The 230,686-nt window shown below is 43.2% G+C and carries 172 protein-coding genes, 5 tRNA genes, 1 other RNA gene and 2 pseudogenes (1 of these 180 cut by a window edge); 64 read left to right on the top strand and 116 right to left on the bottom strand.

Annotated features, from left to right (window positions below; genetic code table 11):
* Positions 1-71, top strand: partial view of a bile acid:sodium symporter family protein gene (locus ACSUPM_RS02850; protein WP_436880163.1) — the 3' end only. 859 nt of this gene lie to the left of the window's left edge; only the last 71 of its 930 coding nucleotides appear in the window; the start codon falls outside the window, past its left edge; it ends in the stop codon at positions 69-71.
* A gap of 247 nt (positions 72-318) precedes the next feature.
* On the opposite strand, the gene ACSUPM_RS02845 is transcribed toward ACSUPM_RS02850, so the two are convergent.
* The 13 genes from ACSUPM_RS02845 to ACSUPM_RS02785 form a co-directional block, all read right to left on the bottom strand.
* Positions 319-510: a type II toxin-antitoxin system RnlB family antitoxin gene (locus ACSUPM_RS02845; RefSeq protein ID WP_436880309.1), complete on the bottom strand. Its 192-nt coding sequence runs from the start codon at positions 508-510 to the stop codon at positions 319-321.
* Positions 511-630: 120 nt separating this feature from the next.
* Entirely contained in the window at positions 631-1,692 is a 1,062-nt protein-coding gene (locus ACSUPM_RS02840) for a type II toxin-antitoxin system RnlA family toxin (protein ID WP_436880162.1), read from the bottom strand.
* Positions 1,693-2,126: 434 nt separating this feature from the next.
* A complete protein-coding gene (locus ACSUPM_RS02835) occupies positions 2,127-2,270 on the bottom strand; it encodes a DUF2256 domain-containing protein (protein WP_436880161.1) in 144 nt (47 codons plus the stop codon).
* Between the two features lie 44 nt (positions 2,271-2,314).
* Positions 2,315-2,485, bottom strand: a complete 171-nt coding sequence (locus ACSUPM_RS02830; protein WP_200663860.1) for a DUF2256 domain-containing protein — start codon at positions 2,483-2,485, stop codon at positions 2,315-2,317.
* A gap of 56 nt (positions 2,486-2,541) precedes the next feature.
* Positions 2,542-8,772: a DNA repair ATPase gene (locus ACSUPM_RS02825; protein ID WP_436880159.1), complete on the bottom strand. Its 6,231-nt coding sequence runs from the start codon at positions 8,770-8,772 to the stop codon at positions 2,542-2,544.
* A 171-nt stretch (positions 8,773-8,943) separates the two neighbouring features.
* Positions 8,944-10,566, bottom strand: coding sequence for an RNA-directed DNA polymerase (locus ACSUPM_RS02820; protein ID WP_201576486.1), 1,623 nt, complete (start codon positions 10,564-10,566; stop codon positions 8,944-8,946).
* A 184-nt stretch (positions 10,567-10,750) separates the two neighbouring features.
* Positions 10,751-12,772, bottom strand: coding sequence for a flotillin family protein (locus ACSUPM_RS02815; protein WP_265089658.1), 2,022 nt, complete (start codon positions 12,770-12,772; stop codon positions 10,751-10,753).
* A 289-nt stretch (positions 12,773-13,061) separates the two neighbouring features.
* On the bottom strand, positions 13,062-13,712 hold the full coding sequence (locus ACSUPM_RS02810) for an OB-fold-containig protein (protein WP_101210901.1): 651 nt from the start codon (positions 13,710-13,712) through the stop codon (positions 13,062-13,064).
* 313 nt (positions 13,713-14,025) lie between these two features.
* A complete protein-coding gene (locus tag ACSUPM_RS02805; RefSeq protein WP_201582335.1) occupies positions 14,026-15,036 on the bottom strand; it encodes a PD40 domain-containing protein in 1,011 nt (336 codons plus the stop codon).
* Positions 15,037-15,267: 231 nt separating this feature from the next.
* The gene (locus tag ACSUPM_RS02800; protein WP_101210903.1) at positions 15,268-15,756 is read right to left on the bottom strand and encodes an META domain-containing protein; all 489 of its coding nucleotides are present in this window, start codon (positions 15,754-15,756) and stop codon (positions 15,268-15,270) included.
* 557 nt (positions 15,757-16,313) lie between these two features.
* A complete protein-coding gene (locus ACSUPM_RS02795) occupies positions 16,314-17,423 on the bottom strand; it encodes a lipase secretion chaperone (RefSeq protein WP_173240176.1) in 1,110 nt (369 codons plus the stop codon).
* 205 nt (positions 17,424-17,628) lie between these two features.
* The gene (locus tag ACSUPM_RS02790; protein ID WP_101210905.1) at positions 17,629-18,717 is read right to left on the bottom strand and encodes an esterase/lipase family protein; all 1,089 of its coding nucleotides are present in this window, start codon (positions 18,715-18,717) and stop codon (positions 17,629-17,631) included.
* Between the two features lie 267 nt (positions 18,718-18,984).
* Entirely contained in the window at positions 18,985-19,689 is a 705-nt protein-coding gene (locus ACSUPM_RS02785; RefSeq protein WP_025652128.1) for an esterase/lipase family protein, read from the bottom strand.
* A gap of 224 nt (positions 19,690-19,913) precedes the next feature.
* On the opposite strand from ACSUPM_RS02785, the gene map reads away from it, so the two are divergent.
* Entirely contained in the window at positions 19,914-20,705 is a 792-nt protein-coding gene (map, locus tag ACSUPM_RS02780) for a type I methionyl aminopeptidase (RefSeq protein ID WP_392397124.1), read from the top strand.
* 174 nt (positions 20,706-20,879) lie between these two features.
* Entirely contained in the window at positions 20,880-23,606 is a 2,727-nt protein-coding gene (gene glnD, locus ACSUPM_RS02775) for a [protein-PII] uridylyltransferase (protein WP_436880158.1), read from the top strand.
* A gap of 430 nt (positions 23,607-24,036) precedes the next feature.
* On the opposite strand, the gene ACSUPM_RS02770 is transcribed toward glnD, so the two are convergent.
* Positions 24,037-24,708 (bottom strand): hypothetical protein, encoded by a 672-nt coding sequence (locus ACSUPM_RS02770; RefSeq protein ID WP_025652125.1) that lies wholly within the window; start codon positions 24,706-24,708, stop codon positions 24,037-24,039.
* Between the two features lie 397 nt (positions 24,709-25,105).
* Here ACSUPM_RS02770 and dapC point away from each other — a divergent pair, with 397 nt between their 5' ends.
* The 6 genes from dapC (at position 25,106) to ACSUPM_RS02740 (ending at position 32,652) form a co-directional block, all read left to right on the top strand.
* On the top strand, positions 25,106-26,353 hold the full coding sequence (gene dapC, locus ACSUPM_RS02765) for a succinyldiaminopimelate transaminase (protein ID WP_436880157.1): 1,248 nt from the start codon (positions 25,106-25,108) through the stop codon (positions 26,351-26,353).
* Positions 26,354-26,548: 195 nt separating this feature from the next.
* Positions 26,549-28,507, top strand: a complete 1,959-nt coding sequence (locus ACSUPM_RS02760; RefSeq protein WP_201566293.1) for a DUF294 nucleotidyltransferase-like domain-containing protein — start codon at positions 26,549-26,551, stop codon at positions 28,505-28,507.
* A 17-nt stretch (positions 28,508-28,524) separates the two neighbouring features.
* Positions 28,525-29,130 (top strand): 3'-5' exonuclease, encoded by a 606-nt coding sequence (locus ACSUPM_RS02755; protein WP_173240168.1) that lies wholly within the window; start codon positions 28,525-28,527, stop codon positions 29,128-29,130.
* Between the two features lie 94 nt (positions 29,131-29,224).
* A complete protein-coding gene (locus ACSUPM_RS02750; protein WP_436880156.1) occupies positions 29,225-31,297 on the top strand; it encodes a D-alanyl-D-alanine carboxypeptidase/D-alanyl-D-alanine-endopeptidase in 2,073 nt (690 codons plus the stop codon).
* Between the two features lie 139 nt (positions 31,298-31,436).
* Positions 31,437-31,952 carry an ABZJ_00895 family protein gene (locus ACSUPM_RS02745; protein WP_436880155.1) on the top strand — a complete coding sequence of 172 codons (516 nt, stop codon included), beginning with the start codon at positions 31,437-31,439 and terminating at the stop codon, positions 31,950-31,952.
* 160 nt (positions 31,953-32,112) lie between these two features.
* Positions 32,113-32,652, top strand: a complete 540-nt coding sequence (locus ACSUPM_RS02740) for a DUF421 domain-containing protein (RefSeq protein ID WP_025652120.1) — start codon at positions 32,113-32,115, stop codon at positions 32,650-32,652.
* A gap of 219 nt (positions 32,653-32,871) precedes the next feature.
* On the opposite strand, the gene ACSUPM_RS02735 is transcribed toward ACSUPM_RS02740, so the two are convergent.
* Complete coding sequence (locus ACSUPM_RS02735; RefSeq protein WP_025652119.1) at positions 32,872-33,318, bottom strand: DUF2147 domain-containing protein; 447 nt, start codon at positions 33,316-33,318, stop codon at positions 32,872-32,874.
* Positions 33,319-33,554: 236 nt separating this feature from the next.
* Here ACSUPM_RS02735 and rlmH point away from each other — a divergent pair, with 236 nt between their 5' ends.
* On the top strand, positions 33,555-34,043 hold the full coding sequence (rlmH, locus tag ACSUPM_RS02730) for a 23S rRNA (pseudouridine(1915)-N(3))-methyltransferase RlmH (protein WP_025652118.1): 489 nt from the start codon (positions 33,555-33,557) through the stop codon (positions 34,041-34,043).
* Positions 34,044-34,220: 177 nt separating this feature from the next.
* A complete protein-coding gene (locus ACSUPM_RS02725; RefSeq protein ID WP_227674858.1) occupies positions 34,221-35,123 on the top strand; it encodes a DODA-type extradiol aromatic ring-opening family dioxygenase in 903 nt (300 codons plus the stop codon).
* 35 nt (positions 35,124-35,158) lie between these two features.
* Here ACSUPM_RS02725 and ACSUPM_RS02720 read toward each other — a convergent pair whose 3' ends face one another.
* From ACSUPM_RS02720 to ACSUPM_RS02710, 3 genes are all read right to left on the bottom strand, one after another.
* The gene (locus tag ACSUPM_RS02720; RefSeq protein WP_436880154.1) at positions 35,159-36,652 is read right to left on the bottom strand and encodes an amidase; all 1,494 of its coding nucleotides are present in this window, start codon (positions 36,650-36,652) and stop codon (positions 35,159-35,161) included.
* 140 nt (positions 36,653-36,792) lie between these two features.
* Positions 36,793-37,302, bottom strand: a complete 510-nt coding sequence (locus ACSUPM_RS02715; protein ID WP_201566290.1) for a hypothetical protein — start codon at positions 37,300-37,302, stop codon at positions 36,793-36,795.
* A gap of 1,185 nt (positions 37,303-38,487) precedes the next feature.
* Complete coding sequence (locus tag ACSUPM_RS02710) at positions 38,488-41,850, bottom strand: DNA translocase FtsK (RefSeq protein ID WP_201565944.1); 3,363 nt, start codon at positions 41,848-41,850, stop codon at positions 38,488-38,490.
* A 669-nt stretch (positions 41,851-42,519) separates the two neighbouring features.
* Between ACSUPM_RS02710 and trxB the strand changes: the two genes are divergently transcribed.
* The 3 genes from trxB (at position 42,520) to ACSUPM_RS02695 (ending at position 44,867) form a co-directional block, all read left to right on the top strand.
* Positions 42,520-43,542 carry a thioredoxin-disulfide reductase gene (gene trxB, locus ACSUPM_RS02705; RefSeq protein WP_101210916.1) on the top strand — a complete coding sequence of 341 codons (1,023 nt, stop codon included), beginning with the start codon at positions 42,520-42,522 and terminating at the stop codon, positions 43,540-43,542.
* Positions 43,543-44,373: a leucyl/phenylalanyl-tRNA--protein transferase gene (aat, locus tag ACSUPM_RS02700; protein WP_025652109.1), complete on the top strand. Its 831-nt coding sequence runs from the start codon at positions 43,543-43,545 to the stop codon at positions 44,371-44,373.
* Positions 44,374-44,435: 62 nt separating this feature from the next.
* A complete protein-coding gene (locus tag ACSUPM_RS02695; RefSeq protein WP_025652108.1) occupies positions 44,436-44,867 on the top strand; it encodes a MerR family transcriptional regulator in 432 nt (143 codons plus the stop codon).
* A gap of 63 nt (positions 44,868-44,930) precedes the next feature.
* Here the strand turns inward: ACSUPM_RS02695 and rimI are convergent, their stop codons facing one another.
* From rimI to ACSUPM_RS02620, 15 genes and pseudogenes are all read right to left on the bottom strand, one after another.
* A complete protein-coding gene (rimI, locus tag ACSUPM_RS02690) occupies positions 44,931-45,401 on the bottom strand; it encodes a ribosomal protein S18-alanine N-acetyltransferase (RefSeq protein ID WP_436880153.1) in 471 nt (156 codons plus the stop codon).
* Positions 45,402-45,579: 178 nt separating this feature from the next.
* On the bottom strand, positions 45,580-45,942 hold the full coding sequence (locus ACSUPM_RS02685) for a hypothetical protein (RefSeq protein ID WP_025652106.1): 363 nt from the start codon (positions 45,940-45,942) through the stop codon (positions 45,580-45,582).
* Positions 45,943-46,217: 275 nt separating this feature from the next.
* Entirely contained in the window at positions 46,218-47,408 is a 1,191-nt protein-coding gene (tuf, locus tag ACSUPM_RS02680; RefSeq protein WP_025652105.1) for an elongation factor Tu, read from the bottom strand.
* A 444-nt stretch (positions 47,409-47,852) separates the two neighbouring features.
* Positions 47,853-47,927: transfer RNA gene (locus ACSUPM_RS02675), tRNA-Thr, on the bottom strand.
* Positions 47,928-48,046: 119 nt separating this feature from the next.
* Positions 48,047-48,120, bottom strand: a tRNA-Gly gene (locus ACSUPM_RS02670).
* A gap of 81 nt (positions 48,121-48,201) precedes the next feature.
* Positions 48,202-48,285 (bottom strand) — tRNA-Tyr (locus ACSUPM_RS02665).
* A gap of 66 nt (positions 48,286-48,351) precedes the next feature.
* Positions 48,352-48,427 (bottom strand) — tRNA-Thr (locus ACSUPM_RS02660).
* Between the two features lie 248 nt (positions 48,428-48,675).
* Positions 48,676-48,846 (bottom strand): annotated as a pseudogene (locus ACSUPM_RS02655) (chorismate-binding protein); the annotation flags it as partial.
* Between the two features lie 7 nt (positions 48,847-48,853).
* On the bottom strand, positions 48,854-49,378 hold the full coding sequence (locus ACSUPM_RS02650) for an IS630 family transposase (RefSeq protein WP_156915621.1): 525 nt from the start codon (positions 49,376-49,378) through the stop codon (positions 48,854-48,856).
* Positions 49,353-49,703, bottom strand: a complete 351-nt coding sequence (locus ACSUPM_RS02645) for an IS630 transposase-related protein (protein WP_025652499.1) — start codon at positions 49,701-49,703, stop codon at positions 49,353-49,355. The genes ACSUPM_RS02650 and ACSUPM_RS02645 overlap by 26 nt, the downstream gene beginning before the upstream one ends.
* Before the next feature lie 59 nt (positions 49,704-49,762).
* Positions 49,763-51,088, bottom strand: a pseudogene (locus ACSUPM_RS02640) (anthranilate synthase component I family protein); the annotation flags it as partial.
* Between the two features lie 193 nt (positions 51,089-51,281).
* Positions 51,282-52,445, bottom strand: a complete 1,164-nt coding sequence (locus tag ACSUPM_RS02635; protein ID WP_201565919.1) for an FHA domain-containing protein — start codon at positions 52,443-52,445, stop codon at positions 51,282-51,284.
* Positions 52,446-52,524: 79 nt separating this feature from the next.
* On the bottom strand, positions 52,525-53,370 hold the full coding sequence (locus tag ACSUPM_RS02630) for an RsiV family protein (RefSeq protein ID WP_227502356.1): 846 nt from the start codon (positions 53,368-53,370) through the stop codon (positions 52,525-52,527).
* A 275-nt stretch (positions 53,371-53,645) separates the two neighbouring features.
* A complete protein-coding gene (locus ACSUPM_RS02625; RefSeq protein WP_025650955.1) occupies positions 53,646-55,241 on the bottom strand; it encodes a peptide chain release factor 3 in 1,596 nt (531 codons plus the stop codon).
* 218 nt (positions 55,242-55,459) lie between these two features.
* Positions 55,460-56,365, bottom strand: a complete 906-nt coding sequence (locus ACSUPM_RS02620) for a hypothetical protein (protein WP_101210605.1) — start codon at positions 56,363-56,365, stop codon at positions 55,460-55,462.
* Between the two features lie 294 nt (positions 56,366-56,659).
* Here ACSUPM_RS02620 and ACSUPM_RS02615 point away from each other — a divergent pair, with 294 nt between their 5' ends.
* From ACSUPM_RS02615 to ACSUPM_RS02600, 4 genes are all read left to right on the top strand, one after another.
* Positions 56,660-57,073: an organic hydroperoxide resistance protein gene (locus ACSUPM_RS02615; protein WP_101210606.1), complete on the top strand. Its 414-nt coding sequence runs from the start codon at positions 56,660-56,662 to the stop codon at positions 57,071-57,073.
* A gap of 351 nt (positions 57,074-57,424) precedes the next feature.
* On the top strand, positions 57,425-60,379 hold the full coding sequence (polA, locus tag ACSUPM_RS02610; protein WP_350587804.1) for a DNA polymerase I: 2,955 nt from the start codon (positions 57,425-57,427) through the stop codon (positions 60,377-60,379).
* Positions 60,380-60,557: 178 nt separating this feature from the next.
* Entirely contained in the window at positions 60,558-61,094 is a 537-nt protein-coding gene (locus tag ACSUPM_RS02605; protein ID WP_025650950.1) for a hypothetical protein, read from the top strand.
* A gap of 253 nt (positions 61,095-61,347) precedes the next feature.
* Complete coding sequence (locus ACSUPM_RS02600) at positions 61,348-62,136, top strand: SDR family NAD(P)-dependent oxidoreductase (RefSeq protein ID WP_101210607.1); 789 nt, start codon at positions 61,348-61,350, stop codon at positions 62,134-62,136.
* A gap of 67 nt (positions 62,137-62,203) precedes the next feature.
* Here ACSUPM_RS02600 and ACSUPM_RS02595 read toward each other — a convergent pair whose 3' ends face one another.
* On the bottom strand, positions 62,204-63,508 hold the full coding sequence (locus ACSUPM_RS02595) for a right-handed parallel beta-helix repeat-containing protein (RefSeq protein WP_201616441.1): 1,305 nt from the start codon (positions 63,506-63,508) through the stop codon (positions 62,204-62,206).
* 163 nt (positions 63,509-63,671) lie between these two features.
* On the opposite strand from ACSUPM_RS02595, the gene ACSUPM_RS02590 reads away from it, so the two are divergent.
* Positions 63,672-64,004 (top strand): hypothetical protein, encoded by a 333-nt coding sequence (locus ACSUPM_RS02590; protein WP_173239191.1) that lies wholly within the window; start codon positions 63,672-63,674, stop codon positions 64,002-64,004.
* Between the two features lie 72 nt (positions 64,005-64,076).
* On the opposite strand, the gene hemH is transcribed toward ACSUPM_RS02590, so the two are convergent.
* Complete coding sequence (gene hemH, locus ACSUPM_RS02585) at positions 64,077-65,096, bottom strand: ferrochelatase (protein ID WP_025650945.1); 1,020 nt, start codon at positions 65,094-65,096, stop codon at positions 64,077-64,079.
* Positions 65,097-65,426: 330 nt separating this feature from the next.
* Between hemH and metX the strand changes: the two genes are divergently transcribed.
* The 3 genes from metX (at position 65,427) to ACSUPM_RS02570 (ending at position 68,509) form a co-directional block, all read left to right on the top strand.
* On the top strand, positions 65,427-66,899 hold the full coding sequence (metX, locus tag ACSUPM_RS02580; RefSeq protein ID WP_201565955.1) for a homoserine O-acetyltransferase MetX: 1,473 nt from the start codon (positions 65,427-65,429) through the stop codon (positions 66,897-66,899).
* Positions 66,896-67,516 carry a methionine biosynthesis protein MetW gene (gene metW / locus ACSUPM_RS02575; protein ID WP_025650943.1) on the top strand — a complete coding sequence of 207 codons (621 nt, stop codon included), beginning with the start codon at positions 66,896-66,898 and terminating at the stop codon, positions 67,514-67,516. Before metX ends, metW begins: the two co-directional genes overlap by 4 nt.
* Before the next feature lie 411 nt (positions 67,517-67,927).
* Positions 67,928-68,509: a tetratricopeptide repeat protein gene (locus ACSUPM_RS02570; protein ID WP_101210612.1), complete on the top strand. Its 582-nt coding sequence runs from the start codon at positions 67,928-67,930 to the stop codon at positions 68,507-68,509.
* 87 nt (positions 68,510-68,596) lie between these two features.
* Here ACSUPM_RS02570 and ACSUPM_RS02565 read toward each other — a convergent pair whose 3' ends face one another.
* Complete coding sequence (locus ACSUPM_RS02565; RefSeq protein ID WP_436880152.1) at positions 68,597-71,785, bottom strand: Eco57I restriction-modification methylase domain-containing protein; 3,189 nt, start codon at positions 71,783-71,785, stop codon at positions 68,597-68,599.
* Positions 71,786-72,184: 399 nt separating this feature from the next.
* Between ACSUPM_RS02565 and trhO the strand changes: the two genes are divergently transcribed.
* Positions 72,185-73,249 (top strand): oxygen-dependent tRNA uridine(34) hydroxylase TrhO, encoded by a 1,065-nt coding sequence (gene trhO, locus ACSUPM_RS02560; protein ID WP_436880151.1) that lies wholly within the window; start codon positions 72,185-72,187, stop codon positions 73,247-73,249.
* Positions 73,250-73,355: 106 nt separating this feature from the next.
* On the opposite strand, the gene ACSUPM_RS02555 is transcribed toward trhO, so the two are convergent.
* Both ACSUPM_RS02555 and serA read right to left on the bottom strand, forming a co-directional pair.
* The gene (locus tag ACSUPM_RS02555; RefSeq protein ID WP_101211827.1) at positions 73,356-73,889 is read right to left on the bottom strand and encodes a DUF488 domain-containing protein; all 534 of its coding nucleotides are present in this window, start codon (positions 73,887-73,889) and stop codon (positions 73,356-73,358) included.
* Positions 73,890-74,275: 386 nt separating this feature from the next.
* Positions 74,276-75,502, bottom strand: a complete 1,227-nt coding sequence (serA, locus tag ACSUPM_RS02550) for a phosphoglycerate dehydrogenase (RefSeq protein WP_025650938.1) — start codon at positions 75,500-75,502, stop codon at positions 74,276-74,278.
* 490 nt (positions 75,503-75,992) lie between these two features.
* On the opposite strand from serA, the gene ACSUPM_RS02545 reads away from it, so the two are divergent.
* Complete coding sequence (locus ACSUPM_RS02545; RefSeq protein WP_350587746.1) at positions 75,993-77,441, top strand: FAD-binding oxidoreductase; 1,449 nt, start codon at positions 75,993-75,995, stop codon at positions 77,439-77,441.
* A gap of 160 nt (positions 77,442-77,601) precedes the next feature.
* Here the strand turns inward: ACSUPM_RS02545 and ACSUPM_RS02540 are convergent, their stop codons facing one another.
* Entirely contained in the window at positions 77,602-78,231 is a 630-nt protein-coding gene (locus ACSUPM_RS02540) for a BLUF domain-containing protein (RefSeq protein ID WP_201565906.1), read from the bottom strand.
* 548 nt (positions 78,232-78,779) lie between these two features.
* Here ACSUPM_RS02540 and ACSUPM_RS02535 point away from each other — a divergent pair.
* The 4 genes from ACSUPM_RS02535 (at position 78,780) to lspA (ending at position 85,193) form a co-directional block, all read left to right on the top strand.
* The gene (locus ACSUPM_RS02535) at positions 78,780-80,417 is read left to right on the top strand and encodes a carbon-nitrogen hydrolase family protein (protein ID WP_025650935.1); all 1,638 of its coding nucleotides are present in this window, start codon (positions 78,780-78,782) and stop codon (positions 80,415-80,417) included.
* 310 nt (positions 80,418-80,727) lie between these two features.
* Positions 80,728-81,279, top strand: a complete 552-nt coding sequence (locus tag ACSUPM_RS02530; protein WP_025650934.1) for a protein disulfide oxidoreductase — start codon at positions 80,728-80,730, stop codon at positions 81,277-81,279.
* A 421-nt stretch (positions 81,280-81,700) separates the two neighbouring features.
* Positions 81,701-84,562, top strand: a complete 2,862-nt coding sequence (gene ileS, locus ACSUPM_RS02525; protein WP_436880150.1) for an isoleucine--tRNA ligase — start codon at positions 81,701-81,703, stop codon at positions 84,560-84,562.
* Positions 84,555-85,193 (top strand): signal peptidase II, encoded by a 639-nt coding sequence (lspA, locus tag ACSUPM_RS02520; RefSeq protein ID WP_201631546.1) that lies wholly within the window; start codon positions 84,555-84,557, stop codon positions 85,191-85,193. Before ileS ends, lspA begins: the two co-directional genes overlap by 8 nt.
* Positions 85,194-85,497: 304 nt before the next feature.
* Here the strand turns inward: lspA and ACSUPM_RS02515 are convergent, their stop codons facing one another.
* From ACSUPM_RS02515 to ACSUPM_RS02505, 3 genes are read right to left on the bottom strand one after another with little or no spacing between them, the layout of a single operon-like run.
* Entirely contained in the window at positions 85,498-86,295 is a 798-nt protein-coding gene (locus ACSUPM_RS02515) for a hypothetical protein (RefSeq protein WP_352286747.1), read from the bottom strand.
* Between the two features lie 12 nt (positions 86,296-86,307).
* Positions 86,308-87,102, bottom strand: coding sequence for a hypothetical protein (locus ACSUPM_RS02510; protein WP_352286750.1), 795 nt, complete (start codon positions 87,100-87,102; stop codon positions 86,308-86,310).
* A gap of 20 nt (positions 87,103-87,122) precedes the next feature.
* Complete coding sequence (locus ACSUPM_RS02505; RefSeq protein ID WP_201616452.1) at positions 87,123-87,794, bottom strand: DUF1294 domain-containing protein; 672 nt, start codon at positions 87,792-87,794, stop codon at positions 87,123-87,125.
* Between the two features lie 166 nt (positions 87,795-87,960).
* Here ACSUPM_RS02505 and ACSUPM_RS02500 point away from each other — a divergent pair, with 166 nt between their 5' ends.
* Complete coding sequence (locus tag ACSUPM_RS02500; RefSeq protein ID WP_201565886.1) at positions 87,961-88,458, top strand: FKBP-type peptidyl-prolyl cis-trans isomerase; 498 nt, start codon at positions 87,961-87,963, stop codon at positions 88,456-88,458.
* A gap of 56 nt (positions 88,459-88,514) precedes the next feature.
* Positions 88,515-89,555: an aldo/keto reductase gene (locus tag ACSUPM_RS02495; RefSeq protein ID WP_436880149.1), complete on the top strand. Its 1,041-nt coding sequence runs from the start codon at positions 88,515-88,517 to the stop codon at positions 89,553-89,555.
* A gap of 226 nt (positions 89,556-89,781) precedes the next feature.
* Here the strand turns inward: ACSUPM_RS02495 and ACSUPM_RS02490 are convergent, their stop codons facing one another.
* Positions 89,782-90,582: a lysophospholipid acyltransferase family protein gene (locus tag ACSUPM_RS02490; RefSeq protein ID WP_025650928.1), complete on the bottom strand. Its 801-nt coding sequence runs from the start codon at positions 90,580-90,582 to the stop codon at positions 89,782-89,784.
* A 317-nt stretch (positions 90,583-90,899) separates the two neighbouring features.
* On the opposite strand from ACSUPM_RS02490, the gene hflX reads away from it, so the two are divergent.
* From hflX to ACSUPM_RS02470, 4 genes are all read left to right on the top strand, one after another.
* Positions 90,900-92,366 (top strand): ribosome rescue GTPase HflX, encoded by a 1,467-nt coding sequence (gene hflX / locus ACSUPM_RS02485; protein WP_025650927.1) that lies wholly within the window; start codon positions 90,900-90,902, stop codon positions 92,364-92,366.
* Between the two features lie 469 nt (positions 92,367-92,835).
* Positions 92,836-93,228 (top strand): CidA/LrgA family protein, encoded by a 393-nt coding sequence (locus ACSUPM_RS02480; protein WP_436880148.1) that lies wholly within the window; start codon positions 92,836-92,838, stop codon positions 93,226-93,228.
* Between the two features lie 22 nt (positions 93,229-93,250).
* On the top strand, positions 93,251-93,940 hold the full coding sequence (locus ACSUPM_RS02475) for an LrgB family protein (protein WP_025650925.1): 690 nt from the start codon (positions 93,251-93,253) through the stop codon (positions 93,938-93,940).
* Between the two features lie 407 nt (positions 93,941-94,347).
* On the top strand, positions 94,348-95,169 hold the full coding sequence (locus tag ACSUPM_RS02470; protein WP_025650924.1) for a lytic transglycosylase domain-containing protein: 822 nt from the start codon (positions 94,348-94,350) through the stop codon (positions 95,167-95,169).
* Positions 95,170-95,461: 292 nt separating this feature from the next.
* Here the strand turns inward: ACSUPM_RS02470 and tsf are convergent, their stop codons facing one another.
* The 10 genes from tsf to ACSUPM_RS02420 all read right to left on the bottom strand — a co-directional run bounded on the left by tsf (position 95,462) and on the right by ACSUPM_RS02420 (position 108,913).
* A complete protein-coding gene (gene tsf / locus ACSUPM_RS02465; protein WP_025650923.1) occupies positions 95,462-96,346 on the bottom strand; it encodes a translation elongation factor Ts in 885 nt (294 codons plus the stop codon).
* Between the two features lie 392 nt (positions 96,347-96,738).
* Positions 96,739-97,548, bottom strand: coding sequence for a 30S ribosomal protein S2 (gene rpsB, locus ACSUPM_RS02460; RefSeq protein ID WP_025650922.1), 810 nt, complete (start codon positions 97,546-97,548; stop codon positions 96,739-96,741).
* A 447-nt stretch (positions 97,549-97,995) separates the two neighbouring features.
* Entirely contained in the window at positions 97,996-98,445 is a 450-nt protein-coding gene (locus ACSUPM_RS02455) for a chemotaxis protein CheX (RefSeq protein WP_101211815.1), read from the bottom strand.
* A gap of 48 nt (positions 98,446-98,493) precedes the next feature.
* Complete coding sequence (locus tag ACSUPM_RS02450) at positions 98,494-98,943, bottom strand: chemotaxis protein CheX (protein WP_101211814.1); 450 nt, start codon at positions 98,941-98,943, stop codon at positions 98,494-98,496.
* A gap of 30 nt (positions 98,944-98,973) precedes the next feature.
* A complete protein-coding gene (locus ACSUPM_RS02445; RefSeq protein WP_350587751.1) occupies positions 98,974-99,336 on the bottom strand; it encodes a response regulator in 363 nt (120 codons plus the stop codon).
* 20 nt (positions 99,337-99,356) lie between these two features.
* On the bottom strand, positions 99,357-101,576 hold the full coding sequence (locus tag ACSUPM_RS02440; RefSeq protein ID WP_201631559.1) for an ATP-binding protein: 2,220 nt from the start codon (positions 101,574-101,576) through the stop codon (positions 99,357-99,359).
* Between the two features lie 13 nt (positions 101,577-101,589).
* Positions 101,590-102,465, bottom strand: a complete 876-nt coding sequence (locus tag ACSUPM_RS02435; RefSeq protein WP_101211811.1) for a substrate-binding periplasmic protein — start codon at positions 102,463-102,465, stop codon at positions 101,590-101,592.
* Positions 102,466-102,888: 423 nt separating this feature from the next.
* The gene (locus ACSUPM_RS02430; protein WP_101211810.1) at positions 102,889-104,148 is read right to left on the bottom strand and encodes a multidrug effflux MFS transporter; all 1,260 of its coding nucleotides are present in this window, start codon (positions 104,146-104,148) and stop codon (positions 102,889-102,891) included.
* A 267-nt stretch (positions 104,149-104,415) separates the two neighbouring features.
* Positions 104,416-105,228, bottom strand: a complete 813-nt coding sequence (locus ACSUPM_RS02425; RefSeq protein ID WP_201631563.1) for a crotonase/enoyl-CoA hydratase family protein — start codon at positions 105,226-105,228, stop codon at positions 104,416-104,418.
* 205 nt (positions 105,229-105,433) lie between these two features.
* Positions 105,434-108,913: an ATP-binding protein gene (locus ACSUPM_RS02420; RefSeq protein ID WP_201616457.1), complete on the bottom strand. Its 3,480-nt coding sequence runs from the start codon at positions 108,911-108,913 to the stop codon at positions 105,434-105,436.
* A 501-nt stretch (positions 108,914-109,414) separates the two neighbouring features.
* On the opposite strand from ACSUPM_RS02420, the gene cysM reads away from it, so the two are divergent.
* From cysM to ACSUPM_RS02390, 6 genes are all read left to right on the top strand, one after another.
* On the top strand, positions 109,415-110,374 hold the full coding sequence (gene cysM, locus ACSUPM_RS02415) for a cysteine synthase CysM (protein WP_025650917.1): 960 nt from the start codon (positions 109,415-109,417) through the stop codon (positions 110,372-110,374).
* Between the two features lie 24 nt (positions 110,375-110,398).
* Positions 110,399-111,223: a 3'-5' exonuclease gene (locus ACSUPM_RS02410; protein ID WP_025650916.1), complete on the top strand. Its 825-nt coding sequence runs from the start codon at positions 110,399-110,401 to the stop codon at positions 111,221-111,223.
* 67 nt (positions 111,224-111,290) lie between these two features.
* Positions 111,291-112,832, top strand: a complete 1,542-nt coding sequence (rlmD, locus tag ACSUPM_RS02405) for a 23S rRNA (uracil(1939)-C(5))-methyltransferase RlmD (protein WP_201582374.1) — start codon at positions 111,291-111,293, stop codon at positions 112,830-112,832.
* A gap of 397 nt (positions 112,833-113,229) precedes the next feature.
* Positions 113,230-115,785: a RelA/SpoT family protein gene (locus ACSUPM_RS02400; protein WP_436880147.1), complete on the top strand. Its 2,556-nt coding sequence runs from the start codon at positions 113,230-113,232 to the stop codon at positions 115,783-115,785.
* A 67-nt stretch (positions 115,786-115,852) separates the two neighbouring features.
* Positions 115,853-116,794, top strand: coding sequence for a bifunctional DNA-formamidopyrimidine glycosylase/DNA-(apurinic or apyrimidinic site) lyase (gene mutM, locus ACSUPM_RS02395; RefSeq protein ID WP_201565860.1), 942 nt, complete (start codon positions 115,853-115,855; stop codon positions 116,792-116,794).
* 220 nt (positions 116,795-117,014) lie between these two features.
* Positions 117,015-117,455, top strand: coding sequence for a hypothetical protein (locus tag ACSUPM_RS02390; RefSeq protein WP_201565858.1), 441 nt, complete (start codon positions 117,015-117,017; stop codon positions 117,453-117,455).
* 134 nt (positions 117,456-117,589) lie between these two features.
* Here ACSUPM_RS02390 and mscL read toward each other — a convergent pair whose 3' ends face one another.
* The 3 genes from mscL to ACSUPM_RS02375 all read right to left on the bottom strand — a co-directional run bounded on the left by mscL (position 117,590) and on the right by ACSUPM_RS02375 (position 121,755).
* Positions 117,590-118,036: a large conductance mechanosensitive channel protein MscL gene (gene mscL / locus ACSUPM_RS02385; RefSeq protein WP_201565856.1), complete on the bottom strand. Its 447-nt coding sequence runs from the start codon at positions 118,034-118,036 to the stop codon at positions 117,590-117,592.
* A gap of 195 nt (positions 118,037-118,231) precedes the next feature.
* Positions 118,232-120,082, bottom strand: a complete 1,851-nt coding sequence (gene typA, locus ACSUPM_RS02380) for a translational GTPase TypA (protein ID WP_025650910.1) — start codon at positions 120,080-120,082, stop codon at positions 118,232-118,234.
* Positions 120,083-120,438: 356 nt separating this feature from the next.
* Positions 120,439-121,755, bottom strand: a complete 1,317-nt coding sequence (locus ACSUPM_RS02375; RefSeq protein WP_201565854.1) for an OmpA family protein — start codon at positions 121,753-121,755, stop codon at positions 120,439-120,441.
* A 582-nt stretch (positions 121,756-122,337) separates the two neighbouring features.
* Here ACSUPM_RS02375 and ACSUPM_RS02370 point away from each other — a divergent pair.
* Positions 122,338-123,063, top strand: a complete 726-nt coding sequence (locus ACSUPM_RS02370) for a GspH/FimT family pseudopilin (protein WP_227674977.1) — start codon at positions 122,338-122,340, stop codon at positions 123,061-123,063.
* Between the two features lie 42 nt (positions 123,064-123,105).
* Here the strand turns inward: ACSUPM_RS02370 and recO are convergent, their stop codons facing one another.
* The 20 genes from recO to ACSUPM_RS02270 all read right to left on the bottom strand — a co-directional run bounded on the left by recO (position 123,106) and on the right by ACSUPM_RS02270 (position 143,589).
* The gene (gene recO / locus ACSUPM_RS02365; protein ID WP_025650907.1) at positions 123,106-123,876 is read right to left on the bottom strand and encodes a DNA repair protein RecO; all 771 of its coding nucleotides are present in this window, start codon (positions 123,874-123,876) and stop codon (positions 123,106-123,108) included.
* A gap of 60 nt (positions 123,877-123,936) precedes the next feature.
* Positions 123,937-124,902 (bottom strand): GTPase Era, encoded by a 966-nt coding sequence (era, locus tag ACSUPM_RS02360; RefSeq protein ID WP_051395131.1) that lies wholly within the window; start codon positions 124,900-124,902, stop codon positions 123,937-123,939.
* A 362-nt stretch (positions 124,903-125,264) separates the two neighbouring features.
* Entirely contained in the window at positions 125,265-126,062 is a 798-nt protein-coding gene (gene rnc / locus ACSUPM_RS02355; protein ID WP_025651614.1) for a ribonuclease III, read from the bottom strand.
* A 154-nt stretch (positions 126,063-126,216) separates the two neighbouring features.
* Positions 126,217-126,612, bottom strand: a complete 396-nt coding sequence (locus ACSUPM_RS02350) for a DUF4845 domain-containing protein (protein WP_025651615.1) — start codon at positions 126,610-126,612, stop codon at positions 126,217-126,219.
* A gap of 202 nt (positions 126,613-126,814) precedes the next feature.
* Positions 126,815-127,717 carry a signal peptidase I gene (gene lepB, locus ACSUPM_RS02345; protein WP_025651616.1) on the bottom strand — a complete coding sequence of 301 codons (903 nt, stop codon included), beginning with the start codon at positions 127,715-127,717 and terminating at the stop codon, positions 126,815-126,817.
* 78 nt (positions 127,718-127,795) lie between these two features.
* The gene (gene lepA / locus ACSUPM_RS02340) at positions 127,796-129,592 is read right to left on the bottom strand and encodes a translation elongation factor 4 (RefSeq protein WP_025651617.1); all 1,797 of its coding nucleotides are present in this window, start codon (positions 129,590-129,592) and stop codon (positions 127,796-127,798) included.
* A 271-nt stretch (positions 129,593-129,863) separates the two neighbouring features.
* Positions 129,864-131,081: a capsule biosynthesis protein gene (locus ACSUPM_RS02335; RefSeq protein WP_227692896.1), complete on the bottom strand. Its 1,218-nt coding sequence runs from the start codon at positions 131,079-131,081 to the stop codon at positions 129,864-129,866.
* A gap of 153 nt (positions 131,082-131,234) precedes the next feature.
* Entirely contained in the window at positions 131,235-133,823 is a 2,589-nt protein-coding gene (locus tag ACSUPM_RS02330) for a capsular polysaccharide biosynthesis protein (protein WP_436880146.1), read from the bottom strand.
* A gap of 33 nt (positions 133,824-133,856) precedes the next feature.
* The gene (locus tag ACSUPM_RS02325) at positions 133,857-135,638 is read right to left on the bottom strand and encodes a polysaccharide biosynthesis/export family protein (protein WP_025651620.1); all 1,782 of its coding nucleotides are present in this window, start codon (positions 135,636-135,638) and stop codon (positions 133,857-133,859) included.
* A gap of 138 nt (positions 135,639-135,776) precedes the next feature.
* Positions 135,777-136,883 carry a capsule biosynthesis protein gene (locus ACSUPM_RS02320; protein ID WP_227502344.1) on the bottom strand — a complete coding sequence of 369 codons (1,107 nt, stop codon included), beginning with the start codon at positions 136,881-136,883 and terminating at the stop codon, positions 135,777-135,779.
* Positions 136,861-137,532 carry an ABC transporter ATP-binding protein gene (locus tag ACSUPM_RS02315; protein WP_101211795.1) on the bottom strand — a complete coding sequence of 224 codons (672 nt, stop codon included), beginning with the start codon at positions 137,530-137,532 and terminating at the stop codon, positions 136,861-136,863. Before ACSUPM_RS02315 ends, ACSUPM_RS02320 begins: the two co-directional genes overlap by 23 nt.
* Before the next feature lie 56 nt (positions 137,533-137,588).
* Positions 137,589-138,401: an ABC transporter permease gene (locus ACSUPM_RS02310; protein WP_101211794.1), complete on the bottom strand. Its 813-nt coding sequence runs from the start codon at positions 138,399-138,401 to the stop codon at positions 137,589-137,591.
* Positions 138,402-138,636: 235 nt separating this feature from the next.
* Positions 138,637-138,713 (bottom strand) — tRNA-Met (locus ACSUPM_RS02305).
* Between the two features lie 133 nt (positions 138,714-138,846).
* An RNA gene (gene rnpB / locus ACSUPM_RS02300) (RNase P RNA component class A) lies at positions 138,847-139,203 on the bottom strand.
* 87 nt (positions 139,204-139,290) lie between these two features.
* Positions 139,291-140,010, bottom strand: a complete 720-nt coding sequence (gene bioD / locus ACSUPM_RS02295; RefSeq protein ID WP_201582380.1) for a dethiobiotin synthase — start codon at positions 140,008-140,010, stop codon at positions 139,291-139,293.
* Positions 140,007-141,311 (bottom strand): adenosylmethionine--8-amino-7-oxononanoate transaminase, encoded by a 1,305-nt coding sequence (gene bioA / locus ACSUPM_RS02290; RefSeq protein ID WP_201582381.1) that lies wholly within the window; start codon positions 141,309-141,311, stop codon positions 140,007-140,009. The genes bioD and bioA overlap by 4 nt, the downstream gene beginning before the upstream one ends.
* A 277-nt stretch (positions 141,312-141,588) precedes the next feature.
* A complete protein-coding gene (locus tag ACSUPM_RS02285; protein WP_101211792.1) occupies positions 141,589-141,837 on the bottom strand; it encodes a YfhL family 4Fe-4S dicluster ferredoxin in 249 nt (82 codons plus the stop codon).
* An 84-nt stretch (positions 141,838-141,921) separates the two neighbouring features.
* On the bottom strand, positions 141,922-142,440 hold the full coding sequence (coaD, locus tag ACSUPM_RS02280) for a pantetheine-phosphate adenylyltransferase (RefSeq protein ID WP_101211791.1): 519 nt from the start codon (positions 142,438-142,440) through the stop codon (positions 141,922-141,924).
* Between the two features lie 112 nt (positions 142,441-142,552).
* On the bottom strand, positions 142,553-143,107 hold the full coding sequence (locus tag ACSUPM_RS02275; RefSeq protein ID WP_201577362.1) for an IS630 family transposase: 555 nt from the start codon (positions 143,105-143,107) through the stop codon (positions 142,553-142,555).
* Entirely contained in the window at positions 143,104-143,589 is a 486-nt protein-coding gene (locus ACSUPM_RS02270; protein WP_201577358.1) for a winged helix-turn-helix domain-containing protein, read from the bottom strand. Before ACSUPM_RS02270 ends, ACSUPM_RS02275 begins: the two co-directional genes overlap by 4 nt.
* Before the next feature lie 178 nt (positions 143,590-143,767).
* Here ACSUPM_RS02270 and smpB point away from each other — a divergent pair, with 178 nt between their 5' ends.
* Complete coding sequence (gene smpB / locus ACSUPM_RS02265; protein ID WP_025651629.1) at positions 143,768-144,244, top strand: SsrA-binding protein SmpB; 477 nt, start codon at positions 143,768-143,770, stop codon at positions 144,242-144,244.
* 118 nt (positions 144,245-144,362) lie between these two features.
* Here the strand turns inward: smpB and rarD are convergent, their stop codons facing one another.
* Positions 144,363-145,385 (bottom strand): EamA family transporter RarD, encoded by a 1,023-nt coding sequence (gene rarD / locus ACSUPM_RS02260; RefSeq protein ID WP_265088702.1) that lies wholly within the window; start codon positions 145,383-145,385, stop codon positions 144,363-144,365.
* Positions 145,386-145,659: 274 nt separating this feature from the next.
* Between rarD and ACSUPM_RS02255 the strand changes: the two genes are divergently transcribed.
* From ACSUPM_RS02255 to ACSUPM_RS02225, 7 genes are all read left to right on the top strand, one after another.
* The gene (locus tag ACSUPM_RS02255; protein WP_201565840.1) at positions 145,660-146,127 is read left to right on the top strand and encodes an Lrp/AsnC family transcriptional regulator; all 468 of its coding nucleotides are present in this window, start codon (positions 145,660-145,662) and stop codon (positions 146,125-146,127) included.
* Positions 146,128-146,270: 143 nt separating this feature from the next.
* A complete protein-coding gene (locus ACSUPM_RS02250; protein ID WP_227692021.1) occupies positions 146,271-147,026 on the top strand; it encodes a hypothetical protein in 756 nt (251 codons plus the stop codon).
* A gap of 233 nt (positions 147,027-147,259) precedes the next feature.
* The gene (locus ACSUPM_RS02245; RefSeq protein ID WP_201582383.1) at positions 147,260-149,683 is read left to right on the top strand and encodes a YgiQ family radical SAM protein; all 2,424 of its coding nucleotides are present in this window, start codon (positions 147,260-147,262) and stop codon (positions 149,681-149,683) included.
* 387 nt (positions 149,684-150,070) lie between these two features.
* The gene (locus ACSUPM_RS02240; protein ID WP_025651635.1) at positions 150,071-150,490 is read left to right on the top strand and encodes a hypothetical protein; all 420 of its coding nucleotides are present in this window, start codon (positions 150,071-150,073) and stop codon (positions 150,488-150,490) included.
* A gap of 250 nt (positions 150,491-150,740) precedes the next feature.
* Complete coding sequence (locus ACSUPM_RS02235) at positions 150,741-151,286, top strand: hypothetical protein (RefSeq protein WP_201565830.1); 546 nt, start codon at positions 150,741-150,743, stop codon at positions 151,284-151,286.
* A gap of 111 nt (positions 151,287-151,397) precedes the next feature.
* A complete protein-coding gene (locus ACSUPM_RS02230) occupies positions 151,398-151,622 on the top strand; it encodes a hypothetical protein (protein ID WP_201565828.1) in 225 nt (74 codons plus the stop codon).
* A complete protein-coding gene (locus tag ACSUPM_RS02225) occupies positions 151,597-154,347 on the top strand; it encodes an NACHT domain-containing protein (RefSeq protein WP_201565826.1) in 2,751 nt (916 codons plus the stop codon). Before ACSUPM_RS02230 ends, ACSUPM_RS02225 begins: the two co-directional genes overlap by 26 nt.
* Positions 154,348-154,429: 82 nt before the next feature.
* Here the strand turns inward: ACSUPM_RS02225 and ligA are convergent, their stop codons facing one another.
* The 3 genes from ligA to ACSUPM_RS02210 form a co-directional block, all read right to left on the bottom strand.
* Complete coding sequence (gene ligA / locus ACSUPM_RS02220; RefSeq protein WP_436880308.1) at positions 154,430-156,424, bottom strand: NAD-dependent DNA ligase LigA; 1,995 nt, start codon at positions 156,422-156,424, stop codon at positions 154,430-154,432.
* A 360-nt stretch (positions 156,425-156,784) separates the two neighbouring features.
* Positions 156,785-157,801 carry a cell division protein ZipA C-terminal FtsZ-binding domain-containing protein gene (locus ACSUPM_RS02215; RefSeq protein ID WP_025651641.1) on the bottom strand — a complete coding sequence of 339 codons (1,017 nt, stop codon included), beginning with the start codon at positions 157,799-157,801 and terminating at the stop codon, positions 156,785-156,787.
* A gap of 258 nt (positions 157,802-158,059) precedes the next feature.
* Positions 158,060-162,004, bottom strand: coding sequence for an AAA family ATPase (locus ACSUPM_RS02210; protein WP_436880145.1), 3,945 nt, complete (start codon positions 162,002-162,004; stop codon positions 158,060-158,062).
* A 139-nt stretch (positions 162,005-162,143) separates the two neighbouring features.
* Here ACSUPM_RS02210 and ACSUPM_RS02205 point away from each other — a divergent pair, with 139 nt between their 5' ends.
* Positions 162,144-162,443: a DUF4298 domain-containing protein gene (locus ACSUPM_RS02205; protein ID WP_025651643.1), complete on the top strand. Its 300-nt coding sequence runs from the start codon at positions 162,144-162,146 to the stop codon at positions 162,441-162,443.
* Position 162,444: 1 nt separating this feature from the next.
* Here the strand turns inward: ACSUPM_RS02205 and ACSUPM_RS02200 are convergent, their stop codons facing one another.
* Positions 162,445-163,248 (bottom strand): sulfite exporter TauE/SafE family protein, encoded by an 804-nt coding sequence (locus ACSUPM_RS02200; RefSeq protein ID WP_025651644.1) that lies wholly within the window; start codon positions 163,246-163,248, stop codon positions 162,445-162,447.
* Between the two features lie 179 nt (positions 163,249-163,427).
* Here ACSUPM_RS02200 and ACSUPM_RS02195 point away from each other — a divergent pair, with 179 nt between their 5' ends.
* Entirely contained in the window at positions 163,428-164,378 is a 951-nt protein-coding gene (locus tag ACSUPM_RS02195) for a biotin--[acetyl-CoA-carboxylase] ligase (protein ID WP_201577572.1), read from the top strand.
* 37 nt (positions 164,379-164,415) lie between these two features.
* Positions 164,416-165,144 (top strand): pantothenate kinase, encoded by a 729-nt coding sequence (locus ACSUPM_RS02190; RefSeq protein WP_201577575.1) that lies wholly within the window; start codon positions 164,416-164,418, stop codon positions 165,142-165,144.
* 91 nt (positions 165,145-165,235) lie between these two features.
* On the opposite strand, the gene ACSUPM_RS02185 is transcribed toward ACSUPM_RS02190, so the two are convergent.
* From ACSUPM_RS02185 to ACSUPM_RS02125, 13 genes are all read right to left on the bottom strand, one after another.
* A complete protein-coding gene (locus tag ACSUPM_RS02185) occupies positions 165,236-165,721 on the bottom strand; it encodes an energy transducer TonB (RefSeq protein ID WP_201565812.1) in 486 nt (161 codons plus the stop codon).
* Between the two features lie 123 nt (positions 165,722-165,844).
* Positions 165,845-167,032, bottom strand: a complete 1,188-nt coding sequence (locus ACSUPM_RS02180) for an isovaleryl-CoA dehydrogenase (protein ID WP_201577578.1) — start codon at positions 167,030-167,032, stop codon at positions 165,845-165,847.
* Between the two features lie 79 nt (positions 167,033-167,111).
* Positions 167,112-168,032 (bottom strand): hydroxymethylglutaryl-CoA lyase, encoded by a 921-nt coding sequence (locus ACSUPM_RS02175; protein ID WP_201577580.1) that lies wholly within the window; start codon positions 168,030-168,032, stop codon positions 167,112-167,114.
* Positions 168,033-168,068: 36 nt separating this feature from the next.
* Complete coding sequence (locus tag ACSUPM_RS02170) at positions 168,069-170,192, bottom strand: acetyl/propionyl/methylcrotonyl-CoA carboxylase subunit alpha (protein WP_350587766.1); 2,124 nt, start codon at positions 170,190-170,192, stop codon at positions 168,069-168,071.
* 166 nt (positions 170,193-170,358) lie between these two features.
* On the bottom strand, positions 170,359-171,153 hold the full coding sequence (locus tag ACSUPM_RS02165; protein WP_201577494.1) for an enoyl-CoA hydratase/isomerase family protein: 795 nt from the start codon (positions 171,151-171,153) through the stop codon (positions 170,359-170,361).
* 256 nt (positions 171,154-171,409) lie between these two features.
* Positions 171,410-173,020, bottom strand: a complete 1,611-nt coding sequence (locus ACSUPM_RS02160) for a carboxyl transferase domain-containing protein (protein WP_201577492.1) — start codon at positions 173,018-173,020, stop codon at positions 171,410-171,412.
* Between the two features lie 145 nt (positions 173,021-173,165).
* Positions 173,166-174,920 carry an AMP-binding protein gene (locus ACSUPM_RS02155; RefSeq protein ID WP_201565801.1) on the bottom strand — a complete coding sequence of 585 codons (1,755 nt, stop codon included), beginning with the start codon at positions 174,918-174,920 and terminating at the stop codon, positions 173,166-173,168.
* 282 nt (positions 174,921-175,202) lie between these two features.
* The gene (locus ACSUPM_RS02150; protein ID WP_201565799.1) at positions 175,203-176,990 is read right to left on the bottom strand and encodes an AMP-binding protein; all 1,788 of its coding nucleotides are present in this window, start codon (positions 176,988-176,990) and stop codon (positions 175,203-175,205) included.
* A 342-nt stretch (positions 176,991-177,332) separates the two neighbouring features.
* Positions 177,333-178,559 (bottom strand): FAD-dependent oxidoreductase, encoded by a 1,227-nt coding sequence (locus ACSUPM_RS02145; protein ID WP_025651656.1) that lies wholly within the window; start codon positions 178,557-178,559, stop codon positions 177,333-177,335.
* 212 nt (positions 178,560-178,771) lie between these two features.
* Positions 178,772-179,503 carry an amino acid ABC transporter ATP-binding protein gene (locus tag ACSUPM_RS02140; protein WP_173239201.1) on the bottom strand — a complete coding sequence of 244 codons (732 nt, stop codon included), beginning with the start codon at positions 179,501-179,503 and terminating at the stop codon, positions 178,772-178,774.
* A 193-nt stretch (positions 179,504-179,696) separates the two neighbouring features.
* Positions 179,697-180,368: an ABC transporter permease subunit gene (locus ACSUPM_RS02135; RefSeq protein ID WP_025651658.1), complete on the bottom strand. Its 672-nt coding sequence runs from the start codon at positions 180,366-180,368 to the stop codon at positions 179,697-179,699.
* Complete coding sequence (locus tag ACSUPM_RS02130) at positions 180,365-181,111, bottom strand: amino acid ABC transporter permease (RefSeq protein WP_201577258.1); 747 nt, start codon at positions 181,109-181,111, stop codon at positions 180,365-180,367. Before ACSUPM_RS02130 ends, ACSUPM_RS02135 begins: the two co-directional genes overlap by 4 nt.
* Before the next feature lie 99 nt (positions 181,112-181,210).
* On the bottom strand, positions 181,211-182,191 hold the full coding sequence (locus ACSUPM_RS02125; RefSeq protein WP_198015427.1) for a glutamate/aspartate ABC transporter substrate-binding protein: 981 nt from the start codon (positions 182,189-182,191) through the stop codon (positions 181,211-181,213).
* Positions 182,192-182,608: 417 nt separating this feature from the next.
* Here ACSUPM_RS02125 and ACSUPM_RS02120 point away from each other — a divergent pair, with 417 nt between their 5' ends.
* Positions 182,609-183,589, top strand: coding sequence for an Hsp33 family molecular chaperone HslO (locus tag ACSUPM_RS02120; protein WP_101211768.1), 981 nt, complete (start codon positions 182,609-182,611; stop codon positions 183,587-183,589).
* An 85-nt stretch (positions 183,590-183,674) separates the two neighbouring features.
* Here ACSUPM_RS02120 and ACSUPM_RS02115 read toward each other — a convergent pair whose 3' ends face one another.
* The 14 genes from ACSUPM_RS02115 to ACSUPM_RS02050 all read right to left on the bottom strand — a co-directional run bounded on the left by ACSUPM_RS02115 (position 183,675) and on the right by ACSUPM_RS02050 (position 200,865).
* Positions 183,675-184,613, bottom strand: coding sequence for a hypothetical protein (locus tag ACSUPM_RS02115; RefSeq protein WP_201565793.1), 939 nt, complete (start codon positions 184,611-184,613; stop codon positions 183,675-183,677).
* 1 nt (position 184,614) lies between these two features.
* Positions 184,615-186,651, bottom strand: a complete 2,037-nt coding sequence (locus ACSUPM_RS02110; RefSeq protein WP_201565791.1) for an ORC-CDC6 family AAA ATPase — start codon at positions 186,649-186,651, stop codon at positions 184,615-184,617.
* Positions 186,652-186,663: 12 nt separating this feature from the next.
* The gene (locus ACSUPM_RS02105; protein ID WP_201565789.1) at positions 186,664-187,632 is read right to left on the bottom strand and encodes a phosphoribosyltransferase-like protein; all 969 of its coding nucleotides are present in this window, start codon (positions 187,630-187,632) and stop codon (positions 186,664-186,666) included.
* Entirely contained in the window at positions 187,629-189,017 is a 1,389-nt protein-coding gene (locus tag ACSUPM_RS02100; RefSeq protein ID WP_201565787.1) for a DNA methyltransferase, read from the bottom strand. Before ACSUPM_RS02100 ends, ACSUPM_RS02105 begins: the two co-directional genes overlap by 4 nt.
* 221 nt (positions 189,018-189,238) lie before the next feature.
* Positions 189,239-190,720, bottom strand: a complete 1,482-nt coding sequence (locus ACSUPM_RS02095) for an alpha/beta fold hydrolase (protein ID WP_201565785.1) — start codon at positions 190,718-190,720, stop codon at positions 189,239-189,241.
* Between the two features lie 235 nt (positions 190,721-190,955).
* The gene (locus ACSUPM_RS02090) at positions 190,956-193,160 is read right to left on the bottom strand and encodes a PhoX family protein (RefSeq protein WP_352286815.1); all 2,205 of its coding nucleotides are present in this window, start codon (positions 193,158-193,160) and stop codon (positions 190,956-190,958) included.
* Between the two features lie 259 nt (positions 193,161-193,419).
* On the bottom strand, positions 193,420-194,136 hold the full coding sequence (locus tag ACSUPM_RS02085; RefSeq protein WP_352286818.1) for a fumarylacetoacetate hydrolase family protein: 717 nt from the start codon (positions 194,134-194,136) through the stop codon (positions 193,420-193,422).
* 95 nt (positions 194,137-194,231) lie between these two features.
* Entirely contained in the window at positions 194,232-194,957 is a 726-nt protein-coding gene (locus ACSUPM_RS02080; RefSeq protein WP_025651665.1) for an ABC transporter permease, read from the bottom strand.
* A 12-nt stretch (positions 194,958-194,969) separates the two neighbouring features.
* Complete coding sequence (locus ACSUPM_RS02075; RefSeq protein ID WP_025651666.1) at positions 194,970-195,704, bottom strand: ABC transporter permease; 735 nt, start codon at positions 195,702-195,704, stop codon at positions 194,970-194,972.
* A 470-nt stretch (positions 195,705-196,174) separates the two neighbouring features.
* The gene (locus tag ACSUPM_RS02070; protein WP_413772500.1) at positions 196,175-197,035 is read right to left on the bottom strand and encodes an ABC transporter substrate-binding protein; all 861 of its coding nucleotides are present in this window, start codon (positions 197,033-197,035) and stop codon (positions 196,175-196,177) included.
* Between the two features lie 197 nt (positions 197,036-197,232).
* The gene (locus ACSUPM_RS02065; protein ID WP_173239120.1) at positions 197,233-198,171 is read right to left on the bottom strand and encodes a transporter substrate-binding domain-containing protein; all 939 of its coding nucleotides are present in this window, start codon (positions 198,169-198,171) and stop codon (positions 197,233-197,235) included.
* Between the two features lie 89 nt (positions 198,172-198,260).
* Complete coding sequence (locus tag ACSUPM_RS02060; protein WP_201565781.1) at positions 198,261-199,061, bottom strand: transporter substrate-binding domain-containing protein; 801 nt, start codon at positions 199,059-199,061, stop codon at positions 198,261-198,263.
* Between the two features lie 344 nt (positions 199,062-199,405).
* Positions 199,406-200,206 carry an ABC transporter ATP-binding protein gene (locus ACSUPM_RS02055; protein ID WP_025651670.1) on the bottom strand — a complete coding sequence of 267 codons (801 nt, stop codon included), beginning with the start codon at positions 200,204-200,206 and terminating at the stop codon, positions 199,406-199,408.
* 335 nt (positions 200,207-200,541) lie between these two features.
* Positions 200,542-200,865 carry a hypothetical protein gene (locus ACSUPM_RS02050; protein ID WP_025651671.1) on the bottom strand — a complete coding sequence of 108 codons (324 nt, stop codon included), beginning with the start codon at positions 200,863-200,865 and terminating at the stop codon, positions 200,542-200,544.
* A gap of 543 nt (positions 200,866-201,408) precedes the next feature.
* On the opposite strand from ACSUPM_RS02050, the gene ACSUPM_RS02045 reads away from it, so the two are divergent.
* From ACSUPM_RS02045 to ACSUPM_RS02020, 6 genes are all read left to right on the top strand, one after another.
* Positions 201,409-202,710, top strand: a complete 1,302-nt coding sequence (locus ACSUPM_RS02045; protein ID WP_025651672.1) for a glutamate-5-semialdehyde dehydrogenase — start codon at positions 201,409-201,411, stop codon at positions 202,708-202,710.
* A gap of 123 nt (positions 202,711-202,833) precedes the next feature.
* Positions 202,834-203,598 carry a ribonuclease domain-containing protein gene (locus ACSUPM_RS02040; RefSeq protein ID WP_101211763.1) on the top strand — a complete coding sequence of 255 codons (765 nt, stop codon included), beginning with the start codon at positions 202,834-202,836 and terminating at the stop codon, positions 203,596-203,598.
* Between the two features lies 1 nt (position 203,599).
* Complete coding sequence (locus ACSUPM_RS02035; protein WP_025651674.1) at positions 203,600-203,947, top strand: barstar family protein; 348 nt, start codon at positions 203,600-203,602, stop codon at positions 203,945-203,947.
* Positions 203,948-204,064: 117 nt separating this feature from the next.
* Positions 204,065-205,339 carry a sodium/glutamate symporter gene (gene gltS, locus ACSUPM_RS02030; RefSeq protein ID WP_025651675.1) on the top strand — a complete coding sequence of 425 codons (1,275 nt, stop codon included), beginning with the start codon at positions 204,065-204,067 and terminating at the stop codon, positions 205,337-205,339.
* A 141-nt stretch (positions 205,340-205,480) separates the two neighbouring features.
* Positions 205,481-205,729, top strand: coding sequence for a DUF2164 domain-containing protein (locus tag ACSUPM_RS02025; RefSeq protein ID WP_201566144.1), 249 nt, complete (start codon positions 205,481-205,483; stop codon positions 205,727-205,729).
* Between the two features lie 38 nt (positions 205,730-205,767).
* Positions 205,768-207,585, top strand: a complete 1,818-nt coding sequence (locus ACSUPM_RS02020) for an NACHT domain-containing protein (protein ID WP_201566143.1) — start codon at positions 205,768-205,770, stop codon at positions 207,583-207,585.
* 162 nt (positions 207,586-207,747) lie between these two features.
* Here the strand turns inward: ACSUPM_RS02020 and glyA are convergent, their stop codons facing one another.
* From glyA to ACSUPM_RS02005, 3 genes are all read right to left on the bottom strand, one after another.
* Positions 207,748-209,004, bottom strand: a complete 1,257-nt coding sequence (gene glyA, locus ACSUPM_RS02015; protein ID WP_101211762.1) for a serine hydroxymethyltransferase — start codon at positions 209,002-209,004, stop codon at positions 207,748-207,750.
* A 345-nt stretch (positions 209,005-209,349) separates the two neighbouring features.
* Entirely contained in the window at positions 209,350-209,844 is a 495-nt protein-coding gene (locus ACSUPM_RS02010; RefSeq protein ID WP_201577073.1) for a chorismate--pyruvate lyase family protein, read from the bottom strand.
* A 112-nt stretch (positions 209,845-209,956) separates the two neighbouring features.
* A complete protein-coding gene (locus ACSUPM_RS02005; protein WP_201577072.1) occupies positions 209,957-211,345 on the bottom strand; it encodes a GNAT family N-acetyltransferase in 1,389 nt (462 codons plus the stop codon).
* A gap of 705 nt (positions 211,346-212,050) precedes the next feature.
* Between ACSUPM_RS02005 and ACSUPM_RS02000 the strand changes: the two genes are divergently transcribed.
* Entirely contained in the window at positions 212,051-214,270 is a 2,220-nt protein-coding gene (locus ACSUPM_RS02000) for an NADP-dependent isocitrate dehydrogenase (protein WP_201582403.1), read from the top strand.
* A 332-nt stretch (positions 214,271-214,602) separates the two neighbouring features.
* Here the strand turns inward: ACSUPM_RS02000 and icd are convergent, their stop codons facing one another.
* Complete coding sequence (gene icd, locus ACSUPM_RS01995) at positions 214,603-215,862, bottom strand: NADP-dependent isocitrate dehydrogenase (protein WP_025651682.1); 1,260 nt, start codon at positions 215,860-215,862, stop codon at positions 214,603-214,605.
* 692 nt (positions 215,863-216,554) lie between these two features.
* On the opposite strand from icd, the gene ACSUPM_RS01990 reads away from it, so the two are divergent.
* Positions 216,555-217,169 (top strand): pseudouridine synthase, encoded by a 615-nt coding sequence (locus tag ACSUPM_RS01990; protein WP_173239109.1) that lies wholly within the window; start codon positions 216,555-216,557, stop codon positions 217,167-217,169.
* 593 nt (positions 217,170-217,762) lie between these two features.
* Positions 217,763-218,623 (top strand): CopM family metallochaperone, encoded by an 861-nt coding sequence (copM, locus tag ACSUPM_RS01985; protein ID WP_025651684.1) that lies wholly within the window; start codon positions 217,763-217,765, stop codon positions 218,621-218,623.
* Between the two features lie 146 nt (positions 218,624-218,769).
* Here the strand turns inward: copM and ACSUPM_RS01980 are convergent, their stop codons facing one another.
* Positions 218,770-220,779: a M61 family metallopeptidase gene (locus ACSUPM_RS01980; RefSeq protein WP_436880144.1), complete on the bottom strand. Its 2,010-nt coding sequence runs from the start codon at positions 220,777-220,779 to the stop codon at positions 218,770-218,772.
* A 326-nt stretch (positions 220,780-221,105) separates the two neighbouring features.
* On the opposite strand from ACSUPM_RS01980, the gene ACSUPM_RS01975 reads away from it, so the two are divergent.
* Entirely contained in the window at positions 221,106-221,591 is a 486-nt protein-coding gene (locus ACSUPM_RS01975; RefSeq protein WP_025651686.1) for an FKBP-type peptidyl-prolyl cis-trans isomerase, read from the top strand.
* A 498-nt stretch (positions 221,592-222,089) separates the two neighbouring features.
* Here the strand turns inward: ACSUPM_RS01975 and ACSUPM_RS01970 are convergent, their stop codons facing one another.
* Positions 222,090-224,267 (bottom strand): carboxy terminal-processing peptidase, encoded by a 2,178-nt coding sequence (locus tag ACSUPM_RS01970; RefSeq protein ID WP_201566138.1) that lies wholly within the window; start codon positions 224,265-224,267, stop codon positions 222,090-222,092.
* Between the two features lie 717 nt (positions 224,268-224,984).
* On the opposite strand from ACSUPM_RS01970, the gene nagZ reads away from it, so the two are divergent.
* The gene (nagZ, locus tag ACSUPM_RS01965) at positions 224,985-226,067 is read left to right on the top strand and encodes a beta-N-acetylhexosaminidase (protein ID WP_436880143.1); all 1,083 of its coding nucleotides are present in this window, start codon (positions 224,985-224,987) and stop codon (positions 226,065-226,067) included.
* A gap of 281 nt (positions 226,068-226,348) precedes the next feature.
* Here nagZ and ACSUPM_RS01960 read toward each other — a convergent pair whose 3' ends face one another.
* On the bottom strand, positions 226,349-227,947 hold the full coding sequence (locus ACSUPM_RS01960) for an OmpA family protein (RefSeq protein ID WP_201577430.1): 1,599 nt from the start codon (positions 227,945-227,947) through the stop codon (positions 226,349-226,351).
* Between the two features lie 563 nt (positions 227,948-228,510).
* A complete protein-coding gene (locus ACSUPM_RS01955; protein ID WP_201566137.1) occupies positions 228,511-230,106 on the bottom strand; it encodes a hypothetical protein in 1,596 nt (531 codons plus the stop codon).
* Between the last annotated feature and the right edge of the window lie 580 nt (positions 230,107-230,686).

Raw genomic sequence — 230,686 nt, 5'->3', positions numbered from 1 at the left:
TATTTAGTGTGTGGCATAACTTTAGTGGTGCGCTCGTGGCGAATATTTTTGCTAAAAGAGATGTGAGGTAGGAGTTTCGTTATTTGGGGCTTGGTTATGATTGTTTTGGAGCTGGTAAAAATAGTTGATTTTAACTAGCGGATTGTATTGACTATAAAAATCGGAATAGAAAAATGCTTGAAAGATAGTTAGATCCAAAATTACAAAATAGCTTTAGTAGTTATTAATCTAGTTAATCCTAATAATCGATAGGATCTAGCCTATAGCTATTGAAAAAATAATATACAGTTAAAATAATCTTTCTATAGAATCTAAGTTTTAAGCATAATCAAAATATTTATTGTTCTGCATTTCTAATAATTCAGAATCTAAATCTTGGGGACTCACAACTCTGTAACTCTTATGCATGAATTTCTGGCCATCATAGTCCAAATATGCAAATCGATTTGAATTGTTACCATTAGTCAAAAATAAGTCGAAAAGAAATCTTTTGGGTGTTTCTTTAGACATAGAATCCCACTCTACTTTAATATCATTCAACAATGAAAAAAGATTAACATAGTCATCTCCTGAACAGATGACTATATCGTTGTTTTCTCTTGTTTTGTAAAAATCTAATTTAAACATTTTTTAACTATAAATATCTTCAATAAGCTCATAGACTTTATTGCAAATATTTATTGCTCCTTCAAGTGTAGATACAGTTGATGTTGAGTCTGCAAACTGCTCAACATGGAAAAGTGAGTGTCTTCTCTCGTAATAATATGAGTAAGCATTGAGAGCCTCATCCAACTTCTTACCTGAATGTAAGCTCTTGTAACCTTCACTTAGTCCAATTGCCTTTTTTCTCTTATTCAACACAAACATTTCACCTAAATGTCTAGGCTGTTGTACGATTCCATTTTCTGAAAAATATGTTTTAATCACACCTTCTAAAGACCTTAATTCAGAATACGTCAATAATGAATATTCAGTTAAATCTGGAGAAGCAGACTTGATACAATTGCTAGATACCAGTAAATTTTGAATAAATTTCGGTAATTGGTCATATGCATAAGGCAATTTAACTCTAACCAATTCTATAGCCATTTCAGGTCTAATAATACTATGATCATCTTCATCTTTCTTGTAAAGTATTTTACCTAGAGTTTCTGGGTCAAGCTGTGCAGTTAATGCGTAAGCAACTTCATTATAGCAAGATAGAGGTCTTCCCTGAATTTGTAGTCTCTTAGTGTTTTTGTAATAAGTAAGCGTCAGTTTATCTTTGTAAACTTGTGATTCTAGAGCTAGTTGTACACTTATATTGGTTTCAGCTTCTTTAATTACTATGTAATTTGACTCTTTAACTTCTTCTATTCGCTCTTTTATAAGTTCGATTAGGGTTTCATCGATTCCAGCTATACTCATATTTAAAGAGGATATTTCTATCTCACAAAGTTGACTACGTATGTATTTAGCAACTTGCAAACTAAGTTCAGTATTCCTACCCTGAGAATATTGAAGTGTAGTTGTACCTTTTTTTGTTAAGTAAACTATTAACTTAGCAGGATTTTGGCCCGGTCTAAGGATCTCGTAATCTTTTCTTAATTCGCTTTGATCTTTAAGTTTATAACTCAGATTTTGTCCTTCACAGTATTTTTTTATGCACCCATCTAAGTCAGATATTCTTAGATTGAGATCTTTAAAGCTCATATAGTTTTCCATCTAAATATAAGTTCTCTAGCTATATTGCTAGTAGAATGTAAGTTTGATATAGACCAAGATAATGTTACTCAAAAAACTTACGGTTCAGTGAATTTCTTCGCTTATAACTTAAGTGCCTTTACTATTCTATCAGAATTAAGTTGTATATATATAAGATTGATCTAAATAAACTTAAATCACTCCTGTACTTAACTAACTGAAAACCTTCAACTTACATCAATATTTTTACTCTAAACCACTACCTTTATTTCGAAAAATCTATACTAGAACTTTAACATTTGAGTGGCCTATTACCATTGTATCAAATAGGTGATTTAGCCAAAAATACAGCAGATACATGGCTTGGGCAAGTAGATTAAGAAGGCTGTTTTCTTTGGCTGAGTAAGTGAGTTTTTGTAGGCTACGATTAGCATTTCCTAAAGTCAATCATGCTTTTTATCCCGCCGACACCGCTCAGAACAGTAAACAACCTGCTCCCAGTCTTTTTCCCACTTCTTACGCCACGTAAACGGTCGCTGACAGACGAGGCAGGTTTTTTGCGGTAGGTTTACTTTTTTATGCGCCATCATCTGCTCCCTTTTCCCACATATCTTTATTTAACTATTAACGTCTACTTATCTTCTTTTTGATGATCCAATCCTTCATATTTTTTCACGCGGCGGCATTGGTCGGAGCAATAAACCATGCTCTCCCAGTTTTTATCCAGCTTTTTAGTCCAGCTAAATTCACGCTCGCAGACAGGACATTCCTTTTTGCGGACGTTTTTCTTTTTGTGCGCCATATTTTTCTCATTGGTTTGTTTGATGCATCAATAGTTTACCTCTATTATCAATACGACTATTCATAATCATCAAATATTTTGTTCAGTCGATTGAGGCTATTAACAATTAGCTTGCCAGATTGATCGGTGCTGCTATCAATTGCCAACTTCTCGTCCATCCGCATCGTCAGTGGCGTAAGCGCCTCTTTAAGTGCGTTTGCCATCAGTACAGTCTGTTGATGAATATCAGGAATATCGGTACCTGCTATTTGATTCTCATCACTCTTAGATAGGGTTTCAGATAGTCTATCAGCCATTTTTTGCGCCAGTTGTTCAACGGCATTAACCAGCTGTACCATCAGCTGTTTTTGCATCTCTTGGTTTTGCTTGAGATACTCGCTTTCCGCCTTTCCAATATTATGATCATGCTTATAGATTTGTATCAGCTGATTCATACTTTTTTCAAAGCCATTATCGATGCTGTCGCTGACGACTTTGGCATTGCTGATCACGCTATCGGCAAGGATTTTCTGTGCTTCCAACTGGTAATCAAGTTGGGCTTGCTGTCCTGCTTCCCGTAAGCGAGCGCTTTGCTCTGGATTATTTTGCGTGAGGTACGTTTCAAACTGGCTGCTAATAGCATTAAAACCACTCGCTAAGTCGACCAATTGAGCGACAATGCGCGCGCCAGTATCACCGTCTTCACCGCCCATGGCTTTATTGCGTAAGAAGTCAGCCTTGATTTGCGCCCAACGCGCAGCCTCTACCTCAGTCAATTCACCGCGTATCTCAGCGAGCTTCAGTAGATTGCTTTCTGCGCCTTGGGTCAATAGCTGCGACTCACCTAGATAATGATCATCGATTAGCTGATTAAGCTCGTTCTCATTCATGACCGCCGATAGCTTTTCGGTCATCTTATTCATATTGCGATAACTGCCTTGCAGCTTAAATATCGGCTCGACACGGTATTTATCATCTTGTGATGCTGAGGCAATATAGGCTTGATTAACGTCAAGAATGACTTCTTGCACCCTAAACATATGGCGCAAGATGGCGATAATCTCGTTAACCTCTGAAGTGCTATACGGATACGTCAGCTCGCTGCTCTGTGCTTGGGCGAGGTTGGCATTGTCCGTTTTTGCCATTTTAATCAAACGATGAACATCCGCTAAGTCACGGTTGGCCAGTGGTGCGAGAACGGTATTAGAGGTGAGTGAGTTTTCAATATAACTGAGCGCAAATACCTCTTCCATGCCGCTCATAATATCGCCCAAGTTATAGATATCGGCGCGGTTGGCAAGCATATCAGGGACTTTAAAGGCCTCACCGCTTTCGGTGTACGGGTTACCCGCCATGACCACACAGAACTTTTTGCCACGCATGTCATAGGTTTTGGTTTTGCCTTGCCAGACGCCATCGATACGGCGCGTGCCATCACCTAATGAGATAAACTTCTGCAAAAATTCCGCATGCGTATGCTGAATATCATCGAGATAGAGCATGACGTTATTGCCCATCTCAAAGGCTAAGTTGATTTTATTCAGCTCTTCTCGGGCGGTGGCATTAGGTGCTTTTTCGGGATCTAATGAGGTGACATCATGACCGAGTGATGGACAGTTAATCTTCATAAAGATAAGGCCGAGACGATTTGCCACATACTCCATCAAGGTGGTTTTACCGTAACCTGGTGGCGATATCATCATTAGGATACCCATCAGATCGGTACGCTTATCCTCGCCGATCGTGCCCATCTGTTTGGCGAGGTTGTCACCAATTAACGGCAAATAGCTCTCATTAATCAGACGGTTACGCACAAAGGAGGACAGTGGTCGCGGCATAAACTCGTCCAGTCGCAACGTCTCTTTTGAATCATGCAAAATCTCTGAGCGCATGGCTAGATAGCGTCTGTAAGCAGGGATGACTTGGGTATCATGGTGATGCAGACGATTTAAGAAGTCATCGACCGCAAAGGTCAAGGTCTGCTGATGAATACGTGTATGCTCACCTAGTAAGTTATTAATTTGAATCTCAAGCGATACTTTACCTGTGCTGCGCTCAAAGCTCTGCACTTGATTGAGCGGATTGTTGAGGCTGGTCAGCGAGGTTGTGGCTGAGAATGACAGTGTAGATGGCGTGCCAGTGGCGCTCTTATCGAAACTAATACCTGAATCAATGAGGCGCTGTACCAAGGCTTCACGCTGGGTATCATTTAACTGGGTAAGTAAGACCGCAATCGCTTCGGGCACATAATGACGGCCACTTTCTAGCTGTTGTTTGCGTAGTGCTTCTTTTTCTTGACTCTCAGCAAGCTGCTCTTCAGTGAGGGCCGCGCCTGCCTCATCCGTGCCATCAGCTGATACGTTAGCCGACTCAGTATCACCATAGGCCTTATCAAGTAACGCATGAAACCATGTGGCTAGTAGCTCATAGGCTGACTTGGGTTGAAAACCCAGCTTACTGATAGAAGACTGTAGCTGCTCAAAACTGGTCGTATTTTGCGTGCTGCCGGCAGCGCTATTCAACGTTTGGCTTAACTGCTCACACAACTGCTGCGCTTGTTGACTCGTTTGCCAGTCTATCTTGGCATCTACGCCACTATCAGAGATACTCGCCTGCCCTATGACGCTCACCAGATACTCACTGGCAAGCTGGACATAGCTTGGTTTAAAGATGTTAGCGTTATGAATATCGCTATTTTCAGAACCTAGCTTTGAATCTAAGCCTGATTTTGACTGCTTACTAGCGCCGTTATCAACGCTACTGCCTTTATTAACACCAATACTGTCATCATTATGAGCGGTGACAAACTGATGCATGATTTGACTCATGTCCTCAACGAGCAGAGATTTGGCTGTGTCGCTACCCAGTGCACGGCGCAGTTGCTCAGCGGTAGCGGCTCTATCTGTCCAGTTGCTTGCACGCGTCAGCACTGATTCATTCAGCCAATTATCATAACCAAACTGACGTAAGGCGTCTAAGCCAAGCGCTTGCACGAGGTTCAATTGCCAATAAAACAACTGTGCCAAGGCACGTACTTGCGGGGTATAAATCAGTAGCCCTGCTTCACGCAATGTCGGTAGTATTTGCATCAATAATAGCGTGGCATCATGGTCATGAATGCCCTTGTCATAACCGAGCTGATAGCGAGGGGTGGCGTAAGCTTTGACCAATTTAGACAATGGGCTGTCATTATCAATATCACCATTAATATCAAGGGTAATGATGGTCGCATCGTATGCTTGATATAGGCGCGTTTCAGTCAGGCCGTCTTGGCTATTTTTGGCACTTTCGATAATGCTATAAGCCAAGTACTCCGCGCGGTATACCTTGTCAGATTCGGATGCGATATTCATATCCCAGTACGGCCGCAAGGCGTTTAGCTCAGCATTATTAAGCACTTCATAATAATCTGTACCCGTTAGATGTAAGTTCAGCACACGCTTGCCATCTGACTGTTGACGACTCAATAAGGTCAAATCAAGCGGCTGAGTATTAACTGAAAAGCGGTGCTTGCCCAGTTTGATGATTTGACCACCATCTTCAAACAAGTCTGACTTATCTTTTAGACTCTTATAGCTTTCGATTTGAATGGCTTTTAAGCGGGCATCGATGTCATCAGCTTTGACACTAAAGCCCATCGCTTGCAGCTCTTTGGCGATATTACGTACTTTTTGTACCAGTCCGTCGGCAGCAAAATACGTATTGAGCGCTTCCTCTTCCTTAAAGCCGGTGACGCCTGTGCTTTGCGTGCGTTTTTTGATACTCTCAAGCATCCGCAGCGCGCCATCGCCTAAGTTCTGCGCTTTGCGGTTGCGGGCATCGAGCAATTGCTGCTTATGATTCTCAAAAGTCTCGTAAATCTCTTCGCGTTTGCTGATGATGTCGGCTAAAAATTGATCGCCACTACCGCTCTCTGGGTCCGCGAACTGGCTTTCTAACTCTTCCAACTGCACCAGCAATTTTGCCATTTGCTGGTCTGATTTCTCAGGCGTATTGGCAATGGATAAGGCATTAGCAATCGACTGACCAAATAGCTTGAACTGCGCGCCAAACTGCGCGACTGCTTCAGCCGATCCTAAATTTTTGCGCTTATGATTAAGCTTGGCTTTGCTCTGATTGAGACTCGCATAAATGGTCGATATATCATCGATAATTTGGGTACGTACCGTAGCATCAGCAACATCTAATGTGCCTAATAGCTCAGTCAACAAATCTAAGCCTTGCGCTGTCTCATCAATTTTTTCTAGTACAGGTTTTAATTCAGCATTGGTTTCTGCTGTGTTTAAACGCTCACTGACATCGATCAATATATCTTCGTAACTTGAGAGTGCCTCTTCCCCGCTTAAAAACAGCACGGTTTTTTCGGCAAGCTCGCTCTCTGCTGTTGCTAGCTGAGTCTGCAACGCTTCTAATTTATCACTATCTAAATAGCGTAAATCCTCTAGGCTAACCAAACGGCCCTTTTGCCGTCTTAATGCTGACAGCTGATCGACATAATCACTGGCAGACTCAAAGGTGGTGACGCGTATCTGCCGCAAAATCTCATTTTGCTGCATGTCGGCATCGGCCAATGCCGTTTGGGTTTGCTTCTGGATGCTTTGTACTTTGGCGAACTCATCAATGACCAATTCAGCCGTCGCCGTCACTTCCTTAATACTACTGGCGACTTCACTCAGCTCAGGCTCAGACAGCCAGTAATAGCTATCAAAGAGACGACTGGTATTATCCGCCAGCTCTTCATAGAGCTTTTGTGAGACGCTTTGGTTATCGATTAGGCGGGTAATGCTATAAAGGTCAGAGATACCGCGCACCAATTCTTTGTTGCCGATTTTGCCATAAAAGCTGGTGCTCTCAGGCAACTCACTGACATACTCAGGCGAGGCATAAGGCGTATGCCATATCTGCATCGGGTGAATGCGTGACGGCTCACTTTGGTCACTAAACAGCACCAAGCGCCCATTTTCTGCCAGCGCCATACCATTACAATAAATGGGGTTTGCCAATTGCTTTTTGATAAGGTTGTAGGGAAACAGACCTGTGACACCTAAAGCGACATCATAGAATAAAAACAACACATCTTCGCCATTGGGCGATACGATTTTACGTTTAAACTTTAAGTCTTTGGCACCGACATTATTGGCATCAAACAGCTTATACTCGCCCGTTTGTAAATAATAACCACCCGGAAATATAATGCCGTGATCCTCAGGCAGCTGCACACACGACTGCCCAATTGCATCTAAACGCAGTACCGTTTCGGTCAAGGTGTTATAAACAAAATAGCGATAGCTGTCTTCGCGATACGGCAGTATCTTGAGCAGTATTAAACTGCCAACTTTGGCATAAGCAATCTCGGCATCGGTCAGCGACTGGGTGCGATCATTTACAGGCTCACTATAGATACCCTGCCCTGACTGGGTATTGTCCTCAATTTTAATGGTCAAATCGCCGCCGACGGTTTCTACAAACACCGTATCTAAGATATTCATATGCGGATACTTGCCATTGATCATCTGCTCGCGAGTGGTCTCAATCCAATCAAAATCGTAAGCAGGCGGCAACTCGATATCACGCTCGCCTCGATTGTCTACGTAGGCAATTTGAGCCGATTCAGGTGTGCCTTGACTAAAATCTAACGCAAAACGAAAGACGCGAATATCAGTGATACGCTCGCCAATTTGAAACGCCAATAGCAGCTTGCTGTCTTTGACAGTCAGCTGAATCAGCCGTGTTTGCTTATAATATCGATACAGCTCATTAAAGTCTTGAACAAAGGCCTCTTGATCTAAGAAGGTGTTTTTTAGATCCACTTCTTCTAGCTGATACTCTTGCTCAGTGTGTTCGCGGCTCCCATTGTTATCTGTAGCGCTTTCAGTATTTGCCGTGCTTTCACCATTATCAATATCGGCAGCACTTTCACTATTATTATCACCAACATTCTTGTTAGGAGGATCTATCAATCGATATAGCGACAACACATCTTTGATATTGCTCGCGCGTTTGAGACCCATAAAGACGTTGTAGCCGAATAGCATATAATCACCGACTTGCACCATGTCTTGCGCCACACAGTTATATTCGGTGCGAATGCGGGTGCGAGCGATGACTTGCATTTGGGTACTGCCAAACTCTTGCAAGCGCGCATTGTTCAGCTTGGCCGTTTGCTGCTCTAGACGACTGCCCTGCTCAGTAAGACGCTTTTTAATAAGCTCATAAGCATTACCTGAAGCAACGGCTTGATCTGTTTGCTCAGCTTTATTATGTTGGTCTTTGCTACCTGAATCGGTTGAATTCTGCGTATCCACCATCGTTGCTCGTCCATTTCTGTTTTTATATAATAAGAGAGTTTTGGTCAATAAGAAAAGATGAAAAAGGTGTGGCTAGTCTAAAAAAACGTTTTATAAATTATAGTTAGGGTACACTGATTGACTATATCGATATTGCATAGATTCAAAATTACATCTTAAATCATTCAAAGACTAAACTACTTTAAAAGCATCTCTTAGAAAGCTAACATCTTGCTCCTTCATATTTTTCCAATCACCATTTTTAAACTTCCCTTTGGTAAATACCTCATAAATAAACAACCAGTATTCATCGAAACTATTCTGGTTTAAATCTTCAGCTAGTTTTTTATATTTTTTTATAATTGTTGAGTGACTATTAAATTTTTTATCGTGAATATAACCTAGTAAATACAAAATAGCATCTCTCGAATTTTCTATATCCTCAAAAACCTTATCGGAAACTTTAAAATCGTATTTTATGCTAAAAAGCAATGCATAACTTAATGCTTCATAGTAGTTCTTTCTTAGTCCAATTTCATAAATGTCACTTGAAAAAGACTCTATATATTTAAATTTCAATTTTTCATCAGTTATACTTAAGAATACGTTTTCGTCCATTAGACTAATCAAATATGGATAGAGCAAAGCTAAATGATGGACTGTGTCTAAAAAGTAATCTGTTGCGGATACTGATTTCTTTTTATCACTTAAAACCTGAATAGCATAGTTTAACACTGCGGAGTTACCATCGTTCTTTTTCATCAAAGCTATAGCAAAGTCTAGAAAATGAACAGTTTCTTTATAATCGAAGTAGTCACCTTCTTCGAAATATCTAAGTTCTCTTATCCAGTCAGCTTCATATGTTATGGGTAGTTCAGTAATTTCTGTTTTCTTATGATTAAGCGTCAATCCATAAACTCTTAACTCTGCTTCTAAATCAATCAGAAATTTTTCTGCAGTTTGATAATCTTCAACAAAACACTCATAATCATCAATATTTCTAATATACTTATATTTATCTTTAAGCTTTTCATCCACCGCTATCAAAATAATTTCTGAAATAATATTGAAAGCATGGCTACCAATTAAAATACCGTGAGTCTCACCTTTATTAACGTTCATAGTGTAGGTATCTATTTCATTGTGCCAGTAACCATTTCTCTGGGTTTTTCCTTGGTTTTTTCCCGCTAATGCCCAAGAAAGTGCGTGCGTATAAATACTACCAAAGCAATTTGAAACATCAGCATGCACTAAAAACCTACTTTTTATCCTAATCTTTGGGGTCGGATTATCATCTTCAGACCAGTCTTTGTAATTCATTGAGAAAACTTTTGAAACAGGTTGCCTAATAACTCTCTTGACCCAATTCCAAGTAATGCCTGATGAATCATAACTACTACCAAGCGAAAAAATCGTTTTTGATTCTTTAATTTTACGTATATGGATTCTACTAATCTTAAACTCATCATTTTTAGTTTTAGATTCGAAATAGTCTGTTAACTCTGTCCAATACTGTGACAAGCAGTGACATAAATTAAAATATGCTATTGGTTCTGGAACAGCTAATAGTCTAGGTACATTGATATTTCTCATGTTTGAATACTTAATATATTCCGAAACATGCTTAGCTTTAAATAGTCCAGAACTATTATTAGAGGACTTGGGATGGTTGTCTTCATTCATACAAAAATTATAAAAGTCTTCAGAAGTTAAGAATGGTGGGAGCTTCTCTGAGAAAAGTCCGTAGCCAACTAATCCTTCAAGCAGTTTTTCTTTAGTAATTCCTTTCATGTGTTCAGAATAAGAAATCGTCATTACATACCTATTAATTTAATTGACTAAGTACATCAACAGTATTATCTACTTCATTATAAATCTTAATTATCATTTAAAATTTAGTTTGAAAGCTGGGCTAAAAGCGCCAGCCTATAACGACAACTTGAAATTAAAGAAAAACCTGCCACCTAAGTAGCAGATTTTTTATTGATATTAAAACCGACTAATCGTTATGTTGAGTAGACTCATCGTTAGACTGATTGGTCTTGTTCGCTAGCTGGCTTGCCATCATGGTATTGATGATGCCGCTTAGCGTATCTGACTTGCCAGCGAGACCGTCAATGGCTTTACCGATAGACAATGACTTAGCAAAGTTGTCAAAGAAATGCGCTTCGCCGCCAACAATATCAATTTTGGCTTTCTGTAGCGCGACTGCCAAGACTTCAGCGTTTTCTTTGGCAATCTCTTTACCAGCTTCGATAGACGCCATGGCTTCTTGCAGCGCAGTCTCGAGACCCATACGGAACTCTTCGTGCTCGCGCGCTTCTTTGCTCATGCTGCCCATCGCATTGAATTTTTCGACCAGACCATCGGCTTCGGCTTGGAAATGCGCACGGGTGACTTCCGCTTTTGCCAGTCCCACTTCACGCTCCGCTTTGGCATTTGATTCGCCTTGAGCGGCGATAACTTGAGCATTTGCCAGCCCGATATCACGCTCAGCTTTGGCGTTGGATTCGCCGCGCGCCGCGATAACTTCAGCATCAGCCATGCCTTTTTCACGCTCTGATTGCGCTTCGGCTTGACCAGTTGCTCTGATAACGTTGGCTTTGGCAATGCCTTCTTTTTCAAGCGAGGACGCTTTGGCTTCTTGAATAGCCGCTTCGGCAAAGCCGTGTGCCGACTCTTCAGCCTTGATACCTTCCGCCATTTTAATTTTGGCTTCCGAGTCTTTGGCTGAGGCTTCAAGATTAGCGGCAGCCAGCGTGGTAATCTCGACGGCTTTGTGCTTGGCTGACAGCTCTTCGGCTTCGGCTTTTTTGACCTGACGTACTTTGATTTCTTCGGCGTCTGCTTCGGCTGCCAATACGCGCGTCTGTTTAGAACGCTCGGCTTCGCTCACTTCGCGGACTTCTTTGATACGCTCTTCTTCTTGCGCGACCGTTTTGTCTACCGCGATACGCTCACGAATGACATTGGCGATTTCTTTTTTCTCAAGCTCAATTGCGCGTTCAGCTTCGATACGTTGTAAGTCAACTTCACGCTCACGTGAGACGATTTCTAAATCACGAGCACGCGTGACTTTCTCTTCTTCAATCACAACCGCACGCAAGCGGTTCTGACCAGCCACTTCAATTTCACGTTGTTGGTTTTCGCGCTGAATCGCTAAGTCCTGCTCAACTGAAATAATCGCGGTTTCAGACTTTTTGCGCTCTTCTTCTTCAATTTTGCGCGTCTCAGCTGTCTCACGCGCAATGACAGAAGAGATTTCACGTTGCTGTTTGGCTTCGGCATCGGCTTGTTGACGCTCAAGCTCCAGCATTGCCTCTTTGGTCTCAACGTTTTTCTTTTTAACGGCCAACTCTTCGTCACGCTCAAGCTCGTTAGTGATGACGTTTTGGAAGGCTGTTAGCTGAGTAATCTTTTTGATACCTTCAGCATCCAAGATATTGCTTGAATCTAGTGAGGCTTTCGGCGTTTGCTCTAAATAATCAATCGCCACATCTTCTAAGACATAGCCATTCAGATCGTTACCGATTTCTTGGACGATACTGTCACGGAACTCGCTGCGATTTTCAAACAACTTAACGAAATCAATCTGCTTGCCCACAGTTTTTAGTGCTTCTGAGAACTTAGCGTTAAACAGCTCATTGACAGCGACTTTATCAGAGGCGCGCTCAACCCCAACCGATTTGGCAACCTTTAACACGTCTTCTTCGGTTTCATTGACTCGCAAATAAAATGCAACAGTAATGTCCGCACGCATATTATCCGCGCAAATCAGTCCTTCTTTACCTCGTCTATCAACCTCTAAGGTGATGAGTGAGATTCTCATCAATTCTTTTTTATTGATGATAGGCCAAACAAAGCCACCATCAAAACGTACGGCGATTTTACTCACACCATTGATAATCAGTGCTTTGCCTTGCTCAACCTTGAAGTAAAAGGCTTTGAGCATCAAAAGTGCTACCATCATAAAAACAAACGCCAGCACCACAACCACGCCGACGATAATGAGTATGTCCATATCCATTCCTTTAATTAAAACATTCTATAGTCAATCCTACATAAATCAGATACGGCATTAAACGCGCTCAGCCTACTATTCGTAGGACTTGCACTCACTTTTCTTGTATCTCAATTATATTGAATCAACCACAAGCGAATTTAAAACCGTTACGACCATTCTTAAAAATAGTTTATTTTTATCTTACTGAATCATTATTCATTAACCGTTGCCGTCTATTTACTCTGCACGTCTAATCTACGCTAACAGCGACTATTAATAGCCATCACGATTACATTATTGGTGACAGTTACTCATCTTTGACAGAAGCGACTCGATAGGTATTGGCTTCGTCTAAATACTCTATCAATACCACTCTATCGCCTTGTCTTAGCAAATCATCATTAGTGTCTGAGCGAATTTTAAGTATCAATCCTGCGCCGCCATCGTTTAATTCTGCTTCGCCATGTTTGTCGGTCACACTCAGGGTGCGCACAACGGCGATTTTGCCAATATTGCTAGACGCATTCCGTTTGGGAATTTTAGCGATATTTTTGCGAATGGGTGAAATGATAATGCCCGTCAACCACATGGAGACGACCAGTACAAAAATGAGCGCCCCTGTACCGAATAGGTAATACAAAAGACCAGAGTCAAAATATTGATGTAAAAAGCTGGTATATAGGTAGCTTAGCAGCCAACCGATTAAGCTAATCAAGCTTAGTATGATAATTAAAGGCACGCCATAAAGACCAAATTTGAGCATGAGACCGGTAAAAAAGCCAGGCGATGACAAGGGGGAGACATCACCATCTGCCTCACCAAAATCCACGCTATCCATATCCGCCATGCCAAGTAAAGACACCAGCCAATATAGAGTCACGAACATCACAAGCCCCGTAAAAACAATCGTGGGGTACAAACTGATTTTAGTGATAAAGACTAAAAAAGACTCTTGCATGAACCGCTCTCTCCTATTACTCGCTTAATCCAACATATTAATGGCTCGGTTATACAATTTGGCAGTATGTGGTTACAATTTACTCAACTTTGCTCCACTCAGATTCGTTCTGTCAGCTTGCTTATACCAGATTTTTTACCCATAGCTTGATTATTCTCTTTTGAATGGCAGGCGATATGGCTATAAGCGCATTGGCTTTAACGAATTTAAGCGATGGCTAAGCCACCTCTAAAATGCAGGCTATACAATCAACTTATGTTTCTTTGTCAGTGATTATATATACATTCCATTACATAATACATAGGTTTTACTCTTACCGTCCCCAAATGGGTGAGCGTACGACGCCTCCCGTCTTACTGCCAATGGCATAGCTTGTATTACCTGTTAATGAATGAATGACCAAGCTGCCGCCATTTTGACTGCCCACTTGTGCAAGCTTGGTGGGATAGACGGCATACTGCGCGGAAGGTGACAGACGAGCGGGTTCATCAAGACCCGTTTCGGCTAGATTGATAACTTGCCCAGTAGCCAGCGTCATCACCGCCGCCTTGCGACCATTAAGGTAGGCCAAACGTTGACCATCTAAGCTCAGTTGCGGACTGGCCGCATAGCCCGCTGTCGGTATCACGCTTGCATTGGCTGTGGCAAAACGATAGCGATAGATACTGGGGCGACCAGCGCGGACCTTATCACTGGTATAAACAAAGCTTTGCCCGTCGCTGGCGTAGCTTGGCTGCACTTCCGTACTCGGTAAGGTGGTTAGCTGTTTGGTACTACCGTCGCTTAGGCGCATCTCATAGATATCGGCATTGCCGCCGACGGTTGAGCTGTAGAGGAGTTTTTGACCATCAGGCGAAAATGATGCTGACAAATTACTGCCCTCAGCATTTACCACCAGATTTTGGGTATTGCTTTTGCGATCATAGATATAAATCTTTGGATGCTGACGCAGCGCTTGTTTACTATAGGCCAGCATTTGACCATCTGCTGACCACGCTGGCGCATAGATATAACCCTTGAGCTGATCAATCAATTGGCGGTCGCTACCATCAGGGCGAATACTATAGAGTGTCGATATCTTTGCAGCGCCAAAGCCTTGCTCCTCAACATAAGCAATATACCCTTGCCGATCTATTGCTGGCATGCGGGCTGTCAGCGGATTGTTCGTCATTATATTAACAGCAGCATTGGGTGCGGTCATGTTCGGCAATGTCTGACAACCTGTTAGGACCATCCCCGTTAAAAAAGTGATAGCCGTTATGACGATTATTTTATTTAGGTAATGTACATTACTATTCGGTTTCAAAACAATCGGTTTTAACATGAAATAAAGTCCAATAGGGTTTTAATGGTGCGGTAAATATGCTTGAGTAAAAGCTAAGGTTATATAACAGCAAAGAGGATTAATCGACCCCAACAATCCATCACTACAAAAGTTGATGACCTTAGTGTAGCGCAAACGGCAGCATATTTTGGATAAAAAAATGCCCCACTACATAGTGAGGCATATCAAAGACAGGAATTACTGATTAAATTGCGTCATTGAATTGGCAAATTATTTTGCGACAGCTTTAAAGTACGCCACTTGATTGGCATTACGGATAGTCAAGATAGGCACGTTATTCGCATTGTTATTGATGCTGTATTTGCCTTGTACCGTCGCCATAGTTGCTGTATCGAAGCTTGCTTGTGGCTCAGGGCATGCCATCATAGTCGACATTACATTACCTAACACCACATTGTCATTTACGACGCTATAACTAGCGCCCATGTTATTACAAGTATTAGCAAAGGTGACACGGTTGCTCGTACCGTCTTTGAAGAATTTTAGCGTTAATGGTTTGCTTGGGTCAAAAAACAATTGGCTGACTTTGTCACCATTGCTGCGTTTGGCATCGACAAGCTGCCAGTTATATGCTTGTAGTGCATCAACAGTAATTGGTTGAGTCACAGGCGCGGTCACACTAGGGGTAGTTTGGCAACCTGCAGCCAATGTACCTACCGCAAGTGTCGCAGCCATCATTATTTTAGTCATGTTTTTCATAGTATCTCCTAAAAGGTTTAAGCAAATTTTTATAGACATGTGCGGAGCTTTATAGCGCCTGTTTGATTATTTTATTCATTGACCAGCACTTTATTCATTGAGCAGCACATGGGCGCTATTATGCATGACTGCCATATGACTGTCATGATAGATTAGGTATAGATTGAGACGTGGTTTGTGCCAACTATACAGGTGATTTGCTAATAGGTCTTGTTAGCAGCGCCATAAGCTGCTAACACTTTTGTGTGATGGCGAGTCTGCTTGTTACTTTTGGCTTATCAACTTATCAACTTATCAACCGATGATCGATCAAGCTGTTATTTATCGAACATCTCACTGCCAAATAATCATTCGCCACGTATCTAATTATTTGGTCTTACTAGGGCGTGTCCTCAATTCAACCGATAGCAATCTAAATGGGCTAAAAATAGTTAAATCTTGCCAAACATCGTCAAATAGCTAGGTAATATATCGATATTATCTGCACTATTTTCCTTGTTTGACTGCAATTTACCTCATTTTTATCACTATTTTTAAAATGAGGACACGCCCTAGGACTATTGGGCAGCCGCAGCATTTTGTTGTTGCATCGCCGCATAACCCGCCAAGCGCTTGCGCTCGGTATCGTTAAATAGCTGCTGCTCGAGCTGATTGATTTGGGTTTGTGCCTGCGCTTTGTCCGCATTTTGGCTCAATAGGCGCTGCTTTTGTGTTTGGTATTGATCAAAACGCTGATCGAAATTGGCGTCTTCTTGATCTACTTGTGCCAGTCTCGCTGCTGCAGGCGCACCGACCAGCTCTCGACGCATATTGTATAGTGCTTCGGGGCTTGCGCCTTTGGCTTTCATCTGCTCAGTACGAGTCATTAGCTCATTTAGATTAGCTTGTTGTGCAATATTGGCCTTGGTAGTGTTGTCCGGCATGCGGCTAATATAGTCTTGTTTTGCCGCCTCTTTTTGCGCATCAGACAACTGGGTATTTTGGTTGATTCTGACCATCTCCATACTATAATCGTCATAGTCATCCTCTGTACCAAAGAAGGCGGTGATGGTTTCTTTGGAAAAATACTGCTGACGTAGCTTACTGACGTCTTGCTTTTGCTGTGTCACCGCATTCAAATCCAACTCGCCACTTTTGGTCGCCTGCAATTGCAGATTACCATAACGCTTTTCTATCTCAGGGATGGCTTTTAGATAGGCAATATATTGGTCAAATATGGCAACCGCTTGACTGGCGGCAGGCTCTGGCGTGTGATTACGGATATAGCTCTCAACGCGAGCATAGATGACAGCGTCATTTTCTTCGCCAAGCGCCGATAAGAAATAATCGAACAAGCGGCGTAAGCCTTCGGTAACGACTAATTGTTTATTTTCATCAATGATGATCTCACCGTCTACATCCGTGCCTTGTAAAGACCGCGGCAAGTTCTCAAGCCCTGTGATGAATTGAGTGTTATTTTGACCAGACAATGTCGCCACCCCACTATTAGCATCAGAACTATTGATCATTGTGCTATTGGCGTTATTCTCCACTGCTGTAGAGGTAGTCTCAGAAGATCCAGCAGTGCCTTGGTCAGGCTTAAACCACATGATAATCGCCACAGTGATAGCGATGATGACAGCGATAATAATGATAGGAAGATAAGGTAAACGGCGATTGTTTGGCATAACGAAAATATCTTATTTAATAAGTCAGTTGATATGTGTGTAGCATACTAATATATGAAAGAGGCACCAAGCGATAGCATGAATAAAAAATTTGTTTGTGTGAATATATAACCTCTGCTACCCATATAAGAAAAGGGTCAACTCAGTTGACCCTTTTCTTACACAACGCTTGCAGACTCAAGGCTATAGTCCACTCATTAACCAATTATAAATTGGCTTTTTTAAGACGATTCACTTGATCACGGTATACCGTTTTTGGATCAGGTTGACCCCACGCGACTAGACCTAATAATTGATTGGCAGAATCCAGATGATTCATTCGATAGTCATCACGAACCACATAGCCGAGTCGGCTTGAGCAGGCAGATACTAAGCCATCATTTGGCTCACCCTCGAATGTCGTTCCCGTTAAAGCCAGTAGATAATCACTAGGATCCAGTCCATTGGTTACCTGACCGATACCACTAAATGAGTAATATTTGATGCCGTTGACTTCGGTAGCTGTTGGCTGACCACAATAACTGGTTGGCATCGCTGCCGGAAATTTAGCATTAAACTTAGTAGCAGAATCAGTAGATAAGGCTTGAAGTGCCTCCCAACCGTCCTGCTCTTGTAACTCTTTAAAACTTATACCGGCGCTAATGTCCGTCAAGTTACCAACTAACTTAAAGACACCAAGGGTAATCTGTGAGGCGACATTAAACTCACCGTCAGCATAACCATCCTTAGCACTACCTTCAATAACTTGTTTCATAACCCAATCACCCATCTTTGAGCCTTGCTCTGGGCTTGAGATTGCCGTTACTGAAGCGACGTATTGTGGAGCAACACCAGCCACATAGCGGATATCAATACCACCCTGACTGTGTCCCAGCAAGTTAACTTTTGGACTGCCAGAAATAGCACTGATGGTTTTAATCTGTTGCAACAATTGCTCACCGCGGAGCTCACTGTTATGGACGGAAGACGTTTTGGTTGTATAAACCTGACTTCCGCCTTGCATTAATGTTTCAGGGATACCATAAAAATAGTCGACCAACCCAAACGCTTTAGTAAAGCCACCTAAACCATGTGCCATGACAACTGGATATTTGGTATCCGTATGATTGGACGTCCAGTATTTGTTACTAACCAGATTGCAACCTGTGGCATTGGCACAATTATAGTACTGACCAGCCGCTTGGGCTGATGTGGTTTGTAACGCCATTAGGAGCAAACCGGCACTGATAGCACCAAGTGAGGGTAAAAATGCGCTAGGCGTGAGAGCCGAGGCAAGAGAGGGTTTTTTAGTCATAACAACATCCTTGTTATCGTTAAAGTTTGGCAGTTCCTTTATATAAACTTATATTGCACTTACTGCAAAAGTTATAAAGAAACTATTGCTAAATCATTTAGCAACCAAAATTACTATACTGCTATCTTCTGTAACATTCAATCGTTTTTTAGAATATACGGGGCGATTTTTAGTGACTTTTCAGTCATTAATTAATAAATAATTGCTTTTATAGCTTTAATAGTCATTCATGTTAATGCTTTATATTCCAACAAGCTTTTGATAGTGTTACAGACTTTCATTTTTGAGACGATTAACCTGAGTAGTATAAAGAGACTTTGGATTAGGCTGCCCCCAAGCGGTCAATCCTACTACTTGATTGACAGAGTCCAAATGATTCATTTTATAATTGTCTCTGATGACATAGCCAAGACGACTTGAACAAGAAGACACTAAACCATCATTTGGCTCGCCAGCAAACGCAAGTCCTGTAGTAGCTAACAGATAATCACTTGGATCAAGACCATTGGTTATCTGGCCAACACCACTAAATGAGTAATACTTAATGCCATTAACCTCAGTATCAGCGGGTTGACCACAATAGCTGGTCGGCATTGCAGCAACGTAGCGAATGTCGATACCACCTTGGCTGTGACCAAGTAAATTGACTTTAGGGCTGCCTGAGATGGCACTGATAATTTTGACTTGTTGCAATAATTGTTCACCGCGAAACTCACTGTTGTGGATAGCAGAGGTTTTAGTTGCAAATACATTCGACCCACCATTTATCAAAGCTTGTGGAATACCATAGAAGTAGTCGAGTACCCCAAACAGCCTATTAAATCCATTAGCGCCATGCACCAATACAACGGGGTACTTGGTATCCGTGTGATTTGACGTCCAGTGTTTGCTACTGACTAGCTCACATCCAGTAGCATTGGCACAGTTATAATACTGTCCAGCCGCTTGCGCCGAAGTAGTTTGCATCGTCATTAACAGAAGACCTGTGCTCAGAGCACCTAGAGTCGGTTTTGCAATATTCAATGGAATTTTTATGCTAATAGTCCTATATTGATGACTATATAGTCATATATGTGCATATAAAGTCGTTTAATATCACTATGATTGAAATAGTCAATGACTTGCATTCAAACAGCATGTTGTCGATTTATGCTATAATTGACCACATAAAACCCATAACTATAAGTACCACAATGATGACTAAAAAATCCCTTATCCAGTCCCCAGAAGCCATAGAAAAAATGCGTGTGGCCGGCAAACTTGCCAGCGACGTCCTTGTCATGCTCGATGAGCATGTCAAAGTTGGCGTCAGTACCGAAGCCCTCAACCAAATCGCTCATGACTATATCGTTAATGTGCAAAAAGCCATCCCTGCTCCGCTGAATTACAACGGTTTTCCAAAATCGATTTGTACCTCAGTAAACCACGTGGTCTGTCACGGCATCCCAACCGAAAGCAAGCTACTCAAAGATGGTGATATCATCAATATTGATGTGACCGTGATCAAAGACGGCTACTACGGCGACACCTCAAAAATGTGGATCGTCGGTAACGGCTCTATCATGGCGCAGCGTATCTGCAAAGTCGCACAAGACGCGCTATATGCTGGCATGAGTGTGGTCAAAAACGGCGCGCGTCTCGGCGACGTTGGTGCAGCGATTCAAGCAGTGGTCGAGCCTGAGCGCTTTAGTATCGTCCGTGAGTTTTGCGGTCATGGCATCAGTGATGAATTCCACCATGAGCCACAAGTCATGCACTACGGCAAAAAAGGCACAGGTTTTGAGTTAAAAACGGGCATGACCTTTACCATTGAGCCGATGATTAACCAAGGTACGTGGCAGACCAAAATCTTGCCAGACGAATGGACAGCGATTACCAAAGATCGCAAGCTGTCGGCGCAATGGGAGCATACCATGGTCGTGACTGATAACGGCTGTGAGGTGTTTACAACGCGCCCCGAAGAAGACTTAAGCTTTTTAACTCAGTAGTACAAAAAAAGATCGCCTAGGCGGTCTTTTTTTTGCGCTATTATTAGAGCATGTTCTTAACTCAATCGACAACGATACCGTCGTATTGTGCTTATCGATTTTTCAGTTTTATAACTCCAAGAAGTTATTGGCTTCAATGATCCACCTTTTTAAATTGTTAACGGGATAACACTCATGTTTACTTGTGATGCCGCCTCGATCGATCTGACGCCGCTGCCTTCCTTTTCCTCACCTACGGCGTCACTGTTGCCGGCGGAAAAAAGCCTACTCGGCATTCCTGAATGGTTAACCCAAATAAATGAAGATATCAGCCGCGCGCTTGAGCGTGGTATCAATATTCGTCAACTGGTGGCGGCACGCGCCTGTGCTATAGACAGTCTACTTATCGCCCTGTTTAAATGGTTTGAGCTGGATAAGACCGATTTGGCGTTATTCGCCACTGGTGGTTATGGGCGCGGCGAGCTGTCCCTATATTCCGATATCGATATTCTATTATTGGCTCCCCATGAGATTGGTCCTGATGCCAGTAGCAGGATTGATAACTTGGTGGCGTTACTGTGGGATATCGGACTTGAGCCTGCCTTATCCGTGCGTAGTGTCAGTGATGGCGTGGAAGCAGCGCTTGACCATACCATTGCCAGTGCACTACTCGAAGCAAGGTTGCTCATTGGTAATGAGGCTTTGCAAGACGTGCCTATTCAGATCGTCAACAAACAGTGGTCGCCGCGTGCATTTTTTGAGGTAAAGATTGCAGAGGCCAAAGCGCGGTATTTGCAGCACAATGCCACAGAATATAACCTTGAGCCTAATATTAAAACGGCCCCCGGTGGTCTACGTGATATTCATATCATCGGCTGGGTGACCAAGCGCTACTTTCGAGTGAGCAAGCTCTATGACTTGGTGCAGCAGAACTTCTTGACCGAAAAAGAGTTTGACGAGCTGAGCTTTGCCGAAGGCTATCTATGGCAAATACGTCATCATTTGCATGAATTGACTGGGCGCAATGAAAACAAGCTGCTTTTTGATTATCAGCGTGATATCGCCCAACTGATGGGTTATGAAGCGCAGCCAGACGATCAGCCTAACGCCGCCGTTGAGCGTTTTATGCGCGATTACTATCGCTGTGCCATGCAGATATCGACGCTGTCTGAGATGCTGACCAATCACTATTATGAGACCATCATCGAGCCGCAACTGCCTGATGATGAGCGCCCAAAAAAGCAACCCATAAACGCGCGCTTTAACCAAGTCGGCGAACAAATTGCCATGGCGCATCATCGCGTTTTTGCCCAACATCCTGAGTCGATTTTAGAGATGTTTTTACTCATGGGTCAATATGGCATCAAAAACGTCCGTACCCATACCTTGCGAGCGCTAAAAATCGCCGCGCGTGGCATCGATCAGACTTACCGTGACAACCCTAACCACCAAGCGCTGTTTTTAGCCAATCTAAAAGAACAGAATTACTTGTTTCATCGCCTGCGCACCATGAATCGTTATGGGGTTTTGGGCAATTATATTCCTGCTTTTTCTCAAGTCACCGGCCTGATGCAATACGATTTATTTCATCGTTATACCGTTGATGCGCATACCTTATTTTTAATTCGTATCTTGCACCGCTTCACCGATTCACGTTTTTATGAAGACTTCCCGCTGGTCAGCGCTATCTTTCAGCGTATTGAGCGCAAAGAGATTTTGGTATTGGCAGCGATGTTCCATGACATTGCCAAAGGCCGCGGCGGCAATCATAGCTTGCTTGGTGAGACTGAATCGATTGAATTTTGCTTGGCACACGGCATGAGTGTCGCTGATGCCAATTTGGTTGGTTGGCTGACCCGCTATCACTTATTAATGTCGATGACTGCGCAGAAAAAAGACATCTCAGACCCAGAAGTCGTGACACTCTTTGCAGATTTAGTAGGCAACGTCACTCATCTCAATCATCTGTACGTGCTGACCGTCGCCGATATGAATGCCACCAATCCACAGTTATGGAACAGCTGGCGGGCGACCCTTATGAAACAGTTATACTCGCAAACGCGCCGTATTTTGCGTGCTGATATCGATGCACCGACCAATCGCCAAGACATGATTAGTGCCACGCGTAAGCAAGCATTGGTCATGTTAGACAATGTCGATAATCAACATATGAACCGCGATGAGGTACTTAGATTGTGGGATGATTTGGGCGATGAATACTTTTTGCGCGAGATTGCTGAAGATATTTTATGGCATACCGAAGCCATCTTGGACCATCCACCCATTGGTCGTGCCTCTGATGCCAATAGCCCGCCATTAGTCGTGTTACGTGAACATCGTGAGCTGGCGCTAGATGCAGTGCAAGTCTTCGTTTATACCCAAGATCAGGTCAACTTGTTTGCAGTTACCATGGCAGTCTTTGATCAGATGAATCTAGACGTATTGGATGCAAGAATCATTACTGCCACCCGTGACTTTGCCTTGGATTCCTATGTGCTGCTGGATCGTAGTGGCACGCTACTGGTTGATGAAGACAGCCAGCAAGAGCTTAAACAGCGACTGATCGATGCCTTCAAAAACCCGACAGTGCCAAAATTGACGCACAAACGTATCCCGCGCCAGCTCAAGCACTTTGAAGTGGCGACGACGATTAATTTTGAGTTTAATGAAGCTTCAGATCAGCACATTATGAGCTTAGAAACCCTCGATCAGCCAGGACTATTAGCACGAGTCGGTCAGATATTTTTGCAGCAACAAATTGAGGTGCATGCAGCCCGTATTACCACTTTGGGCGAACGTGCAGAGGATATGTTTTATATAAGTGACCGAAATGACGAACCCTTATCAGCCGATAAGCTCGAAACCTTAAAAACGGCACTGATAACGAGTCTTAGCTTACGTAGCGACAATGTTGAAAGTTAAACGGTACTGAAGATTAAGATGGTATAGAGAGTTAAAAATATGAACGATCCATGAATTGGACAAGTGTCGTTGATTGATTGGGATTGAAGTTCTGAGGTGAAAAATTTTTTAAGGTGAAAAGTGGATTGGTGCTGGATAAGTTTAGACTTTTTAGCACCAAGTCATTAATCCATTTTTGGTTTTGTATAATTGAATTCAAGTAACTTTGATACAAGGAAACCGAGTGCAAGCGATGCATTAGCATGCTTAGCGAGTATAACGATGTAGCGAATTTATATATAGTCAATTCGACATAAAATCGATATGCTAATGTTATCAGTGTTACTGGTGCAAATTTTACTTGCGTGCTGTGTCTACGCTGACAGAGGCTGCGCAAAATTTATCCCAGCAGTACGGTATTGGTTTGATAGTGATTCAACTATAGAATTGATTATATGATGCTTTTATATATCATTTCGCTAGCATGCTCGTTGAGCTCATCATCAGCCAAATCTGGTGGCAATATATTTGCCTCTAGCTGCTGCTCCCCCAAGAGTAATCGTCCCGCATCAACCTCCTTTTTGAGCAAGCATTGCAAGCTTGAGAGATGAAACTGGGCATCGTAATGCTCATAGAGTGCTTTTAAAGAGATAGGTGCTTTTGCATGCACATCGAGATACAGACTGTCAGCGGCTAAGATAGTCATCTCATTCAGCGCCTCTTCGCGCAGTAGCTCTTGTTTATTGATTCGGCGTTGTAGATTATTGGCCAATCGACCTTTAAAAGCCAACATAACGATAAAAATCAGCGTTTGTAGCACAAATAAAGCCACATACTGCCATAGCGGCAGCGAGATATTTAATAGCTTGCTGAGCGACATCAGTACCATCGCTACGACCACATAGCTGACCAGTTGCCATAGCAGCCACATCATAAAGCTGTTCTCACCGAACCAAAACATTTGGCGCTCTTTTAGGCGAATCAGATGCTGACGCGCCTGCCACCAATGATGCTCACGCTGCTTTAATTGCCTATACAACTCTGCGCGCGGCGTACTATTATCAAAGTTTTTGTTATTGATATCTTTGGCATTGAGATCATCAGTCTTTGAGACACTAGCCATATCAAATTATCCTCAGCATAATCTGTCGTTAACACTGACAGTTACTTTTATATTATTATCATGCCAATCCCAAAAATGTGATTAGCGGTATCAAGCTCACTTAGTGTACTAAATGTAGTACTGGCATTCGCCTTCCTTGCTAGTCAAGTTTTTACAGATGCTATCAGCTGTAAAGCACCAAGCAGCTATAAAGCACCAAACTTACGATAATGCCTGCAATCTTCTTAGGTTTGCCTGTCGCTTCAATCAATGAATAATTTCTAATTAGCATTTATTTAAGAGACGATAAATTAGCAGCGATAAGAAAAAGACAAAAAATAAGGGAAGTGCTACACTGCTCGAATGTAAATTTTCTTTATAACTTTATTATTAATTGTCTATTATAGTTACCCTACTTATGAATCACAACTTGAACGCTCTGCATCCTTATCCCTTCGCTAAGATGGCAACTTTACTTGCTAATAGTACGCCAGCCCATAACCACAGTGAAATCAAGCTCGGTATTGGTGAGCCGAAACATGAGCCACCTGAATTTGTGCTGGACGTCCTACGTGAAAACTTGGACAAAATAAGCCGTTATCCAAACACTAATGGCCTCTTTGAGCTACGCCAAACCATTGCTCACTGGCTTGAGAGGCGCTTTTTTTTAAATCACGTCGATGCCAAAACGCAAGTATTGCCCGTCATGGGCACGCGTGAGGCGATTTTTAGTTTTGTGCAAGCGGTTGTTGATCATAAGGCTAAGACAACAGATAATATAGAAAACCACCAGTTGCCTAGCTCATCGACTGGCTCATCGCCTACTGTGGTCATGCCCAATCCGTTTTATCAGATATACGAAGGTGCTGCGATACTGGCGCAAGCAACGCCTTACTTTGTGCCTTGCACGCTAGACAATGATTTTAAAGGCAATTATCGCGCTGTACCGAAAGAAGTATGGATGCAAACACAGCTGTTATTCGTGTGTAGTCCGAACAATCCAACAGGTTCGGTCATGACGATGGATGATTGGGAGTATCTCATTCGCCTGTCAGACCAATATGACTTTATCATTGCCAGTGACGAATGTTATAGCGAGCTATATTTTGATACCGCGCCGATTGGACTCCTGCAAGCTTGTGCAGCCTTGGGTCGTCATAACTTTAAAAACTGTGTGGTGTTTCATTCATTATCAAAACGCTCCAACTTACCCGGTCTGCGTTCGGGCTTCGTCGCTGGTGATGCAGAGATTTTGCATGCTTATTTGCAATATCGCACCTATCAGGGCTGCGCGATGCCCATCCCTCATCAGCTGGCGTCTATCGCAGCGTGGCAAGATGAGAAACATGTCGAGCACAATCGCGCGCTGTACCAAGAAAAATTCGCGCTGTGGATGGCTGAGCTTGGTGAACCGTTAGCACTGCGGATGCCAGAAGCGGGATTTTACTTTTGGGTCAAAGTCCCCGAGCAGTTCGCGGGCGATGACGAGGCATTTGTGAAAGCCTTGTACGAGCAGACCAATATCCACGCCTTAGCTGGGCGCTATTTGTCACGTGAGGTCAATGGCAACAACCCCGGTCAAGGTTATGTGCGTATTGCACTGGTTGCCAGTGTCGAAGAGAGCCGTGAGGCCATCAGTCGTATTCGTCAGTTGCTTGGCGCATAACAGTCGCTTTAACAGCATTCACCTTTAACGGCAGTAGTCCTTAAAGCAGTAAGTTCTAAAAAATATATCCACCTCTACATAACAACCTCCAATAACCACAATAATAATATGGTTATTGTGGTTATTGGAGGTTTTTTGCTTTAATAGTGCTATAGTAAAGCGTCTACTATTGAATATGCCATCAAGGATGATGCCATGCCCCATCTTGATTTTACCCAGCCACCGTTTGATGTTTTTCGTTTATCTGAACGGCAAAGTATCAGAAAGCACACCCAAATTCGCTATCTTGCCAAAAATGAAAGCTTGGCTACTGAAGACATGCAGTATCTTTATGTGGTCATCAAAGGGCAAATTGAGCAACTGCTTGATGGTGAATTTGTCGCTTCCTACTTGGGTAGCAATCACTCTGACCACTTGAATAGCAACGACTGGTTCGATAGTCGGCGTCTGCCCAAATCGCTAACAGAGAAAACATCGGTAGCAGACTCAGACATAAATACTACCAACCCCTCACCCTACCAGTTCCGTGCGGCTGAAGACACTCTACTGCTACAAGTTGATGGTACGGCCGTGGACAAAATCAGTGCGCAAAACCATTTGGTACGCCAGTTATTGTCAGACAAATTGCCTGAACGGTTAAAAGCCTTACAACAGCGTCGTAGTAGTCAAGGCTTAGATATTGATGGCTATAATGATCAGCAAGAAGTACAGCAAATCATGCTGCAGCCAGTGATTGATGTCAATCTATTGCCGGTACACATTGTCGATGCCAATAATAGCTTATACGAAGCCGCTCATACTATGACCAAAGCGGGGCTAAAACATGTACTGATAAGACCCTTAAATCATTTAGAAAATATAAAAGAAACATCACATGGCACCGGTCATCTGCTCGGCATCTTGACCGATAGCGATATTTGCCGTGCCGTGAGCGAACAGCAAGACCCTGCCACTACCCTTTGCCAGCGTTATGCCAACTTCAATCTGCGTACCATCAAGGCTGATGACGAGATTGGTGATGCGCTATTGACCATGACCCGCTACCGCATTCATAGGCTTCCGGTGATTGACAGCAATGGAGACGTCGCAGGCGTACTGGGACAAAGCGATATGCTCGCCCATATCGGGCATCATTCGCAGCTCATTAGTATTCAAATCGGGCAAGCAAAAGACTTGCCGAGCCTAGATACGGCAGTCGAGCTCATCGGTCGCTATATCCGTGCGCAACATCAAAACGGTGTCAAAATTGGCAATATTAGCCGCATGGTACAGACGCTCAATGCCCAAGTTTTCACCAAACTCTGGCGACTTATCGTTCCTGAAGACATTGTGGAAAATACTTGCCTAATCGTCATGGGGTCAGAGGGTCGCGGCGAGCAAATCATGCGTACTGACCAAGATAATGCCTTAATTATCCGTGATGGCTTTACCCATCCTGACTTGGCGCAGTTCGCTGATACCTTTAACAACCACTTGGCAAACCTTGGTTATCCGTTATGTGATGGCAATATCATGATGACCAATCCGATGTGGCGCCAGCCGTTAAAACAGTTCAAAGCAAACCTCAGTTTGTGGTTTAAAAACAGCGATCCGATGCACAGTATTTATTTGTCCGCCATACTGGACGGCGAATATGTCTGCGGCGATGAGTCGCTACTCACTGAAGTGCGCGACCATCTAAAAACAGCGCATAGGCAATCTGATCCAATGTTCGTCCGTCAGTTCGCCCGTGCCGCCTTACAGTTTGGTGATGTCAATCAGTGGTGGCAAAAGTTCGTGCCCCTGCTAGGCGGTAAGCCCAGCGCACAAGATATTGACTTAAAAAAAGCCGGTATCTTTCCGCTGGTTCATGGTATTCGCACTTTGGCATTAGAGAATGATGTCTTACACGTGCCTAGCACCAAAGGTCGTCTAAAGGCATTGGTAAGCAGTCATGCCTTAACCCAAGAACGTGCCGACACTTTATTAGAGGCGTTAGAGTTTTTTATGGCGCAGCGTTTATCCGTGGCGCTCTCTACCGATGACAAGCATGCGCGGCAGGTCAATCCGACGACGTTATCAGCGCTCGAGCGCGACCTATTAAAAGAGTGTCTGGCGGTGGTCAAAAGCTTTAAGGCGCAGCTCAGACAGCACTATCAACTAGAAATTTCTTGAATGGACGATCGACGAATATGGGTTGGTTTCGACAGTTATCATGCGCGTGGCAAAAGAAGCATCTACAGCGTCCAGAGCTAGCAACGATGTTTGCTCCATCAGCACCTGAGCAGTGGGTAGCGATTGATTGTGAGATGACTGGACTCAATCCAAAAAAGCACCACTTACTGTCTATAGCTGCGATTCATATCAATGGCAATACTATCGATACTGGTAATGGCATGCATCTGGTTTGCAGACCGCCAGTGATGCCTGACCGCGATACTATCGTGATTCATGGTCTGCGTACCGCTGATGTCGAGCATGGCATGAGCTATGATGAGATGTTGGCATTACTGCTACCCTTTATTAATAATCGACCGATAGTGGGGTTCTGCCCACAAATAGATACGGGGTTTTTGAATCCCTTGGTGAAACGCTATATGGGCACGACATTACCGAACGAAGTCATTGATGTGCGGCATTTATACAGTCGGCGTATGGGCGATCGCACGCAGGGTATCCCCACTCAGTCACAACAGCTGGGCAATATCTTAGCGCATTATCAGATTCCCAAATTGGGAAGCCACGATGCGTATAACGATGCTATCATGACAGCAATGGCATTTTTACATGTACGTTAGAGCGTGTTGATGTTGAGAGGGGCTCGCTACAGCTACGCGAAAACAGCAACTCATGTTACCATAGTCTGATTTTTTACCTGATGACAGACTGCTCATGCTACTCACTTCTAAACCCTCTAATGACCCTGCTATTACCACCAAACATCAATCGCTTGCGAAATATCTGAGACTGTTTATGCCGTCTGGCAAAAGCTTCTCCACGCTGGCCTTGTTGGCAGCTATTATGGCATCGCCGCTCTATGCACAAGCGGCTCTACCAGCAGCCATTCAAGCCGCGCTAGGGCGAGCCGATTTAACCGCAGCAGATATCAGTATGGTCATCACCCCAGTGGGTGATAAAAATGCCAGTCGCTTACCCGTGCCCATTCAGGTTATTAATAGCAGCAAAATCACTAATAGTGACAAGCATAGTGATGATCATATTAACAAGCAAAACACAACCGTCTATCAGAGTCCATTGCTAACGATCGAGAAGCAGACGATCCAAAAGCATGAGCAACAGCTACACGCTTATACCGATGATCCTTATACTTATCAAAGTTTAAAGAATACGCCATCGATACTGCCAGATGATACTTCAACATCTGCCAATAATGGCAGTAGCAATGAAGGTAGCGACGTTGCGACAAACTCTGCGCCTACAAATGCTACGCCTACAAAAAATACCTCTATCAAGATTTCATTTTCACCGTTGATCAATCATCAAGCCGACATCCCTCGCACACCTGCCAGTACGATGAAGCTCGTTCCCAGTTTTATTGCCTTGGACACACTTGGTGCTGACTTTGTCTGGCATACACGCGTGTATCATAGCGGCATTATCATCGGCGACCGTTTGCATGGGGACTTAATCATTCAAGGAAGTGGCGACCCAAAGATGACCCATGAGCGCTTACAGCAGCTACTCTATCGCGTACAAGCAGCGGGTATTCGCCATATCGACGGTGATATTATTATTGATAGTGCGGTCTTTAGTCATGTGAGTAAAGATCCGGCAGCCTTTGATAACGCGCCCCTACGGCCTTATAACGCTAGCCCTGATGGTTTTTTGGTGAATTTTAGTACAATAGGTATCAAGAGCTACCCGTTAGATAATGGGCAAGCAAGCCTAAACTACACACCAAAATTGGCCGATTATCAGCTGCCGACTACGATCAACATGCGCAAGGCTTCCTGTGGTCAAGCCCGTTATAGCCTAGCACCGCAGTGGCAATCGACGCAGCTAACGTTAAATAACAACCTACCAGACAGCTGCGGCGAGCATGTTTTTTATGTCGCCTATCCTGACCCCAAAGACTTTGCGGCGCGCGTCATCGCGGCCAAATGGCAAGCACTGGGCAACACCCTAAGTGGCAAGATCATCTCACAAGAAACGCCTTATCAGACCGCAAAAAATAGCAAATCGACGCAGGGTTTGGCAGCGTTATCGATGGCACCCTTGCCGCTGGTCAGTTACCCCTCTTTAACCTTAACCCAGCAGATTTATGATATTAATCATTTTTCTAACAATGTTATGACCGAGCAAGTTGCACTATCTATTGGTGCTTATAGCCAATCTGCAATGGTTAACAGTACAACCAAAGCAAGTAGCGTTGAAGCCGTAGATAATAAAAGTAATATAGAATCCAATATAACTAGCGGAAATAATAATACATCGAGCAATGCTAACGCCGTAGATAATAAAACCATGAGCAAGCAGACAAGCAGCTTATATCAGTTTGGCAAACCTGCTGCTACAGACTATCCTGCGGCATTACAAACGATAAATCAGTGGTGGGAGAGTCATCTGAACACCCCGCCACCCTATCTGACCAATGGCTCAGGACTCTGCCGCGACTGTGCCATCACGGCCGCTAATTTAAGCGAGTTGTTAACCTATGCTTATAGCCATCCTAGTTTCGATGCTTATGTCAATTCGTTAGGCGTCGCTGGGGTCAGTGGCACCATTGCCGCTCATGGCGAGCGCTTGCCTGAGTCGGACGCTATCGGTCGCGCGTGGATAAAAACGGGCACTTTAAATAACGTCACATCGATGGCAGGATATGTCAAAGGCTTGTCTGGGCAGGATTATGTCGTCGTTGGCCTTATCAATACCGAACAGGCGTTAAATGCTACTACCGCCAGACCGGTATTGGATGCAATGCTCGACTGGACCGCTCAGCAATGATTGGTCTTTATCAAGTAATATAAATAAATAGCTCTAACAAATAGCGCTCAACCTTCTCTATTGATTTATCGCACATTTTTATTGCCTTATTTTGCACTGTTATCGATAGTCAGTGTTTTACCTTTATAAAGGTCAGCTTATGTCACGTAAGACCACGGCACTCAGCAAGTCTACTACTCAATCTGCACACACTGGGTCGCCACAAAGCAGCAAATTAACGTCGCCTAAACTGACACAATATGTTGGTTTTTTTACGGTAGGTTATATTCTTGCCAGCGCGATATTTATGATGATTCAGACCAAACTTGCCCTAAACTCGCAATTGGTCACCGTACTTTCTATCATTATTGGCGCTTATATTGCGGTCAGTAAATTTATTAAGCATCAACAGCGCGCCCTGAATAAAAGTGAAATCAATCGCTTGACGTTAAGCGGGGTTGCGGTGGTCTGGTTATTGACTGCTATTTATTTCTTAGGCATCTGGTTCTTTTTATTCGACGCGGTGAACCGTGAAGTCTTGGTCGAGATGGCTATGCAGCAACCTCTACCGCTAGTTTCTGCTTTAGTCATGATACTGGTACTGACTTTTATCAGTGCGCGTATCAGTATTTGGGCGCTGAATCGTCTGCTTGATCCCAAACGCAAAACCCTTTGAATTTGAACACGCCTGACTCTCTACAACGTACTACAAAGTTTTTTCACTATTAGGGTGTGAATTCCGTTACGCTAGTTTTAGCTAGCGTAACCTTCAGATTGAAGACACGCCCTAGCCTTTAACATTGAACTACTTTGTATTATTGATAGGAGTTGACACTATGGACATGCTATTTTTTGACAACATAGACAAGCTTGGACGCATCGTTTTGACCACTGTGATGGTGTACATCCTAATCGTGCTGACCACCAAAATCTCTGGTAAGCGCTCCACTTCTCAGCTCAATAACTTTGATTGGGTCGTCACCGTGATGATTGGCTCATTGGGTGCCAGTACCATATTGCTCAAAGAAATCCCCCTTATCGAAGGCATGGCTTCTATTTTGGTTCTATACCTATTACAGTTTTTGGTCACCAAATATGCCTCTATTTCACCGCAATTTAGCAGTTTTATTTTGTCAGAGCCGCGCATCGTTTTTTATCAAGGGCAGTTTTTGCCAGATGCTATGAATGCTGAGCGCCTGACGCGTCAAGAAATCGAGTGTGCTATGCGTTCTGAAGGCATTAATAATTTCGATGATGTAGAGGCCATCGTTTTTGAATCTGACGCTAAGCTGACGATTATTCCTAGACCAAGCGATAGTGATAATAGCCAACATACAGAAGACAAAGTCTCGCAAACCATCGCGCCACTTATGTGATGTCGTTAGCCGTAAATGTCGTGCAGTAGTAAATGTCGTGAATAGTAATAGCAACTTGTTAAAGATACAGACATAAAAAAGGATAGCCAATTTGATCGGCCATCCTTTGTTGTTAAATTTATACTCAACGAGACTATTTCTGAAATTACAGCTTTCTGAAATTACAGCTTTCTGAATTATAGTCTTGCTAAATGGTTTAGCTGATCGATAGCCTAACCTTTACTTGATGCGTTTCCATGTCTGCGAACGACCAAAGAGTGGCGAGCCAACATAGCCTCGCAGGTCTAGACTTTGACCGTTGTCACTTAACGTAAGTTTGCCAGAATACGTTTTGCCAGATTCAGGATCTACTAACTTGCCATCGCTCCATTTATTATTACCATCGGCTTTTAGGCCTGATAAAATTTGCAAACCTTCAACAGGTTGATTTTTAAGGCTGCCAGGGCACTTAGTACAAACGGCTTTAGCATTTTCTTTGTTGAGTACTTTGATTATTTTTCCTGACACCTTGCCATTGCTCTCACTCAGCTGAATGATGGCCTTTTTTTCACCCGTTTTGTCATCAATGGTTTGCCATTGCGAGCCATTTAAAGAGGCAGCAAAAACAGAGGTAGATAGCAGAGCACCAGCGGTAAAGGTAAGTAAACTCGATATAGTACGATTCATAAACGACTCCTTTCGTTAAAAAAATTTTCAATTGAACTTATGATGCATTAAAAAAATAGCATAAAGACATTATACAATAACTCCTTACTTCTCAAGATAACAATGAAGTAAAGAACAACTGTTTGTCGAATGCTAGTAAAGCATAAAAAAAGCTTTGTAAAAGGGTTGTTTGTTACGGCAACTTAACCTTAAAAATTTTTTGTTACATTTTCTCAATTATTGACATGGTATGTATTATGAAAGTAAGAATTTTGACGGTTGGTAACAAGATGCCGAGCTGGGTGCAGACGGGTTTTGATGAATATTTTAAACGTATCCAGCCAATGCTCAGCACAGAAATTGTTGAGCTTGCCGCCGCCAAACGTGCCAAAAACCCTTCGAATGCCAATCTCGCCCAGTACCGCGAGCAAGAAGGTCAGGCGATATTAGCCGCTCATAATGCAGCGGGACGTGAGCAGTTATGGGTATTGGATGTCAAAGGAAAGATGCTCTCGACAGAAGGATTGGCCGATAAATTGGCCGGTGCCATGCAGCAAGGCGATGATATCGCCCTAGTCATAGGTGGCGCTGATGGCGTATCGCCGGACGTATTGGCAAAAGCTGATGTGAAATGGTCGTTATCCGCGCTGACCTTGCCGCACCCATTAGTACGGGTGGTGTTGATGGAGCAACTATATCGGGCGATGAGCATCAATCACAACCACCCTTATCATCGTGGCAACTAAAAACCTTAACAATTGAAAACTTAAGCAATTGAAAGCTTTAATATCAAAAATCTTAGCTACTGAAAATTATAGCCATTAAAAATAGCATGAATGCTATATTAATGGATAACGGTTTGCTTAAAAAAGATACCTCATCAAAGCGATTGAAAAATGGGCGCGCGCCCTAATAAACGGAACATGAAATACCCAAAACGAGCGACATCGAACGCCCCTTATGCGCATCAGCAACGTGAGTCACATCACCAAGAGCTGCATAAGCCTATTACCACCACAGCAGCTTTGGCAGAGGTCCAGGCTGGGCAGTTAACTGCGCCCAATTTAGCCAAGCTACCAGCAGTATTTATCTCGCATGGTGCCCCAACGCTGGCGATTGAACAATCGGCCACAACCAGCGCCTTGGCTCGTATCGGGCAAAACTTACCTAAGCCACGTGCCGTCGTCATTATGTCGGCGCATTGGCAGTCGGCAAAGTTGGAAATCAGTAGTAACCCAAGACCAAAGACATGGCATGACTTTTCGGGCTTTGCGCCTGAGCTATACGAGCTACAATACCCTGCTGCTGGTCACCCAGCGCTCGCTGAATCGTTAGCGCAGCAATTAACGGCACGTGGTATCGCCTGTAGCGTCAATCCGATGCGCGTCTGCGATCATGGCGTTTGGGCACCGCTTATACACCTCTATCCGCTGGCCGATGTGCCTGTCGTCCAGATATCATTGCCACGGCACTATGACAGTGTTGCCTGTTATCAGCTAGGCGCGCAACTGGCGCAGCTACGTCGTGAGCAAATCCTCGTCATTGGTTCAGGCAATATCACTCATAATCTGCAAGCCCTACGCTGGCAAGCTGATAGCATAGATGAGACGGCACAAGACTTTAAGCTATGGTTACTCCAGCAGCTCAAAACAGACATCCCAGCAGCATTAGACTGGCAGCAATATCCTAATTATCGAAGCATACATCCGAGCGATGAGCATCTATTACCACTATTTTTTGCCCTAGGAGCTGGTCAACGCGTCTCGGTGGTGCATCAAAGTATTGCGCACCACAGCTTAGGAATGGATATCTTTCGCTTTGATTAAGCAACTTTCAAGCCATAGCGATAGCAAAAATACAATTACTTTTCAAAAGCAGCTTTGGTAAACAACCCAGCGCGCTCCATTTCGCCCGCAACACTAAATAGCGTCGTCTCATCATTCATACGCCCAATCAACTGCACCCCAATCGGTAAACCCTTTTTGCTCATACCTACTGGCAACGACATGGCAGGCAGTCCAGTGACGTTGCCCAGCAAAGTAAAGGCCATTTTGCCCAGTACAGGCTGACTAAGTTTTTCAATCATCCCTGAGCTAAAGGCATATTTACCCATATCGATGCCTTTGTTGAGTAAGCCTGCGCTGCGCATGAGCATCTCATCCATACGACTTGGTGGTAGCACGCCATGCTTAACCGCAGGCGTCGGTACGGTCGGACACAGAATCATATCGTAGATGTCGAGTAATAGACCCGTTTGATATTGACTGTCATGCCAGCCCTGCTTAGCATGCGCCAAGTCAACGGCAGAGAGCGAGCGTCCCAACATCGCCATGTTATAGGTTTGCGGCTCTAGATTCTTTATATGTTCCGAGCCAAATGTGCGTTCAATATTATCAATGGTAAAGGCGGTATGGGTGCAAACCACCACTAAAAAATCATGCCAAAATTGCTCGATATTAATATTTGGCTCGGCAGGTACCACTCGATGTCCCATAGCTTCTAATTGCTTTGCCGTCTGCTCCAGAACGTTCAAAACTTCTTTGTCTACTACGGTATTGGCGACTAGTGGCTGCTGGTGCAAAGCTATCGTTAATTGCCGAGGGGCGCGCATCGCTGCTTGTAAAAATGTCCCATCAGGTGGCGCAATCACATAAGGCGCGCCAATCTCAGCGCCACTGGTAGCGTCGAGCATAGCGGCACTGTCACGTACGCTACGAGTAATCACATGATCGGCAACTGCCCCTTCCCAACCTTCCCCGAATGAGGGGCCTATGGGGTTACGTCCACGACTGGGTTTGAATCCAAACGCTCCGCACCATGCTGCCGGAAAACGTATTGAGCCGCCACCATCGCCAGCACCTGCCATCGGTACGATACCGCTCGCCACCGCCGCCGCGCTACCACCCGATGAGCCACCAGAGCTATAGCCCTTTTTGAATGGATTGTGGGTGGCACCGTGCGCTTTGGGTTCAGTGGTGATGATTAAACCAAACTCTGGCGTATTGGTCTTACCAAAGGTATTGACACCCGTCGCTTTCATACGTTTAACGATTTCACTGTCGTTTTCTGGCACGACATTCACGCTACGACTGCCCATGGTAATCGGCTCATCAGCAAAATAAAACGAGAGGTCTTTGAGTAGATAAGGCACTCCATTAAATGCGCCTGCTGGCAATCCTGCCTGCGCGGCATTATAGGCACGCTCATCAAAGCGATGGATAATCGCATTTAATTTTGGATTGATTGTGTTGGCTTGCTGAGTCGCAGCATCTAGCAACTCTTTGGCACTGACCTCACCCGAGTTGACGAGCGCGCCTAAACCTAGGGCATCATATTGGGTATATTCTTTAAACATAGTAGCGTCCTTGCTGGATGGATTACTTGATTGTATCGCGTAAACAATACAGGTAGCCAGTGCAAACCTACTACTTCTTGGTAATTAAAGAATTCCATAAAGTTTTCATCTAAACATATGCTTCAAGTTTATTATCTGGCTTAACTACCGAATATATTGATACCTATATTATAAAACGCCGTAATCAAAACAATAATAGTAAAAATAAAACTCAAAATAAGCACTAACCAATACCCTAGGGTAGCCTCTGCAAGTGAATCTACTTTTATTATTTTGGCCATGCCTATAGCAATGACTATAAATACAGCCGTAGATAAGTAGATGAGTTCTAACCAACTCGCTCTGCCATCGATAATATCTATGATCACTCTTATGGTAAATATAGTTATTAGTAAAAATATCAACAATTTTTCAAAAAATAATTGATTGTGAGTCGGTATTTTATGAGAGTCGCCATGGCCACTGAAACGGTCTCCTACCAGCAATACTTTTCCAACGACACCATACCAACTTAAAATAACACCAATAGCCAAAGAGCCTATAGAATATATCAGCTCAAAACCCTCTGGATCAAACAGTGAGACAGCTCCTAGCAACATCATTGGCAAGCCAACCAAAATAGCCAACCCTCTAAAAATTATATCTCTCATGATTTCTCATTTAGGTATCAGGCATAAAATCATTTTGACTTAAACTTAAAATAGATATGTAAATTAGCATAGAATATACAGTAAGAAGTCACATCATTAAGCTTATAATCAATAATGTACATATTTAGATAAGCAAAGGTGACTACCAAAAAAGTAGTCATCAGCAGACCAAAAAATAGCACGGCTTCGGTACTTTTCGTTTTTTCAATTATTTGCTTATGCTTATTTTTAAAATGAAACCAGCAGCCATAGAAGAATACAACTGACAGTATTAATAAAAGAATCTTTATCTTTTCTAATGAAAGTGCAAAGTAGTCAATGATACTCCACAGTAGAGTTAATATACTAAAAACAGGAAAGACAAGAAGATCGAACATTAAAAAAAACAGCTAATATGACGATCAAACTAAGGATAATCAGTCGGTAACTAGTAAAGCTAGTTTTCTTATTGGCAATACTATCGAGACGTATTTTATTTTCCATTGTTCTACTCCGATACATATAGATCCATAAATGACATACTTGGTTATTTATAATAGTATTTATAATAAGATTCAAAAAACGTAAGACCTAAACCCATAATAAAAATACTAATATAAAAAGCATCTGAAAATGGTACGCTCAACATATCAATTAATATGATCGCAGCTAATAAAAATAGAATAATACTATAAATACCTGAAGCAACATCTTCTAAAAAATATAAATATTTAGCCATTAATTTTTCATCATACCTTTTAGCGAAATAGATGCCGAAAATTACGCTAGCGATAAGCGTAGGAATCAAACCTAATATAACGACACCGAATAAAGTATTTATTGGAGTCAGACTAACGATATATTTGTGTCCTAAACTATAAAGCCAATAAGGTAGAAATCCTATATTGAACACTAATATGACTAGTGAAATTATACTGTATAAAGTAAGTCTATACTTTTCATAGAATCTCGTTATATTCTTAATACCTTTTATACTTCGCATATGCACTATCAGCGTCCTCCATGACGACACACTCAATTTGGCTATAAAAAACTAATGTTCACTATTTTATACAGGAGTAACCTTTAAGTTTCAATGAAATATTTTAACGTTCACTATGTGATTTTCAATGTCAGACCTGATAATTAAAAAAGACGAACCACTCTCGTGACTCGTCTTTTTTATTGTTTAATATAATCTAAATGCTACATCAATAACTCACGCTTACCACTTTTACCCATCGAACTGACCAAGCCAGCCTCTTCCATTGAGTCAACGATACGAGCAGCACGGTTATAACCGATGCTAAACTTGCGCTGAATACTAGAGGCAGAGACTTTTCGCGTCTCCATAATAAACGCCACAGCATCGTTATAAAGGTCATCGTCCTCACCAGAAGCATTCGCCGTACTACCACCGCCACTAGGACTAGACAGTTCAAAGTTGCCTGCCATATTATCGATATAATCAGGCGCACCGCGTTCACGCCATGCATCACAGACGCGGTTGACCTCTTCATCGCTGACATATGCACCATGCACACGGTCTGGCTCAATTTGCCCAGGTCCTAAAAACAGCATATCGCCATTACCAAGCATGTCTTCGGCACCGCCACTGTCTAGAATCGTTCGCGAATCCACTTTTGAGTTCACTCGTAACGCTGCACGCACTGGGATATTGGCTTTAATCAAACCCGTGATAACATCGACCGATGGACGCTGGGTGGCAAGCATCAAATGAATCCCTGCCGCGCGTGATTTTTGCGCCAAGCGCGTGATCAGTTCTTCAGCTTGTTTGCCGACTTGCATAATCATATCGGCAAACTCATCCGCGACAATGACAATCATCGGCAAAGTTTTTAGCTTCGGTGCTTGGCTGATGCTGACACTATCATTGGGTCGCCATAAAGGGTCAAGCATAGGATTGCCTGATTTCTCAGCAGCAATGACCTTTTTATTGAACTCGTTAAGCTTACGCACCTTTAATAAGCTCATTAGCTGATAACGGCGCTCCATCTCTGCCACACACCATGACAAGGCACTAGCGGCTTCAGTCATATCGGTGACGACTGGCGTTAGCAGATGCGGAATGTCGTTATAGTTGGCAAGCTCTAATTGCTTTGGATCAATCAAAATCAGACGCAGCTCATTTGGCGTATATTTGAGTAGCATCGACAGTAGCATTGAGTTGACCAATACCGATTTACCAGAGCCTGTGGTGCCCGCAACCAACATATGCGGCGCGCGGGCAAGGTCAGTAATGATGGCATTACCACCGATATCCTTACCCATCGCCATACTGATTTGGGCTTTCGGGTCGTTGAACTTTTCGGTATTTAATAGCTCAATCAAACGCACCATCTCGCGCTTTTTATTGGGCACTTCGATACCGATATAGGGCTTGCCCGGTATGACTTCGACCACACGCAAAGATGCCATTGATAGCGAACGCGCCAAATCGCGTGAAATACCGGTGACCTTACTGGCCTTTACGCCAGCGGCAAGCTCCACTTCAAAGCGCGTGACAACGGGACCCGGAATAGCATTGACCACAGCAGCCTTGACGTTGAACTCTTGCAATTTGATCTCTAATAACTCAGACAATTGCTCAAGCTCAGCAATAGTATAACTGGGCTTACGATCAGGATCTGGTTTATCTAAAATAGAGATCTCAGGGATAGGCGTCAGACTACTGCGATAGGCAGCCGTTTGCATCGAACGAGATTTTTGGCTAAAGGCGGCATCATCACTAATATGAGGCATCACAGGCAGGTCAGTGTCGTCAGCTCGACTGTCATCTTCTGGCATCATATCAGCAATATGGTTACCGCTATCACCCTCTGGCACGGCAAAGCTTACCGTTGGTTTAGACGCAACTATCGGTTCAATAGCTGGCGCTGTGACGGTAGTTTCTACTGTAGGCGGCAGTTTAGGATTAGCCGGTGGCGTATTGGTCGGGGTCATATCAGCGACTGGTGCGACGATACTTACATCATCCTCTTCTGGAGCAGGACTTTGTATTGACAATGGGCTTTTCCATTGCTCTTCATTTGATAACTTGTCTGCTAACTTGTCTGATGACCCAGCAGAGGCGTCATAAGTACTCTCTACTGCTGGCTTTAGTGCTGGCTGTTCAGGTTTATTAGTATCTTCTTCTGTTTCTTGAGAAGGTGGTGAAACAGGCGCATGCTCTGCTAACCAAGACTCTGCCAATGTATCAACTGTTTCATGCGTTTCATGCGTTGTATGACTGTCATCTGACGTTGCAGCTTGAGGCTCATCCATAAGATGAGGCGCGATTTGCTTGCTTGCTGCCCCTACAACTGCCTGCTCGACGCTGTTGTTTGGTTGGTAATTAACAGTAGAGCTTGCTGTTGGTGTCTCTAGCATTGCCGTTTCTGTTACCGCGTCTGTGGCTACTGAGGTCTCAGTTGGTGACTCAGTATGATTCATATAAGTAGGTGCAGCAGCGTCAGAATACTGATTACTGTCTTGAATACTTTGATCGTGAATAGCAAAGTCGCTGGCCAATAGGTCATCAACGGTATTGGCATCATTCCAAGCAAAGCTCGGCTCCACTTTACGGGTAGGCGTCGTGACAGGGTTTGAGGTAGTAGATACCTTGTTCTCGCTAAAGGTGCTAGAGGCATTTACGCTGGTGCTGCTAGGCGTGACGGCGGCGCTTGATAAATGCTCGCTCTGACTATCATTCCTCGCGGATACTGGCGTCGCTGCTGCCATAGAAGCCTTGACGCTAGCACCTAACCCAGAAGTCGCTAAAAAATCAGTCAGTACATGACTGAAACGACCACTATTATCTGCTTGTTGCTTATGCGCAGTGTCCTCAGTAGCTTGCAGCTCAAGGGGCAGCTGCTCATATTCTGCTACCGCTTGCGCGGCTTCTTCGTCAGTTCGACTGTCATCATCACGCTGTTGATGACGTTCTTTAGTTGCCTGCACACTATCACGCTCGTTATCTTGCTTTCTTACACCAGAACCAAGCCATGATAGGGTCATGATTTTTTGATATATCACCAGCCAATGAATATTAAAGGCAAAGGTCGCGGTGATAATCACGAACACCGTTAAAAAAATCACACTCCCCCACTGCGATAATAATTGAGCCAAACGTGCTTGCAGCTCAAGCCCGATAATACCACCCGCTACCCCTTTGAGGCCTGTGGCGACCGGATCGGCTACTTGCTGCACTAAAGCGACCAGTTGCGCGAATAAAGCACTCGCACTTAGGATTAAAAACACATAAGCAACCAAGCGCAGCAACCAAAACGTCGGCTTATTGTCCCACCAAATAAGAATAGATTCATAGACCACAAACGCCAGCAACCACCATGCGCCAAAGCCAAAAAAGCTATAAAGCAGGTCAGATAACCAAGCACCTGTCTCACCACCCATATTATTGATGGTCGTCATATCACTACTGATATGCGACCAGCTTGGATCATTACCGGTATAGGTCAGTAAAATAACAAACAGATAAACTGCCAGTATCAACCCAAGGAGGGTAAATATTCCTTTTTTCAAATACTCAATAAGCGGTGCTGATATCACGTAAGATCTGCCTTGTTATTAATACTAATTGGTCGCCAATGCATGACTAAGCCTAACCATGCTGACATAAAATTCTGATATAACGCACCAATATAAAGTGCTGATATGCATTTACCTAGTGCAGTGTTTATGATGAAGCGCATCAGGCTAAACCTTGTGTAAAAAGGAGTTTAGCCTCATTGATAAGATAAAACATGTGCTTTATCACTTGCCCTTATTTGTCATTTGCTATCGTTTGTCCATCGAATAATTGACGCGGACAAGCGTCATGACACTGGGCATAACCTCCTATAATAACAAATAGATAGGGACGGTGGCGACAGTGTTATAAAGAAAGCGTGCAAGAAAACCTCTTAATAGACAATTTGGGCAAAAATCTGCCACATTTAACCGATATGACTCACAGAAAACGCTTAAACTTCTTACCTAAACGCTTTAAAATACCCAGCCGTTCTTAGGCTGTGTTTGCGCATGTTAAGCATTCCTATAGATGCTTTAATTCTAATGATACCCATGTTTGTTTTAGCAAACTTGCACTTTTTGCCGTCTGCCCTTATGTTATTATCACACAGCAATTAAAAAAACTATACTAACGCATATTTTTGGTGATTATTTCTTATCATATTGATTATTAGCTCTTTTCATTCTTATATTTAGCAAGGAAAAAACATGGCAACTGACAACCCTACTCCACGCCACGAAAAACTCATTATTCTAGGCTCAGGCCCTGCTGGTTACTCTGCTGCTGTTTATGCAGCGCGTGCCAACCTAAAACCTGTTATGGTCACTGGTTTAGAAGTGGGCGGACAGCTCACCACCACCACCGAAGTCGACAACTGGCCGGGCGATGCGCATGACTTAACAGGTCCTGCATTGATGGATCGTATGAAAGCGCACGCTGAGCGCTTCGGTACAGAATTGGTCTATGACCATATCAATGATGTCGATTTAACAGAGCGTCCCTTTAAATTAACGGGCAATAACGGCAACTACACTTGTGATGCCTTGATTATCTCAACCGGTGCCTCAGCGCAATACTTGGGCTTGGCATCAGAAGAAAAATTCAAAGGTTTGGGCGTATCAGCTTGCGCAACTTGCGATGGTTTCTTTTATAAAGACCAAAAAGTAGCGGTTATTGGTGGTGGTAATACCGCCGTTGAAGAAGCCTTATACTTATCAAATATCGCAGCTGAAGTCACGCTGGTGCATCGCCGTGATGGTCTACGTTCTGAGAAAATATTACAAGACAAATTGTTTGAAAAAGCCAAAAACGGTAATATCAAAATCGAGTGGAACCATAGCGTCAAAGAAGTGGTAGGCGACGATATGGGCGTCAATGGCGTGGTTTTGGAGTCTACTATCGATGGCAGCACCAAGCAACTAGACGTGTTTGGGGTATTCATTGCTATTGGACACAAGCCAAATACCGAGCTATTCAAAGGCCAGATGGATATGAAAGACGGCTATATTGTGGTCAACAGTGGCCTCAATGGTAATGCGACACAGACCAGTGTTGAAGGGGTTTTTGCCGCTGGTGATGTGGCAGATCATGTCTACCGTCAAGCGATTACTTCTGCGGGCACTGGCTGTATGGCAGCCCTCGATGCAGAAAAATATCTAGACTCGCTAGGCGAAACCGTGGCGACCGATCATACTTATGCATCAACGCTCACTGCTGATAAAGAAGTCTAAATGAGCCACTCTGCTAAAACTGCTAACCCAAGCGTCAGTGTCGATAATCATATCGATACTGACGCTCATATAAAGCCTGAGACTCTAAAAAGTCTTGGGCTTTATGATTTCCCCAATCCTATTTCCGTCGATCCTGAAGGGGTTGGCTTGGTCGCTGTGGGCGGAGATCTAGCATCTGAAACGCTGATTTCTGCTTATGCGCAGGGCTTATTTCCTTGGTTTAATGAAGACGAACCTATCGCTTGGTGGTGTCCTGAGCCGCGCTGTGTGATGCTGCCAACTGACTATCAACCGAGTAAATCCCTACGCAAACAAGCCCACCGCGAACGTTGGCAACTCACTCTCAACCAAGACTTTGATGCAGTGATTCACTCTTGTAGTATGCCGCGCAGCGATGGCTTGCCTGAGGGCGAGCACACGTGGATTCATGATGAGATGATTGCAGCTTATACTAAGCTACATGCGCAAGGCTTTGCGCATAGTATTGAAGTTTGGGACAATAACAGCCAACTAATCGGCGGCTTATATGGGCTAAAAATAGGCAACATCTATTTTGGTGAATCGATGTTTCACCGTGCTTCTAATGCGTCTAAATTGGCGTTTTGGGGCTTGATGCGCTTATGCGCGCAAAGCAATGTCGCGCTTGTGGACTGCCAACTACCCAATGAGCATTTGATGAGCTTGGGGGCAACGACCCTACCACGTGCTGAATTTCTTAACCAATTAGACACACTGATAGCCAGCCGTTCAGTCAAATGGCACAAAGACTCTCATAAACCTTTAGCCGTATCGTTACTAGATACCGCAGAGCCTTGGCAGCCACAGTTATAAGTGCAGACTCAAACTGGATTGTAGATAATAATCGAATCGAACATCTTACTTACGAGGTTATTATGGCTCCTGATACATCATTTTTGTTAATTGGAAAACTGGCCATCAAAGCCAATACAACCAAAGACACCGTACGTCATTATGATGAGCTAGGGCTACTCAAGTCTCGCAAACGTCAGGCCGGCTCACGCTTATATACTGAGTTTCATCCCGAATGCATTGAGCGTATTGAGTTGATTAAAAGCGCACAAGCCATTGGCTTTACCCTTACTGAAATCAGAGACAGTCTTAATGACTATTATGATGGGCAGCTAGATATCGATTTACAACTGACGCTCACACAGCAAAAACTGGCACAAGTCAAAAAACAACAAGCCAATATCAATGTCATGATAGAGCTGTTAAGCGAACGTATTGAAGTGCTTGAGCGAATGAAAGCAGATAGTGACTATGAGCTCGATATTGAAGTGTGCAAAAAGACAATACCCGAGTAATCTAGGGCGTGTTCTCATTTATAATACTTATTAATCCAATAGTATGTGTGCTGCTAATGACTATTAAAGATACACACGCTGCATAATCAAGGCGTCAATGGCTGGGTGATGAGGAATCTGGTAATAGCCTTTCCGCCGATGAATCACTGCCAACCCTTGCTGCTCATATAAAGTAATAGCCGCTACATTATCTGCGCGTACCTCTAACAGTAAATGTTCCACCTTATTGTTCATCAACTCAGTATTCAATTTTGCAAAAAGTTGCGAGGCGATACCTTGGCGTTGGTAATCAGGATGCGTGCCGATGCGCAGGATCTCTGCTTGCTCAAAGATAACTTGATAGAGACAGTAACCAACGACTTTATCGCTTTGATAAACGACCAATAAATCAATACTATCCTGTGCAAGCAATTCTATTATTGTCTGATAACCCCAAGCATCTTGCGATTGGATAATAGTTTCAATGTTGGCAACGGCTTGAATAATGCTTTGAGCTTCGGATGATTGTTTATTGAGTAAATCTAGGGTTAGCATTATTATTCCTGATTCTAGTTTTATTACACATATCTGCAAATTTGTGGAGCTTTTGTAGGGTGCGTTCCACGCAACAATAACTATAACCGCAAAACCAATTTATCTCAGTCGCGTAGGTCGCGTTAGTTTTTCAAAATCTTTCAAAGAGTAAAGATAAAACGTAACTCACCATCTGATTTTAATAAGCTCTACCATGACCTGTATACTTACGTTGTACTAAATCGAATCCATACCAAAAGTCGCGCATATGAGTGTCATTCGTATTAAACACTATTCTCAATTCGTTATCAATTTCCCAAGACCAAGCATATATTAGAGTTATTTTTTTATTCTCAATTTCCACATCAGAAAAAAGTATGACGAACATGAAGCTACTCTTCTTGTCGTATACTTTTGCTACAAAACTTGTCTTAGTAGATAGTCTCTCTTTACTAAACACCAAAATATAATCGAAATTATCGAGATTTCTAACTTCATCATATTCAAAGTCAATATCAAAACCGCTTAGCAGTGATACTTTCTCAGGAGTATTAAGTTTCATTTCTTTACCTTATTATCGATTTTGCTAAGAGGTATGACCTTAATTTCTATTGATGTCGTAAAATATTAATAATTAATGCACTTAGATTGATTTACCACAGCGTATCTACGACAGATAGCCAGCCCGTAGATAGCATTAGAATATAACAAATAATCGGTGCGCGGGGCGCACCCTACAGCCAACTTGCATTTATCACCACCCAAAAAAAAAGCCACCCTTTCACAAGGATGGCTTTTTCATGACTAACTTACAAGCTCATTACTGAGACTGATAAATTAGTTCAATACGTTAGCAACAACACCAGCGCCTACAGTACGGCCGCCTTCACGAATAGCGAAGCGAAGACCTTTGTCCATAGCGATTGGGTGGATAAGCTCTACGCCCATCTCAACGTTATCACCAGGCATAACCATTTCAGTACCGTCTTGTAATTGGATTGCGCCAGTTACGTCAGTGGTACGGAAGTAGAACTGTGGACGATAGCCGTTTAGGAATGGTGTGTGACGACCACCCTCTTCTTTTGACAGTACGTATACTTCTGCGTCAAATTTGGTATGCGGGGTGATTGAACCTGGCTTCGCTAGTACTTGGCCACGTTGGACGTCTTCACGCTTAGTACCACGTAGTAGTACGCCACAGTTTTCGCCTGCACGACCTTCGTCAAGCAGTTTACGGAACATCTCTACACCAGTACAGGTGGTTTTTTGAGTGTCACGGATACCAACGATTTCAATTTCGTCACCAACTTTAACGATACCAGATTCAACACGGCCGGTCACAACGGTACCACGACCTGAGATTGAGAATACGTCTTCGATTGGCATTAGGAATGCTTTGTCGATGTCACGCTCTGGCTCTGGGATGTAGGTGTCTAGTACGTTTAGTAGTTCTACGACGGCTGGTTGGCCGTATTTTTCTTGTGAGCCTTTTAGGGCTTCAGTAGCAGAACCATGGATGATTGGGGTGTCATCACCTGGGAAGTCATAGTCGCTTAGTAATTCACGAACTTCCATTTCTACGAGTTCAAGCAGTTCTTCGTCGTCAACAACGTCGCACTTGTTCATGAATACGACAATGTATGGTACGCCAACCTGACGTGATAGCAGGATGTGCTCACGGGTTTGTGGCATAGGGCCGTCAGTGGCTGATACGACTAGGATTGCGCCGTCCATTTGGGCTGCACCGGTGATCATGTTTTTAACATAATCGGCGTGACCTGGGCAATCGACGTGGGCGTAGTGACGTGATGGGGTGTCATATTCTACGTGTGAGGTGTTGATGGTGATGCCACGTGCTTTTTCTTCTGGGGCTGAGTCAATAGACGCGTAGTCTTTGGCTTCGCCACCTGAGGTGATTGCTGCTACGGTTGCGATAGCGGCGGTTAGTGTGGTTTTACCGTGGTCAACGTGTCCGATGGTACCGACGTTGACGTGTGGCTTGCTGCGTTCAAACTTGGCCTTTGCCATGGGTATTTCCTCTTTTTTTGGTGAATCTTTATAATCAAAGATCGGTAAATAGCTGTTTGACGGCTCATGATACATACAAAACCATCAAACCGTTGACGCTATGGTTTATCTACTAAAAACTGCTTTATTGTCTTACTCTTAACTGCTTTAGTGCAATATAAACGCCATACTTTTATATGTAGGCATTATACTTGCTTTTCAATCTTTAACTTTTTTAGCTCTCGAATATTAAACTGTATTATGTGAGCGTGTTCGTACTGCATTGCTTCATCAATATAATTGATTGAGAAATTGACAGCACTAAAAGGCAACACCTCAGTGTCACCCTTAAATTTTTATTTGCTATACTGATTTTTTATCGTTTTCAATATTCTATAGTTTCGATATCGATATAAAGCTGTGTATTAAAATAGCAAAGCAAACGCAAAAAGCTGGAATAATAAATGGAGCTCATATCGAGAATTGAACTCGAGACCTCTCCCTTACCAAGGGAGTGCTCTACCGCTGAGCTATATGAGCATGCTTTTAACAACTACAGTAGCCAACCAGTGGGTTGCACTAAAAAAAATATCACGATACAGCAATAATATACTGACTGTCGTGATGAATTATTGGTAGTCTTTGCGATTGTGACTATATGGAGCGGGTGGCGGGAATCGAACCCGCGTCATTAGCTTGGAAGGCTAAGGTGTTACCATTATACCACACCCGCATTTACTCTTCTGTAAGCTCACTCTTATAAAGAGTGGTTATATATTGAGTATGCTTGGCGCTATAACAAACTTAGAAAATATGGTGGTGGGAGAAGGATTCGAACCTTCGAAGCTTTCGCGACAGATTTACAGTCTGTTGGGTTTGACCGCTCCCCAATCCCACCTTAGCTTGCTTTGAACAAAGATGACTTAATCTAAGACAAATTCATAAAAAGCGACTTTGAAAGAGATGGTGCCGACTGCCGGGATCGAACTGGCGACCTACTGATTACAAGTCAGTTGCTCTACCAACTGAGCTAAGTCGGCTTGTTCTCTCAAAGTGGTGGCTATTCTATCAAATATTTAGACAGACGCAAGCTCTTTTTGAGTTTTTTTACACTTATTTTAATAATAAACGTCAAGCAACTGATTATATTGATATTTTTTATCAGACAAAATAGCGCTTTTTATCCGGATTGTTCGAATAGTTATTAACATGCTTATGAAAACGACAACTTGCATGGTGAGGACTAGCAACTTTAATGACACTTTTGCCAAGCACTTCCATCAAACATCTAGCGAATACGCAAGCCATTACAGGCCATTTTGACCGCTTTAATGAGCGCCAACGCTTTTTTATTGGTCTCGTCCCACTCTGCTTCTGGAATAGAATCAGCGATTACCCCAGCACCGGCTTGGATATGGATTTTGCCGCGCCGCATCACAGCGGTACGAATAGCAATGGCGCTATAGTCAGTTCAAAACAAAAGTGTTATGGCTAGGACAAACATCATAAAATAATTTGGATAAGTCGTTTTCCATCCACCCTTGGCGTAGAAACTTCACTTGAGCCCATTTTTTCTCAATAGGGTTCAAGTCTGGGCTGTACGGCGGCAGCCATAGGATACGATGACCATGCCTGTTCAGTAATTTTTGGATACGTCTACTTTTATGAAACCGAGCGTTATCCATGACAATCACGCATTTGGTTTTAAGGCTTGGGATTAGGGTGTGTTTGCACCAATCGTAGAATATGCCGCTGTTAATGTTGTGTTCAAAGTAATCCAGTGCAAATAGCATCTTTTCATATAGAGCCCCAATGACGTTGGTTCGCTTTTTACCTTGCCAGTTGTAGCTGTCGATACAGGGTTTGCCTATCAGTGCATAACCATGAGGACGAATGGTCTGGCTTTCAAAACCGCTTTCGTCCATATACACAATGGGATAACCTTGCTGTTTAAAGTTATCAAGCTTACTCTGATACGCCGCTCTTTTTATTGGACATGCTTTTGGATGCTCTAAGGTCTTTTTTTTGACTGATGCCTAGGCGTTTTAAAGCCTCACAAATGGCTGGGGCAGTACAGTTGAACCGTCTTGCTCTCTCATAGTGATAGTCATCAGGGTAACGCTCAACGTCTTTACGTAGTGCATCATCTGGTATTTTTGATGGCGTAACATTGCGAGTGCTCTTACTATGCAGCCGTTTCTTCCACTTTTGAATGGTGGTTGGACTAATATCATAAAAAGAGGCTGCCTCGGCAAAAGTCATGCCACCTGCTAAGCTTTTAAGAACTTGTTTGCGATAATCTAGTGAGTAAGTCATGATAATTGAGTATATCTGTTGAGATGTTTTATCTTATAACATTTTTATATTTAATACACTATATCCATATTACCGTGCCAACCCAGATACCCAATGGCGCCACCAAATACAGTGCGGCGTAACGGCTCCAGCTCATCAATAATTTGCATCGCACGAATCTTAGGCGCGCCTGTTAACGTGCCTGCGGGGAAAGTCGCACAAAAGACATCAAGCGCATCTTTATCAGGCAATATATCGCCCTCAACGTTAGAGGCAATATGCATGACTTGCGAATAGCGCTCGATAAACATCTTTTCGGTGACATTGACACTATCACATTCACAAACACGGCCAATGTCGTTGCGACCCGACTCAATCAGCATTAAATGCTTAGCAATCTCTTTTTCGTCACTCAGCAGCTCCTGCTCAAGCACCAAATCTTCCGCTGCGTTTTGACCACGTTTACGGGTGCCCGCCAGTGGACGCACGGTGACTCTGCCATTTTCGATACGTGATAAGGTTTCTGGAGAAGCACCGATAATGTCGAAACGCTTATGATCATCAAGCGTGTAACCATGAACCAAGAATAAATAAGGCGATGGGTTTAAAAACCGTAAGGCGCGATAGACAGCAAGCGAGTCGCCAGTATAGTCAGCGGTCAAACGCTGGGCAGGCACCACCTGCATCACCTCTCCTGCTGAGATATAGTCTTTAATGTTCTTAACGTCGCGACAGTATTTCTCCATCCCTGTTTGTGATTCAAACTTTGGGGTTGGCATAATCGGTGCGCTTAAATCTGCCATTTCTGCCAACTTACCCTCAATTTGCTCTAGCTCACGAATGGCATGACCATAACCATCTTCAGCGGTGCAGTCCGCATAAACAATAATGGACAACGTATTCTCTAAATTATCAAAAACAATGACACTCATCGACAGCATCAGCCACATATCCGGCAGTGACATCGGATCGGGGGCGTCAGACAGTCCCACACTGGGTTCAATAACTCGCACCATATCATAACCAAAATAACCGACGAGACCACCGCTAAAGCTCGGCAAGGTAATAATATCTTCGGCAGTTGGCATCTTATACTGCGCCATCAACTGACGAATATAGTCAAAGGGATCATCAACTGCATCCACGGTGGTCTGATCATTTTTTTTGACCGTCATATTACCGTCTACATATTGCAAAATCAGATCACTACCTAGACCAATCATCGAATAGCGCGCCCAACGCTCGCCGCCTACGACGGACTCAAACAAATACGCTGAGCCATTTAAGTCACGTACTTTAGAGAATACCGAGACTGGAGTCTGCGCATCCATCAAGCGTTTTTTTACCAGTGGCGCATGACTAAAGCCACGATTTTTAAAGGCGTCATACTCATCAAAGGTCATCATAGTAGCTTTCTCTTAACACAGGGTTGGCAAAGCGCCTTAAACTTAGAAGCAATCTCAAAACAATGATAAAAATACAATACAAAGATAGCGTCAACACTCCAACGAACGCTGACGCTATTTTTAAGAATAATGGAACTAACCTTAACTCATTAATTTATCTTATCGATATAACAAAGCTAGGGTCGTACACCTTTTATATACCGCCCATATTGAACAGCCATAGCGCAAGGCCAATGATAAGGATGACGGCAAATACCCATATGAACCAACCACCACTAGGCTTTTTCTCTACGTATCCAGCATTTGCGGGGTTATCGACAGCTTGGTCCATGGCATTGTTGCCTTCGGTACCAAGGTCGTGAGCCTGCCCTAAATTGGCCGTACCCGAAAACTGAGCAGTTGCTGCTTGTTTGGCACGCAACACATCTGGATCAGCTTCTTCCTGTAGTTCGGTTTTGGTGGTTTTGTCGTGGTCTGCATTGTCTAAGGACTGTTGCTCGACAGCGGGCTGTTCAACTAATGCTTTTTCATTTTCAGTAGCTACTGGCTCTTCAGTAACAGGCGTCTCAGTTATTGTTTCTTTAGGCACGACCTCTTTAGGCACGACATTTTCCTGTTCAGTAGTCGGTGTCTGCTCGTCTAAGGCAGCTGCGGCAACTGGAGCCGCTTGCACAGATGTGGTATCCACAGTATCTTTGGCCGCCAATACCTCTTCGATGATCGTTTCTTTAACAACTGGAGCATCAGCCTCATTAGTCTTATCAATCTTGCTTTCAGTAATATCAGCTTGTTGAACAGGAGTGGTATCTGAGTCATTAGCTGACGGCAACACGTCTGTAACCATCGTTTCTTTGACAACTGGCTTAACCTCTGCAGTTGGCTCAGAATTTACGTCTGGTGCATCAATCACCATTTCGGGTTTGTCAGCATCCGTATCAACCGTAGATTCGCGCTCAACCATCAGCTCTTCAGCGAAGACTGGCTGCTCTACAGCTTCATCCACTGCAACAGTCACCGGCGTTACAGTGAAGGCAAAACTGGCAAAGCCAATCGTATCATTGGCTTCAAGATGCTTAGACTTATTACCGTCAATACGTTGCTCATTAATAAACGTACCGTTAGAGGAGTCCAAATCTTTCACGTACAGCTTGCCATTCAGTACGCTCAGTACCGCGTGATTGCGTGATACTTCTTTGCTACCAAGTACCACATCATTATCACTGCCACGTCCCACAGACAGGCTGTCGCTGACAGTCAAAGTCAGATCACCCAGCGCCGCGGTTAAGGCATTGAGACGCCAAGTATCTGCGACTGTTGGTTGGGTTGGCGCTGCTGTGTTGTCTATATTACTCGTCATAACATTACTCCTTAATTTATTATTAAATGTTCAATCATTCTCTGAAACTTATTACAACTATTCTCTTAGGATAAAACGATTATTTGGGAATAAAACGTGGTTTGATCACACCGTCAAGCTTGTTATAAGGCATACTTAGGACAGGCATACCATAAGCATAAGGGCCAATAGAATAGTGCTGGTAGCGAATATCAACGCCTTTATCGGTCAATGTGACGTTATCGCTGAGGGTAAATGGCCAATTTTTTTCATAGCTGCTTAAGTCGTTATCGACCGTTTTTACCCACTGTTTATATGCCTCATAAGCCAACGCCTCAAAACGGGGTTTTTTGCCCGTCTGTAATATGTCTGTCAGTTGCAGTTGTTTTTTACTGCTTGTATCGAATATTAAATATTCACTATAAGGCATGCCATGCGCGCCGCCCGTAAACACATAGGAGCTTATTTCAAACAATTCAAAATCATTCACATGACCCAAATATTCAGGCTTCACTGTCAGATTATACGACCATGAACTGTCGTCTGGCATATCTATAAATTGTGAGCTTGCGAAGTCATCAATAGCCGCCTTAACCATAGTCGGCGTCGCCTTAGTATTGATAGGTGCGGATTCAGTCTGTTTACTATTGACGACAAGATGATTGATACGGGCGTTGGTGATATCGTTTATCCAATCCTGATTGGTTTTGAGATACCTAACCTCAATCTCTGGACAATGCTGTCGTTCGGCACATATCTCTTGCACACTTTTGGGCAGCTCATAATCAAGATAATCGGTACTGCTAATGAGATTGTCCGCATTAGCGGACATTGCTATTGTTCCAAACAGCAGGCCTGTCACTAACGTACCAACTCGGCGCAAGTTACCACTGCTCGGCATTAACGGCGGATTAATAGGTGGTGTGGCGCTCGTAAATCGAGACATTATTATCATAATTTTTCCATAAATACATAATGGTTAATATTATTCTACCGTAACCACTGTGATGTATTGTTGAAACACTGTTTGTGTTTTTGAGGGGTTACTATTTTTGAAGTATCAGTGCTTTTGAGTCATCAGTATTTTTGAGATGTCAGTGTTTATGAAAAATCGGTTTAATAACGGTCTAAACGACGGGCAATAAAAAAGACACGGCTAGCGTGTCTTTTAAAAAACAGAAAATAGGTTTCAACCATTTACTCATACTTAAATAACAGATATTAATGCTCGCGAGTGTTGCTGAAAGTCACTTCTGGATAACGATCTTGCATCAGCTGCAAGTTAACTCGTGATGGCGCAAGATAGGTCAGATAGCCACCACCATCAAGTGACAACTGGTCATGGGCTTTTTTCTTAAACTTAGCCAAGGCCACTTCATCATCGCAGTGAATCCAGCGCACGGTCGCAATTGAAACTGGCTCAAAGGTACACTGTACTTTGTACTCTTCTTTTAGGCGATGCGCGACCACTTCGAACTGTAGTACACCCACCGCGCCCAAGATTAAATCATTATTAATCTGCGGCATAAATACCTGCGTTGCGCCCTCTTCACTGAGCTGCTGCAAGCCTTTTTGTAGCGCTTTAGACTTGAGTGGGTCTCTGAGCACCACGCGGCGAAACAATTCAGGGGCAAAATGTGGAATACCGGTAAAGTTCAGCTCTTCGCCTTCAGTAAAGCTATCACCGATAGAAATGGTCCCATGATTATGCAGACCGATAATATCACCCGGATACGCTTCTTCTAAGGCTTCACGGTCTCCGGCGAGAAAGGTCAGCGCATCGGCAATGCGCACGTCTTTACCCAAACGCACGTGCTTCATCTTCATGCCTTTTTCGTACTTACCCGAGCACACGCGCAAGAAAGCAATGCGGTCACGGTGACGCGGATCCATATTGGCCTGAATCTTAAAAACAAAACCCGTAAAGTCCGTCTCAGTTGCAGAGACTTGACGCTCAGTAGTCGGATGGGCTTTTGGTGGCGGTGCATATTTCACAAGGGTATCGAGCACCATGTTGACACCGAAGTTACCCAACGCTGTACCGAACAATACTGGCGTCATCTCACCCGCCAAGAATGCCTCTTCGCTAAAGTCTTCTAACGCCATTTGTACCAGCTCAAGCGACTCTTCAAAAGCATCAAACATCAGCTTCCCAAGGCGCTCGCGTATGTCCGGATAATCATAGCCGTCGCGGGTCTCAGAGACGGTCATCTTGCCGCCATTACCTTTTTCATAAAGGTAAGTCTTATTTTCGGTCAAATGATAGACGCCAACGAAATCCTGCCCCATACCAATGGGCCACGTCAACGGAATACATTTAATCTTAAGCACCGTCTCAATCTCACTCAGCAGCTCAAGCGGCTCGCGAATCTGACGATCCAACTTGTTCACAAACGAGATAATTGGAGTATCACGCATGCGACACACTTCCATCAATTTGATGGTACGTTCCTCGACGCCTTTTGCGCCATCAACCATCATCAGCGCGCTGTCGACAGCGGTCAACGTACGATAAGTATCTTCACTAAAGTCGGCGTGACCCGGGGTGTCTAGTAGATTGACCATATGGTCTTGATAAGGAAATTGCATAACCGAAGTAGTGATAGAGATACCACGCTCCTGCTCCATGCTCATCCAATCCGATGTCGCATGACGGTCGGTTTTGCGGCCTTTAACTTCACCAACCACCTGAATCGCTTGCCCCCATAGCAGCAGCTTTTCAGTCATGGTGGTCTTACCCGCATCGGGATGCGAGATAATAGCAAAGGTACGGCGCTTGGCCACTTCTTTGTTTAATTTCTTTGGATCTACGCTCATAATTTTTGGCTTCAACCTTGACTTCCAAAAGGCTGTCTTTTAGACAGTAACTTTCTTTTGGGCATTAATTTCAATAAATAGTATAAATAATGGGCGTATTGTAGCGGATTTAGCGTCAGGTTGCAGAATTAGCGCATAAAAAAACACGCTCTACTGGTCAAATAGAGCGTGTTTAATTAGAAAACACTTAACTAGAAAGTGCTTAATATTTTTTGAATTTAATAATAGCGTGTGATTTGCGCTGCTAAGAAGTCCCCTGCCACCTCATTGACTATCGTGCAGTCAACGACACCGCGCACACTGTTGGTATTCGGGTCAGTGCTGCCTTGCACCACAGAGTCGGCTTCATAAATATCATTATCATATTCAACGCCATTGTATTGATAAGCAGGCTGGTTTCTAAACTCAAAAAACGTCACTTGCGCAGCTTTTTGGTCATTGCCCAAACCCACACCAAAGCGTGAGGTGCTAAAATCTCTATCGTCGTTAAAACGTTCTTCGGCCGCCTCAATCCATCTGTCCAGCGTACTATAGCCGGTTTTATTTTTTTCATTAAAGGCTAAAAACGAGCGCTCGCTAGTGACCACTGGAATATAACAAACCGAGCCCGCTGGGAACGTCACATTGGTTGGGATATCAGGATAGTTATTTAAATCGGTAATGATACCACGGCTATTGCCTATGGTAGTGCCCGGACTATAACTACCAGCGTTCAAACCTGCGAGATTCAGGGTTTTATAGGTAATCTCATAGTTCAATTGCTTGTTGCTGTTTGTCTCATAAATAGGACGTTTGACGGTGCGGCCATTTACTTCAATATCCTTATTTTCCAGCCTTCCTTCAAAATCAGCTGCCAGCACGGTTCTGTCTAAGCTATTAAGACTTTGGTTATTATAACTGTTCACCAGATTTTTTATCTTAATTTCGCGCCCGCCAGTGCGGTATGTCTGATCAATTCGCGCAATAGCACTCGCGTTGGCTCGGTTGTCATAGCTATTGCCAAAGCTCGTCAGCGTGATTTTATTGTCGCCTGAACCGTAGACACCATCATCTTCTCCGCCACATCCTACGAGTGCCATCGCGAGTAAGGATAGGGTCATAGGCAAAAATACTGTTGCTTTCATAAAAGGCGTCCTTACGGTTAGGATTTTTTATAGGGCTATGCTGATAGTGTGTGAAAAACCATGTGACTAGTTTACATCAATGTCGCCATGACTTATATATTTAAAGCCATTAATTGTTTAGCAATGCTTATTGGTGAATGTGAAGCACATTATCGTTATTCACATAAATGCTCACTTACAAAGTCATTGTATATGGTTACTACTGAGCTATAGAGCGTAGCGTCCAGTTTGTTATGCTTGATGGCTAATTGGATTAAATAATTATATAAATAAACCAACAACAAAGGATATGTTATGAACACGTTATATTCTACTCAAGCAACCGTCACTGGCGGTCGTTCTGGTAAAGCTAGTCTACAAGATAGTGATTTGACGATTAACATGGTCGCACCGGGTTCAAGTAAAGATGGTAATAATCCAGAGCAATTATTTGCTATGGGTTATGCGGCTTGCTTCGATGGCGCACTTGCGGCAGTCAAAGGCGAAGAAAAAGCAAAATTTGACTCGACCACTCAAGTATCGGTAGATTTACGTAAAGGTGAAGGTCTAGACTTTCAACTGGCGGTGAAAATTCATGTTACTGGCGAAAATACAGAACTTTCAGCCGATGAATTTCAAAAGCTGGTCGAGAAAGCCAATAAAGTTTGCCCATACTCGAAAGCCACACGCGGTAATATCGATAGCGAAGTGACCTCAGAAGTAAAATAATGCCTGAACAATGACAGTATCAGTAATAGATATAAAAGAGCTCAGTTAACGCTGGGTTCTTTTTTTCCTTAAATTTTGGCCAAAAAATAATGACGCTATAGTGAGTGAAAAGTAGTATCGAACCATCACCCATTGCTGATATCAATTTTTCTTGCTTGCCGTACCTGCGCAGACAGAGGTGACGAAAAATAGATATCAGCGATACCATCGCGTTTTTAGAATATTTTGACTATAGAACATATCATAACTTTTAAGCAGTTCGGCACACGTCATTTTTATCGTTATAATAAGCACATATTTCTATCTAATAGCTGATAAGTGACCTTTATGACTGATCCTATGACCGACTCCATGACCGACAGTGACCACAACTCCCATCAAGCGATTGATCCTGCCGTCTTGCCAAACTTTGAGACTATGCCCAATGTGGCGACCATGGACACCAGTCATGTGGACAGCAATCAGCCGCCTTTTATTTTGGTTGATGGCTCTTACTATCTGTTTCGCACTTATCATGCCTTACCGAAGACCATGCAAAACTCGCAAGGCCTGATCACCAATGCCATCCGTGGCACGCTCAATGCGTTACTCAAGCTGATGCGTCGTTATCACCCTACTCATATGGCGGTTTGCTTTGATACCAAGTCACCGACTTTTCGCCACCATATGTCTGCTGATTACAAGGCCGCTCGTCCGCCCATCGACATAGAGCTGGTAGAGCAGATTCCTTATATTCATCGCTTGGTGACCGCGTTAGGTATTCCACTGTTACGCATCGAGGGTGCAGAAGCCGATGATATCATCGGGACACTGGCGCATCGTGCGGTTGAACAAGGCCATCACGTCGTCATATCCACCGGCGATAAAGACATGATGCAGCTGGTTAATGACTGCGTAATATTGGAAGACAGCTTTACTGGCAAAGTCACGGACACTCAAGCGGTCGTAGACAAGCTTGGTATTATGCCAAATCAAATGATTGATTTTTTGACCTTGATGGGCGATGCCTCAGACGGTATAAAAGGCGTGCCTGGTATCGGTAAAAAAACGGCAAAAGACCTACTCGTTGAGTATGGCGACATCGACAATATGTTAAAGCATATTGGTTTTATCAAAGGTCGAGGTGCCAAAGGTTTGATTGAACATGCTGATGATATTCCGTTTAATAGGAAGCTTGCCACCATCGTGACAGACTTAGCTATCGGTCAAGACTGGAACGATCTAAAAATCAATACCGATCCATGTGCCCATATAGATGAATTACGCGAATTGTATAATGAGCTTGAGTTTAGAAACGAGCTAGCGTCTCTTGACCACCCAAACCATCCAGCCAACGGCTCGCAAAGTGTCGCTAACAGTCAAGCCGATGCCGAGTCACAAGCGCAAATAGCTAAGTCGCTACAATCAAGCACTATTGAGAATATCACTGACAGCAAAAATCCTGATAGAGCATGGCATACGATTTTAGACGAGCCTGCCTTTGACAGCTTGGTTAAATTGTTAGAGGCTGCACCGCACTTCGTTATTGATACCGAAACGACCAGCGTCTATTGGCGTCAAGCCGAAATCGTCGGGCTGTCTTTTGCCCTGCGAGCGCATGAAGCCTATTATATTCCGCTGACTCATCGTCTGGAAGGTGATGAGCTGACTGCAAAGCAACTTGATCGTGATACGGTATTAGCGAAACTTAAACCTGTTTTGGAAAATTCAAAAATAGGCAAAATCGGTCAACATCTAAAATATGACGCGCATATTCTCAGTCATTATGGTATTGATTTAGTAGGCGCTATCCATGCCAGCCCTAATAACTGGGCAATGGATACCATGCTTGCCAGCTATGTCATCAATGCGGCAGCTACTCGTCACGGCATGGATGATTTGGCGCGCCATTATTTGCACACCCAGACCATCAGCTTTGAGGACGTCGCAGGCAAAGGCGCCAAGCAAGTCACCTTTGATCAAGTCGCCATCGATATCGCCAGTGACTATGCTTGCGAAGATGCCGACATCACTTATCAGTTGTTTGATTTGTTTAGTGAAAAGCTTGCTGATGATAAAAATAATGCCAAGCTCTTACATGAGCTAGAGATTCCAACTGCCGAGATACTCTGCCAAATGGAAGCAAATGGCATTTTAATCAAGCGCTCATTTTTAAACGAGCTATCAAAACGCTTCGATGAAGAAATCATCACGCTAGAAAAACGCGCGTATGAAGTCGCCGGTGAAGAATTTAACTTAGGCTCACCAAAGCAACTGGGTGAGATGCTGTTTGAAAAACTGGGCGTGCCGGGTGGCAAGAAAACCAAATCTGGTCAATACTCGACTGGCGAAGCGGTATTATCAAAGATTGACCACCCATTGGTCGATATCACATTGGAATATCGCGGACTGTCCAAGCTCAAAAGCACCTATACCGATGCGCTCGATAATGTCGCAGATGCGGAGACGGATCGCGTGCATACCAGCTACCATCAAGCATTGACCAGCACCGGTCGTTTATCATCCACTGATCCTAACTTGCAGAATATTCCGATTCGTACCGCCACTGGTCGCCTGATTCGCCAAGCATTTATCGCACCAGAAGGTCGCGTTATTTTGGCTGCGGATTATTCACAAATTGAGCTGCGTCTGATGGCGCATTTCTCAGGCGATGAAAACTTGACCCGTGCCTTTAATGAAGGATTGGATATTCATACTGCAACGGCTGCTGAAGTATTAGGTAAAGCTGTTGAAGAGGTCAGCGCCACTGAGCGCCGCAATGCTAAAGCCATTAACTTCGGTCTGTTGTACGGCATGAGTGCCTTTGGACTTGCCAAGCAGTTGCAAATGAGCCGCAATGAGGCGCAAGATTATATCGATATGTATTTTGAGCGCTATCCAAGCGTCAAAGACTACATGATCAATACGCGTGCCAGCGCTTATGAAAAAGGCTATGTCGAGACGATATTAGGTCGTAAGCTTTATACGCCAGATATCAATCATAGCAACCGTATGGTTAAGCAAGGGGCAGAACGCGCAGCGATTAACGCGCCGCTACAAGGCTCTGCCGCCGACCTAATTAAGCTTGCCATGATTGCCGTCGATAAAGTACTGCCAAAAGAGCAAGCCAAAATGCTGCTACAAGTCCACGATGAGCTGGTGTTCGAAGTGGATAGCGACAAGGTTGATGAAATTAGCCAGTTGATTACCGATGCCATGCAAGACGTCTTAAGGACGACAGCCGTGGAAAAAGGTTGGCATGTAGACTTCGCGGTACCGTTATTGGTGGAGACCGATAGTGGTCAAAACTGGGATGAGGCGCATTGATTGTGTAGTATTAACAATGAGATATGACTGATTAGTTAAATTACATAATGGCATGATAAGGCATTTCGCTGTATAATAGCAGTACATTAAATTATCTGGTCTTATGAGACAATTTACGGTTTGAAGTGGGCCCAAGGGCTCACTTTTTTATTTCAAAAAAAAGCAGGAGTGCCTTATTTTGGCGACAGATGGCTTCATTGAAATTCCCAGTATTATCCTATTAATAGCTTGCTTGCTACGCTGCGCGCAGTACGTAGCACAGAGTCATGTCAAACAAATTAAAGCCTTTTGGTTGGCCTCAGTTCTCGTATTCGTCGCGGTCATTCGTCGTGAGTTAAACTATTTACCAGAATTATTTATCCCAAGTAATTTTTCGCTTCTCAGCCATTCTTATGACTGGTGGGAGGACGCTGTGCTTTTAGTAATCTACCTGATGAGCGTTGGCTTATTGATTTACTCATGGCGCTACCTTTGGGCAATACTAAAAGATGTAGACGTATCGCTCTATCTTGGTGTCGCCACTTTGGCCATACTACAATATATGGGAGAGAACGCTATTATGTTCCCCCACACTTTGGGTGGCATAGTCGAAGAGTTCGCGGAAACGATTATTTATGTGATCGCGTTGGTTTATTTATGGCGATTTAAATTAAGCGATTTTGAATCATGCCTATTGCGTAAATTAAACTTTGAATTGAGTCATATTAACCAATAGCCCCATAGTGGTGACTCAATAACTGTTAAGTAAATATAGACGTAGCGTTAGGTTGCCACTAGTAATTATCTTAAGCACAATCCTTGTCTATTAGTTTGTTATACTGAGTCTAAGCACGAGGGACGATAACGATTGTAATGGATGGTCTTGATCCTTACATTAAAACCGTAGCTGTGTGTAACTGTTTATCTACATATAGTCAGCTGGTAATGCACCTCGATTTAACTCATTGATAACTATAAAGCGAGCCATTATGAATATATTAATTACAGGTGCATCACGCGGTATCGGTCTGGCCGCTGCCAAAAGATTGGCCACCAAAGGTCACAACGTTGGATTATTTGCAACCAATACAACGACGCTTGAGCAGGCTATCGAAGACAAAGCCTTTAAAAAGGCCGTAAAAAAGAAACGCATCATTATTGGTCAGTTAGATGTCACTCAGCCTGATTCATGGGATGGCGCTATCGAGCAAATGATTAATAACTTTGGCGGCATCGATACGCTGATTAATAATGCGGGTGTGCTGGTTAGCGGAGCATTGCCAAAGACAGCATTAGAGGAGCAATTGTCGCTCATCGACGTCAACTGTAAGGGCGTGCTGATTGGTTGTCATAAGCTAGCGCCTTATTTGGCGGAGAGCAAAGATGGCAAAATCGTCAATGTGTCCTCGGCATCGGCTATCTATGGTCAGCCTGAGGTTGCCACTTATGCGGCCAGTAAGTTTTTTGTACGTGGTCTCACCGAAGGTCTCAATATTGAATATGAGAAACTCGGCATCAAAGTCATTGATGTGATGCCACTCTGGGTCAAGTCCGACATGACCAAAGACATCGAAGTCACCAGTATTGACCGTTTAGGTATTAACTTGACCGTCCATGATGTGGCCAAGACTTTATGCAAATTGAGCACCAGCCCCAACCGTAAGCTAAAAAGTACGCACTACTCTGTTGGTATACCGGCCAAAGTTTTTCAGACTCTCTCGCAGGTCACTCCTGATCCACTTATTCGCTGGATCAATACAAAAGTGGGCGCCCAATAACAGCAGCGCCTATCCGCTATCGTATCTATGAGCGATGATGCTTATCTAATGTGAATCACAATGACGGCTACTCAATATGAGTAGCCGTTTTGCTTGCTGGTCTAATATCAATAGCCTGCTCGATAGATTTATCGATAAAGGTATTATTGTCAATCCGCGTATCTTTGACTGCGCCTGCTGCGCTGTCTTCCCGAATCTCAGAACCAACAATAATAGGTAAGCGGACGTTTGCTGCAAACTTATTGCCCTTAATCAGCGTGCCGTCATCCTCTACGATAATGCCTTGCTCTACCTGCTCAAAACGGTTATTGATAATCTGATTGTCTTTAGCACTGTCCAAATGATAGCTGGCAAATGGCGTTTGCTTCACTAAATAAGCGCCGCATTCAAAACCTTTTAGATTGCGCGACTGCCTTGACGCTACCCAAACACCGACTGGCTCATCTTCAAAGGTATTGTTAACGATAATATTGTCACGGCTCGACTCAGTACGCTTAAAGTGATTGCTCCGCGCCGGATCGTCGGCATGCTCAAAACAATTGCGATAGAGCAATATACTGCCTGCGCCATTATGAATAAATTGATTGTTTTCGATACGATTGTTGCTCGACGAATCAATGGCAATCGCCTCACGATTGGGTTTAAAGGTACGAAAGCCATTACCGACGAAGACAGAGTTTTTAATCACGTTATCACGACTACCAAACTCTAAATAGAGCCCAACGGTGCCTGCGTTGTGGATATGCACTGTATCAAAAGTAATGTCATGCGCATGATCTCCGACGAACATGCCGCTATTAATACTATTGCGACTACTGACATTAATGACGCGGATATTGCTTGGCGCAAGGGTGCGGTTGTCAGCAGGGTTGGTAAAGCCGCGCGCGTAACGCTGATTGGGGTTGCTATATTGGCGAATGTGCAGCGCATGACCATAGCCATCCACATGACAATTGGCCACAGCTATATTATCGATAGCTCTATCTGTTTTCGGCTTAATAGTAATGGCGCTGGCCTTTGATGAATCATCAGCCATAGTACTAAGCCGTGCGCCCCGACAGTCGAGTGAACTGTTTGACTCATTGAGCTCAAAGCGTAGCGACTTGCCTGTCAAATCACAGCTGTTACTGAGTGCGCTATGACCTTTTATCACCACCGTCTGCTTGGGTGTTAATTGTGTGCAATCAATCACCGTCGTAGCGGTCGGGAGTTTGCTATCAATCACCAGCGGCTGTTGTACCTTAACCTTTTCTCTAGTGCTATCAGCATTAACGAAAGGCAGTCGTTCGCAAGCCGTCAGACCTACCGTGGTACTGAGCAACGAGGCTGTTATTAACGAGAATGTGATTAAACCCTTCTTACTGGCGACCATTAAGCACCTCTTATTTATGATTCATCTTACATTTTTTGAACATCCTGTCACACCTTACTACTATCAGTCGTCATCATAACGCGTCACACTCATTGTTATAAACAAAATCAACCATAACCATTTATAACCATCAATAATAACCATTAATAACAAGGAAACCCTTATGGACCATTCAAAAACGCCGTTACCAGAAGAGATGGATCATATCCAAGGTGATACCGACATCAATGATAACAGCCAAGAAGTTGATTTAGACAATCCCATGCTACATACCATCGATAATGATGATGTCATTGATAATAGCGCGGGCTTTGACAATTCGGAAGTCGGCACAGATGCAACGCAAGGATTGACGCCCATGCATCGTCAAAATATCGATGAATCGCGCGTCGATGAAGTATTGGTTCAAGACAATTTAGATGACAGTGATTATCCAGATGCGATGGATATCGCTGATAGAGAAGCCGCTGAACGTAGTAACGATGATGATTTTTAGGATAACTGTTTAGACAAAAAAATACCGAACACGATGTTCGGTATTTTTTTATGGTTTAATAAATACAATCGTTTAAGCCCAACCATCCAAAGTGCCTGCCCAACCTTTGACCAATGGCGCACTAATAGCTTCTAACAAATCTATGTGCGCCTCATCGGCATTCAGCGCTGGAATATAGTGATACTCTTGCCCGCCAGCATGAAGAAAGTTCTCACGGTTCTCAATCGCCAATTCTTCCAACGTTTCTAGACAATCCGCTGAGAACGCTGGACTGAGAATTTGTACTGACTTTACACCTGATTTAGCCCATTCATCGAGTATGACGTCGGTATAAGGCTTAACCCACTCTTGCTTACCAAAGCGTGACTGAAAACTAATAATCCATTCGTCATCTTTTAGACCAAGCTCGTGCGCGACTTGCGCTGCGGTACATTTACAACGTCTAGGATAAGGGTCGCCTTTATCCATATACGGCTGCGGAATACCGTGGAAGCTAAACATCAGCTTGTCAGGTTTGCCATGTACCGCTTGAAAGCGGCGAATACTATCCGCTAATGCTTTTATATATAAAGGATGCGCAAAGTAGTCTTTAACGATCGTAATATTAGGCAAGTTACGCTGCTTTAACGACCATTTAGTAATGGCATCGTACACTGCACCCGTTGAAGTCGCTGAATACTGTGGAAATACGGGTAACATCACAAAGTGGTCAACGCCTTCGCTACGCAGTTTGTCCATCACATCGGGCAAACCTGGATTGCCATAGCTCATTGCAGAATGGACAGAAACACGAAATGGTGCAGCCTGCTCAGCCAAACGCGTATCTAACATCGCCACTTGTTGGTTCAGGATATTGCGCATTGGCGAGTCACCATCCCAAATACTGGCATAAGCTTCTGCCACCCGTTTAGGACGGCTTGGCAACACAAACAGATTTAGGATAATCGCCCACAGGAATTTTGGGATTTCAATCACCCGTGGGTCTGATAAGAATTGTTTGAGGTAGCGACGTACCGCAGGCGCTGTCGGCTCATCAGGCGTACCAAGGTTGACCAATAAAACGGCAATACGTGGGGGCAATTTAGGTTTCATAGAGTATTATTTATTATTAGGTTAATTAAAGAAGAATATGAGGTAAAAGATTATTAAGTCATTATTGAATGACTGCGTTATGAGTGTAGCATTTTATAGATCGATAGCGCGTGGTAAAAGCACACTAATACAATTTGATACGCACTGGATGGTCACTGCGCTCGAAAGACTCAACTCGAAGGTTGTGCTCATCCGCGCATCGCCATACAATAGGCAAGCATATTGCCATCCTATTTTTTTATTGATAATTGATAATTGTCGTCTTGCGAGGTAGCTTTGAACGCACGTCCTGATAGTACCAGTGACCACCCCCCAAAAGATCACGCTCATGTGGATAGCTCAGTCGATACCGTTGGCTCAGTTGGAATCGTCACACCACAGAACTTCCATTTTGCCGAACCCTTGACCTTGGAGTGCAACCGCACCCTGCCCTCATTTGACTTAATGGTAGAGACTTATGGCACTCTTAATAGCGACAAATCAAATGCCATATTAATCTGTCATGCCTTGTCCGGCAGCCATCACGCAGCAGGTTTGCACAGTGCCGATGATAAAAAGGCCGGCTGGTGGGACAATATGATTGGCCCCAATAAAGCCATCGATACCAACCGCTTTTATGTGGTATGCCTCAATAATATTGGCAGCTGTTTTGGCTCTACTGGTCCAACGACGATTAATCCTGACAGTGTCAATGCAAAACAAGCAGATAACACTAGCGAAGCAGAGGTCTATGGCCCTGACTTTCCGTTGGTTACCATCAAAGACTGGGTAAAAACCCAAGCCATGCTCTCAGATCGCTTGGGCATTGACGTCTGGCATGCCATCATCGGTGGCTCAATGGGCGGTATGCAAGCACTACAATGGTCGGTCGACTATCCAAATCGTTTAAAACGCTGCGTGGTCATTGCCAGTACGCCCAAACTCTCTGCCCAGAATATTGCCTTTAATGAAGTCGCACGTCAGTCCATATTGTCTGACCCCGACTTTAAGGATGGACGCTATTTACAAGCTGGCACCTACCCTCGTCGCGGACTGATCCTCGCACGTATGGTTGGTCATATCACCTATTTGACCGATGATGCGATGAAGGCTAAATTTGGTCGTGATTTAAAATCTGGCAAATTTATGTATGGCTATGATGTCGAGTTTCAGGTTGAAAGCTATCTTCGCTATCAAGGCGAACGCTTTAGCGAAAATTTCGATGCCAATACTTATTTGCTGATGACCAAAGCCTTGGATTATTTTGATCCAACGCGTGGCTATCTGTCAGGGCAGTCATCAACCCAGTCAACAGCACCATCAGTAGACTCTACAAATCCGTCGGAGTCTGGATCGCTACTTGACGACTCAATCGCGGCGTCTGTCGAAACGACTAAAAATGCGACCAAACAAGCGGCACAGCATGCGCTTGAAGCTACCTTAGCAACTGATAATTTAGCAACTGGCGATGAAACTGACAGCGAAACTCAAACTGACACTGAAAACGATCGTCAGCAAGAATTAGCGGCGCTCAAAGCGGCCTTTGCCCACACTCAGTGTCAGTACTTAGTGGTGTCGTTTACCACCGACTGGCGCTTTGCTCCTGAGCGCTCACAAGAGATTGTCGATGCGTTGATGGCGACTGGCAAACCTGTCAACTATATCAATGTCGATGCGCCACATGGTCATGACTCTTTCTTATTTGATATTCCCCGTTATATGGGCGCCGTTAGAGGATTTTTGACCGCGCCATTTATCACGGACAACCATGCTAAAAACCGCCAGACGAAAAACAGTCGTCAGCAAACAGGAGTGCGCTCATGAGAATGGATCATCAACTGGCCGAGCGCTGGATTGCCCCGCAGTCACATGTGCTGGACTTAGGCTGTGGCAATGGTGAGCTGCTTGCACACTTGCAGCAACATCGCGGCGTCACTGGCTATGGGCTTGAGATTGACGAAGAAAAAATCAATGATGGTATCGCCAAAGGTTTGTCTATCATTGAACAAGACCTGAATGACGGCCTTGCGCGCTTCGCTGATAATAGCTTCGATACCGTGGTCATGGCACGTGCCCTGCAAGCGGTGAAAGCGCCTGATGTGCTCTTGCTCGATATGCTGCGAGTTGCCCGCGAAGCAGTCATCACCTTCCCTAACTTTGCCCATTGGCAAAACCGACTTCATCTAGGGCTTAAAGGCATGATGCCCGTTTCAGAAGCGCTGCCTTATGAATGGTATAACACGCCAAATATTCATCTATGTACCTTTAAAGACTTTGAGCAGCTTTGTGCCAAGTATGACATCCATATCATCAACCGCTTTGCCGTTAGTGATTCGGAAAAAGGTCACACACCGCTCATGAAAGCCTTGATACGCCAAGCGCCAAATCTGCTGGCAGACGTCGCTATTTACCGTGTGACCAAACAAAAACCAGCACAATAATACCTACAACAATAAGGGTTTACGCCCCTTTGAAATTATCTAAAAATAGCCATTACGCACGTTTTTAGACCTTAATACATTGTTAACTCTTTATTATCTCTTAGTAACTCTATGATTTTATTAAGGACACTAAGGTAGTGATGAGGATTAAATCGTGTAATTAGTATTTGAGTTTCGTAAGTTTGGGTGTTAAGCTAGCGAAATAGTGTCAGTCACACCTCTATTTTAACCGTTTATCGGTCCGACTAAAGGTAACGGCTATACTCAACAACTATTTAAATTGCTAATAATTAGGTAAGTTCATATCGCAAGATTTCACCTAATTGTTATCACCGTCTAACTGTCTTTAGCGAGACAATGTTTAGCGGTACAACTCTTTTTGCTTATTAACTGCCTAATTTTGGAGCTGCTATGAAATTATTAAAAGCTGCGTTATTTACTGCCTTGTTTTCTTGTGCCGGCCTTGCCAACGCTGAGTTAATATCAAACGTGCCACTTGATACCTCACGTTTTGAGCTAATGCCTGTCAGTGAATTGTCTAATCGTGCTGCACAAGGCAACGATCACGCTCAGTTTTACTTAGCCAAACGTTTGCAAAAAGGTGAAGGGATTGCCCAAAACACTCAGCAAGCGATCCAGTGGTATACCAAAGCGGCTCAACAAGGTGTTGCCCCTGCTCAGTTGAATCTTGCCATCATGTACTTGCGCGGTGAAGGTGTCCAACCAAACCTACAACAAGCTCGTGTTTGGCTAGAAAAAGCGGCAATGCGCGGCGATAACCGTGCCAGCTATACGCTTGCCTTGCTAGATGAAAAGCAAAAGAACCTAGTTGATGCTTATAAATGGTACGATTTGGCTGCCCGTGACGGCATGCTTGATGAAAAAGTACGTAACAAAGCACGCGGTAAAATCGGTCAGTTGGCATTGAACTTATCAAGCTCAGACATCGCTAGCGCTCGTAGTAAAGCCGATACTTGGTTTCAGAGCAAGTAAATCTAGCAACATACAGCTTTAGTTTGAAAATAAAAATCCAGCCTTTGAGCTGGATTTTTTGTGTTTAGAGAATGATAAATGCTGACATTAACTGGCTTCGATAATGGCAATCTCAGCATCGGTTAAGTCATATAGCTTATAGACCATTTGATCTATCTCACGGTCGGTACGTTCAATTTCTGCTATCAATTGCTTTGCTTTAGTCTGTTCGGCTAAAAAATACTCTTCCCATTCCGCTTCATCACCCAAGCTCATTTTAATTTTCTTTTTTGCCAGCTCTTTGACGAACTCTGAATACGTTAGTTCATGCCAGTTTTCTAGCTTTTTACTCAGCTTGTCGATATCAAATTTTCGTTGCAAGGTGCGAATAAATTTACCTGTTAAGTCTTCCATTTGTAGTGTTAACTTAGATACCAATAACCCTTTATTCATTACTTCATCATCTTTTGGACTAATAATTGGAATAGCTGATATATTTTTCGCATTATATCTATAATAACCACCCAGTTTTTTTGGGCAAATTTGGTTGAGGTAAAATGAAATTAACTTTGAATTTAGTATTGATAATAGAGTCATTATTGAAATATTAGAGGAATCAGTTGGAATTAAAGCAGGCGTGTTAGCACCATTAAATGCTGTATTTGCACCCAACAAGCCAACTGTAAAATTAGTATCTACACCTTTTAGTATGAGTTTCTCGGGTGTAATATAATTGAAATTTCCAGCACGAAGATGTCTGTAAAAATTTTCTTCAAAAGCATATTTCTTACGACTATCCTTTCTTTCCATCAGATCATCTTTGAACTCAAGCAAATAATTGTAGCAATTAGGGAAAAGCTGGATAAAATCATTCATTTCAATTAATTTAGAATCTCCATTTTCATTATAATAGGGATATATAATTGATGCTGTAGGTTCTGTATTAGAATATTTAGAGACTTCCTGACCACGATAAGCATATGGATAGATAATCTCAGTTTCCAACTTATATCTCTCGATAATTTCCTGATTTACCACAAAAGCTGCATCCATTCCTGTTAGACAGCCGATATAGGCAGGAGCAAATCTTTCAAGAAGTTCATAATGTATGTTTTTGTCTTCTAGACTTTCTATTAAATCAAATGCAGAAAACTGCCATGCTTTTGATGATAGCTTATCAAATGTATAGTCTGTGGACGGACTATTTTTAACTCCAAAGAAGTTCAAATCTTTTTTATGTATCACCTTCTTATATTGAAAAAAATCATTTTCTTTGTTATTAAGAAAGAATATAGCTGGATACGTTTCTACATCTTCAAAAACAGGAAGAGAGCCAAAATCTATTATTTCGGAAAACTTATTTTCAGATAAAATTTTTCGAATATTTTCACCATAGTCTGTTTGCATCCATTGAGATGATGATATATAACCTGCAACTCCCTTATTGTTAATTAATTTAAAAACCTTTTCAAAAAATAATATCGACAAATCTAACTTACCCTTTGGACTTTGATATTTTTGGAAATAATAATCTACTAAATTATTTTCAATATTCTGCACCCTTACATAAGGTGGGTTACCAATCACCACATCGAAACCACCCTTTGCAAAGACTTGTGGAAACGCTGCTTGCCAATTAAAGGCTTTATCACCTGCGACTGCGGGATCATCAATCAGTGAATTACCACATTTGATATTATTATTGAGGTTATTCAACTTACGTCGCGGCTGCGCTGTGCGTAACCATAGTGACAGCTTGGCAATATCGACGCTTTCTTCATTGATATCGACCCCGAACAAGTTGTTTTCTAAAATACTGTTTTCGATATCAGGGTAAGCCAGACCACTACCAAACAATTTCGTCTCTAGCTCAACGATATACTCATGCTCAGCGATTAAGAAGTTTAGCGCCTCATTTAAGAACGCCCCACTGCCTACCGCAGGGTCACAAATCGTGATTTGTAATAGCCAGTCTCGATACGCATTTAATCTATCTAGAGCTACCTTTTCTTCTTCGATTCTCTTATCTGTTTTTTTTCGTTTTTTACCGCTTTTATTAATAGTAATATCTTGCTCATAATCTTCGTCATTCAATGCTAACGCTAACTTTTTGTCTTCACAAAGCTTGCCGACTGTGTTTTCGACGATATATTTGGTGATGTACTTTGGCGTGTAAAACACGCCATCTTTTTTGCGCTTGGTTTGCGATTTATCTACCACCTCACCTGTCAGCTGCGCCTTTACCTCATCAAGCTCTGATAATGAGTTTTCAAAGATATGACCTAAGATATTGACGTCTACCTCACTGTCAAAGTCGTATTCGGAGAGTATCTTGATATGGGTCTGTAGAATATCATCGCTGATGATGACGCTGTCCAGCAGCTCGTCAGTGCTGAACAGTCCACCGTTATAGGCGAATATCTCGCTATACTCATCTTTATGACCTTTATCCAAATAACCAAAGTACGCTTTGACCCTATCGTACAAAGGCACAGTCATTTTTAGCGATTTCCACTTCTCCCATTCGCTGATGATTCCCTTTGCAAAGTTGGCAGGCAACAGATGACTGTCCTCAGCGAAGAAAATAAACAGTAGCCGATCGAGTAATTTTTGTGACTTTTGAAATAATACTAAATTGTCTACGCTTGGGTTATTGGTGGTCAAATCATTGAATAATTCACGTTTAAACACCGAGTAATCTTTATAAAGCTGCTTAGTTATCGCTTCTTCTTGAGACAATGATGCCGACTTGAGCTTGGCAGGCAAATCGTTCATGATGCTGTCGCGATTGAGCAATAAATACAGTAATGCAAAGTCCTCTTGAGCCAAAGTGAATAGATTGAACTCTATAAACTCAACCGCATTATCGATATACAAACGTAGCTTTTGAAAGTTAGAGGTGATGACATAGCGGCACTTAGGTTGATTGTTTTTATAGCCAAAAGCTTGCTGCTCAATTTTGCTAAGGTCAGTGGTATTCATACCTTTTAGCTCAATCACGCCAATAGCATGACCGTCTTTGAGTATCGCGCCATCAGCCTTTTTACTGCCCGTTTGGTTTTTGAATTCTGTCGTTATATCATAGTCAGGATTGGGATTTAGCGTGTAACCAAAGACATCGACGAATAAGTCACGCAAAAAGCCTTCTTGATACTGCTCTTCTTTACTTAGGCGGATGTTGTCTTGCTTTGATAAGTTTAAAAAACAATGGCTAAAAGTCTGCCATGCTGTCTCTAACTGAGTGTTATCAAGTTCGCTGACATACTTTTCGATGACGATAGATTGGAACAGAGACATATGAGCGCCTTTACAATGAAATAAATAGAACAAAATGATAAGCAAACATCTACTATAGCAAGCTCTACTCATCGGATAAATGCCTAAAGACTATTATCGCTTCAATAAGAGTCTTTAATGAGTGATGCCTGTATTTAACGATGCTATCAGCTATTAAATTATTCAAAATCTACGCTAAATTTGCTACACTACGCCCGCATTAGCCAATTCCACAATTGCGCTAGTGTTATATCTCATTCTAAACCAACCAAGTCTATTTCAAATGAATGCGATATAAGGAAGCCGAGCACAGATTGTACCCAAAGTACATCAAGCGAGGATGACACAATAGCGTGTTTATTTGAACCAGACTGCTAACCCAATGCACTAGGTTTGCGACCTAGCCAGCAGGAGAAAAATATGAGTACCATTCAAAATAGCAATGCTGATACCAATCTGACCGATAGTAAGTCAGCCCCAGCCTACGATAGCGTCACCAATAATATCGTCGTTGCCGCTCTTTATAAGTTCACGCGCTTCGCTGACTTTGAGCAATATCGTGAGCCGATTTTAAATACCATGATTGAGAATGAGGTCAAAGGTACTTTGTTAATCGCTGCTGAAGGCATTAATGGCACGATTTCTGGTAGCCGCCAAGGTATCGATAATGTCCTAGATTATTTGCGTGGCATCGAAGCGATTGGCAGCTTTACTTTTAAAGAATCTTACACCGATACCCAGCCTTTTTATCGCACTAAGGTAAAGCTAAAAAAAGAAATCGTGACGATGGGCGTGGAGAATATCGATCCATTGCAGTCGGTCGGTCGTTATGTAAAACCAAGCGAATGGAATGCGCTTATCTCAGACCCTGAGGTTATTTTGATTGATACGCGTAACGATTACGAAGTGCAAATCGGTACCTTTCAAAATGCCGTCAACCCAAATACCGAAACCTTCCGCGAGTTCCCAGAGTACGTCGCAAAAGAGCTTGACCCCGCTAAGCATAAAAAAGTTGCGATGTTCTGTACCGGTGGTATCCGCTGTGAGAAGTCTACAGCCTATTTGCGCGAGCAAGGCTTTGAAGAGGTATATCATCTAGAAGGCGGCATCCTAAAATATCTCGAAGAAGTGCCTGCCAGCGACTCTATGTGGCAAGGCGACTGCTTCGTCTTTGACAATCGGGTTTCGGTCAATCATAACTTAGAAAAAGGCAGCTATGAGCAATGCTTCGCTTGTCGTATGCCCATTACTCAAGATGACATGCAAAGTGCGGCTTATATCAAAGGCGAATCTTGCCCGCATTGTATCGATAAAGCCACTGACGAGCAAAAAGCACGATTCCGTGAGCGCGAGCATCAAATGCAGCTGGCGAAAAAGCGCGGCGAAGCTCATATTGGTAGCGATGTGATGGACGTTATAGAAAAGCGTAAGGCGGCAAAGATTGAAGCGCGAAAGCAGCAAGAAAACGCTAAATCTAAACAATAGAAATCAGCAAACACTTAACGACACTAGCGTCTATTAGAAATGCGGATTTATTGAAAATGAGGGTTAAAAGAAGGGACCAACAGCGTATCTTCTTTTAACCCTTTTTTTATACCGCTGGATAAACCACTTGGTCTTGACTATTTAGCTCAGCTCCTGGTGTCGGTTTGGCAAGATCTAAGCGACCAACGCCCATGATATGATCCACCCTATGGCCTCTCAGAAGTAAATAATCGGTAATGATACGCCGATGGCAACGCCACCATACTGCTTCAGAACACATCAGGGTCAGACGCTGTTTTTTTCCCAGTTGCATGAGTTGGTCGAGAGCGGCTTGAAAAGTATCACTCAACGCATAATCTGCATAGTTATGAAAAGCTTGCACGCGCCATAAATCATTTATCTGCTCATCGACCTGCCTTTGTTTTGGACGTCGCCCGCCAAGGTCGGTGCAGTGCTGATAACTGATACCAACTTGACTGAGCGCTTGTGGAAAAGTATCGATATTAAAAACAGGATTGGTACGAGAACGAGGAAAGCTGCGCACATCGATGAGCAATTCGATATCAGCCGCTTGAAGCATCTCAATCAGCTCATCAAGACTACGGGTCGAATGTCCAATCGTATAAAATGTGGTGGTCATAAGTTAAGCCGTTATCGTATTGTCACATTGTGGTTTTAAGTTTTATGGTTGTCGTCTTATTTTGCATGGCTTTATTTTGTATGGTTTTATTTTGCATGCTCTTGTCTTAAATGGTTTTGTCTTAAATGGTTCAATGGTTTTGCTCATTCAATATTAACCAGTCTCAACCTGCTCACTCATTAGGACTTTTGTAGGACAATCGTGGTCGAAGGTCGCTAACGCAGTAAAATCAAACAAAGCAATCTAGACCCTATACTTATAACGATACCCAACATAAAAAAATAGCAGACAACCACCAAGGTCATCTGCTATTTCGCTTAACTTACTTTAAGACGTGTTTTTATACCATCAGTATACCGTCAGTCTGAAACGTTATGAGTAATCTATTAGAACAAAATACGGACGCGAATGGTTTCTTCAACGTCTTTTAGCTGATCCAGCGCCGCGCTTGAGTCGTTGTAATCTACGTCCATGACCAAATAACCAACATCGCCTTCGGTCATTAAGCTCTGTGCCAAGATATTGATGTGCGCCTCAGCGAACAGACGGTTAATCTGTGAGAGGACGCCAGGTACGTTTTTGTGGATATGTAACAGACGATGTGAGCCTTCTTTAAACGGAATAGAGACTTCTGGGAAGTTCACTGCCGTGAGGGTATCACCTTGATCTGAATATCGAACGAATTTTTCTGCGACTTCTAGACCGATGTTGGCTTGTGCTTCTTGCGTTGAGCCGCCGATATGTGGCGTCAAAATCACGTTATCGAATTTACGTAGCGGTGATTCAAACTCTTGGTCAGCAGATTTTGGCTCCTTTGGGAATACGTCAATCGCCGCGCCCAAGATTTTGCCAGATTCTAATACCGCTGCTAGATCATCAATCTCGACACAAGTACCCCGTGCGGCATTGATAAAGTAGCTACCGTCTTTCATATGCGCAAATTGCTCAGCTTTCATCATATAGCGGGTGCTTGGCACATCAGGAACATGCAAGGTCACGATATCAGCGGTCGACAGTAATTCTTCTAAGCTGCCGACTTGTACGGCGTTACCCAATGGCAATTTGGTCACCACGTCATGATAAATGACCTTCATACCGAAACTTTCTGCTAACACAGACAACTGTGAGCCGATAGAGCCATAGCCGACGATACCCATGGTCTTGCCGCGTACTTCATGCGAGTTGGTCGCAGACTTGCCCCAGCCGCCGCGATGTACGGTGGCATTTTTTTCAGGAATGCCGCGATACAGCATGATGGTTTCGGCCAATACCAACTCAGCCACCGAACGAGTATTCGAATACGGCGCGTTAAAGACGGGAATACCCAGTTCACGAGCCGCTTCCAAGTCTACTTGGTTGGTACCGATACAGAAGCAACCAATACCAATCAGCTTGTGCGCATGCTCCAGTACTTCACGCGTCAGTTGGGTGCGTGAGCGAATACCGATGAAGTGAGCGTCTTTGATCTTTTCGATCAGCTCTTCTTTATCTAACGCATGACTGATATTCTCGATGTTTTGATAACCAGCATCTGTCAATATTTTTAAGGCATTGTCGTGTAGACCTTCAAGCAATAAAAAGCGGATTTTGTCTTTTTGTAGTGATAACGCCATATGAGAACTGTCCTATAATTGTCTTATAAAATTATCTGAAGGATAATCTATAGTCGAAGCAGTTTAAAGTGGGTACAAGGCAACCGAGCGCAAATAGTACAACTTAGTACATTTAGAGAGGTTAACGCCGTAACCATTTACAAGTGCTTTGACTATACGATGGATGAAACGAAAACAGTCCGGATATCTTACACAAAATTCGACGTCGATGTTAGCAGATTAGATGAATTATTGGATATCAAGCCTGAAAACTTTTTATGCTATAGTGAACTATTATGTTCAATGTTTATTAAACTGTCTTTTTAACTATTTATGCCATGTATGCGCGCGCAAATATTTCATTATATAATAAGCATATTCATGAATACTAAAAACCACATTCGCGACCTTCTTATTATATAAACACAGTTATAGCCGCTTCGTTATATCCATTTAGCGATATAATAATCCCCTTTATGCATAGCGCCTACGTTCATACCGAGATTTGACCATGACCTCTTTATCTAGCCAGCCTACACCTGACACCAATGACAATACCAACGCCGTGCAGACTATTTTACGCACACTGCTTGATAGCCATCAATTTGACGCCAGCCAAATCAAGACCGATAGCGAAAGCCTAGAACATTGGGGCAAAGACTGGACCAAGCATTTCGCGCCTGCCGCCTCGGCCATTGTCTTTCCAAAAACCACTGAGCAAGTGCAAGCCATCGTCTTGCTTGCCAATGAGCACAATGTTGTCTTGACGCCAAGTGGCGGTCGCACCGGTCTGTCTGCTGGCGCGGTCGCGGCCAATGGTGAGATTGTGGTCAGTATGGATAAGATGAACCAAATCGGCAAATTCTATCCTGCTGATCGCTTAGTCGAGATTGAAGCGGGCGTGGTGACTGAGCAATTGCAACAATTCGCCGAATCTAACGACCTCTACTACCCTGTCGACTTTGCTTCGGCTGGCTCTAGCCAAATGGGCGGTAATATCGGCACCAATGCGGGCGGTATCAAGGTAATTCGTTATGGCATGACTCGTCAATGGATTATGGGCCTGACTGTCGTCACTGGTAAAGGTGATATCTTGCAGCTCAATCGCGGCATGGTGAAAAATGCCACCGGTTATGACTTGCGCCAGTTGTTTATCGGTAGCGAAGGCACGCTTGGTTTAGTGACTCATGCGCAAATCAAGCTTGAGCGTCAGCCGCAAGACTTAAACGTCATGGTACTTGGCATGGACAGCTTTAACGACGTCATGAATGTGCTATCAGCCTTTCAAGCAAAGATCGATTTGACCGCGTTTGAGTTCTTTGATGATGTGGCCATTGATAAGCTGATGGCGCACGGCCAAGTACAAGAGCCGTTTGAGTCACGTACCAAGTTTTATACGCTACTCGAGTTTGAAGCGCCGTATGAGCCTATCATGGATAAAGCCATGGCAATATTTGAGCATTGTATGGAACAAGGTTGGGTCGTCGATGGGGTGATGAGTCAGAGTCTGGCGCAGGCGGAAGAGCTGTGGAAGCTGCGCGAATATATCTCGGAGACCATCTCAGTATTTACCCCTTATAAAAACGATGTCTCGGTACTGATAAGCTACGTACCTGAGTTTATCGCTGATATTGATCACATCGTCAGCAGCAACTACCCTGACTTTGAAGTGTGTTGGTTCGGTCATATCGGTGACGGTAACTTGCATCTGAATATCTTAAAGCCAGAAAATATGAGCAAAGATGACTTCTTTGCAGAATGTCAAATCGTTAATAAACACGTATTTGAGACGGTACGAAAATACGGCGGTTCAGTCTCTGCTGAACATGGCGTTGGCATGACCAAAAAGCCTTATCTGCACTATAGCCGCAGCGAAACTGAGATTAATTACTTACGCGAAGTCAAAAAAGTATTTGATCCAAACAACATCATGAACCGTGGGAAGATTTTTGATATGTGATTAGGGTCTGTTGATTGATGGTTTAGCAGGAAGTAAACCATTTTTATGGTATAAAAAAGACGCTAGACTGAAAAGTTTAGCGTCTTTTTTGCTCTTAAGCTGGCAATGCATCACTTGTATAAAAGATTAAAAGCGTAAAAGTAGTTAATCTATAAGATGTTTATGATAAATAAAGCAGTACCAATGCGACCATCAACAATAGACTCAAACAACCTTGGACGATTAAAAACGCTTGGTGCGGCGCCGCGATATGGCGAAACATATTGCCCAAGGCATTGTAAGTAATACCGGCGGCTTTTATATGTGGCGGCGTATCAAAGGTTTTGATAATTTGTAAAAACTGCTCGGTGCGCTCAGAAGTCCAGCCATGCGGGGTAAACGGTAAAAAAGGAGACAACTGCGCGGCTTGTTTCTTGGTCGCTGGTGACCATAACCAACGCTCCAAAAACAACAAGCGCATGCGCCAATCAACAAAGCTGCGCTGATTGATGACTCGCAATAGCAATACTTCAATATTCTTGTGACGGCTATCCGCAAAAATGCGTTTTTGCAGGTCGAATACCTCAGATTTCTTGCCTTCGATACATTGTAAAAAATGACCATTGCCATAACATAAAGTACCAGTGATACCATGCTGCTCATTATGATCGCGAGCATGACCTTCTACTTCATCGAATATTGAGGCTTTTAGCCGTGCACTGAGGGTAATACTGCTGACATACACCAATTGTATCAGTGCGGAATCTTCTACGGTTTCTAATGTGTCGACCGTGCGCGTTAAGGGCGTCATAAAATAATCCTAAAAAGCCGCCCATAGGCCGCAAAACAAAACAAGAAAAACAAAGACTACGTCCAAGCTCATTCCAAACTCATTCTAAGCTAAGCAGAGATAGCGACTCACAAAAACGTAGCAAATATTTACTACGTGGGACTGTCATTGATCCGCTACCTTGGTATGATGATTATCGAAATCAGCAGTAATAAGCCAAACTGGGACTAGCCAGAAATAATAAGAGATGTGACAGAACTTGGGCACTAGTAGAACAGAGGTAGTTTATTCAAGTACGATTGATACAGCTACTAATGAGGTCAGTATTCTTGAATAGAGACGCTTGCAAACCTACGAAAAACCCTTATCAAAATCTTTGATATGAGATGTGGTCTTTATAACTCATTGTAAATAAAAAGATAAATTATTGTAACGATTATATAAGTCGATTGGAATATTTTTATCGCCTTTGTTACACAAAAGTTTTTAGTTCTACTGATAACTATGGCTATTACCGCGCATACAGCGTTAACTTTACGACATTTATTGACAGCGAAGACAGGAACCTTATGAGTAAAATCGAAAAAATAGACGACTTTCACCTCACGATTGCTGAGATTAAGAAAAAAGATTATCCGCAGTTAAAAGCCTTGATGGATCGCGTGTATGTGAACTTGGGCGGTGCATGGTCGAAGACTACTATTCATACTTTGATTGATGCGTTTCCAGAGGGACAGATTGCCCTATTTGACCACGATCAATTGATTGGTATCGTGCTATCGATGCGCGTTGATTATGCCAAGTTCTCTAACCCGCATACCTATGATGACCTGATTGGGCACAAAGAAATCATTAGAGACAATCCAAAAGGCGATGCTATTTATGGCTTGGATGCTCTAATTGACCCTGAATATCGTGGCTACCGTTTGGGTCGTCGTCTTTATGATGCGCGTAAAGAGCTGTGCCGCCAGTTAAACTTCCGAGCCATCTTGGCCGGTGGTCGCATTCCTAATTATCATAACCACAAAGACCTGACCCCTGGCGAATATATCGATGCGGTCGAGTCACGTGAAATCCACGACTCTGCCCTATCTTTCCAATTATCCAACGGTTTTATTGTTAAACGTATTTTGACGGCCTATTTGCCAGATGATGCTCAGTCTAAAGGTTTTGCGACGCTACTTGAATGGGCCAACATTTATTATGAGCCGCAAGACTATAAGCCAAACACCCGTAAATCAGAGGTGCGTATCGGTGGTATTCAGTGGCAAATGCGTGAGGTTGAATCGCCTGAGGAGCTGCTACAACAAGTGGAGTTCTTCGTTGATATTATGGCGGATTACAACTCAGACTTTGCTTGCTTACCAGAGTTTTTTAACGCGCCATTGATGGGTCTGTGTGAATCCACGGATCAAAACGTGGCCATTCGCTTTTTAGCCGGTTATACCGAATGGTTCAAAAACGAAGTCTCGCATCTGGCAGTCAGCTATAACGTCAATGTAATCACCGGCTCTATGCCATTATTGGACGAAGACGATACACTATACAATGTCAGTTATCTCTGCCGCCGCGATGGGACGGTTGAAGAGCAGCGCAAGATTCATATTACCCCGCATGAACGTAGCGCATGGGTCATCGAAGGTGGCGACGAGGTCAAAGTATTCGATACCGATGCGGGTCGTATTGGGATTTTAGTCTGCTATGACATTGAGTTCCCTGAGCTTGCACGCTTGTTGGCGCTTGACGATATGGATATTTTGTTCGTGCCTTTTTGGACAGATACCAAAAACGGCTATTTGCGGGTGCGTCACTGCGCCCAAGCACGAGCCATTGAAAACGAGTGTTATGTGATGATATGCGGCTCAGTGGGTAATTTACCGCAAGTTGAAAGCTTAGACATTCAATACGCACAGTCCTCTATTTTTTCACCCTCTGATTTTGCTTTTCCGCATGATGCGATTATGGCAGAAACGACAGCCAATACCGAAATGGTCTTCTTCTCAGATGTGAATTTGGATAAGCTCACTCATGTCCGTAACGAAGGCTCGGTGCATAACTTGCTTGATCGCCGTGATGACTTATTTAGCTTAAAATGGAAGAAAAAAGCCAAAATTCCAGCGAGTAAATTAACCGACGAAGAGCGTCGTGAAAATTCAGGTAGCGTCCTCATCGGTGATCCATTACAAAATCGCGCGCAAAAGCCTTAGGCGATTCGTATAAAAAAACCCTCTAACAAAATACTTTAATAAACGGCTGACTATTCAGCCGTTTATTTTTATCTATCGCTGGTTCAAGATAATTTAGATGTAAGGAAGGCGAATGAAAGTACTATATAGTCAAGGAATTTTAGAATCGCTACAAGGCGACCGACCGCAGATAGTACATTGAGTACCTCTAGGGCGGGTAACACCGTAGCGGTTTAAAAGTGCTCTGACTATATATAGTAGACTGAGCGAGCCTGACAGCGTATCTAATTTATAGGGGATTGACTATGCCAAAGCAAAAAAAGCAGACACTATGACGACTGATAGCCAAAAGATAATTGAGACACCTAAAAAGACGTCGAAGCAAAGAACGTTGTCGATAGTTAAGACCATACTGTTATATGGCTTGATATTTGCGGTGATTTATAGCGCAGTCAATTGGTGGCGACAACCGGTCATGCCAGCCAATCCGCAACTGCAATTGACCGACTATCAAGGTCAAAGCATTGACTTAGCAGCGCTGAGTGAGGATAAACCGGCCCTGATATACTTTTGGGGGACTTGGTGCCCGATTTGTCGTGTGACCTCACCGACGATAGACAAGCTTGCAGCGGCAAATAATTATCCAGTGGTTACCATTGCGATTAAGTCTGGCTCAGATCAAGAGCTGCACCGCTACCTTAATGAAAATAGTTACCGCTTTACCACGGTCAACGATCAAGCAGGTGAGATATTTGCCGATTGGCAAGGACAAGTCACGCCTTCTTATGTGGTTCTAAAAGATGGCGAGATGACGCAAGGGCTGACCGGTATTCAACCACTCTGGTCGCTTAGATTGCGCTTGTGGTTGTCAGAAGTTTTTTAGCGCTTAGCCAGTTAGGTATAATCTAATAAATAGACAATCAAACTTGCCAGACCTATGCTTTAATGGACAAAGTATTTATGCTGACATCAATGATTGGTTTTAGTTAAAAACAGGACGATACTGGTCAGCTCTTTTTACCCTACCCATTTTGTCATATAATAGCTGCCGTTATCATATTCACTTTTCTAATTATTCTGTTAAAAATATTTTTTGTTGCAATCGTCTCATTAGCATTTATGATGGACGTAACTATTTATAAGCAACACGTTATAAGCTATATCTTTTAAGCAACACGTTATAAGCAACGTTTTCTAAGCAAAAGGCTAGCATCGATTATCAAATATTTGACCCCATATTATATTTAACCTTAAGCCTGAATTTCAAACGCAACCTCTAACCCTCATTTTAAAAGACGCCTTCTATGACTGATAAAAGCACTGATACACCAAGCCAAGATTATAAAGACACGCTAAACCTTGCCGACACGCCTTTTGCGATGCGTGCAAACCTTGCCAAACGCGAGCCAGATTGGCTGGCTGCATGGGAAGCGGATGATGTGTACGGCAAAATTCGTCAGGCGCGTACAGGTGCGACCAAATACATTTTGCATGATGGCCCTCCATACGCCAACGGTCAGATTCACTTAGGTCATGCGGTCAATAAAGTGCTCAAAGACATTATCGTAAAGTCAAAAACCTTATCAGGCTTTGATGCACCTTATGTGCCCGGTTGGGATTGTCATGGTCTGCCTATCGAGCAAAAGGTCGAAGCCAAGGTCGGCAAAGTCGGTCAAAAAGTCTCTGCGACTGAATTCCGTGGTCTGTGCCGCGAATATGCAAGCACGCAGATTGAGCTACAGAAGGCAGACTTCAAGCGTCTGGGTGTGTTTGGTGATTGGGACAATCCTTATCTGACGATGAACTTCCATCAAGAAGCCAACATCGTACGCGCTCTTGCCAAAATTTATGACAACGGTCATGTGACTCGCGGTATGAAGCCGGTCAATTGGTGCTTAGACTGTAGCTCCGCCCTAGCTGAAGCCGAAGTTGAATATCAGGACAAAGTCTCAGATGCTATCTACGTTAGCTTTGATGTGCTCGATACCGAAAAAGTTGCCGCATTGAGCGAAATCGATGGTAATATCGCAGCCGTTATTTGGACGACGACGCCTTGGACGCTACCTGCCAACCAAGCCATCGCCGTACATCCCGAGCATGACTATAGTGTGGTGGCGACCGAAAAAGGCAACTTCCTACTAGCGACTGATTTGGTTGAAAGCGCACTGACTGCGTTTAAGCTCAGCAATGAAGGCGTATTAGCGACTGTATCCGGACGCGAGCTGGAAGGTCTACGCGCCCAGCATCCATTGATTGAAGATCGTCAAGTGCCATTAATTTTAGGCGATCACGTGACTACAGATAGCGGTACGGGCCTTGTCCATACCGCACCGGGTCACGGTCTTGACGATTATATCGTTGGTCTCAAATATGACTTGCCAGTTGAAAACCCAGTGAGCGGTACGGGCGTCTATTTAGACAGCGCGGCGGTATTTGCGGGCGAGCATATCTACAAAGCCAATCCAAAAATCATCGCCGCCCTACATGACAACGGCCATCTCGTTAGCCATACCAAGATTGAGCACAGCTATCCGCATTGCTGGCGTCATAAGTCCCCGATTATCTTCCGTGCCACGCCGCAGTGGTTTATCAATATGGAGAAAGAAGGCTTACGTGAGCGTGCACTTGCAGATATCCCAGCCGTCAACTGGACGCCAGCATGGGGTCAAAACCGTATTGAATCGATGATGACGGGTCGCCCAGATTGGTGTATTTCACGCCAGCGTACTTGGGGCGTACCGATTGCCTTTTTCACTCATAAAGAAACGGGCGAGCTGCATCCAAATACGCTTGAGCTGATGGAAGTCGCCGCAAAAAATATCGATGCTGGCGGCGTTGAAGCTTGGTTTGATGCCAGCTGTGAAGATTACTTAGGTACAGAAGCGGCTGATTATGATAAATCTACCGACACCTTAGACGTTTGGTTTGACTCGGGTACGACGCATTTTGCCGTCCTTGAGCAACGCGATGAATTGACCAATCCCGCTGATCTATACTTAGAAGGCTCTGACCAGCATCGTGGTTGGTTCCAGACGTCACTGCTTACCTCTGAAGCGATGTACGAGCGCCCACCGTTCAAGCAAGTATTGACCCATGGTTTTGTGGTCGATGAAAACGGCCGCAAGATGAGTAAATCACTGGGCAATATCATCACGCCGCAAGAAGAGATCAATAAAACAGGCGCAGACATGCTGCGTTTGTGGATTGCGTCGAGCGATTATCGTTATGAGATGAGCGCGGGCAAAACGGTCTTTAAAGGCGCAATCGATATGTATCGCCGTATTCGTAACACCTTGCGCTTTTTACTTGCCAATACCGATGATTTCGATCCGATGACCAACAGCATTGATATCAATGAGCTGGTCAGCCTTGATAAATTCATCATTGAGCGTACGCAAATCGTGCAAGCACAAATCATCGACGCCTATGATGCGATGGACTTCCACCAAGTTACGCAACATATTGCCGCGTTTTGTTCACAAGACTTGGGCAGCTTCTACTTAGATATCATCAAAGACCGTCAGTACACGACCCAAACTGATGGACAGCCACGTCGTTCTGCGCAAACGGCTATTTATCATATTGCCCAAGCATTGATTCGCTGGATTACGCCGATTTTGTCATTTACCGCCCAAGAAGCGTGGGAGGTATTGCAAGGTAAAAATGGCAATGAAGCAGGTTATGTGTTTACCGAAGAATGGTATACCTTCCCAGAGTTTGAGCTAAGTGCCATCAGTACCGATGATTGGCAACGTATCATGCAGGCAAAAGATATCGTTAATAAACATATCGAAACGGCGCGCGGTGAAAAAATCATCAATGCCAACTTATCTGCTGACGTTGATTTATATGCCGATGGGGCGATGCATGAAAGCTTAGCCAAGCTTGGCGAAGAGCTGCGTTTTGTATTGATTACCAGCAACGCAACCTTAAAGCCGATGAGTGATGCTCCTGCTGCTACTAAGAATGACGCCACAGAGCAAGCCGAAAATAGCACCAAAGAAGCGGCAGACTTAATAGTCAATATTAATGCTGCGACTGGCACTAAATGTGTACGCTGCTGGCATATCCGTAATGATATTGGTACCGATAGCGCGCACCCTGAACTATGCGCGCGTTGTGCAACCAACGTCAGCGGTGACGGAGAGGTGCGCCACTATGCCTAACTTAACGCCTAATCCCACGGACTTACCAGAAGATAAGCAACCGCCTACTGACGTCGATAATTCGCCTAAACCTGCGCATGCAACAACAGGGAACTCAACGACGCCCAGAAATCGTTTGAACAAAACGCCAAAAATGATGGCTAATGGCAGTCGTGCCTTTGTGTGGTATTTGCTGTCGCTGGTCGTGCTTATCATCGATCAAGGCACGAAGTGGCTGGCTGAAACCAACCTGACTTTCCATGAGCCAGTGCCAGTAATTGAACCCTTCCTCAATTGGACGTTGGCTTATAATTACGGTGCGGCTTTTAGCTTTTTGGCCGATGCTGGCGGTTGGCAAAAGTGGTTTTTTTCCGGATTGGCATTATTAATGTCGTTATTCTTGATTGGTTATTTGGTTAAAGCGCCGCGAAAAGCCAAGCTGCTCTCTGTCGGACTGGCCTTAGTATTGGGCGGTGCGCTGGGCAATTTAATCGATCGCTTGCTACATGGTCACGTCATCGACTTTATCCATGTGCATTATGCCGACGTTTGGCACTATCCAATTTTTAATGTTGCCGATATGGGTATTTGCATCGGCGTGGTGCTGATTGTCATTGATATGCTGTTTTTGGAAAAAAAGCGTGCGGTTTAGCGCTTATAATCGTGGCTAGTTTTTAGATTTAAAAGGTGGGTTTACGAATACGTAACCTACCTTTTCTTTTGCCTGTTATTTTTGATAAGTTAAGGTGTCGGAGCTGATCCTGCTATACGCTATTATCTTACCTAAGAAAGGCTATTCGACTAAAGCGCTGCTGGAATTTCTGACCGGCGACACTTCCAGCAGCTGAGTCTCATCAGCCTCTCTTAGATAAGGATAACCACTACTATCAGGGCTAGCGGTAAGATTATGTGCTTGCGGATAGACGTCGTGATTAAGTTTTATTATATATAAAAATTTAATGATGCACCCAAATACCAGCCTCACCCACAAAGTAAGTATGCGTGTCTTCGACTTCAATGTTGTAAACAGTCATGGTCAATGGACCTTCGCCCTCATTCCAATCAATAGTATCTGGATCTCTCCACTCACCTTGACGAAAGCCAAAGAACTCAGCATGCTCACGTTCGCCTTCAGGCGTTTGTTCTAATAGGCGTTGCTCCCATTCTGAGTCAGCTTGCCACAATTTATTTATCCATGATGGTGCTGGATCTGTGTAAAGTTCATACCTTCCTGTTAATAAATTAACGTATGATCCTTTGAGTTCGCCTGTTTCATCACCAAAGCTTACCTGATAAGCATATCCTTCTTTATTTGCATGATACATAGGTGTTATGCCTTCAGATCTATAGTCATACCCACCTCCACTATCAGTTGTAAAATAAGTATTATCCTTAGTCACCAAGATATCTTGAGTGTTCAATTTATCTGCTCTCACCCAACCTCTATTTTGTGTCCAAAAGGGATGATCTGCTGTCATTAATAGAGGCTCAGGCAATATCTGTTGTTTCTTTAACTTACGTCTTAGATTAACTCTATCTGCCAAATTTAATTGTGGATTTACATAAGTATTAAAATACATTATGAAGATTGATGCATCGTTATTTGTCGTCCGAGCTATCCTCTTGTAAACCAGATCACCCAATCCATCGGCAGGTTTAGATAATACTTTATCACCGACCTTTAGTTGTTCTATGGTCACTAGTCCTGTTTCTGTATGTACCAGTGTGCCAGTGGTGAAACCTGATTTATCCATAATATTAACTCGCTAAGATGATTTGATATTAGGCATGCTGTCATATACCCATAGACCTTGGTCGCAAACAAAGTAAGTATGAGTATCTGCTACCTCAATATTATATACAGTAGTAGTCACCGGTCCTTCACCTTCTGCCCAGTCGATACCTGCATCGTCTTGCCAAAAGCCAGTACGGAAATTATAAAACTCAGCACTATCTCTCAACTCTACTGGGGTTTGCTCTAATAAGCGTTGTTTCCAGTCCGAATCTTTCACGAAAAGCTTTTCAAATACTGGGGCATAACTTCCAAAATATAAAGTACGCCCTGTTTCTAAGTCAATAAATCGTCCATTGTTTGATTGATCATAAAAATTAGGAATAAAACCAACCGCATTTCTATCAGTTTTAAATACAACTTCAATTCCCCCTTCTTCACTACCTCCTTCAAAGAATGCAGATTCATTATTTTCTAAAACTGTAGTGTTACCCCTACCCAACTCTGCAGCAGTTTTCCATCCTATACCTCTCACCCAAAACGGATGGTTTGCGCTGCATATTAAATCCAAATAAAGGTCATGATTAGTTAGTTGCTCAAATGGTAAATCGTCTACAGATTCAGGTGTAAAAGTAGCAAAAAACACAGGTGTATTTTCGGTGACTATAGTACGAAGTACGGGGTTATAAACCAGATCACCTAAGCCATCAGCAGGTTTGGATAATACTTTATCTCCAATTTTTAATTGCTCTATCGGCACTAGTCCTTTATTAGTATGTACTAACGTGCCAGCAGTGAAACCTGATTTATTCATGATTATTTTATCCATATTCGCATCTTAGTTTTTATTTATAGCAGCCCTGATAATAAATTGGTCAGAGTCTCTAAACCTCCACCAGCCAATATAAACAACAATCCCGCCATGTTAATCACGACGGTTAAATAATACGCCACTCGAAACTCAGGCTTTTGTGACTTATGGCGCAGATACGTCTGTGCGACCATCGCCCCAACCCAACCACCTAGCGCACTTAGCAGATGCAAAGTTGACTCAGGGGTGCGCCAAGCGCCACTTTGCGCAGCTGCTTTGTCTTTGGCGTACATCGCATAAGTAATAATCCCTAATGCCGCGTACCAACCAACGACCAGCCAGCTTAACTTATCAGTGACGGCCAGTAAGATTAAAACGCCATAAAACCCAATGCCGAGGAACAGCCGTTTCTTTTGGCCAGCTTCAAACTCCGCTTGATGACTACGCTTTGTGTTACGCTGACGAATTTGGCTGTTCTTTTGTGCCATTTTCTGTTGTACAAAGCTCAGCTCTTGCACATCTTTTGCCTGCATCCGCCCTTGATTATCTTGGCCAAGCGTAAAGACGACTTGCTCACCCACTTCAGGGCGACGGCGCGCTTTGAACTCATTGATATGAAAGAATACTGAGTCGCCATGCTCAGTGTCGATAAAGCCAAAGCCTTTATCATCTTGCCACTTCTTAATGTGACCTTGTTGCTTATTTGCCATGGTTGCTTCCACCCTCATTTAGACTTGCCAAATATAGTACACTATTTGCGTTACACTATTTACGCTTACAACCTTTCTCAGATGGCTTATCATTTCTTATACTTATCATTTCTTATATGAATTTTTTGACCTGACTTCCCAATCCCGCAACAGATGGCTTTTGACTATGAATGACTCGCAATTTATCAATCCCAATGAAGACACACGCATCACTTTTGGCAGCCTTGTAAAGCTGCATTTTGAAGTCTCCCTAGAGAATGGTACAGTGATTGACTCAACGTTTAGCCGCGATGCGCCAGTGACGCTGACCATTGGCGACGAGAGCTTATTGCCCGGTTTTGAGCAAGTGTTAATGAACCTGCGCGCGGGTGATACACGCTCTGCCCACCTCGATCCAGAGCAAGCGTTTGGCGATTGGAACCCTGACAATATTCAGCATTTTAGCCGCACCCAGTTTGCGCTGGTCGCTGACAACCCTGAAATCGGCATGATGATAGAGTTTGAGGACAAAGGCAAAAACACCTTACCCGGCACTATTAGTGCCATCAGTGACGATGAGATAGAAGTAGATTTCAATCATCCTTTAGCCGGTCAATCCGTCTTGTTCAAAGTGAAAGTATTTAAAGTAACACCGCCGGGCGTCACTGGTATCAAGCTAATGTAGTATAAAAATTGCTTTAGAGTAAAAACCTTATTTAGAATAAAAACAAGGATAAAAAGATGCAATATCAAAAACTGCCACAAATTAATGAAGGCGTTTCCAAAATTTGTCTGGGTACCATGACGTGGGGGCAACAGAATGACGAGACCCAAGCGCATGAGCAAATGGACATGGCGCTCAGCGAAGGGGTGAACTTTTGGGATACGGCTGAAATGTATCCGTCACCGCCAGATAAAGACAAGCAAGGCGATACTGAGCGCTTTATGGGCACATGGTTTAACAGAACCAAGCAGCGCAATAAAGTTGTCTTGGCCAGTAAAATATCACCGATGGATTTTTTACGCGACGGGCAAACACGTTTCACGGCTGAACACATCAGTAGCGCCATCGATGGCAACCTTGAACGCCTCCAAACCGATTATATCGATATTTATCAGCTACATTGGCCTGAACGCCAAGCGAACTTCTTTGGTCAGCGCGGTTATACTGAAGAGATGGCAGCGCAATCATTGGAGGGTTTGACGCCATTTTTAGAGACCATTCAAGCATTAAATGACGAGATCAAAAAAGGTCGTATTCGTGCTTATGGGCTATCGAATGATACGGCTTGGGGTCTGATGCGTTATCTGTGGGAAGCTGAGAAAAATAATTTGATAGCGCCTATCACCGTGCAAAACCCTTATAGCCTGCTGAACCGCTTATATGAAGTCAATATGGCAGAGATTGCGCATCGTGAGAATGTTGGTCTGCTTGCTTATTCACCGCTTGGCTTTGGTGTACTATCTGGCAAATATCTCGATGGTAAACGCCCTGAAGGTGCACGTCTCACTATGTATGATCGATTTGCCCGCTATGTGAACGAGCAAGCAAAATCAGCCACCGTACAGTATGCCAAGATAGCGGCTGATGCTGGTTTGGATATGGCGCAAATGTCGCTAGCCTTTGTCAATTCACGCCCATTTGTGACCAGTAATATTATTGGAGCGACCAGTACCGAGCAACTCAAGTCCAATATCGACAGTATCGATTTGACCTTGAGCTCAGACGTATTAGACGCGATTGAAGCGGTACATACCCAACAACCCAATCCGTCACCATAGTTTATTATCTTGACCTATTAATTTGATAGTTAAGTTAATTCAATGCGAACGTTGGTCTGATACAAATCATACTGTCATAAATTGCGACTAAGGTACTTATAAGTTAGCGTATTTACATCAAAAGCAAAAGGCGCAAATCGCTAGCATTATCACTGCGATTTGCGCCTTTTTTTGGCTGATTTTCTAATTTAACAAGCGATGCTTCAGATGATTATACTTTAGAAAATTATGCCTTAGGGTCGGTGGTTAACACCCGTGTGTGTAGCTCAGCCAAGCCTTCTTGCATACGTTTTTGTAGCAAGTCAGTTACTGAGCTCTTATTTAGACCCTTCGGATCTATTGGTTCTAGCGGCAATACATAAGCGGTCACATCCTTAGTATCAAGCACTTTTTTTAGGCTCTCTGTCATTGTCAGCTTGCCATAATACGGCAATGCTTCGCTTAGCGTACCGTCTTTATTGACATAAGCGATAACAATGGGGCGGACCGGTACATCTGCATCTATCGCTGCTTGTAACAAGGTACCATGAATGCGCTTGATTTTCTTGCCATCTGTGGTGGTCGCTTCTGGGAAGAATACCACCGAAAACCCTTTCGCCAAAAAGCTGGCTATCTGCGCTGCCACCGAGCCTGCATCGCCGGAACCGCGCTGAATAAACACCGTGCCTGCCGCATGAGCCAACTTGCCAAATACTGGCCACTCACCGATTTCTGCTTTAGATAAGAAAAAAGCCGGACTCACCGTGCCCACAACCGGAATATCCATCCATGACACATGATTGGATACCCATAGACCATGATGCTGTTGTACTGGCTCGACTTCGACGACCTTTACCCCAAATGAGCCGGCCATCTTGCGACAAAACGCTTGAATATAGCGTGGCAGCTTTTCGCGTGGTGGCTGTTTAAAGGCACCAATCCGCTGAGCGGCGCGTAGCCCTCCAGCGATCGTCGTGGTCATACCGGCAATCTGTTTGCCGCGACCCAATTGTTTTCTGAGTGAAAAGCCTGACTTAGCTTGGCTCATCTTCGTCCCTCATAATTGAATGTCTAGTTTTTGGATAGTGAAAAAACGAGCTAAGTATAACAAAATTCTGATGCTCAGTGATAGTTTGTTCACTCAGTGTTGTGAGCTGCTACTCCATATGTTCGTTTATATACTGGGTATTAAGAACTTTGAAAATTTGCAACGATAATGGCTGTAACATAAAGTCATCGCAAATTATGCGAATACCCTTTAATATCAAGTGATAAGACCACATATAGAGGGTCATATGAACGTTATATCAAAGCTAGCTGAATGGATAATAGCGATTTATTTACTTTATTAATAGGTGATACTCTTTGGATTATTTTGACAAACATAAAGGTGGCGAACGCGCCATTATCGTACATTTAGACATCCGCCAAATTCAAGATCCTGACGATCTTAACGAGTTTGAGCTACTGGCAGATTCAGCAGGGGCTGATCGCTTGGCGTTGGTTACTGGCTCACGCCAAAGACCCGATGCCAAATTCTTCGTTGGTAGTGGTAAAGCGGAAGAAATCGCTGAACTGGTTCGTGAGCATGACGCTGATATCGTTTTGTTCAATCACAGTTTATCGCCGTCACAAGAGCGTAACCTTGAATCGGTGGTGCAATGCCGTGTACTCGATCGTACCGGTTTGATTTTAGATATCTTTGCCCAGCGTGCGCGTACTTATGAAGGTAAGCTACAAGTAGAGCTGGCGCAGTTGAACCATTTGTCGACACGTTTGGTCCGTGGTTGGACGCATTTGGAACGCCAAAAAGGGGGTATCGGCTTGCGTGGACCGGGTGAAACTCAGCTTGAAACGGATCGTCGCTTATTGCAAACACGGGTAAACCAGCTCAAAACCAAACTGGAAAAAGTTCGCCAAACCCGTGCCCAAGGTCGAGCCCGTCGGCAGAAATCTGACGTACCGACTATCTCACTCGTCGGTTATACCAACGCGGGAAAATCTACCTTATTTAACCGCTTGGTCGATGAAAACATCTATGCGGCGGATAAACTGTTTGCCACGCTTGATCCTACTCTACGCCGCTTAGACTGGCAGGGTGTTGGTCGTGTGGTTTTGGTGGATACCGTAGGTTTTGTCCGTCACCTACCGCATGAGTTGGTTGAATCTTTTCATGCCACATTGGAAGAGACGCTAGAAGCCGATTTACTGCTACATGTCATCGACTCATCAAGTGAAGATATGCATGAGCAAATCCAAGCGGTGAAAGACGTATTGGCAGAGATTGATAATGATGTGCCCGTGCTCAACGTCTACAACAAGATTGACCTGACAGATGAGCCTGCCCATATCGGTTACGCTAGCGAAGGTCAGCCCAATCGCGTCTATGTGTCATCTAGACAAAATCTAGGAATGGAGGAGCTGTCACTTGCGGTTCAGCAGCTGCTTACCGGTACCTTGACGACCTTTGATTTGACGCTGCCTTATACGGCTGGTCAATTTAAAAACACCTTGTATGAGCTGGGCGTTATCTTAGAAGAAAGCTACGATGATAATGGTCATGAGTGCCTAACGATTCGTCTGCCTAGCGAACGCCTAAAACAGCTGCTGGGTCAGGCCGACTTGAATCCTTTAGAGGTATTGCCATTAGCGCAAGCCACGCTACTGATGCCCATACTGGAAGAGTTCGAGCAGCCTGATGAAGAGGATGAACCGTCTATGACAGCAGCCGAAGAACAAGCGTTTGACGAATTTAATGCCCTCAACGCTGAGACATTAGATTCAGAGCAGTCTAAAGCGCTAGAAACGAAAATTCCAGATTCACAGACTTAAATAGCTGCCTAATACAATGATGGGCTTATTAATACAATTAGTTGATTGGTATATTATGATGGATGGTATATTATGATGGATGGTTTAGTATAATCGATTGCCCATCATAAATTATTAAATGATAAATGATAAATGGACGCTATCAACGATATCGTCCATTTTTTTGACTTTTTTATGTCAGTGGTTTTTTAATAAAATCTAGCAGATCAATAACACGCCCTAGCAGCCCATAGGCTTTATTAGTTGGACCACTCTCTATATAATCGAGCTTTGTATAATCAACCAATCTTGCAGCCTAAAACTCGCGACACAAAATGCTGAGTGCTCAAGACTACTATCAATGTTAGCAAAAATATTCTTTTCTGCCATGCTCGTGGCTCTATGCCGACTCGCGCTTATAAATACACTCTCTCTGAATTGGCCAAAACTGCTTATGAAGTCCACTCATTCCTCGCGTATGCCCCTATGGATGTCCGTCATCCTAACATTGATCATGGTCATCTTTGTCCGCGAATCTGCCGTTATTATCTGTCAGTGGGCAGGTATCGAAAAAGCGGCCAATATCGTTGGCCTAGTCGCCATGTTCCTTATTTTGATGGTATGGCGATTACTCAAAGGTCTGCCCAGTTGGCTCACCCAAGCCAGCAACACTTTATTGGTCGATAGTGGCTTTGCTTTTTTGCCCGTGTCAGCTGGAGCAGGCTTGCTGCTATTTGCCTTAGGGGATGAGTTTTGGGGTGTGATGCTGACTATGTTGATCAGTACGCTCATTCCGCTATGGGGACTTGCTATCCTTGCCAATCACTGGCTAAGCAATAGCGCAAATACCAATACTACTCATAAGCAAGAACAGCAGCCTTGAGCTGTGTGACCAAGGAGATGTAATGACTTTTGATAGTGTATTGATGGCAACCCTTGCAGCAATATTATTAACCTTGGCAGCGCACGTCATTGCCCGCGTACTGGCACGTAAGCTATCGTGGCTACCGATGGTGATTACCGCTTTGGGGCTTGTCCTTTTATTCTTATTCATCCTGCAATGGGATTACAATAATTATTATAGCGTTGCCAAGCCCGTATTTGACCATCTATTAGGGTATGTAACGGTACTGTTAGCCGTGCCATTAGCGGCGATGAATTTTAAAGGCTTACCAGTCAAGAAGCTGACCTTAATCGTAGCCATGGCCAGCGTTATTGGTGCGTTACTACCCATGTCATTGGCGTACCTGTTTTCCTTAAGTCATGACACTATATTGGCGTTTGCCACCCGTTCAGTCACTACACCCATTGGTTTGAGCGTCGCCGATTTGATTAAAGCGCCACTGGCCATGGCTAACTTGATTATTATTGTCTCAGGTCTAATCGGTGGTACTCTAGCGCGCTTTTTGTTTCGCAGTATCGATGATGATCGTGCTAAAGGTTTGGCACTTGGCTTGGCTGCTCATGCTTTCGGCACGGTAGAAGCTTGGCAAATTAGCCACACTGCCGGTCGTTATGCAGCCTTTGGTTTGGCAGTTAATGGTTTGGTCACTGCCGTGTGGGTACCTATTTTTATCAGTGCCTTTTCCGTTTAAGAGCGTTTAGAAAACCCATCACTATTGTGGCCAATTTTTCGTCTTTACTGATCATTTACCGTCGCAGTCCGTCTATTGAGGCGTTTGTATCAACTTAAAAACACTGAAGCAAGTATGCAATCGATGCGCTTAAAACCCTTAGTGTGTTGATTTTTTTACAAATTAAAGGCGGCTTTTGTGCTTTGTTCTGCTAATCCTATGCGCTAAAAAGTTATTATATGTTATAGTAAGCAACTATTATTTTTTGTATCTATCGCAAGTGGTTTCTTGTTAAGCGTGGTTATTGCTAGGTGGCTATCTTCTTTATAGCTATAAAATCCTGCAAACACGGTAACCGCTTTAACGCGCAACATGACGCGCCTATAGGCAAAACAATTTGCTATTATTCGATAAAAAGTGATATCTCTATGATAAATATCTCCCCTTTGATTACCCGCTGTTTGTCTCCGCTTTTACTCAGCACCATTGCTAGTACACTTACCTTCTCCACGCTTTCGATGACTGCTCACGCAGGCAATATGTATATCTATAAAGACAAAGGCGGACAAGTACTGCTCACCAATGTCAATCCTAGTGGCAACTTTGATAAATTTACCAAAAAAGTGAAAGTGACTTACTACAAAGACTCTAAGATGTATGATGGCAGTAATAGCAGCGGTAGTGATTATGGTAACAGCACAGCAAGTAGTAGCGGTAGCCGCAACGCTTATGACAGTTATATTCGCGCCTCTGCCGAGCGTAATGGTGTAGATCCTGCCCTCATGAAAGCCATGATGCATACCGAATCCGCATTCAATCCCAACGCGCGCTCGCCTGTGGGTGCTCAAGGCCTAATGCAGCTAATGCCAGCCACTGCCCGCCGCTTCAAAGTGAGCAATCCTTGGAATCCTGCCGACAATATCGAAGGGTCTGCTAAATATATCGCTTGGTTGATGCGCCGCTTTAATAATAACGTCGAACATGCGGTGGCCGGTTATAATGCGGGTGAAGGTAACGTCGATAAATATGGTGGCATCCCGCCGTTTAAAGAAACTCGCAACTATGTCAAAAGCGTCATGAGCCGCTATCACAGCTTATATAAAAATGACTCAGGTTTGTCTGGTAGTAGCATGAGCGCCAGCAACAGCAATACCACTGCTAGTAATGGCATGCAAAAAGTCAGTTATGGCACTAGCAGCAATACCAATAGCGCCAGTTATGCCAATTCAGCGTATGCGGCCTTACGTTAATATAGTGACATAATGATCAGCGAAAAGTAATATCAATACATCACGCACTGCTGATATCAATTTTTCTTGCTTGCTGTGCCTGCGCAGACAGAGGCTGCAAAAAATTGATATCAGCAATACTGTCGCGTTTTTAGGATGTTTTGACTATAACTGTTAATGATATAACTAAATCAGCAGACACAAAAAAGCCCGTTATTAAATAACGGGCTTTTTTGTGCTTGATTGCTTCTTATGTCAAACAATCTATAAGTACTGAGCAAAAACAAACTCAGCACTTACTGCATTTTAAAACTTACTTATTAGCTAGTGCTTGAGTTGCAGCAACTTCAGCAGCGAAATCTTCTTGCTTCTTCTCAATGCCTTCACCAACTTCTAGACGTTTAAAGCCAAGTACTTTTACGCCTTCAGCTTTCAATACGTCACCAACTTTTTTCTCGTTGTCCATGACGTATGGCTGACGCAATAACGTTACTTCGTCTAGGTACTTACGTAGGCCACCTTCAATCATTTTTTCAACGATGTTGTCAGGTTTGCCAGATTCTTTGGCTTTGGCTTCGATGATGTCTTTTTCGCGCGCTAGTACATCAGCAGCGACGTTTTCGTCATCGACGGCAACTGGGTTAAACGCAGCGATATGCATGGCAAGGTTTTTGCCAGTGTCTGCGCTGCCGCCTTCATAAGATACCACTACACCGATACGCAGGCCATGACGGTATGCAGCGATGTTAGCGCCTTCAAGTACTTCAACACGGCGAATCTGGATATTTTCACCGATTTTTTGTACCAATGATACACGTGCTTCTTCAACGGTTTGACCATCGCCATATGGTAATTCAGCGATAGCAGCAACGTCAGTCACGTTGTTCTCTAGAGCAATGCTAGCCACTTTTTCTGCAAATGCATTGAAGCTGTCATCTTTTGCAACGAAATCAGTCTGGCAGTTAACTTCTAACAAGAATGCTTTGTTTTCGCCTTGAGCGATGATGATAGCGCCGTCAGCTGCAATGTTACCCGCTTTTTTAGCGGCTTTGGCTTGACCAGACTTACGTAGGTTATCAATGGCAGTTTCGACATCACCGTTTGATTCTTCCAACGCTTTTTTACATTCCATCATGCCAAGACCAGTACGGTCGCGCAATTCTTTTACCATTTTGGCAGATACTTTTACTTCTGACATAAGAGTTACCTTTTATTATGTATGTGAGTATTGTTATGTATGTGAGTGCTTAACTTCTATTCAATATTTTTATACTGTTTATAAATATTGTTTACAGATACTGTATTTTATAAGTACTGTTTATCAATACTATATTGCTCTTGTGGTGATGAAAGTGCACATCGTTGATCGTGACAACTGAAGTCATTGTGATAGCAGACACTGAGTATCACGAGTCCAACTATAAGCGATAATACTCACCTAATAACGAGCAATTCATCAACAACAAGGCATGACGAGTAGAACTACATCATGCCTATTGTGAGCTTATACGCTGTTAATATCTTTATATGGATGCTGACAGAGTCACTATCAAGATATCCTTACAAAGGTAAACCTTTTGGGTCAGCTATTTATTCTGCTGGAGTGGCTGCTTCTTCGGTAGCCGCTTCAGCTGGTGCTGCTTCAGTAGCTGCTTGCTCTACAGGTTGCTCTTGATCAGCTTTGCCGCCTGCTTGAGTCTGTGCGTATTCTTTACCAGCAATAATCGCATCAGCCATAGAAGTTACATACAAAGTCACGGCACGGATAGCATCATCGTTTGCTGGAATGATGTAATCAACGTTATCAGGGTTAGAGTTGGTATCAACGATACCGATAACTGGGATACCTAGATTCTTGGCTTCTTTGATAGCGATCGCTTCATGATCCACGTCTACAACGAAGATTGCGTCAGGTAGGCCGCCCATGTCTTTGATACCGCCTAATGAACGCTCAAGTTTCTCCATATCGCGAGTACGCTCTAATGCTTCACGCTTAGTAAGCTTAGCGAAAGTACCGTCTTCTGCTTGTTTTTCTAGCTCTTTTAGACGGTTGATTGACTGGCGAAGGGTTTTCCAGTTGGTAAGCATACCACCTAACCAGCGATGGTCAACGTATGGCATACCAGCGCGGGCAGCTTGTTCACGGATGATACCGCTAGCAGCGCGTTTAGTACCAACGAACAATACTTTATTTTTCTTAGCAGCTAAGCCGTTTACGTAAGTCAATGCTTCGTTAAACGCTTTTACCGTGTGCTCTAAGTTGATGATGTGAATCTTGTTACGGGCACCAAAGATATATGGTCCCATTTTTGGATTCCAAAAACGTGTTTGGTGACCAAAGTGAGCGCCGGCTTGTAGTAGGTCGCGCATTTCGATTTTGGTTGGATTCTTTGTAGCCATGTGAAATTCCTATTGGTTGGGTTATGCCTCCACATCACAAAAACTGCCTATCTAGCGACACGCATTTGCTAATGATTAGTGCTGATAAATATCGCACTAACTTTTTGCAAATTAATCAAGTCGCCAAACACCCAGCAATTTTTTGCCATGATGTGTGTGTCATTGGTTGATGGGTTGGTTTAAAAAATGAGCTATAATTTGAACGTATAGAATACTATATGATTAAAAATAACTGGGCTGTATTTTATCATAAAAGCATAGCTCACTGCTAGCGCTATTATTATGAGACGCGCAAGTTAAATATCAAATAAATGAACAAGGTATGAAACAATTTTTTGGATAAAAACCATAAAAAAACGACGCTTTAACGTCGTTTTTTCGCTGATTACTATCATTAGATCCACGAACAGCTACGTTCAGTGCCATGCTCAGACGATCAAACACGCCCTAAGCGATACAAATACCAATCACCGCTTCATAACCACGCCAAGTAAATGGCGTGACATAGCTTTGGCGATCTTTTGGTAAATAAGAGATGCTTGGCGCGCCCTCAATAATCTTGGGCGGCGAGATAATAAAATCTGAGCCAAACTCCGTACGCGCATTGCCTGAGATGGTATTGGTCATCTCACCCAGCAAGTCTTTCATCATCGTAATCGACGAATCGGGCTCGCCCATCACTTTTATGACTTCTCGCAACATCACGCTTGGCGCGCTCACATAAACGCAGCCTTCAATAGGCCCAGATATCTTAATAATGCCGCTATAATCATAACCAACGGCACTTTTATTGCTGTTCAAATACGGTGTATCAATCGCCACTGGCGCTTCATCAATCTGCGCAAAGAATGCGCTGATTGAGCTTAAAAAGACGCCTAATTTTTCTACTTTAACCATAATAGTGTATTGTCCATAGCTAACATCGATGAGGTGTGAGTGCTGCGCTTAATCTTGCAAACAAACCACAATTTCACCGACTTGACCGCGCCAAGTAACGGGAATGATAAAAGAACGCTCATCTTTGGGCAAAATAATACTTTGCGGTGCGCCCTTAAACACCAAGGGTACAGAGATATGAAATTTTGCACCGAACTCTTGGCGAGCGTTGCCAGCAATGGTGTTGGCCACTTCGCCAGCAAGATCGACAAAATTGTCTTCACTTTTATCCGTTTCACCCATACTGTCCAAAATACCTGCCAATAGCTCATGAGTAGCAGAAAAATATACCACGCCTTTTTGCACGCCCGATATGCCGATTACACCAGTATAGTCGTAGACTTTTGGCTGTTTATTTTCTAGTAAATAAGGCGTATCAACGATCAGTGCTTCACTACCGAACTGATTAAAATAGTTGGTGATGATATTCAAAAAAATATGTAAATGTTGTTCTTTCATAATGACATCTGCTTAAATCGTTGGCTAGAATTAGTCTTGCATCAGCTCATGTAAAGACTCGACAAGCTCTTCTTCTGAAAAAGGCTTACATAAAAACCCACTCGCACCCAACGATAATGCCTCAATGCCAGTCGATTTATCAGATAAGGCTGACACCACTAAAATTCGAACTTCTGGATCAATGGCAATTATTTTTTCGATACATTCCAGACCATCCATTTGTGGCATGGTTAAATCCATGGTGACGACGTCAGGACGATGCACATTGAATTTTTCAATGGCTTGCACACCGCTGGTCGCCGTGGCCACCAACATAAATTTTCCTGAATCGTACGCGCGCTGGATACGGTTTCGGATGATATTAGAATCATCAACAATCATTAATTTATACATAACGTCTTTCTTATCCTCAATTAAGCTTTAGGCAAGGTAATGGTAAAGCGAGTCATTTGACCAAGCTCACTATTGACGTTGAGCTTACCGTCATACTCTTTTACTTGCGCTTTGATAATATCCAAGCCCACACCGCGACCACCATCTTCATCCGCTTGCTCTTTGGTCGAAAACCCTGAGGTAAACAGTTGCTTTAATAGCTCACCCTGATTCAGCTGTGCGGCAGCGTCTGCACTAAAGCGACCTTTGGTGATAAGTTTTTGGCGAATGCTGTCGTAATCGATACCTTGTCCGTCATCCTGCAAAGTAATAATGAGATCACGGCTGTCGCTCTGTACTTCTAAATCAATAGTACCCACGGCCGGCTTGTTAGCTGACTGACGCGCTGCAGGCGTTTCGATACCATGTACAACAGCATTACGTAATAGCTGAATACTGATTTCTTTGACGACATTTTTAAGATGGGCTGGTATCGCCGCCTGCGCTAACGTCTGACTCTTTAGTTGCACTTGCTTGCCTTGTCTTGCCGCGATGTCTTGCGCAAAGCTTTGATAATAAGACAGCTGATCGTCATCCGACTCGTCACTCAAATCAATATCATTACCGCCGGCAATAGGCATGCTGATGGCTGAATGATGCGTTGATGCGCTGTCGCTAGAGGCAACTTCTGACTTCTCAATATTAGAGGCAGGCGTGGCTAATGGTGCTACTGACTTGGTCGCAGCCGCGCTTTTTGGTGTCGCTTGATTGATACGTTCGCCCAGTGTTTCAATGGTATTCGATAGGCTGAGCAAGTCATCTAAATGTACAGCTAACGGCAAGAAGTTATTACCCGATAGCTTGCCCTGATTTTGCAACGCATCCAGCTTGTCTTCTGCATCGGAGGCAATTTTGGTAAAGCTGTGCAGTTTTAACGCAGAAGCTTCGCCTTTTAGGCTGTGCATTTCACGATAGATAGCATTGAGCTTGCCTTCTAGCTCAAATTGCGAGCTACCTGGGTTTTTCAAAATGTTATTCATTTTGTCGATGTGCGCTTTGGTATTGCTAATAAATTCGTTAATAATTTTTGGATTCACATTCAAGATAGTTGTTAGCATCTCGATTTGCATGTCATTTTGTGAGCGTTCTTTTTCTAGACGCTGTTCTAAATATACCGCGTCGGACACGTCATTGACGTTGACCAAAATACGAGCGATGTCTTTATTTTCATAAACTCGCGAAAACTTAAAGTCTAAATAACGACTGTCAGCACCCTCTGCTCCGTGAGCATTGTGCAGCATGACTTTGTTTAATGGGTTTAAAGAATCGACCAGTTTTTCTTTGACACGTGGATTGTATAGCTGCTCAATGAATTGACGGGTGGTATTCAGATCTTTATCAGAAATACGGCCTCGTAAGACATTGGTAAAGTTCTCTCCAGCTAAGCTGTCAGCACCTATAATGTTGGTCAATGCGCGAGAATGCTGCTGACCGATATTCAAGTCTTTGTCTAGCAAGAAAAGCCCTGTATTCACCGTCTCCATGATTTCTTGGGTTTCACGACGAGCAGCCAAAGCTTCTGCATCGGTATCGCGCAGACGACGAACGAAGAAGAAAACGAAAATCAAGAAATAGGCAAAGATAGCCGCAACACCCAGCACCTGAATCAAACGAATGGTATCCGCTTGGCGCTCAGCGTTAATAAACACTTCATCAGTAAGCTGATCTAACGATTCGTTGATAAACAAACTGGAGGTTTTGGCCTGCTCAACTGCTTGAATCAATTCATCAGAGGAGTCAACCATGATGTTATCAGCATCTTTTAGGTAGCTTTGAATCTTTGGCTCCAAAAGTTGCCACTGCTCATTAGCAGCGCCAATTTTGGTTTGAGAATTCTCATTAATCTTTGGTAATTTATAATTGTTACCCTCAATATCGGTAATCTCTCCGCCCTGCCCAATCGCCGTAATCGAGTTGGTGATAAGCGCGGTGTTTTGTTCCAAACGCTCCAACACTCGCTGAATATGCGGAGAGCTGGTGTCCTCGCCATAACTACTATCTAAGTCGAATAGATCTTTGATTACCGCTTGCGCACTATTGGCGACTTGGTTGGTTTGGTCGATTAAGACTGTGTTTCTTTCGAGCAAGCTAGAGGTATAAAAAGTAAAGGCCAGCAAAGCGCCAATCAATGATAAAAACAGTGCAATTGAAACAATCAGACTGCGATAGCGTTTGTTGTCAACATTATGTGTGGTTGCCATCTTTTATAGCCCCTTAGTTCGATTGCTGATTGGTAGTAGTGCTTTTAGTAGCCGGCTCAGACCCACCCAACCACTGCTCATCGATTTGCTTAAATGTGCCTTTCTTCTCAAGCTTGGCAATCCCTTCATTGACGGTATTGATAAGCTTGCTGTTACCCTTCGCCATCAATATGACTTGCTGCGCTGATGGATTATCCGCGCCTTCATAAGGGACGATAGTGACGTCATACTCTGGATGGTTTTTTGCCGTATATTGCAAGATAGGCAAATCATGCAAAATCACATCAACCTTGCCTTGCATTAAGTCTTCAAAGAGCAAAAAAGCGGTGCTTCTGGTAGTCATCTCGCTATATTGGCCCATTGCCTTGAGCTGATCTTCTTGCTTGGAGCCTTCCATCGCCGCTACATGCATGCCAGCTAAATCCTGTATACCACCGATTTTTACCTCGCTTTTAGCATACATGATTGAAGAGGGATTAAAAAAGTAAGGATCAGATAAGCCGTATTTTTCTGCACGGTCGTCCTTATAAGAGATACCAGATATCGCTAAATCACGACCACCTGACGCCACACTGTCGAACATATTCTGCCAAGTCTCTTTATAAAACTCGACCTTAAAACCCTGCTCTTCACCAATTGCACGGATAGAATCAATGTCGATGCCTTGCATATTGCCGTAATCATCTTGGAACGAGAATGGTGGCATCGTCCCCGTAGTAGCAACCTTTAATGTTGGCGCAGTATCAGGTAGTTTACTGACAAAATCATCTTTACTTTCTGTCGCTATCGCCTTGCCAGTCGAGCTTACGCTCTCTTGAGTAGAAGAATTACCACATCCGAATAAGCCAACACTTAACACAATCGGTAACATCCGATATATTTGCTTCATATCCTATCCTTAAAGTTTAAGGTTTTTCTAAATTCTAGTGAATAACAATCTAGCAAGGTCGCATAATAGTTAGATAATATTTGCTTACATAAAGTTACGTAGGATAATAATCGAGCAACTCTATGATTGCAATAATTATGTTTAAGGCTTATATACAAATGGTTATATATAGCAAATAGCGCATATAATTTTGAATTACATTTGTTTGCCATAAGGGATGCATTTAGAATATTTTCCTATAAATATAGAAAAATCCAGCCTAATAAAAGATTCTTGTTTATAAAACCGCAGTCAAAAATGTATATAGGATTCGGTAATATAAGGCGCATAAAAAAGCACCCATAACGCCTAAAACGTTTGAGTGCTCCTTAACAAGTAAGTAAGAACTGATTCAACTGACGATTTAGTTACTCAGTCAATCGATCATTCGGCATCATCAAGATTTAGATTGCGGTCTATCTGCCAGATTAAAAAGCAACCAAGACTCATTAGAGAAAACAGGGCGATACCAATCTTAAGTACCGGATTGACTGGAAATAGATTTAATAACAAACCGCCAAAAATACCTACTGAAAACATGAGCGAGCCTTGTAGCGCACTTGCCATACCTGCGCGGCGTTTTTGAAAGGCTAATGCAATTGCGGAGGCATTTGGCTGAGTCAAACCAAGACCAGCAATACAAAAGAAAATACAGGCCAATACCAAAGGCAGCCACGCCTCTACCCCAAAGATAATCCCTACCACAAACAAAATACCTGCAGAGATAACCTGCATCATCGCCCCAAAACGCAAAATACTTAGGATACGAAAGCGATTGGTCAGCCATTGGTTTAGCTGGGTTAAAGCGACAAAACCGGCTGCATTCATACCAAATAACCAGCCGAAATGGGTTGCTGACACTCCATAAGTATCCATGATTAGCTCAGAGGCCGAGCTAATATAAACAAACATCGCTCCCATCAAGAGACCGCCGCCAATCGCGGGATAATTAAAGGTAGGGTCTTTTAATAAATCCCAATACTGACTCAAGACTTCTTTGGCAGGGCGTACATTGCGGTTTTCTTCAGTCAGCGTTTCAAAAAAGAAAAATTTGGTAAGCAATAAGTTAAGCGTACCAAAAGCCGCTAAAAACCAAAAAATAGAGTGCCAGCTAAAGAAGCGCAAAAATAGCGCACCCAGTGATGGTGCTAATATCGGCGCTAAGCCCATCACCAATATCATGATAGAAAAAGCTTTGGCCGTTTGCTTGGCAGTCAGGCGATCACGAATCGCCGCACGAGTAACCACTGCCCCCACACAACCTCCGAGGGCTTGAAAGGTACGTCCTGCAAACAGCACATATTCATTATCCGTCGTCGCACAGACAATCGAGGCGATAACATAGAGGGTCATACCAAAATATAGCGGTTTGACGCGACCAATACGATCACTTAGAGGGCCATAGACCAGTTGCCCAAAGACCAAACCTAAGAAATACGCTGGCACCGAGTTGGCCATAAACGCGGTCGATACGCCGAAGCTCTTACCCATCTCGGGTAATGCTGGCAGATACATATCAATGGACAGCGGCCCTATCGCCACAATGAGCCCGAGCATCATAATCCAAGCAACAGGCAAATCAGCAGAGCGCACGCGTTCAGAGACAAGCGGTTTATTGGGCAAGGAAGACTTTGGAGCAGACATAGTTAGACCGTTTTGTATGATGGTTATTATTTTATTATTCACGCTTTGCTTGGTACCAGCTTTTATTTGAGACAACAACACTAAGAATAAAAACAACTGGTAGCAAAAATAATAATGCCTATTTATGCACAGGTAAACAAGTTATGCGCAGCTACACAAGCAGACAGTGTTATATCTTACTATCTGCATGTATTTCAATAGCCATGTGACGTTAATAAAACAAACGCTAACAACAAAAACACTCTATCAAGAGAGGACTAATACTTTTTAACGGAATTGGCGCTTAGCGAATACGGTACTGGCTTGCTTGGCTTTTCTGAGCGCAAGCTTACGGTTACGACCGAACATCATCTTTAACTGCCAGACTTTTTCTTGATATAACGTCAACGCTGATTGTTCATACATCGCATTAATGACCCGCTTACTGGCCAATACCGCATCTGGTGAACGCTCTGCAAATTCAGCAGCGAGCTGTTGTGCTTGCTCTAAAGGTGTCTCGCTACAATGACTGACGAGACCTAACTCTTTACCTTCGGTTGCATCAATCGTACGCGCACTCATCGCCAGCTCTTTTAGGACATCAGCGCGAACCACACCCAACGCCGATTGAGTCAATCCCATATCTGGCACGAGTCCCCACTTGGCTTCCATAATAGACAACTTGCAATCAGGATGACTGATACGAACATCGCAAGCCAGCGCCAGTTGTAGTCCTGCACCGATACAGTAGCCTTCTAGTACCGCAATAACAGGGACAGGCACATCACGCCAAACCAAACAGACGCGCTGAAAAAGGCTCTGCCAAGGTTTTACCAACTCCCAAAGGGCAAATGCTTGGTTTTTTGGATGGTTTAAATCACCCAAATCGATACCGGCACAAAACGTCCCTTCGGCACCATTTAAAATCACCGCACGTATCGTCTTATCTTTACTGATGCGACCCGCTACTTTGATCAACTCATCGACCACCTGAAAGCTCATGGCGTTTTTTCTCTCAGGGCGGTTTAAGGTAACGGTGAGAATGTGGTCAGTCACGCTCACTTGTAAGGTCTTATACTGATAAGTGGCAATCGCGTTCATAACAATCCTTATTAATAAATAAAATAAATATCCTGCTAATGAGGCCAATATTAACAGGGTTATATCTACCATACCCTATGAATAACTGACTGTCAGGATATCATCCCTCCTATTAATCAATAAATGATGGTCAATTTGGCAGATAAATCTAGCTGATATATTAGGGTCTTTTAAACATTCAAATGTAGCACTGTCGGTGGCTGTCTTAAATCATTTTCCATGTCATATCATTTTCACTCAAACGATGATAATTCAGCTGCGGATAAGCCGATAAATCTAGCGCTTGTAAATTACTTAACGCGCTTAGCAATGCGTCATAATAGGGTTCAAGCATTGCAAACTGGGCGGGCGTGGTATGTTGGACATTCAATAAGCACTTGTCTTCCAAATCTTGGCTGGCCTGACGCAACTGCGGCACACCAGTATAGCGGCTACCACCTAAGATACGATGGGCAATTTGCGCAAGGGCACTACGGTCACGGGCATCCCACGCTTGAGTGAGGGCGCGTTTTTCCTCATTGATCGTATCAATCATCATAATAATAAGCTTGGCTGCGAGATCTGGTTTATTGGCTGAACGAGTCAGCGCATCTTGCCAGTCTAAGATATGGGAGCTGCTCGTATCATTAACGCTTAGGTCGAGGTTTATGTCGTCGTCCAATTTGGCCTGCGTGCTTGCAGACATCTCTTCATCTGTGTCGCTTGACACTTGGTAAGGAGGATACAATAACGACGCTTGGCGTTGTTGTTGATAGCGCAAACTTGCATAACGTGGCTGAGTTTCGCGCAGCGTTTCTCGTCTATAGTCATCACGAGGCTGGCTGTCTCGTAAGTAGTCATCACGGATTTTTTTCAATGATAAAGGGCGAGTAATTTTTTGCTGATTGATACCCTCGGACGCCTGATCACGATTATCGTCATTACCCTTAACTAGCGGATAAGCAGGCGATATATCATCTGGCAGCAAGCCTAAAGGATGATTTCGCGCATCAAAATCTTGCGAATTAAAATCTTGAGCATCAGTACCTTGTTGTGCATGGGCTTCTGGCATAGCGGTTAATTGCGCCACGGTCGTCGTGCGTCCTAGCCACTTTTGCAGCACTTGTAGCAACTGTGGTTGGCTAATAGGCTTACCCACATAATCATTAATACCACTTGCCAGCAGCTTGTCACGTTCGTCAGCCAAGCCATGAGCCGTCAAGGCAATAATAGGAATACGATTATCAGCATTTTCAATATTACGGATTTGGCGAGCCGCTTCATGCCCTGACATCCGCGGCATTTGTATATCCATAAATATTAAGTCGATACTATTATTATCCTGATTACTAGTTTTATCCTGATTATTGGCTTTGTCTTCATTAGCCTCTTCAGAATACCCAGAACTGCTGGCGGATTTACTTACCTCATCACGGGTTTCAGCTTTCGAAATTTGAGTCTTTTTCGATAGACTTTGTTTATCAGCTTTGGCGGTTTTGATATTTTTGGTTTGTTGCTTGCTGATAAGCTCTATGGCTTCAAAACCACTATTCGCCGTAATCACTTGAATACCAAGCTCGCTGAGCAAGGCATCAAGCACCAACAGGTTGGGCAAATGATCATCGACTGCCAGCACGGTCACGCCTTTCCAGCGAGGCTCTTGCATGTTCTTAGGTGCGCTGCGTTTTTGCGTATCGAGCATGGCGTAGAGCTGGCGTTTGTCTAATGGCTCATACAATATATTGGCATGATAGCGATTGAGTAGCGCTTGATCGGCAGCAACTTGATAGCCAAATACCGCCAGTTTGCCTTGATAATGAAGACGAATTTGTTTGAGTAACGCCATCATATCGTCTTGTGTATCATCATCGACGATGACCCAATCCCAATAGTTACCGCGCTCTTTTAACGACTCAAGTACACCGGGTAATGAGTTGGCTTGGGTCAGCTTAATTGGTAGGTATTGCAAGCTGGCTTTGAGCACTTGGATGGACGCCGTATGATTGATCCATACCAACACATTAAACTCATCTGTGGCACTTGCCAGCGGCGCTAACACGGGTAGCGCAATCGTCTGACCAGTAGCAGCTTCTAGCACATCGACATGAGCTGGCATCCGAAACCAGAACGTCGCGCCTTGATTGGCGATGTTTTCTTGTGCATTATCATAAAAACCAATATCGCCGCCCATCAAACGGGTTAATTGCTTGGAGATAACCAAACCCAGCCCTGTACCACCATACTGGCGAGTGATTGACGGATCGCCTTGACTAAAGCTTTGGAACAGCATTTTTTGATCAGCTAAAGAAATACCTTTGCCGCTATCTTGCACGCTAATCATCAAGTAATTGTCGCGATGGTCATCCAAGCTGACGCGCACCACCACATCACCACTGTCCGTAAACTTAATGGCATTGCCCACGATGTTAGTCAGTACTTGTTTGAGACGCAAAGCATCGCCATTGACGCGCATCGGCACATCATTATAAAACAGCACCGCCATGCGTAGCCCCTTTTCTGAGGATACCGGTGACAGCATGTCGACCACATCATAGATGGTGTCATACAAGTCAAACTCATGGCGATCGAGCACCAATTTGCCCGCTTCGATTTTAGAAAAATCTAACACATCGTTCACTAAAGCGAGCAAGTGTGCCGACGATTTGCGTATGGTTTGCACATATAAGTCTTGTTCAGGATTGAGCTCACCATGACGCGCCAGCAAATTAATAAAGCCGTCAATACTGTTGAGCGGCGTGCGTAACTCATGGCTGATATTGGCCAAAAACGCAGATTTGGCTTGGCTGGTTGAAATAGCGGCATCACGTGCGTTTCTTATAGAGATGTTTTGCATTTCCATCTCATCAAACGCCAAACGCAAGTCATCTTCGGTCTGCTCGGCGTGGTCTTTAAGCTCTTGAAAGCTACCATGTAAGCGGCGCAACGTCCTGACTAAATCCTGTTGCAACAAATTCAGCTCGCCATTTGACTCAACCGGAATAGGTTGGTAGAGATTGTCAACATGGGTACGTTGTAACTGCAAGCGCAACTCATAAATCGGTGCAATCCAACGTTTTGAGTAAATATTCAAACTCAGCAGTAATATCAAAATAGTGAACAAGCCCGTGATGACTAGCGCCATGGCAATACGATACCGAGCAATATAAAGCGGCTCATTGTCCATATCAATCATTAGCCAGAGTTGCTGACCGTCAAAATCCCCAAGCATACTGCCATAGGCGTTACCGATAGGTGTTGGCTTTTGCGATAAAAACTTGCCGGTCGTTTCGATCATAGGCCACGCTTCTTCAACGCCATAACCTACCGTTGCGAGTACTTGATTGTCCTGATTAATAATAGCAATACGCTGGACATGCTGCTCAGACTGTATACGCCCAAGCCTCTCTTGGATACCACCGAGCGTAGTGGCAGCTCTTTGCGATGCTTGATCTGCATTGCCAGCATTGACCTTACTGGCTGCTTGTTGGCGCTGCTCCAATAATTCAGGAATACGCTCAGCAATCGTGGGTGTATAGCGGATGAGCACCGCCTCTGCCAATGCTTCTTGCTCTGAGTTGCTGGCACGCATCGTCTCATAAAATACCAGAGTACCGCCAACCGCTGCTAATAAACAGATCGGTAAAAACACCAATATAATCAGCTGGCCATAGGCGCTACTGGTATCAAAACGTTTTTTGTATGCCATGCTGGGTTGACTCTCCACTGATATTTTTACAATAAATACGTATGCTGTTTTCACTTATTACGCCGCAGCCTATCACTGACGCTCGAGATTATCTTAACAGGATTTTATGAATGGCTGTTAAACATTCATAGCGCTTATCTTAACCTTCATAACGCTTATAAGAGAAACATCGCTCATTGATAACACTGACGTCTGCAAGGTTTAAACGATTCATTTTGTTAGCAAGACATTTACCAATAATATCTGATGTCATCAGCGCGGCTGAAAACAAAATGATATAATGACGCAACTTTTTATCTGTCACCATCAATACCTTGTCATAGGACAAGATTTATCATGACGGTTTCAGAATTTACGCTGATGGTCTCAAGCTTTTATTAAACGATAAAAATAGTGTATTAATTAGGGCCTGTCTTCAATTAACTCGATAGTCATCTAAATGGGCTAAAAAGCACACATTATTAAATAAATTGTCCTCTAAAAAACCAATAAGGATACCTTATGTCCACTACGGCCATGGCAAACGCCAACTTTATCACTCAAGTAACGGATCTTGCCGACTGCGTAGGTCAGACGCCTTTAGTCAAATTGCATCGTCTGCCTGAGCAAGAACATATTACTAACGGTGCCGTACTGCTCGCCAAACTCGAGGGCAATAACCCTGCTGGTTCTGTCAAAGACCGTCCGGCCTTTAATATGATTTATCAGGCAGAACAGCGCGGTGATATCAAGCCTGGTGATATGCTGATTGAAGCAACCAGCGGCAATACTGGCATTGCCTTGGCTATGGTCGCAGCGATGCGTGGTTATCCAATGACGCTATTGATGCCAACCAACTCGACCCAAGAGCGCAAAGACGCCATGATGGCTTATGGCGCGACGTTGATCGAAGTGGACGAAGGTATGGAAGCGGCACGTGATTTGGCATTGCAGATGCAAGCCGATGGCAAAGGTATCGTCTTAGATCAGTTTAATAATCCTGATAACAGACAAGCGCATTATCTAACGACTGGGCCTGAGCTATGGGCGCAAACTGACGGTAAAATTACCCACTTTATTAGCTCGATGGGTACGACTGGTACTATTACCGGTGTCTCACAATACTTAAAAGAGCAAAACCCAGCGATTAAAATTATCGGATTGCAGCCTGACGAGGAAGCTTCTATTGCGGGTATCCGCCGTTGGCCTGCCGCTTATATGCCGGGTATTTTTGATGCAAATTTGGTCGATGAAGTGATGGATATTGACCAACATATCGCTGAAGTATATATGCGCAAACTGGCCAAAACCGAAGGTATTTTCGCGGGCGTATCTTCAGGTGCCGCTGCATGGGCTGCCGTACAAGTGGCTAAAGAAAACCCTGATGCCGTTATCGCCTTTATTGTCTGCGATCGTGGTGATCGCTATCTATCGACAGGCTTATATAACGTTGATGACAGCATAGACCATGCAGCACCATAATTTCAAAATTAATTAGGTTTATCTATGTCACATGCCCTACCCTCTGACCCTATATTGGTCTTTGATATTGAAACCGTTGCGGATACAGCGGCGGCTCGCCGTATTTATCCACAATTGGCAGATCTCAATGATGCGGATGCCCTGAGCGCATTGACAGCGTTACGTATACAAGAAGCTGGGCATGACTTTATGCGCTTGCCGTTGCAACGTATTGTTTGTATTTCGGCGTTATATATTAAAGATGGTAAGTTATCGTTGTTTTCGTTGACCGCAGATAAGTTTAGCGAAAAAGACATTCTCGTTAAATTCTTTCGAGCCTTTAGTAACATTGAAAAATTACCACAGCTCATCAGCTGGAATGGCTCAGGTTTCGATATTCCGGTATTGATTTACCGCGCCATGCAATATGATCTGTCAGCGCCTTGGCTGTTTGAAGAAGGCGCACGCATCAAAAACATGCGCTTCGATAATTATGTCAATCGTTTCCATACTCGTCATCTTGATTTGATGGACAGATTTAGCCAATACGGTGCCAGTCGCCGTGAAGCGATGGATATCGTCGCCAGCCTCTACGGACTGCCGGGCAAAACCAGCGTCGATGGCAGCATGGTTGGTGATCTCGTGAGCAATGATGACTGGCAGACGCTGTCTATTTATTGCGAATCTGACGTGATGAATACTTGGTTAATATATCTGCGCTGGCTGCGTTTGACCGGTCAACTGTCTTCACCAGATTTTGATGCTTGGCAGCAGCAAAGCCATGATTATCTAACCAATTACACGCAAGCCGATGGTAGTGCCCGTCATCAAGAATTCATCGCTGATTGGTCATTTACGCCGCCCGTATAAAAATTATTCTTTGTACTAATATCTGTACTCACCTTTTAGTTATTTATTATTTATTTAAGGCAGGTTTATGCAACCCACCGATTCAAAAACATCTACCGCAGCTGATGCGACGCCGCAAGTGAACGACACCAAGACCATTACTATTCCACCAAACAAGAAAAAATCCAAACCGTCGTCAAAGACTCGTCGCCGTCTGAAAGAGGCTGAACCCTTACCGTTTACTATTGACGGGCTGTCGCACGATGGTCGCGGCGTGGCTGTATATGGCAATGGCTTCAGTGAAGAAGACGGTCATGCCGTAGACAAACATGGCAAAAAAGTCTTTGTTAGCTTTGCTTTACCGGGTGAAAGCGCTGTGGTCAAACTCACTAATAGTCGAACCAGCTTTGAAGAAGGTGACGCGATCAGCATCACTGCCAACCCAAATCCTGAGCGCGTAGTACCGCCCTGCCCGCACTTCGGTGTCTGTGGTGGCTGTAACTTGCAGCATTGGCAGCCAGATGCTCAGATTAACTTTAAACAATCTGTCCTTGCTGAAATGCTGATGCACCAAGCCAATGCTGAGCCTGAACATTGGCTCGCTCCTGTGATAGGCGATCGCCTCGGTTATCGTACCAAAGCACGAATGGGTGTGCGTTATGTGACCAAAAAAGAAACTGCCTTGGTGGGCTTTCGTGAGCGCTCAAGTAACTTTTTGGCTGAGCTAAATGAGTGTCATATCCTAGATCCCCGTATTGGCTTTGAACTTGAAAACTTAAAAACCCTTATCAGCACTCTAGAGAGCCGTGACAAGATTGCCCAGCTTGAATTGGCGATGGGTGAAGAGATGCCAGAGCTGCCAGATGGCAACCAGCCCGTTGCTCTCATTGTACGCAACTTAGCGCCGTTATCAGACGCTGATATAGAGAAGCTAAAGGTGTTTTTTGCCGCGCGCAATTGGCAGTTGTATTTACAGTCGAAAGGCGTTGACAGTATTCAGCGTATCGCCTTGACAGCTGCTGATGACCTGAGTGAGCAGTTTGGACGTTTATATTACCAACTGCCAGAATATGACCTTACTTTTGAATTTATTCCAACAGATTTTACCCAAGTCAATCTATCGGTGAACCGTCAGATGACCAAGCTTGCTTGTGACTTATTAGACCTAAAAGCCGGCGAACGCGTACTCGACTTGTTCAGTGGTCTAGGTAACTTTAGCTTACCATTGGCACGCTTGGTTGGTGAGACTGGTTCTGTCGTTGGTGTTGAAGGTAGCGAGGCGATGACCGCACGCGCCGCTGACAATGCACGTCGTAACGGTATCAATAACACCGAATTCTATAGCCAAGACTTAACGCAAGACTGTACTGACAAGCCTTGGGCCAATCAGGGCTTTGATGCATTACTTATCGACCCACCTCGCTCTGGTGCGTGGGAGATTATGCAGTATCTGCCAAAATTTAATGCCGAGCGTATTGTCTATGTCTCTTGCAACCCTGCAACGCTCGCACGCGATACCAAAGCACTGTTAGAGCAAGGCTACCGCCTGACTCATGCTGGCGTGATGGATATGTTTTGCCACACTGGACATGTCGAGTCCATTGCACGCTTTGAAAAGATACCTGCTTAGCAATGATTTTGCTTACATGCTTTCTTTTATGTTGGCACTAGTGACGAGTAGTCGCGAGATTAACCGTCTTAGAGATATTTATTAACAAGGTCAAATTGCGCTACTAAAGTAACGGCTATGCCAATCTGAGTGACATGAGCATTACAGAGCCTCTCTTGATTTGTCCTGTTAAAGTGGGATAATAATAGGTGATCTTCTTATGCCTGTCTAATCAGCATGTAGTGGATATTAGCACTCATAATCTTATAGATGCTACGTACAACTCTATGGCTGCTAAAAATGGATTTTTAGCGGCTATATTGATTTATAGCTGTCCACTTATGCGTTTTATAAGTTGAGGTTTTGTATAAAGTAGACGAGGTTATAATCAATTCGAAATAGCTAAGAGGAGTCGGCTATGGTAAAAATTCGTGAAGGATTACCGTTGGTAGATGGACAGACCACACAAGCCGATAGTGCGACATTAGCGGCACAACTGGTAGCGAGCCAACGCTCTCACCAGTCTGCCAACAGCTATGCTCAAATTCCACTCGATATCAAATACCAACTGGCCACCCATAAGCTGCACACGACTTTTGATCGCTCTGCACAACACGCTTACCACAGTCATGACCCAAATCTCAAAAACGAATATTTGGACAATCAGCTTTTAGACGATGCTCATATTCTCTCAGAAGAGGAGCTTGAAGAGATTGATCTAAATAATGCCAATATTGATGTGCCGGCATGGTTAGATAATGTGGCCAAGCGTATCGGGCAAGAGTCTGTCCCCAACCTTAGCGCTGCCTGTAATTTTATCCGTAGTCATATGAATACTAGCGAATCTGAACGCTCCGGTGCCTATGTTACTGGTATTGGCATGACCGATATTTTAACCTATCTTTATCAAGACGAAGATGCACTCGTGGCTGCGATGCTCTATCGCAGTGCCCGAAAATCAATCATCAGTCTGGGTGAAATTGAGCAAAAATTTGGCAAGGATATCTCCACCTTGGTCAAAGATACCTTGGCGATGGGGAAACTGTCGGAAATCATCGAAAGTAACAAACGCTTAGAAGACCACTTCGTCAACAATCAGCGTGATCAGCTATCGAATATTTATAGCATGCTCATCTCCGTCACCAATGACGTGCGTGTGGTGCTGATTAAGCTGGCTGAACGTACCTTTGCCATGCGCGAATTGACCTTTTCTCATCTAGAGCGGCAAAACCGGGTGGCGCGTGAGGTCATGACGATTTATGCCCCACTGGCCCATAGATTAGGGATTGCCCAACTTAAATGGGAGCTTGAAGACCTCGCCTTTCGTTATCTCGCTCCTGAGCGTTATAAAGAAATCGCCAAGCTATTGTCTGAAAAACGCAGCGAGCGTGAGTCTTATATCGAGCGAGTACAAGATAAGCTCAATGAAGCCTTGGCGGAAGCAGATATCGCTGGTGAAGTGTCGGGGCGCGTCAAGCACATCTATTCTATCTATCGAAAAATGAAGCTCAAAGGTTTATCCTTCGATCAGCTCTATGATATTCGTGCGTTGCGCGTTTTGGTGACCAATCCTTCCGACTGTTACCATGTTCTTGGATTGGTACACGGTCTGTGGCGCTATATCCCTGAGCAGTTTGATGACTATATTACCAATCCCAAATCTAATGGCTATCGCTCGCTACATACAGCGGTCATTGCCGAAAACAAATCGCTTGAAGTACAGATTCGTACCCATGAAATGCACTTTGAGGCCGAGCTTGGCATGTGTGCTCATGTCAATTACAAAGAAGGGCTGAAAAACAAAAAAGACAATTATCTCAATCAAAAAATCAGCTCGCTGCGTCAGCTGCTTTCTATTAATAACGAAACACGTAATCAACCACGCTCGTCCATGTTGGAGGGCGATGAGTTAGACGAAATTGAGTTTGACGAAGAAGAACAACTGGTTGATTTTGATGAGCTCGAGCGCATCTATATCTTTAGTCGTGATGGTGATATTACCGAACTCCCAAAAGGCGCCACCGTCCTTGATTTTGCTTATTACGTGCATACGCAAGTCGGTAACCGTGCCCAAGCTGCACGTGTCAATCAACGCTATGTACCACTCACTTATCAGCTAAAAACTGGCGAACAAGTGGAGATTATTACCAAAGCGTCCCGCGAGCCTAATCGTGATTGGCTGGTTGCCTCACTCGGTTATATTCATACCAATCGGGCGCGCTCAAAACTGCGTCAATGGTTTAATAAGCAAGACCGCGATAAAAACCTTGAGATTGGTCGACATATGCTCAGCCGTGAGCTTGAGCGCTTATCGGTGCATCCAAACAGTATCGATCTGAATGACTACACTCAGTTTTTTCATGTCAATACTCCTGACGATATTATCGTCGGCTTAGTCACCGGTGAGATTGGTCTGAATCAGCTGACAGGACATATCTCCAGGCAGCTACATTTAGAGCCTGAAAAGCTAAAAGCTGAGTTCACTCCTACTATCGACCCAAAAACCACGGGCAAAGCGGATGCCTATAAGATTTATATCGAAGGTTTGGATAATATCGAGATCAATTTGGCAGGCTGCTGTCATCCGATACAAGGGGAACCTATCTCAGGATATATCACCTTATCACGCGGCGTCAGCATTCATAATCGTGGCTGTCCTGAATATGAACGTCTAATAGAGCGCGATCCTGAGCGCGCTGTTAGTGCAGCTTGGAGAGCAAAATCCGGGCGTTATCAGCCTGTAGACATTCACATCGAGGCGTATGATCGCCGTGGCTTACTACGCGACTTGACTCAAGTCATCGATAAAGAAAGCGTCAATATCCGTCAAGTGGACACCACAAGTAACGATGATAATATTGCTTTTTTGAAGTTCCATGTTGAGGTAGCAGGATTGGCGCATTTATCTAAACTGTTAGCCAAACTTGAACAACAGCCTGGCATATTGCACGCACGCCGAGCGGTTGCGCCTTAATACAGCACTGCTTTAGCACTGATAATTACTCAAAACCATTCCTTTAAAGGTCATGATATAAACGCTTATGCCTGAATTACCCGAAGTCGAAACGACCAAGACTAGTCTTGCGCCTTTACTTAATAAGACTGTAAAGACAGTACAAGTGTTCCAGCCTAAACTGCGCTGGCAGATGCCTGATGACTTGCAAACCTTGGCCGGTTACCGCTTACAGAATGTTGAGCGCCGTGCAAAATACTTGATTTTAAGCTTTGTACCATCAGCGCAGTTATCACAAAGCACGGAGTCAAATAGCGATAGCCGTAAGCTGATTATTCATTTAGGCATGTCAGGGAGTTTGCAGCAGCACGCTTATGGTACTGAAAAACGTAAGCACGACCATTTGATACTCACCTTTAGCGATGAAGATAATACCCTTAGTCAATTACATTATCACGACCCAAGACGTTTTGGCGCGGTACTTTGGTATACCGATTATAAAACCAAACTACTCGATCACCTCGGGCTTGAGCCTCTATCTAATGATTTTAATACCGACTATCTATATCAGGTCATTCAACGTAGCAATAGTGATAACAGTGCCAGTAAAAATGACATAGACAAGAAAAAGATAACGAACAAAAAACCTATCACGCGACCGATTAAATCAGTCATTATGGAGCAGCAAGTCGTAGTGGGCGTCGGTAATATTTATGCTGCCGAAAGCCTTTTTTTATCGGCGATTCATCCCGCTACTCCTGCTAACAGCCTATCTTATGAGCAGATAGCGCTACTGGTTGAACATATTAAAGCAATTTTAGATAAAGCCATTACGCTTGGCGGCTCTACTCTACGCGATTTCACGGTAGCTAGTGGCCAAACAGGCTACTTTCAACAAACCTTAAATGTTTATGGGCGACAAGGCGAAGATTGTCCGAACTGCGCCGCTATTCTTGATAATATCAAGCTCAATGGGCGCGCGAGTGTCTTTTGCCCTGAGTGTCAACCGCTACCAAAGCCAAATCGTTAGCTACATGACTCACTAAAGCTTTATAGAAAGTAGTCAAGACAAAAGTGATTCATTGAGCCGTTAATGATAAAGCCAAGGGTGCAGCGCATGGATTTATATTGCTAATCGCCCAACATCTTGGTTTAATAGTAGCTATGTTTAATAGTAGTTGCGCTCAATAATACTAACGTTTAGCAATAGCCTTAGCCTCTATCTTCAACCCTTATTTTAGGATGACATCATGACTGTCAAAACTCGCTTTCAACATGCTGTTAAGTCCAAGCTTTTAACCGCTCTTACTAGTATCAGCCTTGTAGTTATCACTATGAATTCAGCCTCAGCGGCAATCGAGATTGACGAGACAGATTTTGGTCCTTCATATGACACTATGGTAGTCGATACGGTAGTAGGTAAGCCGTTGCAACTAGTCGCCGCCGTTACTGGTACAGCCGCCTATTTAGTTAGCCTGCCTTTCGCCGTCGTCGGTGGTAATGCGGATCAGTCGCAGCAAAAACTATTTGTGGAGCCTTGGGAGGCCATGAGCCGCTGTTTGGGCTGTACCGTCGCCGAGGATAACTATTATAAGTCACAAGTCACTGATAACAATGTCGTGCGTATCATCGTCGATCAGCCATCAGAGATTTTAATCAATACCAATGACTATGTGATAGTAAGACCGTAAGATATTCAAATCTTTTTAAATACTCTCTAACTATTAAGTCATACCTTCATACTAACAACTTTATGAACTGACAATAAAAAAGGCTAACATCGCGTTAGCCTTTTTTTATATTCTACTAGTCCAATAATATGGGTTTATTTAGTAATATTAGTATTGCTAAGCTTTGCACTAATTTCACGAAGCAATTGCACTTCTTCTGAAGGCTCCTCTACCGCTACTTCTTCTACTTCGTCAGCACGACGCATTTTATTGACCATTTTAACCATCATAAAAATGATAAAGGCTAAAATTAAGAAGTTGATAAGCACTGTGATAAAGCTACCGTACGCTAATACAGGGACGCCAGCTCCCTTAAGTGCATCATATGTCATGGCGATACCTTCAGGGGCATCCCCCAAGACGAGGAACATATTCTTAAAGTTAATCTCACCGCCAAAAATAAAGGCGACAATTGGCATAATAATGTCTTCAACCAACGAGGTGGTGATGGTCGCAAAAGCACCACCGATGATGACACCGACCGCTAGGTCCATCACATTGCCTTTTAGAGCAAATTCTTTAAATTCTGAAACCATACTCATTGTATTCTCCTAAAAAAATATCTGTGGATTATACTATAGCTCATTCAGTGTACGACGAAATATCGGACAATAGGCATTATTTGGGTATTATAAGGAAAATTTCATGCATTTACTATGGGTATAATAGCAAAATGCAAAAAAGGCTAACATAGTGTTAGCCTTTTTTTAAATATTTATTGGTATTAATATAAGCTATTAAGCACCTTTCTTGCTACGACCATGACGCTTACGTTCACTTTCAGTTAAGTAGCGCTTACGGATACGTATCGCTTTTGGTGTTACTTCAACCAATTCATCATCTTGAATAAATTCAAGCGCTTGCTCAAGAGTAAACTTGACAGCTGGTGTTAACGTCAACGCTTCATCCGTACCACTAGCACGAACGTTAGTCAACTGCTTGCCAGTTGTTGGGTTCACCGCCATATCATCGTTACGTGAATTAAGTCCAACGATCATACCTTCATAAACTTCAAGCTGTGGCTCAGCAAATAGTTTGCCACGCTTTTGTAGATTAAACAGAGCAAAGCCTAGACAAACACCTTTGGTCATAGAGACCAATACACCATTAGAGCGACCACCCACATCACCAATTTTTTGTGGTCCATAATGTGAGAAGCTTGACGTCATGATACCAGTACCTGAAGTCAATGTTAAAAACTCAGAACGAAAACCAATCAAGCCACGCGCTGGCATAGTCGCTTCAATACGCATACGACCTTTACCATCAAGCTCCATGTTAGTCATCTCGCCTTTACGTAAGCCGATTTGCTCCATGATTGGACCCTGATGCTCTTCTTCAATATCAAAGACAACATTTTCATACGGCTCTTGTAGCTTACCATCAACTTCTTTAACGATAACTTCTGGGCCAGATACACCCATCTCAAAACCTTCACGGCGCATGTTTTCGATCAACACCGATAAATGTAGCTCACCACGACCTGATACTTTGAATTTATCAGGGGACTCAGTGTCTTCTACACGCAAAGCCACGTTATGAATCAACTCACGCTCAAGACGCTCACGAATATTACGTGAGGTCACAAACTTACCTTCACGACCTGCGAATGGTGAGTTGTTTACTTGGAAGTTCATTGATACCGTTGGTTCATCAACCGTCAATGCTGGTAAGGCTTCAACGTTGTTTGGATCACAAATAGTATCTGAGATATTAAGCGCGTCAATACCAGTGATACAAACGATATCACCTGCTTGTGCATCTTCTACTTCGATACGATCAAGGCCATGATAGCCCATGATTTTTAAGATACGACCATTACGCGTGTTACCGTGCTTATCAATGATCGTTACTTGAGTATTTGTTTTAATCTTACCGCGTTGAATACGACCAATACCAATAACACCAACAAAGCTATTAAAATCAAGGCTTGAGATTTGCATACGGAAAGGCGCATCTGCATCCACTTGTGGTGGCTGCACAACGTCAACGATAGTTTTGAAAAGTGGTGTCATGTCATCAGCCAAGCTATCGGCTTCTAGACCAGCAACACCGTTCAATGCCGAAGCATAAACCACTGGAAAATCTAACTGCTCATCTGTGGCACCAAGGTTATCAAACAAATCAAAGATTTGATCCATAACCCAATCAGGGCGCGAACCAGGACGGTCAATTTTATTGATAACAACAATTGGTTTCAAACCTTGTTCAAAGGCTTTTTGTGTCACAAAACGAGTCTGTGGCATTGGTCCATCAACAGCATCAACGACCAAAAGCACGCAGTCTACCATCGACATAACACGCTCAACTTCTCCACCAAAGTCGGCGTGACCTGGGGTATCAACGATGTTGATACGATATTCGGTATCGTCAGTGCTGTCTGTCCATCGGATGGCTGTATTTTTAGCCAAAATAGTAATGCCACGCTCTTGCTCAATATCACCTGAATCCATTGCACGTTCAGCAATGTTTGCACGGTCGCCAAAAGTGCCAGATTGATGTAATAGTTTATCAACCAAAGTTGTCTTACCGTGATCAACGTGGGCAATAATTGCGATGTTACGCAGGTGTTTGATATCGTTCGCCATATAGAATGCTCTTTTCGTCTTAAAAAAATGCAGTAGCAGTAAGCACCGCTGGATAAACTTTTACCATCAACCAGAAAGATATGATTATTTGACTCTTAAATGATTACACAATTGGTAGACTCATTTAATTAATAGTAATAAAATCAAATACCTATGCTGGAAAATCCATCGTACAGATAGCTATGCTAATGTACACTTTGTTAATCTACAAAGTGTTTGGGTCGCTAGTATAACATTATTGCACGATAAATTTATGTAATAACTTACTTTTCTCAGTACATAAATAAAAAAAAGCCACCCATTGGGCGGCTTTTTTTGTAACGATATAACTTAGAAGTTAGCTATCTAACTATTATTTACTGAACAACCATATCTTTAGTTTGTTCAACAGTCATAGTTTTGTCACCAGTGATGATGGCATAAACACGACGGTTCATAGCGCGACCTTCTTCAGTATCGTTTGGCGCGATTGGTTGGTCATAACCATAACCAACAGTTGATAGACGGTTTGGAGCAATACCAAATTCGTTGGTCAACATAGATTTCACAGCAACAGCACGGGCTTCAGATAGACGTTGGTTGTAACGTGCTGAAGGACCAGTTTTAGAAGCATGACCTTCTACGCGTGCAGTTGAGTTAGGATACTCGCGCATCTTCTCTGCTACTTTAGCGATTTCAGGCTTGTATTGGTTTTTGATAGCTGATTTGTCGTTATCAAAGAATACACGAAGTTCCATTTTCAGCTCGTCAGTAATATCTACTGGTACTGGGCAACCGCGCTCATCAACAACAACATTCATTGGAGTGCCTGGGCACGCATCAATGCTATCAGGTACGCCATCACCGTCAGAATCAAGATCAGATTCAACAACAACGATTGGTGGAGTATCAACCATTGGCTCTTCCATTGGAGGAACAGCTACTGTAGGTGCTAAATGGCCACCAAGTACAACTTCTAGACCGGCCAAGGCCATGCCTTCCCACCAGTTGTTATCGAAGTTATGAATCGCACGAGCTTCACCACGTAGGCTTAGCGCGTCATTGATGCGGTACATAGCACCTAGACCTAGGTTACCGATAGTGTCTTTAGAGTTTGATACTTCAGTACCAGCTTCTACTTCTTGGCCCGCTGTGTAGCCAGCTACGTCTGAAGTAGCTGTATAAGCTTCTTGGTTCTCAACTTCAATCTTAGATTGACCAGCACCAATTAGAACATATGGTTTGAACGGGCTATCAGTGTAACCAGTAAATTCTTCAGTACCGATTAAGAAGTTACCAGAAATCATAGTTTGTTCAACGTCAAAACGGTTAACGCCAGCATCTGCAGAATCTTCAGAAGCTTCGCCGTTTGTGTTTGACACACCATACTCTACTTGGAACTGAGTAGAAGGAGTTAGCTCGATACCTAACGCAGCACCAGTATATAGACCACTTTCTTTAGCGACGCCGCCGTTGTTGTTACCACGTGAGCCATCACCAATTTGAGCGCCGTTAGCGTTTTCATAAAGGTTTTTACCAGTAGTAAGTACTTCACGCTGTTTGTCAGCTGTGTCACTGATATCGTCAGTTACATGATAACCTAGTAATAGTGGGCTAATAGTAACGCCAGCATTAGCTGTAAAAGGCACAGCCGCTACAGCAACCAGAGCTAGAGCAATTTTATTCAATTTCATGGACTTCCTCCAAAGGATAATTTTAGTGATGCGTTAAGCAAAACTACTTCTCAAGACGCTACGAAATAGACATCTTTTACGAATTTTAAATTACAAAGCAAAACTAATTTAGAAGTAGCTTAGCGATTATCAATTCAGTTTACAACTTTTTTCGTTAACGAGCTACACATTATTACACGATAATGTCGTAACTAAAACACAATGACCAGCTTAAGTTACTGAGGACTAACACACCTTACGATTTTTACCTTTTGTGTATGAGTCCGCAATAGATTCTAAACCGAAGCGTATCTGTTGGTTGAGGGTATTTTAATACAACTAGTATTTTTTCTCTATTGTTAAAACTATCTATTCACTAATTGAAACATTTTTTGACAGTAGACATATATTCTGTTTATATTGTAATAACCAACATTAATCCATTATGAATATCTGATCGATAATGATACGTGTATAGAGTGATGATTATCTCAAAAACTTAAATGTTATTAACTTGCATGTTTACGGACAAGAATGAGTGATAGTGATCATAGGCATATCAATATAGCATCAAATACATAATTTGTTACAGGTAATACTCGTATGGCTATATTACATATAATATCGTCAAATTGCCAACAACTATCTGTATTTATTTTACTTAAGTTGCTCTTAGCTAAGAATAAGCTTGCCCGTACAATCATATTTATTTATACGTCTCAAATCTCTTCTATAAATCATAAACAAACGATTCTAAATCAGAATGTCACCGACGATAAACACGCTTATAAACTTTCAAGTCAAAATGGTTTTACGCTGGTAGAGCTGATTGTCACCGTTGCAATACTCGCGATTATCACAACGATTGCTGCGCCAGCTATTTTGACGCAATTAGCAAGCATGGAAGCCAAACGTATCAGGCATGGCTTAACAGATACGCTAAAGCTCGCGAAAGTAGAGAGTCTTATTCGCCGTCAAAATATATTGGTATGTTTGTCAGATAGCAATGGTCGCTGCGATAAGAACAGCAATAAAACCTTGTTGCTATTCGTAGATAACAACGATAATCAGCATTTCGATAGCGGCACAGATGACTTATTACAAGAACAAACCCTAAACCCTAAATATGGCACCCTACATCTGCGTGCAGGAAGACGTCGTTACGTCAGATTCTATGGCGATAGCGGCAAGCCACGCGGACATTTTGGCCACTTTAAGTATTGTCCAAGCTCAGTATACAGTCAGGCGATGTATCAAATATCATTCAGTCAAGGCGCTAATATTAGTTTTAAACCTAATGACAGTCATCCTACTGATTGTGGTGACTAACATGCTTTGAGGTTAAAGCTTTTAAATTTTTTCATGCCTTAGCTATAACTGATAACGCTGTTGCTGTTGCCAAAGCAAGCGACTTTGAAGCGGCTGATAATCTAAGAGATGGTCAATCAGTTGCCGATGTAAACGCGACCAAGCATTAAGTGTGACATCACTTATTCCCTGCTCTACCATCAGCACTATCTCGTTGCCCTCAAAAACCGTTCGCCCTAGGCTAGCACTGTCTAAAAACTCAGCTTGTACAATGGGGACCAAACCGACATCAGGTAAGAACCGATAGACACTGTGAGGCTCAATGCTATCTTGAACATTGTCATGCGTTAACGTCAGGGCAAAACCCAACTCGTTAAATAGATACTGTTCAAATTGCCGCAAACACAAGCGCAGCTCATTAGCAGACAAGGGCTGTTTAAGCCTATCTAAACTGTCTTGATAATGCTGCCATAAGATTGGCATCGGATCTTCAGTGGGCAATAAGCGCCAGAGTATCTCATTTAGATACAAGGCAGCGTATTGCTGTTGACCAGTGATGTTTTCGTAAGGAATGGCTGTGAGTGTTTTCGCGGTAGCGTCTTCTAGAAGCACATCTGTTTGTACGACGTACTGAGGTGCGATATTAATCTGGCTGAATGTCTTTAAATCCCGCTTACCCGTAGCAAACAATTGCAAGGGCATAAATAAGGGCGCGCCTTTTTTACCAATACCATGTATGACCCCATGCTGCTGAGAGAATAGGTAATATAAAGCGCGTTTTTCTTGGTAAGGGCGCTGATGTAACAAATAACCAATCAATGCTTCATTACGCATTTATCATTACCTCAGCGCTGATCATAAAATGCACTCAAAGATGTTATTCTTAAATCACTGTTAATAGCCCAAGCTGGTCAATGCACGTTCGTCATCAGACCAACCACGTTTCACTTTTACCCAAAGCGTTAGCATGATTTTTTTATCAAACAGCTGCTCCATATCCTTACGTGCATCCATACCCACTTGTTTAATACGTTGACCTTTATCACCGATGACAATTGCCTTTTGACCACTACGCTCGACGTAGATCGTCGCATCGATAAAGGTACAAGCTTTACGTGGGCGGCCCGTCTTTGGATCGGTATGCGCAGGTTCGTCTTTGAAGCCATCAATCTGTACCGTTAAGTCATAGGGTACTTCATCACCCGCGCTGCGCATGATTTTTTCACGGATAATTTCACTGGCTAAGAAACGCTCTGAACGATCGGTAATTTGCTCAGTGTCATAGATAGGCGCAGCAATAGGCAGATGCGAAGCAATAACTTCTTGCAGACGATCTAAGTTTTGATTTTTTAATGCAGAAACTGGAACGATATCAGCGAAATCAAAGCTATCACTAAAGGTTTCGATTAATGGTAAAACGCTGCCTTTGTCTTTTAAGGTATCCGCTTTATTAATCACTAAAACTACTGTTAGATTAGTATCGCCAAGCTTTTGTAAAACCAGTAAATCATCGTCACGCCACTGATCTGAGTCGACGACAAACAGAACTAAATCGACATCAACCAGTGCCGATACGGCAGCCTTATTCATACGCTCATTGATAGCTCGCACTTCATTACGATGAATACCTGGCGTATCAACGAACACCGCTTGCATTTCATGATTGGACAAAATACCGTGGATACGATGACGGGTCGTTTGCGGTTTACGTGACGTAATAGATAACTTCTGACCCAATAAATGGTTCATCAAGGTTGACTTACCCACGTTTGGACGTCCAACGATTGCCACATAACCTGCTTTAAAATCCTCAGCCATACGCGCATTATTATTTGGCGAAAAAAACTCTTCGATGGCCATATCATTTTCTGCATCGTTGTTTTCTGCATCGTTGTTTTCTGAGTGCTCGGAATTTAATTCAGCACTTTTTGATTCAGCGATTTCTGGCGTTGGTTTTACGTCTGTTTTTTGGGCCATAGCGTCGGTATTATCTTCATTATTTGATGGCAAGTCAGTACGATTGCTCATAGATTTATCCTGTGGGGTTTATCATTAGCTCAGCAGTTCTACTGCTATCTACAATAAAGTAGTAGTAAATAAGATAGCAGCACCATGCTTGGCTTGAGATATTTGCGGTTTTAAAATAAGTATTATTTAAAAATAACCCTTACTTAAAAAAATGTAAATTTATTGTTTTATAAAATATGGCTTTAAGATTTAGATTATGAGCGAGTTTTTGGCAAGCTTGGCAGTTTATGTAGCTGGTTAATCATTAGCTCTGCTGCTTTTTGCTCAGCAATACGGCGACTCTCACCCGATTCAGTAATATCAGGACAATTACTAATATTTACCTGACAGCGCACCACAAAAATTTGGTGTGGTGCATTGCCACGCGTTTCCATCAGCTCATAATGTGGCAAATCGAATTGTTTAGATTGCAGCCATTCTTGCAAGCGGCTCTTAGCATCTTTTAGGGCTTTTTGGTCGTTGACATTATCGATCAGATCGCCATACCATGAGAGCACGCAATCACGAGTAATAGTCATATCCTGACTGTCTAGATAGATAGCGCCAATCAGCGACTCTACAGCATCGGCTAGTATAGAGGCGCGATTACGACCGCCACCCTTGCGCTCACCTACCCCTAATATGAGGTGGTTGGAAAGCTCTAAGTTTTGAGCAATGATGACCAGTGACTCTTGACGTACTAAGGTGGCACGCATACGCGTCAATCGCCCTTCGTTTTGACTGGGATAACGATGGTATAAAGCCTCACCCACAATCATACCCAATAGCGCATCGCCCAAAAACTCTAAACGTTCGTAGTTTTTTTTGCTATCGAACGAGCGATGAGTCAGTGCCAGCTTGGGAAGCGTAAGGTTATTAAACACATAACCCAGTTTGCGCGTTAATATCGCTAGGCGTTGGATGAATTCTGAGCTAACAATAAGCGTGTCAACAGACGGGTCATTTGTTTGGGAGGTAGGAAGCGCCTGAGAGTGCTGCGAAGTTGGTTTCATGCGAGGCTTGTGGTTATCCCTTTTGTTTTACTGAAGTAATTGGTCAATAATGACTGGTTAATAGTGATTAGTTAATAACTAATCGCTATTAAAAAATATAAAAGTAAATAATTTTTGCTAAATAAATAACAGATAAGCACTCTGCCTATTCAGGTTACTCTGTCACGGTTGCGTCAATGTCACCTTCAAAGCGATTGACAATATCGACGTTACCGAAAAGGTTGTTGGTTTCTTCATATTTCTTATAAATAGCCAACTGACCGGTTTTTTTGTTGGTGAAAGTAAACACCTCTTCTGCATTGGTATCATAATCAGCATTGATAGATAGCTGCCGATTCACACGCTCGACGAATTGCTTGGCCGTCTCACCTTTGTCATTGGCTTCTTTAAGCTCCATTCCTAAAAGCTTGGTCAGCTGATAATCACCAATCTGTGCCGGTACAATAGCAATTATCAATTTGACGGCAATACCGAGAACAATGATGAATAAAACAATGCTAGTCACACTAGCTCCGCGCTGGGTCGACAAACCAGATAACTGCTGCACCATAACACCTCTCAACGGGTAAATTATTATATTATTATTGAGCACTTAACTACAGCATGCCCTCAATTCAATCGATAATCATAATATTAGCACGAAACTATTATTGATAAGTCAGCCTACGACCGACGCATCAAGCCGCTATTGCTTTATAAATTTAATCACTTTATAAATTTAATCACTTTATAAATTTAATCGCTTCAGAACTTTAATCAATAGCGCCGTTACGTGCAAAGGTGGGCAAATTGAGACCTGGTGGCTTATGCATCCAAATATAAACAGCCTTGCCTGCTAGGTTTTCATCAGGGACAAAGCCCCAAAAACGGCCGTCGGCACTGCGATCACGGTTATCACCCATCACAAAATAATTACCTTCAGGAACTTTAATACGCCACTCGTTACCCTCTGAGCTAACCACTTCTGGTGCTTGTTGCTGCAAAAAGGGCGCATACTGTGAGCTATTCATGCCTTTCAAGTAACGAACGAGATGCTCATGCTCACCCTGCGTTTCTTGAAAATACTGCGCTTCACCCTCTTCTTGCTGACCCATTGCTGCCGCATTTTCTTCCGTCAGCACTTGTCCTGGGGCAACTTGTCCGGCAGGGTACAGCTGTGCAGTTAGCTCAGCATTGGCATCAAAATCAATAGATTTGGTTGTTACAGGCACATCATTGATAGCAAGCGTACCTTGATCATAGCTGACTGTGTCACCCGGCAAGCCAATGACACGTTTGATATAATAAATACTAGGGTTTTCAGGGTAGCGAAAGACCGCCACGTCGCCATGTTCCGGCTCGCCAGTATCCAATACCTTATTGTAAGTCAGCGGCAGGCGCACTCCATAAGCATATTTATTGACGGCAATAAAATCGCCAGTATATAAAGTTGGTACCATGGATGAGGACGGAATATTAAAAGGCTCAATTAAAAATGAGCGAACTATTAATACTACTGCCAATACGGGGAAAAAATCATAGGCCCAACGTACCAGTAAGCTCTCTTGGCCGCGGCCACGTGTTTTACGCTGTTTTAGCGCCAGCTTATCCAATAGCCAAATAATACCCAAGCCAATAGTTAATGGCACTAAAATCAAATTAAAATCAAAATCCATACTTAATTGCCTATTAGCGAGCTACTTATCCAACGATGATATCGGTAAAACCAGCCATGATATTCGTCTATTAATAATCTAATCTACCTGCAGTACCGCTAAGAAGGCTTCTTGTGGAATCTCGACATTACCCACTTGCTTCATGCGCTTTTTACCGGCTTTCTGTTTTGAGAGCAGCTTTTTCTTACGCGACACATCACCGCCATAACATTTAGCCAAGACGTCTTTACGCATGGCTTTTACGGTACTACGTCCGATAATCTGGCTACCAATTGCCGCTTGAATGGCGACATCAAACATCTGACGTGGGATCAGCTCTTTCATCTTACCAACGAGCGCATTACCACGGTAACGCGATTGGGTTTCGTGCACAATCATGGCAAGCGCATCGACTTTCTCACCATTGATTAATACATCTACCTTAACCAATTTATCCACTTGATAACGCTCAAAATTATAATCAAGTGACGCAAAACCACGCGATACTGATTTTAGACGGTCAAAGAAGTCCATGACCACCTCACCCATCGGAATATCAAAGATCAGCTGTACTTGACGACCCATAAAGCGCATATCTACCTGTACGCCGCGGCGCTCAATACATAAGGTCATCACGTTACCGAGGTAATCCTGCGGTACTAAAATCTGACAGCGGGCAATCGGCTCACGGAACTCTTCGATATTATTCGGTTCGGGCAATCTTGATGGGTTATCAACGTAAATAATACTGCCATCTTTTTTTACAATCTCGTAGATAACTGACGGCGCAGTGGTAATCAAATCCAAGTCATATTCGCGCTCTAAACGCTCTTGGATAATCTCCATATGCAGCATGCCGAGGAAGCCACAACGGAAACCAAAACCTAGTGCATCAGAAGTGTCTGGCTCAAAAAACAATGACGCATCATTAATTTGCAATTTTTGCAGCGCTTCACGGAACTTTTCAAAATCCGTAGATTCAACAGGGAACATACCGGCATATACTTGCGGGGTAATCTGTTTAAATCCAGGAATACGATCAACATCTGGCGTACTGGCATGCGTAATGGTATCACCCACTGGCGCGCCAGCAATATCCTTGATACCCGCAATAATAAAGCCAACTTCACCCGCTTGTAAGATACCTGTATCTAATGGTTTTGGGGTAAATACACCAATGGATCCGACCAAATGCGCATCTTTGGTCGATTTAATATAAAGTTTGTCACCTTTTTTTATGGTGCCTTGGCGGACACGTACTAGTGATACGACGCCCAAATAATTATCAAACCATGAATCGATAATTAACGCTTGTAGCGGTGCGTCACGGTCACCCGTTGGCGCAGGAATAAATTCAACCAATGCCTCAAGTAACTTATCAACGCCAAGACCTGATTTCGCCGACACGCGCGGCGCATCAACGGCATCGATGCCAATGATATCTTCAATCTCTTGAATGACGCGCTCAGGCTCAACTTGTGGTAGATCAATCTTATTTAAGACTGCCATCACCTCTAAACCTTGATCCACTGCGGTATAACAGTTGGCGACCGATTGTGCCTCCACGCCCTGAGCCGCATCTACAACCAATAGTGCGCCTTCACAAGCCGCTAGTGAGCGTGAGACTTCATAAGAGAAATCGACGTGACCCGGGGTATCAATAAAGTTTAGCTGATAGCGCTCACCGTTTGGATGATCATAATACAGCGTCACCGACTGTGCTTTAATCGTGATACCGCGCTCACGCTCAATATCCATGGAATCAAGGACTTGCGCCTGCATCTCGCGATCTTGCAGCGCGCCACACATCTGAATAAAACGATCGGCAAGGGTCGATTTGCCATGATCAATGTGGGCAATAATAGAAAAGTTACGAATATTGGCTAATGCAGTCACAAAGCGCCTACTAAATAATGGATGTTGGAGTAATGATCGGTTCGCACAATGGTAATAATAGCCATTGCTAAAGCGTACCGATGTATGCAGGTATTCTAGCAGTTTTCCACTGTAAAGTAAGGCGATTTTATTAGCAGGGATTGGAATGGCTACTGACATTAACGACTGAGTAGTGTTAACGATTAAATAAGTGCTTAGATTAACATTTTACAACGCAATATTAATGGCTTTAATTTAACCAAGACATCATTGGCTGGCTCTGTCTGATAAGTTATTTAGCGGTATCAGAACTTATGCTAGTGGCATCCGTTGGCTTTAAATACTTATACATCCAGGGTGATTTGCCATAAAAAGCGCCATTGATTTGCGTCTGTTCAATCAGATATTCACGAAACCTTAAATAAAACTCATTATCTGGGCTTTTGGGATGCCGCCAAAAATCATCAAGCGGCTTTGGGTCTGTCAGTTTTGGGGTGTCGTAAATCGCGCGACCCATAACCTTGGTAGGTTTTTTATGATATACCGACTGTAGCCCTGTCGTACTATTAATCGTCACCATACCGATACTATGCTTCATCAAGGTTGGCAGATGCATATCGCAGCCATAAAAAACGCGATGACTGACCTGATAGCGCGCAGCCAAACTGCAGACCAATTCTCGATAATCTCGATGACCGCGATCTAACGGATGGTGCTTAAATACCAATAACTGCGCCTCATGAGCATGACCTGCAAAGCTTGCGATGGCTTCGTCAATGAACTGTACCACATCACGATAATCACTGTGATGAGTAATCTGCGAGTCATTGTGTACTTGTAGGCTAATCAAGAAGTAATTATCACTTTCTTGTTTGGTCAGTCTCTTTTGTAGTTGTTTGTCAGGTACATAGCCGCGCAGCTTACGCCATGGCGCTTTTAACCATGCTATTGCCTCTTGCCACGCTGTCATACCTCGGTAATGCGAATAATGGGGATAGCGACTCTTGTATAGCCAAGCAATAATGTAGTAAACGATGGCGGCGATACTCAAGCGATAAAATCGATTGTGCGTATATAACGGCTTATCATTGGCCTTATTCAACGCTTTAATATCGGCAATTTTTAACCGCGAATTACCATTAATACCGTACTCCTGCAAGGTAATATAATCGGGTCGCAAATAGCCTTCTTCGAACACAAAAAATGAAGTGCCTAACTTTTCACTGATGCACGACGCTTGTGTATGATGCGGGCGGCAGTCACCAAAACACACAATCGCATCAATATTATGCTCGCTAATAAAGGCCTGCAGCCAAGACGAAAACTGCGCCAAAGTACCTGTGTACTCATGTGTATTAGGATGGCTATAAAAAAACGCATCACCGGCATTAAAGTTGATTTTACTTACTTGAATATTTTGAGTCTGCAAAAATGTAGAAAAGCGATTGAAAAAGCCGCCCATCTTTCCCTGTAACAGCAAGACGTGTCGATGAGTAAGCAAATGAGACATCGAAGCTGCCATAGTATTAGATTACCATTGATTGAAGAATAGACAGACAAAAGAGAGGCAAAGGGATTGAGTAAATAACCCTAAATGACAAACAATTATACCGAAAAAACCCTTGCTTGTCGCAATGGATTTATAAGAGGTACTTGGCGTTTATTAACGAGATAATTTACGTAAGCGCTGCTGCCATTGATGACGCTGTTGCATAAAATGCGTGGCAGCACGACGCTTAAATTGGCTAGGTATCTGGCTGATTATGGCTAAAGGTTTTTTTGACGTGGCACTTGTCTTCACCGAAGCATTATTTATCTGGTTTTGCTTTGCGGCAAGATCGTTATTTTTCGGTGGATACAAATAGTCAATCACTTGCTCGACTTGCGCCAGTCCATAACCATTGGGAAGGCGATACAAAGGGTAGTCTATTAACGTACAGTGTAGCAGTTGTTCAAGCGTCAACGACGTCTGTCGTTTTCGTCTCTCTAAATAGTCAGCTTTCGGTGATAATTGGGCATCCATATCTGTCGTTAAACCCCAGCCGGCATAAAACGGTAAGCCGTAACAAGTAACGTCTAAACCACGAAGCAAGGCTTCAAAACCTGTCAATGAGCTAATAGTATGCACCTCATCAACACTCTCTAAACAGTCCGGCACTGCGGTATCATAAGCGACCGCTTGTACCTGTTTTAGATGCGCGGCGGTTACCTTCCCTGCACGTAATCCCGCCTCAACATCTGGATGCGGCTTATAAATCAGATAAGCATCAGGATTGTCTTGGCGTACACGCTCAATCAAACCACTGTTGGTTTTAATCGTTGAACCACAATACTGTACCGATAAGTCGTCTTCTACTTGCCCGACAATAAGAACACGGGATTTCCCAGATAGCTTAGCGTCTTGCATCCAAGAGATCTGTTGATCATCAGCGCCATCTACATTCATGCCAACATTGTACTTGCTGACCCGCTGAGTCAGCAGCTTGCCTCGCAGTGACTCTACTCGTGCACACTGCTTTGGCGTCAAGGCCTCACAGTGACGTAATAGCGCTTCCAAATCTGACGGCCGCGTTGCATCATAATAAATGCCTTGCTTGTCTATAACGACAGACAACGGTGCTAATAAGGTAGCCCCCAAACCATTTGAGCGAATAAACCCATCTTCCATACAGTAAATAGCTGGAATATCTGAACGTTGCTCAGCCAATTTACTTTGTCGTTTCTTTTGTACTTGCTGGCGCTTGGCTAGGCCCCATACCAGTAGCGGCTGCTGATAATTAACACGCAAGTGATCAGGATGCAGTAAATTTTTGAGGCGTGGCTTGGGTTTTACAAACAAAGTGGTACGAGGTAGATGGACAAAAGCTTTCACAAAGGGCAGTTTCCAACGGCTAAACTCATATACCGTTAAATTACCCTCAAGACGTCCTTGCCAATAACGATTGGTGATTAACCACTCAATGGCGGTATCAATCTCGCAGGCTTGCTTGGTGGCTGGATCTACATAGGCACTATAATCGATATAAGCACTATAAAATAAGCTTTCTAACGTAACCGTAAGGCTATTAGAGGATTGTTTGTTTCGCTGGTTAGGCAGGCGTTCAGGTATTTTCCATGGTTTTGCCAATAACTTAGAAAGTCGCCCTGATTCTGTTAATTTTTCAGGCGGCAGCATGGCAGCAGCAAACGCTTGACGGCGCTTCTTTACTACTTTAAGCAAGCGCTTTGGTGCACCGCTGTCATCGGTCAGGCCCCAACCACTATACCAATTAACGCCAAAACAATGCACTGTCTTGCCGAGCATTAGTGCCTCAAAACCCATGTGCGAGCTGACGGTATAAACATCGCTAACTTGCGCCAACAACTCGATAGGATTAAGCGCTTGGGTTAACAGTCGAACGTTTTTAGGTCGTTTTAAACGGGTCAGGTATCCTGATTTTGCTGCAGGATGGGCTTTGATCCAAATATGGGCATGAGGGTGATTACGGCAAGCAGCTTTTAACATGCGCTTGAACTGCTTACCATCAGCACCCGCGCCTTTGATAGAGGCATCACCAACGACTTGATCAATTAACAACACATGCGTTTTTGGAGCAGTGGGCGCTATATTAGAATTTTTCTCGGTCACCAAGTCATCTAATGAGGGACTTGCAATCACTGCATTGTATTTGCTTAATTTAGCGTTGCAAATACGCGCCATTAAGGCTTGCGCGCGCTTGTTGTCTGACAATAAGTCATGCGCACTTGAATAATCATGAGCACGTTGAATAATTAGCTGTTCAAGGCGTGAGCGCTGCGTCGAATCAAAGTAGATACCGATATCATCAATAACCACACTTAATCCATAGCGGCTACTAAGCCCAGAATCTAGCGAACGTAAGAAGCCATCTTCAATACTTAATGTCGGCAGCCCTTGCCGGTTGGCGGCGCGCTTTGCTCGTTGATAGCTTTTTTTATGACCCCAACCGATAAAAGCATCCGGGGTTTCAGACCCTACGTTAAAGCGCTGTTGTAAAGCTGACCAAGGATACCAACGCTGTAGGTCTGCTCGTAAGACGTCTGAAAGTAAAAGGTTGTTACGGCGCATCCCTTTGCCGACTACCGCCAGACGTTTGGGTGCGTTAGATTCCAACCATTCAGGTTTTAATAAATTAGATGGCAATAAATTAGATTTCATTGATGGCAAAAATAGTGCGTCAATAAAGGGTGACGCCACTGGCATCTTATCCTTATTTATCACACTTTTTGCCATTTTCGATACCTTATTCAAGTTATATAGGAGTGACTATAAATCTAGTACAACTTTGGCTGCAATGGCTAACTGATAAAGTATTTGCGATAAACCACGGGCGATTTCTACACGTTTGGTTTTGACTTTCGGTAATACCATGATCTCATCACCCTGTTGAATACGGTAAGCGGTATTAACCACTTCACTGGCCCCATTTTGATGAACAACTAAGATCTCTTTAACATCAGCATTGTCAGAGAAACCGCCTGAATTGGCAACATAATCACCAACCGTATAATCTGGGTTAAAGGTTAGCGCGCCTTGTGCTCGTACTTGACCGTTAACCGTAATAACGGAAGTTTGCGCCGGTATCTCAATAATATCACCTTGCTGCAGAATAATATCCTGCCACGAATTCGGTACGACGACGATTTGACCAGTGGTTTTAACATTACGGGCTTTGGCGACAAACTGCTTAACCAAATTGGCATCGTCTTGACGCAATGCCGCCTCTTCACGCGTCGTCGATTGACTGGCAAGCGTCAATTCTTCCAAACGATCCAGCGATTCGTTAATCATGCGTTTTTGCTGTTCAGCAACAGACTCACGATAAATCGTTAAATGCGTCAGCTTCGCCAATGGGCTTGGTTGCAGCTGGGGGACGATGTCTTTTAGACGAGCACCATAAGGCACAACCATGGCACCATTACCCGTATGTGCGCCTTTAACTTGTACGGCGATGGTGCCGGCATAACGATCTGAGGTAACCACCATCTGATCGCCATTATAGACAGGAACATTCTGCGCTTCTGCAAGGGAGTAATATTCTGCGGTTTGCGCGCGTCCTGCACTGCGAGTGATGCTAACGTTGGTAGCTTTAGCTGCGGGACTAGCCACTTGCAGTACATCACCGATGGTTAGGTCGTTTACATCAAACTCAAAGGTGTATTCGTTCTGAACTTCCCCGCCCACTTGAAAGGTTTTTTTCTGTGGGGCAACAGTAATGACGTCACCATCACGGAATGCAAATGACTGTAATTTACCCGCCAATAAAAAATCATATAAATTGACTTGCTGCAACATCTGACCATTACGTTTGATTTGGATATCAATATAACTGCCGCGGGTTGGATCAACGCCGCCCGCACGGTCTAAATAGGACAATACTGAATCTGCTGCAAGCCCACCATAATAACCGGGTTGTTTGACAAAGCCAGTCACGAAAACTTTCACTGGCTGTGCTTGCTCTAATGACGCATAAACGCCGACGTTCGAGCGATAAATACGACTGACCGCACTTTTGACCACGTTTTGTAGACTGCCATTTTGCACACCAGAGATACGGACTGGACCAACATTCGGTAAGAAAATATTACCTTGCGGATCTACAGTCGTGGTCGCGGCATATTGATAGGCGCCCCACATTCGTACTTGTACATTATCACCAGGATTAATCACATAGCTGTCGTTAAAGGTAGAACCAGAAGTCGTCGAAAACGCACCGCGAAATAGCTGCTCACCAAACATCATATCTTGAGTATCGATATCTTGATAAGGACGCGTGGTATTAATCACTGACTGACTGGGTAAGCTTGCGGCATTGACAGCTTCTTGAGTCGTTGCTTGACCCGGAACCCCACCAGCGAAAGCTTGCGTTGAGACATTAATGTTACTGCGGTTTTGGTCTTGACTCATGCTATTGCTACTAGTACCAAAGCTAGACCCTGCTATTTGATCCGCATAACTGGTCGCTGCTATTGCCGAGATGCTGGTCGCAGCCATCGTCAAGCTGATTACCTTAATCATGGTCACGATAGGACGTGGTTTCATGTTCATGCGTTGTATTCCTTTGCAGATCTATCGATCATTACTGGTATTTGGTTTGGCAAATCGTTCGCGATTGCCAAGCGCATCAAATCTTTAGCTTTTTACAGGGTAAAAATTTTAAAACTTACCCTGTAAGAAAATTCAAAGCTAGCTACGATGGTCACGAACCACTGCCATTACTAGACGTACAAAGCCATAAAGCATCAAAAGCAATGCCAGCGATGTCCAAATAATATAAATATGACGCGGATAGGATGCTTCTTCAGCCTCATAAGGGGTTGAGATTACAATCAAGTTTTTCATTTTTTTAAAGGCTTCTAAGCGGGCCTTTTCAAGCGATGATAGTGACAACTTATATAACTCAGTGGCGAACTCAACATCCGCTTTAATCGTCTCAAACTGTACAGCTTGACGGTTCAATTTGGTCGTATTTGGTGAGGTTAGTTTGGTTTGTTCTTGAGCAATCTGCTCTTCAACTGCCTTGATTTGACTTCTTAACGACACCACTTGCGGCGCATCTGGGTTCAAATAGCTTAGCAATTGTCGCTCTTCAGTGCGTAATGAGCTAAGCTGCGCTTGTAGGCTACCAATCAGTTGATTAACAATTTGGGCATTGGCCTGCGGGTCATAAATTTCGTTTTCATTTTGATAATTGAGCAACTGTTCTTTGGCATCATTCAAGCGATCCTGTGATTCATCGAGTTGCGTCTCGGCAAACACCAGTTGATCACGCGCGACCTCTTGTGAAATGCGGTTTACAAACTGTTCAGACTCACTCAAAATCGCTTTGTTAAGCTCAAAAGCGTAGTCTGAATCAAAGGCTTCTGTCGATACTGACAATACATAGCTTTGTTCGTCAAGATTGATATGAACCCGACTTTTAAAATATTCGAGTAAATCTTCTTGCGACGCATCAGGATCAATCTCGTAAATAGGATCCGAGCCATCTACATAATAAGCCTCGCGGAACTTAAACTTATTATCAAGGCGCTTCACCATATCATTGGACAATATATATTCAGTCAGATAGGTTGCATCTTCTTTACTGGTGCTATTCACACCTAACAAGGCCGATAGACCGCCACCAGAAGGTACGCTAGATTCGCTCACTTGTTTCACGACCACATCAGCTGTCGAAATAAAGCGCGGATGTGCAAGGGTCATGACATAAAAGATCACCAACACCCAAGGGAGGATCACCAAGCCAATGAACAGCGAGAAGTCAATTATCTTATTTTTTCGCTTTGTGGACATGCTTTTCATAAACCTCAATCGCTTCTGTTGTGTCATCAAAGACGTGTGCTGTTTGATCCATTAGCACAATACCAATATCGCAATTACGCTTAATATCACCGATGTTATGCGATACAATTAAAAACCCGGCTTGCTGACGGCGCGCTGCTAAAATCTCTTCACTACGCTTACGAAAAGCGGCGTCACCAACCGCACCAGCTTCATCAAGCATATAATAATCAAAATCAAAGGCTAAGCTTAAACCAAAGGTTAAGCGTGCTTTCATACCTGAAGAATAGCTTTTTACTGGCATATCAAAATAATTACCAATGTCAGCAAATTCTTCGACAAAACGAATTTTTTCATCGATATAGGGTCCGCTTGAGTAAAGACGACAAACAAAACGCACGTTTTGACGGCCCGTCAAGCTACCTTGGAATCCACCTGCTACACCAACTGGCCAAGAAATAGTGGAATCGGTAATAATTTCACCACTATCCGGCTCATCAAGACCACAAATAATCCGCAGCAACGTTGATTTACCCGCACCATTTCGACCAAGTAAACCTACATTTTTTTTATCACCGATGGTCAGGTTTAAATCTTTAAATAAATAATGCCGACCTTGCTTAGTCATAAATGATTTGGAAATATTTTTGATCTCGATCATTTATCTACCTATATTTTTGAATGACTATCAATAATACTAAGGAGAAAGTTAGCTACTTAACGAGAACGCAGCATATCTCTTTCTGTAAATTTATAAAGTAAAAGGCCAAAAAAATTAACACCGATCATCCACTTCAAAAAATACCCTATATCAATATGATAGGCTGGATAATTGGGAGCGAAAGCATGTCTTATGAGCTCAATATTATGGATCAAAGGATTATATAATAAGTAACTAAAATAAGGCTCTGGAACTATGTGAATAGGGAAAATAATACCTGAGGTAAAGTAAAGTATCGTAAAAAATATTGTCACTACTTTACTAATTTCGCCACCATAATACCCTATTACCATCATAATCAAAGCGATGCCAAAGCTAAACATGAACAAAGTAATCCAGCAAAACAATACAATATGCAGGTTTTCTAAGTTGGCATAGATATTAAAAAAGGCCAAACCAACTAATAGTAGTATCGAAGTAAAAAAATAAATGATTAACTCTAAAAATGAGCGGGCAATAATTACATCGATGTGTTTGATTGAGCGATACATCAACAAGCCTTTATTCGCTTCAACAGCCCCTAATGCCCTTGTTGCTATTTTTTGAAACATACGAAATGGAACCATCCCTGCTACTAAGAACAAAGAAAAATCCATTCCTGGTACCAAACGCTCACGAATAGCACCAAAAATAACCAAAAATATAAGAATTTGAAAAATAACTTCTAGCGGCGCCCATAAATAACCCAAGCGATAACCACCAAAACGCGTTTGCAGCTCACGCATGAGCAATGCATGGAATGCCGCACCCATGACTTTCAGTCCACTACGGTGCTTAATAGGACGATAAGGAGGTAATTGTACAGACATAGCGTTACAGGACTTTACCGAAAACAGCCCCTATGATAAGTAAGCGGGACATAAGTTACAAGAATTAATCTGTACCTAAACAGATAAACCTATGATTTAGCAAGAAAACAGCAAGTAAATATAAGCGGTTATTTATCTAACTGACTTTAGAATATTGTCTTCATTGGGTTTTTTAGCCAAAAAAAAACCAATCACAAAGGATTGGCTTCTTTCGTACTGCTATTCTTACTATAAATGGTGGCGATGAAGAGACTTGAACTCTTGACCTCACGATTATGAGTCATGCGCTCTAACCAGCTGAGCTACATCGCCATTTAAGGCTCGGTATAATACCGATAGAGACGACTGTCGTCAACCCCTAATTATCGTTTATCTGCAAAAAATAGGAATTTAATTCAAATTAATAGCAAATATGTATAGCACTAACGATAAAAACGAACAATAAAAAATTGGTAAACCGATAAGCCGGGTTCTGTCGTGGACAATCATTCCTCTAGGCGTATCATCGCTAATACGCTCAAGCAACCTACCCGCATCGAACGCGGGCCGCGCCATGCCGATGCCTATTTGGTCTTGCTACGCGTGGAGTTTACCATGCCGTGAGATGTTGCCATTCACGCGGTGCGCTCTTACCGCACCCTTTCACCCTTACCTCGCTTGCGCGGGGCGGTCTACTCTCTGCTGCACTGGTCGTCAAGTTACCCTGCCCAGCCGTTAGCTGGCACGCTGCCCTATGTAGCCCGGACTTTCCTCCCCTGCGCATCTGTTGCCAGTGTGCAGCGGCGATTGTCTAGTCTACCAAGCGCGCTAGTATAGCAAAACTAATGGCGGTCTAGGAATATCTTTTGTGCTTATTTCACCTTTTTTACCAAGTGATTTGAATCATGATCTAAATAAAGTTCAGCGGCAACATTAAATCATTGTCATTTTTCTGGTCTTTATCTTGGCATGACAGCTGTAGCCAATGTGTGTTTGGATAATTTTGCGCTAAGTAGTTTTTTAAATAATCAATCGTGCTATTAGCTATTTGCTTATCTGTCTGAGCAGCACTATCATGAATATGGTTATAAATGACGCTATGTACCGTCAAACCACGCGCTTTAATCGCCTCTAAACTCAGCAAGGTATGATTAATACTACCAAGCCGACCTGATGTGACTAAAATCACCGGATAACCTTGAGTAGCAATATAATCTAAGGTTAATAGCTGCTCGGTTATGGGCACAAGCAAGCCACCTGCGCCCTCTAATAGCACTATATCGTAGCTTTGTTGCAATTGCTGCGTAAACTTGGTGATGATTTCAGGGTCTAGAACGGCATTAGCAAGCGCAGCAGATAAATGCGGTGACGCCGGCTTCTCATAGCGAAACGGACACGTGGTAAAGTCAACATCACACGGCTGCAACGGCATATTCATCAATTGACGATGAGTGACAATATCATCGGCAATATTCATCTCACCAGTATCACAATTGACGCTAACGCCTGTTTGTACCAACTTTTGAGTGATGACGTTAATACCTTGCTGTATCAACGCTTTTGCTATCATGCCGGTAGCGTAAGTCTTGCCAATATCGGTATCGATACCAGAGATAAATAGCACGCTCATAGTTGACCTTGCTTTGTTAAATAAACACGAACCACCGTTAACAATGACTGACATAACGTTGCTAACTCAGTGTCAGTAATCATATAAGGCGGCATGATATAAACCAACTTGCCAAAGGGTCTGACCCAAATGCCGTGTTCAATAAGTAAAGATTGAAATACTGGCATATTAACCGCGTCATTAAGCTCAATGACGGCTACCGCCCCCAAACAACGTACTTCTTCAACGCCAGCTAACGTCGCTGCAGGCGCGAGTTGTTGTTCCATTACGGTTTGCATATTTGCCGTACGAGCTTCGATATCATAGGACAAAATTAAATCAATCGATGCACAAGCGACCGCACAAGCCAGCGGATTTCCCATAAAGGTCGGGCCATGCATCAGGGCTGGATAATCACTTTGGCTGATGGTGTCAGCAATATGGCGCGTACATAAAGTCGCGGCAAAGGTCATATAACCGCCCGTCAGTGCTTTGCCAATGGTCATAATATCAGGACTAATATCGGCATGCTCGCAAGCAAACAGCTTGCCACTACGCCCAAAGCCTGTGGCGATTTCATCAGCAATGAGCAGCACGTTATGCTCATCACATAGCTGACGCAGTAGTTGTAAATACTCAGGGCTATAAAAGCGCATACCGCCTGCGCCTTGAATAATAGGCTCAATGATAAATCCGGCAAGTTGATCGCTATTTTTAGCAAAAAACACTATTAATTCATCACGTGTAGTTTGATTTAGCCCGCGCTCAAATCCTAAAGGCGGCGCAGACACAAAGTGCTGCATCGGTAATTGTTTACCATACAGGCTGTGCATGCCATTAACAGGATCGCAAACACTCATCGCATGCCACGTGTCGCCATAATAGCCAGAGTGCGTTGAGGCAAACTGGCACTTTTGCGGACGCGCAGTGGCAATTTGATATTGCAATGCCATTTTTAGCGCCACTTCTACCGCGATACTGCCGCTATCGGCATAAAATATCGCATCGAGTCCAGCAGGTACAATAGCTAGCAGCTTTTTGCCTAAATCTATCGCTGGCTGATGGGTCAAGCCGCCAAACATGACATGCGCCATTTTGCCCAATTGTTCAATCATCGCGGCATTGAGCGTTGGATGATTATAACCATGGACACTCGCCCACCAAGATGACATGCCGTCAATCAGACGCGTACCATCTTGCGTGACAATATAAATGCCTTCTGCATGATCAATAACGATATTTGGATAGGTGGGCGGCAGGCTGGCGTAGGGATGCCAAAGGTGCTGTTGATCAAAATCACTGGTAGCAGCATCGACACTCATAGTACGCGCTCAAACGACAAGCATTTATTTTTAAAAAAGCGTACTACCATTTGAATATCCGTATTCGTCATATTATTCCTAGTTTTTAGCATTTTTATATAGTGGATTTACTTTAAAAAAAATACAGTGCGACTGGGATGAGTTTTTCGTAGCCTCTGTGATAACAGCAAGCAAAGGAAGTTTATACCAATCGCACCTATCTATTAATGTATCGATTTTTAACGTATCGATTTTATTTTAAAATAACTATTAACTCAAAGGCACGATTGGCAACGCATTACTGACCAGTGATACGTTTGTATTTTGACATCAAATCGCTTTCGGTTTCGACATGATCAGGATCATGAGGAATACAGTCGACAGGACAAATGACCACGCATTGCGGCTCATCGAAATGGCCAACGCATTCGGTACATAGGTCGGGGTTGATAACATAGATGTCATCGCCTTCTGAGATGGCCTCATTCGGGCAGGCAGGCTCGCAGACGTCACAGTTGATGCATTCATCAGTGATTAATAGCGCCATAAACTGCTCCTTATATTTTACGGATAACAATCAAGACTGGCCGTTTTGACGGTTCCAGCGAATAGTCGTCAATAAATACTATGTCTATTTAAGATTGAGTTTCTCAGCAAAGCCTTGCGACACACACTGAGGAACAAATTTAGTCACATCGCCGCCAAGCTTGGCAATTTCGCGAATCATGGTAGACGAGATAAACGAATAGTTCTGAGATGGGGTCAAAAATACTGCTTCAAAGTTCTCATCAAGTTCACGGTTCATATTGGCCAGCTGAAACTCATATTCAAAATCCGACATCGCCCGTAGACCACGCAAGACGGCAGTGGCATTTTTTTCACGCATAAAATCGACCAGCAGACCTTCAAAACCAATCACCGATACTTGCGGTAAATCAGCAAATACGGTTTCGACCAAGGTAACGCGCTCTTCAAAACTAAATAGCGGTTTTTTATGATGGCCTGAAGCAACGGCAATGACGACCTCGTCGAACAGCTTGGTTGCTCGCTTGACTAAATCGACATGACCATTAGTAATGGGGTCAAAGGTACCAGGATATAAAATTTTGGTATGTAGCTTTGAGGAATTGGCAGCAGTAGGATGGCTCATAACGTGGCTAATGTAGTCGGTAATATTACGCTATATGCTAGCAAATTTTGCCCAAACTTAATACTCATCTGCTACATTTGTCCTAACAGCCGACTTATACCAATCCCAATCATTAAAGTTGCGCCCAAGTACGAGTAGTTAAAGACTGAATCCTCTGTGGCTGTTTAAGCAGATTATTCCAAGCCAAGCAAGCGGCTTCGACAATAGCCTCATAACTTTCATAACAACGATTAGATAGCTCATTTTGCTTAAGGTACTGCCATACTCTCTCAGAGGGATTAAGCTCAGGTGAATAAGGCGGTAATTTAAGCATAGTGACATTACCCTGATTCAAGCTTGGTTGATGCCACAATGCACCGTCCATCACTACGACCGCATGGCGTCCTTTTGGTACGGCTTTACTAATCTCAAGCATATGCAATAACATTGTATGTTTATTGACTGAAGGCAATACTAAACCTACCGCCTCTGCTGTCGCTGGACAAAAGGCACCAAACAGATAAGCGGAATTAAACTGCTGCTGCTTGATCAGTCGAGGACGCTCACCGCGGTAATGCCAAACTCTAGTCAATGACCCCTGTTGTCCTATTCGAGTTTCATCTTGGAACCATATATCTACGTGATCTAGGCTTACCTCAGTAGGTAGGGACGCCTCAACCTGTGCTATAAAGTTTTTTTAAAAGCGTCTTGAGCTTGTATGTCGGCTTTTGGATGCTGACTACGAGCACTTATCCAACTCATATCAATACGTTTAAGCAGCTCGTAGATACCATTGACGGTATAGTGGGCGTTGTAGTGTTCTTTAGCCAATTGCTGAATATCTTTACCGGTCAAACGACCGCCAGCTCGCTTGTCTTGTTCAGAGACTATCATGGCTTTAAAAGCGTCTGTGTCTGCTTCTACCAGTTTACTATGCCGACCTTTGCGATGACGATCATAGAGACTCTCAAGTCCTCGTTCATGATATCGTTTCAAGGTACGCCTGGCAGTTTGAGGGTGAATACAAAGATCTTTGGCAATATCGTTAGTGGCTTTGCCTATACTATATTGGTATAAGATAAGCAGGCGTAGGCGGGCTCTGGGGTTACTCTCGGTCTTTGAGTGTTTGCCAAAGTCATGCTCTTCTAGGTTATGGATTGGTATAGTCATAAGTGGATTATACTATATATTTTGGGTTTGGTATTACATTTTTGTGAACTGCTTTGCTACAATAGGCGGTTCGACTCATCCCTCTTATTATTTATAATAAAAGACAATCCATATTAAAGGGTTCGGATGAGGACTGTTAGACAAGGGCAATATATTTTGCAGCCCTTATGGAGAAATTATGTCAAAAAAATCAAGAAAACCGGACAATCAAATTTGTGCCAACAAAAAGGCGCGCCACGAGTACTTCATCGAAGAAACCTTTGAAGCAGGTCTGGCGCTACAAGGCTGGGAAGTCAAAGCCATTCGTGCAGGTAAAATGACGATTACTGAAGCCTATGTCATCTTCCGCAATAATGAAGCCTTCTTATTTGGCGCGCATATCCAGCCATTGTTATCTAGCTCAACGCATGTGAGTCCTGATAGCATTCGTACCCGTAAGCTACTCCTCAATCGCCGCGAGATTGAAAAGCTGTTTGGCGCTGTCAATCAAAAGGGCTATGCTTGCGTACCGTTGTCTTGTTATTGGAAAAACTCGCTGGTTAAATGTCAAATTGGCTTGGCACTGGGTAAAAAGCAACATGATAAACGCAAAACGCTAAAAGACCGTGATTGGGAACGTGATAAGCAGCGCGGCTTTAAACAGCATTTAGATTAAGACTCTGTAAAAATAAGTTTTACTCTAATAAAAAAAGGACGATTCAGCGTACTGTTGAATCGTCCTTTTTTATTTGAAAAAATAGCGTTTTGATAAGACTGAGCTGCATTGTTAAAAATCAGATTGCTTGAGCTATTTTATTGATCTTCGACTCTTTTTGAGCACGGCGCAGTTGACGAATACCATGGCTAATCAAACAAGCAATACCCAACCAAATGAGCCCATAGCTATAAATCATTGCTGATTCAAATGGATTGCCCAAGACGGTGATGGCCAGTATAAACAATAATGCTGGTTCTAAGTAACTCATCATGCCATAGACATTCACGGGGAGCATTTGACTGGCATCGACGTTGGTTTTCATAGCCAGCACACTAAGTACACCCAATCCCGCCAGCATTATCATAAAGAAACCAGAACCACTTACCACGCTCAAACTGCTCGGCGCGAATAAAAATAAATAAACCAAGGCAAATGGCGCGAATATCGTTAAATCAACCAATAGTCCAGTCACCGCGCCAATCCCTTGCAGACGACGCAAAATATAATAAATAGGATACGTGCCACAGACCCAAAGCGTGGCCCAAGAGACACTTTGGGTACGAATAATTTCACTACCGACCCCTAATGCGGCAAAGCTAACCGCCAACCATTGCAAACGGCTTAACTTTTCGCCAAAAAAGACGCAACCAAATATAACCATCATTAGTGGGAATAAGAAATAACCCATTGCGGTTTGAACGCCCTGCCCATTGACCGGTGCCCACATAAATAACCAAAACTGACTGAGGAATATCGGTGTTGGCAATAACAACCACGCCCACTGCTTCACAGTACCTAGCGCTTTTAACTTATCAATATGCAAACCCAAGCGCCCACTAATTAGCAAATAGCCTATCAGTGCCGCCCACATCGCTAGCATACGCCAGATAAAGACTTGCGTACCTGACAATGGCGCTAAAAAGCTGCTGTAAGCATAAAGTACGCCAAACAACAAATTCGACAATACTGCTAAGGCCACGCCCATGATTAACGTACGTTGCTGTGTGCTGCCTGCTGTCCAGATTGTAGCCAGTGGCAAGCGCGAGACAGTCGTTGCGAGTATATTAGCGAATACGTTAGATAGCATTAAGATAGACATAAAGACACCGTACATGTAAATAGATTTTAGAAAACCCACTATTAGCCTGTATTTATTATGGCTAAGCTTTGATTACTAGGCTTTGTTTGCCAAGCTTTGATTAGTGGTGTCTATTTTACTGAACGATATTGATAAATTATCTCCAAATAAAGCTATTTATGAATAAATTTATCTTTTATGACTCTCAAAACCAAATATTTTCTTAAATTTTGACTTATAGTGATAATAATTATAAAAATCTTTAACAAAAATACTTTTTAGAAGAGAGCATACAATGAGCCAAATTTTAGATGATATCGATAAAGCGATTTTAAATTTGCTACAAGATGATGCGACCTTGCCATTAAAGACGGTGGCAGAACACGTGCATGTGTCTATCGCTACTGCCCAGCGCCGCATCCAAGCATTAGTAAGCAATGGCGTCATTACCAAGCAAGTCGCTATCGTGGATCCAAATAAGGTTGGCTACGGCCTGACTGCCGTGGTAATGATAGAGATGGCGCGCTCAAATACCTCGATGCAACATCGATTTGAGCGCTTGATGAATGCACAGCCACAAGTGATGAGCTGCTATGAAGTGTCCGGTGATGCGGATTTTATGTTGATGGTCAATGCCAGAAATATGAGCGATTATCATCGATTCACGACTGGTCTGCTCACCTATGAGAACAATGTACGCAACTTTAAAAGCCAATTTGTGATGAATTTTACTAAAAGTGGGACAAAGATTTTGCTTGATTAGCAATCTCAACAAGCATTGGTTTATTGGGTTAATTAAAAGTAGATAAGTTACTACTAAAAAAGGTACGATATCAACGAAAGTCTGGCAGTAAACAATAATTGCCACCTCAATAGTCCATTGACAGTAGACAAGGAAGTCGTAGTATGACTAAAAATACCCGTGCCCTTAAAAAAGAAGAAAGTGCTGATCCAGCACTAAAAGCATTAAGTTTTAAAACAGTGATAACAGGGGCGTCGCTCGCGGCATTGCTCGCCAGCTCAGGCTGTGCCACCAGTTCATTGTTAGAAGACAATAACCGTGTCAGCACTACCACGACTAAGAGTGTGTTGTCTGAAGACCAAATCGTGGCTTTTGGTCGTCCTGCGCAAGCATTGCCAAAAACGCCAAATGCGACCATGGTGATCGTCGGTGAAAAGAACAGCTACGTGCTGACCCAAGGCGGGACAGAAATGGTCAATTTGCTCACCAATCTGACGCCAAAGAACATCCAAGTCGATAATGACATGAGCTTTGCTGTGCCCAATAATGATGGGTATTTTCAGGGAGAAATGAAGCTGTCTTACGCCAAATTAAAGGATGAATTTAAGCGTTCTGACTATCAGTTCTTTTTACAAAATAGTGGCCGCGAATGCACCTCCGCCAGCGATCTGCGCATGAACGCTCAGCGCTTTTGTTTTAGTATCCCTGTCAAAGGCGCTATCTATCCACAAGTCAGTAATTTAAGCCTAATTCAGTCGAATTATCGCGCTTTAAGCAAGCCTTATATGGTCAGCTTCCATACACAAACGCAGCAAGACCAAGTCACTCGTAGTGGTACGAATACGGCTCAAAAGTTGGTTTTATTGCCTTTCGCCCTAGCATTTGATGTGGTGACTTTCCCATTCCAGCTATTAGAGTAGTAATTCCTTACTATAAACGATGATTTAGAACGAAAAGATGGTTGGTTTCTAAAAGCCTTTTTATTCATAGATTGTCTTACACTATCAATAACTTATCATTAATCGCCCATCATAGAATAGGTCGCATCATGAGTGCGATTCATGTTAAAATGAGCGCTTTTAAATGAGCCGTTGTTAATGAATAACAATAACGGCTTATTTTTAGTGCCACTTTTTAATTAACAGGTCTGCCCATGTCTGCCGATACCATCGCCCGCACCGCCTTTAAACAAGGCACCAAGCCACTTTACGACTACGACAAACACTGGGCGAGCTGCTACGAGCCTGCGCCTTATCTGCCGATGAGCCGTAAAGAAATGGATGATTTGGGCTGGGACGCTTGTGACGTCATCATCATCTCAGGCGATGCCTATGTCGACCATCCAAGCTTTGGCATGGCGATTATCGGCCGCTTATTAGAAGCACAAGGCTTCCGCGTCGGTATCATTGCCCAGCCAGACTGGAAGAGCAAAGATGCCTTTATGGAACTGGGCAAACCTGTCTATGCTTATGGTGTGACGGCGGGCAATATGGACAGCATGATTAACCGTTATACCGCTGATCGCAAGATTCGTAGCGATGATGCGTACTCTCCAGGCAATGTCGCCAATAAGCGTCCTGACCGCGCTGCTATCGTCTATAGCCAGCGCTGCCGCGAAGCGTATCCTGATGTGCCGATTATCTTAGGCGGTATCGAAGGTAGCTTACGCCGTATCGCCCACTATGACTATTGGTCAGATAAAGTTCGCCGCAGCATATTGCTCGATGCCCGTGCCGATGTCTTATTGTATGGTAATGCTGAGCGTGCCATCGTCGATGTGGTACATGGTCTGTCGAAAGGCTATAGCTTTGAGCAAATGAGCAAATTGCGTGGTACGTCCTATCTGTTGACCCCGACGCGCCGCCATTGGCAAGCGGATATGACCGAAGTCGCTAGTAACGATGTCGATACTGTCGGCCGTGTTGATCCGATTATCAACCCATACGTCATGACCGAAGACGTTGATAGCTGCTCAATTGAGCAGAACAAACCATCGGACTCTCCTGTTGGTCAGGCTATGCCGTCATCAATGTCATCACAATATCAGGGCTTTGTGTCTGAACCAGTTACCAATAAAATTATCAATGCGCATCAAGTCGATGAAGAAACGCAAGTCGTGCAAATGCGTGGCTTTAATAAGCCGATGACAGCACGCAAGCATAAACTTAAAATGCCGCCGCGTGAGCAAACCGTGATTCGTCTGCCTGATTATGAGCACGTCAAATCTGACCCTGTGCTCTATGCTCATGCGAGTCGTATCTTACATTTGGAGACCAATCCGGGCAACGCGCGCGCACTGGTGCAGCGTCATAGTAGCGGCGCTGGCAACTCACACACCTCTATTGACGTTTGGCTCAATCCACCACCGATTCCGCTCTCAACCGAAGAGATGGATTACGTATTTGACTTGCCATATGCACGCCTACCACATCCGAGCTATGGCGACGCGCGCATTCCTGCTTATGACATGATTAAGTTTTCGGTCAATATCATGCGTGGCTGCTTTGGTGGTTGTACCTTCTGCTCGATCACTGAGCACGAAGGCCGCATTATCCAAAACCGCTCAGAAGAGTCTATCTTGCGTGAAGTGGAAGCGATTCGTGATACCGCACCGAACTTCACTGGGGTGATATCAGATCTTGGTGGACCCACGGCTAATATGTATCGTCTAAACTGTAAAGACGAGACCATTGAAAAGAACTGCCGCAAGCCGTCTTGTGTCTATCCTGACGTCTGCGAAAACCTGATCACCGATCACAGTAATTTGACCAAGCTATACCGTAAAGCGCGTGATATCAAAGGCGTGAAAAAAATCCTTATCGCTTCTGGCTTGCGTTATGACTTGGCAGTAAAAGACCCTGAATATGTCAAAGAATTGGTCAGTCATCATGTCGGTGGTTATCTAAAAATCGCGCCTGAGCACTCAGAAGAAGGCGTGCTATCAAAGATGATGAAGCCGGGCATGGGCAGCTATGATAAATTCAAAGCCATGTTTGAGCAGTACAGCCAAGAGGCAGGCAAGGAGCAATATCTGATTCCTTACTTCATCGCCGCCCATCCGGGCACAAAAGACGAAGATATGATGAATCTTGCGCTTTGGCTAAAAAGTCATGGCTATCGCGCCGACCAAGTGCAGGCGTTCTATCCGAGTCCGATGGCAACGGCGACCACCATGTATCATACGCATAAAGATCCGCTGCATAAGATTAGCCGCAGTGAAGGTGACATGGATATCGTCAAGTCGGGCAAGCAGCGAAAATTGCACAAAGCGTTCTTGCGCTTTCATGATCCAAAGAACTGGGTATTATTGCGTAAAGCACTGCAAGACATGGGACGTAGTGACTTGATTGGCAAAAACCGTGGCTGCTTGATTCCGCCCTTTAACGCCAGCTTAGAAGGTCGTGATGCGGCACAAGACAGCTATCAATCAGCGCGTAAAAAGAACAGCCGCCTAGGTAATGATTCGGTGAAGCGCACCAATAATAGCTCGAGCGCTGTAAAAAACACCAAGAAGCAAGTGAGCAAAGGCAACTTCCAAACGCAGCATACGGGTCTGCCACCGCGCAAAACAAAATAATTATATTAGCAAACCAAGGTTATAAACTAAGCTTGGTTGGCAACAGCTCAACGCTCGTTATTAATAAAAATCGCCCATCAGCTTAATCGTTGATGGGCGATTTTTATTGACCAAATTAATCAATGAGCTAATCTAAGTTATTAAGATTAAATTGTTCTGCAAATCAGTTAATGCTTAGTTCACGACCTACTAAAATTAGAAATTACATTAGTCATCGGTTAAGTAAGAAAGCTAACAGGCAACAAACAATTTCTAACATTGCTTTGACCACGTTTTCGCTACTATGACGTCATATGCTTAACGCATTATTAAGAACAAATAAATGACCATAAACGAATAACGATATATAAAAGTTACTTTATATAAAAGCTACTTTTGGAGAAAACAATGCATACTTTAACTAAATTCGCGACTGCCCTACCTGCCCTTGCCTTATTGAGCGCTTGTGCCACCACCGTCCCTACTACGCCAGAGTCATCAAATACGCCTGCTTCAGAAAGTGTCACTAACGCCGCTTATGATCGTATGGCACCAGCCCCTTATACCTGTACTGACGACAGTAAAATCATGGCAAAACAGTCCATTAATAAAAAGCAAGTCATGCTAAACGCGACCTTACCTAAAGTAAACTGGGCCGACCAACCAATCATCTTAAATGGTGGCGTCCAAGGTGACACCGCGAGCTATGTCAACGAATCAAACTCAGAAGTCGTCTATGCATGGCACATGAAAGGCGATAAAGGTATCTTTGCCATGAAGTGGGCTGACGGTAAAGAATATCAAGTAAACTGTCAGATAGGCCGATAATAATTTTGGTTTAATCGTTCATTAATAATGATAAACCTACAATTATTAAACTGAGCAATACTATAAACAGTCATCATATGGTGGCTGTTTTTTTGTGCGCATTTTTTAAGAATATGCCAGTTGCTTCGATATTTTCATATTCAATATTTTTACAACAGGCGCTTGTTTCCTCCATTTCGCTAGAGAACCGTAAAGAAAGCTGTCAAACTAGGGCATATTAATCATGACCAATAATAAAAAGGATAACTCGATGGCTAAGCGTCTAATAAGTATGATGGCAATTGCAAGTATATGGGCGCTGACAGGCTGCAATAACGCTGCCGATTCTGTTGATGCTACTGACCAAACCCCTGAGGCAGCGGCGACAGCAGCAGATTCATCGACGCCAAAAGGCGAATCAGCAGTCGGTACGATAGACTGGTCATTAGTAGACAGTGGTGAAAAGCCTGCTGACCCCGCCAATTATAAATATCCGTTTGCGCTCGATAGCCAAAATGTGCGCGATTATGCGGAATATTTCGATGTGGATAATGCCACCGCGCAGCACAATCTGACGATAAGTATGGCAAGCAATGAAGCGCTGTCAAAGCTGCTCGATCAGCTTAGCGATAGCTATACCTCACATGAAATTATTGATAGTAAAGACATGAAGCTTGTCATTCATACCACGCCTGATGTCGCTGCCAGTAGCTATGATTATGTACTGTCAGATGACTTTGCGAAAGGACTGGTATTGCCTATCGTGATTCAGCCGGATGGTAAGAAGGGTGAGGTTAAAGCGCATGCTAGCAGCTGATGATGCAAATATTTGAAGTCTAATAATAATATTGAGATTAAATATTTTTATAAACAAATGTTATATTAATGATAAGATGCGACATATTTACTAAACTTCATGGAAAGCAAAATGCAAGACGTTATTGAACTGATTCTAGCGAAAGAAGAGTCGCCCATATTAGAGTTTAAAAGGCAGTGGTATTGGGATGATAGTACGCCTAGTGAAGATATGACTATTAAATGGGGAGAGTTTCTAAAAGATATAATTTCACTCGCTAATGCCTATCATAGTTATGTCGGTCAAAATAGATATCTAATATTTGGATTTTGTGAAAGCGAAAAAAAAACCATATAACATAGATTTCTCTAAGATAAAACAACTTCGGAATATCGATAGCTTTAAGAAAGACTTAGTTCAAAGGCTAGAAAAACATACACGACCAGCATTTATAAATTTTAGTATAAATAAAGTAAACCACAACGGTGTTGAACTCTTAGTTTTTGACATACCCTCCCCAATGTTTATAACTGAAACAAAAAAAGAATTACAGACTAAAACCAGATCATTAGATGAAGGAGCAGTTTTAGTCAGAAAAGGTCAAAAATCAGATGAAATAAGAACTGCTGATATTTCTGAAATAGAAGGGTTAAAATATGAGTTTGAAGAATATAGAAAAGATTTTTTGAAAAATAGAAAAGATGAATATGAAAATGTAATAACATCTGAAAGGTCTATAGAAAAAACTATTCAACTATATATAGATAAAAACTCAAGCTTTTCTTTAGCAGAAAATTTTCCAATTAAAGTGAAAAAATGGAAAGAAAATATTATATATGAAGTATATAAATTAGTTGATAGATTCTCAGACTCAAAAGAATTTATCTATCTACATGAGAATACAAATCAAGGGAAAACATTAGGAGAAATAAAGAAAAATAATTTAATCTTAGATTTTAGCAGAACTATAATACTAATAGATAAACCAAATATTAAAGACGTAGATAGAAGAAAAGAAAATATAAGAAAGCTCTTTGGCACTAATCATGTTTTCTTTATCGACGAGTTTGGATATGAACATTTATATAAGGATTGTATTCTTCCATACGAAAAATTCAACCTCCCTGTTTATGTTAATGGGCTATATGACAATGATAACAACAGTAACTTAGACCTATCCGCTATCGATAGACTTAAAGAGTGGTTTAATACTGAAAGCGAACCTCTATTTGTTGTAAGTGGTCATGGCGGCATTGGGAAAACTACGCTTGCGAAGCAGTTTCTAGACTATGTTTACGATGAAGTTAATAGTTTAGGAATATTATTTATTGATTCCAAAAAGATAATTAGTGAACTTTCAAGAAACTATAGTCAAGACAACAAAATTAGTGATGTTTTCGATTTTTACAATGCATTAATGGAAGTTGAAAGTTTAGAGTGTTCAAAGTTTAGTAAAGATCTCCTGAAGCTATCAATCGATAATGGTAGTCTAGTCATCGTATTAGATGGGATAGATGAGGTTATCGCCAAGCTTGGTGATAAATTTGATATAGAAACTTTTATAAATTCAATATTCGAAGAATATTCATCAGGTCTTCACAGAACTAAAATTTTAATTACCTGTAGAGATCATTTTTGGAATGAGGTTGGTAAGAAAATACTACTTCCAGAAATAACTCTAAAAGCTTTTAATAGTGATTTAGCAACAGAATTCTTTTCAAAAAAATTAGTTCAAGAAAAGAAAATAAATAAGGCTATGCTGTTAGCTAATAAGTTAGCGATTGAAACAAAAGAAGATGGATATATTTCTGAACAAAAAACTTACATCCCCTTCCTTTTAGATATGATTAGTTATCTTATTGAGTCAGATAATGATGATATAGATATAAACAATAAGATAAATAGTCAGTATTTAGATAAAAAGAATCACTTAGATGTATTAGTTGCTCAAATATGTACTAGAGAAATTGTAAAACTAGATAGTTTGAGCCTAGACCATCAGATTAAATTATTTATAAGTATGGCTTCTAGTAAGAAAAACAGCATAAGTATCACCGATATTAAACAAGTACTCAAGAATAAAAATATGGATGTTGAAATTGACAATTCATATATAGATAAAATCAAAGGCCATCCCTTAATCTTGTATAAAGATGAGAATTTTTACTTTCGATATGATGTTTTTGATATATACTTTAAATCACTTTTAGTTTCAGAATTTTTTAATACTAAAGACTTACCTGAAATAGAAGAAAATATCTTTAGAATCATTAGTGGTTATTTAAAATTTGACACTAGCTTTGCTAAATCTATTTCAGAAAAAGTAGTTCTTGATGACGACTTAGTAATTTTTTGCTTATATCTAATAGATAATATAAATAATGAAAGCTTAAATGATAAGAATTTATTTATTTCCGCAATAGTAACTCTTCTGTTAACTCTTTTAGAGAAGAGCAATAATCAGTCCAACATTAATACTAGAACTGATCTCATCGAAAAGATATTCGAAAGTAATGGATATATACAGGGCTTATGTCTAATTGATATTTTTGGGAACTCTTCTAGCAAGCCAACATTCGATTTCCGCGGTAAAATCTTTAAAGACTGTATTTTCATTAATTATGAATATTTCTGGGAATGTACTTTTGATAGCTCAACTAGGTTTTATGATTCATATTTTAAAGATATTGACCCACGAGACGGTATATCTACGAATATTCCAGAAAAACTTTTTAGCACTAGTTGTGACTTAGTAGAAATTCAACATTTAATCAGCCAAACACGTGAACATAAAAAAGATCAAAAACAAGATATTTCAACGGATTTAATAAAAGTATTTAAGCTTTTTTATGAACGTGGTAATTTCTACCCTAGAAAACAAGCACAGGTTAGAAAAAAACTATCCGCCGTTAATTTACTTTCTACTCTCATAGAAAAAGGTGTAGTAAAAAACTATAGAGATCCAAAAAAGCCAACTATGAAACAATATAAAATAAGTGATGAATATCGAGACGTAATATATTTATTAGACCAAGATACTCCGTCCATTAAATTTAATAGGCTAGTTAGAGATTTGATGTAAAATTAGCGATTATTATATATGTAAATTTTTAAAATTAGAGTGAGAATATAGCAATAGCATCACTAAGTTCTCACTCTAGCTACTATAACTGTTGTAGTAACACCAAAAACTCATCCTCACTCACCACTTTCACACCCAATTTTTCCGCTTTGGTGAGCTTCGAACCAGCTTTATCACCTGCCAATAGCGCGGTGGTTTTTGCCGAAATACTGCCTGAGACTTTGGCACCAAGTGCTTGTAGCTTGGCTTTGGCTTCATCACGCGCCATGCTATCGAGCGCGCCCGTAATGACCCACGTTTGCCCATCGAGCGGCAATCCCTCTGACGCCACTTGCTCAACCTTATCCCAATAGACGCCAGCTTCAAGCAATGAATTAATCACTTCGATATTGTGCGGTGCACGGAAGAATTTATAGGTCAGCTCGGCAGTGATTTCTCCGACATCTGGGGTTTTTATCAAGGTCTCAATACTGGCCGCCATGAGACTGTCTAAATCACCAAATTGCTGTGCAAAGTTCTGTGCTGTGCCTTCGCCGACACCGCGAATACCTAGTGCGTAAATAAAGCGAGCCAATGTCGTATGTTTGCTGGCTTCGATAGCGTTGATGATATTTTGTACCGATTTTTCACCCAGTTTCTCAAATGTGACCATCTCATCTGCATGGTTGTGCAACTGATAGATATCAGCGACAGTCTTGACCAGACCATGCTCAAAGAAGCTAATGAGCCAACTTGCGCCAAGCCCATCGATATCCATGGCACGGCGTGAGACAAAATGAATAAGTGCTTCTTGCTGCTGCGCTGGGCAAAACAATCCGCCCGTACAGCGCGCCAATGCTTCATCTTCAGGCAGCACGACGGGAGAGTCGCAGACAGGGCAAGTAGAGGGTAGCGTGACTGGCTCGCTATCGGCTGGGCGCTGATCGTGCCAGACACGAGTGACTTTTGGGATAACATCGCCTGCCCGATGGACGCTGACTGTATCGCCTGCGCGCACATCCAATCGCTGAATCTCACCAAAGTTATGCAAGGTAACATTGCTAACGGTGACGCCGCCGACTTTAACAGGCTCAAGCTTACCGACTGGTGTGATTTGTCCTGTCCGTCCGACTTGCCACTCGATAGCGTGCAAACGTGTCATGACGGTTTCGGCAGGGAATTTATAAGCAGTTGCCCAGCGTGGCTCACGGGATAAAAAACCAAGCTGCTGTTGCAATGCTAAGCTATTTACTTTGATAACGGTTCCATCAATCTCAAATGGCAGATCGCTACGCCCTTCTATCACTGACTCATAATAGTTCTGCGCGGCGCGTGGATTTGCCACTACTTCTACCGCGCTGACCGTAAATCCAAGCTCGGTAAGCCATGCCAGTGCCCCTGACTGAGTGTCGATAGTATCTGGCAATCCTTGATTGACCGAATAGCCATAGAACGCCAGTGGACGACTTGCTGCTATCGCTGGATCAAGCTGACGCAGACTGCCAGCAGCAGCATTACGTGGATTGGCAAAAGTCTTTTCTTCTTTTTCTGCCGCTAAACGATTGAGACGCTCAAAGCCTGCTTTTGGCATGAGCACTTCACCGCGTACTTCTAATAGCTCAATCTCAGCGGCATCAGTAAGCCAAAGTGGCAAGTTACGAATGGTTTTGGCATTTTGGGTGATATCTTCGCCCGTTTGACCATCACCGCGCGTCACCGCTTGCACGAATTTACCATAAGCATATTTGAGCGACACTGCCAAGCCATCAAGCTTTAGCTCCATCTCGTATTCAGGGTTTTTCTGCGCATCATTGAGGCGATCATTGACGCGGCGCATAAAGGTGTGTAATTCGTCATAATCAAAGACGTTGCCCAGTGACAACATCGGAATATCATGCGTGACTTGGGTAAAGGCCGATAGCGGCATATCGCCGACTTGATTGATTGGGCTATCTGGCTGCACCAAATCTGGATATTCTTCTTCAGCCTCAAGCAACGAGCGACGCAATTGGTCATACTCGCTGTCTTCTAATATCGGATTGTCGAGCACATAATAAGCATAGTTATGCGTCTTAATCGCTTCAATAAGCGCACGCATTTTTGAGACAACCTCTGCACTATTATTGGTACTACTGTCGGTCGGACTAGATGTCGCAAGTGCTTGGCTTTCTACTTGAGCAGATGAATTTTTAGAATTATTTGATGAGGTAGAGTCAGTCATAGTCGGCGTCTTTTTCGCAATTCAAGATGTCGATATGATAACAAGTTTGTAGGAAGCTCGGTATAGTCAATCCTATATAAATCAAATACTGTGTCAGGCTCGCTCAGTCTACTATCTATGGTTAGAATTTTGCAGAAACTAAAGTCCATTAAAAAAGGCAAATAACGTTAATCGCTATTTGCCCTTTTTATGATTTCTGCTATTAAGCAGATTTTAACTTTCGTAGCTTTTAAGCTGCTAACCCTCATAATCACGAACTTGATTACGTAGCTGCTGCTTGTATTCAGGCGTGATTGGTTCGTTCTCTTCATCGAGCATAATCGCGTCCAAATCACTTGCCATCATATAGGCAATGCTCATCATACTATCAAAGCTACGCAGCGCTTGCGGATGCGGCAACGATAAAAACACTACCACGCCATTATAGGTATTGGTCGCCACGCTATGCGGGTCAAAAGGTGCGATGCCACTATCGGTGATGCCCATCATGCTAAACCACAGCATACCGGTGCCGTCTTTTTGCTCGTAGCGATGGAACATATTCATCGCCCCATAGCGTAAGCCATATTTATCGATTAACGCCAATAAATCGCGACCACGTATCACTGCTGTTGGACGGTCACGGTATTGATGCGGCAAAATAGTGATATTGATATTGTCTTTGGCATTAATCAATGGACCGTTTTGGGCTTCATCAACAGGCTCTGACAGATGCTGATCCAATATCGGACTATTATTATCAAAGCTTGGCTCTTCTGCCGTATCAATCGACGGCATCAAATTGTCAGTCGCCGACATCAGGCTAGAAAAGGCATCAGGCTCTTGCTCGATTTGCATCTGCTGCGCCGTTTCTGCAAACTCGCTATTATCGCTACGCTGTTGTTCGTCCTGCCAGCGCGCATAATCGGTATCAGCCATCACGTCATGATTAACGTCATTAGTCTCACCACGCCCAGCGGTCAACTGCGTATCGACAGTGGTATGCGTCTGGGTCAAAGGTTCTTCTTCGACGACGGCATCCAAATAACTGCGATCAGGACCGATGCTAGTCTCGCCAGCGACGGTATCTTCTAAGTCTGGCTCATCGACGATATTACGCTCGTGGCGCGGTATGATAGGAATACCGTTTTTATCATAATTGACCGCGGCAGCCTCAGCCGTTTTGCGGCGCTTAAAGCTGCGAATGACCATAAACAGCCCTGCGAGCACGATAAACGCGGCAATGGCAATCAATATAAACTGAATAGCGGTCATGAGAAATATATCCTAATAACTATGATAAAAGGGAATACATAAGAAGGCATAAATGGCAATATTCTAGCATGGCTGACCCATGTCGTCACCACATTGTGTATTTTATAGTCAGCACGCTTTATTTGAGTCGTTTGCAACGATTGTGGCGTGCAACTTTATTATAGCCAATCAGTAACACTGCTATCAGTGACCATGCTAATAGTAGCGTCAACATCATTCTGTGAAACATCATTTTGTTCAATGTTAACTTGTTTAGTCTTAACTTTCTACATAACGCACCGCTTCATCAAGTGAAACACTGACTAAAGTCGAAATACCTGCGTTTGGCATGGTAATACCTTTTAGCTCATCAGCAATCTGCATCGTCAGCTTATTATGACTGATAAAAATAAACTGCAAATCGTCTGCCAACTCATGAATGAGACTGGTAAAGCGAGCAACGTTGGCATCATCAAGCGGCGCATCGACTTCATCAAGTACACAAAACGGCGCTGGATGCTGCTTAAATATCGCAAAAATTAAACTTAGCGCTGTGAGCGTTTTTTCACCGCCTGACAGTACGGCAAGGCGACTATTACGCTTGCCTTTCGGCTGCGCCATTAAGGTTAGCCCTGCTCGCCACTGTTCTGATTTTGATGTACTACTAGGCATGTCGTCAGTGTTTAGCGTTAGGCTGGCTTGTCCACCGCCAAAGACTTTGGCAAACAAATTGGCAAGCTCGTTATTGACCGCATCAAGCGTCTGCATAAATAGCGTTTTGGTGGTCTCATCAATAGAAGCAATCGCCTCGGTCAACGTCTGCATACTGGCAGCAATATCGGCTGTTTGCTGCGCAAGTGGCTCTAAACGCTCATTAACTTCCGCAAGCTCTGCCACTGCGGCAAGATTGACTGCGCCTATTTTGCTTAGTTGCTGTTCAAGCTTATTACGCTCAGATTCTAATTCTGCGATTTTATCGGGACGTATACGGCGATCATGGGCTATAAAATCCGCTAATAAATTTGAGACACTAATCGGTTGCTGTGGTAACTCTTCATCAGTTTTATATCTATGCCTAATGCCATAGTAAGCTTCTAAAGCCTCTTGCGTATGAGTACTGGCATCTTCTAGACGTGCCGCGCTTAATGCCAGCTCGGTGGCGTGAAGGGCAAGCTCACTTTGCTGAGTCTGCAATGACTGTTGTAGCGTATCTAGCACTGCCTGCTGCTGACTATACTCCTCTTTAAGCGCCGTTAATGCCGTTTCACGCTCTGCTAATACTGCCTGTTGTTCATCGCGCGCGGTCTGCGCTGTTTGTAATGCTGCTTGCAGTGCTGGCAGTTTGTTTTGCTGCTGCTCATGACGCGCCTTTAAACTTTGCTCGTTTTGTATTGACTTAACATGTTGCGCAGTTGCACGGGTAATACTACTAACGCTATGCTCTAAACGCATCTCGCTTTGTTGCATACGAAGCTGCAAGGCTTGCCAAGCGTCATCATCCACCTGACGTGTGCGGGCGAGCTCACTACGCTCGGACTGCAATTGCTGACTTAATGCACGCGCATCGGAGATTTGTGGCGTCAATGCCGCTATATCGCTTTCAATATGTTGCTGCTCATCGTTAAGCGCTTGCTGTTCTTGCTCAAGCTCTTGTTGCTCTTGCTCAAGGGCAACTTTATCAGCATTTAGACGCTGGCTGTCCGCTTGTAGACGCTCCGCATTGGCACGCTGAGTGGTAAGCTGCTGCTGATATTGATGCTTATCACGGGTCAATTGCTCCGCTTGCGCACGAGTTTCTTCTAAACTGACCGTTAACGCATCGTAGTTGCGCTGGTTATTAGCGATGGTCTTTTGTTGATCTTGTATTTTGCCTTCAAATTCATCAAGCAGATCTTCTAACGCTTGCAAACGACTACGCTGCTGTAAGCGCTGGCTTAAAAATTGACTATTGCTCTCATTTTGACCATTTTGCGCGCCAGCAAACTTGCTTAGATTCATCGTACCCTGACGACTGATAAGCCAACCGTCAGAGGTTAGCAGAATTGCTGATGATGGTAATATTTTCAGAATATCAGCGAGCGCGTCAAGAGTCTGATTATTAGTGACCTCAGATTGTGCGACATATAAATAACATTGCTGCCAAAGCGCTAAGTTAGGTGCAGTAATCAGCTGTGATAAAGGCAGTATTGTATCAGTCAAACCGTCAGGCAATTCGCTAACAATTGGCTTTGCGTTTACATCACTTTGCTTAGCAGATAGCCACAGGCTATGACCCTTTTCTGCTACCAACTTCTCTTTCGTACTACCATGCTCATTTTGCGCAGTCTGATAAGTAAACAAATCGGTTAAATCATGCTCAAGCGCTTGCCATAAGCTATCGGCTGTTTGAGAGTCATCATTAATCTTTTCACTGCTAATTTGGTTAGAAATCAGCACATGACTATCGAGCCATAAAGCCATTACGCTATCGAGTAACTCTGCGTGCTGTTGCCCTTTTGCGCTGAGTTCAATCTGCTCACGTAAGGTAGTAATTGCCAATTCATTATACTCGCTGGCTATTTCGCCCTCTAAATCACTTTTAGCATTAGCAGTCTTTGTATTAACGAGCGGTTGCGATTTTGGTAGTGGTTTAGGATGCAATATCTGATGTAGAGTATCGTACTCACCTGCCAAAACTGCGTGACGTTTTTCATCCTCGCTCAACTCGCGTTGCTGCATGTTCAAGCGTTGTTGTAAATCATGGGCTTGCGGTTGTAGTTCAGACAGTCGTTCATCAACGCTATCTTGTTGACGCTCAATCTGCTGCAACTGCTTATTCAGCTCAGTCACTTGCATCTCTAATGGGCGCTGCAAATTGTTCGCATCAGCCTGCTCTTGCCCATCACCATCAGCCCTGTCAGCATTGGCAGCTGGTGCTAGTGACTGTTGTAGTTGCTGCCATAGTTTCTGCCAGTTTTGCTGGCGACGCTGCCATTTCTCATGATTTTGCTGATGACGTTTTTGCGCTTGGCTATTAATCGCTTGCTGCTGCTCAAGCGTACGCGCATTATCTTGCCGGCGTGACAGCTTGTTTTGCGCGTCATGCCATGCGCGCTGTAATGGTTGCTCATTGCGTTTATACGTGTCACGTTTATTTGTCAGTTCAATTAGCTGCGGACGCAATTCTTCTAGCACGTTTTGCTGCGTAGCTTGCTCAGCTTTTAAACGCTCAATCTCATCGACTGCTTGCTCACGCTGCTGCTCTAAACTGACTAGTTGCTGTTCAATAACGGTTAGCTGCGACTTTGCATCACTTAGCTGGTGCTCAGCTTGTTGATAGCTTAGCTGCTGCTGATAATGGCTGCTTTGGGCATCGTCTTTTAGCCACTGTTCTTGATTGATATGGGCAGCAAGCTTATCTTGTTTGGCTTTTAAAGTCTCATAGCTGGCTTGTAATGTGGCGACCTCACTAGCGCTACGCTCATGAGATATTTTTTGCTGCTGCTGATTATGCTTGGCCTGATACAGTTGCTGAATGGCAAGTTTCTGCTTGATATCAGCAAGTGTTAACGCTAGCTCTTCGTAACGCTGAGCGCTTTCTGCTTGCTTAGATAACCGTTTTTGTTGGCTAATCAGCTCGCTTTGCATATCATGCAGACGTGCTAAATTATCTTTAGTTTTCTCTAGCTTTTTTTGCGTTTCTTCGCGGCGCGCTTGATAACGCGAAACCCCTGCCGCCTCTTCGATAAACTCTCGCAGCTGCATGGGGCTAGATTCAACAATTCGCCCAATCATACCTTGTTCGATAACCGCATAACTGCGCGCGCCAAGCCCAGTTCCCAAGAACACATCAACTACATCACGGCGACGGCAGCGCGTGCCATTAATAAAGTAGTCTGAGCGTCCCTCTTTATTTACCTGTCGGCGGACTGACAGCTCTTGATATAAATTAAACTCATGGCGAATACCCGTCTGCTCGTCTTGCGTATGCTCAAAAGTCAGCTCGACACTGGCAACACTTTTGGCGGATTTATCTTGCGTTCCTGCAAAGATAACATCACTCATTGCCCCGCCACGTAACTGCTTGGCGGAAGTTTCGCCTAGCACCCAGCGAATGGCATCGATGACGTTGGATTTGCCACAGCCGTTTGGCCCGACAATGGCGGTGATGCCATGACGGAAGGTAAAAGTTGTTGGATTGGCAAAGGATTTAAAGCCTGCCAATTTTAAAGATTTTAAACGCATGAATAATCAATAAACTTAGCGAAAACAGGCGGCTATTCTACCTGAAATTGTGACGAGTTTTTAGAGTTTGTGAGGAATGCTATAATATGGCTGAAAATCTATATAATTCATCTAAACACTAAAAATTAAGAGCATTAATATGACTGATTATAATCCGCAAGAATTACAACAAAAATATGAAGAATGGTGTGAGCTACATCGTAAACAGCTTGAGGCGCAACAGCAGTTCTTAAAAGCTGAAACATTGCAAAACGAATTAAAAGATTACTATCTAAATCCGCAATGGATGACAGATCGTGAAGCGGATCTGCCAATTGAACATTCAGGTAAAGAGCACTCTATCTTTAGTGAAGATGCGCTATGGAGTATGCTCAGCGACCATGATGAGTTAGCAAGAAAGTGGATGCGTTTGGGGCTAGATGCGATTGATAAGAAGTAACTTAAATCACCCCAATCCCACTTAACAATAACTGACCACCAGCAAATAATAACAATATGCCAAAGGCACGCTTAAGCGTCAGCGCAGGTAATACATGGGCAAGCTTGGCACCGACTTTTGCCATAGCGAAGCTAACGACTGAAATACATAAAAACCCTGTGATATGGACAAAGCCTATCGTACCTTCAGGTAGGTTGACCACATCTTGACCGAACCATGCAAATCCTGCTGCGCCAGCCAATGCAATTGGCAGGCCACAAGCCGCTGAAGTGCCCACCGCTTGCTTCATCGGTAGTCCCGCCCAATTTAAAAACGGTACGGTCAAACTGCCACCACCAATCCCAAAAATAGACGATGCCATACCAATACCTGCTCCTGCGCCAAACTGTACACTAGCAGGCGGTAACGGCTTACCTAACTGCTCTTTGTTAGAGAAGAACAACATCTTTAAAGCGACCAATAACGCGCCGACACCGATGATAGCTTGCAATACCTTACCGTCAATCATGTCAGCAACCCCTGCACCAACGAGGCTGCCTATGACCAAACCTAATGCCATTTTTCGCCACACTTCCCAGCGTACACCGCCGCGCTTATTATGCGCCGTGAGTGAGCTAATAGAAGTCACTACGATGGTCGCAAGTGAGGTACCAACTGCCAAATGGGTCACCACTTCAGGAGGAAAATGATACGCAGTAAAAATCCATACCAATGCTGGCACGATAATCATGCCGCCACCGACGCCAAATAAACCTGCGCTGACCCCAGCAAACGCCCCTGCAATGACAAACCACACATACAACATCATAGTACTACCTTTTATAATGGTTATTTTTAGATGATAATAACCAGCGCCTGCGCGTCATTAGCATCTAAGTCGTGACAATTCTGCCGATGGCTGTCATTCTTAACAATGGCCTTAGTATATCAAATGCTATCTTAAAGACTCTATCAAACAGTATATGAACTACAGCGACTAAATTTATGCCGTTATCTATATCTATGCCGTCACCAGCCAATTATTCCGTTCATTTAGCTGAGCTTACGCATCGTCATGTGCTCAGCAGCGCCTCTACCAATAGTGAGCTGATAGACGCTGTGCAAGATGGCACGCTGGATGCTACTAAGTTGCAGCTACTAACAGCTGAAACCCAGAGTGCAGGACGCGGACAGCGAGGTCGCTCATGGCAATCACCGCGCGGTAATGTCTATCTGTCGTTATACCACCCAGTACACATGCCCATTAGCGGTTTGTTATCGTTAATCATCGGCGTCGAGCTGGCAAAAACGCCTGTTATCCAAACATTGAATGAGAAATTACGCGCGCAAGGTTTAACCCCTATCGGCGTAAAATGGGCCAATGACTTGGGCTTTTATCAAAATTCATCTGAAGCAGATAAAGCTGAACCAGACACGCAAATTATCCAATTTAATAAGCTTGCTGGTATTTTAATTGAACCAGTTTGGAAGGCAGGAAAATTGGTTGGTGTGGTCATGGGCGTTGGACTTAATGTACAGGCTGCGCCAAAGCTAACCGCGCAGACTTGCGAAGGCATGAGCTATCAAGCCATTAGCTTACAAGATATTTACGGCATGCTTGAATCAGATTACGCGTACAATTTACCAACCTTACAGACGCTTTATCAGCAAATTAGTGAAGCGTTACTGGCGGCTATGACACGCTTTGAGCATTTTGATATCGAAAGGCCCACTGGGCATACCTATTATCTGGATAGCTTTTTGCAAGAGTTTGCGACGATGGATGCATTGGCGGGTCTGCGATTACGGGTCACCCAAGACCATGATGATAAAGCGCATGTCATCACTGGTGACGCCTGCAGTATTGATACAAACGGCTGTTTGCAATTGCGTGAAGATAACGGTAAGATTTCTGCGCTTTTTACCGGTCGTATTGATGTGATTTGTGAGGCTTAAATCACATACTTAACGAGCACCATATAAAGGGATTTTTATGCTCTGGTTAGATCTTGGTAATACCCGTCTTAAATACTGGCTCACCGATGATATCGGGCAAATAGTCGCGCACGATGCCAAGCAGCATTTGCAAGCGCCCGCCGAATTACTCATGGGTCTGACCGATCGTTTTGAGCGTTATGCGCCCGACTTTATCGGTATCTCGTCGGTACTGGGTGACGAGCTCAATGTAAAAGTATCAGAGACTTTGAGTCGTTTAGATATTCCGTTTGAGTTTGTCCATGTTGATGCTGAACACCCATTGATGCGTAGCGCCTACAATGACGAGCAGCTCGGCTGTGATCGTTGGCTACAGATGCTGGGCGCAGTTGATAAGAAAAAGCGTCAATGTGTGATTGGCTGCGGTACGGCGGTGACGATTGATTTGATTGATCACGCTGAACATTTAGGCGGTTATATTTTCCCAAGCATCTATCTGCAACGTGAATCACTATTCTCTGGTACCAAGCAAATTACTATCTCTAACGGTACTTTTGATAGTGTCAGTCAGGGCACCACCACGCAAGATGCGGTCCATCGTGGGATATTATTGTCCATCGTTGGGGCGATCAATGAGATTAGCCATCGTCATCCCAACTTTGAGCTCATCATGACTGGTGGTGATGCTCATATCATCGCGCAACATGTCAATCGCCCAGTGCGCCTGCGCGATGATTTATTGTTAAATGGTCTGGCACGTTATTTTGATCATAGTAAACAGATATAGTGTTTTGAGCGTTTGTATAAATAAAAAAAGCAGTACGTTTTAAGCGTACTGCTTTTTTTGGTTTAAATACGTCTAACTTCTCTATTACTACCTATGGCACTGTAAAAATGATAGGTAAGCTAAAACTTGCCCTTACGGCTTTTCCTTTAACCATGACTGGTTTCATTCTGCCGCTTCTTACCTGTCGAATAGCATTCTCATCCAAGCATTGATTACCGCTGCTTTTTTTGACTTGTACTCTAGTAATTTTGCCTTGTTTATCAACCGATCCATCTAACAAGAGAGTGAGCTTATCGCCGGTACTCACAGTGTTTATACAATGAGATTCGATTCTCAAAATAGGTCTTACTACCCAATTTGCATTGCTAATAGAAATTTGAGTAACGGGTTCAAAATTAGACAAATCAACCAACTCTGCCTGTGCAGGCATCGTACTTACTGACAGCGTAAATAATGTAAATAAGGTGACTAACAGGCCATAAGCACTGATAGATTTTATACTGGTTAGAAAGTGAAAAACTGTATCGTTAGAAGCTATGTGATTAACAGCTAACTTAATATTTAATTTACGAGTCATTATAAAAGTCTTTTATCCAAATCATTAAAAAGTGCCACGCTATGAGACATATAACGTAGCACATTTTTAGATCTTAGAGCAGAAAAATTCGATAAAAGTTAACTTTTAATTCGCCATTAAACTTTACTTAGTCTCGTTAAACAACTCACGACCAACCAGCATACGGCGAATCTCGCTGGTACCTGCACCGATTTCATAGAGTTTGGCATCACGCCAGAAACGACCTAGCGGATACTCATTGGTATAGCCATTACCGCCAAAGATTTGAATGCCTTCACCTGCCATCCAAGTGGCTTTTTCGGCACACCATAAAATCACACTGGCGCAATCTTTACGCACTTCTCGACTATGACCAGCACCGCGTTGATCTAACATGTCGAGATTTTTACCAACGGTGTATAAGAAGCTACGCCCCGCCTGCAAGATGGTATACATGTCCGCGACTTTACCTTGGATAAGCTGAAACTCACCAATCGCTTGACCAAATTGCTTGCGATCATGGATATAAGGAACGACATTATCCATCACTGCTTGCATGATACCGATAGGACCTGCGGCTAATACCGCGCGCTCGTAATCTAGACCACTCATCAGTACCTTAACACCTTCGTTTAAGCCGCCTAAAATATTCTCTTTAGGGACTTTAACATTGTTAAAGGTCATTTCACCAGTATGACTACCGCGCATGCCTAGTTTATCCAGCTTTTGTGCCGTACCAAAGCCTTCCATACCTTTTTCAACGATAAATGCCGTCATGCCTTTCGCACCCATTTCTGGATTGGTCTTAGCATAAACTACCATCACGTCAGCATCAGGACCATTGGTAATCCACATTTTGCTACCGTTTAAAATGTAGCCACCGTCTTTTTCTTCGGCTTTTAGCTTCATGCTGACCACATCTGAGCCAGCGCCCGTTTCACTCATCGCTAGCGCACCAATGAATTCACCGCTAATGAGTTTCGGCAGATATTTTTGCTTTTGTTCCTCTGAACCATTGCGTTTAATTTGGTTGATACACAGATTAGAGTGCGCACCGTAGCTCAGCGCCACGGACGCAGAAGCGCGGCTAATCTCTTCCATTGCGACCATATGAGCGACGTAGCCCATATCAGAACCGCCGTACTCTTCAGGAACAGTGATACCATGCAAACCTAAGTCACCCATCTTTTGCCACAAATCCATTGGGAATTCATCGCTGCTGTCAATCTCAGCCGCACGCGGGGCAATTTCTTTCGCTGCAAACTGCTGTACCACATCACGTAACGCGTCGATATCTTCGCCAAGCTGAAAATTCAATCCAGGTAAACTCATAACTATTCCTTGTATTTTGATGTTTTAAATATTAAATATTAATTCGTCTTTAAAGCCATTATATTTTTAGCGCATTTAATTAGGACTGACGCTTATTGGTCAACGCACGGGCCACGCTTGACCCATTGCGGCGACCTAGAAACTCACTGATACGCTCGCCAGCTACGACCAGTCTATCCAAGTCAATACCAGTACTGATACCCATGCCATGCAGCATATAGACAACGTCTTCGGTAGCGACATTACCCGTTGCGCCTTTGGCATATGGACAACCGCCAAGCCCAGCCACTGAGGTATCGAATTCGCTGACGCCCATCTGTAGTGCGGCTAAGGTATTACTGACTGCTTGACCATAAGTATCATGGAAATGGCCTGATAGCATAGCGATGTCGGCATATTCTAAAGCGGCTTGTAGCGCGCGCTGTACTTTCAGCGGCGTACCTACCCCAATCGTATCGGCAATACCAATCTGTTCTGAACCAATCTCAACCAAACGCTTAGTCACATAAGCCACTTGGCTAGGGTCAATCTCGCCTTCATAAGGGCAACCGACCGTGCAAGAGATAACACCGCGCACTTTGATGCCCTGCTCTTTTGCGGCAGCGGCAACGGGTGCAAAACGTTCAATACTTTCATCAATACTGCAATTGATGTTTTTTTGACTAAAGGTTTCACTGGCTGAGCCAAAAATTACTATTTCATCAGGACGATGTACAATGGCATTTTCAAAACCGCGCATATTTGGCACGAGTACCGAATACATAACGTCATCATGCCTATTATCTGCAAGCGCGGTCATTAGCTCACTGTTGTCGCCCATTTGCGGCACCCATTTTGGCGAGACAAAGCTGGTCGCCTCAAGCTTCTTGACGCCTGCTGCGATTAAATCGTTGATAAGCGTTTGCTTAACCGCCGTCGGTACCGTCATGGCTTCGTTTTGTAGGCCATCACGTGGGCTGACATCCACGATGGTGACATGGTCTGGATACGAATGGCTCATGGTTATTATCCTTTTATTGTTCTTATACTTCAGTTCTTAAGCTTCGCTAGCTTCTGTGTCGATGCGCAGTAACTCATCACCATCAGCAACCGAGTCACCCGCCGCAAATAACAATTCTGCCACCACGCCGTCAGTTGGTGCGGTAATGGTATGTTCAATTTTCATCGCTTCAATAACGGCAAGTGGCTCGCCTTTTTTCACGCTATCGCCGACAGCCACTTTGAAGGCAACGACCTGCCCTGGCATTGGTGACTTCAAACTACCGACCGCTGCAGACTCTTCGCCCACATGTGCCATAATATCAATCAGCGTAATCTCGTCCCGACCGCTATCTGTGAACACATAAACGGTCTCATTATGTACCCAACTTTGAGCACTAATACGTGCGCCTTCTAGCCATAAAGTATGATTGTGTGCGTCACTGCTGGCGTAGCTGACTTCACCTTCATAAACACTCTCTGTCTGAGCGGCCACATTGACATTATCTTGAGTGTCGTTACTCGCGATCTCTTTTTCAATGGCCAACGTAAAGCTGCTGAGAGTATCGCTACCCTTTTTGCTGTCAGCATCATTCGCATTGTGCCAATTACTAATACGGGCGCTATAAGCTTGTTCATCATAAACCAAGCTAAACGATCTTGTGTAATCGCTATAAGCACGGAAACCAGTAGGTTTACTAAATGGATCTGCATCTGCGTCTTGTACAATCCCTTCACTCGCAAGCTGCTGAGTAATGGCAGTCACAGCAAGCGTCGATAACTCAAGCGGATGCTGGTTAAACAGCTCGTCTGCCTCACGCTCTATCAATGCGGTATCGAGGTTGGCTTTACTAAACGACTCAGTATTGAGAATGTAGCGCAAAAATGCCACGTTAGTTGGCAAGCCAACGATGCGCGTTTGTCCCAATGCGCGATCAAGTTTCGCCAATGCTTGCTCGCGAGTGGGCGCATGAACGATAAGCTTGGCAATCATAGAGTCGTAGAACGGGCTAATGACATCACCCTCGCGTACCCCATCATCGATACGCACGCCTGCGCTGTCGTTATTAATAACAAAGGTGCTGTGCTCAGGCTTTCGATAGGTAAATAAAGTACCTGTCGCAGGTAAAAAACCATTGTCAGGGTTTTCAGCACAGATACGCGCTTCAATCGCATGACCATTAATCGCCAGCTCATCTTGCTGCTTAGGTAATGGCTGACCGGCGGCGACCAAGAGTTGCCACTCGACCAAATCGACACCCGTAATGGCTTCACTAACCGGATGCTCAACTTGCAGACGGGTATTCATTTCCATGAAATAAAAATTCATAGAGCCTTCGCGCTGCTCAACGATAAATTCAACCGTGCCTGCACCGAAATAATTGACCGCACGCGCCGCTTCAATAGCTGCTGTGCCCATCGCCTCACGCATTGTAGCGTCAACACCTGGAGCTGGCGCTTCCTCTAATACCTTTTGATGGCGGCGTTGTACCGAGCAATCACGCTCAAACAGATGCACATAGTTGCCATGCGTATCACCAAATACTTGAATTTCGATATGGCGTGGCTTTAGCGCGTACTTTTCAATCAATACTTGGTCATTGCCAAAACTGGTAATGGCTTCGCGGCGACAGGAGTCTAATAGACCAATAAAATCGCTACTTTTTTCCACGATACGCATGCCTTTACCGCCACCACCCGCACTGGCTTTAATCAGTACTGGATAGCCAATGCTGTCCGCTTGCTGTTTTAAAAACTCGGCATCTTGATTGTCACCATGATAACCTGGTATCAGTGGCACGCCAGCCGCTTCCATCAAACGCTTGGACTCAGACTTGCCGCCCATCGCGCGAATCGCATCAGCGGATGGACCAATAAAGACCAGTCCTGCATCCTGACAGGCTTGCGCAAAATCCGCATTTTCACTTAAAAACCCATAACCTGGGTGAATTGCTTCTGCACCAGTCTGTTTAGCAATCGCAATGATAGCATCGCCTTTAAGATAGCTGTCTTTGGGAGACGATCCGCCCAAATAAACCGCTTCGTCACAGACAGCGACATGCTTAGCTTCACGGTCAGCATCAGAATAAACAGCGACGGTGTTTACACCCAGACGCTTGGCAGTTGCTGCAACACGGCAGGCAATTTCACCACGGTTGGCGATTAGAATTTTAGAAAACATAACTATCCCTGTGTCTTGTCGTTTTTATCGTTTTTAACATTCGTTTGTGACATTAATAAATAATGATAAATAATAAAATATAGGTTGATGTTCACGTGTGACTGTTTTAAAAAAAATGACATCTGCTGTTAACTTAACGTCAATTTAACAAAAGTCTCTTCTATTATTAATCTGCGGTCAGCCAGTCAGGCTTGCGCTTCTGTAAAAATGCTTGCACCCCTTCCTTACCTTGCTCTGATGAACGGATATCAGCGATGCCTTTTACCGTAGCGGCAATCAATTCATCGGTAATGGGTGCGCCCGTGACTTCATGCAACAAACGTTTGCAGGTTTTGACCGCGTCGGGGCTGTTTTTGACCACTTTATCGCAAAACGCCGCAACGGCATCGTCAAGCGACTCTTCGCTGACGCGTTCATGGACAAAGCCCAACTGACGCGCCTTTTTAGCATCGAATACTTCTGCACTTAAAAAATAGCGCTGCGAAGCTCGTGCGCCCAATGCCTTTATCACATAAGGGCTAATCGTTGCAGGCGCTAACCCTAAACGCACTTCACTCAAGCAGAAATTGGCGATTCTCACCGCGATTGCTACATCACAAACGGCGACTAAACCCATACCACCTGCATAGACATCACCTTGTATAGCAGCTATCGTTGGCTTAGGACATTCATAAATGGTCTTAAGCATTTGCGCGAGCTTATCCGCATCGGCTAGATTCTCTTCATAGCTATAATCTGCCATCGCGCGCATCCAGTTCAGATCCGCGCCAGCACAGAAGGCTTTACCAGCAGCCGCTAAGACGATGACGCGTACTTGCTCATCATTACCAAGCGTCTTAAAAGCATGGGTCAACTCAGCAATCATTTCATCGTTAAAGGCATTACGTATCTCAGGACGATTTAATGTTACCGTAGCCACGTGCTGCTCAATATCGACCAATAGGCTTTTATAATTATTCATATAGGTTTTTCTCAATGTTTTGTGATAACTTTTGCATGTCTTTTTTTACAGATAGTTTTGCGTAATGTTCTTTTTTACTTCTAACACCGTCATTCTATCTTCGAAAAGAAATGGGTGACTGGTAGAAATTTTCGCAGCCTCTGTCGGCATAGGTACAGCACGCAAGAAAATTTTTTTTACCAGTCACGTACTGACCTTAGTAACACAGCTTTCATTTTAAACTAAAGCATTCTCTCAACGAAAATATAATACTAATCTACATTCTAAAGACACCAAAAGCTGTCTCTTCAATCGGTGCATTGTGAGCCGCACTAAGCGCTAATGCTAGTACATTACGGGTATCGGCAGGATCAATAACCCCATCATCCCAGAGACGTGCCGTTGCATAATATGGATGACCTTGCTTTTCATACATATCGAGAATTGGGGCTTTAAATGCTGCTTCGTCCTCGCTACTCCATTCCTCGCCTTTACGGTCGAAATTATCACGCTTGACGGTCGCCAGTACTGAGGCTGCTTGCTCACCGCCCATTACAGAGATACGCGCATTTGGCCACATCCATAAGAAACGTGGGCTATAAGCACGGCCGCACATGCCGTAGTTACCGGCACCGAATGAGCCGCCAACGATGACGGTAAATTTCGGCACTTTCGCGTTAGCAACCGCCATCACCATTTTGGCGCCATGACGAGCAATCCCTTCGTTTTCGTATTTTCGACCAACCATAAAACCAGTTATGTTTTGCAGGAATATCAACGGGATTTTACGCTTACAGCACAGCTCAATGAAATGTGTGCCTTTTTGCGCCGACTCACTAAACAAGATGCCATTGTTAGCGATGATGCCAACTGGCATACCTTCGATATGAGCAAAACCACAAACCAGCGTGGTACCAAAGCGTGCTTTGAATTCATCAAAGGCGCTGTCATCGACGATACGAGCGATGATTTCTTTGATATCAAATGGCTTACGCTTATCTGTTGGAATAACGCCGTATAGCTCTTTGGCATCATAGCGTGGTGGACGTGGTTTGATTTGATTCGGAATTTTCTTGGCAGGACGATTGAGATGACTGACGATATTACGCGCAATCGATAGTGCATGAGTATCGTTTTGCGCCAAATGATCGACGACTCCTGACAGACGCGTATGTACATCGCCGCCGCCTAAGTCCTCGGCAGTGACCTCTTCGCCGGTTGCTGCCTTTACGAGTGGCGGGCCACCCAAAAAGATGGTGCCTTGGTCTTTAACAATAATAGACTCATCACTCATCGCTGGTACGTATGCACCGCCCGCCGTACAGCTGCCCATGACCACGGCAATCTGTGGAATGCCTGCAGCACTCATGTTGGCTTGATTAAAAAAGATACGGCCGAAGTGCTCTTTGTCAGGGAATACGTCATCTTGGTTGGGTAAGTTAGCACCGCCTGAATCCACCAAATATACGCAAGGTAGGTTGTTTTCTTGGGCAATTTCTTGTGCACGTAGGTGTTTTTTGACCGTCATTGGGTAGTAAGTGCCGCCTTTTACCGTGGCATCATTACAGACAATCATACACTCAGTGCCGTTAATACGGCCGATACCCGCAATCACGCCAGCAGCGGGAATCTCTTCGCCATACATATCGTGCGCCGCCATCGGAGCGACTTCTAAAAATGGCGTACCGACATCAAGCAAACGCTCGACACGCTCACGAGGTAGTAGCTTACCACGTGCTAGATGCTTAGCTCGCGCACGCTCTGAACCGCCTTGAACGACTTTACGCAAGTGCACATATAGGTCATCGACTACCGCTTGCATGGCGGCACTGTTTTGCTGAAATTCAGCAGCGTTTGGACTCAGTTTACTGGTTATGATAGCGCTCATGATATCCCTTTTCTTTGATACGTAAATGCGAGTAGCTTTTTATATTATGCGAGTTATTTTAACTGGTGTTTATTTTAAGCGTTACTCACATGATTAATCCGTGATGTTTAAAACCTAAATGTTTCAGACCTAATAAGCAAGCTTACTATAAGCCTAGCTCTTCTTTCATCTGTTCGATAATTTTATATTTTTGAATTTTGCCAGTGATGGTCATCGGGTATTCGGTCACGAAGCGATAGTAGGTCGGCACTTTATAATGAGCGATATGCTCGCTACAGAACTGGCGCACTTCTTCTTCAGTCAGGCAATCTGGCTCTTTAGGAATAATCCATGCCGCAAGCACCTCACCATAACGCTCATCTGGGATGCCAACGATTTGCACATCACGAATTTTTGGATGGCGATATAAATAGTTTTCAATCTCGACAGGATAAATATTTTCACCGCCGCGAATAACCATGTCTTTACTACGACCAACGATTTTGACATAGCCATCTTCGTCCATGGTGGCCAAATCACCGGTATGCATCCAGCCATCTTGAATGGCTTCGCGGGTTTTAAAGCGGCTGCCCCAATAGCCTTTCATCACTGAGTAACCACGGGTCAGGAGCTCGCCAGTTTCGCCTAAGGGTACAATCTCACCCGTTTCAGTATCAACGACTTTTACTTCAAGCGCAGGTTGCACCAAACCAACGGTCGATACTTGCTTCTCAAGCGGCGTATGCTCATTGGTCTGGCAGGAAACGGGACTGGTCTCAGTCATGCCATAAGCAATGGTGACCTCACTCATATGCATCTTATCAATGACACGGCGCATGACTTCAATCGGACAGCTAGAGCCGGCCATAATGCCAGTACGCAAAGTCGATAAATCAAAATTTTCAAACTCAGGATGGTCAAGCTCGGCGATAAACATCGTCGGTACGCCATGCAGACCAGTACATTTCTCTTCTTCGACTGCTTGCAGGACTGATAACGGCTCAAAGCCATCGTTCGGATAAACGATACAGCCGCCATGCGTCAGAATCGCTAAATTACCGAGCACCATACCGAAGCAATGATATAAAGGTACTGGAATACACAGCCTGTCTTCTTCAGTGAGATTCATGGCCTCACCGATAAAGTAGCCGTTATTTAAGATATTGCGATGGCTTAACGTCGCGCCTTTTGGCGTCCCTGTCGTGCCACTGGTAAATTGGACGTTAATAGCATCGGTGTTTTTAAGCTGGGCTTGACGCTCGGCAACCCGTGGATCGTTGGCATCGCCTTCCGCCATCCAAGCAGAGAACTTCTGCATAAAACCAAACGCTTCATCAGAGTTTGGTTCATCAATCCAAATGATACGCTCAATGGTTGGAATCTCGACCAAATCAAGCTGAGTATAATCTTTATGATAAATCTCGGGACACAGCTCACGGATGAGACCTGCATAGTCGCTGCTTTTGAAATGGCGCATGAGCACGAGTGCTGAGCAGCCGAGTTTATTTAACGCATATTGCAGCTCAAAGGTACGATAGGCAGGATTGATATTGACGAGGATAACGCCGACTTTCGCGGTCGCTAATTGCATCAAAAGCCATTCAGCATTGTTGTGCGACCAGATACCGATGCGATCACCAATCTCAAGTCCCATCTCAATCATACTACTAGCCAGCTGATTGACATGCTGTTGTAACTCACGATACGTCCAGCGGATATTTTGATGGCGCACGACCAGTGCTTCGCGCTCTGGATATTTTGATACAATCGCATCAAAGAAATCACCAATGGTCGCTTCAATCAGCGGCACATCAGGACCTTTATCATAACTTTGGGTAAGTGGCGCATTTGCTGAGCGCGCGCCCATATTGATGCTGGGGATATTATTTAGAATGGTATCAAAATCAGGATTTTTAGTCATAACGAGTCCTTTCGTTTTACTTTATACGGTGCTAATGAGTTGCGTGTGATTAGAGCTTTTTCCGTTGTACAGCTCTTACCTAGCATGTCGCTACTATACCGTTATCAATGAAAGGCTGTCAATAATAGTAATACACTACGTATCATTTAAAAAGAATATATAAAATTAACGTATCATTGATTACCAAATGACCATTCTTTTATATGAATTACATTAGAAAAGCCAGCCTTATACCATAATAGTATAAAGCTGGCTTTTCCAGTTATTATTAATAGTACACGCTTATTCTAGGAGCAGTTCTTCTATCATTTGCTCAACAATTTTATATTTTTGAATTTTACCAGTCACGGTCATTGGATAGTCAGTCACAAAGCGAAAATAGGTCGGCACTTTATAATGAGCGATATGGTCACGACAAAATTGACGCACTTCTTCTTCGTTTAAGCTACCCGGCTCTTTTGGAATAATCCACGCCGCCAATACTTCACCATACTTTTTATCAGGAACACCAACGATTTGCACATCACGAATTTTTGGATGGCGATAGAGATAGTTCTCAACTTCTACTGGATAAATATTTTCGCCGCCACGAATGATCATATCTTTACTACGCCCAACCACAGTGATATAACCATCTTCGTCCATCATTGCCAAATCACCCGTGTACATCCAACCATCCTGAATGGCTTTTCGGGTTTTAAAGCGGCTACCCCAATAGCCTTTCATGACCGCGTAGCCGTATGTCAGTAATTCGCCTGTTTCTCCAATCGGGACGACATCACCCGTTTCGGTATCGACGATTTTGACCTCAAGCGCTGGCAGCACCATCCCTACTGTCGATACTCTCTTTTCAAGGGGCGTTTGCGAGCTGGTCTGACAAGAGGCTGGACTGGTCTCAGTCATTCCATAAGCAATCGTGACCTCGCTCATGTGCATCTTATCCATGACACGGCGCATGACCTCGATAGGACAGCTCAAGCCGCCCATAATACCCGTGCGCAAACTGGACAAATCAAAGCTATCAAATTCTGGATGATCGAGCTCCGCGATAAACATCGTCGGTACACCAAGCAAAGCGGTACATTTCTCCTCTTCGACCGTCTGCAATACCGTTAGCGGATCAAAACCATCGTTAGGATAAACCGCGCAACCACCGTGAGTTAAAATAGCTAAGTTGCTGCCCACCATGCCAAAGCAGTGATAGAGTGGCAATGGGATACACAACCTATCCTCCTCTGTCAGCCTCATTCCTTCGCCCATAAAATAGCCGTTATTTAGGATATTGCGATGCGTTAAGGTGACGCCTTTGGGTGTGCCGGTCGTGCCACTGGTAAACTGCACACTAATAGCGTCAGTATTCTTAAGCTGAGCTTGGCGTTCCGCTACGCGAGGGTCGTTTGCATCTCCCTCTGCCATCCACGTAGAGAACTTCTGCATAAAATTAAAGTCCTCATCGCTTTCTGGTTCATCAATCCAAATAATGCGCTCGATGGTAGGAATCTCGACCAAATCAAGCTGAGTATAGTCTTTATGATAAATTTCAGGACATAGCTCACGAATCATTTGCGTATAGTCACTGGTTTTAAAATGACGCATCAATACCAAGGCCGAGCAGCCCAGTTTATTCAGCGCATATTGCAGCTCAAACGTTCGATAAGCAGGATTGATATTGACTAAGATGACGCCAATTTTTGCTGTTGCTAATTGCATCAGCAACCATTCAGCATTGTCATGCGACCAAATAGCGATACGATCACCTATCTCAAGTCCCATCTCAATCATGGCACTGGCTAACTGATTGACTTTTTCCTGTAGCTCACGGTAAGTCCAACGGATATTTTGATGGCGAGAAACCAAGGCTTCACGCTCAGGATATTTATTGACAATGGCATCAAAAAAATCTCCGATGGTCGCCTCAATTAGCGGTACATCAAGTCCTTTGTCATGGCTTTGGGTGAGTGGCGCATTCGCTGAGCGCGCACCTATATTAACTTTGGGAACATTATTGAGAATACTGTCATTAAGAATCTTGTCATTGAGAATATTGTCGAAATCGGCAAGCTGAGTCATAACGAGTCCTTTCGTTTTACGGTTGAGGTTTTTTTAGCAGTGCTATAAAAATAGGCTACCAAAGTAAATGTGATATTTTTCCTTGAACAGTTTTTAACGCATCCTCTTTATCGCTATAGATTTATCACCACAGATTGTGATTAAACTAAACTAAGTTCTAACCAATAATACAGTGCTTTAAATTAAAGAATATCAATAATAATACGATATGTATCGATATTAGACTGAAGCGTTCTTAAGTCTAATATCGATACAAGAGATGTGGTACATGTGAATAAAAAAAGCCAGCGCTGCCTTAGGATGGCAACACTGACTTAACGTTAGAAGCTTTTCTTTTAACCATTACGATTTAAGTATAACGGGCGCTTTAATCGTTACTGTCGCACTGACTTCATTGTTATCATCTAACAAATTCATGATTAACTCTTCATCCGTTTCAGTAGTTATCTGCCAATTACCTACCGCTTGCGGTACGCCAGTAACCATGACAGAGATGGCTTTATTTTTTAGACGAATCATCGGAGGCTTATGCTCATAGCCGTCGTGGTCATGACCTAAAATATCATCGGCAATGGTCGCAGCTTGCGCACGCAGCGGTGCAACATAACGACAAGCGACGCCATTGATAGACATGCAATCACCAATGGCGTAAATACTAGAAGTATTAGTACGCAACGTTGTCGCATCAACCACGATACCGGTACGTCGATTGAATTCAACGCCAGCAGCAGCAGGCAATTTATCATCAACCGTCAAACCGGTACTGGCAATCACGTGATCGACGATTAATGGTTCGGACTGCGAAGACACTGTGTTTTGTGCATCTAATGGCTCATAGCTGACTTGTAACTTTCCAATATTGTTGCCATCACTTATTCGAATAACTTCAGTTATCTGATAGCCGCCCAAAAAGTTAATCCCTTGTGATTTGACCGCTTGAGCAATACGTGCCGTCGCTTTTGACGGTAGCATTTGTGAAAGCGGTGCATCATTTAAATCAATCAGCGTTACTTGATGACCAGCCTTGAGTAAATCCTCGGCGATTTCTGTCCCAACCATGCCCGCCCCTACAATGGCAACGTGCTGACTGCCGCTTGCTAGCTTTTCTTGCAGCTGACCAAAACGCTCAATATGATTGACGTGCCAGACCAAATCCTCAGGCAAGCTTTTTGGGAAAATAGGATGTGCGCCCATTGCCAGTACCATCTTGTCATAGCTTATCGCTGTCGATGTCTCCGACTGCGTGCTAGATGCAATCTGCAATGTTTGACTCACAGGATCAATATTTATCACATGCGTATTAGCCAGCAACGTCACTTGCGCAGCCTCTGCGGCATCACTACCTGTAGCCCGCACCAAATCGGCGGCGCTTTTCTTCTGGCTAATCGCCATCGTTAGCATTGGTTTATGATAACGATCACCATTATCAGCAGTAATTAAAGTAATCGGAATGTCTTTATCTTTAGTCCGGATCGCATCAATCACGTGCCAGCCAGCCAATCCTGCGCCAACAATGACAATACCTGCCGATGGATTGCTCGCCACTACTGATGAATTTTCTACACTCATATTAGCTCCAATATCGTTTATAAATTATTTTAATTTTTGACATATTGGCTGCTATTGTATCAGTAAACAGCCATTCACTCATATATAGTCAGTCCTATATAAATCTACTGATATGCTGTGGGCACAAAAAAAGCGCCTATTAATAGACGCTATTGATAAATATTACTTATAAAAGCTTCAAATAACAAAGTAGCTGTTTTTAGTAGCCATCTCTAATGATTGAGAATCTTTGACAAGAACATCTGCGCGCGCTCACTTTTTGCGCCTTCAAAAAACTCATCTTTACTACAGTTTTCGACGATATGACCTTCATCCATAAAGATAATCCGGTTGGCAACCTGACTGGCAAAGCCCATTTCATGGGTCACACACATCATGGTCATACCATCACGGGTCAGCTCTACCATCACATCGAGCACCTCTTGAATCATCTCTGGATCAAGCGCAGAGGTTGGCTCATCGAATAGCATGGCTACCGGATCCATCGCCAAGGCCCGCGCAATCGCCACCCGCTGCTGCTGACCGCCAGATAGCTCCGCAGGATATTTCGCGGCTTGTACCGTCAGTCCGACGCGGTCAAGATAGGCCATGGCTTTTTGTTTGGCCTCGCTCTCTTTACGACCCAATACCTTAATCTGCGCGACCGTCAGATTATCGATAATGGTCAAATGCGGAAACAGCTCAAAATGCTGGAATACCATTCCCACACTGCTACGCAGCTTAGGTAAATTAGTCTTAGGTGCGCCAACAGAGATACCATTAACGATAATTTGTCCTTTTTGGAAAGGCTCAAGTCCATTAACCGTTTTAATCAAGGTGGATTTCCCACTACCTGATGGACCACAGACCACGACGACATCGCCTTTATGGACATGAGCGGTACAGTCAGTCAGCACTTGAAAGTCGCCATACCACTTACTGACACTGTCTATTTCAATGACCATCTCATCAGTCGCATGACCATTATTTGTGACCAGTCCGCCAAAGTCATTTGTATAAGTGTCAGCACTATTTATCACTGGCTCATTCATCACTGGCTCCTAACCACATTATGTTCGGTAATCATTATTAAATAAAAGTACTTTAGTAAAAGTATCAGACTCAACCTATTCAACTAAAAAGCTTTGATTAAAACGCTTAAAACCTTAAGCGCTTTTGTAATTGCTGCACGCCGATAGAGGCGCTCAAGCTGATGATAAAGTAAATTGCTCCAGCACCTAAGATATAAGGTGTCAATAGACCCATCAACTCACCACGAACGTAAGCGGCGCGGAAAAAATCCGTCAAACCAATGGCAAAAACTAGCGTCGTATCTTGGAATAAGATAATACACTGCTGCAAAATCAGTGGCAGCATCTTGCGAAATGCTTGTGGCAAAATCACAAGGCGCATGGTCTGCCCATAAGTCATGCCCAAGGCTTTAGCGGCATTAACCTGTCCACTACCAATCGACTGGATACCAGCACGCACCACTTCTGAAAAGTAAGCGGCCTCAAACATCATAAAGGCGACGACACAAGAAGCAAAAGCGGCATCAAGCTGTAGGTACTTACCTGCTACCCAAAAATAAATCATCGGTACGGCAAAATAAAACCACAGCAGCACCAATAACAATGGTACAGAGCGGAAGTAATTAACGTATAACTTTGCTGGTATTTCAAGCGCTTTGATACCTGACAAGCGCATCAATGCCAATACCGTGCCTAAACTGATGCCACCAACAATCGCCAAAAACAGTACTTTTAAAGTCATGAGCATACCGTCCATGAGACCAGGATAAGCAGTAGCAAGTTCGGTCATCATACTCATTTCTGACTCCCTGCAATAAGCCCCGGCACACGCAGTTTGCGTTCAATAAAGCCCATAATGGCAATCAATGACAGGTTAAATACTAAATAGATAATCGTCGCATACGTATAAATCTCAATACTATTTTGCGTATACTCGCTGATGGTTTTGGTTTGGCTAATCAGCTCCATCACCCCCACTAAGGAAGCGACAGACGCGTTCTTAAAACAGTTGGTCAGCTCTGAGCTCAGCGGTGGCAAAATGATGCGGAAGGCTTGCGGTAACAGCACTTCTTTATAGACTTGTGGAATACTAAAACCCAGCGCGTAAGCGGCATTGATCTGCCCTTGGGGTAATGACTCGATACCTGTCCGTACCTGTTCGACGATACGAGCGGCGGTAAACAAACCAAGACCAATACTGGCTGAAAGCATGGCTGAAGTGTTGGGCGATAGGTCCCGATACCACCAGTCCTGTATCGCTGGTGTCAACCAGCCGGGGGCGATATAGAACCAAAAAAATAGCTGGACAAGCAAAGGAATATTACGAAAAAACGTCACATACGCCGTACCGATCGTCCGCGCGGTCTTATTGGGTAAGGTGCGCATGATACCAAAGACGGTACCGACGACTATGGCGATTGTCCAAGCAATACTACCAATCAATAGCAGCCAGCCAAGACCCGTCATCATCCAATGGATATAAAGCTCGCTACCGATACCGGTATGCTCAAAGAGCACACCCCAGTTCCAGCTATAATTCATGGTTGGCTCTCCGAGCAGCGATTGATAAGCCGACGCGCCAGATGGGTTTTACCTATGACTCTGAGCACGTCAGCAAGCTATGTGGTGGGACAAGTAACGTTATTGCGCAGTCGCAGCTTTAGGCTGAGCGCTATCATGCGGATTGGCAATCAAAGCTTTTAAGTTGTCTGACATCTCAAAGTTTAGATTGACGTTTTTCGGTGGAATTGGGTTCAAGAACCATTTGTCATAGATGCTATTAATCTCACCAGAACTATAAACATTAGCAAGCGCTTCATCGACCACAGCTTTGAACTCAGGATCATCTTTACGCATCATACAACCATAGATCTCAAACGATTGTGGCTCACCGACGATGACCCATTCATCAGGATTTTTTGCTTTGGCTTTTTCGCCAGCCAGCAATACATCATCCATCATAAAGGCATCCGCACGGCCGTTTTCTAGCATTAAGAAGCCTTCGCCATGATCTTTTGCTGAGATAATATTGGTATTCATTTTATTATCATCGTTGTACTGACGGATGTAACGCTCTGAGGTCGTACCCGATGTGGTGACTAGGGTTTTATCCTTTAAGTCAGCAAAATCATTGATACCTGAATCTTTTTTGGTCAATAGACGAGTGCCGATTTCGAAGAAACCATTGGAGAACGCTACTTGTTTTTGGCGCTCTTCGTTGTTGGTCGTTGAGCCACATTCGAAATCTACCGTACCGTTTTGTACCAATGGGATACGGGTTTGTGAGGTGATCAGGTTATAACGAATTTTTAGATCGGGCATGTTTAACTTTTGCTTGACCGCTTCCACCACTTTCATTTCTAAATCATGGGCATAGCCGATAGGCTGATTAGGATCATCAGCGATATAAGAGAATGGAATAGAGGAGTCACGGTGACCGACGACGATAGTGCCTGAATCTTTGATTTTTTGTAGCGTACCGTTAGGATTTGCTGCCGCTTCTGTGGTGGTCGCATCGCCTGCTGCTGACTCGTCAGTGGTTTGGCTGCTATTATTACAGCCCGTTAGGGCTAATGCCATAAACGCAACCAGAGTCAACGGTTTGGAGAATAAGTAGGTCATGAGATACATCCTTTTATCACAATATTGAAAGGATACTTGAGCGACATGAAGCTTATTGATTTGACAGTATCGCCCTGCATCCGTGCAGTTGTTGCTGTTATTTATCATAATGCAACTTAATGTTACTGTACAACAAATTTGCGGGTGGTGGTAAACTTTTTTTAATGAAACGACGACTTTCATTTTTAAGTGCTATACCAAGACGCAACGATTGAATGAAAGCCAGCCATTGCAAGAAATATCGACAGATACATTGAAGTACACAATGACAGATATATTGATAAACATCAGGTTAATTAATAATGACATTTATGCTAAATAAATGTCTTCAGACTTTAAAGCAATCGAGTAAATACGATTGATAAATCCTGAGCAATCCCCATAAAGCTAACAACTTCTTAATACTACAAATGACTTATGACCCAAGATACTCAAGTCCCAAATGTGGACAACCAAACTGCTGGCAACCCTACTGATAACGATATCCGCCAACGCTTTTTTATCGAAGACTCGCCCGTACGCGGTGACGTGGTGCGCCTATCACGCAGCTATGCGAGCACCATTGCCCAAAAGCCTTATCCTGAAGCGCTAAAACGCTTATTGGGTGAAATGCTGACAGCGGCAAGTTTGCTGATCAGCACCGTTAAAATCAATGGTCGTCTATCGATTCAACTGCAATCATCAGACAGCGATAGCCTGCTCAATTGGGCAATGGCAGAATGTGATCAAGACGGTATCATCCGCGCCCTTGCCAGCTGGAAAGGCGACACCGATGAACAAGTGCAAGCTTGGAATAATATGACCCATGCCAAAGAAGCCTTTGCTGAGTTGGGCGCGACGGGACAAGGCGTATTGTTTATCAATATCCAGCCTGATGGTGGCGAGCCGTACCAAGGTATCGTCGAGCGCAGTCATGACAACTTGGCTGACTGCTTAGCGCATTATCAAAAGCAATCTGCGCAGATTCCAACGCTGATTAACTTGGCGTCTGATGGCCTACAGGCAGGTGGTATTTTAGTACAGATGCTACCGCGTACGGCTGAGGAAACCTATGAAGTCGAGCAAAACGAAGACGCGGGCATCGATGATGATTTGTGGACACGTTTAAGTGTGCTAACTCGTACAGTAAAAGCAGAAGAATTGACCACGCTGGATGCCAACGAGATTATTTATCGCTTATATAACGAAGAAAACGTCGTAGCGCCCGATCCTGTTGCTTTGGCATTTGGTTGTACCTGCTCACGCGAGAAGTGTGAAATGGCGATTGAGCAAATCGGTGAAGCAGAAGCCTTAGAGATCGTCGAAGAGCAAGGCGGTACGTTTGAGATGGATTGCGGCTTTTGCGGTGAAGTTTATAAATTTAATAAAGACGATGTCGCAGCAGTATTTGCTGACTAATTTGTATTAATGCAAACCAATTATTATAAAAATCCCTCAAGTATGCTGCTTGAGGGTTTTTGTTTAGTCTAAATCAAGGTTATATTTACAAGTTATCAAATTCAACTGTGTATAGCCAAGTTTTAGCAACACCAGTTGAAGTCTCTTTTTGATAATTCTTTGTAAAAGGATATATTAAACTTACAGCTTCATTTTCATAACGTGACATCCAAGCTAATCCTGCTCCTAATGCTTGTGGCTTAGTAGAGAGTGGACAAATATACACGTGCCTATACTTGCGTAAGCACTTATTGTCGTCTATATAATTAATTAAAGCAGAGGCTGTCTCAAATGGATCCCATGCCGGAGCAAACAATGGATCTTTAGGTTTCTCACCCATGGAGTCATAAGCCTCAACAGTGCATAAAATATTCTCTTGGTACATATCAGGTTGTAAGGAAGGAAAACCAAAAAGCATCACAACATCAGCATTTTCACTATATTGAACAGCTCTCCCTATCAAATTTTTATCGTATCCTGCTAAAATAATGATCAAATCTCTTTTATCATTAGCATTATTACTACCTTGGAAACCTGTTATTTGTCTAGTTTCATATACAGATCCCGAAGAGAATTCTGTTTTCTCCTTACTCTTGTATATACTTGGTTCGCTGTAAATAAAATCTACTGACTTAAAATTCTCGTTTTTTAAATACCTCAGTAGGAGAATTAGTTGTGGTCTCATAAATCCTGTTATATCAATACATACGCGTTGATCAATATACTGACTCAGATTTAAAGAGCTATCTAGAGATTGCAACTGTTCTAGTTCATTTTTTCCTTTTACCACTATTACATTTGAATTTGGTATTTCAGCTGTCGAAAAGTCGTACTCTGGCTGTATTAGCCAAAATTTAGACGTAGCAGTAATATCTCTGAAAACGTCTTTAACTCGGTCACTATTATTAAATGAAGATAGAAATAAGTCCCAATTAATATCGTTATTTAATTCTAATTCATCTCGATAAAAAAAAGAAAAATCCATTCTAAAAATCCAATAGCTGTTGTGTTAATACTTCAGAAATACTAGTGGTCGAGAATGGAGCATTCCTAGAGTTTTCAAATTCATTTTTAAACTTATTGAATAGCTCATCCTTAGTAGAGTCTATGAGCAGTTCAGCATTGTTAGTTGTTAGTGATAAAGATCCTCTTCTACTAATTGGAAGCCCCCATCTAGGGCAGAGCAGCCCATTTAAATGATACTTATCCGAGATATTCTGTGAATTTTTATCCTGTCGTTTATCATCGTGAGAAATAATAACTCGTATTCTCTCTGCCCACCTAATTATATTGACAAAATCAGGACTTAACTGAGACATATTAATTGAGAAACTAATTGCAGAACATTCAACTGGTTTATCTGCATACATCTCAATTCTAAATATCTCACATAGTTTATTAATAAATAATGCTACCTCTTTACCTAACTCACCTTCACTCACGCTATCATTGTAAAACCAGTCTGCAGCTTCTTTCAGAGATAATATTTGGGATTTGGCACTAATTTTAAAATTAGGATCAAACGGTTTTCTTCCAGCAAATACTTCGTACTGATATATATGCCTAAGCAAGGTAATAATATGCCTAGGAAACCCTTTAGTGATTAATAGTAAATTAGGCAAACCTACGTATTGATATGAATTATTTCCATGCTTTTCCCTCAAAATAGCGCCTATATAGTTAGTTCTGTATTTATCAAGCTTAACCTTTATATCACCTTTTCCTGTCGCTTCAAACTCATCTAAGTTTACTTTTATTTTATCAGAAACTTTTAAGAGCTCTTCTTCAGTGGGCTTGCACTTAGACCATCTTTGACTGAATAGATGAATTGCAGCCTTTTCCACGACTGGATTTTTCTCAACATATAGATTTTTTTTGATGTATTCACTACTCTCTTTTCCTAACTTTCTATTACACTTATTGACAAATTTAACTAAAGTTTTTTCAGAATAATTTTTGTCTTGTTGTACAAGATATTCTATATTAGGATTTTCAAATAGATTGAATAAATATTCTTTCCTCTTGCTAGCTAATTCTTCTTCGCTTAATTTGCTATTGACCAACAAAACATCCTCTGCGAGACCAGAAGAAACCAGTCTGTTTACTATTAATTTTATCGCAAAATTTTCATAATTGGAGTTTTCTTCTGATAATATGCTATCAAGTCGCAAAACATCGAACTCATGGCCCTCTTTATTACTCTCGTTAGACCCCATTATTTCATAAGTTTTCATACCATGTTTTCTAACACCAATACGAAAAGTTACCGGATCTTTTTTCTCTCGGATTAAAGTATTAATATATTTCTGCTGGTTAAAACTTATATTCTCTAACTCATCTGCTAGATAAAGAAAATTGACATTTTTAAAATAAGAAGAATATTTTCTTAGAGCTATTGGTATTCCAAAAATAAGATCACCATAATTAGTCAAAATTTCAACATTTATACTTGTCTTGAATAATGAATTGTTTATTTCATAGTCTATTTTCCGAGAAATTTCGTCAATACAATATTTTAACTCTACTATATTCTTAATACCTTGCATATCATCATTTTTTTGGAATATATCTATTATATCTTTACAAAACTGCATTTCATTATCGAAAAAATTATTTTCTTCTTTTAATCTGACCAATGAGTCAAGAAACAATCCTGCCAACCATAAATCAAATGAATATGAAAACAATCTATCAATCTGATCTTGTGGTATGTTTAAATTATCAAATCGGGAACCGTGTAAACTACTAGATTGAAAATAAACACCATAATACCCATCACTTTTAATACCATTTAATTCATTTTCTTTATTTCTAAGTAACTGTGCACTAGAAGAAAAATACCTCATTAGATGCGTTTTTCCGCTACCTTTACCACCAATAATGTACTTAGCTACCAAGGATTTTGCCGAAAAATACTCTAACAACCCCTTCGCCTCACTTAAATCTACCCAATTTTTATTTACTTCATCATCATTCAAATCGTTTGCTTTAATTGTAGTAAAAGGATTTTTATTCATTTCCATATTTTACCCCATTTAGCTTAATTTACTATATCTTTTGAATATTGGTTGCCACTGTTTACGTACTGACCAAAAAATAGGCAATGTATTGTTTGGAGTATTATGAGTGAATCCAAGTAATAATTGGCTATCATTATATCCCAAAGCATCAACATGATTTCTTGATATTTTTTTTCCGTAAGTTCTACTCATTTTTTCAAGATATGACTTATCAATGGAAGGGTTTACTGTAGTAGGAAAGCACCGAGAATCTGTAGAAAAACATTTAAATGTATCATTCAACTCAAAAATACATGCAACATCATTAAAGTCTACTTTTTCCTTAATTTTATTAATTGCTTCTTTTGTAGCAAATAATGCTACATACTGAATCACTGCTTCACTATTCTGAGCTTTAATCGTCTTAATAGTTTCAGCAGTACGCTTGATAACCTGTGTACCTGTACCACTCAGATCGTCTAGAAAAACATACCTATTAATTGACATATCCTGTATAGTTACGCCAACGACACCATTCTCATTGTTAGTAAAATTAAATATTTCGCTTTGATTTATAAATAATTTACTCGATAAATTATTCTCTTGTCGAAAATAATATAATAAATGTGTTCCACTTTCAGCAGGATTACCTACGCCAATAAATCTAACCTTCCTCAAACTATTCAAATATTGACTGTTGATTAATTGGAAATTATTTGAATTACTATTACTCTTTCTTATAGATTTAATTAAGGGATGCTTAACTTTATCTCTAAATACTGATTTAAGCATTTCTCTTATCTCACGATTACCGAAATACATGAAACAACTTAGCAAATACAGTGCATGTAGTTTTTGTTTGTCTATATCAGTATCAAAGTTAGTGATTGTAAAATTATCTAACCATTTATCAATATCCACATTATCAACTTTGTTCTCCCATATATTTTCTGAAAGTTTCTTTATCTTAACTGTGAGACTATCCTCAAAATTTAATTCATTCATTTTTTAAAAACCAAAATCCATTCTGAGTTCATAACACTAGAGGTTTTATTTCTTTTAGTCATTAATCCTCTAGAGTGAATATCATCAACTAAGACTAACTCGGTTGAGAAACCAACTTTCTCTGCTATTAGTTGAATATACTTTTGTGTTTCAAAATCGAGACCACAAACCTTATTATTTCCCATTACTATTACACAATAACAATTTTTATTAAGAACATTATACATCTCTCTTATCGATAGCTCCATCTCGATAATATAGTTACCATTTATATGTGCTCTTAAAGGGTTTATAGTCCATATCGACTGGAGCATTTCATCTATTATTCGGATTCCAGTATTCGCTAAGGATTTATATTCACCCTTACTATAGTGCTCTCTACCAATATTTAACTTTTCAAAATCACGTAAATTTTTATCTTCACAAAAACCAAGCCAACCTAGGCTTAGAGAAGAGGAGCGAATATATTTCTGTGCACCAGCATAAGGCGGTGATGTTATAATAAAATCTACTTTTTCTTTATCAAAAACTTCGGATTTTGATAGGTTCTTCGCGTCACTACTAATAATTTTAGCTTTATGCAAAATAGATTTCTCATAAAGCTTTTCCATTCTTAGAATATTATTTCTTACTTGCCTCCTAAATACTGAAAACACATCAATGCTTTCTAACAGTTTCAGTTTTTCCCTGAGTTTTTCTTGCATCTCTACTGATTTATATTTATCTGGATTTATTCTTACTGGAACATTCATGTTTTGGTCAGAATAACTACATTTTTTTATAATCGATGAGAAAGTTACCAAAAAGAAATCTCTTACCTCTTGCGACTCTATTTTTTCGATTGCTTTTAATAAACGTGATAGATCATGTTGTGTTCCTTTGGAAAACCATAGATCAACGTTTACAACATTACGTAAGTCGTATTTTCTATATCGCCTTGCATTAGTTATAATTTTTTCAGTTACACTTAAAAGTAATTCTGGATTTAAAGATGTAGTTTTCACCTTACTAATCAGGGTAGCTAAGGGGTTAGCATCACAACCGTAAGCATTGTAATTATGTAGTATGGCCTCTAATAAAACTGTACCCGACCCACAGAATGGATCTAAAACTATTCTGTTTGTACCATTAAGCATTCGTTTAGAGTTTAAGAAAAATATAGGAATGTGCTTAATCAATTTAGCTGGATATGGATGTATATAATGTGTGTAGGAATCAGCATATGGTACCCAATATACTAACTTCCTGAAATCAACTTGAATTGGGGTTTTATCTTCAGAATATGCTTCTATCAACTTATCAAGAATATAGTCAATATACGTTGGAATGTCGGCACTTTCTAAACAAGAGTCTTCAATCAAACAATCAGCATCAATAACTTTCATATAACTATCAAACACTCTCTTTTACTTATCTGGTTAGGTTATTAATAATGTTAGCCAGTGTTTTAGAAAATCGACTTTAACTAAAACACATAATATCATATTAGTTAAGCGACTTGAGGTATTACTATAGCTCTGAATAAACATCTTATTACAGAAACTTAAGTTCTCATTAACACTTAAGATACTATCAGAGCTCACAATGAATTGAAAAATAAAATTCCCTACACCGCCACAGCCAAACTTCTAGGATAAGAATATATGCGCGTTCTACCAGCATAATCGCTTTTTCCATTATCAAGCAACCATTCAACGACTTGCTCACGCACCCTTCTACTATGAATTAAGTTCATATGATTGACGCCATAAAACACCGCTTTATGACCATCTGGGACAAATAACGCATGCTCGGCATCATCCTCGCCTAGCGCTGATGCGACCGATACCAAGCTATCGCCAAGTAAATCTGTCATCTTTGAATCATAATGAGTCTCGACCAAGGCACTAGCGACAAAATATGTTTTGATACCACTTGGCAGCCGTGCAGGATGGCGGAAATCTTGTGGTAGCACGCTACGACCTTCTAGAGACTTCCAATCAGCATCCCGAATGCTACCATGACGCAGATCAATAATACCGGCACTTCGCATATCGCCTAACTTGGCAAGTGAGCCTGCAAAGGGTAGCTTGGCGATAATATCTTGGACGTGGTTGCCGATGCGCTCAAGGACAGCCCCATGATGCGGCGAGCCTAACGTGATAAGATTGCCCACCCGTTTGACCCAATCCAAGCGTTCTTGCTGACCATAAAACAGTGCACTACGAGCGACCAAGCCGCCCATACTGTGCCCGACCAGATCTATCTGACTGATGTTTGGATTGTTATCCACTAAGTCTTTTAGCAATTGCGAGAATTTACGACCACTGCGTGAGATGCGTCGGCCAGTATTGTAGTCCAGCAACAGCACAGTAGTGTCTGGCTGGGTGTTCTTGATGGCATCATCGATACCATTACCTTCTCGCGATTGCCAGCTCAAGTGGCTCATACACAAACCATGACACAAAATGGTGACACGCCCTGATAGCGCGTCACGTTGTAGATTGCCGTCTCTGTCGTATAGCACCATCGGCACCGCAAGCGCATTACCATTATTCACGAGGTGATCGCCCATGACACCATTGAGGACATTGACCAGCTTTTTTAACGAATCTGGTAGTGGTCGCGCACTTTTTTGACTAATGATGTTTTTGTAGATACGCAGCACCGATGCGAGATTATTGCCCACCATCAGCATGATATGGCGTATCGTGCCATAGATGCGTCCGGTGATACCACGTTGCCAATTGTTAACATTGCCTTCGTTAAAACGCCCCAAAGGACGCAAGATAACTTCGCGGTGGATGGCTTCTACAATCTCAGTGACCTCAACCACCCCCATCGTCGCCAGCTGTGCTAAGCCCTCAAAAAAATCAGCCAACGAGATAGGCTCACGCGACGTTGTCGCATTATTATCATCTGCCAATAGTTTGACCAACTCATCGACATCGATGGCTTCAAGCTGGTCTATTTGCTCGTACAAATCACCATGCAGCGGCATGCTATCGTCTGAGACGAAATGCGCCTCAAGTTCATGGCGGTTGCGGGCATCGCTGTTAGCGCTATCAGGGATAACACCATCAGCGTAAGATAAATTTGGACGATTCATAATAGTGAAACATTCAGCAAAAAGGTTAGTTTTACATACTATCCTTTAAATGAGCTAAATAGAAGGGAATGATTTGACCTTCGCGTATGTTTCTTGACAAATAACTTAATAATTTTATAGAGATAAGCCTTAGACGATGTCATTGATCTCATAAAAACAAAAGAATCCCAAGCCATTACTTGGGATTTTTTTGACTGATTAATTTTTTATAAATTTGTTATATATAGTTAATCGCTTATATAAAGGACTCGGCCAGTATAACATCGCCATCCTCGCGCGTAATCATGACCGTGGCTGAACGTGGCGTACTGCCACCAGCGATGGCGCCCCAAGTATTACCAGGATGCTGAATATTGATAAACAGCGTTTTAAAATCTGGCGTCATGGTAATACCTGTCACTTCGCAGCCCTCAGGACCAACGAAAAAACGTTTGATATTGTTATCACTAGCAAGCATGCCGACTGGCGTTTGTTGCCCAGCCGAAGTGGTGGTCAGCGCACCATCATTCACCTTGCCCGGTAGCGCCGCCAGTAACATGCAGTTCGTGGTATCGGTATACGCACCATCATCGGTCTGAATCCACAACACACCACGTGGGTCAAAGTATAAGCCGTCTGGCGAGGACAAATCATTGCTGGCATTTAACTGCGATAAATTCTCTGCGGACAAACCACTAGGCGCAGCAAACAGATAAATATCCCATTCAAAGGTCGTTGCCGCATGATCGCCGCCCGCTTCTGCCCAGCGGATGATATGCCCATTGTCATTGCCACGCGCTTTGCCACCTGCTTCATAGCTGCGCGGATTGGATGCTGAAACGGGCTGGTCGTCACGCTCGCCGCGATATTTATTATTGGTCAAGGTCACGTACACCTCGCCAGTCATGGGGCTGACTGACACCCATTCAGGTCGATCCATCTTGGTTGCACCTAGCGCGTCAGCAGCAGCACGGGCAAAGATTAAAACCTCATCCTGTCCATTAAAAGGCAAGTCGCGATTAGAAGCGTCCAGTCCATTTTGACCATGAATCAGTGCCTTCCATTCGCCTCGACCATTTTCATTAAAGGTCGCGACGTAGAGCGTGCCCTCATTCATATACTTGTCACCAGCTTTTAGGCCGCCACCGATATCCGAATTTGACCATGTGGCTTTGGAGACGAATTTATAGATATACTCACCGCGTGCATCATCGCCCATATAAAAGACCACGGGCTTGCCTTGCTCAACAGGCGCGTAGGCACAGTTTTCATGCGCGAAACGCCCTAGTGCGGTACGCTTTTGTGGTACGGATTGCGGCTCAAACGGGTCAATTTCGGTGATATAACCAAAGGTATTAAAGCCATTACGGTAATCATCGGCAGCGCTTGCTCCAACGGCAGTCATGTCCCAACGTGAGAATTCGTCAGGGATTTTGGCGTCTTTGGCCTCAGGTGTGTGCCATAAATATTCAAAGCCAGCAAAGTTCTCTGTTGCCCCATAGCGCTTGCGACCATAATTATGTTCAGCACTCAATTGACTGGCATCTTGTCCACGCGCGAATACCCCTAGGAAGTTCTCTTCGGTGGTCAGATACGTGCCCCAAGGTGACAGCCCTGCACCACAATTATTATTGATGCCGCGAGTCTGAAAACCGGTCGGGTCAAATTTGGTCTTAACCAAATCAGAACCAGCAACAGGCCCCGCCAATTGCGTCGTGGTACTACTGGTAATACGGCGATTGTATTTTGAATCAGTCACCATCTCATAGCCTATCCCATTGGTGCGTCGACTCATCTCAACCACCGCAACGCCATGGCAATTAACCTCTCGGCGTACATCGCTCGCGAGGCGACGGTTCTGGAATATCGGCGCAGCATCATTATCTTGAGTCACATAGTAGCCAAACGGGCTAAGCTCGCTACTATTCACGTACTCATGGTTCATGACCAGCAGACCATTGTCTGACGCTTTGGTATCATATGCGCCGCCTTTTTTGCCAAAGAACCACATACCATCATGGTTGTCACCCATGCGCCATTCGAACGACTCGGCAGACTGCTCACGATTGTCTTTCCAATCATCGATACCAGACATGAGCGGCGTACCCAGTGGTAATATTATCTCCGCTTTGTAGCCTTCAGCCACGCTCATCGTTTCGGCAGTGGAATGTGCTACTGCGGTAAACTTCAAGGCTTCCGGACGCTTAAGATCGCCCTGTGCAGGAATAGCAGCATTGTTGCCTGCGCTATTATTGATGGTATTGCTGTCATCGTCGTCACTACAGCCGACCAACGGCAGCGCACCAAAAAAAGCAGCAGCCGTCAATCCCGTGCCACCTTTTAAGATACTGCGGCGGTTCAAGCGGCGGCTAATAATGGTTTGAAAGTCAATATTATTCGTAGGATTAGAGTCTTCAACGACTTCATGGGCAAGCAGTTGCTTATTATTCAATACGGTCATTATCAGTCACCTTGCTGTTGGCTGGATTGGCATAAAAAGGCTCGTTGCGGCGGTATTTTGTCCGCCACAACAATACGAATTACGCTTAAGTCTACCGAGCATTTATGACAGTACGTTGAAAGCCAGATGACAGTTTGATGACAATATTTCTGATAAAGAATGGCTGATGGACAGCTTTTATAGACACTGATAAAACAAAAACCCCAAGCGTTAACTTGGGATTTTTGATACTTCATACTTGAGACTAATTTTAGCAAGTTTAGTGTACTTGCGCCTGCCATTCATGTGCGCCCAACTTTAGCATGAGCTTATCACCTGCATGCAATATCCCAACGCCGCTTGGCGTACCAGTCATGATGACATCGCCTGCTTGTAAGCTAAACGCATGACTGATATTGGCCAATAATTCATAAACCGGAAACAACATCAAAGCGCTCTCGCCATCTTGCTTAAGCGTGTCATTGATGGTCAGTTGGTAGTGCACATCGGTAAAGTCACCGAACGCTTGCGGATCGAGCCAGTCAGCGAGTACACAAGCACCGTCGAAACACTTGGCACGCTCCCATGGATGACCTTTTTCTTTTAACTCAGTTTGCAAGTCACGCAAGGTCAAATCTAGTCCTAAGGTCACGCCACCAATCGCCTGCTGAGCTTGCCCAATGGTCGCAGCCGACAGGTCAGCTGACAGCTGAACGCATAGCTCTGCTTCGTAATGGGTCTCACCAAATACTTCTGGATTTGGGCGGATAACGCCTTGACGAATAGAGACCACCGCAGAGGCAGGTTTCATAAATAGCATGGGCGCGGCTGGCACCTCATTACCCAATTCGTGAGCATGAGCGGCATAGTTACGACCGACGCAGACGACCTTTCCGATGGGTGCGCGTAAGCTCTGATTGACACTCGCAGCGCCGTCATCATCATTGACATTTGCGGCAATGGCATCGACTAATGACATATGTGGTGATTGGCTCATACTAGACTCTCACAGCAAAATTATGGAAATTTTTATTGGCAAATTTAGCATTATCCAACATGATTTTAGCGATAAATCACTTTAATAATAAATCATTAAGGAATCGTATTGGTCATCACATCTGGTGGCACATAGCTGGCATGACGGTTCATTCTTTTTTCAAACAGTCTAAAGCTAAATAAGATCACCCACGATAACAACAAATAGACGATACCGGCTGCAAAGAACAATTCCATCAAGGTATAAGTACGGGCACTAATCGTACGAGCAACGCCCGTAATATCCATCAAAGCAATGGTTGACGCCAGAGCGCTGCCCTTTAGCATAAAGATAACTTCGTTACTGTAAGCGGGAATCACAATGCCAAAAGCACGCGGTAAGGTAATACGAGTCAGCTTCTGCCATTTTGACATCCCAATCGCATCAGCAGCTTCGAGCTCGCCCACGGGAATGTTTTGAATCGCGCCGCGAATGATTTCTGCCAAATAAGCGCTGGTATTGAGCGTGAAGGCAATGATGGCACACCAATAGGCTTGGCTCAGCACTGGCTCCCATAAGAATGAATCACGTACCGCTTCGAACTGACCAAGACCATAATAAATCAAAAATATCTGCACCAGTAGTGGCGTGCCACGGAAAAAGAAGATATATAAAAAGGGCAGTATCTGTACCACCCAATTTTTAGACAGTCGTAACAGCGCTAAAATCAGACCAAAGAACAGTCCTATAATACCTGAGATGACCACAAGCTGAACGGTCAAAACCGCGCCGCCTAGTAAGTCAGGGATATGCTCAAAAATAACCTGCCAATTCCAATCCATAGTATCTCTCCTCTATCCTATGGTCGATTGACGTTGAACGGATTGACGACTCAGCTTTTTAGCATAGCGCGCCGCTGGGTTGGCACGCCATTCAAGCCACATCATAAAACCCGTAATCAGCACGGTTAAACCCAGATAGATAATCGCCGCCGCCATATAAAAAGTAAACGGCTGCTGTGTTGACTGCGCCGCGCGCGAAGACTGATACATGATATCTTTGAGACCAACCACCGATACCAATGCCGTGTCCTTAAGCAACACCAAAAATAGATTGCCCAATCCGGGCAGCGCAATCTGCCATACTTGCGGTAGGGTAATACGATAAAAGGTCTGAAAAGGACGCATGCCTATCGCTTGCGCCGCCTCACGTTGGCCTATCGGAATCTCTTGAATCGACATGCGAAAAATTTCAGTCGCATAGGCACCAAAAGCAATCGACAACGCCATGACGCCGCCCCAAAAAGCACTAATTTCGACATAGTCGTTATAGCCGAACTTTTTGAGAATGCTCATCAGCAGTATAGAGCCGCCATAATAGATAAACAGCACCAAGAGCAGCTCAGGAATCCCGCGCATCGTGGCGGTATAAACAGTCGCAAGCTTACGTAGCAGCCAGATATTTGACAGCTTAGCTGTGGCACCGAGCAGACCTAAAAACATGCCGATGACTAAACTGGTCATGGCAAGTTGTATGGTGACGGTAGCGCCGCTTAATAGAAGCGCGCCAAATCCTTGTAAATCAAACACAATTATCCACTCAGTCTCTTTATATTAGCAATATTAGCAAAATATGAGTTAAAAGAATCAGCATCAATAGCTGAGCGCTGCCTATAACCGTATTTTATATCAAATTGATACGGACAATCTGTTTAATAGCACGACAACAGATTAATACCATCATAGAAGCGGTAATTGACACAGTAGAAATGAGCGCCGATTTTATCATATTCGCTCGCCGCTATGTTAATACTGACACGTAAAAGCGCGCCCTAAATCGCCACTTATCTCTACAAAAAGAAAATAAATAAGCAAGATTTGACCAAAGTTGACCCTCAATATTGATTCAATCAGCAAGATGTCATCGAAGCGTTCAAATTATTACACAAAAGGTTATAAGGCATTCTATAAAACAATAAAAAAGGACATCACCATTATAGTAATGTCCTCGTTATTAATACTAAAGTTTCAAACCTTACGATAATATTTATATTAAACGGTTATTGCGCGGTGCTATCTACCACTGGCTGCTCAGTATTTTCTAACGTAGCGTCCGTAACTATGCTGTTACTAGCGGCTGGCACGGCAAAGTACTTTTGATTGATTTTGTCATAAGTACCATTGGCCTTTAGATTGGCTAATGACTGATTGATCTTTGCTTGTAGTGCCTCATCATTAGGACGCACCGCTATGGCAAAGTTATCATTAATATCAATCTCATCACCTTTTAGCACATAATTACTGCCTGTGGGTGAGCTAAGCCACTCTAACGCCGGTAGTTTGTCAGATATCATTGCATCAACGCGACCGGAACCCAAATCTAAAAAGGCATTACTCAAGGTATCATAGAGCTTCATATTGGCTTTTGGATACGTATTCTCTAACCACTGCGAAGAGATGGTCGAGCGCTGCGCGGCAATCGAGTGCGCATTGATATCATCGCTGTTGCTTGGCTCAAAGCTGCTGTCTTTTTTGGCCAAAAAAACCAACGTATTACTAAAGTAAGGATTCGTAAAGGCAACTTGTTGCTCACGCTCAGGGGTCACTGACATCGCCGCGACGATGGCATCATATTTACCAGCCTTGAGACCAGGGATAATACCATCCCAGTCTTGGGCAGTAATCTCGCAGGTGACTTGCATATCATCGCAAAGGGCATTGGCCATATCCACATCGAAGCCGCCGAGTGTGCCATCTGCATTGGTATAGTTGAAAGGAGCATAAGCGCCTTCAGTACCGATACGTAGCACCTCCTCTGTCGCCGCAGTTGCGGTCTCAGTGGTCTCATTAGCTGCAGAGTTGCTGTCGTCAGCACTGTTTTGACTGTTGTTACAACCCGCTAAAGTAAAAACAGCAGCCATGCCCAACAGCGGCATAGACCAGCGGCTGGTCGTTACCAGCGTTCTGATTGAGGTACGAGTCATATTGAGGGCTGGGATAAGATAGTGGCTCATGATCATCCTTGATATTTATACAGTAGAAAACAGCTTAGTAAAACAACGCCTGCCTTTTATTAGGGCGTGTCTCATATTAGGACATGCCCTAGGCCAAACTCGTCCTAGTTGGTTGCCGTTTCTGTTTGTTCTTCTTCAGCAATCACTGCATTGGCATCGACATTACCTTCATCAACGACAACCACTTGCTCAACACTACCATTAGCGGCTGTTTTTTGTGCAGCAGCCGTTGTGCTAGTACCAAAATAGCTGCCAGTGATTTGATCATAGGTGCCATTGGCTTTTAGCTCTGCCAATGCTGCGTTAAATTTGGCAACTAGTGGATCACCTTTACGGAAGGCAATACCCATGGCGTCATCATTGGTGCTGATCTCTTGACCTTTGACTTCGTAGTCTTTGCCCGCTTCCGTTTTTAGCCAGTCAATACCCGTTACTTTATCAGACATCATCGCACGTACACGACCTGAGGTGAGATCTAGATAAGCGTTGTCCTGAGTATCATAAAGCTTGACATCGGCATCGGCATGTTCGTCCTGCAAGTACTGTGACGCAACCGTTGAGCGCTGTGAGGCGACGGGCTGGCCTTTGAGAGCTTCTACGCTGATATCATCACCTTTTTTACCGATTAAGATGATGCCACTGTGGAAGTAAGGGTCGCTAAATTCCACGACTTCTTTACGCTCAGGGGTGATTGACATCCCTGCGATGGCCGCATCAAATTTCTGTGCATTCAGTCCCGGAATCAGACCATCCCAATCTTGGGAGATGACTTCACACTCTGCTTTCATTTGCGCACATAGTGCATCGACCAGCTCAATCTCATAGCCGATCAGTTTGCCATCGGCATCTGTGTAGCTAAAAGGCTTATAGCTTGATTCGGTGGCGATTTTGATGTTCAACGGTGTATCAGTTGCCGCATCAGCTTCGGCACTGTCTGTTGGTGCTGAGCTATTATTACACCCTGCTAGCATTAGCATGGCAGCGCTGAGCGGCGCAAGCCAAAAGGCTTTTTTGGTCATTAATGATGTCATTGAAATGGTCATGTTTGCTATTCCTTAATATATTTACCAGCCGTGTATTAACCCACTATTCGTTGATCGACGCTTATTCGTTAAAGCATATTCATCAACGCTTACTGATCAAAGTTAATTTGCTCAAGACGTGCCAGCTCACCATTACTACGGATTTCGCTAAGCGCTTTGTTAAATTCGTCTCTGAGTGGGTCGCCTTTACGGACAGCAATAGCAATATTATCGTCGTTATCAATCTCATCACCAACGACGCCGAAGCCTTCAGTATTGTCTGCTAACCATGACTTGGCTGAGACTTTTTCAGCCAATACCGCATCGCTACGTCCAGATTTTAGATCCAAATAAGCATTGTCATAATTGTCATAAAGCTTGACGGTGTTGCCGTCTTTGCCTTCATGGTTGTCTTGTAGGTACGCGCCTGGCGTCGTTGAACGTTGACCGCCAAGGGTTAGGTTTTTGATTGCCATCGGATCAAAGCTGCCTTTGGTATCGGTCAGCCATACCATAGTATTGGCAAAATAGGGCTCGCTGAAATCGACTTTTTCTTGGCGTTCAGCGGTGATAGACATACCAGCGACCACAGCATCATACTTTTGTGCCAACAAACCCGGAATGATACCGTCCCAATCTTGGGCAACGATTTCACATTTGGCTTGCATCTGATCACACAGGGCATTGGCAACGTCAATATCAAAACCGGCCAGCGTACCATCGGCATTGGTGTAGTTAAAAGGAGGGTAAGCGCCTTCGGTTGCGATACGAATGGTTTTGCCAGCCGTTTCTGCTGCTGGCGCATCGGCGTTGGTAGCAGCCGTTTCATCAGCAGGTTGACTACAAGCACTCAGCATTAACGCTGCAGTGACGGTCATCGATGACCATAATAGGCGAGAATTCGACATCATACATTCCTTAAGTTCTAATGGGTTTTTTAGGGTTCTGATATTTTGTTCTCTGACTTCCCTGCCAGACAAGCAATATAGATAGCAGAAAATGCAAGCAACCGTTATTAACGACCGCCTGTCAACCTTTTGATAATACCTGAGTAAAATATCAAAAACAAACGTTTTGCATACCGACTGTTATTATTGGGTAATAAATGGTCAACGGTACTTACCAATCAGCAGTTTGCGCAGCATAAGCCCATGTGCAATAAAAGCTTAATCACTATGAGCGACGATGCATTTTATCGGAATGCATCATCATTCTAAATGTCATTGGCTAAATATTATTGGTCAAGCGTCAGTGGTTATAGGTGTTGACGATGCGATGCCATAAAGTCTTTGACACGCTCAGAGGTAGGATTGTCAAAGACTTGTTCGGGCGTACCCATCTCTTCAACGATTCCTTGATGTAAGAATACGACTTGGCTGGAGACTTCACGGGCAAAACGCATCTCATGAGTGACGATTAGCATGGTGCGCCCCTCTTCTGCCAATTCACGCATGACCGCCAGTACTTCATTCACCAGCTCTGGATCTAACGCTGACGTTGGCTCATCAAACAATAATACTCGTGGCTGCATAGCAAGGGCACGGGCAATAGCGACGCGCTGGCGCTGACCACCGGATAAATTGGCAGGATAAGCGTCTTTTTTATCCAGCAGGCCCACTTTATCGAGCAGTTTTTCAGCATCGCTAATGGCTTGATCTTTTTTAATCTTTAAAACTTGCGTTGGCCCCTCGATGATGTTTTGCAAAATCGTTTTGTGTGGCCACAAGTTGAAGTTCTGAAAGACGAAGCCCACCCGCGCACGCAAACTCTCTAATTGCTTGATATCTGCGGCTTGAAGCTCACCTGATTTACTGGGCTTTAACATCAGCTCGTCGTTACCAATGATGATACGACCCTGATTGGGCTTTTCAAGCAGATTAATACAGCGCAATAAGGTAGATTTACCAGAGCCAGACGAGCCTAAAATAGAGATCACATCACCATCATAGGCGGTGAGCGACACCCCTTTTAGTACTGCCAATGAGCCATAGCTTTTATGGACGTCTTGTAAATCTAAGGCGATAGGCCGAGTCGGATTTTTTGCAATATCAAGCATGGTTCAGCAGACTTCCAATAAATATGAGTGAATACGAGAATAAAAAACAGCACTATATATAGTATAAATCAATGCTCTATAGACCGCTTTATATGATAGCGCGATGACTGATGTGCCATAAGAGAGGTATTGTCTCCTATAATGCAGAGAAAACGCAAACTTTGCACAGCATTGGCTCATGAATCAGCCAATAAATGACTGGCACAAAAAAGCCCAGACTGCATTTAAGCGCTGGGCTTTATTTTATCACTTTAGCGTACAAGACGTTGTTTTATCTGAGCATCGAGTCATCATACTTTAACCTGACGTCTTGAGACGATTTTTGACGTACTCATTTAATAGGTTGAGACGTGCTCTTGTTGTTCAGAGCCGTCTAATACGTCGTCATCAGCAGTCGAAACAGCCACATCATCTTTATTGCCCACTGCCATAGCCTCATCGTCGGCACTAGCAATGGCTATATCATTTTCTGTCGCTTTGTCAGCCGTTGAGACACCAGTGGCGCCTTGCTCGACTTCGACTTGGGCGTCAGTCGCGGTACTGGCCTCAGCCGTTGTTGCTTCTTTATCAGCACAAGCGCCTAGCATTAAGGTTGCAGCGGCTAGCGTGGCATACAACCATTTTTTACCCTTGTCATTCTTGTCATTAATGATAGCCATTGTCCTTCTCCATGCTCGTTAATCGATAAATTGATAGTCAACAATTTGTAGACTTAGTAATGACTATACTGACCATCGACACTGGCGTCCTTAGTAATTGCAGCGCAGTTCTGTTAAAAACACGTAATTATCAATTCATTTTGTAATGACACTCATATCGTTTTATTTTAGGTTAGCAATTACAACCATTTCACTATGAAAAACCTCTATAAGCGCTTTGTAAAGCGGGTTCTGTTCACAAATTCAACTTTACTATCGACCTAATCTGCTCTATGTTAAATGACATAGCGCCATAATCGCGCTCAGAACCATTTTTTGTAGACTATTGATGATATTTGGCAGTTTTTCTGCCTTTTTAGGTATTTTTGCAGCTACTTTAGTTATTTTTGTTACTTTTAATCAGTTAATAGAAATAATGATTTAATAAAACTGATCATTTGATCAAAGCAATGATTTGATAGAAGTAACTCTTTGATAAAAATTGAGTGTCTATCATTACTTAGTCTACGAATCGTTAAATTAGAAATATAAGGAAAAAGATTTATGAGTCAATCGAACACCACAGACGTTACCGCCTATATGCAATCTGTTGGCAAACAAGCGCGCGCCGCATCACGTGCTTTAGCTGCGGCCAATACGGGTGACAAAAATGCTGCTTTGATGTCGATTTATGACGTCCTGATGAATGCCAAACAGGATATTTTGTCTGCCAATAAAATCGATATGGACAATGGTCAAAAAAACAACTTAGACGCCGCCTTGCTTGACCGTCTAGAGCTAAACGATGCGCGCTTCGACGGTATGCTACAAGGTTTAAAAGACGTATCGGCGCTACCTGATCCTATCGGCGAAGTCACTGACATGACTTACCAGCCATCAGGGATTCATTTGGGCAAAATGCGTGTACCACTCGGCGTGGTCGGTATGATTTATGAGTCGCGTCCTAACGTCACATTGGAAGCCGCCTCTCTTGCTCTAAAGTCGGGCAATGCGATTATATTGCGCGGTGGTTCTGAAGCATTCGAATCCAACCAAGCAATCGCCAAATGTATCTTAGAAGGTCTAAAAAAAGTCGGACTGTCTGAGCACAGTGTGCAAGTACTACAAACGACCGATCGCGCTGCTGTCGGCGAGCTGATTACGATGACAGAATATGTCGATGTAATCGTGCCACGCGGCGGTAAGGGTTTGATTGAGCGTATTAGCCGCGATGCCAAAGTTCCTGTGATTAAGCATCTAGATGGTAACTGCCATACCTTTATTGACAGTGATGCCGATCCTGAGATTGCTATCAAAGTCAGCGTCAATGCCAAAACCCATCGCTATGGTACTTGCAATACCATGGAGACCCTCTTGGTCGATGAATCAGTCGCGGGTGAGCTATTACCAAAAATCGCTGAAGCTATTATTCAAGCCGATGATGCCATGCAACTACGCCTCGATGATAAGTCGCAAGCCATCTTAAATGACAACGCTAAGCTTGCTGGTCATTTATCTGCCGCAACTGCTGAGGATTGGGATACCGAATACCTTGCGCCTATCTTAGCGATCAAAGTATTATCAGGCATTAATGAGGCCATCGAACACATCAATACTCACGGCAGTCATCATACCGACGTCATCATTACGGATAATTACACCAAGTCGCAGCGTTTTATCCGCGAAGTAGACTCAGCCAGCGTGATGATTAACGCCTCTAGCCGCTTTGCTGATGGTTTTGAATATGGTCTGGGTGCAGAGATTGGCATCTCAACCGACAAAATTCATGCGCGTGGTCCTGTTGGACTAGAAGGTTTGACCTCACAAAAATGGATCGTTTATGGTCATGGTGAGACACGCACCTAATTTATTGCGCTCCGCCCTATCATCTACCGTCTAAATTAACGTATAATCCAAAAAAAACGTCAGCTTAATTGCTGGCGTTTTTTATGAGTTATAAAAACAGGAAGCTTAGAGGACGACATACTGATGCAAAGTGGCAAAATCAAGCACTGGAACCAAGATAAAGGCTATGGATTTATCGATGTGGACAATCAAAACGAAGACGTGTTTTTTCATGTGAGTACAGTGCGCTTGTCACAGCCCATCAGCGAAGGCCAACGTGTCTATTTTCATAGTCAGCGTAATGACAAAAACCAATTGCGCGCCACTGAAGTCACTTCCAACGACTTGAGTATTTTAGAAACCTCAGACATCACACCTGCTGCCCGCTCCTCCAATAATACTGAACGAGACCGCCAGCAGCATAAACGCCACACGACTCAAAATAATAATGTTAAAAAGAGTCGTGGTCATCAAAAGAAAAAAAGCCCGCTCTCGACTTTATTTAGTTTGATTGCGATCATAGCGGTAGCGGTTTATTTCTTTGCCGATCTAAAATCCACCCTTCTTGCTGACAATGCTCAGTCGACGCCCATATCACAGACTTCCTCTATAGCAGCGGGTCAAGCACAGACGTCAGCCATTACTGGTGATGCACAGATTGACACTACCATTGCGCTGATAAAGCAAGGCGGGCCGTTTCCCTATCCAAATAAAGATGGCACGACGTTCTATAATCGCGAAGGCCTACTACCTGCTCAGTCGCAAGGCTACTATCACGAATATACCGTCCCTACCCCTGGCGTTTCTCATCGCGGGGCGCGGCGCATTGTCACCGGTGGCAACCCGCCGACCATTTATTATTTGACGGTGGACCATTATGATAGCTTTAGCAAACTGGAGGTGAATTAAGATGAGTGACGCCATTTATTATATTGACTCAGCCAACAGCGAGCTTAACGACATCGCTTTTGTTCCTGCACACGCTATCGACATTCCACTCGATGAGGTGCTTGATAAGCGCGCACTTTTAGTCAGTTTGGCTAAAGCCTGTGATTTTCCTAGCTACTTTTCGCATAACTGGGACAGTGCATGGGACTGCTTAACCGATAGCGAGGTCACGCAGTTAAAGCTTGATTTAACAAGGGTAAAAAACATAAATACTGAAGACTTTACTATATTTAAAAGTATCATCGAAGATGCGTATAGAGATTTTGGTAAGCCGCAGTTATGGATTGTGGTATCGAGTAAAGATAAATAATTTGGGGTGTGTCATCGATGACATGCTTTAGTGCCTTATTGAAAAAACCTAAATGTAAGACAGCACTGATTCTGTCCTACATTCAGGTTAATTTATATTTGTAAAAAGGATCAACTCATGGAAATTACTTTAAATGGATATTACACGCTGATCTTGGCAACGTTCGTGCTATTACTCGGACGTTTTTTGATTAAAAAAATCAAGGTATTAGAGGATTTTAATATTCCAGAGCCTGTCGTGGGTGGCTTGGTCGCCGCGATGATTGTTTACGCGCTTAACTTAATTTGGGGCTACAGTTTCAACTTTCATCAAGGTCTGCAAACAGCGACTATGCTGATGTTTTTTGCCTCTATTGGTCTCAGTGCCGATTTTGGACGACTAAAAGCCGGTGGTTCGCCATTATTTATTTTCACGGTTGTGGTCTCGGTGTTTATCATTTTGCAGGACGTCGTTGGCGTCGCGATGGCGAGCGCACTGGGACTCGATCCTTTGCTTGGACTGGTGACTGGTTCTATCGCGCTCACTGGTGGGCACGGTACGGCAGGGGCTTGGGGCGTGGTATTAGAAGAAGAGTATGGCGTGGTCGGTGCGACGACACTTGGTATCGCTGTTGCCACTTATGGCTTGGTGGCCGGTGGTCTCATTGGTGGACCTGTCGCTCGTCGCTTGATTCAACGTCTTGGTCTAAAACCGACTCCGGCTAATCCAAACCCAAGCGATGTCGAAAAACTGGCTGGCGAACAGTCGTTATACAGCACCAAACATACCGAAGATGGGGATCATAGACAGGAAGAGATGTTTGAAAAACCTGATAACATCCGCCTTATTACCGCCTCATCTACGATTGAATCATTAGCACTGTTTGCGGCGGCCTTAGCTTTCGCCGACATAATGACCATCGTCGCAGAAGGCACTTGGTTCCAACTGCCAACGTTCGTATGGGCGCTAGCGGCTGGGGTAATTATTCGTAACTCGTTAACTATCGTCTTCAACTTTGATATGTTTGACCGTGCTATCGATGTCATTGGTAATGCGTCCTTGAGTCTATTCTTGGCGATGGCGCTGTTATCATTGAAGCTCTGGCAGTTGACTGACTTAGCGGGCCCTGTGCTGATTATTTTGCTGGTGCAAACCTTGATTATGATTATCTATGTTTACTTTATTACCTTTAGAGTCATGGGTAAGGACTACGATGCGGCCGTGCTGTCAGCGGGTCATTGTGGTTTTGGTATGGGCGCAACCCCGACGGCGATTGCCAATATGCAGGCGGTAACGGATCGCTACTTGGCCTCGCCTAAAGCGTTCTTAATTGTGCCGATGGTTGGTGCTTTCTTCGTTGATATCGTCAACGCGACGATCTTGCAGATATTTACCAAGTTGCCGTTTATGTAATTTTATAAGCAATAAAGTCGAATTAACCTGAATAAGGCTGGGCTACGCTATCGTAGCCCAGCCTTTTTATTGGTTATTCAACCTTCCTATAAAGGTATGATTGAACTAACCTAGATCATTACCTAGTATTGAGAGAATGATATGAGTAAAGACAAACTTATCAAGTTATCGAAAGAAGAGGAAGAAGCGCTGTTAGATAATTTGAGAGATTATATGAGCGAAGAGTTTGATTTGGATATCGGTAATTTGCCTGCCAAGTTCTTATTCGATTTTATGGTAGATTTGATAGGCGCTACAATTTATAACCAAGCCGTTGATGATATGGAGCCTTGGTTATATGATAGGTTTATGGGCATATTAGAAGACAGTCAGGCATTGAAGAAGGATTAGTTTGCGGTCTAGGTATTTCAATAAAAATTAGGATGATTATGGAACTTCAAGCACCAAGCTCAAATGTTAAAGACTTACACGAAATTTTAAAAGACACTGGGCATTACTTAAGCAATCTTATTGGCAAGGATTATCAAAAGTTTGCTACTAAGTACAATTTTGCTTTAAAAGATTATCTGTACGCAAAATCGGTTAATCTTTCTAAGGTCAAGATGGCTTTCTTTTCATCCCAAGTCGTCGAGCTTGATGAAATTTATGTACCGCAAAACATCAGATGGAGAAACGAAGTATTTACACAATCAGATTTCTTCGACGTTCTGTTGCATTCAAAGAAAATGGTTGTTAGTGCAACAGCAGGTTCTGGTAAGTCTTGTTTTTTAAAAAGTATATTTATCAATATTATTAGAAATGAGAGAAAACTACTCCCTCTATTTCTTGAACTAAGAAAAGTCAATGAGACAAGTGGAAGTATAATTGAGACTCTTAGAGCTGATATAGCTACTTATAACAATAAATTTAATAAGGACAACTTAGATTATTTGTTAAATAGAGATGGAACTATAATCTTCTTAGACGGATTCGATGAAGTTAATTACGACTTGAAAGAAAACTACTTAAAAGAAATCAACAACCTAGCAGATAGATATCCTAACCTGATAATTCTTACTTCTTCACGTCCTGAGTATAATGAGTTTACAGACTGGTCTTTATATAGTGTCGTAAAGATAGACCCTCTAAACATATCTCAAGCTATAGCAGTCATAGAAAATTTAAAATATGATGAGAAAATTAAAGAAACATTTATAGAAGCTCTTAATTTTGGCTTATTTGCAAAGCATGAAGGGTTTTCAAGTAATCCATTGTTACTAACTATTATGTTAATTACTTATGAGCAGTTTGGCGATATACCTGACAAAGTACATATATTTTATGATTTAGCTTATCAAGCTTTATTTAATAAGCATGATGTAACTAAAGAAAGCTTTCATAGAAAGAGTTTAACCAACTTGGATATGTATGAGTTGAGAAATATCTTTTCACTATTTTGTCTTGCTACATACTATAGGCAGACTTTTAAAATTTCTGAAGAGGTTTGCAATTCATTACTAACTAAGAGTTTGGGTGGTTTTGGACAAAATGTTAGTTCTAAAAGTTTAAAGTTAGAACTGTTGAACAATGTGCCCTTATTGATGCGAGATGGTTTAGATTACTGCTTCACTCATAGATCCTTTCAAGAATATTTTACAGCATACTATCTCACTAATAACAGAGTAAAAGAACAAATAATCACGAAAATTGGAGAACGATATCAGACTGACAATGTTATTGATATGATGTTTAATATGAATAGAGAAGTACTAGAAGATATTTGGATACTACCAAAAATAAATGAGATTATTAATCTGATTCCATCAAAATTCGAGACCACTGATGAAAAAATCAAGTTACTCTCTGTTTTTTTTAAAACTATAGCTGTTGGCGATGTTATCACATCAAATAGCGAAGAAAATGATAATTTGAATATTGTATATACCTTTACTCAAAGCACTAGTTACATATATTTTCTAATAAAAAAGTATGATGTTGGTGATTTTCATGAAGAGTTGAACAATCAATATCATTCAATTGATTATAGTTATGAAGAAATTGATTTTTTTGAATTAGTTTTAAGCAACGCTAATGGTCAGTCGGTAGATATAGAAGATCTGAACCGAACTGAGAAAGAACTTGTATGCCGTATGAAAAGTGAGCGATATGGAAAAATATGCTTTGAATTAATTAATCATATTAAAGATCTAATTTTGACTAGAAGAATTTCTTCAGACAGTACTATCGACTCTATGATTTTCGATTAATCAAATTAAACCCGATTAGCATCGAAGCTAACATTGATATATTTATACGTAGAACCCTTTTTACTATATATATCTGTAAGCACACCAACCATATAAAAAACCGCCTAGCAAAAGCTAAGCGGTTTCTATTTTAACCAACGTTTAACACTGCTCAAACAAAAATTACTGATTTTTTTCGTAAACTGGCAATTCTTTACAGATCGCTTCTACTTTACCGCGTACTTCAGTAGCGACGGCTTCATCACCGCGGCTATCTAACACATCACAAATCCAACCTGCCAAATCACTTGCTTGCGCTTCGTTGAAGCCACGAGTGGTAATCGCTGGCGTACCGATACGGATACCAGACGTCACGAACGGCGATTTTGGATCGTTTGGTACAGCGTTTTTATTCACAGTGATATGCGCATCGCCAAGCCATTTGTCCGCTTCTTTACCGGTCATTTCTTGCTTGACTAGGCTGATGAGCATGAGATGGTTTTCAGTACCACCAGAGATGATTTCATAACCGCGCTCTTGGATGACCTTTGCCATCGCTTGGGCGTTTTTGACCACTTGCTGCTGATAGGTTTTGAAGTTGTCCTCTAGCGCTTCTTTAAAGCAAACCGCTTTTGCCGCGATGACGTGCATCAACGGACCGCCTTGGTTGCCTGGGAATACCGCAGAGTTAAGCTTTTTGGCAAGTACTTCATCACGAGCCAAGATCATACCTGAACGCGGGCCACGTAGGGTTTTGTGCGTCGTAGTTGTCACGACATCAGCGAACGGTACTGGACTCGGATAAACGCCACCAGCGATAAGACCAGCCACGTGTGCCATGTCTACGAGTAAATAAGCGCCGACTTCGTCCGCGATTTCACGGAAACGCGCCCAATCGACCACTTGTGAATACGCTGAAAAACCAGCAATAATCATCTTTGGCTTATGCTCTTTTGCCAAACGCTCAACTTCGTCATAATCGATAAGGCCAGTGCCTTCGACCAAACCGTACTGTACGGCGTTGTAGTTCAGGCCTGAAAAGTTGATATGGGCGCCATGAGTCAAGTGACCACCAGCGTCTAAGCTCATGCCTAGTACGGTGTCATTGGCGTCTAATAATGCTAAGAAAACAGCCGAGTTTGCTTGGCTACCAGAATGCGGCTGGACGTTGACGTACTCAGCACCGAACAACTCTTTTGCGCGGTCAATGGCCAATTGCTCAACCACATCGACGTGCTCGCAACCACCGTAATAACGCTTACCTGGATAACCTTCAGCGTATTTATTGGTCAGGTCAGTGCCTTGTGCTTCCATCACTGCTTGCGAGCAATAGTTTTCTGAAGCGATAAGCTCGATGTGGTTTTCTTGACGAACGCTTTCAGCGGCCATGGCTTCAGCAAGTACTGGATCAAACTCTTTGATAGAAATATCTTTAAACATAGTGATGTCCTAGGTAGTGGCTATCGTTAATGGTAGTGTTTATGAAAAAGAAGCGAGTAGTAAAAGGAGGTAAAATAGGCAAGCAAAGGCAATTGGCCTTGTTATTAACTTGTCCATTATAGGCAATAAATTCGACATATAAATGCATCGATATCATCGCTAAAGATTAAGTGTAACATGAAAATTTGTACTGCGAGCGCAAAAAAAACTCACAGCAAGCTGAGCAATTTAAATGACGATATCACGCAGATAAATAGCCAATAAAATAAAGTATTTACTGGCGGCTCACCCATACGGTTAAAACAATATTTTTATTAATATCCTAACTTATATAGTAACGCGTGCTCATTTTAAAAATGAAGCTAAAAACGTTTCGCTAATCAGTAGCGTGCGCCCATACCAATCATAACGCGTTTGTCGTTGCCAGCCAGCATCGGTATGGCTGATAAAACGCTGACTGGGTAAAGTACGACTGCGCTTAAACAACACATATCCGATAGGCGTGCCTTTTAACTGTTGCAGACGTCGCGCGTTGCCTTTGAGACTCGATAAAGGAAAGATACTTTGCGCTGCCACCCACGGCTGCTCATCATTACCATATAACTGCACGTCACGTATCCACGCTAGTAAGGGACGATTCAGCGCTGAACCTTGCAGTCCTAATTGTCGTTTTTGTTGCAAGGTTAGCGCTCGAAAGCCCTCAAAACTGCGTTCTACTCGTAATGGCTGCCCTGCTCTTTGTTCCAACATCGCAGTCAGAGAGCCTTCGGCATTAAGCCAAGATACCAGCTCAGAGGGCGGGGTAAAAGTGGCAGGACTAGCAAAAAGATTACTGGGCATAGTTAACGGCCTAATAGTGAGAATTTAAAAAGTAAACGGCTGCGAGTGTCTGTGAATAAAGCAATGTTAATAAAAGTGAGATTAATAAAAGCAGCAGTAATAATAACGAGCATTAACGATTGATATCAAAGTCTGGCATATTATCGGCGTTAAACGGTAATGCCTCAAATGCCTGCTGACGATATTGCGCCATATGCAAGCGATCTTTTGCACAAAAATCGCTAATCGCTGGCACAAAGCGCGCATCATAAATACGGTGGATAGAGTGAGTGGTCGTTGGAATAAAACCGCGAACCAGCTTATGCTCCCCTTGCGTGCCCGGATCAAAATACCTTAAGCCTTGCTCGATAGCAAACTCAAGCCCTTGATAATAACAAAGCTCAAAGTGCAAGCTATCATACTCACCGAGCGCGCCCCAATAGCGGCCGTACAAGGTAGCATTATCATCAACATTATCGCTGTCCGCTTTATCGTATAAGAATAAGCTACTTGCGATGATTTCACCATCGGCATCCATGGCTTGCGCCAACATGATGTGCTCAGGCATGCTGTCGGCTAGCGCCATAAAAAAATCAAGGGTCAAATATGGCTTTTGCCCACGTACCGCATAAGTCATCACATAACAATGATAGAACGCTTGCCAGTCTTCATCCGTGATGTCGTTACCACACTTACGCTGACAGCTAATGCCTTGCTCGCCGACCTTGCGACGCTCAGCCCGAATAGTCTTGCGTTTTTTGGCTTTTAATGTCGCCAAGAATCCTTCAAAATCCATAAATAGCTGGCTGTCTTGGCTAAGGTTTTTATTTTGCCATAAAAACTGACAACCTTGACGCTCAAGTATCGGCATTTCAATGATAGTCGTAGTAGGAGTAGCGATAGGCGAGCCAATAGGCTTGCTCGCTAAGTCATTCTTTTGGGCGGCGAGCGCTTTTTCTATATCAATCTTAGTCGGCATAGAGTTGATAGCAAGCGAGGACAGCTCATCTGTGACAAACAATCCATGCCAGCCCGACGCGCCTACTTGCTGGGCGACATCATCAACGCCAGCAATCGCCGTCTTTATAATGTCTGCAGTTAAGCTCTCGCCTTCTGCTAACCACAAGCGCTGTCCGGTAATCGGGGTGTAAGGGACACTTGTCACCAGACGTGGGTAATAATCGAGACCGTATTGAGCATAAGCTTGTGCCCAAGAATGGTCAAATACAAACTCACCTTGATGATGACCTTTTATGAACACGGGCATGACGGCTACCGGATGCGTTATGTCTGCCAGTGCTGCCTCTCTCAACTTAGCCGATTCTGCTACGGCATCATTCTGAGTACCCTCTACCCGATGTACCAAGATATAAATAGGTAGCCAGCCTGCTCGCTCACCAATTGCGCCAGTATCACTAAGCGCTTGCCAAAAATCAAATGACATAAAAGGAGTATCTGGCGCTTGCCACTGTGCTTGGCTCTGCCAACTGGTATCACTGAGTAGCGCATATTGTAAAGTCATAGTACCCACACTGTTTTTTCTTAAGGGTTTAGCCTACCAAATATCAGCGCTTTTGCTGTCACAATTTGCAAAAATAGCCATATTTCTTGAAAATTACTTAGCACGCCTTAATATCAAAATAGCATAAAAAAAGCCAGCCACACGAATGTAGATGACTTTACGACACTAGCCGTACTATTTTTAATTGAGCGCTTTCAGCTAATGAGCACACTATTTTTATGAATGATAGGGTGAACGATATATCTATTAATTGCTGTTACCTGATGACTCAAAAAACAGGGTTTAAAGAACGGTAATTGTATAGAAAAGATGATATCAACGCTCATGACTGGTAGAATAAGGCTATTATTAGCTTAATATAATTTGTATACATGAGATATGAATAAAAATAGTACAATTGGTTCATTATGCGAGATTGACATCGCCTTGGATCTATAGTGGGTCAACTATAATCTGCTGTTAGTCAGCCAGTTTTGTGTAGAGAATCACAATACTGTCTCAACGTACTATTTTTAGTTTTGATTCACCACAATTAGCGACAGAAATTTTTAAGTTGCCTTGAGGCTCTCCAAAAGATTACTCATGTTACATTTGCTCCAAGCATGGCCCACTATCGCAGAGAGTCTCTATAGAAACACCCACTTAGAAGCACCCATTGATTTAAGCATTAATATTAACTACAGCCTAAAGGGATACACTACTATAATGTCAAAAATTATTTATACAAAAACTGATGAAGCCCCAGCGCTAGCAACCTTGTCCTTCTTACCTATTGTCAAAGCCTTTACCCAAACCGCAGGGGTTGAGGTGGAAACCACTGATATCTCTGTTGCCGCGCGTGTGTTGGCTGAATTTCCAGAGTATTTAAGTGAAGAGCAGCGCGTTCCTAATAATCTAGCTGAGCTTGGTCGATTGACGCAAGATCCTGACACCAACATTATCAAACTGCCAAATATCAGTGCTTCTGTTCAGCAGCTAAAAGCCTGTATCAAAGAACTACAAAGCAAAGGCTTTGCTATCCCTGACTTTCCAGAAGATCCAAAAACCGACGAAGAACAAGAAATTCGTCAGCGCTATGGTAAAAGTCTAGGCAGTTCGGTCAACCCTGTACTGCGCGAAGGCAACTCAGATCGCCGTGCGCCGAAAGCCGTTAAGAACTTTGCGCGCAAGCATCCGCATTCTATGGGCGAGTGGAAGCAATGGTCAAGTACCCACGTATCACACATGCACAGCGGTGATTTTTATGATGGCGAACAGTCGATAACTTTAGATAAAGCCCGTAACGTGCGTATGGAGCTGTTACTTGAGGATGGTACAACGAAAGTATTGAAGCCAAAAATTGCGTTGCTTGATAAAGAAGTCATTGACCTGATGGTCATGAGCAAAAAATCGCTACTAGAGTTTTATGAGCAAGAAATGGAAGACTGCCGCGAAGCTGGTATCTTGTTTTCACTGCACGTAAAAGCCACTATGATGAAGGTTTCGCACCCTATCGTGTTTGGACATGCGGTTAGAATTTATTATAAAGATGCATTTGACAAGCACGGTGCTTTTTTTGATGAATTAGGCATTAACGTCAACAATGGTATGGCTGATCTATACGACAAAATCTCTACTCTGCCATCCTCTAAACGTGAAGAGATCGAGCAAGACTTGCATGCCTGCCAAGAGCATCGCCCACGTCTAGCGATGGTTGACTCTTCAAAAGGTATCACCAACTTCCATTCGCCAAGTGACATTATTGTCGATGCGTCAATGCCTGCGATGATTCGTAATGGTGGTAAAATGTGGGGCGCTGATGGCAAACTATATGATTGCAAAGCCGTCATGCCAGAGTCTACCTTTGCCCGTATTTATCAAGAAATGATCAACTTCTGCAAATGGCATGGCAACTTTGATCCAACCACCATGGGTACGGTTCCTAACGTAGGCCTCATGGCACAAAAAGCAGAAGAATATGGCTCACATGACAAAACCTTTGAGTCTAGCGCTACCGGTATCGCCCGTATTGTAGATATTGATACCGATGAAGTATTGCTTGAAAAAGATGTAGAAAAAGGCGATATCTGGCGCATGTGTCAAGTCAAAGATGAGCCTATCCAAGATTGGGTGAAACTTGCCGTTCGCCGTGCGCGTGAGTCAGATACTCCCGTCATCTTTTGGTTAGACCCGTACCGTCCGCACGAGAACGAGCTAATCAAAAAAGTTAACATGTATTTGAAAGACCATGATACTGACGGTCTGCACATTGAAATCATGTCACAGGTGCGCGCCATGCGTTATACCTTAGAGCGCGTCGCTCGCGGTCTGGATACTATCTCTGCCACAGGTAATATTCTACGAGATTATCTCACTGACTTATTCCCAATTCTCGAGTTAGGAACCAGTGCTAAGATGCTATCAGTCGTACCATTAATGAAAGGCGGCGGTTTGTTCGAAACTGGCGCTGGTGGTTCTGCACCCAAGCACGTTGAGCAGCTGGTAGAAGAAAACCATTTACGTTGGGATTCATTGGGTGAATTTTTAGCCTTGACGGAGTCATTGGAGCATTTGGCCAAAAACGATGACAATGCTAAAGCGCAAATCTTAGCAGATATGCTCGATAGAGCCACTGAAACGTTGCTGCTAAATGACAAATCACCGTCACGTAAAACCGGTGAGTTAGATAACCGTGGTAGCCATTTCTATCTGGCGATGTACTGGGCTCAGGAGCTGGCCACACAAGACCAAGATGCAGATCTTAAAGCGCAATTCGCCCCGCTAGCGCAAAAGCTTGAGAGCAATGAAGACGCCATTATTAAACAGTTTAATGATGCTCAAGGCAAAGCGGTAGACATCAAAGGCTACTACTTCGCAGATGAAGCATTGGCTGAAAAAGTCATGCGTCCAAGCACCTTATTCAATGAAGCGTTGGCATCGTTGTAATAGATTTAACTGGCTAGCCTTAAGTAACGTTACTTCTTTATACTTTTGCAGCTAGCGTCAGTTAAAAACAATAAAACACCCCGCAGCTCGATAGAGTTGTGGGGTGTTTTTTATTGTCTGTAGATAAAAAGGTAATAGTGCTTATATAGGGTCTGTGCAGACAGAGGCGACAAAAAATTGATATCAGCAGTATCGTAGCGATTCTAAAATTCCTTGACCATAGTTATAACATCAGCATAAAAAAATCACCATAAAAAAGCCACCTACATGATTGTAAATGGCTTTTTCAACAGCTTATATTAAATTGCTTTTAGCTCATCATAAAGCGATGACTAGGCATCCATGTGCTTAATGATTGCTTTACCAAACTCAGAAGTGCTGAGCAAAATAGCATCAGGCATCAAACGCTCAAAGTCATAAGTGACCGTTTTATTAGCGATAGCGCCTTGAATACCATTGATAATGAGGTCAGCGGCTTCTGTCCAGCCCATGTCACGTAACATCATCTCAGCCGATAGAATCAATGAGCCGGGGTTTACTTTGTTCTGACCAGCATATTTAGGCGCAGTACCATGAGTCGCTTCATAGACAGCGATTGCGCCGCCTTTGTTGGCACCCGGTGCAATACCGATACCGCCCACTTCAGCCGCTAGGGCATCAGAGATGTAATCACCGTTTAGGTTAAGCGTGGCGACGACAGAATAATCGGCAGGACGCATCAGAATTTGCTGCAAAAAGGCATCAGCGATGACGTCTTTGATAATGATGTCATTACCCGTTTTTGGGTTTTTCATCGTCATCCAAGGGCCACCATCTAACAACTCTGCATCGAAGCGCTCTGCGGCTAATTCATAGCCCCAGTCTTTAAACGCGCCTTCGGTGAACTTCATGATATTGCCTTTGTGCACTAAAGTCACACTCGGCAAATCGTTATCGATAGCGTGTTGAATGGCTTTACGCACTAGACGCTGCGAGCCTTCTTTGGATACAGGTTTGATACCAATGCCGCAGTCATCGTCGAAACGAATCTTCGTCACGCCCATCTCTTCTTTTAAGAACTTGATGATTTTCTTCGCGTCATCACTGCCCGCCTTCCATTCGATACCGGCATAGATATCTTCTGAGTTTTCGCGGAATATCACCATATCCGTCAGCTCAGGATGCTGCACGGGGCTTGGCACGCCTTCAAACCAGCGAACGGGACGTTGGCATACATAGAGGTCAAGCTCTTGACGCACAGCGACGTTTAATGAGCGGAAGCCGCCGCCTACTGGCGTGGTTAATGGCCCTTTAATACTGATCACGTAATCTTTTAAGATCTCTAGCGTTTCGCTTGGCAGGTAGTCACCATCATAGATTTTGGCCGCTTTTTCGCCCAAATACGCTTCCATCCAAATGATGGACTTTTTGCCATGGTAAGCTTTATCAACTGCAGCATCAACCACCTTGACCATGACCGGAGTGATATCTACCCCAATTCCATCGCCTTCAATGAAGGGAATAATGGGATGATTGGGGACATTCAACGATAAATCAGCGTTGACGGTTACTTTTTCGCCGTCTCTAGGTACGATAACCTTATCATATGACATGGATAAAACTCCTTGGTTGTATGTTGGATGTCGCAAGTTTCATTGGTACTCTAGGCGCTCCATTATGCTTGCGCTACTTTATTATGGCTATGCGTGGTTATAGTTATACGTAATTCACGTCTTTAGCTAAGCGAGAAAAAATCAAGTACTTACGATCTTATATTTACGGCTCTTAAATGTGGGCATTTTGCAAATCCATTCTGAACTCACATTATGGCACTCAATGCTTTAACATAAAAAATCGGAAAAAATTTTAATAATAGCCATAGACTGAGCAATGAAAAGAAAAGCCAGCTAACAATAACATCAGCAAAAAAATTATGAAAATAAGTAAAATAACAAAAATACTTTATATAAACTTAATAATTATTGATAATTTACAAGCCTAGGTAACTGTACAAATCTGATGTGCTATCCTAATCATTGTACTAAGATAAAGGGCTACGCAACAATTTTTCTGGCGCATAACCCATATGCAAGTATCAATATTATAAATACCACTATTATAACATGGTTTTACTGTAGATATAAAATCGCACCCTCATAGGCTATGGCTGATAAGTTAATACATTATTTGTTGTGTGTTCTTTTTTGATTACAATAGCGTTAATTGAGTTATCAGCCGCTTCATAATCGGTCTAATTCTTACCTTTCATGCTTTATCAATATCTTTATTTAGGAAATGCTATTTTATGTCGACCACCAGTCTCATTTTGTTTAATAAGCCTTACGGTGTGCAAAGTCAGTTCCGTGATGACAGCAACAACGACCACACCACCCTATCGGAATATTTCACGGATAAGTCTTTGCGCGTTGCTGGCAGATTAGATGCGATATCTGAAGGGTTACTGATTTTGACGAGTGATGGCAGGGTTAATAAAGCCATTACTCATCCACCAAAAGCCAATGCTGGACGTAAACAAGGTAAGACTTATTTAGTACAAGTTGAAGGTACTCCTACTGCCGAGCAACGTGATAAGCTTCGACAAGGCGTGATTCTTAAAGATGGTAAAACTCTGCCTGCCGACATCAAACAGCTTAGTGAAGAGGATTTACCGATGCCACTTTGGCAACGTGACCCGCCTATTCGTGAGCGTAAAAGCATACCCACATCATGGTTGATGCTGACGATTTATGAGGGTAAGAATCGTCAAGTCAGACGCATGACGGCGCATGTTGGCTTGCCTTGTCTGCGTCTTATTCGTTGGTCAGTGGCAGGCTTTGAATTGGGAGAACTGGCAGTTGGTGAGTTTGTGCGTATCCATTTAGACAGTGCAAAACTGCGAGAATTGGGTGTTCATAATTAATCGAACCTAACATCATGTTGATGTCGGTATTATGAGGGTCTGTTGAACATTCAAATGTGGTACTGGCAGCGTCTATTTTTTAGACAATACGCAGTGAAATTTTTGACGACTAGTCGTTCTAGGTTAGACAATTTCGCCATGTATTGGTAAAAAATAGCCCTGCCCTGAAAGGCTGATACTAAAATCACCCCAAACATTGTTGTAAACCTAGCTAAGGTCTCGACATTATCGTCGGTTTAGGCCTAGTTTGATGCGATTTTAGCGATCAGCAGTCCTAATATTTGAATGTTCAACAGACCCTAACATTAATTATCACTTTTATGAATAATATCTACCAACTATCACGTGTTCGAGTATAGATAGCAACAACAGATAATATAAATAAGATAATGGATAAATCGACACACGTATCTGCTTGAGAGAGCTCAGTCATGAAATCGAGCAAATATATTACGACCTGTTAAACATAGCGTCTCGAACTGGTAAGGTTTATCTGCTAAGATTCAGCACTTCACTGCCTTAGTGCCATATTAGTGGCGTACTTTGACTTTGCCTCTATTTATTGTTCCTCTTATCTCTTTTAAGGATATGTCATGATTCCTTCGCGTCGTTTCGCCTTGTTCGCCACCAGCATTGCTGCGGCACTTATACTGAGCGCTTGTCAGCCAGCAACCGAGAACGATGAGGGGATGCCTACAGAAAAAGTGGCGACACCATCGACTGAGATGCCTGCGAATCATGAAGGCATGGACATGGATGCTCACGCAGGTCACGATATGACAGGTGGCGATGCAATGGCGGATGAGATGCAAATGACGGATATCCTCCAAGACTACACCAAGTCAATGACGAGAATGCATGATGAGATGATGATCGGCATGGTCTATAACGATGCTGATACTGCCTTTGCGAAAGGTATGCTGGGACATCATCGCGGCGCCCTAGACATGGCAAAAATCGAGCTAAAGTATGGTACTGACGCCGCCATGCGAGAGCTGGCGCAAGAAATCATAACGGCGCAGCAAGCTGAAATAGACATTATGAATAAATGGCTCGCTGGCCATCCCGATGCAGCTAAACCCAAGCCTAATACTCAAGCGATGCAGCAAGCTTATGCCAAGAGCATGGATGCAATGCATGATGACATGATGCTAGGTATCGCTGACCCTGTCCCTGATATGGCGTTTGCACGAGGTATGTTGCCCCATCACATGGGCGCTGTAGACATGGCAAAAATACAGCTTAAGTACGGTACTGATGCCGAGATGCGCAAATTGGCGCAAGATATCATCGATGCCCAGCAGTCTGAAATTGAACGCATGCAAAACTGGATTGCCGCTAACAAAACCGCCGAGGTTAATAACAACGCTGTTAGTAACGATACTGTTGGCAATGACGCTACTGTTAAAAATGAGGCATCCACTAAAGCGCCTGCTGAGCAACCTGCTATCTAAATTGACTATGGTTCAATCGGTACCGATAAATGTACAAGCTATCACATCAAACCCCTGCTAATCATAAATGCTTAGCAGGGGTTTTTGTTTTTACTCGGACATATTGAATCATAGCTACGGTTCTAAGTATGTTAAAACTGCTCTATTTACGCTTGTTGACGTGCCATGACATCAAGCCATACCTGCCAGCTTGGCTGTACGGTTGAATGGTCACTACTATCGTCTGATACTGACTCTGTCTTTGCTAAGTACAAGCTTACTTTGTGCGGAAAGGTTTTGTCGTCTATGCTCTGCTGTTTTGCACTATTAAGCACCGCTTTAGGTAGTACGCTGACGCACATCAACTCATCGCGACGAAACAGGTAACATTCAACCTCACGCTCTGCTTTAATAAGCGACGCTAATTGCTTGGTGTCTGCCTTGATACCGTCAATAGCGATGATGACATCATGCGCCGATATACCAGCGTTGGCAGCCACACTGTCACGCGTCACGCGATTAACCTTCAGTCCAGCTGGCGTCTCACTACAGCGCATACCCCAAGGCACATGCTTATCGGCAGTTTCTTTGCTATTAACATGTATTTTTATGCCGTTTGCCGTTAATAATGCTTCAATGGGTAATTCTTCCACCCCATTGACATAGCGGCGCTCAAACTCTTGCCAGTCAGTAAGCGCCATAAATTGCCCGACAACTTTGCCCATATCGGCACTGCTGATACCAATCCGTCGGTTGTCATTCTGCGTTGCTTGGTTATAAAAAGCCTTGACCACATCAAATAACCGATAACGACCGTTGCTCTTTTCGAGTAAAGTTAAATCTAAACAAAGCGCCACCAATGCGCCTTTATTGTAGTAACTGATCCCAGCATTACCTGTGTTTTCATCATTACGATACAGCTTAATCCACGCATCAAAACTCGACTCAGCGACACTTTGATAGGCGCGTCCAGGCGTTTGATAGTAGCGATTGATTTGTTCAGCCAGTAATTTAAGATAGCTTGGTTTATCAATCACGCCTGATGCTTGCAACATAAAATCATCAATATAAGAAGTAAAACCTTCAAATACCCAAAGCAGCGGTGTAAAAGCTTCACGGCGCAAATCGACATCCAACATGACATCTGGGCGTACGGTTTTTACCCACCACGCGTGAAAGTACTCGTGGCTACATAAGCCTAAAAATCGCTGATAATCGCTGCTAGGTACTTTTGGTTCGTCAATACTTGGTAAGTCGCGACGCGGGGTAATCAGGCTGGTCGAATTGATGTGCTCAAGACCTCCGTAGTCTTGCCCACTGGCAAACGTCATAAACGTATAGTCATTGAATGGTGCATCACCCAGCCAATCGAGATACGTCTGACAAATGTGGGTGACGTCTTGCTGTAACCTGCCCATATTGGCACTATGCTTACCCGACAGATAAAAACGGTGAGGTAGGGTCTGATGCGCATTATCTTGGACAATAAAGTCAAATTTGTCCTGTTCAGCGATTTCAAAAGGATAATCAATCAGCTCGTGATAGCTGTTTGCCTGTAGTGCAAAGCACTGCTGCCCATCAAGTCGTAAATGGGTAGATTCAAGACCACAAGCTAAGAGCACACGGCTTTCTTGTTTATCCGCAAAAAATGCGGCTGGCACCATTAATCTCACTTGTATGGGCGTTTGTTCTTGACCATCTACCGCTAGCGCTAAAGAGGTAAAGTTTCCGTATAAGCGCTGCTGATCGACATAAGCGGTGCGAACAGATAAGTCATAACAATAGACTTCATAATAGACGTCTACGGTCTGCCCTGCTTTAACTTTTGGTAATTGCCAGGTATTTTTGTCTGTCTTTATCGCGCGCTCTATCTCAACGTTTTCATTACTATCATCAGTGATTTGGTAATATACCGCGGTAATGTTGCGAGCAAACTCGCGCATCAGATAGCTCCCTGGTATCCATGCTGGCAACCACAGCTTTGGTGAGTCTACGTTTGCTGTAAAGGTAAGCGACACATCTACTAAGTGCTCATAAAAACGCTCAAAATCGAATCGATAACTGCTATCGGCTACGATTTCAGCATTCTCACTGATTGAAGTCGTACTTATTGACTTATTATTGGGAGTGTCGGTGTTAGAACTATTGATATCAGCTTTATTGGTAAATGAATTCATCGTCTTTCTCATCTTTATTTTTATCGTTATGGTAGAAGTCCTTAACCGAAAACGCAACGGGCAAACCAGAAAGAACAAGCACGCTACTCTGTAAATGATAGAAAACAACGTTTATTTTCATAAATTATGATATTAATTTGCATTTTTTATCACTTTTCCCTTGAAAGTTATGTGAGCCATCGCAATTAAAGATGCTAACTGCTAAAGTTACTTTAATAAACTGATGATAATTGACTAATGACGTGGCTATCTGGCTTGCCGATTGGCTTTTTTAGGTTTATTGCAACCGTATTTAATTTTTTACACAGATATATTTAGGATAATTTATGACTACTATCGCAAAAGACACTGCCGTCAAATTCAATTACACACTAAAAGACGACGAAGGCAACGTGCTTGACCAATCACCAGAAGGTCAGCCACTTGCTTATCTACATGGTCACAGCAACATCATCCCAGGCCTAGAAAAACAACTAGAAGGCAAATCTGCTGGCGAAACAGTAAACGCTGTCGTTGAGCCTGCTGATGGCTACGGCGAATACCAAGAACAAGCGGTACAGCATGTGCCACGCGATAACTTCCAAGGCGTTGATGACATCCAGCCTGGTATGCAATTCCAGTCAGAAGCCGGTGGCCAAGTAATGTTGGTGACGGTTACTGAAGTAAATGATGACGAAGTGGTCGTTGATGCCAACCATCCACTAGCTGGTAAGCGTTTGACTTTTGATGTTGAAATTCAAGAAGTACGTGCAGCGACTGAAGACGAACTAAACCACGGCCATGTCCATGGCGCAGGCGGCGTTGAGCACTAATCTCTATTTGAGTATTAGAAAACATTTAAACGATAAGCGAGTACGATGAAGCTTGTCGTTTATTGTAAAAGGTCAGTAGATACGTCTACTGGCCTTTTTTTATGTTTTACGGCTTATCTATAAAAATACTTTATCCCAAACGTAACAAAGCCGCATAACGACGAGCGCTATGCGGCTTTTATCACCAACCATCCATGTTAACGCTACATGATACCTAATCCCGAGGCATCCTATAACTAGCAGGCATCCAGCCTTATTATCCCTAATTAGCAAACCATCTATCCCTGATGCGATCTTTAAGATACCAATCCCTAGTATCAATGAACTGTTTCGTTCAATCGTGCCGTACAGTTATAATCGCAGATTGACCCAAGGTTAGTAAGAGGTCGAAGCGTCAATCCATGTAAGCATATGCTTACATGGTTGTTTATATGACCGCTTTTATGGTTCGCTCATATACGGCTGCTATAGACTCTCTTCAGGGCTAACCGTTGCTTTTCAATCAGCGCTGAGCATAATATAAGCCGCTTCATTGATAAAAGCTTCGTCTTCAGGTAGCTCTGGACGCTCATTGGCTTTCATTTGACTACGCTCTTCAAACTTCGCATCCATCGCCGCCTGATAAGTGTTCCAGTTGGCATACGGACGCTCACCTGTAGCGATAAGGCGCTTATTCTCCGCTTCTAATGAACGCTTTTCGATTAGCTGCATTTTGGCACGGCGGCTATTGATATCGAGATTGACAGGCTTTTTCTCATCATCCATATCGCGAATGTCATTCAACGCAGATAAGTAAATAAACTGTGGATCCTTTTGCTGACGAATTGTAGACTGCTGGTTCAGCGTCGCTAACGTATCGCTAGTGAATTTACCTTCAGGCTTATAAGGCGCGGTTTTGATGGTATCCCAAGGCAGCGCTTTTTTCTGTGCCCGCTCGCCAAAGGTAGCATCGTCATAGATATTAACCAATTCGACATCGGGGACTACGCCTTTATTCTGCGTACTGCCGCCGGTGATACGATAGAATTTACGTTGGGTTAAGGTCGCTGAACCCAAGGCTAAATTGTCCAGCTGAATCTGGGCAGAGCCTTTGCCAGTTGTGGTACTGCCAACCACCAAACCACGGCCATAATCTTGAATGGCGGCAGCAAAAATCTCACTTGCAGAGGCAGACGCTAAGTTAGTAATGACCACCATCTTGCCGTCATAGAGTTGTTCGCCACCATCGTCGTCACGGTATACTTGGATGTTGCCGCGATTGTCACGGATTTGGACCAGTGGACCACTCTTAATAAAGAAGCCGAGCATTTTGGCCACTTCATCTAACGAGCCACCAGGGTTGTTGCGTAAATCAACCACGAGGCCATCGATGTTTTCTTTATTTAATTCTTTGAGCGCTTTTTCGGTATCGATACTGACACTACGATAATCTTCACCGTTACGGCGCGCCTGATAGTTCAAATAAAAGCTTGGTATCTCAAGGACACCAATACGCTTGGGTGTTTTATCGATATTCGGACGCTGTACTTCTACGACGCGCTGGGTAACGCCTGATTCTTCTTGCTGAATAATATCGCGCACCACAGTGACGGTACGGGCGCTGGCTTCTGGTGCGCTGGCCTGACGTAGCTTGAGCGTGACTGAAGTACCGCGCTTACCACGAATGAGACTGACGATTTCACGCGTCGACCAACCGACTACATCGGTCATGTTTTTGCCGTCTTTGGCGATACCAATAATCAAGTCATTGGGCTTAATCTGTCCCGTTTTTGCCGCTGGCCCACCATCTACCAAGGTCACGATGCGTGTATAGTCTGGGTTTTTACGATCTGGCCGGATAGAAACACCAATGCCTTCTAACTGTAGACTGGATTGAATCTGCAACTCTGTCGCTTGAATAGGTGCATAATAATTGCTGTGCGGATCATAAGTGAGCATCGCTGTGTTTAAGATAGTCTCCATGATTTCGTCATCTTTGAGACGCTTAAACTGCTCTTGTTGACGTGACAAACGATTGAGCAAAATCTCACTGGGCGTGCGCTCATCATTACGGATCAAATCCTGACCACGAGTGATGTCTGGATTATTTAAGAAAACTTGCTCTTTGGCTTTTTCATCTTCTTGACCCAAAGTGATACTCATCAGCTGAAACTTCAGCTGACGCGCCCAATAATCACGCTGTTCTTTTTTGGTCTTAAAATGGCTAAGCTTTTCGCGGTCAAGGACGATGGTCTCATCGCTGGTCAAATCCAGATCCGTCTTTAGCATTTTGCTTGCCATGGCAAAATATTCGTTTGAGCGTTTACGATAGCGCTCGAATACCTCTACCCCTGCAGACAAATCACCACGTTTGAGGCGATCACCGAACTCGGCGGCATATTTTTTCTTTAGCTCATCAACATCAGATTGCAAAAACAAGGTATGGTTTGGATCAAGGCTATCAATATACATAGACAGAATTTCGCTGCCTGTTTTGCTATCGAGAGACTGATTGAGATAATGGCTGCGATCCAGCAAGGCGGCGACCTGACGAGTAGTGACTTTTTGTTCAGGTGTCTGGACGAAACCTTCAGTGTTGGTATCTGCCACTGCGGTACCGTAGCTCTGAGTAAGAATAAGACCGGCGATGCCCACTGACGCTGCACTGAGTAACCACTGTGCTGGTTGTTTTTTCATCATATCTACCTAGTTATTTTAAGTTAAAAGTATTATTAATTTTCATCGAAAGAATTTGCTTGGTCATTCCCTATGCATCAAATTTAGTTATTCTCTTACAGCGCTGCTTTTCACAAACCATCTTTATGGCATTCACTTTATATTGCATTAACCTTGTTATGAATTTGACGATTTCTAAGCAAGATACTTTATAAGACTTCAGCATTGGCATTACCTACTTCAGCATTGGTATTACCTAATGATATTGCTACTTAATAAAATGACTGCTTTATCATATTGATCGTTGAACAAAATACTGCCAACGTCTTGCAAAAAATCAATCAATACTAGCATGAGCATAAATGTGCAACTGTCTCAATCTGTATAAGCAATATTACACTTTACCTCGGTACATACCAAACTTTCTAGCATATTTATTAGCGATGGCTGCTGCTCGCTGCTTGACAGATATCGGTCATTCATTTCGGTCAATTTAACCAGTAGATTATGCGCAGCTCACAATAGCTGTCATAATATATCGATAATAGTGAGTGATTATTGCGCTTATTTACCCTGATTGATGGTGCGCTGAGCTCATAATATAACACTGAATAGTCGATTCTATTTGCCTTTGTTACAAAGGAAATTGCGTGCAGTTAGGCAGACCGTACTGTACGCTGATTGATACAATAATGGTTTTAGAGTAGATGACTGATATAACATAATAAGGATCACGCGATGTATGGCGTCTTAATGATTGATATTGATAGTACCGCACTGACTGCTGAAGATGTGAGTTTAATCAAACAAGCCCAAGTTGGTGGGATCATCTTGTTTGGCCGAAATGTCAAGGATGCCGCGCAAGTGCGCGCAATGTGTGACGATATACGCTATCACAACGCCGATATCTTGATCGGTGTTGATCAAGAAGGTGGGCGCGTCGCAAGATTACGTGAAGGTTTTACCCCATTGCCCGCGATGGGGCGACTGGGTGAGTTATTTAATCAAGATCCTAGCCGTGCGCTTAGCTGCGCTTATGACTGTGGCTATCTAATGGCAGCAGAAGTGCTGGCCGTGGGCATAGATCTGAGCTTCGCACCGGTACTCGACACAGACGGTATTAGCCAAGTGATTGGTGACCGTAGCTTTCATCAGCAGCCGCAAGCCATTACGGCTTTGGCGACCCAGTTTATGCGCGGTATGAAAGCGGCTGGCATGGCAACCACTGGTAAGCATTTCCCCGGTCACGGCGCCATCGCTCCTGATTCTCATGTATCAGAAGCGATCGACAGCCGCAGTTTGGATGAGATTATGCACAGTGACATGCAGCCGTTCGCCCAAACGCTGCCTTGGCTTGATGCGTTGATGCCAGCGCACGTGATTTTTTCACAGGTAGATAACAAGCCAGCGGGATTCTCTAAAATTTGGCTGCAAGACATCATCCGTGATGAGCTAAAATTTGATGGCGTTCTATTCTCTGATGATTTATCTATGGCAGGCGCGCAAGCAGCTGGGGATGTTAGCGCGCGCGTCAAAGCTGCGATTGAAGCTGGTTGCGACATTGCTTTGGTATGCAATGATAGAGTTGCGGCTCATGAAGCGGCCGAAGCGGCGCAAAACTTGCCCTACCCCAATCAAAAACGTATCAAAACCATGTGCGGGCAGATACCCGTTTGGCAAGGTAATCTTGAGGCGACTTGTCAGCAGTTTGACTATTGGCAGCAAGCAAAGCAAAACGTGACTCAGACCTTTTTTAATACCTTGGCAGAGCAGCCATTTACAGATAATGCGGCATCAAAAGATCCTACTGTCTATAAATAATAGCCCGTCATTTTTTTAGTAAATCCATAAATATAGTCAAAATATCCTAAAATCGCGACGGTATTGCTGATATCAATTTTTTGTCGCCTCTGTCTGCGCAGGCACAGCAAGCAACAAAAATGGATATTAGCAGTGCGTGATGGTTCGATATTACTTTTCACTGACTATATATGCCAAATCTATAGCAAATAAAAAACCGCATCTTTTTTTAGATGCGGTTTTTTGGTATTAATGACTTTTAAATATCAATCGTTTTCTTACTATCAATCACTGTCTAAAGACTACTGAGTATTAACTTGTGGATCTACTACCGTCCCACGACTTGCATCATCACCATCTGGCAAGAGATCATCATTGTTGCTGTCTAATGGGTTTAAGTCCGGATCAAGGGCATTGTTGGTGATCGTCATACCATCATTTGCACTGACAGTCTCATCATTGACCAAAAACTCAATACGGCGGTTGCGGAAGCGACCTTGTTCCGTTGAGTTATCAGCGATAGGATCTGTTTCACCCATGCCTTTGGTGCTCAGCTTGCTCGCATCGATACCTTGAGAGACTAAGTATTCTTTTACAGATTCGGCACGGTCGCGAGACAGCTTCAGATTATAAGCATCCGATGCTTGGCTATCGGTATAACCAATAATCATCAGATTCATATCTGGGACGTCTGTCATAATCTTGGCAGCGCGGTCAAGAAACGCTTTATTAACATCAGGAATAAAAGCTTTATCTACTTCAAAGTTAATTACTTGTAGACTTAAAGCACGGGCAACATCACGTGGATCTGGATTGTCTCCAAGGTTTGACATAGCAACATCGGCTGCCGCTAAACTATTATCAATTTCACCCTGCAAATCTAGTGGCCCCTCAGCTTGCACCGTCATCGCTGGTGCAGCCGCTTGTAAATCAGCGACCAGTTTATCCAACGCTGCTGCATCTGGTGCATTGACAGTAATGTTATCACCTTTAATAATCATACTGGCGTTTGGTACATTTTTGACAATAGGTAAGATAGTGGCAAGTTGCGCAGCAGCTGGCATGTCTATTGCAAAATTATCATCAACATCGGCGCGGCACTTATTGGCTTCATCCCCAAACGCACTGGTAAGCGCATTCATGACATTGGTCTGTAGCGTCTCATTACCCACATTCATGCGGCAAGCGTACAATTCACTATTTTCACCAGTAGCAATGCTCAATGAGGCAGGCTCAACAGCAGCAGCAACCGCTGCACCATCGCCTTCCGCCGCTTGCTCTTGGGTGACAGCAGGCGTAGCGACAGGCTCAGGGTTGTCTTGGCAGCCTCTCAGCAAAGCCCACGCCAAAGCACCTAAAATAATCAGACCAATAATAGGCAGCAGCGCTTTCATAAAGCTGCCTTCTTTCTCTTCTTCACGTTGTAGCGGTGCGGTACTGACCGTATCAGACATTCGCGCACCTGCAGGAGCAGCGGCAATCATACCGGCAGGCAGAACCGCACTTGCCCATGCAGGGATATGATGTTGATAGCTAGCAAGGTTGTCGTTCAAAAACTGTGGCACCGGTGTGGTTCCTGCCAAGCTTTTTATTTCATGGTAAGCAAGCGGTGCTGCCATCGCAATCAAACCACGAGATGCAGTGACATCGACATTGTGTTTGCCAGCCAGCTCGCGAGCTATCTGGTCACGGTGAGCGCTATCCGTCCATACCCGATCATAAAATCCTTGATCGTCACGGGCGATATTTTCGTTAGCAAAACGCTCATGCGTATCTTTGTCTGCCAAACGCGCCGCAAAAATAGCATAAAACTGCTCAAGTAGATTTTGTTTAGCAGGGCTACGGTCATCTCCCAATACTGCGGGGCTGACTGTTCGCGTTAAATGACTGATAATATCCATAGTATAAGTCCTCCATTAATTCTTATTAATATAATTTGTCTTTTGAATAGGGCTAAGATTTTTTCTCAGAATTATTAGAATTTACTTTTTTATTTTTTAATTCACTAAAAGCAAAGTCGATAATTATGATGGTAGCAACTATTTACCTATCCGTTAAAACATCTAAAAAGCAAAATCATCATGCAAGTCACTATAAAATAAATAGCTGTAAAAAAGGTTCGTCACTATTAGTTCACTGTTTAGTCACTATAAAAAAGCAACAAGCGCAATTGATGATGATTACATTCAACTTTCGTCATTATAAAAGTATTAAGGTATTTTTCACAATCAATACGCTGTTGTGCAAATGCTACATTAAGTAATGTTTCAGTTGTTACACGTAACTAGAAAGCCGCTGAAGTACAAATCGCTAACATAACAATAGTAAATAAGGTCGTATGTGTATTATTTATTAAACAGTCATTTTCAATAGCAATAAAACGATTTGATTTTATCTTTCATATTATTTATTTAAAAAAAAGTTGTGATTACGGTATGACTCATACTAAAGCTTAGCGACTGACCTACTTATTTCTTACTTGTGCAGGTTCAGCGACGATAACATTACTCGCCATATCCTCTACTTCAGACAAAGAGATTGGGCCTGACGGCCTATTGTTTGTAGAGGAATTGCTATTTGAGTTACTATTTAAATTACTAGGTACATTAGTGAGACTGCCATTATTACTGCGCACCGGATTGTTGCGTGCTGGCGCAGGCATCATACTATCGTCCGTATCGTCATCGCTTGCTTGATACTCTCCAGCACCATTATTGCTTGCATTGTTGTTATAGGCGTCACTATTAACATTGTTTGTAGCGCTGCCACTGGAGTCAAACTGAGGGTTCTGACCATTCATAGCCGCCATATCCTCTACGCCACTGCCATTGTTAGGTAATGGCAGTGGTGCCGCGCTATCAATCATCAGCGCTGGCGCTAACGTACGCATATCAGTGACCAAACGCTGTAATAGCATACTGTCTGGTGCTTCCAAGCTCACCCGCTCATTTTGCAGATGTAGCCGAGCAAATGGCGTTGATCTCAGCATGGTCAAGATATTCGGCAATACCTCTGTTGGCATATTAGCCATACTCTTAGCCACGCCCGCTTGTATCGTCAGCTCACAGATACCGGCCTGCTCACCAAAACTTGTATTAAGCGCTTGTTGCAACGTGCTTTGTAGCGCCTCATCGCCAACCGTTGCGCTACAAGTATAGAGACTGCCACTATCGTCTACCCCGACGATTAGCTCAACTGGCGTCAAAACCTGTGGTGCTGGCTCAGTAGGGGGCGGGGCAACGACAGGCGCAGGCGCTACAGGTTCTACTGGCGCTGTCATGTTGGGCTTGATCAATAGCGCCCATGCAGCAAAGCCCAACGCAGCAATGGCGGCTATTAATAAAAATACCCGTACCAATAGATCGTTGCGTTGATTACGGGTGCGAACTTTTTCCCGTTTCATGCTGCCATTTTCTGCTAAATGATGGGCAGCAGGGCTGGCATGGATAGCATGGATAGCATCAGAAGCATTATTTATATCTGTATTGCTATGCTTATCTAAATGCACACTAGCATTTGGAGAGCTATTGCTATTCTCTGTAGCCGCTTCTATTGGCGGTGCTGGCATTGCTGCTGTATTAGCAGATGCTATGACATTTGGCGTATTGCTAGATGTCTGAATATCTTGAGCAGCGCTGATAACTGGTGCTGACCATATGGGTAAATACTGGCGCAAGGTGGGCTGCTCTTTTTGCAAAAACGCAGGCAAAAACTGTCCACTCGCCAGTGCCTTTAGTTCACGGTAAGCCAGTGGCGCAGCATTTATAAGCAATTGGGTGGTCGCAAGCTCATCGATATGATGAGTGGCGGCAAGTTCTTGTATGAGTGTCTGCCGCATATTTGGGGCGAGCCAGAGCTGCTCAAATAAAGGGCTTTCTGTCACGCTATCAGCAACGATCACTTGATCAGATCGCAACAACTGCGAATATACCTCTGGCAAAGCCAAGCGTGCGGCCAAAATCGCATAAAACTGCTCAAGGAGACTGACATGGGCAACGCTGCTATTATTGCCTAGCACAGCGGGCGTGACGCTTTGTTCTAGTTGTTCAATGATACTCATGACTGACGGCCTCTATCGGCTTAATATAGTTAATCCTAGTGAAATCAGATACAGTGTCAGGCTCGTTCAGTCTACTATTTGCAGTCCTGTCACTCGCTTTTCTTGTATCTAAATTCCTTTCAACCGACTATAGTTTATATTTATAAAAGCAATAAATCATTCCTTATCACTTTATTTGATGTTTTTTCTACAAACTTATGCCTTATAAATGGCACTCTATAAAACAGCTATATCCGTGACAGTGCTTATGGTACATCGCTTGTATGACCCAGCTTATAATTTGTACTTACACTTATATCAGCAGCACTATAGACTGCTGCTATCAACGTATTTAGCGCTACCGTTACTGTCCGTATACGAAGCATTACTTACTCATCTTTATACACTGCTATATTGTTAGGGTATGTCTTCAATTCACTCTATAGTCATCTAAATGGGCTAAAAATGGCTAAATCTTGCCAAACATCGTCAAATAGCTGGTCAATATCCCGATATTATCTACGCTATTTTTCTTGTCTGACGGCAATTTATCTTATTTTTATCACCATTTTTGAAATGAAGACGCACCCTAATAACAAAT

The sequence above is a fragment of the Psychrobacter okhotskensis genome (genome assembly GCF_965638355.1).
GTDB lineage: Bacteria > Pseudomonadota > Gammaproteobacteria > Pseudomonadales > Moraxellaceae > Psychrobacter > Psychrobacter okhotskensis.
The sequence above is the reverse complement of the archived record's forward strand: the minus strand, read 5'-3'. Positions and strand labels throughout refer to the sequence as shown.

What these genes read in the sequence shown, in the direction of transcription:
- ACSUPM_RS02845 (WP_436880309.1), bottom strand. Translation starts at nt 510, where the DNA reads ATGTCTAAAGAAACACCCAAAAGATTTCTTTTCGACTTATTTTTGACT.
- ACSUPM_RS02840 (WP_436880162.1), bottom strand. Translation starts at nt 1,692, where the DNA reads ATGAGCTTTAAAGATCTCAATCTAAGAATATCTGACTTAGATGGGTGC.
- ACSUPM_RS02835 (WP_436880161.1), bottom strand. Translation starts at nt 2,270, where the DNA reads ATGGCGCATAAAAAAGTAAACCTACCGCAAAAAACCTGCCTCGTCTGT.
- ACSUPM_RS02830 (WP_200663860.1), bottom strand. Translation starts at nt 2,485, where the DNA reads ATGGCGCACAAAAAGAAAAACGTCCGCAAAAAGGAATGTCCTGTCTGC.
- ACSUPM_RS02825 (WP_436880159.1), bottom strand. Translation starts at nt 8,772, where the DNA reads ATGGTGGATACGCAGAATTCAACCGATTCAGGTAGCAAAGACCAACAT.
- ACSUPM_RS02820 (WP_201576486.1), bottom strand. Translation starts at nt 10,566, where the DNA reads ATGACGATTTCTTATTCTGAACACATGAAAGGAATTACTAAAGAAAAA.
- ACSUPM_RS02815 (WP_265089658.1), bottom strand. Translation starts at nt 12,772, where the DNA reads ATGGACATACTCATTATCGTCGGCGTGGTTGTGGTGCTGGCGTTTGTT.
- ACSUPM_RS02810 (WP_101210901.1), bottom strand. Translation starts at nt 13,712, where the DNA reads ATGCAAGAGTCTTTTTTAGTCTTTATCACTAAAATCAGTTTGTACCCC.
- ACSUPM_RS02805 (WP_201582335.1), bottom strand. Translation starts at nt 15,036, where the DNA reads ATGTTAAAACCGATTGTTTTGAAACCGAATAGTAATGTACATTACCTA.
- ACSUPM_RS02800 (WP_101210903.1), bottom strand. Translation starts at nt 15,756, where the DNA reads ATGAAAAACATGACTAAAATAATGATGGCTGCGACACTTGCGGTAGGT.
- ACSUPM_RS02795 (WP_173240176.1), bottom strand. Translation starts at nt 17,423, where the DNA reads ATGCCAAACAATCGCCGTTTACCTTATCTTCCTATCATTATTATCGCT.
- ACSUPM_RS02790 (WP_101210905.1), bottom strand. Translation starts at nt 18,717, where the DNA reads ATGACTAAAAAACCCTCTCTTGCCTCGGCTCTCACGCCTAGCGCATTT.
- ACSUPM_RS02785 (WP_025652128.1), bottom strand. Translation starts at nt 19,689, where the DNA reads ATGACGATGCAAACTACTTCGGCGCAAGCGGCTGGACAGTATTATAAC.
- map (WP_392397124.1), top strand. Translation starts at nt 19,914, where the DNA reads ATGACTAAAAAATCCCTTATCCAGTCCCCAGAAGCCATAGAAAAAATG.
- glnD (WP_436880158.1), top strand. Translation starts at nt 20,880, where the DNA reads ATGTTTACTTGTGATGCCGCCTCGATCGATCTGACGCCGCTGCCTTCC.
- ACSUPM_RS02770 (WP_025652125.1), bottom strand. Translation starts at nt 24,708, where the DNA reads ATGGCTAGTGTCTCAAAGACTGATGATCTCAATGCCAAAGATATCAAT.
- dapC (WP_436880157.1), top strand. Translation starts at nt 25,106, where the DNA reads ATGAATCACAACTTGAACGCTCTGCATCCTTATCCCTTCGCTAAGATG.
- ACSUPM_RS02760 (WP_201566293.1), top strand. Translation starts at nt 26,549, where the DNA reads ATGCCCCATCTTGATTTTACCCAGCCACCGTTTGATGTTTTTCGTTTA.
- ACSUPM_RS02755 (WP_173240168.1), top strand. Translation starts at nt 28,525, where the DNA reads ATGGGTTGGTTTCGACAGTTATCATGCGCGTGGCAAAAGAAGCATCTA.
- ACSUPM_RS02750 (WP_436880156.1), top strand. Translation starts at nt 29,225, where the DNA reads ATGCTACTCACTTCTAAACCCTCTAATGACCCTGCTATTACCACCAAA.
- ACSUPM_RS02745 (WP_436880155.1), top strand. Translation starts at nt 31,437, where the DNA reads ATGTCACGTAAGACCACGGCACTCAGCAAGTCTACTACTCAATCTGCA.
- ACSUPM_RS02740 (WP_025652120.1), top strand. Translation starts at nt 32,113, where the DNA reads ATGGACATGCTATTTTTTGACAACATAGACAAGCTTGGACGCATCGTT.
- ACSUPM_RS02735 (WP_025652119.1), bottom strand. Translation starts at nt 33,318, where the DNA reads ATGAATCGTACTATATCGAGTTTACTTACCTTTACCGCTGGTGCTCTG.
- rlmH (WP_025652118.1), top strand. Translation starts at nt 33,555, where the DNA reads ATGAAAGTAAGAATTTTGACGGTTGGTAACAAGATGCCGAGCTGGGTG.
- ACSUPM_RS02725 (WP_227674858.1), top strand. Translation starts at nt 34,221, where the DNA reads ATGAAATACCCAAAACGAGCGACATCGAACGCCCCTTATGCGCATCAG.
- ACSUPM_RS02720 (WP_436880154.1), bottom strand. Translation starts at nt 36,652, where the DNA reads ATGTTTAAAGAATATACCCAATATGATGCCCTAGGTTTAGGCGCGCTC.
- ACSUPM_RS02715 (WP_201566290.1), bottom strand. Translation starts at nt 37,302, where the DNA reads ATGAGAGATATAATTTTTAGAGGGTTGGCTATTTTGGTTGGCTTGCCA.
- trxB (WP_101210916.1), top strand. Translation starts at nt 42,520, where the DNA reads ATGGCAACTGACAACCCTACTCCACGCCACGAAAAACTCATTATTCTA.
- aat (WP_025652109.1), top strand. Translation starts at nt 43,543, where the DNA reads ATGAGCCACTCTGCTAAAACTGCTAACCCAAGCGTCAGTGTCGATAAT.
- ACSUPM_RS02695 (WP_025652108.1), top strand. Translation starts at nt 44,436, where the DNA reads ATGGCTCCTGATACATCATTTTTGTTAATTGGAAAACTGGCCATCAAA.
- rimI (WP_436880153.1), bottom strand. Translation starts at nt 45,401, where the DNA reads ATGCTAACCCTAGATTTACTCAATAAACAATCATCCGAAGCTCAAAGC.
- ACSUPM_RS02685 (WP_025652106.1), bottom strand. Translation starts at nt 45,942, where the DNA reads ATGAAACTTAATACTCCTGAGAAAGTATCACTGCTAAGCGGTTTTGAT.
- tuf (WP_025652105.1), bottom strand. Translation starts at nt 47,408, where the DNA reads ATGGCAAAGGCCAAGTTTGAACGCAGCAAGCCACACGTCAACGTCGGT.
- ACSUPM_RS02645 (WP_025652499.1), bottom strand. Translation starts at nt 49,703, where the DNA reads ATGACTTACTCACTAGATTATCGCAAACAAGTTCTTAAAAGCTTAGCA.
- ACSUPM_RS02635 (WP_201565919.1), bottom strand. Translation starts at nt 52,445, where the DNA reads ATGACGAGTAATATAGACAACACAGCAGCGCCAACCCAACCAACAGTC.
- ACSUPM_RS02630 (WP_227502356.1), bottom strand. Translation starts at nt 53,370, where the DNA reads ATGTCTCGATTTACGAGCGCCACACCACCTATTAATCCGCCGTTAATG.
- ACSUPM_RS02625 (WP_025650955.1), bottom strand. Translation starts at nt 55,241, where the DNA reads ATGAGCGTAGATCCAAAGAAATTAAACAAAGAAGTGGCCAAGCGCCGT.
- ACSUPM_RS02620 (WP_101210605.1), bottom strand. Translation starts at nt 56,365, where the DNA reads ATGAAAGCAACAGTATTTTTGCCTATGACCCTATCCTTACTCGCGATG.
- ACSUPM_RS02615 (WP_101210606.1), top strand. Translation starts at nt 56,660, where the DNA reads ATGAACACGTTATATTCTACTCAAGCAACCGTCACTGGCGGTCGTTCT.
- polA (WP_350587804.1), top strand. Translation starts at nt 57,425, where the DNA reads ATGACCGACAGTGACCACAACTCCCATCAAGCGATTGATCCTGCCGTC.
- ACSUPM_RS02600 (WP_101210607.1), top strand. Translation starts at nt 61,348, where the DNA reads ATGAATATATTAATTACAGGTGCATCACGCGGTATCGGTCTGGCCGCT.
- ACSUPM_RS02595 (WP_201616441.1), bottom strand. Translation starts at nt 63,508, where the DNA reads ATGGTCGCCAGTAAGAAGGGTTTAATCACATTCTCGTTAATAACAGCC.
- ACSUPM_RS02590 (WP_173239191.1), top strand. Translation starts at nt 63,672, where the DNA reads ATGGACCATTCAAAAACGCCGTTACCAGAAGAGATGGATCATATCCAA.
- hemH (WP_025650945.1), bottom strand. Translation starts at nt 65,096, where the DNA reads ATGAAACCTAAATTGCCCCCACGTATTGCCGTTTTATTGGTCAACCTT.
- metW (WP_025650943.1), top strand. Translation starts at nt 66,896, where the DNA reads ATGAGAATGGATCATCAACTGGCCGAGCGCTGGATTGCCCCGCAGTCA.
- ACSUPM_RS02570 (WP_101210612.1), top strand. Translation starts at nt 67,928, where the DNA reads ATGAAATTATTAAAAGCTGCGTTATTTACTGCCTTGTTTTCTTGTGCC.
- ACSUPM_RS02565 (WP_436880152.1), bottom strand. Translation starts at nt 71,785, where the DNA reads ATGTCTCTGTTCCAATCTATCGTCATCGAAAAGTATGTCAGCGAACTT.
- trhO (WP_436880151.1), top strand. Translation starts at nt 72,185, where the DNA reads ATGAGTACCATTCAAAATAGCAATGCTGATACCAATCTGACCGATAGT.
- ACSUPM_RS02555 (WP_101211827.1), bottom strand. Translation starts at nt 73,889, where the DNA reads ATGACCACCACATTTTATACGATTGGACATTCGACCCGTAGTCTTGAT.
- serA (WP_025650938.1), bottom strand. Translation starts at nt 75,502, where the DNA reads ATGGCGTTATCACTACAAAAAGACAAAATCCGCTTTTTATTGCTTGAA.
- ACSUPM_RS02545 (WP_350587746.1), top strand. Translation starts at nt 75,993, where the DNA reads ATGACCTCTTTATCTAGCCAGCCTACACCTGACACCAATGACAATACC.
- ACSUPM_RS02540 (WP_201565906.1), bottom strand. Translation starts at nt 78,231, where the DNA reads ATGACGCCCTTAACGCGCACGGTCGACACATTAGAAACCGTAGAAGAT.
- ACSUPM_RS02535 (WP_025650935.1), top strand. Translation starts at nt 78,780, where the DNA reads ATGAGTAAAATCGAAAAAATAGACGACTTTCACCTCACGATTGCTGAG.
- ACSUPM_RS02530 (WP_025650934.1), top strand. Translation starts at nt 80,728, where the DNA reads ATGACGACTGATAGCCAAAAGATAATTGAGACACCTAAAAAGACGTCG.
- ileS (WP_436880150.1), top strand. Translation starts at nt 81,701, where the DNA reads ATGACTGATAAAAGCACTGATACACCAAGCCAAGATTATAAAGACACG.
- lspA (WP_201631546.1), top strand. Translation starts at nt 84,555, where the DNA reads ATGCCTAACTTAACGCCTAATCCCACGGACTTACCAGAAGATAAGCAA.
- ACSUPM_RS02515 (WP_352286747.1), bottom strand. Translation starts at nt 86,295, where the DNA reads ATGGATAAATCAGGTTTCACCACTGGCACACTGGTACATACAGAAACA.
- ACSUPM_RS02510 (WP_352286750.1), bottom strand. Translation starts at nt 87,102, where the DNA reads ATGGATAAAATAATCATGAATAAATCAGGTTTCACTGCTGGCACGTTA.
- ACSUPM_RS02505 (WP_201616452.1), bottom strand. Translation starts at nt 87,794, where the DNA reads ATGGCAAATAAGCAACAAGGTCACATTAAGAAGTGGCAAGATGATAAA.
- ACSUPM_RS02500 (WP_201565886.1), top strand. Translation starts at nt 87,961, where the DNA reads ATGAATGACTCGCAATTTATCAATCCCAATGAAGACACACGCATCACT.
- ACSUPM_RS02495 (WP_436880149.1), top strand. Translation starts at nt 88,515, where the DNA reads ATGCAATATCAAAAACTGCCACAAATTAATGAAGGCGTTTCCAAAATT.
- ACSUPM_RS02490 (WP_025650928.1), bottom strand. Translation starts at nt 90,582, where the DNA reads ATGAGCCAAGCTAAGTCAGGCTTTTCACTCAGAAAACAATTGGGTCGC.
- ACSUPM_RS02480 (WP_436880148.1), top strand. Translation starts at nt 92,836, where the DNA reads ATGTCCGTCATCCTAACATTGATCATGGTCATCTTTGTCCGCGAATCT.
- ACSUPM_RS02475 (WP_025650925.1), top strand. Translation starts at nt 93,251, where the DNA reads ATGACTTTTGATAGTGTATTGATGGCAACCCTTGCAGCAATATTATTA.
- ACSUPM_RS02470 (WP_025650924.1), top strand. Translation starts at nt 94,348, where the DNA reads ATGATAAATATCTCCCCTTTGATTACCCGCTGTTTGTCTCCGCTTTTA.
- tsf (WP_025650923.1), bottom strand. Translation starts at nt 96,346, where the DNA reads ATGTCAGAAGTAAAAGTATCTGCCAAAATGGTAAAAGAATTGCGCGAC.
- rpsB (WP_025650922.1), bottom strand. Translation starts at nt 97,548, where the DNA reads ATGGCTACAAAGAATCCAACCAAAATCGAAATGCGCGACCTACTACAA.
- ACSUPM_RS02455 (WP_101211815.1), bottom strand. Translation starts at nt 98,445, where the DNA reads ATGGTTAAAGTAGAAAAATTAGGCGTCTTTTTAAGCTCAATCAGCGCA.
- ACSUPM_RS02450 (WP_101211814.1), bottom strand. Translation starts at nt 98,943, where the DNA reads ATGAAAGAACAACATTTACATATTTTTTTGAATATCATCACCAACTAT.
- ACSUPM_RS02445 (WP_350587751.1), bottom strand. Translation starts at nt 99,336, where the DNA reads ATGTATAAATTAATGATTGTTGATGATTCTAATATCATCCGAAACCGT.
- ACSUPM_RS02440 (WP_201631559.1), bottom strand. Translation starts at nt 101,576, where the DNA reads ATGGCAACCACACATAATGTTGACAACAAACGCTATCGCAGTCTGATT.
- ACSUPM_RS02435 (WP_101211811.1), bottom strand. Translation starts at nt 102,465, where the DNA reads ATGAAGCAAATATATCGGATGTTACCGATTGTGTTAAGTGTTGGCTTA.
- ACSUPM_RS02430 (WP_101211810.1), bottom strand. Translation starts at nt 104,148, where the DNA reads ATGTCTGCTCCAAAGTCTTCCTTGCCCAATAAACCGCTTGTCTCTGAA.
- ACSUPM_RS02425 (WP_201631563.1), bottom strand. Translation starts at nt 105,228, where the DNA reads ATGAACGCGATTGCCACTTATCAGTATAAGACCTTACAAGTGAGCGTG.
- ACSUPM_RS02420 (WP_201616457.1), bottom strand. Translation starts at nt 108,913, where the DNA reads ATGGCATACAAAAAACGTTTTGATACCAGTAGCGCCTATGGCCAGCTG.
- cysM (WP_025650917.1), top strand. Translation starts at nt 109,415, where the DNA reads ATGTCCACTACGGCCATGGCAAACGCCAACTTTATCACTCAAGTAACG.
- ACSUPM_RS02410 (WP_025650916.1), top strand. Translation starts at nt 110,399, where the DNA reads ATGTCACATGCCCTACCCTCTGACCCTATATTGGTCTTTGATATTGAA.
- rlmD (WP_201582374.1), top strand. Translation starts at nt 111,291, where the DNA reads ATGCAACCCACCGATTCAAAAACATCTACCGCAGCTGATGCGACGCCG.
- ACSUPM_RS02400 (WP_436880147.1), top strand. Translation starts at nt 113,230, where the DNA reads ATGGTAAAAATTCGTGAAGGATTACCGTTGGTAGATGGACAGACCACA.
- mutM (WP_201565860.1), top strand. Translation starts at nt 115,853, where the DNA reads ATGCCTGAATTACCCGAAGTCGAAACGACCAAGACTAGTCTTGCGCCT.
- ACSUPM_RS02390 (WP_201565858.1), top strand. Translation starts at nt 117,015, where the DNA reads ATGACTGTCAAAACTCGCTTTCAACATGCTGTTAAGTCCAAGCTTTTA.
- mscL (WP_201565856.1), bottom strand. Translation starts at nt 118,036, where the DNA reads ATGAGTATGGTTTCAGAATTTAAAGAATTTGCTCTAAAAGGCAATGTG.
- typA (WP_025650910.1), bottom strand. Translation starts at nt 120,082, where the DNA reads ATGGCGAACGATATCAAACACCTGCGTAACATCGCAATTATTGCCCAC.
- ACSUPM_RS02375 (WP_201565854.1), bottom strand. Translation starts at nt 121,755, where the DNA reads ATGAAATTGAATAAAATTGCTCTAGCTCTGGTTGCTGTAGCGGCTGTG.
- ACSUPM_RS02370 (WP_227674977.1), top strand. Translation starts at nt 122,338, where the DNA reads ATGGCTATATTACATATAATATCGTCAAATTGCCAACAACTATCTGTA.
- recO (WP_025650907.1), bottom strand. Translation starts at nt 123,876, where the DNA reads ATGCGTAATGAAGCATTGATTGGTTATTTGTTACATCAGCGCCCTTAC.
- era (WP_051395131.1), bottom strand. Translation starts at nt 124,902, where the DNA reads ATGGCCATCGAAGAGTTTTTTTCGCCAAATAATAATGCGCGTATGGCT.
- rnc (WP_025651614.1), bottom strand. Translation starts at nt 126,062, where the DNA reads ATGAAACCAACTTCGCAGCACTCTCAGGCGCTTCCTACCTCCCAAACA.
- ACSUPM_RS02350 (WP_025651615.1), bottom strand. Translation starts at nt 126,612, where the DNA reads ATGGTGCAGCAGTTATCTGGTTTGTCGACCCAGCGCGGAGCTAGTGTG.
- lepB (WP_025651616.1), bottom strand. Translation starts at nt 127,717, where the DNA reads ATGGATTTTGATTTTAATTTGATTTTAGTGCCATTAACTATTGGCTTG.
- ACSUPM_RS02335 (WP_227692896.1), bottom strand. Translation starts at nt 131,081, where the DNA reads ATGTCTCATTTGCTTACTCATCGACACGTCTTGCTGTTACAGGGAAAG.
- ACSUPM_RS02330 (WP_436880146.1), bottom strand. Translation starts at nt 133,823, where the DNA reads ATGGCAAAAAGTGTGATAAATAAGGATAAGATGCCAGTGGCGTCACCC.
- ACSUPM_RS02325 (WP_025651620.1), bottom strand. Translation starts at nt 135,638, where the DNA reads ATGAACATGAAACCACGTCCTATCGTGACCATGATTAAGGTAATCAGC.
- ACSUPM_RS02320 (WP_227502344.1), bottom strand. Translation starts at nt 136,883, where the DNA reads ATGTCCACAAAGCGAAAAAATAAGATAATTGACTTCTCGCTGTTCATT.
- ACSUPM_RS02315 (WP_101211795.1), bottom strand. Translation starts at nt 137,532, where the DNA reads ATGATCGAGATCAAAAATATTTCCAAATCATTTATGACTAAGCAAGGT.
- ACSUPM_RS02310 (WP_101211794.1), bottom strand. Translation starts at nt 138,401, where the DNA reads ATGTCTGTACAATTACCTCCTTATCGTCCTATTAAGCACCGTAGTGGA.
- bioD (WP_201582380.1), bottom strand. Translation starts at nt 140,010, where the DNA reads ATGAGCGTGCTATTTATCTCTGGTATCGATACCGATATTGGCAAGACT.
- bioA (WP_201582381.1), bottom strand. Translation starts at nt 141,311, where the DNA reads ATGAGTGTCGATGCTGCTACCAGTGATTTTGATCAACAGCACCTTTGG.
- ACSUPM_RS02285 (WP_101211792.1), bottom strand. Translation starts at nt 141,837, where the DNA reads ATGGCGCTATTAATCACTGATGAATGCATCAACTGTGACGTCTGCGAG.
- coaD (WP_101211791.1), bottom strand. Translation starts at nt 142,440, where the DNA reads ATGAGCCATCCTACTGCTGCCAATTCCTCAAAGCTACATACCAAAATT.
- ACSUPM_RS02270 (WP_201577358.1), bottom strand. Translation starts at nt 143,589, where the DNA reads ATGACTATACCAATCCATAACCTAGAAGAGCATGACTTTGGCAAACAC.
- smpB (WP_025651629.1), top strand. Translation starts at nt 143,768, where the DNA reads ATGTCAAAAAAATCAAGAAAACCGGACAATCAAATTTGTGCCAACAAA.
- rarD (WP_265088702.1), bottom strand. Translation starts at nt 145,385, where the DNA reads ATGTCTATCTTAATGCTATCTAACGTATTCGCTAATATACTCGCAACG.
- ACSUPM_RS02255 (WP_201565840.1), top strand. Translation starts at nt 145,660, where the DNA reads ATGAGCCAAATTTTAGATGATATCGATAAAGCGATTTTAAATTTGCTA.
- ACSUPM_RS02250 (WP_227692021.1), top strand. Translation starts at nt 146,271, where the DNA reads ATGACTAAAAATACCCGTGCCCTTAAAAAAGAAGAAAGTGCTGATCCA.
- ACSUPM_RS02245 (WP_201582383.1), top strand. Translation starts at nt 147,260, where the DNA reads ATGTCTGCCGATACCATCGCCCGCACCGCCTTTAAACAAGGCACCAAG.
- ACSUPM_RS02240 (WP_025651635.1), top strand. Translation starts at nt 150,071, where the DNA reads ATGCATACTTTAACTAAATTCGCGACTGCCCTACCTGCCCTTGCCTTA.
- ACSUPM_RS02235 (WP_201565830.1), top strand. Translation starts at nt 150,741, where the DNA reads ATGGCTAAGCGTCTAATAAGTATGATGGCAATTGCAAGTATATGGGCG.
- ACSUPM_RS02230 (WP_201565828.1), top strand. Translation starts at nt 151,398, where the DNA reads ATGCAAGACGTTATTGAACTGATTCTAGCGAAAGAAGAGTCGCCCATA.
- ligA (WP_436880308.1), bottom strand. Translation starts at nt 156,424, where the DNA reads ATGCGTGCGCTTATTGAAGCGATTAAGACGCATAACTATGCTTATTAT.
- ACSUPM_RS02215 (WP_025651641.1), bottom strand. Translation starts at nt 157,801, where the DNA reads ATGACCGCTATTCAGTTTATATTGATTGCCATTGCCGCGTTTATCGTG.
- ACSUPM_RS02210 (WP_436880145.1), bottom strand. Translation starts at nt 162,004, where the DNA reads ATGCGTTTAAAATCTTTAAAATTGGCAGGCTTTAAATCCTTTGCCAAT.
- ACSUPM_RS02205 (WP_025651643.1), top strand. Translation starts at nt 162,144, where the DNA reads ATGACTGATTATAATCCGCAAGAATTACAACAAAAATATGAAGAATGG.
- ACSUPM_RS02200 (WP_025651644.1), bottom strand. Translation starts at nt 163,248, where the DNA reads ATGTTGTATGTGTGGTTTGTCATTGCAGGGGCGTTTGCTGGGGTCAGC.
- ACSUPM_RS02195 (WP_201577572.1), top strand. Translation starts at nt 163,428, where the DNA reads ATGCCGTTATCTATATCTATGCCGTCACCAGCCAATTATTCCGTTCAT.
- ACSUPM_RS02190 (WP_201577575.1), top strand. Translation starts at nt 164,416, where the DNA reads ATGCTCTGGTTAGATCTTGGTAATACCCGTCTTAAATACTGGCTCACC.
- ACSUPM_RS02185 (WP_201565812.1), bottom strand. Translation starts at nt 165,721, where the DNA reads ATGACTCGTAAATTAAATATTAAGTTAGCTGTTAATCACATAGCTTCT.
- ACSUPM_RS02180 (WP_201577578.1), bottom strand. Translation starts at nt 167,032, where the DNA reads ATGAGTTTACCTGGATTGAATTTTCAGCTTGGCGAAGATATCGACGCG.
- ACSUPM_RS02175 (WP_201577580.1), bottom strand. Translation starts at nt 168,032, where the DNA reads ATGAGCCATTCGTATCCAGACCATGTCACCATCGTGGATGTCAGCCCA.
- ACSUPM_RS02170 (WP_350587766.1), bottom strand. Translation starts at nt 170,192, where the DNA reads ATGTTTTCTAAAATTCTAATCGCCAACCGTGGTGAAATTGCCTGCCGT.
- ACSUPM_RS02165 (WP_201577494.1), bottom strand. Translation starts at nt 171,153, where the DNA reads ATGAATAATTATAAAAGCCTATTGGTCGATATTGAGCAGCACGTGGCT.
- ACSUPM_RS02160 (WP_201577492.1), bottom strand. Translation starts at nt 173,020, where the DNA reads ATGAGCGCTATCATAACCAGTAAACTGAGTCCAAACGCTGCTGAATTT.
- ACSUPM_RS02155 (WP_201565801.1), bottom strand. Translation starts at nt 174,920, where the DNA reads ATGACTAAAAATCCTGATTTTGATACCATTCTAAATAATATCCCCAGC.
- ACSUPM_RS02150 (WP_201565799.1), bottom strand. Translation starts at nt 176,990, where the DNA reads ATGACTCAGCTTGCCGATTTCGACAATATTCTCAATGACAAGATTCTT.
- ACSUPM_RS02145 (WP_025651656.1), bottom strand. Translation starts at nt 178,559, where the DNA reads ATGAGTGTAGAAAATTCATCAGTAGTGGCGAGCAATCCATCGGCAGGT.
- ACSUPM_RS02140 (WP_173239201.1), bottom strand. Translation starts at nt 179,503, where the DNA reads ATGGTCATTGAAATAGACAGTGTCAGTAAGTGGTATGGCGACTTTCAA.
- ACSUPM_RS02135 (WP_025651658.1), bottom strand. Translation starts at nt 180,368, where the DNA reads ATGAGTATGATGACCGAACTTGCTACTGCTTATCCTGGTCTCATGGAC.
- ACSUPM_RS02130 (WP_201577258.1), bottom strand. Translation starts at nt 181,111, where the DNA reads ATGAATTATAGCTGGAACTGGGGTGTGCTCTTTGAGCATACCGGTATC.
- ACSUPM_RS02125 (WP_198015427.1), bottom strand. Translation starts at nt 182,191, where the DNA reads ATGACCTACTTATTCTCCAAACCGTTGACTCTGGTTGCGTTTATGGCA.
- ACSUPM_RS02120 (WP_101211768.1), top strand. Translation starts at nt 182,609, where the DNA reads ATGACCCAAGATACTCAAGTCCCAAATGTGGACAACCAAACTGCTGGC.
- ACSUPM_RS02115 (WP_201565793.1), bottom strand. Translation starts at nt 184,613, where the DNA reads ATGGATTTTTCTTTTTTTTATCGAGATGAATTAGAATTAAATAACGAT.
- ACSUPM_RS02110 (WP_201565791.1), bottom strand. Translation starts at nt 186,651, where the DNA reads ATGGAAATGAATAAAAATCCTTTTACTACAATTAAAGCAAACGATTTG.
- ACSUPM_RS02105 (WP_201565789.1), bottom strand. Translation starts at nt 187,632, where the DNA reads ATGAATGAATTAAATTTTGAGGATAGTCTCACAGTTAAGATAAAGAAA.
- ACSUPM_RS02100 (WP_201565787.1), bottom strand. Translation starts at nt 189,017, where the DNA reads ATGAAAGTTATTGATGCTGATTGTTTGATTGAAGACTCTTGTTTAGAA.
- ACSUPM_RS02095 (WP_201565785.1), bottom strand. Translation starts at nt 190,720, where the DNA reads ATGAATCGTCCAAATTTATCTTACGCTGATGGTGTTATCCCTGATAGC.
- ACSUPM_RS02090 (WP_352286815.1), bottom strand. Translation starts at nt 193,160, where the DNA reads ATGACCGTATTGAATAATAAGCAACTGCTTGCCCATGAAGTCGTTGAA.
- ACSUPM_RS02085 (WP_352286818.1), bottom strand. Translation starts at nt 194,136, where the DNA reads ATGAGCCAATCACCACATATGTCATTAGTCGATGCCATTGCCGCAAAT.
- ACSUPM_RS02080 (WP_025651665.1), bottom strand. Translation starts at nt 194,957, where the DNA reads ATGGATTGGAATTGGCAGGTTATTTTTGAGCATATCCCTGACTTACTA.
- ACSUPM_RS02070 (WP_413772500.1), bottom strand. Translation starts at nt 197,035, where the DNA reads ATGGCTGCTGTTTTTACTTTAGCGGGTTGTAACAACAGTCAAAACAGT.
- ACSUPM_RS02065 (WP_173239120.1), bottom strand. Translation starts at nt 198,171, where the DNA reads ATGACCATTTCAATGACATCATTAATGACCAAAAAAGCCTTTTGGCTT.
- ACSUPM_RS02060 (WP_201565781.1), bottom strand. Translation starts at nt 199,061, where the DNA reads ATGATGTCGAATTCTCGCCTATTATGGTCATCGATGACCGTCACTGCA.
- ACSUPM_RS02055 (WP_025651670.1), bottom strand. Translation starts at nt 200,206, where the DNA reads ATGCTTGATATTGCAAAAAATCCGACTCGGCCTATCGCCTTAGATTTA.
- ACSUPM_RS02050 (WP_025651671.1), bottom strand. Translation starts at nt 200,865, where the DNA reads ATGGCTATCATTAATGACAAGAATGACAAGGGTAAAAAATGGTTGTAT.
- ACSUPM_RS02045 (WP_025651672.1), top strand. Translation starts at nt 201,409, where the DNA reads ATGAGTCAATCGAACACCACAGACGTTACCGCCTATATGCAATCTGTT.
- ACSUPM_RS02040 (WP_101211763.1), top strand. Translation starts at nt 202,834, where the DNA reads ATGCAAAGTGGCAAAATCAAGCACTGGAACCAAGATAAAGGCTATGGA.
- ACSUPM_RS02035 (WP_025651674.1), top strand. Translation starts at nt 203,600, where the DNA reads ATGAGTGACGCCATTTATTATATTGACTCAGCCAACAGCGAGCTTAAC.
- gltS (WP_025651675.1), top strand. Translation starts at nt 204,065, where the DNA reads ATGGAAATTACTTTAAATGGATATTACACGCTGATCTTGGCAACGTTC.
- ACSUPM_RS02025 (WP_201566144.1), top strand. Translation starts at nt 205,481, where the DNA reads ATGAGTAAAGACAAACTTATCAAGTTATCGAAAGAAGAGGAAGAAGCG.
- ACSUPM_RS02020 (WP_201566143.1), top strand. Translation starts at nt 205,768, where the DNA reads ATGGAACTTCAAGCACCAAGCTCAAATGTTAAAGACTTACACGAAATT.
- glyA (WP_101211762.1), bottom strand. Translation starts at nt 209,004, where the DNA reads ATGTTTAAAGATATTTCTATCAAAGAGTTTGATCCAGTACTTGCTGAA.
- ACSUPM_RS02010 (WP_201577073.1), bottom strand. Translation starts at nt 209,844, where the DNA reads ATGCCCAGTAATCTTTTTGCTAGTCCTGCCACTTTTACCCCGCCCTCT.
- ACSUPM_RS02005 (WP_201577072.1), bottom strand. Translation starts at nt 211,345, where the DNA reads ATGACTTTACAATATGCGCTACTCAGTGATACCAGTTGGCAGAGCCAA.
- ACSUPM_RS02000 (WP_201582403.1), top strand. Translation starts at nt 212,051, where the DNA reads ATGTCAAAAATTATTTATACAAAAACTGATGAAGCCCCAGCGCTAGCA.
- icd (WP_025651682.1), bottom strand. Translation starts at nt 215,862, where the DNA reads ATGTCATATGATAAGGTTATCGTACCTAGAGACGGCGAAAAAGTAACC.
- ACSUPM_RS01990 (WP_173239109.1), top strand. Translation starts at nt 216,555, where the DNA reads ATGTCGACCACCAGTCTCATTTTGTTTAATAAGCCTTACGGTGTGCAA.
- copM (WP_025651684.1), top strand. Translation starts at nt 217,763, where the DNA reads ATGATTCCTTCGCGTCGTTTCGCCTTGTTCGCCACCAGCATTGCTGCG.
- ACSUPM_RS01980 (WP_436880144.1), bottom strand. Translation starts at nt 220,779, where the DNA reads ATGAATTCATTTACCAATAAAGCTGATATCAATAGTTCTAACACCGAC.
- ACSUPM_RS01975 (WP_025651686.1), top strand. Translation starts at nt 221,106, where the DNA reads ATGACTACTATCGCAAAAGACACTGCCGTCAAATTCAATTACACACTA.
- ACSUPM_RS01970 (WP_201566138.1), bottom strand. Translation starts at nt 224,267, where the DNA reads ATGAAAAAACAACCAGCACAGTGGTTACTCAGTGCAGCGTCAGTGGGC.
- nagZ (WP_436880143.1), top strand. Translation starts at nt 224,985, where the DNA reads ATGTATGGCGTCTTAATGATTGATATTGATAGTACCGCACTGACTGCT.
- ACSUPM_RS01960 (WP_201577430.1), bottom strand. Translation starts at nt 227,947, where the DNA reads ATGGATATTATCAGTCATTTAACGCGAACAGTCAGCCCCGCAGTATTG.
- ACSUPM_RS01955 (WP_201566137.1), bottom strand. Translation starts at nt 230,106, where the DNA reads ATGAGTATCATTGAACAACTAGAACAAAGCGTCACGCCCGCTGTGCTA.